This is a genomic window from Pseudorhodoplanes sp., assembly GCF_059499825.1.
In genome coordinates, this window is the sequence record NZ_JCABZI010000001.1 from 112,594 (window position 1) to 336,516 (window position 223,923).

The 223,923-nt window shown below is 63.9% G+C and carries 226 protein-coding genes and 4 tRNA genes (2 of these 230 cut by a window edge); 120 read left to right on the forward strand and 110 right to left on the reverse strand.

Annotation, left to right across the window (positions count from 1 at the left end; all coding sequences use genetic code 11):
- Window positions 1–70: the 5' portion of a hypothetical protein gene (locus AC5I5I_RS00555; protein WP_495969189.1), read on the reverse strand. 71 nt of this gene lie to the left of the window's left edge; 70 of the gene's 141 nt are visible here — the first part of the coding sequence; its start codon is at window positions 68–70; its stop codon lies beyond the left edge, outside the window.
- Window positions 71–275: 205 nt separating this feature from the next.
- Here AC5I5I_RS00555 and AC5I5I_RS00560 point away from each other — a divergent pair, with 205 nt between their 5' ends.
- Window positions 276–1,874 carry a sulfatase family protein gene (locus AC5I5I_RS00560; RefSeq protein WP_495969190.1) on the forward strand — a complete coding sequence of 533 codons (1,599 nt, stop codon included), beginning with the start codon at window positions 276–278 and terminating at the stop codon, window positions 1,872–1,874.
- A gap of 178 nt (window positions 1,875–2,052) precedes the next feature.
- Here the strand turns inward: AC5I5I_RS00560 and AC5I5I_RS00565 are convergent, their stop codons facing one another.
- The 4 genes from AC5I5I_RS00565 to AC5I5I_RS00580 all read right to left on the reverse strand — a co-directional run bounded on the left by AC5I5I_RS00565 (window position 2,053) and on the right by AC5I5I_RS00580 (window position 5,400).
- Window positions 2,053–3,033, reverse strand: coding sequence for a Bug family tripartite tricarboxylate transporter substrate binding protein (locus AC5I5I_RS00565; protein ID WP_495969191.1), 981 nt, complete (start codon window positions 3,031–3,033; stop codon window positions 2,053–2,055).
- A 141-nt stretch (window positions 3,034–3,174) separates the two neighbouring features.
- Complete coding sequence (locus AC5I5I_RS00570) at window positions 3,175–3,630, reverse strand: DUF2948 family protein (RefSeq protein ID WP_495969192.1); 456 nt, start codon at window positions 3,628–3,630, stop codon at window positions 3,175–3,177.
- A gap of 119 nt (window positions 3,631–3,749) precedes the next feature.
- A complete protein-coding gene (gene murA, locus AC5I5I_RS00575; RefSeq protein WP_495969193.1) occupies window positions 3,750–5,042 on the reverse strand; it encodes a UDP-N-acetylglucosamine 1-carboxyvinyltransferase in 1,293 nt (430 codons plus the stop codon).
- Between the two features lie 79 nt (window positions 5,043–5,121).
- Entirely contained in the window at window positions 5,122–5,400 is a 279-nt protein-coding gene (locus AC5I5I_RS00580) for a hypothetical protein (protein WP_495969194.1), read from the reverse strand.
- Here AC5I5I_RS00580 and AC5I5I_RS00585 point away from each other — a divergent pair.
- The 4 genes from AC5I5I_RS00585 (at window position 5,399) to AC5I5I_RS00600 (ending at window position 7,769) form a co-directional block, all read left to right on the forward strand.
- Window positions 5,399–5,599, forward strand: coding sequence for a hypothetical protein (locus tag AC5I5I_RS00585; RefSeq protein ID WP_495969195.1), 201 nt, complete (start codon window positions 5,399–5,401; stop codon window positions 5,597–5,599). The two genes, AC5I5I_RS00580 and AC5I5I_RS00585, sit on opposite strands and share 2 nt — an antisense overlap.
- Before the next feature lie 146 nt (window positions 5,600–5,745).
- A complete protein-coding gene (locus AC5I5I_RS00590; protein ID WP_495969196.1) occupies window positions 5,746–5,973 on the forward strand; it encodes a hypothetical protein in 228 nt (75 codons plus the stop codon).
- Window positions 5,974–6,138: 165 nt separating this feature from the next.
- Window positions 6,139–6,213, forward strand: a tRNA-Thr gene (locus AC5I5I_RS00595).
- A 119-nt stretch (window positions 6,214–6,332) separates the two neighbouring features.
- Window positions 6,333–7,769 (forward strand): methyl-accepting chemotaxis protein, encoded by a 1,437-nt coding sequence (locus AC5I5I_RS00600; RefSeq protein WP_495969197.1) that lies wholly within the window; start codon window positions 6,333–6,335, stop codon window positions 7,767–7,769.
- A gap of 86 nt (window positions 7,770–7,855) precedes the next feature.
- Here the strand turns inward: AC5I5I_RS00600 and AC5I5I_RS00605 are convergent, their stop codons facing one another.
- Window positions 7,856–8,251 (reverse strand): DUF6481 family protein, encoded by a 396-nt coding sequence (locus tag AC5I5I_RS00605; RefSeq protein WP_287383332.1) that lies wholly within the window; start codon window positions 8,249–8,251, stop codon window positions 7,856–7,858.
- Between the two features lie 154 nt (window positions 8,252–8,405).
- Here AC5I5I_RS00605 and AC5I5I_RS00610 point away from each other — a divergent pair, with 154 nt between their 5' ends.
- On the forward strand, window positions 8,406–9,095 hold the full coding sequence (locus tag AC5I5I_RS00610; RefSeq protein ID WP_495969198.1) for an isochorismatase family protein: 690 nt from the start codon (window positions 8,406–8,408) through the stop codon (window positions 9,093–9,095).
- On the forward strand, window positions 9,092–9,688 hold the full coding sequence (locus tag AC5I5I_RS00615) for a DedA family protein (protein WP_495969199.1): 597 nt from the start codon (window positions 9,092–9,094) through the stop codon (window positions 9,686–9,688). Before AC5I5I_RS00610 ends, AC5I5I_RS00615 begins: the two co-directional genes overlap by 4 nt.
- 63 nt (window positions 9,689–9,751) lie before the next feature.
- Here AC5I5I_RS00615 and AC5I5I_RS00620 read toward each other — a convergent pair whose 3' ends face one another.
- Window positions 9,752–9,991, reverse strand: coding sequence for a hypothetical protein (locus AC5I5I_RS00620; RefSeq protein WP_495969200.1), 240 nt, complete (start codon window positions 9,989–9,991; stop codon window positions 9,752–9,754).
- A gap of 123 nt (window positions 9,992–10,114) precedes the next feature.
- On the opposite strand from AC5I5I_RS00620, the gene hemA reads away from it, so the two are divergent.
- Window positions 10,115–11,341 carry a 5-aminolevulinate synthase gene (hemA, locus tag AC5I5I_RS00625; protein WP_495969201.1) on the forward strand — a complete coding sequence of 409 codons (1,227 nt, stop codon included), beginning with the start codon at window positions 10,115–10,117 and terminating at the stop codon, window positions 11,339–11,341.
- Between the two features lie 19 nt (window positions 11,342–11,360).
- On the opposite strand, the gene AC5I5I_RS00630 is transcribed toward hemA, so the two are convergent.
- Entirely contained in the window at window positions 11,361–12,455 is a 1,095-nt protein-coding gene (locus AC5I5I_RS00630) for an AbrB family transcriptional regulator (protein WP_495969202.1), read from the reverse strand.
- A 181-nt stretch (window positions 12,456–12,636) separates the two neighbouring features.
- Here AC5I5I_RS00630 and AC5I5I_RS00635 point away from each other — a divergent pair, with 181 nt between their 5' ends.
- The 3 genes from AC5I5I_RS00635 to AC5I5I_RS00645 are packed head-to-tail and all read left to right on the forward strand — an operon-like array spanning window position 12,637 to window position 15,373.
- Window positions 12,637–14,007, forward strand: a complete 1,371-nt coding sequence (locus AC5I5I_RS00635) for a glutamate--cysteine ligase (protein ID WP_495969204.1) — start codon at window positions 12,637–12,639, stop codon at window positions 14,005–14,007.
- Window positions 14,007–14,477, forward strand: a complete 471-nt coding sequence (gene ybaK, locus AC5I5I_RS00640) for a Cys-tRNA(Pro) deacylase (protein WP_495969205.1) — start codon at window positions 14,007–14,009, stop codon at window positions 14,475–14,477. The genes AC5I5I_RS00635 and ybaK overlap by 1 nt, the downstream gene beginning before the upstream one ends.
- Complete coding sequence (locus tag AC5I5I_RS00645) at window positions 14,471–15,373, forward strand: DMT family transporter (protein ID WP_495969206.1); 903 nt, start codon at window positions 14,471–14,473, stop codon at window positions 15,371–15,373. Before ybaK ends, AC5I5I_RS00645 begins: the two co-directional genes overlap by 7 nt.
- 8 nt (window positions 15,374–15,381) lie before the next feature.
- Here AC5I5I_RS00645 and AC5I5I_RS00650 read toward each other — a convergent pair whose 3' ends face one another.
- Complete coding sequence (locus AC5I5I_RS00650) at window positions 15,382–16,263, reverse strand: LysR substrate-binding domain-containing protein (RefSeq protein WP_495969207.1); 882 nt, start codon at window positions 16,261–16,263, stop codon at window positions 15,382–15,384.
- Window positions 16,264–16,464: 201 nt separating this feature from the next.
- Here AC5I5I_RS00650 and AC5I5I_RS00655 point away from each other — a divergent pair, with 201 nt between their 5' ends.
- Window positions 16,465–16,839 (forward strand): DUF1127 domain-containing protein, encoded by a 375-nt coding sequence (locus tag AC5I5I_RS00655; RefSeq protein WP_495969208.1) that lies wholly within the window; start codon window positions 16,465–16,467, stop codon window positions 16,837–16,839.
- Here the strand turns inward: AC5I5I_RS00655 and AC5I5I_RS00660 are convergent.
- Window positions 16,830–18,155 (reverse strand): glycosyltransferase family 39 protein, encoded by a 1,326-nt coding sequence (locus tag AC5I5I_RS00660; RefSeq protein WP_495969209.1) that lies wholly within the window; start codon window positions 18,153–18,155, stop codon window positions 16,830–16,832. The two genes, AC5I5I_RS00655 and AC5I5I_RS00660, sit on opposite strands and share 10 nt — an antisense overlap.
- Before the next feature lie 166 nt (window positions 18,156–18,321).
- Here AC5I5I_RS00660 and AC5I5I_RS00665 point away from each other — a divergent pair, with 166 nt between their 5' ends.
- From AC5I5I_RS00665 to AC5I5I_RS00675, 3 genes are read left to right on the forward strand one after another with little or no spacing between them, the layout of a single operon-like run.
- Window positions 18,322–18,864 (forward strand): PAN domain-containing protein, encoded by a 543-nt coding sequence (locus AC5I5I_RS00665; protein ID WP_495969210.1) that lies wholly within the window; start codon window positions 18,322–18,324, stop codon window positions 18,862–18,864.
- Between the two features lie 36 nt (window positions 18,865–18,900).
- Window positions 18,901–19,248: a DUF6152 family protein gene (locus AC5I5I_RS00670; RefSeq protein WP_495969211.1), complete on the forward strand. Its 348-nt coding sequence runs from the start codon at window positions 18,901–18,903 to the stop codon at window positions 19,246–19,248.
- Entirely contained in the window at window positions 19,248–19,739 is a 492-nt protein-coding gene (locus tag AC5I5I_RS00675) for a DUF6644 family protein (protein WP_495969212.1), read from the forward strand. Before AC5I5I_RS00670 ends, AC5I5I_RS00675 begins: the two co-directional genes overlap by 1 nt.
- Here AC5I5I_RS00675 and tldD read toward each other — a convergent pair whose 3' ends face one another.
- Window positions 19,740–21,167, reverse strand: a complete 1,428-nt coding sequence (tldD, locus tag AC5I5I_RS00680; protein WP_495969213.1) for a metalloprotease TldD — start codon at window positions 21,165–21,167, stop codon at window positions 19,740–19,742. It abuts the gene before it with no gap.
- Between the two features lie 121 nt (window positions 21,168–21,288).
- Window positions 21,289–21,969 (reverse strand): hypothetical protein, encoded by a 681-nt coding sequence (locus tag AC5I5I_RS00685; protein ID WP_495969214.1) that lies wholly within the window; start codon window positions 21,967–21,969, stop codon window positions 21,289–21,291.
- A gap of 122 nt (window positions 21,970–22,091) precedes the next feature.
- On the opposite strand from AC5I5I_RS00685, the gene AC5I5I_RS00690 reads away from it, so the two are divergent.
- A complete protein-coding gene (locus AC5I5I_RS00690) occupies window positions 22,092–22,700 on the forward strand; it encodes a TlpA disulfide reductase family protein (protein ID WP_495969216.1) in 609 nt (202 codons plus the stop codon).
- 13 nt (window positions 22,701–22,713) lie between these two features.
- On the opposite strand, the gene AC5I5I_RS00695 is transcribed toward AC5I5I_RS00690, so the two are convergent.
- Window positions 22,714–23,271 carry an invasion associated locus B family protein gene (locus AC5I5I_RS00695; protein ID WP_495969217.1) on the reverse strand — a complete coding sequence of 186 codons (558 nt, stop codon included), beginning with the start codon at window positions 23,269–23,271 and terminating at the stop codon, window positions 22,714–22,716.
- Window positions 23,272–23,676: 405 nt separating this feature from the next.
- Here AC5I5I_RS00695 and coxB point away from each other — a divergent pair, with 405 nt between their 5' ends.
- The 12 genes from coxB to AC5I5I_RS00755 all read left to right on the forward strand — a co-directional run bounded on the left by coxB (window position 23,677) and on the right by AC5I5I_RS00755 (window position 34,559).
- The gene (gene coxB / locus AC5I5I_RS00700) at window positions 23,677–24,459 is read left to right on the forward strand and encodes a cytochrome c oxidase subunit II (protein WP_495969809.1); all 783 of its coding nucleotides are present in this window, start codon (window positions 23,677–23,679) and stop codon (window positions 24,457–24,459) included.
- Window positions 24,460–24,545: 86 nt separating this feature from the next.
- Entirely contained in the window at window positions 24,546–26,168 is a 1,623-nt protein-coding gene (gene ctaD / locus AC5I5I_RS00705) for a cytochrome c oxidase subunit I (RefSeq protein ID WP_495969218.1), read from the forward strand.
- Between the two features lie 40 nt (window positions 26,169–26,208).
- Entirely contained in the window at window positions 26,209–27,174 is a 966-nt protein-coding gene (locus AC5I5I_RS00710) for a heme o synthase (RefSeq protein WP_495969811.1), read from the forward strand.
- On the forward strand, window positions 27,168–27,344 hold the full coding sequence (locus AC5I5I_RS00715) for a cytochrome c oxidase system small membrane protein (RefSeq protein WP_495969220.1): 177 nt from the start codon (window positions 27,168–27,170) through the stop codon (window positions 27,342–27,344). Before AC5I5I_RS00710 ends, AC5I5I_RS00715 begins: the two co-directional genes overlap by 7 nt.
- A gap of 1 nt (window position 27,345) precedes the next feature.
- Window positions 27,346–27,942 carry a cytochrome c oxidase assembly protein gene (locus AC5I5I_RS00720; protein ID WP_495969221.1) on the forward strand — a complete coding sequence of 199 codons (597 nt, stop codon included), beginning with the start codon at window positions 27,346–27,348 and terminating at the stop codon, window positions 27,940–27,942.
- Between the two features lie 101 nt (window positions 27,943–28,043).
- Window positions 28,044–28,895 carry a cytochrome c oxidase subunit 3 gene (locus AC5I5I_RS00725; RefSeq protein ID WP_495969222.1) on the forward strand — a complete coding sequence of 284 codons (852 nt, stop codon included), beginning with the start codon at window positions 28,044–28,046 and terminating at the stop codon, window positions 28,893–28,895.
- Between the two features lie 172 nt (window positions 28,896–29,067).
- Complete coding sequence (locus AC5I5I_RS00730) at window positions 29,068–29,457, forward strand: DUF983 domain-containing protein (protein WP_495969223.1); 390 nt, start codon at window positions 29,068–29,070, stop codon at window positions 29,455–29,457.
- Complete coding sequence (locus AC5I5I_RS00735; RefSeq protein ID WP_495969224.1) at window positions 29,454–30,194, forward strand: SURF1 family protein; 741 nt, start codon at window positions 29,454–29,456, stop codon at window positions 30,192–30,194. Before AC5I5I_RS00730 ends, AC5I5I_RS00735 begins: the two co-directional genes overlap by 4 nt.
- Window positions 30,195–30,379: 185 nt before the next feature.
- On the forward strand, window positions 30,380–31,795 hold the full coding sequence (gene thrC, locus AC5I5I_RS00740) for a threonine synthase (protein WP_495969226.1): 1,416 nt from the start codon (window positions 30,380–30,382) through the stop codon (window positions 31,793–31,795).
- Window positions 31,792–33,063 carry a M16 family metallopeptidase gene (locus AC5I5I_RS00745; protein ID WP_495969227.1) on the forward strand — a complete coding sequence of 424 codons (1,272 nt, stop codon included), beginning with the start codon at window positions 31,792–31,794 and terminating at the stop codon, window positions 33,061–33,063. Before thrC ends, AC5I5I_RS00745 begins: the two co-directional genes overlap by 4 nt.
- A 122-nt stretch (window positions 33,064–33,185) precedes the next feature.
- A complete protein-coding gene (locus AC5I5I_RS00750) occupies window positions 33,186–33,764 on the forward strand; it encodes a GNAT family N-acetyltransferase (protein ID WP_495969228.1) in 579 nt (192 codons plus the stop codon).
- A gap of 168 nt (window positions 33,765–33,932) precedes the next feature.
- A complete protein-coding gene (locus AC5I5I_RS00755; RefSeq protein WP_495969229.1) occupies window positions 33,933–34,559 on the forward strand; it encodes a hypothetical protein in 627 nt (208 codons plus the stop codon).
- A gap of 79 nt (window positions 34,560–34,638) precedes the next feature.
- Here AC5I5I_RS00755 and AC5I5I_RS00760 read toward each other — a convergent pair whose 3' ends face one another.
- The 6 genes from AC5I5I_RS00760 to AC5I5I_RS00785 form a co-directional block, all read right to left on the reverse strand.
- Complete coding sequence (locus tag AC5I5I_RS00760; protein WP_495969230.1) at window positions 34,639–35,295, reverse strand: HAD family hydrolase; 657 nt, start codon at window positions 35,293–35,295, stop codon at window positions 34,639–34,641.
- Between the two features lie 202 nt (window positions 35,296–35,497).
- A complete protein-coding gene (locus AC5I5I_RS00765; protein WP_495969231.1) occupies window positions 35,498–35,983 on the reverse strand; it encodes a F0F1 ATP synthase subunit B family protein in 486 nt (161 codons plus the stop codon).
- A gap of 15 nt (window positions 35,984–35,998) precedes the next feature.
- A complete protein-coding gene (locus AC5I5I_RS00770; RefSeq protein ID WP_495969232.1) occupies window positions 35,999–36,532 on the reverse strand; it encodes a F0F1 ATP synthase subunit B in 534 nt (177 codons plus the stop codon).
- Window positions 36,533–36,581: 49 nt separating this feature from the next.
- Window positions 36,582–36,809 carry a F0F1 ATP synthase subunit C gene (locus AC5I5I_RS00775; RefSeq protein WP_086087024.1) on the reverse strand — a complete coding sequence of 76 codons (228 nt, stop codon included), beginning with the start codon at window positions 36,807–36,809 and terminating at the stop codon, window positions 36,582–36,584.
- Between the two features lie 57 nt (window positions 36,810–36,866).
- Window positions 36,867–37,616 (reverse strand): F0F1 ATP synthase subunit A, encoded by a 750-nt coding sequence (locus AC5I5I_RS00780; protein WP_495969233.1) that lies wholly within the window; start codon window positions 37,614–37,616, stop codon window positions 36,867–36,869.
- A gap of 38 nt (window positions 37,617–37,654) precedes the next feature.
- On the reverse strand, window positions 37,655–38,035 hold the full coding sequence (locus AC5I5I_RS00785) for an AtpZ/AtpI family protein (protein WP_495969234.1): 381 nt from the start codon (window positions 38,033–38,035) through the stop codon (window positions 37,655–37,657).
- 242 nt (window positions 38,036–38,277) lie between these two features.
- On the opposite strand from AC5I5I_RS00785, the gene AC5I5I_RS00790 reads away from it, so the two are divergent.
- The 3 genes from AC5I5I_RS00790 to AC5I5I_RS00800 all read left to right on the forward strand — a co-directional run bounded on the left by AC5I5I_RS00790 (window position 38,278) and on the right by AC5I5I_RS00800 (window position 40,027).
- Complete coding sequence (locus AC5I5I_RS00790) at window positions 38,278–38,739, forward strand: hypothetical protein (protein WP_495969235.1); 462 nt, start codon at window positions 38,278–38,280, stop codon at window positions 38,737–38,739.
- Window positions 38,740–38,784: 45 nt separating this feature from the next.
- Complete coding sequence (locus AC5I5I_RS00795) at window positions 38,785–39,243, forward strand: secondary thiamine-phosphate synthase enzyme YjbQ (protein ID WP_495969236.1); 459 nt, start codon at window positions 38,785–38,787, stop codon at window positions 39,241–39,243.
- 109 nt (window positions 39,244–39,352) lie between these two features.
- Window positions 39,353–40,027: a response regulator gene (locus AC5I5I_RS00800; protein WP_495969237.1), complete on the forward strand. Its 675-nt coding sequence runs from the start codon at window positions 39,353–39,355 to the stop codon at window positions 40,025–40,027.
- Between the two features lie 3 nt (window positions 40,028–40,030).
- On the opposite strand, the gene AC5I5I_RS00805 is transcribed toward AC5I5I_RS00800, so the two are convergent.
- Entirely contained in the window at window positions 40,031–40,678 is a 648-nt protein-coding gene (locus tag AC5I5I_RS00805) for a TetR/AcrR family transcriptional regulator (protein ID WP_495969238.1), read from the reverse strand.
- A 172-nt stretch (window positions 40,679–40,850) separates the two neighbouring features.
- Between AC5I5I_RS00805 and AC5I5I_RS00810 the strand changes: the two genes are divergently transcribed.
- Complete coding sequence (locus tag AC5I5I_RS00810; protein ID WP_495969239.1) at window positions 40,851–42,041, forward strand: acyl-CoA dehydrogenase family protein; 1,191 nt, start codon at window positions 40,851–40,853, stop codon at window positions 42,039–42,041.
- 8 nt (window positions 42,042–42,049) lie between these two features.
- Here AC5I5I_RS00810 and AC5I5I_RS00815 read toward each other — a convergent pair whose 3' ends face one another.
- Window positions 42,050–45,550: a hybrid sensor histidine kinase/response regulator gene (locus AC5I5I_RS00815; RefSeq protein ID WP_495969813.1), complete on the reverse strand. Its 3,501-nt coding sequence runs from the start codon at window positions 45,548–45,550 to the stop codon at window positions 42,050–42,052.
- Between the two features lie 162 nt (window positions 45,551–45,712).
- Here AC5I5I_RS00815 and mscL point away from each other — a divergent pair, with 162 nt between their 5' ends.
- From mscL to AC5I5I_RS00830, 3 genes are all read left to right on the forward strand, one after another.
- The gene (gene mscL / locus AC5I5I_RS00820; protein WP_495969815.1) at window positions 45,713–46,126 is read left to right on the forward strand and encodes a large conductance mechanosensitive channel protein MscL; all 414 of its coding nucleotides are present in this window, start codon (window positions 45,713–45,715) and stop codon (window positions 46,124–46,126) included.
- A 143-nt stretch (window positions 46,127–46,269) separates the two neighbouring features.
- Complete coding sequence (locus AC5I5I_RS00825) at window positions 46,270–47,274, forward strand: outer membrane protein (RefSeq protein WP_495969240.1); 1,005 nt, start codon at window positions 46,270–46,272, stop codon at window positions 47,272–47,274.
- Between the two features lie 32 nt (window positions 47,275–47,306).
- The gene (locus AC5I5I_RS00830; protein ID WP_495969241.1) at window positions 47,307–48,500 is read left to right on the forward strand and encodes a pyridoxal phosphate-dependent aminotransferase; all 1,194 of its coding nucleotides are present in this window, start codon (window positions 47,307–47,309) and stop codon (window positions 48,498–48,500) included.
- Between the two features lie 43 nt (window positions 48,501–48,543).
- Here the strand turns inward: AC5I5I_RS00830 and AC5I5I_RS00835 are convergent, their stop codons facing one another.
- Entirely contained in the window at window positions 48,544–50,754 is a 2,211-nt protein-coding gene (locus AC5I5I_RS00835; protein WP_495969242.1) for a 3-hydroxyacyl-CoA dehydrogenase NAD-binding domain-containing protein, read from the reverse strand.
- Between the two features lie 94 nt (window positions 50,755–50,848).
- Here AC5I5I_RS00835 and AC5I5I_RS00840 point away from each other — a divergent pair, with 94 nt between their 5' ends.
- Window positions 50,849–51,631: an EAL domain-containing protein gene (locus tag AC5I5I_RS00840; protein ID WP_495758400.1), complete on the forward strand. Its 783-nt coding sequence runs from the start codon at window positions 50,849–50,851 to the stop codon at window positions 51,629–51,631.
- 69 nt (window positions 51,632–51,700) lie between these two features.
- Here the strand turns inward: AC5I5I_RS00840 and AC5I5I_RS00845 are convergent, their stop codons facing one another.
- The 3 genes from AC5I5I_RS00845 to AC5I5I_RS00855 form a co-directional block, all read right to left on the reverse strand.
- The gene (locus AC5I5I_RS00845; protein WP_495758399.1) at window positions 51,701–52,162 is read right to left on the reverse strand and encodes a cupin domain-containing protein; all 462 of its coding nucleotides are present in this window, start codon (window positions 52,160–52,162) and stop codon (window positions 51,701–51,703) included.
- A gap of 10 nt (window positions 52,163–52,172) precedes the next feature.
- Entirely contained in the window at window positions 52,173–53,381 is a 1,209-nt protein-coding gene (locus tag AC5I5I_RS00850) for an acetyl-CoA C-acetyltransferase (protein WP_495969243.1), read from the reverse strand.
- A 146-nt stretch (window positions 53,382–53,527) separates the two neighbouring features.
- The gene (locus tag AC5I5I_RS00855) at window positions 53,528–54,685 is read right to left on the reverse strand and encodes an acyl-CoA dehydrogenase family protein (protein WP_495969244.1); all 1,158 of its coding nucleotides are present in this window, start codon (window positions 54,683–54,685) and stop codon (window positions 53,528–53,530) included.
- Between the two features lie 128 nt (window positions 54,686–54,813).
- Between AC5I5I_RS00855 and AC5I5I_RS00860 the strand changes: the two genes are divergently transcribed.
- Window positions 54,814–56,613 carry an ABC-F family ATP-binding cassette domain-containing protein gene (locus AC5I5I_RS00860; RefSeq protein WP_495969245.1) on the forward strand — a complete coding sequence of 600 codons (1,800 nt, stop codon included), beginning with the start codon at window positions 54,814–54,816 and terminating at the stop codon, window positions 56,611–56,613.
- 10 nt (window positions 56,614–56,623) lie between these two features.
- On the opposite strand, the gene AC5I5I_RS00865 is transcribed toward AC5I5I_RS00860, so the two are convergent.
- Window positions 56,624–57,073 (reverse strand): YqaA family protein, encoded by a 450-nt coding sequence (locus tag AC5I5I_RS00865; RefSeq protein WP_495969246.1) that lies wholly within the window; start codon window positions 57,071–57,073, stop codon window positions 56,624–56,626.
- A complete protein-coding gene (locus AC5I5I_RS00870) occupies window positions 57,070–58,314 on the reverse strand; it encodes a BaiN/RdsA family NAD(P)/FAD-dependent oxidoreductase (protein ID WP_495969817.1) in 1,245 nt (414 codons plus the stop codon). Before AC5I5I_RS00870 ends, AC5I5I_RS00865 begins: the two co-directional genes overlap by 4 nt.
- Window positions 58,315–58,530: 216 nt before the next feature.
- Here AC5I5I_RS00870 and AC5I5I_RS00875 point away from each other — a divergent pair, with 216 nt between their 5' ends.
- Window positions 58,531–60,369 carry a caspase family protein gene (locus AC5I5I_RS00875; RefSeq protein WP_495969247.1) on the forward strand — a complete coding sequence of 613 codons (1,839 nt, stop codon included), beginning with the start codon at window positions 58,531–58,533 and terminating at the stop codon, window positions 60,367–60,369.
- A 64-nt stretch (window positions 60,370–60,433) separates the two neighbouring features.
- Here the strand turns inward: AC5I5I_RS00875 and AC5I5I_RS00880 are convergent, their stop codons facing one another.
- Complete coding sequence (locus AC5I5I_RS00880; protein ID WP_495969248.1) at window positions 60,434–61,858, reverse strand: APC family permease; 1,425 nt, start codon at window positions 61,856–61,858, stop codon at window positions 60,434–60,436.
- A 123-nt stretch (window positions 61,859–61,981) separates the two neighbouring features.
- On the opposite strand from AC5I5I_RS00880, the gene AC5I5I_RS00885 reads away from it, so the two are divergent.
- Window positions 61,982–62,680 (forward strand): TetR/AcrR family transcriptional regulator, encoded by a 699-nt coding sequence (locus tag AC5I5I_RS00885; protein WP_495969249.1) that lies wholly within the window; start codon window positions 61,982–61,984, stop codon window positions 62,678–62,680.
- Between the two features lie 118 nt (window positions 62,681–62,798).
- On the opposite strand, the gene AC5I5I_RS00890 is transcribed toward AC5I5I_RS00885, so the two are convergent.
- Window positions 62,799–63,974 (reverse strand): ABC transporter substrate-binding protein, encoded by a 1,176-nt coding sequence (locus tag AC5I5I_RS00890; RefSeq protein ID WP_495969250.1) that lies wholly within the window; start codon window positions 63,972–63,974, stop codon window positions 62,799–62,801.
- A gap of 171 nt (window positions 63,975–64,145) precedes the next feature.
- Here AC5I5I_RS00890 and AC5I5I_RS00895 point away from each other — a divergent pair, with 171 nt between their 5' ends.
- Together AC5I5I_RS00895 and AC5I5I_RS00900 are read left to right on the forward strand one after the other, a co-directional pair.
- Complete coding sequence (locus AC5I5I_RS00895) at window positions 64,146–65,276, forward strand: cobalamin-independent methionine synthase II family protein (RefSeq protein WP_495969251.1); 1,131 nt, start codon at window positions 64,146–64,148, stop codon at window positions 65,274–65,276.
- Window positions 65,277–65,397: 121 nt separating this feature from the next.
- Window positions 65,398–65,907, forward strand: coding sequence for a DUF1993 domain-containing protein (locus AC5I5I_RS00900; RefSeq protein WP_495969252.1), 510 nt, complete (start codon window positions 65,398–65,400; stop codon window positions 65,905–65,907).
- Between the two features lie 61 nt (window positions 65,908–65,968).
- On the opposite strand, the gene AC5I5I_RS00905 is transcribed toward AC5I5I_RS00900, so the two are convergent.
- From AC5I5I_RS00905 to AC5I5I_RS00915, 3 genes are all read right to left on the reverse strand, one after another.
- Entirely contained in the window at window positions 65,969–66,172 is a 204-nt protein-coding gene (locus AC5I5I_RS00905) for a YgaP family membrane protein (protein ID WP_495969253.1), read from the reverse strand.
- An 87-nt stretch (window positions 66,173–66,259) separates the two neighbouring features.
- The gene (locus tag AC5I5I_RS00910) at window positions 66,260–66,631 is read right to left on the reverse strand and encodes a hypothetical protein (RefSeq protein ID WP_495969254.1); all 372 of its coding nucleotides are present in this window, start codon (window positions 66,629–66,631) and stop codon (window positions 66,260–66,262) included.
- 187 nt (window positions 66,632–66,818) lie between these two features.
- Entirely contained in the window at window positions 66,819–67,676 is an 858-nt protein-coding gene (locus tag AC5I5I_RS00915; protein ID WP_495969255.1) for an amino acid ABC transporter substrate-binding protein, read from the reverse strand.
- A 146-nt stretch (window positions 67,677–67,822) separates the two neighbouring features.
- On the opposite strand from AC5I5I_RS00915, the gene AC5I5I_RS00920 reads away from it, so the two are divergent.
- The 4 genes from AC5I5I_RS00920 to AC5I5I_RS00935 all read left to right on the forward strand — a co-directional run bounded on the left by AC5I5I_RS00920 (window position 67,823) and on the right by AC5I5I_RS00935 (window position 71,461).
- The gene (locus AC5I5I_RS00920; RefSeq protein ID WP_495969256.1) at window positions 67,823–68,650 is read left to right on the forward strand and encodes a DUF1236 domain-containing protein; all 828 of its coding nucleotides are present in this window, start codon (window positions 67,823–67,825) and stop codon (window positions 68,648–68,650) included.
- A 455-nt stretch (window positions 68,651–69,105) separates the two neighbouring features.
- Window positions 69,106–69,732 carry a DUF1236 domain-containing protein gene (locus AC5I5I_RS00925; RefSeq protein WP_495969257.1) on the forward strand — a complete coding sequence of 209 codons (627 nt, stop codon included), beginning with the start codon at window positions 69,106–69,108 and terminating at the stop codon, window positions 69,730–69,732.
- 227 nt (window positions 69,733–69,959) lie between these two features.
- The gene (locus AC5I5I_RS00930; RefSeq protein ID WP_495758511.1) at window positions 69,960–70,832 is read left to right on the forward strand and encodes a hypothetical protein; all 873 of its coding nucleotides are present in this window, start codon (window positions 69,960–69,962) and stop codon (window positions 70,830–70,832) included.
- Between the two features lie 134 nt (window positions 70,833–70,966).
- A complete protein-coding gene (locus AC5I5I_RS00935; RefSeq protein ID WP_495758510.1) occupies window positions 70,967–71,461 on the forward strand; it encodes a hypothetical protein in 495 nt (164 codons plus the stop codon).
- A 30-nt stretch (window positions 71,462–71,491) separates the two neighbouring features.
- On the opposite strand, the gene AC5I5I_RS00940 is transcribed toward AC5I5I_RS00935, so the two are convergent.
- On the reverse strand, window positions 71,492–71,710 hold the full coding sequence (locus AC5I5I_RS00940; RefSeq protein WP_495969258.1) for an alkylphosphonate utilization protein: 219 nt from the start codon (window positions 71,708–71,710) through the stop codon (window positions 71,492–71,494).
- 281 nt (window positions 71,711–71,991) lie between these two features.
- On the opposite strand from AC5I5I_RS00940, the gene AC5I5I_RS00945 reads away from it, so the two are divergent.
- Entirely contained in the window at window positions 71,992–72,825 is an 834-nt protein-coding gene (locus tag AC5I5I_RS00945) for a hypothetical protein (protein WP_495969259.1), read from the forward strand.
- Between the two features lie 72 nt (window positions 72,826–72,897).
- Here AC5I5I_RS00945 and AC5I5I_RS00950 read toward each other — a convergent pair whose 3' ends face one another.
- The 4 genes from AC5I5I_RS00950 to AC5I5I_RS00965 form a co-directional block, all read right to left on the reverse strand.
- Entirely contained in the window at window positions 72,898–73,251 is a 354-nt protein-coding gene (locus AC5I5I_RS00950) for a DUF1236 domain-containing protein (protein WP_495969260.1), read from the reverse strand.
- A gap of 156 nt (window positions 73,252–73,407) precedes the next feature.
- Entirely contained in the window at window positions 73,408–73,734 is a 327-nt protein-coding gene (locus AC5I5I_RS00955) for a hypothetical protein (protein ID WP_495969261.1), read from the reverse strand.
- Between the two features lie 189 nt (window positions 73,735–73,923).
- Window positions 73,924–74,217, reverse strand: a complete 294-nt coding sequence (locus AC5I5I_RS00960) for a hypothetical protein (RefSeq protein ID WP_495969262.1) — start codon at window positions 74,215–74,217, stop codon at window positions 73,924–73,926.
- Between the two features lie 218 nt (window positions 74,218–74,435).
- Window positions 74,436–76,247, reverse strand: a complete 1,812-nt coding sequence (locus tag AC5I5I_RS00965; RefSeq protein ID WP_495969263.1) for an acyl-CoA dehydrogenase C-terminal domain-containing protein — start codon at window positions 76,245–76,247, stop codon at window positions 74,436–74,438.
- 244 nt (window positions 76,248–76,491) lie between these two features.
- On the opposite strand from AC5I5I_RS00965, the gene AC5I5I_RS00970 reads away from it, so the two are divergent.
- The 3 genes from AC5I5I_RS00970 (at window position 76,492) to AC5I5I_RS00980 (ending at window position 81,341) form a co-directional block, all read left to right on the forward strand.
- Complete coding sequence (locus AC5I5I_RS00970) at window positions 76,492–79,485, forward strand: tetratricopeptide repeat protein (protein ID WP_495969264.1); 2,994 nt, start codon at window positions 76,492–76,494, stop codon at window positions 79,483–79,485.
- 165 nt (window positions 79,486–79,650) lie between these two features.
- Window positions 79,651–80,577 carry a sulfite exporter TauE/SafE family protein gene (locus tag AC5I5I_RS00975; protein ID WP_495969265.1) on the forward strand — a complete coding sequence of 309 codons (927 nt, stop codon included), beginning with the start codon at window positions 79,651–79,653 and terminating at the stop codon, window positions 80,575–80,577.
- On the forward strand, window positions 80,577–81,341 hold the full coding sequence (locus AC5I5I_RS00980; protein ID WP_495764895.1) for a TIGR02186 family protein: 765 nt from the start codon (window positions 80,577–80,579) through the stop codon (window positions 81,339–81,341). Before AC5I5I_RS00975 ends, AC5I5I_RS00980 begins: the two co-directional genes overlap by 1 nt.
- Here AC5I5I_RS00980 and pdeM read toward each other — a convergent pair whose 3' ends face one another.
- The 3 genes from pdeM to AC5I5I_RS00995 are packed head-to-tail and all read right to left on the reverse strand — an operon-like array spanning window position 81,342 to window position 85,610.
- A complete protein-coding gene (gene pdeM, locus AC5I5I_RS00985) occupies window positions 81,342–82,052 on the reverse strand; it encodes a ligase-associated DNA damage response endonuclease PdeM (RefSeq protein WP_495969266.1) in 711 nt (236 codons plus the stop codon).
- On the reverse strand, window positions 82,030–84,636 hold the full coding sequence (locus tag AC5I5I_RS00990) for a ligase-associated DNA damage response DEXH box helicase (RefSeq protein WP_495969267.1): 2,607 nt from the start codon (window positions 84,634–84,636) through the stop codon (window positions 82,030–82,032). Before AC5I5I_RS00990 ends, pdeM begins: the two co-directional genes overlap by 23 nt.
- 8 nt (window positions 84,637–84,644) lie before the next feature.
- Window positions 84,645–85,610, reverse strand: a complete 966-nt coding sequence (locus AC5I5I_RS00995) for a class I SAM-dependent DNA methyltransferase (protein WP_495969268.1) — start codon at window positions 85,608–85,610, stop codon at window positions 84,645–84,647.
- A gap of 38 nt (window positions 85,611–85,648) precedes the next feature.
- Between AC5I5I_RS00995 and AC5I5I_RS01000 the strand changes: the two genes are divergently transcribed.
- Genes AC5I5I_RS01000 through AC5I5I_RS01010 form a run of 3 tightly spaced genes read left to right on the forward strand, consistent with a single transcriptional unit; the run spans window position 85,649 to window position 88,759 of the window.
- Window positions 85,649–86,695 carry a ligase-associated DNA damage response exonuclease gene (locus tag AC5I5I_RS01000; protein ID WP_495969269.1) on the forward strand — a complete coding sequence of 349 codons (1,047 nt, stop codon included), beginning with the start codon at window positions 85,649–85,651 and terminating at the stop codon, window positions 86,693–86,695.
- Complete coding sequence (locus AC5I5I_RS01005; protein ID WP_495969270.1) at window positions 86,692–88,374, forward strand: cisplatin damage response ATP-dependent DNA ligase; 1,683 nt, start codon at window positions 86,692–86,694, stop codon at window positions 88,372–88,374. Before AC5I5I_RS01000 ends, AC5I5I_RS01005 begins: the two co-directional genes overlap by 4 nt.
- A gap of 58 nt (window positions 88,375–88,432) precedes the next feature.
- Complete coding sequence (locus tag AC5I5I_RS01010; protein ID WP_495969271.1) at window positions 88,433–88,759, forward strand: DUF6460 domain-containing protein; 327 nt, start codon at window positions 88,433–88,435, stop codon at window positions 88,757–88,759.
- Between the two features lie 117 nt (window positions 88,760–88,876).
- Here the strand turns inward: AC5I5I_RS01010 and AC5I5I_RS01015 are convergent, their stop codons facing one another.
- A complete protein-coding gene (locus AC5I5I_RS01015) occupies window positions 88,877–89,962 on the reverse strand; it encodes a quinone-dependent dihydroorotate dehydrogenase (RefSeq protein WP_495969272.1) in 1,086 nt (361 codons plus the stop codon).
- Between the two features lie 166 nt (window positions 89,963–90,128).
- On the opposite strand from AC5I5I_RS01015, the gene AC5I5I_RS01020 reads away from it, so the two are divergent.
- Complete coding sequence (locus AC5I5I_RS01020; protein WP_495969273.1) at window positions 90,129–90,758, forward strand: S24 family peptidase; 630 nt, start codon at window positions 90,129–90,131, stop codon at window positions 90,756–90,758.
- A gap of 153 nt (window positions 90,759–90,911) precedes the next feature.
- On the opposite strand, the gene AC5I5I_RS01025 is transcribed toward AC5I5I_RS01020, so the two are convergent.
- Both AC5I5I_RS01025 and AC5I5I_RS01030 read right to left on the reverse strand, forming a co-directional pair.
- Entirely contained in the window at window positions 90,912–92,549 is a 1,638-nt protein-coding gene (locus AC5I5I_RS01025) for a lysine--tRNA ligase (RefSeq protein ID WP_495969274.1), read from the reverse strand.
- 18 nt (window positions 92,550–92,567) lie between these two features.
- Window positions 92,568–93,503, reverse strand: coding sequence for a transporter substrate-binding domain-containing protein (locus AC5I5I_RS01030; protein WP_495969275.1), 936 nt, complete (start codon window positions 93,501–93,503; stop codon window positions 92,568–92,570).
- A 92-nt stretch (window positions 93,504–93,595) separates the two neighbouring features.
- Here AC5I5I_RS01030 and AC5I5I_RS01035 point away from each other — a divergent pair, with 92 nt between their 5' ends.
- Window positions 93,596–95,551, forward strand: coding sequence for a glycosyltransferase family 2 protein (locus tag AC5I5I_RS01035; protein WP_495969276.1), 1,956 nt, complete (start codon window positions 93,596–93,598; stop codon window positions 95,549–95,551).
- 16 nt (window positions 95,552–95,567) lie between these two features.
- Here the strand turns inward: AC5I5I_RS01035 and AC5I5I_RS01040 are convergent, their stop codons facing one another.
- The 8 genes from AC5I5I_RS01040 to AC5I5I_RS01075 all read right to left on the reverse strand — a co-directional run bounded on the left by AC5I5I_RS01040 (window position 95,568) and on the right by AC5I5I_RS01075 (window position 102,503).
- Window positions 95,568–96,260: a fumarylacetoacetate hydrolase family protein gene (locus AC5I5I_RS01040; RefSeq protein ID WP_495969277.1), complete on the reverse strand. Its 693-nt coding sequence runs from the start codon at window positions 96,258–96,260 to the stop codon at window positions 95,568–95,570.
- On the reverse strand, window positions 96,257–96,916 hold the full coding sequence (locus AC5I5I_RS01045; protein WP_495969278.1) for a cysteine hydrolase family protein: 660 nt from the start codon (window positions 96,914–96,916) through the stop codon (window positions 96,257–96,259). The genes AC5I5I_RS01040 and AC5I5I_RS01045 overlap by 4 nt, the downstream gene beginning before the upstream one ends.
- Before the next feature lie 9 nt (window positions 96,917–96,925).
- The gene (locus AC5I5I_RS01050; protein WP_495969279.1) at window positions 96,926–98,149 is read right to left on the reverse strand and encodes an alpha/beta hydrolase family protein; all 1,224 of its coding nucleotides are present in this window, start codon (window positions 98,147–98,149) and stop codon (window positions 96,926–96,928) included.
- Between the two features lie 25 nt (window positions 98,150–98,174).
- Entirely contained in the window at window positions 98,175–99,047 is an 873-nt protein-coding gene (locus AC5I5I_RS01055; protein ID WP_495969280.1) for an ABC transporter permease, read from the reverse strand.
- Window positions 99,019–99,813, reverse strand: coding sequence for an ABC transporter ATP-binding protein (locus AC5I5I_RS01060; protein WP_495969281.1), 795 nt, complete (start codon window positions 99,811–99,813; stop codon window positions 99,019–99,021). Before AC5I5I_RS01060 ends, AC5I5I_RS01055 begins: the two co-directional genes overlap by 29 nt.
- 84 nt (window positions 99,814–99,897) lie before the next feature.
- Window positions 99,898–100,866 carry an acetamidase/formamidase family protein gene (locus AC5I5I_RS01065; RefSeq protein ID WP_495969282.1) on the reverse strand — a complete coding sequence of 323 codons (969 nt, stop codon included), beginning with the start codon at window positions 100,864–100,866 and terminating at the stop codon, window positions 99,898–99,900.
- A gap of 13 nt (window positions 100,867–100,879) precedes the next feature.
- The gene (locus tag AC5I5I_RS01070) at window positions 100,880–101,782 is read right to left on the reverse strand and encodes a polysaccharide deacetylase family protein (protein WP_495969283.1); all 903 of its coding nucleotides are present in this window, start codon (window positions 101,780–101,782) and stop codon (window positions 100,880–100,882) included.
- A gap of 76 nt (window positions 101,783–101,858) precedes the next feature.
- Window positions 101,859–102,503 (reverse strand): cupin domain-containing protein, encoded by a 645-nt coding sequence (locus AC5I5I_RS01075; RefSeq protein ID WP_495969819.1) that lies wholly within the window; start codon window positions 102,501–102,503, stop codon window positions 101,859–101,861.
- Between the two features lie 210 nt (window positions 102,504–102,713).
- Here AC5I5I_RS01075 and AC5I5I_RS01080 point away from each other — a divergent pair, with 210 nt between their 5' ends.
- On the forward strand, window positions 102,714–103,745 hold the full coding sequence (locus AC5I5I_RS01080) for an ABC transporter substrate-binding protein (protein ID WP_495969284.1): 1,032 nt from the start codon (window positions 102,714–102,716) through the stop codon (window positions 103,743–103,745).
- Window positions 103,746–103,861: 116 nt separating this feature from the next.
- The gene (locus AC5I5I_RS01085) at window positions 103,862–104,785 is read left to right on the forward strand and encodes an alpha/beta hydrolase (RefSeq protein WP_495969285.1); all 924 of its coding nucleotides are present in this window, start codon (window positions 103,862–103,864) and stop codon (window positions 104,783–104,785) included.
- Between the two features lie 48 nt (window positions 104,786–104,833).
- On the opposite strand, the gene AC5I5I_RS01090 is transcribed toward AC5I5I_RS01085, so the two are convergent.
- From AC5I5I_RS01090 to AC5I5I_RS01130, 9 genes are all read right to left on the reverse strand, one after another.
- Window positions 104,834–105,949 (reverse strand): alpha/beta fold hydrolase, encoded by a 1,116-nt coding sequence (locus AC5I5I_RS01090; RefSeq protein WP_495969286.1) that lies wholly within the window; start codon window positions 105,947–105,949, stop codon window positions 104,834–104,836.
- Window positions 105,950–106,354: 405 nt separating this feature from the next.
- Window positions 106,355–107,134, reverse strand: a complete 780-nt coding sequence (locus AC5I5I_RS01095; protein WP_495969287.1) for an alpha/beta fold hydrolase — start codon at window positions 107,132–107,134, stop codon at window positions 106,355–106,357.
- A gap of 81 nt (window positions 107,135–107,215) precedes the next feature.
- Window positions 107,216–108,226 carry a helix-turn-helix domain-containing protein gene (locus tag AC5I5I_RS01100; protein WP_495969288.1) on the reverse strand — a complete coding sequence of 337 codons (1,011 nt, stop codon included), beginning with the start codon at window positions 108,224–108,226 and terminating at the stop codon, window positions 107,216–107,218.
- 222 nt (window positions 108,227–108,448) lie between these two features.
- Window positions 108,449–108,823, reverse strand: coding sequence for a response regulator transcription factor (locus AC5I5I_RS01105; RefSeq protein WP_495969289.1), 375 nt, complete (start codon window positions 108,821–108,823; stop codon window positions 108,449–108,451).
- 129 nt (window positions 108,824–108,952) lie between these two features.
- Window positions 108,953–109,603, reverse strand: a complete 651-nt coding sequence (locus AC5I5I_RS01110) for a response regulator transcription factor (protein ID WP_495969290.1) — start codon at window positions 109,601–109,603, stop codon at window positions 108,953–108,955.
- Between the two features lie 213 nt (window positions 109,604–109,816).
- The gene (locus AC5I5I_RS01115) at window positions 109,817–111,100 is read right to left on the reverse strand and encodes a sensor histidine kinase (RefSeq protein WP_495969291.1); all 1,284 of its coding nucleotides are present in this window, start codon (window positions 111,098–111,100) and stop codon (window positions 109,817–109,819) included.
- A gap of 342 nt (window positions 111,101–111,442) precedes the next feature.
- Window positions 111,443–111,519 (reverse strand) — tRNA-Arg (locus AC5I5I_RS01120).
- 14 nt (window positions 111,520–111,533) lie between these two features.
- A tRNA-Arg gene (locus AC5I5I_RS01125) sits at window positions 111,534–111,610 on the reverse strand.
- 169 nt (window positions 111,611–111,779) lie between these two features.
- Entirely contained in the window at window positions 111,780–113,240 is a 1,461-nt protein-coding gene (locus AC5I5I_RS01130) for a sensor histidine kinase (RefSeq protein ID WP_495969292.1), read from the reverse strand.
- Between the two features lie 441 nt (window positions 113,241–113,681).
- Here AC5I5I_RS01130 and rpmH point away from each other — a divergent pair, with 441 nt between their 5' ends.
- From rpmH to AC5I5I_RS01170, 8 genes are all read left to right on the forward strand, one after another.
- A complete protein-coding gene (gene rpmH, locus AC5I5I_RS01135) occupies window positions 113,682–113,816 on the forward strand; it encodes a 50S ribosomal protein L34 (RefSeq protein ID WP_428523773.1) in 135 nt (44 codons plus the stop codon).
- A 27-nt stretch (window positions 113,817–113,843) separates the two neighbouring features.
- Entirely contained in the window at window positions 113,844–114,197 is a 354-nt protein-coding gene (rnpA, locus tag AC5I5I_RS01140; RefSeq protein ID WP_495969293.1) for a ribonuclease P protein component, read from the forward strand.
- A 28-nt stretch (window positions 114,198–114,225) separates the two neighbouring features.
- Window positions 114,226–116,094 carry a membrane protein insertase YidC gene (gene yidC, locus AC5I5I_RS01145; protein WP_495969821.1) on the forward strand — a complete coding sequence of 623 codons (1,869 nt, stop codon included), beginning with the start codon at window positions 114,226–114,228 and terminating at the stop codon, window positions 116,092–116,094.
- A gap of 152 nt (window positions 116,095–116,246) precedes the next feature.
- On the forward strand, window positions 116,247–116,888 hold the full coding sequence (gene yihA / locus AC5I5I_RS01150; protein WP_495969294.1) for a ribosome biogenesis GTP-binding protein YihA/YsxC: 642 nt from the start codon (window positions 116,247–116,249) through the stop codon (window positions 116,886–116,888).
- A gap of 9 nt (window positions 116,889–116,897) precedes the next feature.
- Window positions 116,898–117,257: a DUF423 domain-containing protein gene (locus AC5I5I_RS01155; protein ID WP_495969295.1), complete on the forward strand. Its 360-nt coding sequence runs from the start codon at window positions 116,898–116,900 to the stop codon at window positions 117,255–117,257.
- Window positions 117,258–117,335: 78 nt separating this feature from the next.
- Window positions 117,336–118,211 carry an acetylglutamate kinase gene (gene argB / locus AC5I5I_RS01160; RefSeq protein ID WP_495969296.1) on the forward strand — a complete coding sequence of 292 codons (876 nt, stop codon included), beginning with the start codon at window positions 117,336–117,338 and terminating at the stop codon, window positions 118,209–118,211.
- 96 nt (window positions 118,212–118,307) lie between these two features.
- Complete coding sequence (locus AC5I5I_RS01165) at window positions 118,308–118,682, forward strand: DUF7662 domain-containing protein (protein WP_495969297.1); 375 nt, start codon at window positions 118,308–118,310, stop codon at window positions 118,680–118,682.
- 1 nt (window position 118,683) lies between these two features.
- Complete coding sequence (locus tag AC5I5I_RS01170) at window positions 118,684–119,097, forward strand: type II toxin-antitoxin system VapC family toxin (RefSeq protein WP_495969298.1); 414 nt, start codon at window positions 118,684–118,686, stop codon at window positions 119,095–119,097.
- Window positions 119,098–119,221: 124 nt separating this feature from the next.
- Here AC5I5I_RS01170 and AC5I5I_RS01175 read toward each other — a convergent pair whose 3' ends face one another.
- The 3 genes from AC5I5I_RS01175 to metX form a co-directional block, all read right to left on the reverse strand.
- A complete protein-coding gene (locus AC5I5I_RS01175) occupies window positions 119,222–120,010 on the reverse strand; it encodes a TIGR02594 family protein (RefSeq protein ID WP_495969299.1) in 789 nt (262 codons plus the stop codon).
- A gap of 246 nt (window positions 120,011–120,256) precedes the next feature.
- Entirely contained in the window at window positions 120,257–120,919 is a 663-nt protein-coding gene (gene metW / locus AC5I5I_RS01180; protein WP_495969823.1) for a methionine biosynthesis protein MetW, read from the reverse strand.
- A gap of 112 nt (window positions 120,920–121,031) precedes the next feature.
- A complete protein-coding gene (gene metX, locus AC5I5I_RS01185) occupies window positions 121,032–122,225 on the reverse strand; it encodes a homoserine O-acetyltransferase MetX (RefSeq protein WP_495969300.1) in 1,194 nt (397 codons plus the stop codon).
- Between the two features lie 172 nt (window positions 122,226–122,397).
- Here metX and AC5I5I_RS01190 point away from each other — a divergent pair, with 172 nt between their 5' ends.
- The 3 genes from AC5I5I_RS01190 to AC5I5I_RS01200 all read left to right on the forward strand — a co-directional run bounded on the left by AC5I5I_RS01190 (window position 122,398) and on the right by AC5I5I_RS01200 (window position 125,589).
- Window positions 122,398–123,264 carry a chorismate mutase gene (locus AC5I5I_RS01190; RefSeq protein ID WP_495969301.1) on the forward strand — a complete coding sequence of 289 codons (867 nt, stop codon included), beginning with the start codon at window positions 122,398–122,400 and terminating at the stop codon, window positions 123,262–123,264.
- Between the two features lie 35 nt (window positions 123,265–123,299).
- Window positions 123,300–124,400 carry a histidinol-phosphate transaminase gene (hisC, locus tag AC5I5I_RS01195; RefSeq protein ID WP_495969302.1) on the forward strand — a complete coding sequence of 367 codons (1,101 nt, stop codon included), beginning with the start codon at window positions 123,300–123,302 and terminating at the stop codon, window positions 124,398–124,400.
- Between the two features lie 193 nt (window positions 124,401–124,593).
- Window positions 124,594–125,589, forward strand: a complete 996-nt coding sequence (locus AC5I5I_RS01200) for a prephenate/arogenate dehydrogenase family protein (RefSeq protein ID WP_495969825.1) — start codon at window positions 124,594–124,596, stop codon at window positions 125,587–125,589.
- A 103-nt stretch (window positions 125,590–125,692) separates the two neighbouring features.
- Here AC5I5I_RS01200 and AC5I5I_RS01205 read toward each other — a convergent pair whose 3' ends face one another.
- Window positions 125,693–126,799, reverse strand: coding sequence for a DUF2125 domain-containing protein (locus AC5I5I_RS01205; protein WP_495969303.1), 1,107 nt, complete (start codon window positions 126,797–126,799; stop codon window positions 125,693–125,695).
- A 95-nt stretch (window positions 126,800–126,894) separates the two neighbouring features.
- Here AC5I5I_RS01205 and AC5I5I_RS01210 point away from each other — a divergent pair, with 95 nt between their 5' ends.
- Window positions 126,895–127,476 (forward strand): gamma-glutamylcyclotransferase, encoded by a 582-nt coding sequence (locus AC5I5I_RS01210; RefSeq protein WP_495969304.1) that lies wholly within the window; start codon window positions 126,895–126,897, stop codon window positions 127,474–127,476.
- Window positions 127,477–127,514: 38 nt separating this feature from the next.
- Here the strand turns inward: AC5I5I_RS01210 and AC5I5I_RS01215 are convergent, their stop codons facing one another.
- The 4 genes from AC5I5I_RS01215 to ftsE form a co-directional block, all read right to left on the reverse strand.
- On the reverse strand, window positions 127,515–128,270 hold the full coding sequence (locus AC5I5I_RS01215) for a lysophospholipid acyltransferase family protein (RefSeq protein ID WP_495969305.1): 756 nt from the start codon (window positions 128,268–128,270) through the stop codon (window positions 127,515–127,517).
- A gap of 18 nt (window positions 128,271–128,288) precedes the next feature.
- Window positions 128,289–128,882: a YdcF family protein gene (locus AC5I5I_RS01220; protein WP_495969827.1), complete on the reverse strand. Its 594-nt coding sequence runs from the start codon at window positions 128,880–128,882 to the stop codon at window positions 128,289–128,291.
- A 110-nt stretch (window positions 128,883–128,992) separates the two neighbouring features.
- Entirely contained in the window at window positions 128,993–129,955 is a 963-nt protein-coding gene (locus AC5I5I_RS01225) for a cell division protein FtsX (protein WP_495969306.1), read from the reverse strand.
- A 6-nt stretch (window positions 129,956–129,961) separates the two neighbouring features.
- The gene (gene ftsE / locus AC5I5I_RS01230) at window positions 129,962–130,621 is read right to left on the reverse strand and encodes a cell division ATP-binding protein FtsE (RefSeq protein WP_495969307.1); all 660 of its coding nucleotides are present in this window, start codon (window positions 130,619–130,621) and stop codon (window positions 129,962–129,964) included.
- A gap of 181 nt (window positions 130,622–130,802) precedes the next feature.
- On the opposite strand from ftsE, the gene AC5I5I_RS01235 reads away from it, so the two are divergent.
- Both AC5I5I_RS01235 and AC5I5I_RS01240 read left to right on the forward strand, forming a co-directional pair.
- Window positions 130,803–131,669, forward strand: coding sequence for an MJ0042-type zinc finger domain-containing protein (locus AC5I5I_RS01235; RefSeq protein ID WP_495969308.1), 867 nt, complete (start codon window positions 130,803–130,805; stop codon window positions 131,667–131,669).
- A 6-nt stretch (window positions 131,670–131,675) separates the two neighbouring features.
- Window positions 131,676–132,053, forward strand: a complete 378-nt coding sequence (locus tag AC5I5I_RS01240; protein ID WP_495969309.1) for a response regulator — start codon at window positions 131,676–131,678, stop codon at window positions 132,051–132,053.
- Window positions 132,054–132,083: 30 nt separating this feature from the next.
- Here the strand turns inward: AC5I5I_RS01240 and AC5I5I_RS01245 are convergent, their stop codons facing one another.
- The 4 genes from AC5I5I_RS01245 to argH all read right to left on the reverse strand — a co-directional run bounded on the left by AC5I5I_RS01245 (window position 132,084) and on the right by argH (window position 137,821).
- A complete protein-coding gene (locus tag AC5I5I_RS01245) occupies window positions 132,084–134,666 on the reverse strand; it encodes a TIGR02302 family protein (RefSeq protein ID WP_495969310.1) in 2,583 nt (860 codons plus the stop codon).
- A 130-nt stretch (window positions 134,667–134,796) separates the two neighbouring features.
- Window positions 134,797–136,059 carry a diaminopimelate decarboxylase gene (gene lysA, locus AC5I5I_RS01250; RefSeq protein ID WP_495969311.1) on the reverse strand — a complete coding sequence of 421 codons (1,263 nt, stop codon included), beginning with the start codon at window positions 136,057–136,059 and terminating at the stop codon, window positions 134,797–134,799.
- 7 nt (window positions 136,060–136,066) lie between these two features.
- Window positions 136,067–136,309: an LPS translocon maturation chaperone LptM gene (gene lptM, locus AC5I5I_RS01255; RefSeq protein ID WP_495969312.1), complete on the reverse strand. Its 243-nt coding sequence runs from the start codon at window positions 136,307–136,309 to the stop codon at window positions 136,067–136,069.
- A gap of 120 nt (window positions 136,310–136,429) precedes the next feature.
- Window positions 136,430–137,821: an argininosuccinate lyase gene (gene argH / locus AC5I5I_RS01260; protein ID WP_495969313.1), complete on the reverse strand. Its 1,392-nt coding sequence runs from the start codon at window positions 137,819–137,821 to the stop codon at window positions 136,430–136,432.
- 27 nt (window positions 137,822–137,848) lie between these two features.
- On the opposite strand from argH, the gene tlpA reads away from it, so the two are divergent.
- Window positions 137,849–138,514 carry a thiol:disulfide interchange protein TlpA gene (gene tlpA, locus AC5I5I_RS01265; protein WP_495969314.1) on the forward strand — a complete coding sequence of 222 codons (666 nt, stop codon included), beginning with the start codon at window positions 137,849–137,851 and terminating at the stop codon, window positions 138,512–138,514.
- Here the strand turns inward: tlpA and AC5I5I_RS01270 are convergent.
- Both AC5I5I_RS01270 and AC5I5I_RS01275 read right to left on the reverse strand, forming a co-directional pair.
- Window positions 138,506–138,700, reverse strand: a complete 195-nt coding sequence (locus AC5I5I_RS01270) for a putative motility protein (protein ID WP_495969315.1) — start codon at window positions 138,698–138,700, stop codon at window positions 138,506–138,508. The two genes, tlpA and AC5I5I_RS01270, sit on opposite strands and share 9 nt — an antisense overlap.
- Before the next feature lie 7 nt (window positions 138,701–138,707).
- The gene (locus tag AC5I5I_RS01275) at window positions 138,708–139,130 is read right to left on the reverse strand and encodes a hypothetical protein (RefSeq protein ID WP_495969316.1); all 423 of its coding nucleotides are present in this window, start codon (window positions 139,128–139,130) and stop codon (window positions 138,708–138,710) included.
- A gap of 151 nt (window positions 139,131–139,281) precedes the next feature.
- Here AC5I5I_RS01275 and AC5I5I_RS01280 point away from each other — a divergent pair, with 151 nt between their 5' ends.
- The 13 genes from AC5I5I_RS01280 to AC5I5I_RS01340 all read left to right on the forward strand — a co-directional run bounded on the left by AC5I5I_RS01280 (window position 139,282) and on the right by AC5I5I_RS01340 (window position 146,368).
- Window positions 139,282–139,725, forward strand: a complete 444-nt coding sequence (locus tag AC5I5I_RS01280) for an ArsR/SmtB family transcription factor (RefSeq protein ID WP_495969317.1) — start codon at window positions 139,282–139,284, stop codon at window positions 139,723–139,725.
- Window positions 139,722–140,060: an SRPBCC family protein gene (locus AC5I5I_RS01285; protein ID WP_495969318.1), complete on the forward strand. Its 339-nt coding sequence runs from the start codon at window positions 139,722–139,724 to the stop codon at window positions 140,058–140,060. The genes AC5I5I_RS01280 and AC5I5I_RS01285 overlap by 4 nt, the downstream gene beginning before the upstream one ends.
- Window positions 140,061–140,094: 34 nt before the next feature.
- On the forward strand, window positions 140,095–140,724 hold the full coding sequence (locus tag AC5I5I_RS01290; RefSeq protein WP_495969319.1) for a glutathione S-transferase family protein: 630 nt from the start codon (window positions 140,095–140,097) through the stop codon (window positions 140,722–140,724).
- Between the two features lie 23 nt (window positions 140,725–140,747).
- A complete protein-coding gene (locus AC5I5I_RS01295) occupies window positions 140,748–141,392 on the forward strand; it encodes a glutathione S-transferase family protein (RefSeq protein WP_495969829.1) in 645 nt (214 codons plus the stop codon).
- A 34-nt stretch (window positions 141,393–141,426) separates the two neighbouring features.
- Window positions 141,427–141,813 carry a VOC family protein gene (locus tag AC5I5I_RS01300; RefSeq protein ID WP_495969320.1) on the forward strand — a complete coding sequence of 129 codons (387 nt, stop codon included), beginning with the start codon at window positions 141,427–141,429 and terminating at the stop codon, window positions 141,811–141,813.
- 7 nt (window positions 141,814–141,820) lie between these two features.
- Window positions 141,821–142,615, forward strand: a complete 795-nt coding sequence (locus AC5I5I_RS01305; protein ID WP_495969321.1) for a DUF899 domain-containing protein — start codon at window positions 141,821–141,823, stop codon at window positions 142,613–142,615.
- A 57-nt stretch (window positions 142,616–142,672) separates the two neighbouring features.
- Window positions 142,673–143,035: a DUF1428 domain-containing protein gene (locus AC5I5I_RS01310; protein ID WP_495969322.1), complete on the forward strand. Its 363-nt coding sequence runs from the start codon at window positions 142,673–142,675 to the stop codon at window positions 143,033–143,035.
- 108 nt (window positions 143,036–143,143) lie between these two features.
- On the forward strand, window positions 143,144–143,551 hold the full coding sequence (locus AC5I5I_RS01315) for a VOC family protein (RefSeq protein WP_495969323.1): 408 nt from the start codon (window positions 143,144–143,146) through the stop codon (window positions 143,549–143,551).
- 51 nt (window positions 143,552–143,602) lie between these two features.
- Window positions 143,603–144,115 carry an SRPBCC family protein gene (locus tag AC5I5I_RS01320; RefSeq protein ID WP_495969324.1) on the forward strand — a complete coding sequence of 171 codons (513 nt, stop codon included), beginning with the start codon at window positions 143,603–143,605 and terminating at the stop codon, window positions 144,113–144,115.
- A gap of 12 nt (window positions 144,116–144,127) precedes the next feature.
- The gene (locus AC5I5I_RS01325; RefSeq protein ID WP_495969325.1) at window positions 144,128–144,664 is read left to right on the forward strand and encodes an SRPBCC family protein; all 537 of its coding nucleotides are present in this window, start codon (window positions 144,128–144,130) and stop codon (window positions 144,662–144,664) included.
- Window positions 144,665–144,697: 33 nt separating this feature from the next.
- Entirely contained in the window at window positions 144,698–145,225 is a 528-nt protein-coding gene (locus tag AC5I5I_RS01330) for a DUF1579 domain-containing protein (RefSeq protein ID WP_495969326.1), read from the forward strand.
- 22 nt (window positions 145,226–145,247) lie between these two features.
- On the forward strand, window positions 145,248–145,709 hold the full coding sequence (locus AC5I5I_RS01335; RefSeq protein ID WP_495969327.1) for a hypothetical protein: 462 nt from the start codon (window positions 145,248–145,250) through the stop codon (window positions 145,707–145,709).
- On the forward strand, window positions 145,706–146,368 hold the full coding sequence (locus tag AC5I5I_RS01340) for a glutathione S-transferase family protein (protein WP_495969328.1): 663 nt from the start codon (window positions 145,706–145,708) through the stop codon (window positions 146,366–146,368). The genes AC5I5I_RS01335 and AC5I5I_RS01340 overlap by 4 nt, the downstream gene beginning before the upstream one ends.
- Window positions 146,369–146,380: 12 nt before the next feature.
- Here the strand turns inward: AC5I5I_RS01340 and AC5I5I_RS01345 are convergent, their stop codons facing one another.
- From AC5I5I_RS01345 to AC5I5I_RS01380, 8 genes are all read right to left on the reverse strand, one after another.
- Complete coding sequence (locus tag AC5I5I_RS01345) at window positions 146,381–147,829, reverse strand: GNAT family N-acetyltransferase (protein WP_495969329.1); 1,449 nt, start codon at window positions 147,827–147,829, stop codon at window positions 146,381–146,383.
- A gap of 199 nt (window positions 147,830–148,028) precedes the next feature.
- Window positions 148,029–148,907 (reverse strand): 3-hydroxybutyryl-CoA dehydrogenase, encoded by an 879-nt coding sequence (locus AC5I5I_RS01350; protein WP_495969330.1) that lies wholly within the window; start codon window positions 148,905–148,907, stop codon window positions 148,029–148,031.
- A gap of 38 nt (window positions 148,908–148,945) precedes the next feature.
- Complete coding sequence (locus tag AC5I5I_RS01355) at window positions 148,946–149,890, reverse strand: electron transfer flavoprotein subunit alpha/FixB family protein (RefSeq protein WP_495969331.1); 945 nt, start codon at window positions 149,888–149,890, stop codon at window positions 148,946–148,948.
- A complete protein-coding gene (locus AC5I5I_RS01360; protein ID WP_495969332.1) occupies window positions 149,887–150,639 on the reverse strand; it encodes an electron transfer flavoprotein subunit beta/FixA family protein in 753 nt (250 codons plus the stop codon). The genes AC5I5I_RS01355 and AC5I5I_RS01360 overlap by 4 nt, the downstream gene beginning before the upstream one ends.
- 157 nt (window positions 150,640–150,796) lie before the next feature.
- On the reverse strand, window positions 150,797–151,381 hold the full coding sequence (locus tag AC5I5I_RS01365) for a cob(I)yrinic acid a,c-diamide adenosyltransferase (RefSeq protein ID WP_495969333.1): 585 nt from the start codon (window positions 151,379–151,381) through the stop codon (window positions 150,797–150,799).
- 4 nt (window positions 151,382–151,385) lie between these two features.
- Window positions 151,386–151,577 (reverse strand): twin transmembrane helix small protein, encoded by a 192-nt coding sequence (locus tag AC5I5I_RS01370; protein ID WP_495969334.1) that lies wholly within the window; start codon window positions 151,575–151,577, stop codon window positions 151,386–151,388.
- 61 nt (window positions 151,578–151,638) lie between these two features.
- Entirely contained in the window at window positions 151,639–152,091 is a 453-nt protein-coding gene (locus tag AC5I5I_RS01375; protein WP_495969335.1) for a baeRF12 domain-containing protein, read from the reverse strand.
- Window positions 152,092–152,237: 146 nt separating this feature from the next.
- Entirely contained in the window at window positions 152,238–153,875 is a 1,638-nt protein-coding gene (locus AC5I5I_RS01380) for an acyl-CoA dehydrogenase family protein (RefSeq protein WP_495969336.1), read from the reverse strand.
- Window positions 153,876–154,062: 187 nt separating this feature from the next.
- On the opposite strand from AC5I5I_RS01380, the gene AC5I5I_RS01385 reads away from it, so the two are divergent.
- Window positions 154,063–156,102 carry a methyl-accepting chemotaxis protein gene (locus tag AC5I5I_RS01385; protein WP_495969337.1) on the forward strand — a complete coding sequence of 680 codons (2,040 nt, stop codon included), beginning with the start codon at window positions 154,063–154,065 and terminating at the stop codon, window positions 156,100–156,102.
- A gap of 88 nt (window positions 156,103–156,190) precedes the next feature.
- Window positions 156,191–157,045, forward strand: a complete 855-nt coding sequence (locus tag AC5I5I_RS01390) for a YihY/virulence factor BrkB family protein (protein WP_495969338.1) — start codon at window positions 156,191–156,193, stop codon at window positions 157,043–157,045.
- A gap of 67 nt (window positions 157,046–157,112) precedes the next feature.
- Here AC5I5I_RS01390 and ccrA read toward each other — a convergent pair whose 3' ends face one another.
- Window positions 157,113–158,381 carry a crotonyl-CoA carboxylase/reductase gene (ccrA, locus tag AC5I5I_RS01395; protein ID WP_495969339.1) on the reverse strand — a complete coding sequence of 423 codons (1,269 nt, stop codon included), beginning with the start codon at window positions 158,379–158,381 and terminating at the stop codon, window positions 157,113–157,115.
- A gap of 221 nt (window positions 158,382–158,602) precedes the next feature.
- On the opposite strand from ccrA, the gene AC5I5I_RS01400 reads away from it, so the two are divergent.
- From AC5I5I_RS01400 to AC5I5I_RS01425, 6 genes are all read left to right on the forward strand, one after another.
- Window positions 158,603–159,451, forward strand: coding sequence for a hypothetical protein (locus AC5I5I_RS01400; RefSeq protein WP_495969340.1), 849 nt, complete (start codon window positions 158,603–158,605; stop codon window positions 159,449–159,451).
- A gap of 23 nt (window positions 159,452–159,474) precedes the next feature.
- Complete coding sequence (locus tag AC5I5I_RS01405) at window positions 159,475–159,735, forward strand: acyl carrier protein (protein ID WP_495969341.1); 261 nt, start codon at window positions 159,475–159,477, stop codon at window positions 159,733–159,735.
- Window positions 159,735–161,264, forward strand: coding sequence for an AMP-binding protein (locus AC5I5I_RS01410; RefSeq protein ID WP_495969831.1), 1,530 nt, complete (start codon window positions 159,735–159,737; stop codon window positions 161,262–161,264). The genes AC5I5I_RS01405 and AC5I5I_RS01410 overlap by 1 nt, the downstream gene beginning before the upstream one ends.
- Window positions 161,251–162,540, forward strand: a complete 1,290-nt coding sequence (locus tag AC5I5I_RS01415; protein WP_495969342.1) for a type III PLP-dependent enzyme — start codon at window positions 161,251–161,253, stop codon at window positions 162,538–162,540. Before AC5I5I_RS01410 ends, AC5I5I_RS01415 begins: the two co-directional genes overlap by 14 nt.
- A gap of 266 nt (window positions 162,541–162,806) precedes the next feature.
- Complete coding sequence (locus tag AC5I5I_RS01420) at window positions 162,807–163,058, forward strand: GlsB/YeaQ/YmgE family stress response membrane protein (RefSeq protein WP_495969343.1); 252 nt, start codon at window positions 162,807–162,809, stop codon at window positions 163,056–163,058.
- A gap of 23 nt (window positions 163,059–163,081) precedes the next feature.
- Complete coding sequence (locus AC5I5I_RS01425) at window positions 163,082–165,082, forward strand: methylmalonyl-CoA mutase family protein (protein WP_495969344.1); 2,001 nt, start codon at window positions 163,082–163,084, stop codon at window positions 165,080–165,082.
- A gap of 18 nt (window positions 165,083–165,100) precedes the next feature.
- Here AC5I5I_RS01425 and AC5I5I_RS01430 read toward each other — a convergent pair whose 3' ends face one another.
- Together AC5I5I_RS01430 and gluQRS are read right to left on the reverse strand one after the other, a co-directional pair.
- Window positions 165,101–166,252 carry an ATP-binding protein gene (locus AC5I5I_RS01430; RefSeq protein ID WP_495758596.1) on the reverse strand — a complete coding sequence of 384 codons (1,152 nt, stop codon included), beginning with the start codon at window positions 166,250–166,252 and terminating at the stop codon, window positions 165,101–165,103.
- A gap of 116 nt (window positions 166,253–166,368) precedes the next feature.
- Window positions 166,369–167,241, reverse strand: coding sequence for a tRNA glutamyl-Q(34) synthetase GluQRS (gene gluQRS / locus AC5I5I_RS01435; RefSeq protein ID WP_495969345.1), 873 nt, complete (start codon window positions 167,239–167,241; stop codon window positions 166,369–166,371).
- 172 nt (window positions 167,242–167,413) lie between these two features.
- Here gluQRS and AC5I5I_RS01440 point away from each other — a divergent pair, with 172 nt between their 5' ends.
- The 3 genes from AC5I5I_RS01440 (at window position 167,414) to AC5I5I_RS01450 (ending at window position 169,516) form a co-directional block, all read left to right on the forward strand.
- The gene (locus AC5I5I_RS01440; RefSeq protein ID WP_495758518.1) at window positions 167,414–168,196 is read left to right on the forward strand and encodes a DNA-3-methyladenine glycosylase family protein; all 783 of its coding nucleotides are present in this window, start codon (window positions 167,414–167,416) and stop codon (window positions 168,194–168,196) included.
- Window positions 168,138–168,818, forward strand: a complete 681-nt coding sequence (locus AC5I5I_RS01445) for an alpha/beta hydrolase (RefSeq protein ID WP_495758519.1) — start codon at window positions 168,138–168,140, stop codon at window positions 168,816–168,818. The genes AC5I5I_RS01440 and AC5I5I_RS01445 overlap by 59 nt, the downstream gene beginning before the upstream one ends.
- 140 nt (window positions 168,819–168,958) lie before the next feature.
- On the forward strand, window positions 168,959–169,516 hold the full coding sequence (locus tag AC5I5I_RS01450; RefSeq protein WP_495969346.1) for an HNH endonuclease: 558 nt from the start codon (window positions 168,959–168,961) through the stop codon (window positions 169,514–169,516).
- A 59-nt stretch (window positions 169,517–169,575) separates the two neighbouring features.
- Here the strand turns inward: AC5I5I_RS01450 and AC5I5I_RS01455 are convergent, their stop codons facing one another.
- Window positions 169,576–170,136, reverse strand: a complete 561-nt coding sequence (locus AC5I5I_RS01455) for a disulfide bond formation protein B (RefSeq protein WP_495969347.1) — start codon at window positions 170,134–170,136, stop codon at window positions 169,576–169,578.
- Window positions 170,137–170,359: 223 nt separating this feature from the next.
- Between AC5I5I_RS01455 and AC5I5I_RS01460 the strand changes: the two genes are divergently transcribed.
- Window positions 170,360–170,446, forward strand: a tRNA-Leu gene (locus AC5I5I_RS01460).
- 79 nt (window positions 170,447–170,525) lie between these two features.
- Here AC5I5I_RS01460 and AC5I5I_RS01465 read toward each other — a convergent pair.
- Complete coding sequence (locus AC5I5I_RS01465; RefSeq protein WP_495969348.1) at window positions 170,526–171,590, reverse strand: TIGR03032 family protein; 1,065 nt, start codon at window positions 171,588–171,590, stop codon at window positions 170,526–170,528.
- On the opposite strand from AC5I5I_RS01465, the gene AC5I5I_RS01470 reads away from it, so the two are divergent.
- From AC5I5I_RS01470 to AC5I5I_RS01485, 4 genes are all read left to right on the forward strand, one after another.
- Window positions 171,571–171,864: a hypothetical protein gene (locus AC5I5I_RS01470; RefSeq protein WP_495969349.1), complete on the forward strand. Its 294-nt coding sequence runs from the start codon at window positions 171,571–171,573 to the stop codon at window positions 171,862–171,864. The two genes, AC5I5I_RS01465 and AC5I5I_RS01470, sit on opposite strands and share 20 nt — an antisense overlap.
- 78 nt (window positions 171,865–171,942) lie before the next feature.
- Window positions 171,943–173,130 carry an FG-GAP-like repeat-containing protein gene (locus AC5I5I_RS01475; protein WP_495969350.1) on the forward strand — a complete coding sequence of 396 codons (1,188 nt, stop codon included), beginning with the start codon at window positions 171,943–171,945 and terminating at the stop codon, window positions 173,128–173,130.
- Window positions 173,012–174,724, forward strand: a complete 1,713-nt coding sequence (locus tag AC5I5I_RS01480; protein WP_495969833.1) for an FG-GAP repeat domain-containing protein — start codon at window positions 173,012–173,014, stop codon at window positions 174,722–174,724. The genes AC5I5I_RS01475 and AC5I5I_RS01480 overlap by 119 nt, the downstream gene beginning before the upstream one ends.
- Entirely contained in the window at window positions 174,664–176,718 is a 2,055-nt protein-coding gene (locus AC5I5I_RS01485) for an FG-GAP-like repeat-containing protein (protein WP_495969351.1), read from the forward strand. Before AC5I5I_RS01480 ends, AC5I5I_RS01485 begins: the two co-directional genes overlap by 61 nt.
- A 22-nt stretch (window positions 176,719–176,740) precedes the next feature.
- Here AC5I5I_RS01485 and AC5I5I_RS01490 read toward each other — a convergent pair whose 3' ends face one another.
- Window positions 176,741–177,400 carry a class I SAM-dependent methyltransferase gene (locus AC5I5I_RS01490; protein ID WP_495765302.1) on the reverse strand — a complete coding sequence of 220 codons (660 nt, stop codon included), beginning with the start codon at window positions 177,398–177,400 and terminating at the stop codon, window positions 176,741–176,743.
- Between the two features lie 195 nt (window positions 177,401–177,595).
- Here AC5I5I_RS01490 and AC5I5I_RS01495 point away from each other — a divergent pair, with 195 nt between their 5' ends.
- Both AC5I5I_RS01495 and AC5I5I_RS01500 read left to right on the forward strand, forming a co-directional pair.
- The gene (locus AC5I5I_RS01495) at window positions 177,596–178,069 is read left to right on the forward strand and encodes a nuclear transport factor 2 family protein (protein ID WP_495765301.1); all 474 of its coding nucleotides are present in this window, start codon (window positions 177,596–177,598) and stop codon (window positions 178,067–178,069) included.
- Window positions 178,070–178,189: 120 nt separating this feature from the next.
- On the forward strand, window positions 178,190–178,579 hold the full coding sequence (locus tag AC5I5I_RS01500; RefSeq protein WP_495765300.1) for a hypothetical protein: 390 nt from the start codon (window positions 178,190–178,192) through the stop codon (window positions 178,577–178,579).
- Window positions 178,580–178,608: 29 nt separating this feature from the next.
- Here the strand turns inward: AC5I5I_RS01500 and AC5I5I_RS01505 are convergent, their stop codons facing one another.
- The 3 genes from AC5I5I_RS01505 to AC5I5I_RS01515 all read right to left on the reverse strand — a co-directional run bounded on the left by AC5I5I_RS01505 (window position 178,609) and on the right by AC5I5I_RS01515 (window position 183,348).
- Window positions 178,609–180,174 carry an adenylate/guanylate cyclase domain-containing protein gene (locus AC5I5I_RS01505; protein ID WP_495969352.1) on the reverse strand — a complete coding sequence of 522 codons (1,566 nt, stop codon included), beginning with the start codon at window positions 180,172–180,174 and terminating at the stop codon, window positions 178,609–178,611.
- The gene (locus AC5I5I_RS01510; protein ID WP_495969353.1) at window positions 180,171–180,536 is read right to left on the reverse strand and encodes a response regulator; all 366 of its coding nucleotides are present in this window, start codon (window positions 180,534–180,536) and stop codon (window positions 180,171–180,173) included. Before AC5I5I_RS01510 ends, AC5I5I_RS01505 begins: the two co-directional genes overlap by 4 nt.
- Before the next feature lie 82 nt (window positions 180,537–180,618).
- Entirely contained in the window at window positions 180,619–183,348 is a 2,730-nt protein-coding gene (locus tag AC5I5I_RS01515) for a response regulator (RefSeq protein WP_495969354.1), read from the reverse strand.
- Window positions 183,349–183,459: 111 nt separating this feature from the next.
- Between AC5I5I_RS01515 and AC5I5I_RS01520 the strand changes: the two genes are divergently transcribed.
- The gene (locus tag AC5I5I_RS01520) at window positions 183,460–183,666 is read left to right on the forward strand and encodes a DUF6494 family protein (protein ID WP_495969355.1); all 207 of its coding nucleotides are present in this window, start codon (window positions 183,460–183,462) and stop codon (window positions 183,664–183,666) included.
- Between the two features lie 80 nt (window positions 183,667–183,746).
- Window positions 183,747–184,037 carry a hypothetical protein gene (locus AC5I5I_RS01525; RefSeq protein WP_495969356.1) on the forward strand — a complete coding sequence of 97 codons (291 nt, stop codon included), beginning with the start codon at window positions 183,747–183,749 and terminating at the stop codon, window positions 184,035–184,037.
- A 14-nt stretch (window positions 184,038–184,051) separates the two neighbouring features.
- On the opposite strand, the gene AC5I5I_RS01530 is transcribed toward AC5I5I_RS01525, so the two are convergent.
- From AC5I5I_RS01530 to AC5I5I_RS01550, 5 genes are all read right to left on the reverse strand, one after another.
- Window positions 184,052–185,416, reverse strand: a complete 1,365-nt coding sequence (locus AC5I5I_RS01530) for an NAD(P)H-dependent oxidoreductase (protein WP_495969357.1) — start codon at window positions 185,414–185,416, stop codon at window positions 184,052–184,054.
- Window positions 185,417–185,538: 122 nt separating this feature from the next.
- Window positions 185,539–186,231 (reverse strand): hypothetical protein, encoded by a 693-nt coding sequence (locus AC5I5I_RS01535; protein WP_495969358.1) that lies wholly within the window; start codon window positions 186,229–186,231, stop codon window positions 185,539–185,541.
- 160 nt (window positions 186,232–186,391) lie between these two features.
- Entirely contained in the window at window positions 186,392–186,973 is a 582-nt protein-coding gene (locus AC5I5I_RS01540) for a YqaA family protein (RefSeq protein ID WP_495969359.1), read from the reverse strand.
- A 102-nt stretch (window positions 186,974–187,075) separates the two neighbouring features.
- Window positions 187,076–187,498, reverse strand: a complete 423-nt coding sequence (gene hisE / locus AC5I5I_RS01545) for a phosphoribosyl-ATP diphosphatase (protein ID WP_495969360.1) — start codon at window positions 187,496–187,498, stop codon at window positions 187,076–187,078.
- Between the two features lie 245 nt (window positions 187,499–187,743).
- A complete protein-coding gene (locus AC5I5I_RS01550) occupies window positions 187,744–187,932 on the reverse strand; it encodes a hypothetical protein (protein ID WP_495969361.1) in 189 nt (62 codons plus the stop codon).
- A gap of 248 nt (window positions 187,933–188,180) precedes the next feature.
- Between AC5I5I_RS01550 and AC5I5I_RS01555 the strand changes: the two genes are divergently transcribed.
- Both AC5I5I_RS01555 and AC5I5I_RS01560 read left to right on the forward strand, forming a co-directional pair.
- Entirely contained in the window at window positions 188,181–188,345 is a 165-nt protein-coding gene (locus AC5I5I_RS01555; protein ID WP_495969362.1) for a hypothetical protein, read from the forward strand.
- 57 nt (window positions 188,346–188,402) lie between these two features.
- Window positions 188,403–188,594 carry a hypothetical protein gene (locus tag AC5I5I_RS01560; RefSeq protein WP_495969363.1) on the forward strand — a complete coding sequence of 64 codons (192 nt, stop codon included), beginning with the start codon at window positions 188,403–188,405 and terminating at the stop codon, window positions 188,592–188,594.
- A 32-nt stretch (window positions 188,595–188,626) separates the two neighbouring features.
- On the opposite strand, the gene putA is transcribed toward AC5I5I_RS01560, so the two are convergent.
- Complete coding sequence (gene putA, locus AC5I5I_RS01565) at window positions 188,627–191,734, reverse strand: bifunctional proline dehydrogenase/L-glutamate gamma-semialdehyde dehydrogenase PutA (RefSeq protein WP_495969364.1); 3,108 nt, start codon at window positions 191,732–191,734, stop codon at window positions 188,627–188,629.
- A 291-nt stretch (window positions 191,735–192,025) separates the two neighbouring features.
- On the opposite strand from putA, the gene AC5I5I_RS01570 reads away from it, so the two are divergent.
- Genes AC5I5I_RS01570 through AC5I5I_RS01580 form a run of 3 tightly spaced genes read left to right on the forward strand, consistent with a single transcriptional unit; the run spans window position 192,026 to window position 194,636 of the window.
- The gene (locus tag AC5I5I_RS01570; protein WP_495969365.1) at window positions 192,026–193,018 is read left to right on the forward strand and encodes an ABC transporter substrate-binding protein; all 993 of its coding nucleotides are present in this window, start codon (window positions 192,026–192,028) and stop codon (window positions 193,016–193,018) included.
- 47 nt (window positions 193,019–193,065) lie between these two features.
- The gene (locus tag AC5I5I_RS01575) at window positions 193,066–193,866 is read left to right on the forward strand and encodes an ABC transporter ATP-binding protein (RefSeq protein ID WP_495969366.1); all 801 of its coding nucleotides are present in this window, start codon (window positions 193,066–193,068) and stop codon (window positions 193,864–193,866) included.
- Window positions 193,863–194,636 (forward strand): ABC transporter permease, encoded by a 774-nt coding sequence (locus AC5I5I_RS01580; RefSeq protein ID WP_495969367.1) that lies wholly within the window; start codon window positions 193,863–193,865, stop codon window positions 194,634–194,636. Before AC5I5I_RS01575 ends, AC5I5I_RS01580 begins: the two co-directional genes overlap by 4 nt.
- A gap of 43 nt (window positions 194,637–194,679) precedes the next feature.
- Here AC5I5I_RS01580 and AC5I5I_RS01585 read toward each other — a convergent pair whose 3' ends face one another.
- A complete protein-coding gene (locus AC5I5I_RS01585; RefSeq protein WP_495969368.1) occupies window positions 194,680–195,597 on the reverse strand; it encodes a LysR family transcriptional regulator in 918 nt (305 codons plus the stop codon).
- Window positions 195,598–195,820: 223 nt separating this feature from the next.
- Between AC5I5I_RS01585 and AC5I5I_RS01590 the strand changes: the two genes are divergently transcribed.
- Window positions 195,821–197,608, forward strand: a complete 1,788-nt coding sequence (locus AC5I5I_RS01590; protein WP_495969369.1) for a glucan ABC transporter ATP-binding protein/ permease — start codon at window positions 195,821–195,823, stop codon at window positions 197,606–197,608.
- Window positions 197,609–197,653: 45 nt separating this feature from the next.
- Here the strand turns inward: AC5I5I_RS01590 and AC5I5I_RS01595 are convergent, their stop codons facing one another.
- Window positions 197,654–198,820: an acetyl-CoA acetyltransferase gene (locus tag AC5I5I_RS01595; protein WP_495969370.1), complete on the reverse strand. Its 1,167-nt coding sequence runs from the start codon at window positions 198,818–198,820 to the stop codon at window positions 197,654–197,656.
- A gap of 190 nt (window positions 198,821–199,010) precedes the next feature.
- Here AC5I5I_RS01595 and AC5I5I_RS01600 point away from each other — a divergent pair, with 190 nt between their 5' ends.
- The 5 genes from AC5I5I_RS01600 (at window position 199,011) to AC5I5I_RS01620 (ending at window position 205,748) form a co-directional block, all read left to right on the forward strand.
- A complete protein-coding gene (locus tag AC5I5I_RS01600) occupies window positions 199,011–200,489 on the forward strand; it encodes a D-alanyl-D-alanine carboxypeptidase family protein (RefSeq protein ID WP_495969371.1) in 1,479 nt (492 codons plus the stop codon).
- On the forward strand, window positions 200,486–201,625 hold the full coding sequence (locus AC5I5I_RS01605; RefSeq protein WP_495969372.1) for a CobW family GTP-binding protein: 1,140 nt from the start codon (window positions 200,486–200,488) through the stop codon (window positions 201,623–201,625). Before AC5I5I_RS01600 ends, AC5I5I_RS01605 begins: the two co-directional genes overlap by 4 nt.
- Window positions 201,626–201,728: 103 nt before the next feature.
- The gene (locus AC5I5I_RS01610) at window positions 201,729–203,519 is read left to right on the forward strand and encodes a long-chain-acyl-CoA synthetase (RefSeq protein ID WP_495969373.1); all 1,791 of its coding nucleotides are present in this window, start codon (window positions 201,729–201,731) and stop codon (window positions 203,517–203,519) included.
- A gap of 181 nt (window positions 203,520–203,700) precedes the next feature.
- The gene (locus tag AC5I5I_RS01615; RefSeq protein WP_495969374.1) at window positions 203,701–204,249 is read left to right on the forward strand and encodes a DUF924 family protein; all 549 of its coding nucleotides are present in this window, start codon (window positions 203,701–203,703) and stop codon (window positions 204,247–204,249) included.
- A 131-nt stretch (window positions 204,250–204,380) separates the two neighbouring features.
- The gene (locus AC5I5I_RS01620; protein WP_495969375.1) at window positions 204,381–205,748 is read left to right on the forward strand and encodes a peptide MFS transporter; all 1,368 of its coding nucleotides are present in this window, start codon (window positions 204,381–204,383) and stop codon (window positions 205,746–205,748) included.
- 30 nt (window positions 205,749–205,778) lie between these two features.
- Here the strand turns inward: AC5I5I_RS01620 and AC5I5I_RS01625 are convergent, their stop codons facing one another.
- Window positions 205,779–206,390, reverse strand: coding sequence for a MarR family winged helix-turn-helix transcriptional regulator (locus tag AC5I5I_RS01625; RefSeq protein WP_495969376.1), 612 nt, complete (start codon window positions 206,388–206,390; stop codon window positions 205,779–205,781).
- Between the two features lie 564 nt (window positions 206,391–206,954).
- On the opposite strand from AC5I5I_RS01625, the gene AC5I5I_RS01630 reads away from it, so the two are divergent.
- Complete coding sequence (locus tag AC5I5I_RS01630; protein ID WP_495969377.1) at window positions 206,955–207,998, forward strand: Bug family tripartite tricarboxylate transporter substrate binding protein; 1,044 nt, start codon at window positions 206,955–206,957, stop codon at window positions 207,996–207,998.
- A 41-nt stretch (window positions 207,999–208,039) separates the two neighbouring features.
- On the opposite strand, the gene AC5I5I_RS01635 is transcribed toward AC5I5I_RS01630, so the two are convergent.
- The 3 genes from AC5I5I_RS01635 to AC5I5I_RS01645 all read right to left on the reverse strand — a co-directional run bounded on the left by AC5I5I_RS01635 (window position 208,040) and on the right by AC5I5I_RS01645 (window position 210,734).
- On the reverse strand, window positions 208,040–208,783 hold the full coding sequence (locus AC5I5I_RS01635; RefSeq protein ID WP_495969378.1) for a GntR family transcriptional regulator: 744 nt from the start codon (window positions 208,781–208,783) through the stop codon (window positions 208,040–208,042).
- A gap of 4 nt (window positions 208,784–208,787) precedes the next feature.
- A complete protein-coding gene (locus tag AC5I5I_RS01640; protein ID WP_495969379.1) occupies window positions 208,788–210,152 on the reverse strand; it encodes an aromatic ring-hydroxylating oxygenase subunit alpha in 1,365 nt (454 codons plus the stop codon).
- Window positions 210,153–210,233: 81 nt separating this feature from the next.
- Window positions 210,234–210,734, reverse strand: a complete 501-nt coding sequence (locus tag AC5I5I_RS01645) for an aromatic-ring-hydroxylating dioxygenase subunit beta (RefSeq protein ID WP_495969380.1) — start codon at window positions 210,732–210,734, stop codon at window positions 210,234–210,236.
- Window positions 210,735–210,947: 213 nt separating this feature from the next.
- Between AC5I5I_RS01645 and AC5I5I_RS01650 the strand changes: the two genes are divergently transcribed.
- From AC5I5I_RS01650 to AC5I5I_RS01660, 3 genes are all read left to right on the forward strand, one after another.
- Window positions 210,948–211,709, forward strand: a complete 762-nt coding sequence (locus tag AC5I5I_RS01650; protein WP_495871524.1) for a thermonuclease family protein — start codon at window positions 210,948–210,950, stop codon at window positions 211,707–211,709.
- 68 nt (window positions 211,710–211,777) lie between these two features.
- Window positions 211,778–213,250 carry a M48 family metalloprotease gene (locus AC5I5I_RS01655; protein ID WP_495871526.1) on the forward strand — a complete coding sequence of 491 codons (1,473 nt, stop codon included), beginning with the start codon at window positions 211,778–211,780 and terminating at the stop codon, window positions 213,248–213,250.
- 222 nt (window positions 213,251–213,472) lie between these two features.
- Window positions 213,473–213,856, forward strand: coding sequence for a hypothetical protein (locus AC5I5I_RS01660; RefSeq protein ID WP_495969381.1), 384 nt, complete (start codon window positions 213,473–213,475; stop codon window positions 213,854–213,856).
- Between the two features lie 322 nt (window positions 213,857–214,178).
- Here the strand turns inward: AC5I5I_RS01660 and AC5I5I_RS01665 are convergent, their stop codons facing one another.
- The 5 genes from AC5I5I_RS01665 to AC5I5I_RS01685 form a co-directional block, all read right to left on the reverse strand.
- Window positions 214,179–214,781 carry a CarD family transcriptional regulator gene (locus tag AC5I5I_RS01665; RefSeq protein WP_495969382.1) on the reverse strand — a complete coding sequence of 201 codons (603 nt, stop codon included), beginning with the start codon at window positions 214,779–214,781 and terminating at the stop codon, window positions 214,179–214,181.
- Between the two features lie 483 nt (window positions 214,782–215,264).
- A complete protein-coding gene (gene fdxA, locus AC5I5I_RS01670; protein ID WP_495969383.1) occupies window positions 215,265–215,600 on the reverse strand; it encodes a ferredoxin FdxA in 336 nt (111 codons plus the stop codon).
- A 94-nt stretch (window positions 215,601–215,694) separates the two neighbouring features.
- Window positions 215,695–216,057 carry an RNA-binding S4 domain-containing protein gene (locus tag AC5I5I_RS01675; protein WP_495969384.1) on the reverse strand — a complete coding sequence of 121 codons (363 nt, stop codon included), beginning with the start codon at window positions 216,055–216,057 and terminating at the stop codon, window positions 215,695–215,697.
- A gap of 15 nt (window positions 216,058–216,072) precedes the next feature.
- The gene (locus AC5I5I_RS01680; RefSeq protein WP_495969385.1) at window positions 216,073–219,405 is read right to left on the reverse strand and encodes a helicase-related protein; all 3,333 of its coding nucleotides are present in this window, start codon (window positions 219,403–219,405) and stop codon (window positions 216,073–216,075) included.
- Between the two features lie 422 nt (window positions 219,406–219,827).
- Entirely contained in the window at window positions 219,828–220,667 is an 840-nt protein-coding gene (locus AC5I5I_RS01685) for a DUF3108 domain-containing protein (protein WP_495969386.1), read from the reverse strand.
- Window positions 220,668–220,923: 256 nt separating this feature from the next.
- On the opposite strand from AC5I5I_RS01685, the gene rpmB reads away from it, so the two are divergent.
- Window positions 220,924–221,214, forward strand: a complete 291-nt coding sequence (gene rpmB / locus AC5I5I_RS01690) for a 50S ribosomal protein L28 (RefSeq protein ID WP_495969387.1) — start codon at window positions 220,924–220,926, stop codon at window positions 221,212–221,214.
- Window positions 221,215–221,358: 144 nt separating this feature from the next.
- Here the strand turns inward: rpmB and AC5I5I_RS01695 are convergent, their stop codons facing one another.
- Together AC5I5I_RS01695 and cobT are read right to left on the reverse strand one after the other, a co-directional pair.
- On the reverse strand, window positions 221,359–222,384 hold the full coding sequence (locus tag AC5I5I_RS01695) for an esterase-like activity of phytase family protein (protein WP_495765007.1): 1,026 nt from the start codon (window positions 222,382–222,384) through the stop codon (window positions 221,359–221,361).
- Window positions 222,384–223,923, reverse strand: the 3' portion of a protein-coding gene (gene cobT, locus AC5I5I_RS01700; protein ID WP_495969835.1) for a cobaltochelatase subunit CobT. 365 nt of this gene lie beyond the right edge of the window; the window shows 1,540 of its 1,905 coding nt (coding positions 366–1,905); its start codon lies off the right edge, out of view — the gene reads right to left on this strand; the stop codon is at window positions 222,384–222,386. Before cobT ends, AC5I5I_RS01695 begins: the two co-directional genes overlap by 1 nt.

Below are 223,923 nucleotides of genomic sequence, written 5' to 3' on the forward strand. Positions count from 1 at the left end.
GACGATAGCGGTTCTGGGGGCTCATACGCTTCAGCAGCGCTTGCAGCAAGGCGGTGAGTTTGTAGACCATTCTGTTCTTCGTATCGTTGGCGCGGGCCGGCCCCCCGCATGCTTTACGGCCGGTTCACGCAATTGGACGCTGCGACAAAGGATAGCGTTCAATTGCAAACGTCTCGTTAAACACTTTCGGAGTGACGGCATGATGGCGCGATTCGTGCGGGACGCCCTGCGCTCGCCTCTTTTCCTTCCCGATCCTGCCCTTTAGGTTGAGACGCATGTCAGAATCCCGTACGCCGAACTTCATTCTCTTCATCACCGATCAGCATCGCGCCGATTATCTCGGCTGTTACGGGCATCCGATCCTGCGTACGCCGCACATCGATTCGATTGCGGCACGCGGGACACAGTTCCGGAAATTCTACGTGGCGAGTCCGGTCTGCATGCCGAACCGGGCCTCGCTGATGACCGGCCGGATGCCGGCGGTTCATGGGGTGCGATCGAACGGCATTCCGCTGTCGCAGGACTCCGTGACCTTCGTCGACCTCTTGCGCGATGCCGGCTACGACACCGCGCTGATCGGCAAGAGCCATCTGCAGAACTTCACCAAGACGCCGGCGCTGTCCTATCCGGCTGCGCCGCGCGAGGGCTATCGCCAGCCCTCCCCCGGCTTGCGGCAAGCGATGCGCATCGACCTGACCGGCGAGAGCTATCGTCAGGAACTGCCGGCCTATTGGGCCGAGCCCGGCGCGCATATCGCGACCCCGTTCTACGGCTATGGTCATGTCGAGGTCGTCACCGGCCATGGCGATAACGTTGACGGCGACTACCGCGCCTGGCTGCGCGACAAGGATCCGGCGGCGCTCAACCTGCTCGGACCGGAGAACAGCGCGCCGCATGATTACATCGTGCCGCAGGCCTATCGCACGCGCATTCCGGAAGAGCTTTATTCGACCAGCTATCTGGCCGAACGCGCGGAGGCGTTCCTGAACGCGCGCAATGCCAATGCCGATCCGTTCTTTCTCACGGTGTCGTTCCCGGATCCGCACCATCCGTTCAATCCGCCCGGCAAGTACTGGGACATGTACAAGCCGGAGCAATTCCCGGTGCCCGAATCCTTCAAGCGCAATGACTGGACGCCTCCCCCGCATGTGCAGCAGGCGATCGAGGAGCGGGCCAGCGGCAAGGCGCAGCTTCACGGCATGCGCAGCATCGCCACCACCGCGCGCGAGGCGCAGGAGGCGCAGGCGCTGACCTGCGGGATGATCGCCTGTATCGATGATGGCATCGGCCGCGTGCTGCGCGCGCTCGATGCGTCCGGCCAGCGCGACAACACGGTGCTGATCTTCACCACCGATCACGGCGACCATCTCGGCGACCATCGGCTGCTGCTGAAAGGCTGCGAGCAATATCAGAGCATCCTGCACGTGCCGTTCATCTGGTCCGACCCGCAGGCGCCGGCTGCCGCTGCGACCGATGCCATCGGTTCGACCATCGACATTCCGGCGACCATTCTCGATCGCGCGCGGATCCAGCCTTATGTCGGCATGCAGGGCAAGAGCCTGCTGCCGTCCATGGGTGCGGATGGCAAGGCCGTGCGCGACTGCGCCTTCGTGCAATACGAACACCAGATGGCCGACAAGGACGTCGACCACATGCCGCGCTGGCACACCATCGTCGATCAGCGCTATCGCATGACGGTGATGTCGGATTCAGGCCTGGGCGAATTGTACGATCTCGAAACCGATCCCGGCGAGTTCGACAATCTGTGGGGCGATCCTGCGCATGCGGGCATTCAGGCACGGCTCATGGAACGGCTGGTCCAGCTCGAAATCGAGCATACCGACACGGTGCCGCACCCGATCGGCCGGGCGTAGACGGTCCCGCGTACGGGACGCAGCGCATCACGAAGTTGTGCGCTGCAGAGCCGGGACCCAGAATGAAGTGGGCCCGGCGATGGGTCCCGGGTCTGCAGTGCACCGCATATCGCGTTGAAGACGCGCGTAACCGCGCTTATGCCGCTGCGCCGCGCCCGGGACACGAGACTGGGACCGCTCAATTCGCCTGGAAGCCGGTCTCGTCGACGATCTTCCGCCAGCGTTCGATCTGGGTCTTGATGTCGGCGGTGAGCTTGTCGGGCCCGGTGATGCCGGTGGCTTCCATGCCCTGGTTCTCGAACTTGCTCTGCACCTCGGGATCGCTGTGCGCCTTCTCGGCCGCGGCGATATAGGCCTTCACGATCGGCTCCGGCGTGCCCTTCTTGGTCAGCAGGCCGAACCACACCATCGCGGTGAAATCGTCATAGCCGAGTTCGGCGAAGGTCGGGACGTCCGGCAGGAAGCGCGTACGCTTGGCACTGGTGACGGCGATCGGGACAAGCTTGCCGGCCTTGATATGCGGCATGGCGTTGCCGAGCTGCATGAAGCCCATCAGCGAATGGCCTGCGATCATGTCCTGCGTCTGCGGTCCCGATCCCTTGTAGACGATATGTGCGAGATCGAGCCCGAAGCGCTTGTTCAACTGATGTCCGAGAAAAGCCGACGGCGTGCCCGGACTGAACGAGGCATAGCCGAGCTTGCCGGGATTGGCCTTCACCCAGGCAATCATCTCGTTGAGATTTTTCGCCGGCACGCTCGGATGCACCGCGAGCACCAGTGGCGCCTCGACGCCCTTCACGATCGGAATGAAATCGTCGATGCTCCAGCGCAGATTTTTATACGCGCTCGGATTGATCTCGGTCATCGCTTGCGTGCCGACCCACAGCCACGTGCCGTCTGCCGGCTGGTCGACCACATATTGCGCGGCGATGGTGCCGTTCGCGCCCGGCTTGTTCTCGACGATGACGGTGCGGCTCAGCGTCTTGCCCATATGCTCGCCGACGATGCGGGCATAGGGATCGAGAATGCCGCCCGCGACCGAGCCGACCATGATCTTGACAACGGGGGGCGGTTCCTGCGCCGGGGCCTGCCCCGGCATGGCAATGACGGCGATCGCGGCCGCGGCAACAGCGCAGCCAAGGTGGCGCATGGTCAACATCGAAACGTCCTCCCGGAGCCTGACGGCTTCTCGTTGATGCGCGTCGCCGCGCAGCGTCAGTGTGCGGGAGAGTGTCCGAAAGACAGCACCGAAAGGCAAGCGGACGGTCAGTCCCCCGCACGCACGATCAAGCGCAGTGGATCAAGCCCGTGCGACTTCGCCGTCGATGGTCTTGTGATCGGGACAGGCCGCAGCCTCCCAGATCGGGCCAAGATCGACCACCTCAGCTTCGAGACATTCGACCTCGAGGCGCAACGCGCCACCGCCGGAGAATGACAGCGTGATCACGCCGCCGGGCGAGTCGCTTTCGCTAAACTCGACGGCCAGGAGATTGAGCACCTGCTCCTTGGCGGAACAGTCGAGGCTCTTGCACTTGCATGAGGAGACGCGGTCGAACCGCAATGCGGCACGTCGGCGCCGCCAGGATGGAGGCTCGCCAACCGCGGCCTCCCAGTCGAACCGATTCAGTGCGATCACGACCCGATTTTCATTCGGGCGCCAGATCACCTCGCCGACCTTTACGATGGCATCCTGCAGATGCGCGGATACGATTTCGAGATCCTCGCGGTCAAGCGCGATGAGCTTCAACATGTCCATGACGCGGCCTTTTGGGTCGGTCTTACAAATTTCAAAATTCGCCCTGACCGCTAGTTAGGCAAACGGTCATGATGTCGCAAGGGGTCGGCAGGCACTAAAAAACGGCCGGTGCGACAGGGTTAAGCGCTGATCCGCTCCACCTCCGCACCGCACGCGCCGAGCTTTTCCTCGAGACGCTCGAAACCGCGATCGAGGTGATAGACGCGGTTGACGATCGTCTCGCCTTCGGCCGCCAGCGCCGCGATGACCAGCGACACCGAGGCACGCAGGTCGGTCGCCATCACCGGCGCCCCGTGCAGGCGATCCACGCCTTCGATCGTCGCCTCCTGGCCATCCAGCGAGATGCGCGCGCCGAGCCGCGCCAGTTCCTGCACGTGCATGAACCGGTTCTCGAAAATGGTTTCGGTGATGCGCGAGGTGCCTTTGGCCTTGGTCATCAGCGCCATCAGTTGCGCCTGCATGTCGGTCGGGAAACCGGGGAACGGCTCGGTCGTGACCTCGACCGGGGCGAGACCCGAGCCGTTGCGGGCAATGCGGATGCCTTCATTGGTGCAGGCAACAGTCGCGCCGACCTGCTGCAGCACATCGAGCGAGGATTGCAGCAATTCCGGCCGCGCGCCCTGCAGCAGCACGTCGCCGCCGGTCATCGCCACGGCCATCGCATAGGTGCCGGTCTCGATGCGGTCGGGCACGACGCTGTGCCGGGCTGGCCCGAGCCGCGCCACGCCCTCGATTTCGATCCGCGACGTGCCGGCGCCGGAAATTTTCGCCCCCATCTTGATCAGGCAATCGGCGACGTCCTTGACCTCCGGCTCCTGCGCCGCATTCTCGATCACGGTCGTGCCGTTGGCGAGCGACGCCGCCATGACGGCGACATGGGTGCCGCCGACGGTCACTTTCGGAAACACGATCTCGCCGCCGCGCAAGCCGCCGGTCGGCGCGCGCGCAACCGCATATCCGGCCTCGGTCTCGACGGTGGCACCGAGTTGCTCGAGCGCCATCAGCAGCAGATCGACCGGACGCGTACCGATCGCGCAGCCGCCGGGCAGCGAGACCCGGGCCTCGCCCATGCGCGCCAGCAGCGGCGCGATCACCCAGAAGCTCGCCCGCATCTTGGAAACCAGATCGTAGGGCGCCGTGGTGTCGACGATATTGGCGGCGGAAATCTTCACCGTCTGGCCGGCATTGTCGCCGTCACCGGCGCGCTTGCCGGACAGCATCACGTCGACGCCGTGATTGTTGAGGATGCGCTGCAACTGCACCACGTCCGCGAGATGCGGCACGTTCTCCAGGATCAGCATGTCCTCGGTCAGCAGGCTCGCGATCATCAGCGGCAGAGCTGCGTTCTTGGCTCCGGAAATCGGGATGGTGCCGTAGAGCGGCTTTCCGCCGGCGATGCGAATGCGATCCATCGAACCCCCATAGATCGAACGTGAATTTCAAACCTTAGCGCAATCGATGCCCCGGATGGGGCGGAATATCGCTTCGGGCTCAGCCCTCGTGCCCGGAAACCCCAGCGGCCGGATCACCGGCCTCCTCCCGCGAATCCGACCCTGCCGCACGTTCCCGTGCCTGCGCTTTGCGGCGCCTCAAATTATCGCGCAGGGCCTTGGCGAGGCGCTCCTCGCGCGGGCTTTTTTGCGCCGCCCCGGTGTTCTCGTCCATGAGGCCGAGAAAGCCGAAATCCGGACCGGACGCAAGAGCGTGGCCGCGCAAGGACGCGGCCGCCCGAGCCGGCCTGTTCAAAGGGTCAAGGAAGGAGAGATCCATGTTTCAAATGCTGCGCATTGCCGTCGCCGGGCTGCTCGCCGCCACGGTGGTGACCGGCGCGCTGGCCCAGACCAGAGGAACCGCGAAGAAGCGGCCCCAGGCCGCGCCTGCCACGTCCGCGCCCGCAAATCCCTACGGCCTGTCAAATTGCGCCCAGCGCCCGTTCGCCCGGGATTGCGACCGGCGCGGCACCTGGTAGGAGCCCGGACGCCAGCCGGTTTCCGGTCCGGCATGGCGCGCATGCGTCCGGCGACGGCAAAACCTCCACAAAGACCGCAACCTGCAAAAGGCAGCCCGCTCAGGGCATCCCTACATGTCGCGCGAACGCCGCACTGGAGAAGAGATATGCGCAGCATTTCAAGTCTGGCCGTCGCCGCCCTTCTGGTTGTCGCGACGGCAACCGCAGCGTCCGCGCAGGCCAAGAGCCGCAGCGGCGCCGCCAACGCACCGCGGGCTCAGAACGCCCCCAACCTGACGTCGGACCCCTATGGCGAGAGGCCCCGCAGCCCGGGCGCGACGCCGTGCAGCGAGCGGCCCTTCGCCATCGGATGCGACAAGCGCGGCTTCTGGTGACCGCCGGACGAGCGAACGGCCTCAGGCGGCGGAAAATCGCGCCGTGATGCTTGCCGCGCCACCCGTCGGCGGGTATGAACGCCGCCGCAGCCGGCCGCATGTGCATCAAGCCGCGGCCGGTTGCGACGATTGGTGAAGTCCCGGATCGCCGGGGCCTGTCAGCACGCTGCCGTAGCTCAGTGGTAGAGCACTCCCTTGGTAAGGGAGAGGTCGACAGTTCAATCCTGTCCGGCAGCACCAGCGCCCCTCATTGCTGCCGCCCAAATCGCAGGCAGCCCTGTCCCGCATCGCGGGCCGCTTAACCCTGCCTTAACCCTATTCACCCAATCTGCGGTATCTCCGCACGGCAGGGGCAACCGATGAGTGAGGCCGCTTTGCGCCGGGTCGAACCGGCCGACGACCGTCCACGGAATGCATTGGCCGACATCGGCGACCGCAGCGGACATCTCGGGGTCGAGATTGCCGATATGGCCGGCCTTGTCGGCGACCTCACCGCGCTCGGCGAACTGCAGACCCGGCAGGCACGCGCGGCGGTCGCCGCGGCGCGCGAAATGAATGCCACCAATGCCGATCTCGCCGCAGCGATGGAGAGCGCGCGCCAATCCGCCGATACGACGCGCACCACACTCGGCGAAAGCGCCGGCAATGTCTCTGTCACCATCGCCGGCACCATCGAGAAAATCGAGATCCTCGGCTCCGGCGCGATCGCGCTGAAGGAATCGATCCAGTCGGTTTCCGCCACCATCAAGGGCGTGGAGCAGGCCAGCGCCGCCATCCAGTCGATCGCGCAGGAAACGCAATTGCTGGCGCTCAATGCCAGCGTCGAAGCCGCGCGCGCCGGCGATGCCGGCCGTGGCTTTGCCATCATCGCCGCCACCGTGAAGCGGCTTGCCGACCAGATCAGGCCACTGTCGATCGACAATCAGCGCAACCTGAAGGAACTGATGCAGACGCTCGCCACCGTCCTCGGTGAAGCCGACGCCAATGCAACGACGGCGCAGGCGGCGATCGCGGAATCCAGGAAGGCGCGCGAAACCGGCGCCGTGCTGCGGACGCTGGTCGAGACCACCAACCGGCTGGCCGAGGACATCGACGCGATGGCGCGTTCGGTCGACAAGAACAGCGCCTGCTACGCCTCGTTGCGCAACGAAATGAAGGGGCTGGTCACCGCGGTCAAGGACGGCGACGCAAAGCTGTCGCAGGCGAAAGCACGGGTCGAATCGATCCTCGGCATCAGCGAAGACTTCATACTGTTCATCGCCGAAAGCGGAATCGAAACGCCGGATACGCCGATCATCGAATTGTGCCGCGCCACCGCGCAGCGCATCGGCCGGATGTTCGAACAGGCCGTGACCCGCAACGAGATCGGCATGGCCGATCTGTTCGACGAGACTTACCGCCCGGTCGCGGGCAGCAATCCGCCGCAGCACATGACCCGCTTCGTGGCGCTGACCGACCGGTTGCTGCCGGAGGTGCAGGAGCCGATCCTGACATTCGATCCGCGCATCGCCTTCTGCGCGGCGCTGGACCGCAACGGCTATCTGCCGACCCACAACCTGATCTATTCAAAGCCCCAGGGCGACGATCCGGTCTGGAATTCGGCCAATTGCCGCAACCGTCGCATCTTCAACGACCGCACCGGCCTTTCCGCCGGCCGCAGCACGCGCTCATTCCTGCTGCAGACCTACCGGCGCGACATGGGCGGCGGCAATTTCGTGCTGATGAAAGACGTATCCGCCCCGATTTCCGTCAGGGGACGGCACTGGGGCGGCTTCCGGATCGGATTCCGGGTGTAGCGCCCGAAGCCGGACTGGACGTCCGCGGCGATCCTGCGCGCAAAGCACATGTGGCGTGGCGCTGCGCAAGCAGCGCCGGGAGCGCCTCAGAGCCCGCGCTTCTTCTTCTTTTTCGAAGCGGCCTTGCGTGCGGCGTAACGCGCGTCGCGCGCAGCCTTCTGCTCGGCGAGCAGCGCGATCATGATATCGGCCTCTTCCTTGGCCTTGCGGGCGGCCTCTTCCTCGGCGAGGCGCTTTGCTTCGGCTTCGGCGGCTGCGCGGAGGGCGGCCTCTTCAGCCCGCCTGGCCTCTTCGATCTTGCGGGCCTCCTCGCGCTCCGCCTGGCGGATTTTGCGCGCCTCCTCGATCGCGGCGCGCTCTACGCGGCGTTGCTCGAGAACCGGGTCTTCCGCCTTTGCGAGGAATTTCTCCAACATCGCCTTCCGTGCTTCGGAGGCATTTTTTTGACGGTCCTTGAGGTCCGTGTCCTTAAAGCTAGCCATTCCAACTCCAGTTCGATCCAGCGCCGGCATATATGCTATTCGGGGCCCCTGCTTCAACCTCGGACTGGTTAAAAACCGCCGAAAACAACACCTTCTTCAACTATCAGACTGCTTTCGCCCGATGACGAAGGCGTGACCGAACGAGAACAAGTGCATGCATCCGGTGTCCGTCCGCCCTGAAATCATTGCCCGCGTGCTGGCCCGCCGCGGCCGCGCCGACTGGTTCGACCGCCTCGATCCGGCACGCACGGCGCTGCTTGTCATCGACATGCAGACCGCTTTTTGCGAACCCGGAGCGCCGGCAGAAGTGCCGCTTTCGCGCGCGATCGTGCCTGCGATCAATGCCCTGACCGGTGAATTGCGCAAACGCCGCTGCCCGGTGATCTGGGTCGTGCATGCGAATACAAGCCGCGGCGGCAACAGCGACTGGAGCCTGTTTTTCAACCATGTGGTCGGCGAAGCGGTGCGCGATCGCACCATGGCGGCACTCGCGCCCGGTCAGCAGACGATCTGGGAGGAACTCGAGGTGTCGCCCGAAGACCACACCGTGATCAAAAACCGCTACAGCGCCCTGATCGCAGGATCGTCGCAGCTCGAAAGGTTGCTGCGCAGCCTCGGCATCGACACCGTTCTGATCGCAGGCACCAAGACCAATGTCTGCTGCGAGTCGACAGCCCGCGACGCTATGATGCTCGACTTCAAGACCGTGTTGCTGTCCGATTGCTGCGCGGCCCTGTCCGACGACGAGCATCGCGCGGCACTGGAAAACATCTTCCAGCAATTCGGCGATGTGCTCACCGCGAACGAGGCCCTGCGCAAGCTTGCCACCACCGGGAACACATGACCGATCTCTCCCAGCTTATCGACGTCGTCCGCCAGCACGGCGAGGTCGCCTATGCCTTCATCTTCGCCTATGCGGCATCGCATGCGATGCTCATGGCGCTGTTTGCGGGCTATGCGGCCCAGCTTGGCGTGCTCGATCTCAAGCTGACGATCATCCATTGCTTCGCCGGCAGCTTCGTCGGTGACGTGGTCCGCTTCTGGCTCGCCCGCCGCTACGGCGACAGCATCCTGGCGCGCTGGCCGCGCGTGTCGGCGCATGCCGTCACGGTGAAACGGCTGGTCGACCGGCATGCGCTCTGGCTGCCGCTGATCCATCGGTTCCCCTATGGCATTCGCGGCCTGGGCGCATTCGCATACGGCCTTTCGAAAATGTCGTGGGGATTGTTCCTGGTGCTGAACCTGATTGGCTCGGCGATCTGGGCGGTGTCGATGGTGCTGGCCGGATATGCCTTCGGCACGGTATCCGACAAGGTGCTGGGTGACGCGGTGTCGGGGCTCAGCGTCGCGTCGCTGATCGTTTTCCTCGCGATTTCCTGGATGCTCAGCCGGAAGCTCGAACAGGCGATCGAGGCCGACGCGAAGCGCAATCCGTGAAGGCTCCGCCGTAACGCAAAGACCGCCCCGAACGGGGCGGTCGATCGCAAACCGTGTTCCGGATCAGCTCAGGCCGCCAAACAGCCAGATCACCAGAATGATCGGCAGCGGGATGCCGATCAGCCACAAAAGAAGTCCACGTCCCACGTCCAGCCTCCACGCTTCGTTTGATTTGTCGCGTTGTGAACGCCCTGCCCCGCGGCTGGTTCCGGGGGCCAACTCAGGATCGCTGGGACAGGCGGAAAGCTGCCATCCGCGCCGGAAAACGCGGCAATCTTGATCGATATCAAGGCTGATCTGCATGGAAATGAGGTCACCATGCCTCGACAAACAAGGTCGAACGCTTCTAAAACTATTTTCGTGTGAACTGGCATCGAGGCCCGCGCGACGAACTCTGGATAGTCCCCGGCAGGATTCTCTAAAGTCATGAATTATCAGACCTTTTTCGATACCGCCCTGAAGCGCCTGCATGACGAAAGGCGCTATCGGGTGTTCGCCGATCTGGAACGGATCGCAGGGCGGTTCCCGGAAACCATCTGGCATTCGCCCGAAGGCCCCCGCGAAATCGTTGTCTGGTGTTCCAACGACTATCTCGGCATGGGCCAGCATCCGAAGGTCATCGGCGCCATGGTCGAGACCGCGACCCGCATGGGCGCCGGCGCCGGCGGCACCCGCAACATCTCTGGCACCAATCACCCGCTGGTCGAGCTTGAGGCCGAACTCGCCGACCTGCATGGCAAGGAAGCCGCGCTGATCTTCACCTCGGGCTATGTGTCGAACCAGACTGGCATCGCCACGCTCGCCAGGCTGATCCCGAATGTCCTGATCCTGTCGGATTCTTACAACCACAACTCGATGATCGAGGGCATCCGTCACTCCGGCTGCGAGAAGAAGATCTTCCGCCACAACGATCTCGCGCATCTCGAACAACTGCTGATCGAAGCCGGGCCCGACCGGCCGAAGCTGATCCTGTTCGAAAGCATCTATTCGATGGATGCCGACATCGCGCCGATCAGTGCCATCTGCGATCTCGCCGAGAAATACGGCGCCATGACCTATATCGACGAGGTTCATGCGGTCGGCATGTATGGCACCCGCGGCGCCGGCGTCTGCGAACGCGACGGCGTGATGCATCGTCTTGACGTGATCGAGGGCACGCTGGGCAAGGCGTTCGGCTGCTTCGGCGGCTATATCGCCGCGAGCCACGCGGTCTGCGACGCGGTGCGGTCCTACGCGCCGGGCTTCATTTTCACCACCGCGCTGCCGCCGGCGGTCTGCGCCGCTGCGGCCGCCTCGATCCGGCATCTGAAGCAGTCGCAGTGGGAGCGGGATCGCCACCAGGACCGGGTGGCGCGGGTGAAGGCCGTACTCACCGCGTCCGGCCTGCCGGTGATGCCGAGCGACACGCATATCGTGCCGATCGCGGTTGGCGATCCGGAAAAGTGCAAGGCCGCGAGCGACATGCTGCTCGCCGATCACGGCATCTACATCCAGCCGATCAATTACCCGACCGTGCCGATGGGCACCGAGCGCCTGCGCGTGACGCCCTCGCCCTACCACGACGACAAGATGATCGACGCGCTGGCGGCGGCGCTGGTCGATGTCTGGGAACGGCTCGGCATGAAGCTCAACCGCGCGCTCGCGGCCGAATAGACCGCCGTTAAAAGCCTGCTCAATCCTCCTGCACCGGCCGCTTGTCCGGCGGTTTCGACGGCGGAGGCGGAGGCGTCTGTCCGTAGATTTTCACGAATAGCGGCAGCGCCGCCGAAATCAGCATGAACCGCGCGACGTGATGGGCTCCGACGAAGATCGGGTCGAGATGCAGCGCGAGCGCGAGAATCATCATCGCGTCCAGCGCGCCCGGTGCGTATGAGACCACAACGTCCGAGAGGTTCAGGTTCACGATAAAGGCCGCGGCCGCGGCAAACATCGCCACGATCGCCACCGCGACGGTGAATGAGCCGAGCGCCGCGGCGACATGCTTCCACAGCATGCGCAGATCGGTATTGGCGAAGCGCGAGCCGGTGAGCGCGCCCAGCGCCACCATCACCGCGCTCACGATCCACCATGGCATCGACGCATGGATCAGCCCCGAGCCATGCAGGATCGCCGAGGCGAGCATGGCCCCGAAGATCAGTCCCCCCGGAAAGCGCACGAAATGCGCGACGACCGCCGCCGCAGTCGAAATGCCGACCAGAAGTGCGATCTCCAGGATCGAATCCGTGACCGCGAAGCTGCGCGCGGCGTCAGGCGCCGGAATCAACCCGAACAGCGCCAGCACCACCGGCAGCAAGGCGGTCAGGATCACCACCCGGATGGTTTGGACAATGGCGATCCCGGCCAGATCGGATTGGTACTGCGTGGCGTAGGCCATCACCTGGGACAGCGCCCCAGGCGCCGATCCGAACAGGCCGGACAGCATGGTCCAGCCATGCACCTTTTTCAGATAGGCGGCGCTGCCGAACATCGCGCAGATCATGCCGACGCACAGCAGCACGACACTGAGCGGCCAGGTGGCAACGCCCTTCAGCGTCTCCGGCGTCACCGCGCCGCCGAGCGAAATCCCGATCAGCACGAACACCACCCGCGCCAGCGGCGCCGGCATCGTCATCGGCCGCCCGGCCAGGGCGGCGATCGCGACCGCGATCATCGCGCCGGACAGCCATCCGGCGGGGATACCGGCGAGGGTCAGGAGGCCGCCACCGATGGTCCCGATCAGCAGGGTTTCGCCGAGTTTCAGCAGGGTCTGACGGGAGGGAAGCGGCATGGACCCGTTATGTCGATTCCGCTGCACCTATCAAGCCGCGGCCCGCAACCCATATATGCCCGCAGCGCGCGGCCCATATCTGCGCGCAGCGCGTGGCAAGACCCGCTTTTTGCCGGCCGCGGACAGATTGCCCTTTCCTCGGACCCGCGTGTATGGTCGCGGCCCTTTCGCCGGATTCTCTATGGCCCGTGACCAGATCGACATGACGCCGGTCGAGCGCCGCGACGAACTCGTCGCGTGGCTCGAATCGGGCTGCAAGCCAAAAGCCGAATGGCGGATTGGCACCGAGCACGAAAAATTCCCGTTCACGGTCCACGGTCATGAGCCGGTGCCCTATGACGGCGATCGCGGCATCCGCGCGCTGCTCGAAGGCATGCAGCTGCTCCTCGGCTGGGAGCCGATCATGGAGCGCGAGAACATCATCGGGCTCTATGACGTCACCGGCGGCGGTGCGATTTCGCTCGAGCCCGGCGGCCAGTTCGAATTGTCCGGTGCGCCGCTGGAAACCGTGCACCAGACCTGCACCGAACTGATGGCGCATCTCGCGCAGGTGCGGGAAGTCGCCCGGCCGCTCGGGATCGGCTTTCTCGGCCTCGGGATGAACCCGAAATGGACGCGGAGCGAGATCCCGGTGATGCCGAAGGGCCGCTACCGGATCATGACGCAATACATGCCGAAGGTCGGCAATCTCGGCCTCGACATGATGTACCGGACCTGCACGGTGCAGACCAATCTCGACTTTTCGTCGGAAGCCGACATGGTCAAGAAGCTGCGGGTGTCGCTGGCGCTGCAGCCGGTCGCGACCGCCCTGTTCGCGAACTCGCCCTTCACCGAGGGCAAGGCGAACGGCTTCCTCTCCTTCCGCTCCGAAGTCTGGCGCGACACCGATCCCGACCGCTCCGGCATGCTGCCCTGGGCGTTCGAGGACGGCATGGGTTTCGAGCGCTGGGTCGATTACGCGCTCGACGTGCCGATGTATTTCGTCAAGCGCGGCGACGAGTATATCGACGTGTCCGGCCTGTCGTTCCGCGACCTGTTCGCCGGCAAGCTGAAGCAATTGCCGGGCGAGCGCGCCACCATTTCGGACTGGGCGAACCACATCTCCACGATCTTCCCCGAGGTGCGCCTGAAGCGTTATCTCGAAATGCGCGGCGCCGATGGCGGTCCATGGCGGCGGCTGCCGGCGCTCGCCGCTTTCTGGGCCGGGATTCTGTACGACGATGCGTCGCTCGATGCGGCGTGGGATCTCGTCAAGGGCTGGAACGCGGACGAACGGCAGAAGCTGCGCGACGATGTGCCGGTGCAGGGCTTCGCCGCCACCATCCGCAATCGCAACATGCTCTCGCTTGCGGACGAGACGCTGAAGCTCACGCGCGCGGGGCTCGCCCGCCGGCGCCGTCTCAATCCCGGCGGCGAGGACGAGACGAAATATCTCGTCCCGCTGGAAGATCTCGTCGCGCGCGGCGAGACGCCGGCGGAAGAATTGCTCGCCAAGTATCACGGGCCGTGGGGAGGCTCGGTCGAACCGGTATTCGACGAGTATGCCTATTGATGGCCAAGGCCACGCCTGCCACCACCGCGCTCGAGAAAGCCGGGATCGCCTTCACGCTGCACGAATACGATTACGATCCGAATGCCGCGCGCATCGGCCTGCAGGCGGCTGAAGCGCTCGGCATCGCACCGGAGCGCCTCCTCAAGACACTGATGGCGAAAGCCGGTTCTGCGATCCTGTGCGTGCTTGCGCCCTCCGACCGGGAGGTCAGCCTGAAGCGGCTCGCGGCGGCGGCCGGCGCGAAGGAGGCCGCCATGCTTCCCCCGGCGGAAGCCGAACGCATCACCGGCTATCATGTCGGCGGAATCTCGCCGCTCGGCCAGAAGAAGCGCGCCGCGGCCTACATCGAGCGCGCGGCGCTTTCGCATCCGACGATCCTCGTCAATGGCGGACGCCGCGGGCTGCAGATCGAAATTGCGCCGGCCGATCTCGTGCGTGCGATCGACGCGAAAGCGGCCGACTTGTGCTGACCCGCGTCAGGCTGACTCCATTCGACTTCGTCCTCTATGCAACGGTCGTTCTGACCTGGGGACTGGCCTGGATCGTGATTCATTTCCAGGTCGGCGTGGTCGCGCCCGAAGTGTCGGTCTTCTGGCGCTTCCTTTTCGCCGGCATCATCATGCTGCTGATTGCTGCGATCCGCGGCGACCGGCTGAGTTATAGCTTGCACAGTCACGTGCTGTTCGCGTTGCTCGGCCTCTTGATGTTCTCGCTGAATTTTCTGCTGTTCTATCATGCAGCCGCGACTCTGCCGTCCGGATTGCTGTCGATCGTGTTCTCGCTGGCATCCTTCATCAATGTCTGGCTCGGCGCCTTGTTCTTGAAGACACCGGTCGACCGGCGGGTGGTTGGCGGCGGCCTGCTCGGCACGGCCGGGATGGCTGCGCTGTTTTATCCGCAATTTGGCGGAAACGCCGTCCCCCAAGGTGCGCTGATCGCGCTGGGCCTCAGTCTCGCCGGCACGTTGGCTTTCTGCTTCGCCAACATCGTCTCCGCGCGCATCTCGGCTCGCAAATACCCGGTCTTCGCGTCGACCGGCTACGGCATGCTGTATGGCAGCATCGGACTTGCAATCTACGCGCTCGCTCGCGGCCATACCTTCACCGTGGAATGGACGCCGATCTATCTCGGCGGCCTGGTGTACCTCGCGCTGATTTCGTCGGTCATCGCCTTCGCCTGCTATCTCACGCTGCTCGGGCGCATCGGCGCCGATCGCGCGGCTTATGTCACGGTGCTCGGACCGGTGGTGGCGCTTGTGGTCTCGACATTTGTCGAGAATTTCCAGTGGAGCCTCGTTGCCGCGCTCGGACTTGTCGCCGTGCTGATCGGCAATGTGCTGGTGCTGCGTCCGGCGCGGAAGGCGTAGTCCCGCGCCTATTCCGCCGCCTGCGCGTTCTCCGACAGGTTATCCAGCGACGAGATGATGTGTTCGGCCAGCGCATCGGCCAATGCCGAGCTTTCGTGCGGGTTGCGAACCAGCCCGATGCGGCAATAGGGCAAGTCCGGAAAGCCGTCGGCCGGCGTCAGCACCCGCATGCCGGGCCGCAGGGTCGATTCCGGCACTACCGAGACTGCGAGCCCCGACAGCACGGCCGCGACATAGGCGCCGGCATTGGAGCTTGTGTAGATCACGCGGTGCGGCCGTCCGAGCCCTTCAAGACGCTCCAGCGCAATCCGGCGCCAGGCGCAGCTCTGTTTGCCCAGCGCCAGCGGCAGCGGATTTTCGGTATGGGTGGCGTGACGCACGGACGTGACCCAGAGCAGCCGCTCCTGACGGAACGGCTCGGCGCTGCGCTGGGTCTCCGTCGTCGTGATGATGGCAAGGTCGAGGTCGTTGGCATCGATCCGCCGCAGCAGATCGACCGATGGCTCGCATAGCACTGTCAGTTCGACGCCGGGATAGGAGCGTGAAAACCGCGCCATGATCTCCGGCAGATAACGGTCGGCATAATCGTCAGGGACGCCGAGCCGCACGCGGCCGGACAATTCGGGACCGGAAAACGCCGCGAGCGCATCGAGATTCAGCTTCACGATCTTGCGGGCGTAATCGAGCAGACGCTCGCCATCGTCGGTCAGCTTCGAGGCGCGGCCGTCGCGTGCGAAGATCGGCTTGTTGAGGCGCTCCTCCAGCCGCTTCATCTGCATCGAGACGGCGGACTGGGTCTTGTGCACGACATCCGCCGCCTTGGTGAAGCTGCCGGTCTCGGCGATGGCGATGAAGGTGCGGAGCTGGTCGATATCGATCAGTGCGGTCATCGGTGAAATCCTCCGGGACGGCCACCCGCCACGGCCGGCCTTACATCATCAATCGTGATGTTTCAGATTATAAACATTCGTTTCACTTATCAATGGGCGGGTGCCATATCCGAAGCCGTTCAACGCTTCCGTGCCGGAAATCGGGTCGCGCAGTGAGGTCTGCGGCGAGAGGATTTCGGCACGGCGCGACAGGAGGTTCCGATGTCCGCGATATCCAGTTCCGAGCCGATCCAGACCCGCCGCCGCGAGCCGGCCATGGTCCGCGTCGCCTTCGCCATCGCCTTGAACGGCATGCGGAAACTGGCCCGCCTGCTGAAGCACCGCCGCGACGCGCGGATGCTCGCCGGGATGGACGACCGGATGCTAGGCGATATCGGTCTGTCCCGGAGCGATCTGCGGGATGCCTATGCCCAGCCGCTGTGGCGCGATCCGACCGATGTGCTGGCCGGCCGTGCCCGCGACAAGCGCCTCAATCGCCGCGGTCGCGTCGATGTCCTACCAGTCGAGGCGCCATCGATTGCGCCCGGCGAACCGGTCGGGACGGCGGCCAAACCGTCGCCCTGGCCCTATCTCTGAACGTCTTTGGCCGGCCCTGCCCAGCCGGCCGAGGATCCGCAAAGGCGAGCCCCGCCGACCAACTGGTTGTAGTACATGTATTCATAAGGATGCAGCCGAACCAGCACGCTGGCGTTCCATAGCAGAGAGAGCGTGAGCGCAGCAGCGGCGCCGGCAGCAACCCAGCGGCGCGGCGAAAGCGCAGTCAGCACCGAGTCGAAGCCGATCCCGGCCAGCACCGCGAGCGGCGGCACCACAAACAGGAAGTGCCGCATGCCGGTAAAGGCCGGTCCTTCGGCGAGCGCTTCACACAGCACCGGAAAGGTTGCGACGAAGGCGATGAAGGCAATCTCGACCGGCCGTCTCGCCAGCCGCGAGATGCCATCCCGCGCCAGCGCCCAGATCGATAGCGCGAGCGCGAATAGCGCTCCCGCATAGATCACCAGCGGCACCTTGATCAGCAGATAGAACGGGACGTACCACCACGGCACCTCGGCCATGCGGTAGATCTCGCCGGCGACCACGGTGCGGATCTCGTAATGAAAATGCGCGAAGGAGAAGATCGCGCGCAACGGATTGAGCGGCGAAAGCCAGGCCCAGGGCCAGGCCGCGATCATGATCAGGTATCCGATCGCTACCGCCGGCGCGAACCGCAGGGCCGACCGGACGACGAATGCGGCCGCTTCGCGGAAGCGAAGCGGACGCGGCACCGACATCAGCACCAGCACGCCCGCATAGCCGATCAGCAGCAGGCCCATCGCCCGCAATCCGGTTGCGGCGCCGAGCATCAGGCCGAATCCGATCACATCGATCCAGCGCGGCGCCGGGAGGTCGCGGCCCGCACGCAGCAGAAAGAACACCGCCCAGATCACGGCGGCGGCGAACGGAACGTCCTTGGTGTGATTGAACATGCCGCCGAAATACGGCCCGCACACCGCGATCGCGCAGAGTGCGATCAGTCCGGCGCGCGCGCGCCCCACCAGACGGGCCGTTGCCCAGACGCCCGCCATTCCCGCGACGCCGATCATCGCGGACAGCAAATGGCGGATCAGGAACGGATCGAACGGCAGCAATCTGGCAAGGCCGACCGCGACGATGTCGAACAGACCGCCATACAGATACAGATTCTTGTAGTTGAACAACGCGGTGTCGCGGAAACCGCTCTCATAATAGTTGATGATCAGTTCGCCGTAGCGATGCTGGACTTCCTCGTCATTCGATATGCCGTAGTCGCGGAACAGCAGAACGGCGAGGACGGCCAGCGCGATCAAAATCGCGAGCGACACGCGGTCGGTCGCGCGAAACCGGCTCCCGGCATCGACAACGGCAGAGTCCATGGCGGGAACTTTGCTCAAAGCGGCCAATTTGTCATGCTGCTTCGCACAAGCTCGTTAATCACGCCGGCGCATTCACGACTTCGCGGGCGCAGCATTCGGTCCTCGCAACCCGGGCAGCGGCATCCTAGACTGCGGACGAATGGCTCCCTGGATTTCGGGCAGAGGAATGAACCGGCGCCTCCTGACGGTCGCGATCTGCATGGTCGCGCTGATGGCAGGGGCGATGGCCGCTCGCGCCCAGGTTGGCTTCGACCGGCCGGGCGGCGACTATAACAGCGCACCAGTGCGCAACGGGGATCCGGCCGTCTGCGCTGCGCGCTGCGACCGCGACAACCGGTGCCGGGCCTGGAGCTTCTCCTTTCCGGGGACCGCATCGCGCGACGCCATGTGCTGGTTGAAGAGCACGGTCACTCCGCTCAAGGACGACAAGTGCTGCGTGTCCGGCATCCGCGGCGCCGCGCTGCTGGAGCCGAAGGCTGGTCCGGTCGAGTTTTCCACCGATCGCGCCGGCGGCGACTTCCGGTCGTTCGATATCGCGGCGCACCCTTCGGGGGCGTCCTGCGCGACAGCGTGTCAGGCCGACCGCCGATGCCGCGCCTTCACCTATGTCCGCCCCGGCTATGGCAACGCGTCGGCCCGCTGTTATCTCAAGGACCGCATCACCAAGCCGCGCCGCAAACCCTGCTGCATTTCGGGCGTTGTGCGTTAAGTCACCACGAACAAGCAGACCTGATGAGGTGAGGACATGAAAGCCTATTTTCTCGCCGCTGTTGCTGCCGCCGTCCCGTGCGGAAGTGCCGCCGCGCATCACGGATGGGGCAGCTATGAGGCGGCCAAGCCGATCACGGTGCAGGGCACGATCGTGACGTCGACATACGAGAACCCGCACGCCACCATCACGGTGAAGGCTGCCGACAAGGTGTGGACCGTGACCCTCGCCCCCACCTTCCGCATGATCAATCGCGGCGCCAGCAAGGACATGGTCGCGGTCGGAAAGACCGTCTCGGCCTATGGCTACGCGTCCACGGTCGAGAAAGATGAAATGCGCGCCGAGCGCATCACGGTGGACGGCAAGACCGTCGAGATGCGCTGATGACCGATGCCGCGCCGGCGATTTTCGTCGCCATCGAGGGTTCGGCCTTTGCCGCCGCCGTGCGGCAATCGCCCTATCTCTACATGGTCGCGAATGTCGCGCACATCCTGTCGCTGATGGTGTTCTTCGGCGCGGTCGCGGTGATGGACCTGCGGCTGGCCGGATTTTTCCAGGCCACCTGGCCGGGCAGCATGCTGCGGCGCGCACGGCTGGTGGCGATCCTGGGCTTTCTCGGGCTTGTCGCGTCCGGCTCGCTGCTGTTCGTGGCGGAAGCGAGCCACGTCGTTATGAACGCGATGTTCCAGATCAAGCTGGCGCTAATCGCGCTCGGCCTCATCAACATCGTCTGGTTCGAATATTTTATTGCCGACCGGGTGCGCGACCTGCAGCCGCATACGCCGCTGCCGGGCACCGCGCGCTTCGTCGGCGTGACGTCGCTCGCAATCTGGTTTGCGGTCGCGGCCTGCGGACGGCTGATCGCGTATTTCTGATCAGCCCGTGCCGCCGATGGTGATCCGGTCCATGCGCAGCGTCGGCTGACCGACGCCGACCGGAACGCCCTGGCCGTTCTTGCCGCAGGTGCCGATGCCGTGGTCGAGCGCCAGATCGTTGCCGATCATCGAGATGCGATGCAGGTCGGTCGGGCCGTTGCCGATCATCATCGCGCCCTTCACCGGCGCGCCAATCTTGCCGTTCTCGATCTTGTAGGCCTCGGTGCACTGGAACACGTATTTGCCCGAGGTGATGTCGACCTGGCCGCCGCCGAAATTCACCGCATAGAGGCCGTTCTTGACCGAGGCGATGATCTCGCCGGGCTCACGATCGCCGGCCAGCATGTAGGTGTTGGTCATGCGCGGCATCGGCACATGCGCATAGGATTCGCGCCGGCCATTGCCGGTCGGAGCCATCTTCATCAGCCGCGCATTCTGCCGGTCCTGCATGTAGCCGACGAGAATGCCGTCCTCGATCAGCACGGTCTTGTTGGTCGGTGTGCCCTCGTCGTCGATCGACAGCGAGCCGCGCCGCGACTGGATGGTGCCGTCGTCCAGCACCGTCACACCCTTGGCCGCAACCTGCTGACCCATCAGGCCGGCAAAGGCCGACGTGCCCTTGCGGTTGAAGTCGCCTTCGAGGCCGTGCCCGACGGCTTCATGCAGCATCACGCCCGGCCAGCCGGCCGCCAGCACCACGTCCATTTCGCCGGCCGGAGCCGGCACCGATTCCAGATTGACCAGCGCCTGCCGCACCGCCTCGTCGACCGCGCCGCGCCAGGCCGCCGTCTCGATGAAGCGCGCATAGCCCTCGCGGCCGCCGTAACCGTGGCCGCCGGTTTCCTGCCGGTCGCCCTCGCCCGCGACGATCGACACATTGACCCGGACCATCGGGCGAGTGTCGCGATAGACCTCGCCATCGGCGCGCAGGATCTCGACCACCTGCCAGGACGCGCCGAGGCTGGCCGAGACCTGCCGCACTCGCGGATCTTTCGCGCGGGCATAGGCGTCGATCTCCTGCAGGAGCTTCACCTTGGCCTCGAAGCCGGGCGCGTCGAGCGGGTTGTCGTCGCTGTAGAGCCGGACATTGGTGCGACCGGGCGCTTCAGAATATTGACCCGTATAGCCGCCCTTCACCGCCCGCACCGCATCGGCGGCGCGCTGGATCGCGCCTTCGGACAGGTCGGAGGCATGGGCATAGCCGACGGCCTCGTCCTTCACGGCGCGCAGGCCGAAGCCCTGCGCGGTGTCGTAGGTCGCCTGTTTCAGTCGCCCGTTGTCGAAGCCGAGCGCCTCGGACTGGCGGTATTCCAGGAATAATTCGCCGTCGTCGGCGCCGTCCAGGCCGGTCGAGACAATGGAGCGGACGCGCGCCCGGTCGAGCCCGGCGCGGTCGATGAGGGAGGAGGTTTGGGTTTTGTCGGTCATGATTCAGAACATAGTGCCGAAACACCGCAGCTGGTAGCCTGGATGAAGCGCAGCGCAATCCGGGTCTCTGCCAACGCAAAAGCGGCCCCGGATTTCGCTTCGCTCCATCCGGGCTACGGCTTTACCGTTCCCGCTCCCGCATCCGCGCATGCTCCTGCCAGCGCCGCGAACGGCGGCTGCCGCGCGGCGGCAGATCCTGTTCGTGCGGCCGGGCGCGGTTGGCCAGATAATCCTCGACCGCTTCGCGCGGCGCGCGGGAGAGGTCCACGCCGCCCATGGTGAGCTCCATGATCGGGCGCAGCGGCCCCTCCGGCGGCATCTCGTGCGGCCGCCGCTTCGGCCGGCGTCTGGGCTGGGCGGCGAGCCGGGCCATGTTGAGAAGCTCCAGCGCCTCGCCGAGCTTGACCGGATCGACGGGCTCGCTGCCCGCGCTGTCTTCCAGTTCGCGGAGATGGCGCTCGGCCAGCGCCTGGAGGCGCGCGCCCAGCATGCGGCGCTTGAGCTTCAAGGTGGCGCGCGGGGCCGGAATGGTGTCGCAGGCGCGCGGCGCAAAGGGCGGCCGCTTCCAGCCGCCGTCGCGCTTCCAGTTGGAAATGCTGCCGGTGCTGACGCCGGTGCGGGCCGCGATCTGGCGGTAATTCATCGTGGTCTGCTCGATCAGCCGGCGCACCGCTGCCACTGCGGCGTCGGTGTGCGGCTGTCGCGGCCCGTACCGCCCGACGATGGCGGGCGGGTCGTCACGGTTGGGCCGCGCGCTGAGCCGCAGGACCGGAGAGGGAGGGTGAAAGGGGTAAAGGCGCATGAAAGGAATATAAACCTAAATGCGCTGGATTACAAGGGGCTGCAGGGGATCGCTTCAGGCTGCGCAGCACTTCGCAAGTCACGCCTTCCCGCTGCCACGGTCCGATTCTCATAACAGACCCCATGCTCGACGAATCGCGTTCGCCCCCTCCCCGCCTGTCGCGCCGCGGTCTGCTGCGCCGGATTACCGCTGCGACAGCTTTGGCAACTGTGCCGCCTGCAGCCTTCGCCTCGAGCGGTCCGCCGCCGCTGGAGCGCTACCGGATCGTGCGCCCAGCCCGCGATGTCGGCGATTTTCCGATGACGGGCCTCGATGGCGCGGCCAGCCGCTTCTCCCGCTTTCGCGGCAAGATCGTGCTGATGAACTTCTGGGCCACCTGGTGCCCGGCCTGCCGCGAGGAATTGCCGGCGCTCGACCGCCTGCAGCAGGCGATGGGCCGCGAGGGGTTGCAGGTGGTCGCGGTGTCGGTCGATCGCGGCGACCGCCGCAGCGTCGAGCGCTACGTGCGCGACCGCCGCATCCGGCATCTGCCGGTCTTCGTCGATCCCGATGCGCGCATTGCCCATTCCGAGGGGAGCGCCGACCGGCGCGCACCGTTTGCGCTGTACGGAATGCCGATCACCTACGTGATCGGCCGGGCGGGCAGCATCCAGGGCTACGTGCTGGGCGAAGCCGACTGGTCGTCGGAAGCGGCCAAAAATCTTCTGACCTATTACCTGCAGAACGCGTAGCCTGACACGATGGCTAGGGCAGCTTGTCGAAGCCCTCGCCGAAGCCCTTCAGCGCCATCGGGAAGCCGATCCCCTCTTCCGGGGTCTGGAAGATGATGAAGGTTGCGGTCTTGCCCGTGCGCAACTGATTGGTCAGGTTATCGTCCATCACCACTTCGGCCACGCAGCCATTGGGCAGGCAGCGGACGAAACCGGCGCGGCCGATATCGGTCTCGTCGACCTTGAGACCGAGACCGGACGGCAGCAGCACGCCAAGCGGCGCGATCACCCGCATGAGCCGGCTCTTGTTGTCAGCCGTCTTCAACACGATGACCGTCAAGCCGATATTGGCGCGGTCCTCGGCGGTGACGCTCTGGATCAGCGCACATTGCTCCGCCTGCGCGCCGGGAGGGGTGTCGCAGCGAATCTGCCAGTCGGCATGCACCGACTTCACCGCACCCTGCGCGCCGGCATAGCCGGTCTGCGAAACCAGGAGGGCGAGGGCTACGTACAATTGGACGAGTCCGGCAGGTCGTGAAATCAGCATGTCACCGTCCGGGCTGATGAAGGCCTCGTTTGCTGGCGCCGCCATTCGGCGAATCGCCGTCTGCGGCAGCTCGTGGAGGGTGGCACCACGCGCGCCGGGCGCTGTCAAGCACCGACAGGAGGGATGAAAAGACGCTAATTTCGGGCCGAAATAGGACAATCTCCGGCCGCTTGCGGCATAGTCAGAATGTCTCATTAGTTCAATGTGGACGCGCATTGCGAGGCGGGCGGAATTATGGTTTGAGAAGCCGGGATTTTCCCTGAAATCCTGGCGCGCATCGCCGCTTCCGCAGGCCCGTTGGCCCCTGGCGATTCGCGCGCCATCGGGCTGCCGGCCGTCGGCAGACGCAAAATCGGCGGACAGGATTTGTCGAAGGAGCGAAGTCGGGTGCAGAAATTCTTCATCGCAGCAGCAGCAGCAATCGCAGCAGCGCTGGTTCCGGCAGCGGCCATGGCCGGTCTCGGGCAGCCCTCACCATGGCAGCTCGGCTTCCAGCAATCCGCCACACCGATCATGGAGCAGATCACCTGGTTTCATGACTTTCTTCTGGTGATCATCACCCTGATCACGGTCTTCGTGCTGGCCTTGCTGCTGATCGTCATCTTCAAATTCAACGCGCGCGCCAACCCGGTCCCCTCCAAGACCACGCACAACGCCCTGATCGAGGTGGTCTGGACCGTGGTCCCGGTGATCATCCTGGTGGCGATCGCCATTCCGTCCTTCCGGCTGCTGTTCGCCCAGCTCACCATTCCGCCGGCCGAAGTCACCATCAAGGCCACCGGGAAGCAGTGGTTCTGGACCTACGACTATCCGGACAACGGCTTTTCCTTCGATTCGCTGATGGTTCAGGAGAAGGATCTGAAGCCCGGCCAGCCGCGCCTGCTGGCGGTCGACAACGAGGTCGTGGTTCCGGTCAACAAGGTGATCCGGGTCCAGGTGATCGGCGCCGACGTGATCCACGCCTTCGCGGTGCCGTCCTTCGGCATCAAGATTGACGCCGTTCCCGGCCGCCTGAACGAGACCTGGTTCCGGGCCACCCGCGAGGGCGTCTATTACGGCCAATGCTCCGAATTGTGCGGCAAGGATCACGCCTACATGCCGATCACGGTCCGGGTCGTGAACGACACCGACTACGCCGCATGGCTCGACAAGGCGAAGAAGCAGTTCGCGTACCGGACATCGCCGGAAGACGGCGTCGCCGTCGCCGCGAAGGACGCACCGAGCGCACAATAAGCGCGGTTGCTCGCACATATATATCAGAACATGAATGTGTGTGTTAGCCTGAACCGCCTGACGAAAAACGACTGAAGGGTAAGACCATGGCAGCAACGCCGCACACCGACGCCCATAGCGATCACCATGCGCATGACGCGCATGACCATCCGACCGGATGGCGGCGCTACGTCTATTCGACCAACCACAAGGACATCGGCACGATGTATCTGTGGTTCGCGATCTTTGCGGGCGTGGTCGGCGGCATCCTGTCGATCGCGATGCGGCTGGAACTGCAAAATCCCGGCATGCAAATATTCGCTGACGCGCATATGTTCAATGTCTTCACGACCGCGCACGGCCTGATCATGATCTTCTTCATGGTGATGCCGGCGATGATCGGCGGTTTCGGCAACTGGATCGTACCGTTGATGATCGGGGCGCCGGACATGGCGTTCCCGCGCATGAACAACATCTCGTTCTGGCTGCTGCCGGCCTCATTCGCGCTGCTGATCATCTCGCTGTTTGTCGAAGGCGAACCGGGCGCTGCCGGCGTCGGCGGCGGCTGGACCCTGTACGCGCCGCTGTCGACCAGCGGCCATCCCGGACCTGCAGTGGACTTCGCCATCCTGTCGCTGCATCTCGCGGGCGCCTCGTCGATCCTCGGCGCCATCAACTTCATCACCACGATCCTGAACATGCGCGCGCCGGGCATGACCCTGCACAAGATGCCGCTGTTCGTGTGGTCGATCCTGGTGACCGTGTTCCTGTTGCTGCTGGCGCTGCCTGTGCTCGCAGGCGCGATCACCATGCTGCTGACCGACCGCAATTTCGGCACCACCTTCTTCTCGCCTGACGGCGGCGGCGATCCGATCCTGTATCAGCATCTGTTCTGGTTCTTCGGACATCCGGAAGTCTACATCCTCATTCTTCCGGGCTTCGGCATTGCCAGCCAGATCATCGCCACCTTCGCGCGCAAGCCCGTGTTCGGCTATCTCGGCATGGCCTATGCGATGGTCGCGATCGGCGGCATCGGCTTCATCGTGTGGGCGCACCACATGTATACGGTCGGCATGAACACCGCGACGCAGGCCTATTTCGTCGCGGCAACCATGGTCATCGCGGTGCCCACCGGCGTGAAGATCTTCTCCTGGATCGCCACCATGTGGGGCGGGTCGATCGAATTCCGCACCCCGATGCTGTGGGCCGTCGGAATGATATTCCTGTTTACGCTCGGCGGCGTCACCGGCGTCGTGCTCGCGAATGCCGGCGTCGACCGCTCCATGCACGACACCTATTACGTGGTGGCGCACTTCCACTACGTGCTGTCGATGGGCGCGGTGTTCACGATCTTTGCCGGCTGGTACTACTGGTTCCCGAAATTCTTCGGCTACATGTACAGCGAAACCATCGGCAAGCTGCATTTCTGGGTGACCTTCATCGGCGTCAACATCCTGTTCTTCCCGCAGCACTTCCTCGGTCTCGCCGGCATGCCGCGCCGCATCGCCGATTATCCGGACGCCTATGCTGGCTGGAACTATGTGTCGTCGATCGGCTCCTACATCTCGGCGCTCGGCCTGCTGATTTTCTTCTACGGTCTGGTCACCGCGTTCATGCGCAAGGAGAAGGCGGCAGACAATCCGTGGGGTCCCGGTGCCACCACGCTGGAATGGACGCTGTCGTCGCCGCCGCCGTTCCATCAGTTCGAAGTCCTGCCGAAGATCAAGTGATCTTCGGCAGCTCCTGACCGAGTAAACGCTGACAATGTCGATGAAAGCCGATACCGCGCCCCTGCCCTCGCCGCTTCCTGCGGCAGAGGCGGGTGCGCATCCCGGACCGAGCCTGGCGACGCCGCGCGACTATTTCGAGCTTCTGAAGCCGCGCGTCATGTCCCTGGTCGTGTTCACGGCGCTCGTCGGCATGGTGGCCGCGCCCGGCCATATGAATCCGGTGATGGGCTTCACCGCGCTGCTGTTCATTGCCATCGGCGCGGGCGCCTCCGGCGCGCTCAACATGTGGTACGAGTCCGATCTCGACGCCAAGATGTCGCGAACCTCGAAGCGTCCGATCCCGCAGGGCATTATCCAGCGCGGCGAGGTGCTCGGCTTTGCGATGTTCCTCGCCGTCTTTTCCGTGCTGGCGATGGGATTGCTGATCAATATCCTGTCGGCCGCGCTGCTCGCTTTCACCATCGTCTTCTATGCCGCGATCTACTCGATGTGGCTGAAGCCTTCGACCCCGCAGAACATCGTGATCGGAGGCGCCGCCGGCGCCTTTCCGCCGGTGATCGGCTGGGCCGCGGCGACCGGCAGTATCGCGCTCGAACCGGTCGTGATGTTCCTCATCATCTTTGTCTGGACGCCGCCGCATTTCTGGGCCCTGGCGCTGCTGCGCGCCGACGAATATGCGCGTGCCGGCGTTCCCATGCTCCCGGTGGTCGCCGGCGACGCCGAGACCCGCCGCCAGATCGTTCTTTATTCCTGGCTGCTGGCCCCGGTCGGTGTCCTGCCATGGTTGCTCGGCTATTCAGGATTGCTCTATGGCGCAGTCGCGCTGGTAGGCGGCGCTCTGTTCGTCGCCGCAGCCGTGCGTCTGCGTAACGCCGCCGCAGGCGAAGCCACCGAACAGGCCGCGAAGGCCCTTTTCGGCTACTCGATCCTGTATCTCGTTCTGCTGTTTGCCGTGCTGCTTGTCGAGAAGAGCGCTGGCTGGTCGTTCGGGCAACTCGTATGGTGAGCGCCGTGACCGATCAGAACGACCAGGACGGCATCGTCCTTACGCCGGAGCAGAAGCGGGCTCGCCGCCAGCGTTCGGTCGCGCTCGCGGTGCTGCTTGGTGTCCTTGTTGTCCTCTTCTATGTCGTGACGCTGACCAAGGGTCCCGGCATCCTGAACAGGCCGTTGTGACATGAACGCGCAGCCCCGCAGCCGTACGCCAGTTCGCGACGTCGTCGTTGCAGGAGCGTGCGGCGCGTTTGTTGCCTTGATGGTCGGCGCGGCCTATGCCGCGGTTCCGCTCTATGACTGGTTCTGCCGCGTGACCGGCTTCAACGGCACCACCCAGGTCGCGACCGGTGCGCCGGGACAGATGTTGGATCGCACGGTGACGGTGCGCTTCGATGCCAATATCGCTCCCGGCCTGCCGTGGAAATTCACCCCAGAGCGCAATGAAATCCAGGCGCGGCTCGGCGAAGTCGTAACCGTCGATTACACCGTCACCAATATGGTGGCGCGCGAGACCCACGGGGTCGCGGGCTACAACGTGACGCCGCTGAGTTGGGGCGCGTATTTCCACAAGATCAATTGCTTCTGCTTCACCGAGCAGACGATGAAGCCGGGCGAGACCCGTGACATGACGGTCGTGTTCTATGTCGACCCGGCGCTTGCGACTGACCCGGACGCGCAGGGCAACCTGAGCATGACACTGTCGTACACGTTTTACCCGCAGCGCACGCCGCAGCGGCCGGTTGCACAATCCGGCGCGGCGCCCGCGGGGCGCATCTAGAAGCTGATTTCCGATAGCGGGACACCGCCTCGGAAATCACGCTCAACGTTAAACGCTCGGCGCCCATCGCGCCGAAAAGGACTGAGACGGAGACTGAAGAGATGGCTGGGGGTCATACCAAGCATCACGATTATCATCTCGTGAATCCGAGCCCGTGGCCGGTGATCGGCTCGATCTCCGCGTTCGTCATGGCGGTCGGCGCGATTTTCTGGATGCACAAGACGTTCGCGCTGGCGCCGCTGGTGTTCGCAGCCGGCCTGCTCGGCGTGCTCTACACCATGATCGGGTGGTGGCGCGACGTCATCAATGAAGCCGAGCACGGCGATCACACCCGCGTGGTTCAGCTTCACCACCGCTACGGCATGATCCTGTTCATCGCCTCCGAGGTGATGTTCTTCGTCGCCTGGTTCTGGGCTTATTTCAACGTCGCGCTGTTTCCGGGCGACGTACAGCAATTTCTTCGCGCCGAATCGATCGGTGGGGTGTGGCCGCCGAAAAATATCGAGACCTTCGATCCCTGGCATTTGCCTCTGCTCAACACACTGATCCTGCTCACCTCCGGCACCACGGTGACCTGGGCGCACCACGCACTGCTGGAAGGCGACCGGGAAGGCGTCAAGAAGGGACTCTGGCTGACGGTCATCCTGGGCGCCCTGTTCACCTGCGTACAGGCCTACGAATATGGCCACGCCGCCTTCTCCTTCTCGGGCAACATCTACGGCGCCACCTTCTACATGGCGACCGGCTTCCACGGCTTCCATGTGCTGATCGGCACGATCTTCCTGATCGTGTGCCTGGCACGCGTCTATGCCGGGCAGTTCACGCCCAAGCAGCATCTCGGCTTCGAATTCGCCGCCTGGTACTGGCATTTCGTCGACGTGGTGTGGATTTTCCTGTTCGCCTGCATCTATGTCTGGGGCGCGGGCCATCACTTCGCGGGAGTAGCCCCTTAAGCGGGGGCACCCGGAAAAGGCGGCTTCGGCCGCCTTTTTCTTTGCCTCGGCCATGGTCGGGCTTGTCCCTGCCATCCGCGTCTTACATTAGGGCATGAGACCAGACGTGGATCCCGGCAGGCTCACTGCCGGGCTAACCGGCAGCCTTTCCCGTGCCGGGACAGGAACAGCAATGACCGAACCCTCTGTCGTTACCGTTGCCCTCAGCTGCCGCTGTCCACGATGCGGCAAGGGCAAGCTGTTTCAGGGCTTCCTGGCGCTGCGCCCGCGCTGCGACTCCTGCGGCCTCGATTACGGCACCTTCGATTCCGGTGACGGTCCGGCGGTCTTCATCATTCTGGCGGCAGGCTTCGTCGTCGTTTTTGCTGCTCTCGCGGTTGAAGTCCTCTACCAGCCGCCATTCTGGCTGCACGCTGCTTTGTGGCTGCCGCTCATTCTCGCCACCACGCTGCTGCCTCTGCGCCCAATCAAGGCGCTGATGATCGCGCTTCAATATCGCCACAAGGCCGCCGAAGGCCGGCTGGAAATGCGAGAGCCCGGGGCTCGCGGACCAAAGCCGTGACCGCCGCGCTGCGTCCCTACTGGCAACGATTGATCGTTCCGGGCATCTTCACAGCGATCAGCCTTGCCATACTGATCTCGCTCGGGATGTGGCAGCTTCAGCGCAAGGCGTGGAAGGAAGGCCTGATCGCGACGCTCGACGCGCAGTTGGCGGCCGCGCCCGCCCCGCTGGCGCCGGCGTCGCAATGGGCCGGGATGACGCGGGACAATTCGGAATTTCGCCGGGTGACCCTGCGCGCGGACTTCTCCGCCGGTGCGAAGCCTGTCTATCTCTATACCGGCGCATCCGCCCTGCGCGCCGACGTGAAGCAGCCGGGATATTTCGTTTTCGTGCCCGCGAAGCTGCCGGATGGCGGAACGGTGGTCGTCAATCGCGGCTATGTACCGGTCGACCGCAAGACCGAGCCGGAAGCCGGTGCGATCGAGATCACCGGCTACGTCCGCTGGCCGGAAACACCAGGCTTGTTTGTGGCTGAGCATGACGCTGCCGGTGACATCTGGTTCGTTCGCGATCCGGCGGCGATGGCGAAGCTTCGGGGCTGGGGCGCAGTTGCGCCGTTTTACATCGATCAGGAAGCACCAGTTCCGCCGGGCGGTTACCCGAAGCCCGGACCGCTGACCGTCAGACTGAAGAACGACCACCTCGGCTATGCCATCACCTGGTTCGGTCTCGCCGCGTCACTTGTTGCGGTCTTGCTCGGCTGGGCAATCCGAGAACGGTATAATAAGGCCGCATGAATTATCGGATATCGGTATTATAAAACCGTAATTGACGGCCAGCCTTCCTTGTAGAAGCGCCGCCGAAGCACTAGTCTAATGGCCGGCCCGGCGTTTCCAGAGTTCTGGAAATCTCCAGCAAATCAATATCTTAAGTACCGATCGCCTGTGGATAAGACCGCGCGCGGCGGGCTCGAGGACCGGCATTGCAATACGTTTCGACACGCGGCGAAGCCCCGGTGCTTGGCTTCATCGATGTGACGCTCGCGGGCCTTGCCCGCGACGGCGGGCTCTATGTGCCGCAATCCTGGCCGACGCTTTCGGACGACACAATCGCCGGCTTCGCCGGCAAGCCCTATGCCGAGGTTGCGGTCGAGGTGATCCGGCCGTTCGTCGGCGATCAGATCACGTCCCATCAGCTCTCGCGCATCGCCCGCGAGGCCTATGGCACCTTCCGGCACCCGGCCGTGGCGCCGCTGTCGCAGATCGATGCCAATACCTTCCTGCTCGAGCTGTTTCACGGGCCGACCCTCGCCTTCAAGGATCTGGCGATGCAGTTCCTGGCGCGGCTGATGGATCACGCGCTGGAACAGCGCGGCGAACGCGTCACCATCGCCGTTGCCACCTCCGGCGATACCGGCGGCGCCGCGGTCGAGGCGTTTCGCGGCCGCAACCGCATCGACCTTGTGGTGCTGTTTCCGGAAGGCCGCGTCTCCGACGTGCAGCGCCGGATGATGACGACCGCCGACGACGCCAATATCCACGCGGTCTCGGTCCAGGGCAATTTCGACGATTGTCAGGCCCTGGTGAAGGGCATGTTCAATCACCACGCCTTCGCCGATCGGGTGCGGCTGGCCGGCGTCAACTCGATCAACTGGGCGCGGATTGTGGCGCAGGCGGTGTATTATTTCACCGCCGCGGCCGCGCTCGGCGCCCCGCGTCGCAAGGTCGCCTTCACCGTGCCGACCGGCAATTTCGGCGATATTTTCGCAGGCCACGTCGCCCGCAGCATGGGCCTGCCGATCGACAGGCTGGTGATCGCGACCAACGTCAACGACATCCTGGTGCGTACCCTGACAACCGGCGCCTACGAGCCGCGCGGGGTGGTCGCGACCTCGTCGCCCTCGATGGACATTCAGGTCTCCTCCAATTTCGAGCGGCTGCTATTCGAAGCTTACCGGCGCGACGGCGCGGCGATCCGCGCGCTGATGAACAGCTTCGCGCAGTCGAAGCGCTTCGAGATCGCGGACGGACCTCTGGCCGGTATCCGTGCAGGCTTCGCCGCCGGGCGCGCCGATGAGGAAGAGGTCGCCGCCACCATGCGCTCGGCCTTGCGGGAGACCGGCCATTTCGTCGATCCGCACACCGCCGTCGGCATCGCAGTCGCCGAGAAAGAGCCGCACGATCCGGCATTGCCGATGGTGGTGCTGTCCACGGCGCATGCGGCAAAATTCCCGGATGCGGTCGAGGCCGCCTGCGGCGCGCGTCCGCCCTTGCCGGAGTGGCTGTCCGGCCTGAACGAGCGGCGTGAGCACATGACGGTGCTGCCGAACGACCAGAAAGAAATCGAAACGTTTGTTCTTGCGGCCTCACGGGCCGCGCGTGAAGGAGCTGCCGCATGAGCGTCGAAGTCACCCGTTTGCCATCCGGACTGACCGTCGTGACGGATGCGATGCCGCATCTCGAAACCGCTTCGCTCGGCGTGTGGGTCGGCGCCGGCAGCCGTGACGAACTGGGCGACGAGCACGGCATCTCGCATCTGCTCGAGCATATGGCCTTCAAGGGCACCAAGCTGCGCACCGCGCGCCAGATCGCCGAGCAGATCGAAGCCGTCGGCGGCGATCTCAACGCTGCAACCTCGATCGAAACCACGACCTATTATGCCCGCGTGCTGAAGGCCGACGTGCCGCTCGCGCTCGACGTGCTGTCCGACATCCTGTCGAGCCCGGCCTTCGATCCGGAGGAATTATCGCGCGAGCAGAATGTCATCATTCAGGAAATCGGCGCGGCAGAGGATACTCCGGACGATATCGTGTTCGACCATCTGCAGCGCTGCGCGTTTCCGGATCAGGCGATCGGACGCCCTATTCTCGGCACCCGCGAGAGCGTCCGCTCCATCAACGCCAACCGGCTGCGCCATTACCTCGCACGCAATTACAGCGGACCCGACATGGTCGTCGCCGCCTCCGGCTCGGTCGATCACGGCATGATCGTTGACGAGGCGCAGCGGCTGTTCGGCGGCTTCGGCGGCGCGGACCGCCACACCCGAGAACCCGCGCGCTTTGTCGGGGGCACCTATATCGAACGCCAGGATCTCGAACAGGCCCATCTCGCGCTGGCGATGGAAGGATTGCCGCAGCGTCATCCGCAATTGTTCGCGCTGCAGGTGTTCGCCAACATCCTGGGCGGCGGCATGTCATCGCGGCTGTTCCAGGAGGTACGGGAAATCCGCGGCCTTTGCTATTCGATTTCCAGCTTCCACATGGCCTATTCCGACACCGGTTTCTTCGGAATCTATGCCGGCACCGACGACAATGATGCGCCGGAACTGGTGCAGGTGGTGATCGATCAGCTCGAACGCGCCGTGACCTCGATCACCGAGGAAGAACTTCATCGCGCCAAGGCCCAGATGAAGGCGAGCCTGTTGATGGCGCTGGAAAGTTCGGGCGCCCGGGCCGAGCAGATTGCGCGCCAGATGATGGTCTATGGCCGCCCGTTGCCGTTGCCCGAAATCGTTGCCAAAATCGAGGCGGTGACGGTCGAGAGCACGCAGGCCGCCGGACTTGCGCTCCTCGCTCGCAGCCGGCTCGCCATTGCCGGACTCGGGCCGGGCCGCGGCGTTGAGCGTGCCGCGGAGATCGTGGAGAATTTCGCCCGCGCTGCGGCGTAGTGCGGGGTTGGAGGACACAGACCGTTTCGCCGTTCATCCCGGGGACAGCGGCAATCCAGCATAATCATTCCCGGGACCCGGCCTCCGCGGGGACGAGCGGTGCGAGAGGCGCCGCGGAAACCATGGCCTTCTTCCGATCCATTCAGCTGAGCGAAACCCATCCGATCGTACAGGGCGACGGGGTTTATCTGCGCGCACCGCAGATGGCCGATTTCAATGCCTGGGCATCGCTTCGGGAGAGAAGCCGCGACTTCCTGGTCCCGTGGGAGCCGACGTGGCCGGATGACGATCTCACCCGATCCTCTTTCCGGCGCAGGCTGCGGCGCTACGCCGAAGACACGCGCTGCGATCAGGCCTATGCGTTTCTGCTCTTCCGCAGGGACGACAACGCGCTGCTTGGCGGCATCACGCTGACCAATGTCAGGCGGGGCGTGGCCCAGTCCGGCAGCATGGGCTACTGGGTCGGTGCTCCCTTCGCGGCTCAGGGCTACATGCGGCGCGGCGTTTCCGCCCTGGTTCCGTTTGCCTTCGACGTACTTCGCCTGCACCGGGTCGAAGCCGCCTGCATTCCGACCAACCAGCCCTCGATCCGGCTGCTGGAGGGCTCCGGTTTCACGCGCGAAGGCTATGCCCGCGAGTATCTCTGCATCAACGGATTGTGGCAGGACCACCTGCTCTATGCGCGGCTGCGCAGCGATTAACCAACGCGGCCGATGGCGGCCGGATCATGCCTTGGGCTGGCCATCGTTCCCGGGCTATAACGTCCCGGGGATTTTGGGTTCCGTCCGCCTGCGGACAGGCCAGAACAGCCGGGCTACAGATTTATGCGTCGGGGACCAGGCAGCAACGACCGCCAGATTATCAGCCTCGTGTCACTTGCCACGTTGACGCTGGCGCTCGCCGCTTGCTCGTCATCGGGCGGCGGCGACGGGACGTCCTTTGGGGAGCGCTTCAGCCAAGCCCTGACGAGCGGCACCCCTACCGCACCTGCTCCCGCCGCGACCACGGGAGCCACCACCAATCTCGATACTTGCCCGAACGTGGATATCCGTCGGGGCGCCGGCACCATCGCGATCAACACGAATTCGCGCGATCCATCGGCGATGCAGCTGCGCTATCAGATCTCGGTCGGACAGACGGCGCGCGAATGCGCCAATGTAGCCGGCAACCTCCAGATCAAGGTCGGTATGCAGGGGCGGGTCGTGCTCGGTCCCGCGGGGACGCCGGGGGCGATCGAGGTCCCCATCCGCTACGCGCTGGTGGAAGAGGGTCCACAGGCAAAGACCGTGTATTCCAAGCTCTACCGCGTGCCGGTGAGCGTCGGCGAAGGCCAGAACAGCGTGGCCTTCACCCATATCGAGGAAGCGATGTCGGTGCCGATGCCGTCACCGGCTGTCTTCGACCGCTATGTCATCTATGTCGGCTTCGATCCGCTCGGCTCAGCGCAGGAGCGGCAACCCGCGAAGAAGAAACGACCGGCGAAGACGGGCTCCTAGTGGAGCGGGTCCGCCGAAAAAGCGACGCGGACGTTAGAAGCGGGACACCAGACCTCTGCCCGCGAAAGCGACGACAGCATCAAAACCCACGCAACTGAGTGACGGTTGCCTTGAGCGCGCGCATATCGGCAATCACCGCTTTTGCGCCGGCCTGCTCGAGCTTGCCCGGCAGATCCTCGCCGACATGGCTTCCGCCGACGAAACCGATCGCCGTCATTCCGGCGGCGACAGCCGCGCTCACACCGGCCGGAGAATCCTCCACCACGATGCAGTCCTTCGGCTGAATGCCCATCTGGCTCGCCACATGCAAAAACAAATCCGGCGCTGGCTTGCCGTTGGCAACATCGTTGGCCGAAAACAGATTTCCGCCGAAAAACCGCGTCAGCTCGGTCGCATCGAGGCTGATCTTTACCCGGTCGAGGCCGGAAGAGGACGCGACGCATTTCGGACCGCGCAACCAGCTCAACGCATGGGCGACATGCGGGATCGTGCGGACCTCCTGGCTCAGCCGGACCAGCGTCGCGGCCGAAAGGACAGATGCGAATTTGGGCGGCAGCTGCACCCCGGCCGCCTTCTCAACTTCGACAATCATGTCCGCCGGGCGCCGTCCGGTGAAATATCGCGCCACCATCTCCTGCGTCATATTGATCCCGGCGCGCTGAAACGCCTCCGCCGCGACAGTGGTCGCGATCGCCTCGGAATCCACCAGGACACCATTGCAGTCGAAGATGATCATGAAAGGATGACCAGCGGAGACAGGGATATTACTCCCTTCGGAGCGAATCGGGCACCCAGATTACGGAAGCATTGCAAGGCTCGGGCCCACCTGCCCATCGCCGAACACATTGTTGCGCACAGGAATCGCGTTATTCCCACGCGCCCATGGCTATTCTGAGACTCGTGTTTCCGGAACGTTGAACAGGCGACCGAAGCGGCCGTCAATTCAGCTTCTTTTTGACGTCGTCGATGCCGCGCGCGACCAATTGATCGGCCAGTGCCCCTTTGGCAGCCAGCGTCATCACCTTTTCAGCGGCGGTGGCCGCCACATCGGCGGCGATGCTGCGCACATCGGCCAGTGCCTGAGACTCGGCCTGGGCGATCTTGGATTCCGCCATCTTGGTGCGGCGCGCGACGAATTCCTCGAGCTTGGCGTGCGCCTCGGCGGCGAGCCGCTCGGCATCGGCCTTGGCCCCCTCGATGATCGCAGCCGCCTCTTGCTCGGCATTGGCGGTCTTCCGCTTGTACTCGGCAAGCAGCGCCGCAGCCTCCTGCTTCAGGCGGGAGGCATCTTCGAGTTCTGCCTTGATGCGCGCTGCGCGCCCATCCAGAGTCGACAGGATCGTCTTGTGGGCGCCGGCATAGACGACGACCAGGCCAAACATCACGAAAGCCGCGGCGACCCAAAACTCCGCTGTCATCAGCATCGGCGTGCTCTCTTCCTAGCGCTTCAGCGTTTGATCGACCGCATCGGACACCGACTTGCTGTCCGGTTTGCTGCCGAGCAAGCGCTCGACGATCGCGCCCGCGGCGTCGGTAGCGATCGCACGAACATTGCCCATCGCCGCCGTTTTGGTCTGGGCGATGGTCGCCTCGGCCGATTGCAGCCGGGCATTCAGATCGGCCTCGACCGTTTTGCGGCGCTGATCGGCTTCGGCCATCAGCTTGTCGCGGGTCTGACCGGCCAATGACTGCGCATTGGCGCGGGCATCGGCCAGCGTCTTTTCATAGCCCGAGATCGCCGCGTCGGTCTCGTCCTTGAGCTTCTGCGCGGCAGCCAGATCGCCAGCGATCCGGTCGGCCCGCGCAGCCACGATCTCGCCGACGCGCGGCAGCGCGACACGCGACATCAGCACATAGAGAAGCACAAAGGCGATCGCGAACCAGAGCAACTGGGACGCGAATGTCTCCGAATTGAACGGCGGAAACGGAGGTTTCGCGCCGCCCGGAGCCTGTGTGGTCGCTAGCGTGATCATCTGATTATCCGGACGGCCCGCGCCATGGCGCGGGCCTGCTTAAGCCATATCAGACTGCGAACAGCAGCAGCAGCGCGATCAGCAGCGAGAAGATGCCGAGCGCTTCGGTCACGGCGAAGCCGAAAATCAGGTTGCCGAACTGGCCCTGAGCGGCCGACGGATTGCGCAGCGCCGAACCCAGAAAGTTCGCGAAGATGTTGCCGACGCCGACGCCGGCGAGGCCCATGCCCAGACAGGCAATGCCGGCGCCAATATATTTCGCTGCAACGGGATCCATGAACTTTCTCCTTTGGATGGATGACTGTTTTTCGGGATGGGTGATTGGCTGGCAGGCCTAGTGGCCCGGATGAATGGCGTCGTTGATATAGATGCAGGTCAGGATGGTGAAGACGTAGGCCTGCAGGAACGCGACCAGGAATTCGAGTGCGGTGAGCGCGACCGTCATGCCGAGCGGCAGAACCGCGCCAAGCCAGCCGAGAATGCCGAGACCGGCCAGCATCGGGACGAAGCTGGCAAAGACCTTCAGCGTGATGTGGCCGGCGAACACGTTCGCGAACAGACGCACCGAGTGTGACAGCGGCCGCGACAGGAACGAGATCACCTCGATCAGGACGATCAGCGGCATGATGTAGATCGGGATGCCGCTTGGCACGAATAGCTTCAGGAATTTCGCGCCGTTCTTGTAGAAGCCATAGACCAGCACCGTCAGGAACACGATCATCGCCAGCGCCACCGTGACGATGATGTGGCTGGTGACCGTGAAGGTGCCGGGAATCATGCCGAGCATGTTCGCGAACAGGATGAAGGTGAAGAGCGTGAAGACCAGCGGGAAGAACTTCATGCCCTCCTTGCCGGCCGAACTTCGCAACATGTCCGCGACGAATTCATAGGTCAGTTCGGCGACCGACTGCATCCGTCCCGGAACCACGGCGCGGCTGGCGGTCGCGCCGATCATCAGCGCGGAAACGCCGGCGACCGCAAGCAGCATGAACAGCGCGGAATTGGTGAAAGCGATTTCCTGCCCGCCGATCTGACCAAGGGTGGCGAACTTCTTGATTTCAAACTGTGAGATCGGGTCGGCCATGGCATCCAGTCATCAGTTCAAGCGAAACCGGTCAGGCTTCACGGTTTGTCGGCATTGCCACCGGGGAGCTTGCTCGGAGCAACCACCCCGGCTGCGCGCATCACATTGAGCACGCCCGCCACGAAGCCGAGCAGCAGAAACACGATCAGTCCTAGGGGCGAAAGCCCGGTCAGCCAATCGAATCCCCAGCCGATAATCGCTCCCACGATTACACCCGCGACCAATTCCGTGGAGAGGCGAAACCCCTTCGCCATCGCCTGCGGATCGGACACGTATTTTCCGGAGTCGTTTTCGGCCGGCTTCGGTTGCCCGGCTTTGCCGAGCTTCGCGCCAAGTCCTTCAAGCCTCGCGGAGAGAGCGGATTCTTCGGAGTTTCGGTCCGCCGATCCCTTGTCCTTGTCGCGCGCGCCGCCAGCCATGCTTTCGACACTCGCGTCGGGAAGACAATCGAACGCCCTGATACCCTCAAAATCGCGCGGACCATACTGAGACGACCCTGTCGAGTCAAGAAACGCTGTGCACTGCGCAATGGATCAAAATCCAAGCGATTCCATTGGCTTATATGGCTGACGGAATGGCCCCTGCGGGCTTCTGCCCGCGACTTTCGACGGAGCCATCCGCGATGCTAGAACAAAACGATCCGCGACCGGAGAATCCTGCCATGTTCCGCCTCCTTGCCGTGCCGTTGGCGCTCCTCCTGTCCAGCCTGCCGTTGACCGCATCGGCGCAGACTGGCGCGCCCGACACCGAGAATGGCCGCTATTCCTTCAGCCGCGTGGATGACGGGCATCTGCGGCTCGACCAGCGCACCGGCCAGGTTTCGATCTGCACCCGCCGGGATATCGGCTGGTCCTGTCACCCGGTCCCGGACGAGCGGGCGGCGCTGGAGGAGGAGATTGCGCGTCTGCAGCGCGACAATGCGACGCTGAAGAAGGAAATGCTGGCACGGGGCATCACGCCACCCGGTGGCTCGACGGCGCCGGCACCCTCCCCGACCGATAAGCCGGCCCTGAAGCTGCCAAGCGATGCGGAGCTCGACCGCGCCATGGCCGCGATGGAACGGATCTGGAAGCGGCTGGTCGATATGGTCCAGCGCTGGCAGCGCGAGATGACCCCGATTTGAGGGGCCGCTGCCGGACGATTTTGCCGTCAAAACGGGACCGAGCGCGTGGGCCTGTCCGCCATCACAACCGTCACCCCTGACGTCATTGCCACCGCCGAACTCAGCGTCGGCACCCCGGGCGAAGGCTTTCTCGATATCACAGCCGATATTCGGCACTTCATCGCCAAAGCCCGCGCGCGAGACGGCACGGCGATGCTGTTCCTGCGCCACACCTCGGCCTCTCTGACGATCCAGGAAAATGCCGACCCGGACGTGCTGCGCGATCTGGTGTCGGCCCTGCGCCATCTGGCGCCGCGCGATTTCGGCTGGATTCACGACAGCGAGGGCCCCGATGACATGCCGGCTCATGTCCGCACCATGCTGACCGGCGTTTCGCTGCAGATTCCGGTGCTCGGCGGAGAGCTGCAGCTTGGAACCTGGCAGGGCGTCTATCTGGTGGAGCACCGTGCGAGACCTCATCGCCGGCAGATCGTGCTGCAGTTTGCCGGCAGCCGCGTTGACTAATCCCAAGGCAAATCTCTCGACTCCGGCGAAAATGTTGTAAACTCGTCACATGCCGCGCCGTGGGGTGCGGTAGAGCGCGGCCTTTGGGCGCGAGAGGATAGACTCGAGAGTGACCGACACCACGCTCTACCGGCTGGTCATTGCCGATGACCATCCGCTGTTCCGCGGGGCCTTGCGCGAGGCCGTGAGCGGCATGTTTGCGCGTGTCGAATTCTCCGAAGCCGGATCCTTCGACGAGGTGTCGAAGCTTCTGGATGCCGGCGCCGATGTCGACCTGATCCTGCTCGATCTGTCGATGCCGGGCGTGCGCGGATTTTCCGGGCTGATGTATCTGCGCGCGCAATATCCCGGCGTTCCGGTCGTGGTCGTCTCCGGTAATGACGACCCTGCGGTGATTCGACGCTGCATGGATTTCGGCGCGTCCGGCTTCATTCCGAAAACCCTCGACACCGACGGCATGCGCGCTGCGATCTCGACAGTGCTCAAGGGCGGGATATGGACCCCGCCGGATGTCGATCTCGAGGCTGGCAACGACGCCGAAACCGCGGCCTTGCTGTCACGGCTGGCGACGCTGACGCCGCAACAGGTTCGCGTGCTGATGATGCTGTCGGAGGGCCTGCTCAACAAGCAGATCGCCTACGAGCTATCGGTCTCGGAGGCGACCGTGAAGGCGCATGTCTCCGCGATCCTGCAGAAGCTTGGGGTCGAAAGCCGGACCCAGGCCGTGATCGCCGCCTCCCGCATCGAGCTTGGCCAATGGCCGCCGGCGCTGGTGGAGCAATAAACCTTATTCCCGCGGCAAGTCCGGGCAGGGCCGGCGGGCGATTTCCCAGGCTTCGGCTCGCGACACGCCAACCATTCCAAGCAGGTTGACCACCGCCTCGTCGATCTTTCCGGCGGCGAGTTTCCCGTCGCAGACCGCGAGACTGACTCCCACGATCGCATGGGTCGCCTGACGCCACGCCATTTCCGGATCTTCAACCTGATAACGCCCTGCCGCTACCGCGTTGCGGAGATCGCGGATCGCATACGGGCCCATCACGCGATACATCGCGTCGGCGATCACTTCGGAACGGCGGAGCAGCCAGCTCCAGCGACGGTCGGTTGTCGCGGCCTTCATGACGTTGCGGATACCGAAGGCATAGACCTGTCCGGGATCGTCGAAGGTGTCGGTGACGGCTTCGATGCGTCGGGCGAGACGATCCATCACCTCCTCCATGACCCGCATGGCCAGGTCATCCTTGGAGGCGAAGTAATTATAGACGGTCCCGGCGCCGACATCGGCCAGATCCGCGATCTCCGACATGGTGGCGGCGTCGATGCCCTTCTCCGCCATCACCGAATGCGCGGCCTCGACCAACGCCTGCAGGTTGCGACGCTTGCGACGCGCATTTCGCGTTTCCGATTCCTGAGCCTGCGCCATGGTGCGGTTCATCTGTGAGCGCTGTTCATATCAGAGCCGGCGTGAAGCGTCGCCACGGCGCTGGCAGAAATATGATTGACATTCATTTATGGCTATAGTTCATTTTTGTGGATGCCCCGGTCAACAGGGGCACCGAGGAACGCACCAACGACCGCAAGACGGTCGAGCCATGAAGGAGGGCGCCGTGGCGCAACACTTTCCCAGACAGCCGGAAGCCAAGCGCGCGATGCTGCTCGATGCCGTGGCGGACATCGGTCCGATCCTCAGCGCGTCGGGCGCACGCAGCGAAGAACAGAACTCGCTTGCACCGGAAGCGGTGTCCGCGTTGCGCGACGCCGGAATGTTCAAACTCAAGCTCGCATCCGACATGGGCGGCGCAGAAGCCGATCCGCTGACGGAAATGCTGGTGCTGGAAGAACTCGCCTATCACGACCTGACAAGCGGCTGGTGCACCATGGTCGGCGCGACTGCGATTGCGTCACTCGGAACGTTCCTGCCGCAATCGGGCCTCGACAAGGTTTTCAAGAACGGCGACGTGCCGACCGCGTCGATCTCGTTCTTTCCTGCAGGCCAGGCCACCCGCAAGGATAGCGGCGGTTATCGCGTCAGCGGACGCTGGCGCTTCAACAGCGGCATCCGTCATGCCGAATGGGTGCTGGGCGGCACGGTGGTGACGAACAGCGACAACGGCAATGGCGGACCCATCGTCATGTTTTCCGCCTTTCCGGCGGCCGACGTGACGCTCCACGACAATTGGGGCGGGGTGACCGGATTGCGCGGCACCGGCTCGGTCGATTTTTCCGTGCAGGATTATGATCTCCCGGAGGATCAGACCTTCGTGTGGGACCTGATGCATCCGCAGCCGCTGCGCGGCGGACCGTCCTATCGCTTGCCACCCTTCAGCTACGTCGCCAAGGAGCACGGCAGCGTGGCGCTGGGCGGCGCGCGGCGTGCGCTCGATGAACTGGTGAAGATCGCCACCACGACACGGGGGACATTCCGGTCGTCCAAACTCGACGAACGGCAAATCGTGCATCGCTTCATAGGCGAAGCCGATCTCAAATTAAGGGCCGCACGGGCGCTTATGCACGAGCGATACGATCAGCTGTGGCGGAAGGTGAATGCCGGAGGCGAGCCCGACGGTCCTGACATCGCCGACGTACGGGCAATCTGCGTTTACGCCACCGACGTCGCAATCGAGGTTGCGACCATGGCCTATCACTTCGCGGGCAATACCGGTCTGCATCATCCGCATGTGATCGGACGGCTGCTGCGCGACATCAACACCGCCGGCATCCATCAGGTGATGAGCGATACTGCGTATGAAAATCACGGCAAGTATCGGCTTGGCCTGCCGGCCGATCCGCTGGCCTGAGGGTCAGCCTACTCCGCAGCGGTCGCGTGCTGGATCCGCCATTGCGCGAGCAGCGCGCGCAATGCCGCCGGTTTCACCGGCTTGTTGACGATCGGCACATCGCGTGCCCTCGCCTCGTCGCGCACCGGCGGCGTGCGGTCGGCGGTAATCAGGATCGCCGGCAAGTCCGCGCCGAAGCGCTTGCGGATTTCGACGATCGCGTCGATCCCGTTGCCGTTATCGAGGTGGTAGTCGACCAGGAGACCGCTCAGGATCGGCTTTACCGACTCGATGGCCGCGATCGCGGACGGCAAATCCGATGCCTTCAGCACCTGACAACCCCATCCGCCCAGCAGCGCTTCCATGCCGTCGAGGATCTGCGGATCGTTGTCGATGCATAAAACCGCCATGCCCGCCAGTTGTGCGGGATCGGCCCGCACCGGGCTGCGACGCGGGCTGCCCGCGCTGACCGCTGCGGCCACCGGGACCTCCACCGAAAACACCGAGCCGCGATCGGGCTCCGATTTCACACGCACCGGGTGCTCCAACACGCGGCTGATGCGCTCCACGATCGAGAGCCCAAGCCCGAGCCCGCGCGCAACCTTCGCGCCCTCCTGCAGGCGATGGAATTCACGAAAGATCGCACGCATCTGCGACGCGGGAATCCCGAGGCCGGAATCGTGCACTTCAACCCGCAACGCCCCGTTCTGCCTCCGGCATCCGACCAGGACGCGGCCCCTGGGCGTGTATTTGATCGCATTCGAGATCAGGTTCTGCAGCAGCCGGCGCAACAGGCGGCGATCGGAGCGTACCGTCGCGCCGGCGAGCACGAAGGTGAGGTCGAGGCCGCGCTCGCGCGCCATCGGTGCGAATTCGACTTCGAGCTGACGCATCACCTCGTCGATCCGGAACGAGCTGTGTTCCGGCTTCATCGCGCCGGTGTCGAGCCGCGAGATATCCAGCAAGGCGCCGAAGATTTCCTCCACCGCGTCGAGCGACGCATCGATATTGCCGACCAGCTTGCCGTCTTCGCCAAGACCTTGCCCTTGGCCCTGCCGCTCCACCAGCGACGTGACATAGAGCCTCGCCGCATTGAGCGGCTGCAGGATGTCGTGGCTTGCGGCGGCGAGGAAGCGCGTCTTCGAGATATTCGCCTCTTCGGCATCGGCCTTGGCGCGCACCAGTTCCGCGTTCAGCCGCGTCAACTCGGTGGTGCGCTCGCGCACCCGCTGCTCAAGGGCCTCGGCCGCCTCGACGCTTGGCGTCACATCGGTGAAAGTCGTGACGATGCCGCCGCCCGGCATCTGGTTGGCGCGCACCTCGAGCACCAGCCCGCGCGCGGCGAAGCGCTCGATAAACGGCTCCGATCCCGCCGCATAGCGCTGCATCCGCTCGGCGACCTGCGCCTCGATGTCGCCGGTCCCGAACACGCCACGCTCGGCATGCAATCGCAGGATCTCGTCCAGCCGCGTGCCGATCCCGATCATGTCGCGCGGCAGATCGAGGATTTCGCCGAAGGTCCGGTTCCAGCAGATGAGTTGCAGGTCGTTGTCGAACACGGCGATGCCTTCGCTGACGTGCTCGAGCGCGGTCTGCAGGATTTCCCGGTTATAGTGGATCGCGGCATTGGCATCGTCGAGCAGCTTCAACGCAGCGCGTGTCGACACCGTGCGCTTGCGCAGCAGCAGCGACAACACCAGCCGCGACGACGCCGCGCCGATCGCAGATGAAAGCAGATGCTCGGCATGCTGCAACAGCTGGAAATCGGCCGAACTTCCGGGCGACAGATCGATGCGCTTGGCGGCGGCAAAACTCTCGAAAGACGAGCGGGTGCGCTCCTGGCCGATATAGCGGGCCACCGCGGTGGTGAGTTCGTCCACCGTAACGGCCGAGCGCCACAGCCGGAAGCTCGGCGCGGGCGCCGCATCCGGCACGAACAGATCGGCCTGCACGCGCTCGATCGCCTCAGGTGCACGGCTGAGTGAAAAACCGATATAGGCAATGATGTTGAGCGCCAGGCTCCAGAACACGCCATGCGCCAGTTGCGGCAGATCGAGTCCGAAAAGGGCGGTCGGCCGCAGGAACCAGATGCCGAACGGCCCATCGGCGAGAACCGAGGCACTGACCAGCCCGCTACCTGCGGCGCTCGGCAACAGCAAGGTGTAAATCCACGCGAGGATACCGACCGTAAGGCCGGCAATCGCACCGCGCGCTGTCCCTTGCCGCCAGAACAGGCCGCCGAAGAAAGCCGGCGCAAGCTGCGCCACGGCGGCGAAAGACAGAAGCCCGATCGCCGCGAGCTGGGCGTCACCGACGGCGCGATAATAAAGATAGGCGAGCACCAGGATCAGGAAGATCGCAATCCTGCGGATCCGCAGCAGCAATTCGCCGACATCGCCACGACCAGTGATGAGTTGCGAGCGCCTCTTCAGGAAGAAGGGCACCACCAGATCGTTCGACACCATGATCGCGAGTGCGACCGATTCCACGATCACCATCGCGGTCGCCGCCGACAGGCCACCGATGAAAGCCGCAATTGTGAAGAACGACGCATTGGCGGAGAGCGGCAGCGCCAGCACGAACATGTCGCTGTCGACCTGGCCCGGCTGGAAGGTGAGCAGGCCGGCGAGTGCAATCGGCACCACGAACAGATTGATCAGCACGAGATAGAGCGGGAACAGCCAGCGCGCGCGCTTGATCTCGGCTTCCGAATGGTTCTCCACCACCGTCACATGGAATTGCCGCGGCAGCAGGATGATCGCCACCGTCGACAGCAGCGTCATCGCGATCACGGTCGAGAAACTCGGCGCCGTGGTCAGCACCGCGGCGGTGTCGGGCCGCGCCAGCGCGCGCGAGAACAGATCGCCCGGGCCGTCGAACATCCAGTAGGTGACGAACAACCCGACCCCGAGAAATGCCGCGAGCTTGACGATGGATTCGGTCGCGATCGCCAGCATCAGGCCGTCCTGATGTTCGGTCGCATCGATATGCCGGGTGCCGAACAGGATCGCGAAAGCTGCCATCGCCAGCGCCACCAGAAGCGCGGTGTCGCCGAGCGCGCTCGGCGTGAAGCCCGGCGCCACATGTACGAACACGGTCCCGAACATCGCTGACACGGCTTTCAGCTGCAGCGCGATATACGGGATCGTTCCGACGATCGCGATCAGCGCCACAAGCGCCGCCACTGATTGACGCTTGCCGTAGCGCGCGGCGATGAAGTCGGCGATCGACGTGATGTTCTGGCTCTTGGCGAGCCGCACGATCCGCAGCACGAGCGGCGTGCACAATCCGATCATCAGGATCGGACCGACATAGATGGTCAGGAAGTCGAAGCCCGATTTCGAGGCGAGCCCGACCGACCCGAAGAAGGTCCATGAGGTGCAATAGATCGCCAGACAGAGCGGATAGATCAGAAGTCGCGAGCGGTCCCCGCGCGCGAGCGTCCGCAACCGGTCGCCATAGCTCGCAACAACGAACAGGAGGCCGATATAGGCGAGCGCAATCGCGATAACGACCCAGCCTTGCAGCATCATGGTCTTCGCCCGTTTTCGGGCCGCTCCAGCATCTCCGGCCGACAAAACATCACAATTTCCGGTTCATGGCTACCGCCGGCCCGCCCTCCCCGCTTTGCCTGGCCCCGCGCGAGGCCCTATCGTTAACGGGTCGATGGAGAGGAGCCACGCATGAAGAAAATGCTGACCGAGTTTCGCGAGTTCGCCGTCAAGGGAAATGTGGTCGATCTCGCGATCGGCGTGATCATCGGCGCGGCATTCGGCCGGATCGTCGAGTCGCTGGTCGGGGACATGATCATGCCCATTTTCGGCGCCCTCGGCGGACTCGATTTTTCGAACTATTTTCTCGCGCTGTCGAAGGACGTGACAGCCACCAATCTGGCCGACGCCAAAAAGCAGGGCGCGGTGATTGCCTGGGGACATTTCCTCACCGTCGCAATCAATTTCGCGATCGTCGCGGGGGCGCTTTTCCTGGTGGTGAAAGGGATCAACATTCTGCGTCGCCAGCAAGCCGCGGCACCGGAGAAGGTCGAACCGCCAAAGCAGGAGAAGCTGTTGGAAGAAATCCGCGACCTGTTGGCCAAAAAAACCTGACTCAAGCAAAGTTCCGCTGACGGGCGAGTTGATACCCGCGCGCAACACCCGTGGACAGCGGTGCCGGCACAACCCTCAACGGCGGATTTACGCTGTTTCCGAGCGGTAAAATTCTCTAGCCTCCCTCGGGAACTTCTGGGGGAATGGCTATGGTCCGTATTGTATTTGCGGCCGCACTTCTTGCGGCATCGATGATGTCCCTCACGCCGTCGGCGCATGCAACGCTCTCGCTCGACGATGTCTTGGCACGGCTCGATACGCTGGAAAAAGAGAATGCCACCCTGCGCAAGCGGGTGCAGAAGCTCGAGGCCACCGGACGCGAGCGGCCGGTTGTCGCCTCACTCCCGGCATCTGCGCCCCGTGCAGCGTCGGCCGCGCCCCGCGTCGCGTCCCCCGCGGGCGCAACACTTTCGCCGGCGGCCAGTCAGGCCTATGCCTCAGCCCCGGTCTTCGAGCAGCCGCGCAGTTGGACCGGGTTTTATCTCGGTGCCTCGGGCGGCATGCGACGCGAGGACCACACCTGGACGACAAACTCCTTCGGGGGCATCTTCTCGGCCATCCCGAACAGTCAGGACTTCAACGATACCACGGCGAGGTTCGGTGGATTTGTCGGATACAATTTCCAGATCGGTCCCAAACTCGTGGCAGGCATCGAAGGTGACTTCGCCTGGGGCAAGACATCGACCGGAACCAGCCATGGGATCCCCGGCACGGGTGGCTTGCCGATCCCGATCATGTTGAATGACACGAGTTCCTTCGAGACCAATTGGGATGCAAGCCTCCGCGCGCGCATCGGAGCGCTCATCACCCCGGATACGCTCGTGTATCTCACCGGCGGCGCGGCCTGGCAGCGGGTCAAGGCGCAAGCGACCTGCGACGCGAGCTTCTCGCCCGTGTGCTTCACCAAGAGCCTTGCCGAGACAACGAGCGATACCCTGACCGGCTGGACATTTGGCGGCGGCATCGAATCCGTGCTGGCGGGCGCATGGACTGGCCGCATCGAATACCGCTACGCGCAATACGGAGATTTCAATCACCTATTCATGCCGCAGCCCGGCTGCCTTTGCGACGGCAATCTCGACACCAGCATCAGCCTCGCGACCCATACTTTCATCGCGGGTCTGGCCTATAAGTTCGGGGGATATTGACGCGGGAGGCGGAAAGGCGTCACCACGATGCGGTGACAACTGCGCCCGACCATTCCGCCGACCCGGCCGCCCTGATCGCAGCCTTGCGCGCCCCCGCGCGCGAGGCGCCGGTCAGCGGTATCGTCGAGATCATGAAATACGGCCGGGCGCGCGGCGGCGTCATGGGCCTGTGGGCTGGCGAAGGCGATACGCCCACGCCGGCCTTCATTGTCGAGGCGGCGAACCGCGCGCTGGCCGCCGGCGAGACCTTCTATACATGGCAGCGCGGCCTCCCCGATCTGCGCGAGGCGCTGGCGCGCTACCACACGCGGCTTTATGGCCGCACGTTCTCGGCCGAGGAATTCTTCATCACCGGCTCCGGCATGCAGGCGATCCAGATCACGCTGGCCATGACCGCGACCGCCGGCAGCGAAGTCATCATCCCGACGCCGGCCTGGCCGAACGCAGCCGGCGCCACCGGTCTTGTCGGCGCGCATCCCGTCGAACTGCCGATGACGTTCGGCAATGCCGGCTGGACTCTGGATATGGAGCGGATGTCAGCCGCAGTCACCGACCGCACGCGCGTGATCGTGATGGTCACGCCATCCAATCCGACCGGCTGGACCGCATCACATGACGATCTGCGCGCCGTGCTCGCGCTGGCACGGCAGCGCGGCCTCTGGATCGTCGCCGACGAAACCTATGCGCGCTTCTGGTACGGCGAGGGCAATCGCGCGCCGTCCTTTCTCGACATCATGGCGCCGGACGATCGCATCCTGTTCGTCAACACGTTTTCGAAGAACTGGTGCATGACCGGCTGGCGGATGGGCTGGATCATGGCGCATCCGTCGCTCGGCCAGGTGGTCGAGAACATGATCCAGTATTCGACCTCGGGCGTCGCTCAATTCATGCAGCGCGCCGGCGTGGTGGCACTGGACCGCGGCGAGGAATTCGTCGCGCAACAGGTCGCACGCGCCCGTGCCAGCCGCGACATTGCCTGCGACATTCTGGGCAAGACCGGCCGCTGCCGGTTCACGCCGCCGCAAGGCGCATTTTATCTGTTCTTCGCGGTGGATGGCGAGCCCGACAGCGAAAAGCTGGCGCGCCGGCTAGTCGACGAAGCGCAGGTCGGCTTGGCACCCGGCACGGCCTTCGGCGATGGCGGCAAACATTTCCTGCGGCTTTGCTTTGCGCGCGAGCCGAAGCAAATCCGGGACGCGTGCGAGCGGATCGCGCGGGTGTTGTGACGCTGCCCTCCCCCTCCCCACAATGGGGAGGGAAATAAGAGACCTAAGCCGCCGCCTTCTCGGCGCCGCTTGCAAACCGTCCGTAAAACGTCTCGCCCTTCGCCGCGAGATCGCGCAGCAGCGCGTTCGGTGCAAAGCGCGCACCGCACTTCTTCTCCAGCGCCTCACATAATGAAACGAAGTTTTTCATGCCCATGAAATCGATATAGGAGAGCGTGCCACCGGTGAACGGCGCAAAGCCGAATCCGAGGATGGAGCCGACATCCGCTTCGCGCACGTCGGTCAGCACACCCTCCTCGAAGCAGCGCGCCGTTTCCAGCGCCTGGATGACCAGCATCCTCTGCTTCAGCTCCTCGACATCGATGGTGTCGGGATCGAGCGTGGTCTGCTGCAAATCGGCAAGGCCAGGCCACAATGTCTTCTGGCCCTTCTCGGGATAATCGTAGAAGCCCTTGCCGTTCTTGCGGCCGAGGCGGCCGTGCTTTTCGACCATCGCTTGCAGCAAGGCCTTCTGGCGCGGATCGATAGCATCGCTGCCGAGATCGATTTCGGTCGCCTTCAGGATCTTCCACGCCAGATCGACCGCGACTTCATCGTTCAATGACAAAGGCCCGACCGGCATGCCGGCGATGCGCCCGAGATTCTCGATCATCGCGGCCGGGACGCCTTCCATCAGCATCAGATGGCCTTCGCGGATATAGGTGCCGACCACCCGCGAGGTGTAGAAGCCGCGCGAATCGTTGACCACGATCGGCGTCTTCCTGATCGCGCGCACGAAATCCAGCGCCATTGCCAGCGCCTCGTCGCCGGTCTGCTTGCCCATGATGATCTCGACCAGCATCATGCGCTCCACCGGCGAGAAGAAATGAATGCCGATGAATTTCGTGGGATCCTTCGCGCTTTCCGCCAACGAGGAAATCGGCAACGTCGAGGTGTTGGAGCCGAACACCACGTCCGGCACGATGGCCTGCGCTTTCGCAATCGCCTCGGTCTTCACCTTGCGATCCTCGAACACCGCCTCTATCACCAGGTCACAGCCCTTCAGCATGGCGTAATCGGGTGTCGCGGTGATCCGCTCCAGCAGGGCATCGCGTGCGGCGGCATTGCCGCGCCCGCGGTTGATCTGCTCGGTCATCAGCTTGTGCGACAGCGCCTTGCCCTTGTCGGCGGATTCCTGGTCGCGGTCGATCAGCACCACCTCGAGCCCCGCCTGCGCGCTGACATACGCGATGCCGGCGCCCATGAAGCCCGCACCGATGATGCCGACCTTCTTCAGCTTCGTCGCCGGAACATTGGCCGGACGCCGCGCGCCCTTGTTCAACTCGCCCATCGACACGAACAACGTGCGGATCATCGCTGCGGCTTCCTTCGAGCGCAGGATATGCGCGAAGTAGCGCGACTCGACGGTCAGCGCCTGATCGAACGGCAATTGCAGGCCGTCGAACACCACCTGCATGATCGCGCGCGCCGCCGGATAATTATCGTAGGTCTGTTTGCGATAGAGCGCGCTGGCTGGAGAGAACACCATCATTCCGGCCTTCGACCACACCAGACCGCCGGGATTTTTGAAGCCCTTCACGTCCCAGGGTGCGACCGGCTTGCCGCCAGCCTTGATCCAGTCCTTGGCGGCGGTCATCAGATCGGCCGCAGGCACCACATTGTCGATCAGCTTCATGCCCTTGGCACGCGCGACCTTGAGTTGCTCGCCCTTGGCCAAAAATTGTAGCGCATCGGCCGGCAGCATCATGCGCGAGATACGGGTGGTGCCGCCCGCACCGGGAAACAGGCCGATCTTGATTTCAGGCAAGCCAACGCGAGCCTTGTCGTTGTCGGCCGCCACGCGATGGTGACAGGCGAGGCACAATTCGAGCCCGCCGCCCAGGGCCGTGCCGTTGATCGCTGCGACCCACGGCTTGCCGCAGGTCTCGATCCGCCGGTAGAGCTGCGACAATTTGCGGCTTTGTTCGAACAGCATCCTCGCCGCCGCTTCCTCGCCCTGCGACCTGACCATCTGTTCGAACGTCGCCGACATGGTCTTCAGCAGCGCCAGATCGGCGCCGGCGCAGAAGGTGTCCTTGCCCGAGGTGATGACGACACCCTTAACCGTGTCGTCGGCGGTCGTTTTTTCCACGATGGCGGACAGTTCCTCGATCACCGCCATGTCGATGACATTCATCGCGCGGCCGGGCGCATCCCACATGACAGTCGCGATGCCATCGGCGTCGGTATCGAGTTTGAAAGTTCCATCACTCATGGCCGGGTTCCATCTTGTTCCGGTGCAGTGGATTAACAGGTTCGCAATCGGCTCCGCATAGCGTCGATGCGAAGTCGAAATCTCCAGGTGATTCATGAAGCATCGTCAGACCTGCAGCGGATGCCGCGACGATCTGCCGCTCGGGTTTTCGTTCGAGATGGCATTTCAGCCGATCGTCGATGTCGCATCCCAACGGATCTGGGGTCACGAAGCGCTCGTGCGCGGGCTGAACGGAGAGTCCGCGGCCAGCGTGCTTGCCAACGTCACCGAGGAGACCCGCTACCGCTTCGACCAGGCCTGCCGCGTCAAGGCGATCGAGGCGGCGGGCCGCCTGTTCGATGACGAGGAGCTGCGTCTGTCGATCAATTTCATGCCCAACGCCGTATACGAGCCGGCCGCCTGCATCCGCACCTCGCTCGAGGCCGCGCGCCGCGTCGGCTTTCCGACCGAGCGCATCATGTTCGAATTCACCGAGGACGAGCGCGTGCACGATGCCGGACATATCGAGCGCATCATCGCCGAATACCGGCGGCTTGGCTTCATCACCGCACTTGACGATTTCGGTGCGGGTTATGCCGGCCTCAAGCTTCTCGCCGAATATCAGCCGAACCTGATCAAGATCGACATGGCGCTGCTGCGCGGCGTCGATGACAGCCCGGCGAAACAGGCCATCGTCGCGGGAATAGCCGGCATCGCGCGCGCCCTCGACATCACGGTGATCGCCGAAGGCGTGGAGACCGAACAAGAGCTCGCCGTCCTGCGGGCCACAGGCATCCGTTTGTTTCAGGGCTACCTGTTCGCGCGTCCCTCGTTTCAGGCGCTGTCTCCCGTTCCGATGCTCACAACCGCCAACACACGCGTTGCCGGCGTCGCCTGACCGCGGCTGCGGTCCCACTCGCTTTCACCCGATCGCCTCAACCTGCACCGCCTGCAAGCAGACGGACGCTCACCCGATCGCATCGCCATTCTTGCGCATGAAGCGCACCCCGCTCTCGCTCTTCTCGCCCATCATGTCGACATCGGAGTAATGAAACGTATCGGTCGGCGCGCGGGTGCCGATTTCGAGATAGACCACATCGCCTTTCGACTTGTTGACGAGGCAATGACCGTTCGGCACGCCGGCCTTGAAGCCCGCGCAATCGCCCGCCCGCAGGATGGTTTCCTCACCGTCCTCGCACAAAGTCGCCTCGCCTTCGACGATATAGACGAACTCGTCCTCGGTCTCGTGCCAGTGCCGGAGCGCCGACGCCGCGCCGGGCTTGAGCCTTGTCAGGTTCACGCCGAATTGGGTGAGGCCAGCTTCATTGCCGAGTACGGTCTTGATCCGGCCTTCCGTAAAGCCAGCGTATTCCGCAGGATAAATCGTGGTGGCCCGCACCGCGCATTTCGACAGATCGATCTTCGGCATTGGCGCCGCCTCACACGCGCTCGATGATGGTCGCGGTGCCCATGCCGGCGCCGATGCAGAGCGTGATCAGCGCCGTGGACTTGCCGCGCCGCTCCAGTTCGTCGAGCACCGTTCCGAGGATCATCGCGCCGGTCGCGCCGAGCGGATGCCCCATCGCAATGGCGCCGCCATTCACGTTGATCTTGTCATGCGGAATGTCGAGCGCCTGCATGTAGCGCAGCACCACCGAGGCGAAGGCTTCGTTCAACTCCCACAGATCGATATCGGCGGTCGACATGCCGGCCTTCTTCAAGACTTTCTGTGTCACCGGAATCGGGCCGGTCAGCATGATGCCGGGCTCGGAACCGATATTGGCGAAGGCCTTGATGCGCGCCCGCGGTTTCAGCCCCGCCGCCTTGCCGGCCTCCTTGTTGCCGATCAGCACCGCCGCGGCGCCGTCGACAATGCCGGACGAATTGCCGGCATGGTGCACGTGGTTGACCTCTTCGACTTCGGGATAGCGTTGCGTCGCCACCGCATCGAAGCCGCCGAGCTGGCCGATTTCGACGAAGGCCGGCTTAAGGGAGGCCAGCGACTGCATGGTCGTGCCCGGCCGCATATGCTCGTCGCGATCGAGAAGCGTGATCCCGTTGACGTCCTTGATCGGTAGGATCGAGTTTTTGAACCGACCGTCGGCCCAGGCTTCCGCCGCGCGCTTCTGGCTCTCCACTGCGTAGGCATCGACGTCGTCGCGCGAGAAGCCATACTTCGTCGCGATCAGATCGGCGGAAATCCCCTGCGGCATGAAATAGGTCGGGATCGCCGCCATCGGGTCCATGAACCAGGCGCCGCCGGACGCGCCGATGCCGACCCGGCTCATCGATTCGACGCCGCCGCCGATCGTCATATTGTGCTGGCCGCTCATCACTTCGGCGGCAGCGAAATTCACCGCGTCCAGCCCCGATGCGCAGAACCGGTTGATCTGGATGCCGGGCACCTTGTCGCCGTAACCCGCCAGCAGCGCCGAGATGCGCGCGACGTCGCCTCCGGCTTCCCCGATCGGATCGACGCAGCCCATCACCACATCGTCGACCAGTTCCGGATCGAGATTGTTGCGCTCGCGCATGCCTTTGAGCACCTGCGAGGCGAGGTTGACCGTCTGCACCTCATGCAGCGAGCCGTCGACCTTGCCGCGTCCGCGCGGCGAGCGCAGGTGATCGTAGATAAAGGCGTCGGTCATTCTGTCTCTCTCCGTTTCTTCCCTCTCCCCGCTTGCGGGGAGAGGGTGCGAGCCGGGTGAGGGGGGTCCATTGCAAGAAACCCCTCACCCGGATCGCTTCGCGATCCGACCTCTCCCCGCTGAAGCGGGGAGAGGTAAGGCCGCGGCTACAAACTCCTCGCAATCAGCAGTTTCATGATCTCATTGGTGCCGGCATAGATGCGGAGCACCCGCGCGTCCCGGTACATCCGCGAGATCGGATATTCGTCCATATAGCCATAGCCGCCGAACAATTGCAGGCAGCGATCAATCACTTTTGCCTGCACATCCGTCGACCAGTATTTGATCATCGACGCGGTGACGGTGTCGAGTTCGCCCTTGATGTGGCGCTCGATGCAATGGTCGAGGAACACCCTGGCCGCGGTCGCCTCGGTCTTGCATTCAGCAAGTGTGAACTGCGTATTCTGAAAACTGATGATTGGCTTGCCGAAGGCCTGCCGGTCCTTGACGTAATCGATGGTCAGCCGCAGCGCCCGTTCCATCATCGACACCGCGTGGATACCGACGATCAGCCGCTCCTGCGGCAATTGCTGCATGAGTTGCACGAAGCCCTGCCCGTCTTGGGCACCTAGCAGACTCTCGGCCGGCAGCTTTACGTCCTCGAAGAAAAGTTCCGAGGTGTCGGATGAATCGAGGCCGAGCTTCTTGAGCTTGCGTCCGCGGCGAAAGCCCGGCGCATCCGCGGTCTCGACCATCATCAGCGAGACGCCCTTGGCGCCCGCCGACGGATCGGTCTTCGCCACCACCAGGATAATATCGGCATGCTGGCCATTGGTGATGAAGATCTTCGAGCCGTTCAGCACATAGCCGTTGCCGGACTTTTTCGCGGTGGTCCGCACGCCCTGCAGGTCGGACCCAGTGCCGGGCTCGGTCATGGCGATGGCGCCGACCAGCTCGCCGGTCGCCATCTTCGGCAGCCAGCGCTGCTTCTGCTCCTCGGTGCCGTAATGCAGGATGTAGGGCGCGACGATGCCGGAATGCAGCGGCGCCCCGAAGGAGTCGAACCCGCACAGCGCGATCTCGCGATTGATCACCGCCTCATGCGCGAAGGTCCCGCCCGCCCCTCCATAGGCCTCCGGCATCGCCGCACAGAGCAATCCGGCCTCGCCGGTCGCGTTCCAGACCTCGCGGTCGTAGATCCCGGCGTCATTCCAGCGCTCGATATTGGGGGCATATTCGGCCGCCATGAAACGGCGGGCCTGCTCCTCCAGCAGCACAAGATCTTCCGTCATCCATGACGGCCGCGGCAGGTTCAGGACGTCCATCTGGCGATTCTCTCCCGAATATCAGCTTATTCCGGGCAGGTGACGGGCGCGAGGGCGCGTCCGGTGTTTTTCGATGGTGCAAGGCAACAGGCGCGCTATACACCCACCCCTCACAACGCAAAGAACCCATGGCCCCCCTGATCCAGCTGCGCGAAATCGCGCTCACCTTCGGCGGCACGCCGCTCCTGACCTCGGCCGACCTGTCGGTCTCGGAGGGCGAGCGGGTCTGCGTGGTCGGCCGCAACGGGTCCGGCAAGTCGACGCTGCTCAAGATCGCCGCCGGCATGGTCGAGCCGGATCGCGGCAGCGTGTTCGTGCAGCCCGGCGCCACCATCCGCTATCTGCCGCAGGAACCGGATTTCTCCGGCCATGCCACCACCCTGTCTTATGTCGAAGCCGGCCTCGCCCCCGGTGACGACCCGTACCAGGCCCGCTACCTGATCGAACAGCTGGGCCTGACCGGCAATGAAGACCCGGCACACCTCTCCGGCGGCGAGGCGCGCCGTGCGGCCCTGGCCCGCGTGCTGGCGCCCAATCCAGACATTCTTCTGCTCGACGAGCCGACCAACCATCTCGACCTCGTCACCATCGAATGGCTGGAAAGCGAACTGAAAAGCCGCCGCTGTGCGCTGGTCCTGATCAGCCATGACCGGCGCTTTCTGGAGACTTTGTCACGCGTCACGGTGTGGCTCGACCGCGGCCAGACCCGAAGGCTGGAAATCGGGTTCAAGGACTTCGAGACCCGCCGCGACGAAATCCTGGCGGAGGAAGAGCGCGAGCAGCACAAGCTCGACCGCAAGATCGTCGCCGAGGAGCATTGGGTGCGTTACGGCGTCACCGCGCGGCGCAAGCGCAACATGCGCCGCATGGGCGAGTTGCAGGCGCTGCGGCAGCAGCGCAACGATTATCGCGGCTCCGTCGGCAAGGCCAATATCAGTGTCGCCGAAGCCGACAAGTCCGGTGCCTTGGTGATCGAGGCGAAGAATATTTCGAAGTCCTATGACGGCCGTCCGATCGTCACGGACTTTTCCACCCGCATCAATCGCGCCGACCGGATCGGCATTGTCGGACCGAATGGCAGCGGCAAGACCACGCTGCTCTCGCTGCTCACCGGCACGCTGCAACCCGACGAGGGCACGGTACGCCTGGGCGCCAATATCGAGATGGCCGCGCTCGAACAGGATCGCGACAGCCTCGATCCGAACTGGACCCTGGCCGAAGCCCTCACCGGCGGACGCGGCGACACCGTCACCGTCGGCGGACAGACCAAGCATGTTGTCGGCTACATGAAGGACTTCCTGTTTTCGCCCGAACAGATCCGCACGCCCTTGCGCGCATTGTCCGGCGGCGAACGCGGGCGGCTGATGCTGGCGCGCGCCCTGGCCAAGCCGTCGAACTTTCTGGTGCTCGACGAACCGACCAACGATCTCGATCTGGAAACGCTCGACGTGCTGGAGGAAACGCTGGCCGACTACACCGGCACCGTGATCCTGATCAGCCATGACCGCGATTTTCTCGACCGCGTCGTCAGTGGGGTGATCGTCCCGGAAGGCGACGGCGTCTGGAACGAATATGCCGGCGGCTATTCCGACATGCTGATCCAGCGCGGCGCCGACATCGCATCGACCAAGCCGGTGCGCGCGGCCACGGCGCGGGAGGTCAAGGCCGCAGCCGCATCGGCCGCAAAGAAAAAGAAGCTGTCCTTCAACGAGAAATTCGCGCTCGACAATCTGCCGAAGCAGATCGCCAAGCTGGAAGAGGAGATCCGCGCGCAACAGAAAAAGCTGGACGATCCCGGCCTCTACACGCGCGACCGCAAGGCGTTCGACGCCGCCAGCGCAGCCATCGCCAAGGCGCAGGCCGAACTGGCCGCGGCGGAAGAGAAATGGTTGGAGCTCGAAATGCTGCGCGAGCAGATCGAGGGATGATTTTGCGGCGTCACATTACCGCGTGTGCCACGCCCATCGCACCGAGCGCCAGCAACACGTAGCGCGCGGTTTTTGCGATCGCGACCAGAATGACAAACGACCAGAACGGCTCGCGCATCAGGCCCGCCGCGATGGTGAGCGGATCGCCGATCACCGGCGCCCAGCTTAACAGCAGCGACCAGCGGCCGTAGCGGTGATACCAGCCCTGCGCCTTGTCGAGCGCTTGCGGCGATAGCGGAAACCATTTGCGGTCGCGGAAATGCTCGGCGAAACGGCCGAGCAGCCAGTTCACGCAGGAGCCAAGAATATTGCCGGCACTGGCCACCGCGACCAGCAGCACCGGCGAGAACTTCCCGGTCATCAGCAGGCCGACCAGCGCCACTTCGGAATGAGCGGGCAGGATCGTGGCCGCGACGAATGCCACCGCGAACAATCCGGCATAAGCCGCGAGATCGGTCATCCCCGCTTCGCCACCTTCGACGATGTCAAATAACGCAGCGCACCCTCGCCAGCTGCAACGCCGGTGGCGAAACACGCTTGCAGCAGATAGCCGCCCGTCGGCGCCTCCCAGTCCAGCATCTCACCCGCGATGAACATTCCGGGCTTTCGCCTGAGCATGAAATTGTCATCGATCGCATCAAACGGCACGCCGCCTGCCGTCGAGATCGCGCGCGCGATCGGCGCAACGCCGGTCAACGCCACCGGCACCGCTTTCAAAAACGCCGCCATCGCTTCCGGTGCCATCGCGCCGAGCTTGCCGCTGGTCACCTCCTGCGCCAGCGCAATCGCGGCAGGCGATAAAGATAGCGCCTTGCGCAGCACATTCGACAGCGATTGCTTGCCACGCGGCGCGCTCAGCCTGCGCGCCACCGTCTCAATATCCATCTCGGGCAGAAGATCGACGATCAGTTCAGCAATGCCGGATACATCGATCGCCTCCCGCAACAGCGGCGACAGCGCATAGATCGCGCCGCCCTCCAAACCATCGCGGGTGACCACGGCTTCGCCGCGCACCCGCTGCCCGCCGAACGACAGCGCCACGGGCTTCAGCGGCCGGCCTTCGACGTGCCCGCGCATGTGCTCTGACCACTTGACGCGAAATCCGCAGTTCGATGGCCGCAGCGGCGCAACCGCGATGCCTTCGCGCGCCAGAATCTCGGACCACCCGCCATCCGACCCGAGCCGCGGCCAGCTCGCGCCGCCGAGCGCGAGCACCGTCACATCCGCGGTGGCGCGAACAATGCCGTCCGGCGTGTCGAACATCAGCGCCCCATCGTCGGCCCATCCGGTCCAGCAATGCCGCAGCGCGACCCTAACGCCCATCGACTCCAGCCGCCGCAGCCAGGCCCGCAGCAGCGGCGAGGCCTTCATCGCCTGTGGAAAGACGCGGCCGCTGGTCCCGATAAAGGTCGGCTGACCGAGGTCCGCGCTCCAGGCGCGCAGGCGTTCCGGCGGGAAGGCGTCGATTGCGTGCCGCAGATGCGGTTCAGCCGCGCCGTATCGGGACGCGAACCGGGTCAGATCTTCCGAATGCGTCAGGTTCAGTCCGCCGCGGCCGGCCATCAGAAACTTGCGCCCGAGCGAAGGCATCCGTTCATAAATCGTAACCGCAATATTTGCGCGGGCCAGCGTCTCGGCCGCGATCAGCCCGGCCGGTCCGCCGCCCACGATCGCGGCGGTGCCTTTATGCGCATCAGTCATCACCTTCATGTGACAGATGCGGCCCGTGCGAGGCAAGCCGTCGCGCGCTCATCTCAAATCGGGCAGAATGCAGGAGCATTGCCGAAGGGCTTTGAGACGCGCACGCGTTGCCTGAAAGACGTGAACCTTTGAACGGTTTGGCTCGACCAAACGACAGGCCCGCGAGACCGGTCGCCCGAGCCGCTTCCGTGGCGCGGAGCGCAGGGAGGTTAGGAAATGCTGAGACACCTGTCATTGGCCTGCGCAACTTTGGCCGCGCTCACCTGTAGCGCCGTCTCCGCATCCGCGCAGGAGCGGTTCGCGCTGGTGATCGGCAATTCCAATTACAAGAGCGTGACCGCGCTTCCCAATCCCGCGCGCGATGCCGAAGCCGTCGGCGCGCTTTTGAAGGATGCCGGCTTCAAAGTCACCTCGGCGCTCGATCTCGACAAATCGAGCATGAGCAAGGTGATCCGCTTCTTCACCACCAGCATCGCGGAGAAGCCTGAAAACACCGTGGCGCTGATCTATTTCGCCGGCCACGGCGTGCAGGTGGATGGCGAGAATTTTCTGGTCCCGATCGATGCCACGATCGCGCGCGAAGCCGACGTGCCGCTCGAGGCGATGCGGATGGGCGACCTGATGTCGATGCTGGAAACCGTACGCGCGAAGACCCGCATCGTGATCCTCGACGCGTGCCGTGACAATCCGTTCGAGGATATCGCCAAAATCGCCCCGCGCGGCCTTGCCATGGTGAATGCTCCGGCGGGCACCCTGCTCGCCTATTCCACCTCGCCCGGGCGCACTGCCGAGGACGGTTCGGCGGGCAACTCACCGTTCGCGCAGGCCTTGCTCAAATCGGCACGTCAGCCCGGCCTCCCGATCGAGACCGCGCTGAAGAATGTGCGGCTGGCGGTTCACGGCGCGACCGGCGGGAGGCAGACGCCATGGGAAGTGTCGGCGCTGACCGAGCCGTTCGCGTTCTTCCCCGGCAGCGCGCCGCTTCAGCCCGACACCGGCGCGGAGAAAACGGCCGACCAATGGCGAAAGGACCTTCAGTCGCGGTCCGCGCGCGATGCGTTCGCGATCACCATTAGAGAAGACAATATCATCGTCTACGAGCAGTTCATTGCCCTTTATGGCAACGACCCGCTCGCCATCAATCTGCGCTCGATTCTCGATCGTCGGCTGATGATGCTGGCGTGGCAGGAAGCGGTGGCGCTCAATAGCGAGGCCGCCTTTGCCGCCTTCCTTGCGCGCTATCCGAACTCCGATCTGAGCGCGACCGCGCGCAAGTTGCAGCAGCGCGCGCAGAACCGGTTGGCATCGGCATCGGTGCTCAGTGGCGCACGCGACGCAAACCTGATCCGTGCCGTCAGCACACCGGGCGGTACGTGTCCGTGCTCGCAGCCCGGTGCGCCGAGTCAACCCGGCACTCCCGGCGCGCCGCCTCCGGGCACGCGCGCTTCGGTCCCGCTTGCGCCGATTGCGCCCGGCGGACCCGTCACCGGGCCGGGCGGACCGGTCTTCGTGCCGGACGGTCCGGTCTATGTTCCGACGGGCCCGATCATCGTCCCTGTTATTCCACCACGCATCAAGGACCCCATTCGGATTCGCGATCCGCGGAACCCTGACCGCTATCCCGATCCGGACCGGCGCGGCACCGACAAGGACGATCACAGGAAACCCGACAAGACCAAGTCCGGAGATCGCGACACCCAAAAGTCCGGCAACAGGGGCAACGCCGGAGAGGAGGGCCGCGGCAACCGTGACGGGCGCGGCAACCGCGAGGGCCGGGGAAACCGCGAAGGCCGCGGCAATCGCGACTCATCGCGCTCCATCGATCAGGGACGCGGCCGCAACGCGGGCCGCAACAACGATCGACCGCAGCTTGAACGTCGCGGCGGTGGCGGCGGCAATTTCGGGCGCGGCCAGAGACAGCAATCGGCCCCGCGATTTGCCGCGCCGCGAAACGCGGGCCCCCGCTTCCAGCCACAGCAGCGTGGTGGCGGTCCGAGGTTTGGCGGTGGCGGGCGCGGCGGCGGCAGTGGCGGCCGCGGCTTCCAGATTCGCTGAGCGAGCCGCAGCGCCGGCAGCGCGGCCGACGGTGACGTTCGCGGCGCGCTTGCCGGCCGGTCGGTCAGTTCTTCGGACCGAAGCCGCCGATGTCCTCCATTTCGGGCTCGGCCGGCTTCACGCCGGTCGCGCGATTGACCAGGACCGTCACCACCCAGAGCACCACGCCGATCGCGAGCAGAACGCCCGCGATCCGGTATTGCTGCGGATCGCGGCCGGTCCACGGACCGACCAGGAATGCGCAGGTGATCGCGCCCAGCACCGGGACGATGGTCGGCGTGCGGAAATGCGCGTGGCCCACCTTGTCCTTCCGCAGCACCAGCACCGCGACATTCACCACCGTGAACACGCCGAGCAGCAGCAATGCAGTGGTGCCGCCAAGCGCCGGGATTTCGCCGACGAAGGTGATCAGCATGAAAGCCAGCAGCGTGGTGAACGCGATCGCGACATAGGGCGTAAGCCGGGTCCGATGCACCCTGCCGAGCGCAGCCGGCAGGACGTGCTCGCGGCTCATGCCGTAGACCAACCGGCTCGCCATCAACATGTTGATCAGCGCGGAATTGGCGACCGCGAACATGGTGATGAAGCCGAAAATCCAGACCGGGAAATTCGGCGCCCCCGCCTGCACGACTTTCAGCAGCGGGGTCTCGCCCTGCCCAAGGTCTTCAGGCGACACCAGCGTGATCGCCGAGATCGACACCAGCACATACACCGTGCCGGTGATGAACAGCCCCGCCAGCAGGATTTTCGGAAAGATGCGGGTCGGGTCTTGGGTTTCTTCCGCCATGTTGACGGAATCCTCGAACCCGACCATCGCGAAGAAAGCCAGCGTGGTCGCCGCGATCACCGGCCAGATGAAACTGGTATCCGGGCTGGTCTTGAATTCGAACGCGCGCGAGACGTCGCCCTGGCCGAGCCCGATTGCCCACAAGCCGATGACGATGATGATGAGCAGTCCCGTGAGCTCGACGCAGGTCAGGACCACATTGGCCTTCACGCTCTCGCCGACGCCGCGGAAATTGACGATCGCGACCAACGCCATGAAGGCAAGGCCAAGCAGCGTGATGCCGACGCCGCCCGCGAGATCGAGATTGAACGAATGTGCGAAATTGGCGGCGAAGGCGCGCGATGCGGTCGAGGCCGAGGTGATGCCCGAGCACATCACCGCGAAGGCGACGATGAACGTGAAAAAGTGAATGCCGAAAGCGCGGTGGGTGTAAAGCGCGGCGCCGGCGGCGCGCGGATATTTGGTGACGAGTTCGAGATAGGAGAACGCCGTCATCAGCGCCACCACGAAGGCGACGACGAACGGCAGCCAGACCATGCCGCCGACCTGTTTCGCCACCTGTCCGGTGAGCGCGTAGATGCCGGTGCCGAGAATGTCGCCGACGATGAACAGCAGCAATAGCCACGGGCCCATGACCCGCTTCAGTTCGGGCTGCTGTTCGCCCGCCGGTACCGCCGCCCCGCCTTCGGCAATCGCAGTCATGGTTCGCCCTTTCCTCGCCGCCGTACCGGCCGTGGCAAGACTACGCACAGGCCCGTGTTCCCGCAAAGACAGGCTTGCGCTATCCAGAGATTCGAAAGGCCTTTGGCCCGCACTGGATCGGACATGGCGAAAACAACACGCAAGCCGAAAACGGCCAGGCCGCGGCGCAGCGGGCCGGTGGCGAAGCCGCGGCGGAGCCATAGCGAGCGACGGCAGGACGCGCAGGACAAGCTGATGCGCGCGGCGATCGCGCTCCTGGTCGAGCGCGGCTATGCCGGCTTCTCGACCATCGCCGTTGCCGCCCGCGCCGGGGTCTCGCGGGGCGCGCGGGAGAATTACTACAAGACCAAATACGACCTGCTCGAAGCGGCGTGGCAGGCTGCCTTGACCCGCGCCGAAACCGACGCGCAGTTGCTCGCCGACAAGATCCTCGTCTCGTCGGATCCGGTTGAGGATTTCCTGTCGAGTTCCGCGTCGTTCTTCCTCGGCGACGATTATCTCGCGATGCTGGAACTCGCCATGGCGGCCCGCACCGACGCCAGGATCGAGCGCATCTTTCACGCGCTGTTCCGCGACAATCGCAGGCGTCACGACCGGGTCTGGATCGACGCGTTCGTGCGAGCGGGCTACGCGAAGTCCGATGTCACGCGTTTCATCACGGTCGCGAACTGCATGTTCCGCGGCGCCGCGCTGATGGCCGCGTTCGGCTTGCCGAAGAAGGCATACCGCAGTGTGGTCGGAGAATTGCGCGGGATAGCAGGGGTGTATCTGGGCGTGCAGCGAAAGAAAGTATCAATGTCCCGGGCGCAGCGCGGCGTGTAACGCTGCGCTGCAGAGCCGGGACCCACGTTCCTTATTCGATGGGCCCCGGATCAGCCGTGGGCACCGGATCAGCGGTGCATCATTTCATGCTGCACCGCGTCCGGGGCACGATATCGAACTACTTCATCCGCGCCAGCACCGGATCCTTCACGTCCTTCACCGTGTCGATGATGACATTCAGCGGCTGGCCGTCGACCTTCTCGACCCGGCGGATGTAGATGTCCTGCACCACGTCGCGGGTCTGCGGGTCGATCGCGATCGGCCCGCGCGGACTTTCCCACTTCATCCCCTTCGCCGCATTGATCAGCGCTTCCCCGTCGGTCTTTCCGCCGGTCTTCTTCAGCGCCTCGTAGATGAGATGCATGCCGTCATAGCCGCCGGCCGCCATGAAGTCCGGCGTCCGTCCGTAGGCGGCCACGTAATCCTTCACGAAGGACTCATTGCTGCCGGTCTTGTGCTCGGGTGCATAATTCCACGCGGAAATGATGCCGAGCGACGCATCGCCCATGCTCTTCAACGCGGTCTCGGCGGTGACTTCGCCGGTGCCGAGCACCTTGATCTTGCTGGCATCGAGCCCGCGTTCGGCCAGCGCCTTGGCGAATGCGGCCGGCTGCGCACCCGCCGGCACGAACAGGAAGATCGCTTCGGGGTTCAGATCCTTGGCGCGCTGCACGAAGGCGGAGAAATCCGGATTGGCGACCGGGAAACGAACCGAGCCGAGGATTTCGCCGCCGGCCTCCTTGAAGGCACGCTGGAAGCCGCCTTCGGCGTCGTGGCCCGGACCGAAATCCGACACCATGGTGTAGACCTTTTTCACGCCGTTCTTCGCGGCCCATGCGCCGAGCGTTTCGGCGGCCTGCGGCAGCGTGATCGAGGTGCGCGCCATGTAGGGCGACTTGGTGGTGATGATCGAAGTGCCGGCATTCATCACCACCATGAATTTCTTCGCCGAAGCCGAGACGTCGGCCGCGGCCAGCGCATTCGGTGTCAGCACGAAGCCCGCGAGAATGTCGACGCCGTCGCGAACCACCATTTCCTGCGCCAGGCGCTTCGCCACATCGGGCGCAACGCCGCCGGTATCCTTGCGGATGAATTCGACCTTCTTGCCGGCCACGATGTCGCCGTGCCGTTTCACGAACAGCTTGATGCCGTTGTCCATCTGCGCGGCGGTATCGGCGAACTGTCCAGAATAGGGCATGATCAGGCCGATCTTGATGGTGTCCTGCGCCTGCGCGGCGCCGGCGGTGATTGCAGCGGCAACTGCTAACCCAAGCACGCTTGTCAGTTTTCGCATGTCTGTCCTCCCTCGACGCGATCCGTTCCGGTCGCGGTTTGCCTTTTGTTGACGTTTCTGGTTGACAGCTAAAAACAGGCTGGTCAGCTTGGATATTGCTCCGGCCGCAACCGCAAATCAACAGCGGCGTTGTGGCCAAAGGCCCAATGTCGCTCAGGTCCGGAAACGCCCATGCAACGCTCGGTTACGAAAATCCTCACCACACATGTCGGCAGCCTGCCCGGCCGCGGTGAATCCGGACACGACATGCCCGACGTCGCTGCCATCCGCGAGATTATTGCGGCGCAACACGATGCCGGGCTCGATATCGTCAACGAGGGCGAATTCACCAAAGGCGGCGACTGGCTGAGCTTCATCGATGGCCGGCTTGGCGGCTTTACCGCAGCGGAGGCGACCGGCGCGCCGCTGCTGTTTCAGGGCAAGGACCGCGAGACCTTCGCCGATTTCTACAAATACGCCGCCGAGCGCGGCACGCTGTTCTACGTCACCAAGGACAAGCCCGCGGTGAAACGCATCTATTGGGAATGCACCGGGCCGATCAGCTATACCGGCCATGACGCGATGCAGCGCGAGATCGAGTTGTTCAAGGCCGCCTTGCCGGCGGACCATGCGGCGGACACGTTCCTCACCACCACGGCGCCCGCAAGTCTCGAGCCCTATCACACCAACAAGTATTACAAGACCACCGAAGACTTCCTGTTCGCCTTCGCCGATGCGATGCGCGTCGAATACGAGATGATCGCCGATGCCGGCTTCCTGGTGCAGGTCGACGATGCCTGGCTCGCGGCGCTGTGGGAGCGCATCGGCATCGGCATGGGCCTTGAGGCCTTCCGCAAATATTGCATGCTGCGGGTGGAAGCGCTCAACCATGCGCTGCGCAACATCCCCGAAGACCGCATCCGCTATCACCTGTGCTGGGGCAGCTGGCACGGCCCGCATGCCTTTGACATCCCGCTGCGCGACATCGTCGACATCCTGCTGCGGGTAAAGGCTCAGGGATATCTGATCGAGGGCGCCAACGCGCGCCACGAGCACGAGTACCATGTGTGGGAAGACGTGAAGCTGCCGGATGGCAAGATCCTGATCCCCGGCGTGGTCGCGCATGCGACCGATACCATCGAGCATCCCGAACTGGTCAGCGAGCGTATCCAGCGTTACGCGAAACTGGTCGGCAAGGAGAATGTGATCGCGGGGACCGATTGCGGCTTCGGCGAGCGCACCCATCCGCAGATCGCATGGGCGAAATTGCGCGCGCTGTCGCAAGGCGCGGCGCTGGCGACCAAGGCGCTGAAATTTGCGTAGCCCGGGGGAGCGCAGCGATACCCGGGGCATGGTCGCGCATGTCGCTTCGCTCATGCGGGCTACTCGCGGCGTCGCCTCACCCACCCTACATAGCTGCGACCTTCAACCGCGGAACACACCGATGTCGATTTCGATGTATCAGGCCTCCGTCCCCGTCTTCCTGCACGGGCTCGGCACCCTCACCCACATTCTGCGGAAGGGCGAAGCGCATGCCGCCGAGACCGGCGCCGACCCCGCATCCTATATTGACGCCCGGCTTGCTCCGGACATGCTGACACTCGCCGGCCAGATCCAGCGCGCCAGCGACACCTCGAAGTTCGCACTCGAACGAATCAGCGGCATTGGGTCGCCGAAACTGGAGGACAACGAGAAAACCTTCGCCGAGCTTCTGGCGCGGGTCGAGCGCACCGCGGATTACATCGGCGCGATCCCGGAGGCGCAGATTGACGGTACCGAAACCAACCGCATCGAACTGAAGCTGCGCGATTTCAATCCGGTCTTCACCGGCGCGTCATATCTGCTCAGCTTTGCGGTGCCAAACTTCTATTTCCACGTCACGACGGCTTACGACATCCTGCGCCACAAGGGCGTGCCGCTGGCGAAGCTCGATTATCTGCGGCTGAAAGGCTAGCCATGTCGCATGAGGCCGGCACGCGACGCGTGCCGGCCGTCATGTCAGCTTGCGCGCAGGATCAACTCCGCTTGCAGGTCGACAGGCCGACGATGGAATAGGCCGGACAATTGCCGATCAGGGCGGTCACGATCGGGATCACTCCGACCCAACCGACCCAGTTCCATCCCACATTCGGAAACCCGATCGGAATCGCAAAGCAGATCAGCGCGATGCCGACGATCAGCCGAAGCCCTCGATCGAGCCCACCCATATTCACGGTCATCCGACACCCCTCATCACATGCAAATCACAGCATATGATGAGGCATCGCGGTGTCGGCCGGATTGAGCTGCATCAACCGAAGCAGCAATTACCAGCGATAGCCGTAACGCGCCGGGCGGTAATAGCCATAGCCATAGCGCGGAGCGTAGTACGGCGCGTAGGCGCGTTGCGCGTAATAGCCGTAATTGCCGTAATAGCGGGGGGCCGGCACGTAGTATTGCGGGTAGCCGTAGTAATAGGCCGGCTGATAGCCGCCATAATACACCGGCTGGTAGGGTCCATAGCCGCTGTAATAAGCCGGAGCGGCAGTCGAGATCGCCGCGCCCGCGACAACGCCGGCGGCGACGCCCGCGCCGATCCAGCAGCCGCTGCCACAGCCAGCATCGGCACGCGTCGGGGCGGCGATGGTCGCGGCCGCGATCGAGCCGGCGGCGACGAAGGTCAACAGAATCTTGCGCATGAAACTCTCCTCAACGCGCGGTGACGGCCCGTCCGAAGACAGGCTCCCGCACGTAGCGGTAACATGCGCGGAGTCGACGAGTTCTGAACGCCGCTCGCACTTTCATGAATGAGGGTGAATAAACTCCCAGCACGCGCGCAACAAATCGCCGCCGCCGTCGCGGCGGCGATCCGTACGTGCCGTGCGATTAGCGCGCGAGGGCGCCGAGCGAGAAGGCGCTGAGCAGCACCGGACCGGGCTTCAGCTTTACCTGGTCGAACCACCGGCTGAAGACGGTGAAGATCAGGCCCGACCCATACACCTCGGCCAGCGCCGAATTCACCGCCAGCCGGAGCGCCCAGTCGCCGCGCGGCAGCGCGATGCCATAAGGCTCGAACGACAGATCGTCCGGCAGCATTGTCAGCGCCTTGGCATCCTGGAAGCGCGCGCCGACCAGCAGCAGCTTGTCGCTGGCATAGCCATCGACTTCGCCCTTTTCGAGCGCGGCGATGCCGGCGTCGCGATCCTTCACCGGAACCAGCGTCACCTTCAGCTTGCCCTGCTTGACCAGTTCGGCGAGAGCGGCCTCGTTGGTGGTGCCGGCGGCGACCGCGATCTTCTGTCCGTTCAGGTCGCCGGCTTTGGTAACGCCGGTAGCGGTGCGCATCACGATGCCGGTACTCTCGACAAAGGTGACCGACGAGAAGTCGACCTGCTTCATGCGCGACAGGGTCATGGTCGAGGAGCCGCATTCCATGTCGGCCTTGCCCTGCGCCACCATGTCGAAGCGGTTCTGCGTCGTCACCTCAACCCATTCGACCTTGAGCGGCGTGTTCAGGGACTTGCCGATCCATTCCGCTGCCAGCCGGCACAGGTCGATGGTGTAACCCGCCGGCTCCTTGGCCTGCTGGTTGAAGAACGAGAAAGGCGTTGCCGCGGCTCGGTAACCGATCTTGATGGTCTTGGAATCCGCGATCCGCTTCAGGCGGCTGTCGGCGGGTGTCTGCCCAGCCGCAATCGAGGCGGTAAGGATCAGGGCAACAGAGGCAATCGCGGCACGCAGCATCAGAATACTCCCCCCGGGACGTGTTGAGCCCGCAGGTTACCGGGTCGCGATGGAACCGGCAAATCGGGCCTTAACCAACGCCGGAACGATCCCTCGCTGCGCTGCGTTCACGGGCAGACACTGCACCCTATGGACGCGAGGACCTTATGAAGCGCACCCTCATTTCCGCCGCTGTCGCCTCGGCCGCGATGCTCACCGCTGCGCAGGCACAGACCATCGGCACCGCCACCACCGACCTCAATCTCCGCTCCGGCCCCGATCCACAATTCCCCGTGATCGGAATGATCCGGGAGAACCAGCGCGCGAGCGTGCTCGGCTGTATCGAAGGCAGCCGCTGGTGCCAGGTCGATGTGCGCGGACGGACCGGCTGGGCCTATTCGCAATATCTGACGATGTCCGGCGATATCGCCGCCGTTCTTCCGGCTCCCGTGCTGGAGGTGGATGTGGCCACCCGACCGGTCGCCGCACCGCCGCCGGTCGTCGCCTATCGCGCCCCGGCACCGGTCGCGCAATACCCGGCGCCGGTTTATCAGGCGCCCGGACCGGTCGTGGCCTATGGCGCACCGCCGGTTGTGACGTATCAATCGCCCGCGCCCGTCTATCAGGCGCCAGCAACTGTCTATCGAGCGCCGGGGCCCGTGGTGAGCTATCGCGCGCCTGCGACCAGTGTGGTGGAAACGACCGGCGTCGCCCCGCGCGAAATCTCCGGGGCGTTCATCGCGCCGCGTGAGACGATCTACGCGTCGACCACACCGCCGCCCGCTTATATGCCGCCGTCATCGGTGCGCAGTTATCTGACGGCCAATCCAATCGACCCAGTCTATCTCGCGGGCAACCTCGAGATCGACGCCGGACTGCCCGATGACATCGACCTGTGGCCGGTGCCGAACTCGCGCTATCGCTACACTTATGTGAACGACTATCCGGTGCTGGTCGACCCCGCGACCCGGCGCATCGTGTATGTGTCGCGCTAAAGCGTGACGCCAGGCAATCGGTCGGGGCGGGTGACCTGCCCACCTCGACCGTTGCCCCCCTAATGCGGACGGCTTCTCGCCTCGAAATTCAGTGTGAGCGCGCGGTCGGCCGCGAGCACGTTAAACGACGATTGCTCGCTATAGGCCGTTCCGCAGTCGACACATTCGAACGACCTGCGGCCTGGGCGGGCGCTGGCGTTCGCGGGTACAACAGTCATCGGTCTGGCGCAACCGGGACAGGCGGGATGCTTGATCTGCGACATCTGTTTTTAATACCCGGATTCTGGACCTAACATATTGACGGAAATCAAACCGATCACGCTCCAAATATTTAACCGACGGTGCGCGAAAATTTGCGACAATTTTTATCACGTATTTGCGTGAGAAATTACACCCGCTAGCCCTTTATGCTCGCAGAAATTCCATTCGGAATTTTTCGCTCAAGAGGGGCTGTCATGAAACGCATCCTGTTATCCACGGCCATTGTCACACTGGCGCTGGCCGGCGCCGCGCAAGCACAAACCGTTGGCACTGCCACCACCGCGCTCAACATCCGTTCCGGCCCGGGGCCGGAGCAGCCGGTCATCGGCTTCATGAAGGCACGCCAGAAGGCGCAGATTCTGGGTTGCGTCGAAGGCAGCCTGTGGTGCCAGGTCCAGTTCAGGGGCCGTCAGGGCTGGGCCTATTCGCAATATATGTCACTTGCCGCCGGTAGCGGGCCCATCGTCATCCGCGAGCCCGTCGTGGTCACCTATGGCTACGCTCCGACCTATCGGCCGGATGTACCCTTGGCGCCGATCGCCGAAGCAATCACCAGCGGCGCCCGCGCCGTCGCTGCTGCGACCGAGCCTGTGGTCTACGCGTCGACCTACGCGCCGCCGCCGCCTGCCGTCAGCAACTATGTCGCCAACAACGCGGTCAACTCTTTCGCTTATGAGGGCAACGTCATCGTCGGCGCCAGCCTGCCACAGACCGTCGTGCTGACCAACGTGCCGGATTATCGCTATCAATATGTCTATGTGAACAACACGCCGGTGCTGGTCGATCCGGCGACACGGCGCATCGTCTACGTATTCCGCTGATAAAGACTTGTCGGCTAGAGGCTACACAGACCATCCGGCGGATCGACGTCCCGCCGCAGCGAATGGACCCGGAGGCGCCAGCCCCGGGTCCATTCCCGTTTCGAGTCCGGTCGTCAGCGCGCCTTAATACGTCCCCGCTCGATGCTGCATCGGCGTTTTGACAGCGAGCGCGCTTCTGTTTCAGTCTGTGTCGCCCCGCAGGCAAACAGACGGACACGCCCACTCAGATGAATGCACCATCGCAGACGGACGCGCGCACCAACGGACTGATGATGCTGATCGAGTTCGAATCGATCGACGGCATTCGTCAGTGGGAAGCGCAGCTCGACCGCCGCGGACTGACCGCGCTGGTCCAAGCACAGCATAACGTGATTGCCGCGCATCCGCAGGATTTCGTGCGGCTGGCGATGAAGGGCTATCCGATCGCCGGGCTCTATGCCGAACAGCCGTTCTGGGACATGCCCTATGACGAGCAGCTCGCGCGCATGCGCGAGGTGAAGGCCGCGATCGAACAGACGCTCGTGGTCAAGACCATGCGCGTGTTCGGCAGCAAGTATTTCGCCTATGACGAGAGCACACTGAAGGCCGCGGACGCACTCGGTGTCGACTATGTTCTGGCGCGCGGCACCGCGGGCGAGCGCGCGATCGTCTACGCGCCGCGCGAATACAAGGCCAGGATCATCTCGGTGTCGAACGTGCCGTTCGGCGACATGGGGACGGGGTCGCTGTGCGATTACAGCCTGTGGGCGCGCGGCTCGACCGATGCGGATTTCTTCGACCTGGTGCAGAATGTGATCGAGCGGCGGCCCTCCGACATGATTTTGGTGTCGCACGCCTATCTCGGCGGCACCAGAGCCGGATGGTGGCGCGGCTACGAGGCCGCGCTCGACAGCGACGATGTGCAATGGCGAAAATTCGACGACTGGATCGGCGCGCTGGAGCTGATCGACCTGCCCTATGCCAGCATTCCGGTGAACCGCGAGGTCAAATACCAGGCGCCGAAACCGGCGATGCCGCTCCACCGGATGGAGCCTGTACCGGGCCTGAGCGCGACCGGACACGCGCCCGGATCCGCGCAGGATGGATTGCTGTGTCAGTAGAGGCCGCGGCGCGCGTCCATTTGCAGGACGCGCCTTAACAAAGGATTCATCGGTTCTTGGCGAGCCATTAAACTCTTCTGAGTAACGTGCACGCGGATTGCGGATTGATCCGCCAGTTGTGACAGGCGTGCGACATGGTTCAATGGACTGACAAGCCGGCGCGCGAGCCGAAACCGCAAGTCGTGCCGGAAGAGCCGAAGGCCGAAGAGCGCAGGCCTGAAACGGTGGCGCGCCCCATGGTTCGCAAGGCGCGCAGGAGCCGGATGGCCGGCACGCTCCAAGTGGTGACGATCTGCGGCGTGTTCGGCCTGATCGTCACAGCCGTTTTGATGTTCAAGGACATGAAGGCGCCGTCGGCCACGGCCTCGCCCACCACAGCGTCGGCCAGCCCAGCCTCTCCCGGCACGGCGTCTGCGGCCACGCAGGAGCGCGATCCCGCCACCGGCCGTATCGTGGTCATGGACCGCGACCAATGCCGCGAACTCGGCTTCGATAACCAGAGCGGCAAGATGGTCCACAAGGGCGCGGTGAACTGTCACGACGCCGCGCATGGCAGCACGACCGGCCAGTCGCTGTACCGGCATCCGACCAACCGGCTGGACCATATCCGGCGCTCGTTCGCGCAGTGACGGCGGCCTGAGCGCCGCCGGGCGCGCCCGTCAGGCCTTTTTCAGGAATTCCGTCTTCAGGACGAGACCCTTCACCTGCTTGGTGTTGCATTCGATCTCGCCGGCATCGCCGGTGAGCCGGATGTTCTTGACCAGCGTGCCGCGCTTCAGCGTCTCCGACGTGCCCTTCACCTTCAGGTCCTTGATCAGCGTCACCGAGTCGCCGTCGTTCAGGATGGTGCCGTTGCTGTCACGGGTGGTTTCGGTCATGGGCCATCGATCTCGCAGGTTGCATTCGCGATCGCGAATCGCGCGACCGTACAACACCGCGGACGGAACCGCACCGGCGTCACGCAGACGGCCCAATCGCTTCTGATCCCGACATCCGCTGCCGGAAAATTCGGCAACCGATGCAACCTTGCTGAGGTGTCAGAGTTTCATGACGCAATCGCGGAGAAAACCAGCATGCATTCGATCATCTACATCGTCGGCCTGATCGTCGTGGTCATGGCCATCCTCAGCTTCTTCGGCCTTCGATAAGGACACGATCCATGACTGACACCACCACCGTGGTCGCGATGCCGGGCGACCGCTCCACAAATTTTGACTGGGGCGCAATCACCGGCGGCGCTTTGATCGCCACCGCTTTGTCCTTTGTGCTTTTTGCCTTCGGGTCGGCGGCGGGCGTCGCCTCCGTCTCTCCCTATAGCTGGAATAATCCGTCGGGCATGACGCTGACCATCGTCGGCGCGGCCTATGTCTCGGTGGTGATGATCGGGTCGTTCCTGGTCGGCGGATACTTTGCCGGCCGCTATCGGCGTCCCACCGGCACGTCGGCCTCGATCGAGGAGCGTCAGTCGCGCGATGGCGCGCACGGCCTGTTGATGTGGGCGCTGGCGCTGCTGATCGGCGTTGCCGTCGCCTATTGGTCGACGACGGCCGTGGTCTCCGGCGTCGCCACCACGGCCGGCACCGCCGTGGCCGGCGCCGCGCGCAGCGATGCGGTGTCGACGGCGATCGACCGGATGATGCGTGCCGGTCCCGCCGATCCCGCCGCCGCCCCTACAGCCGCGGCACCGCGCGATTCCCGCGCCGAGATCGCCCGCGTCATCACCACCAATGCGCTGACCCGCGGCGAGATCAGCAACGAGGATCGCGATTACGTCGCGCGCCTGGTCGCGGCCGAAACGCGGCTCACGCCGGAAGAAGCGCGCAAGCGCGTCGACACCACCATCGAGCAGGCCAAGCAGGCGGCCAATACCGCGCGCAAGGCCGCGGCCGGCATCGCCTTCCTGATCGGCGCGCTGTCGATGTTTGCGGCCGGCGCCGCCTACTGGGCGGCAATGGCCGGCGGCCGCGAGCGCGACACGAACGTGTGGCGATAGCGGCGCCATTGCCTGAGCGTTACGAGCCCGGCCACGTTAATCGTGGCCGGGCTTTTTCGTACGGGGACGCATTCAATCGAACACATAAACAACCCGGCGGGTCGACGGCTCGACGAAATAGACCGTCTCGCCCGAATGAAAGTAGCGGTACCGCGTAGCCGAAGGACCCCATCCTTCCGGTACCGGATAAGTCTCCACGTCGTCGGGCAGCATCACGCCCACGGCAATGCCCTTGCGGGCCGCGATGGGTCGCTGACGCTTGATCCAGTCACTCACGGCATCGCGCTCTTCCGGCGTGAAGGTGACGGCGGCCTTCGCCTGGCCTGCGTCGACCCGCGCAGGCTGCGCGCCCGCGACTGACGCCCCCGCCATGGGCGCCGCAACGATGGCCAGTGCCGCGACAGCAGCAAGCAGCGTCGGTTTCATCAAAGTGTCTCCGCTCCGGGCAAAAGCCTTGTTGGCTCAGTAAACGCGACAAATCGCGAGACACGCGGAAGTAAAGGCGGCCTGCGGGTCACGCTTGCAGGACCCGCCGGACTTGAGGCCCAACGGATCCATTCGAAGCGATCAGGCAACGATGCCTCAGAACACGCCGATACCGAACGGGCCGACGCCGATCCCGATGGCCGGGCCGCCATAGGCGCCGTAATAGGGCTGCGCATAGCCCCTGTTGTAACCATAGCCTCGATTGTAGCCGTAGGCGCGCGGCGCATAGTAACGCTGCGACACGCGGGCACGGCGATTGGTATTGTAGCATCGTCCGTTCCGGTCGCAGGCAACGCGGGCCTGGTGCACGAGGCTTTCGCCGGCTGCAGGCAATCCGCTGTTGAACGGCATGGCTGACGCAGCGCCCATCGATAGTCCGCCGATGGCCGCGGCTGCAAATGTACTCAAGAAGAGGTTTTTCATCTTCGCAATCTCCAGGGTGAGGCCGGGAGAGCTGCTACAAATTGTTTTGTCGTTCAAATGTGCAGAGGCCGGTGTCTAAGGCAACGCGGCACGAGTTCATTAGGTTCCACCGGCAGCCGCTGTAATGGCCGACACGCGCAGAGCTCTTTCCGCCCTCCCTCTGATCACGCGAAGCGTGCGCCATCCGGGCTACGCTTGCTGCGTATATTTCAATCGTAGTTTCTGCCGGTCGGCTTCGGATTCGACCCACTCTTCGATGTAGCCACATTGGGCGCACACGAACCGCGTCACATTGACGGACGAAAAGATCGTTCGTCCGGCGGGGATATTGTTGCCGGAGCCGAATGCGCCCGTCTGTCCAGCCACTCTCAGGATATCGGAGGAGGCGCACTTTGCGCACGCGCCGCTGTTTTTCATAGCTTTGTCCTGACTGACGCTCGATAACAAGAGCGCAACACCCGATGGATCGAGCGGATCAGACAAGCGCAATCCGTCGACCAAGTCCAATCTGCGGGTTACGGCTTTGGCCAGGGCGCTTTCGTTTTCGCAGCCGCGTAGCCCGCATTAGCGCAGCAACATGCGGGAAGGCCCCGGATAAACAATGGGGCGGCCGCTCGCTCGAAGCGATGGAGTTACTAAAGGAAAAGTATCCAGCTCACGCGATCGAGTTCAAAGCGGTCTCCGCGGGAGAGTAGGTTAGACTAAAACCCCTCTGCCCCCATCTCCATCACACTGCCCGCCCCCGCCTCGATCCGCTTCAGTTGCGCCGCGGTTTCCGGCAGCATCTTCTCGCCGAAAAAGCGCGCGACGATCAGCTTGTTCTTCAGCGCCTGCGCATCGAGTGAACCGCCACCGCTCGCATCGCGCGCCGCGAGCTTTTCATTCACCGCCAGCACGATCCGCCCCCACATCAGGCCGAGCGCGACCAGTCCGAACATGTGCATGAAGTCGGACGCGCCGGCGCCGGCATTGTCCGGCGCCTTCAGCGCGTTGTTCATGAACCACATCGTCGCCGCCTGCAGATGCCCGAGCGACACGTCGAGCGGCTCGATGATCGGCTTCATCGCCTCGTCCGCGCGGTGCGCATTGATGAAGCCCTGCACCTCGGCGAAGAACGCCATCACCGCGCGACCGCCGTCCTTCGCCAGCTTGCGGCCGACCAGATCGAGCGCCTGGATGCCGTTGGCGCCCTCGTAGATCATCGGGATGCGCGCATCGCGCACGAATTGCTCCATGCCCCATTCGGAAATGTAGCCGTGCCCGCCATACATCTGCTGCGCGTTCACGGCATTGGCGAACCCTAAGTCGGTCAGCACGCCCTTCACCACCGGGGTCAAGAGGCCCATCATGTCGTCGGCGTGCTGGCGCTCTTTTGCATCCTGCGAGCGATGCGCGAGGTCTCCGTATAAAGCCGTCTGGATCACCAGCGCACGCGCTGCTTCGTTGAAGGCGCGGATGGACAATAGCGTGCGCCGCACATCCGGATGCACGATGATCGGATCGGCCGGCTTGTCGGGGAATTTCGGCCCCGTCAGCGAACGGCCCTGCAGGCGCTCCTTCGCGTAGATCACCGCGTTCTGATACGCAACCTCCGACATCGCGAGACCCTGCACGCCGACGCCGAGCCGCGCTTCGTTCATCATCACGAACATCGCGGCAAGCCCGCGATTCTCCTGTCCGATCAGATAGCCGGTGGCATTGTCGTAATTCATCACGCAGGTGGCGTTGCCGTGAATGCCCATCTTATGCTCGATCGAGCCGCAGGCGACGCCATTGCGCGCGCCGAGCGTGCCGTCGTCGTTGACCATCACCTTGGGCACGATGAACAGCGAGATGCCCTTGGTGCCTTCCGGCGCGCCTTCGATGCGCGCCAGCACCAGATGGATGATGTTTTCGGTGAGGTCCTGCTCGCCGCCCGAGATGAAGATTTTGGTGCCCGAGATCTTGTAAGAGCCCTCCGGCTGCTTGACCGCCTTGGTACGCAGCAAGCCTAGATCCGTGCCGCATTGCGGTTCGGTGAGGTTCATGGTGCCGGCCCAGACACCCTCGATCATCTTCGGCAGGAATTTTCGTTTCAGTTCGTCATTGCCATGGGTGAGGATCGCCGCGACCGCGCCCTGCACCAGGCCGGAATACATCGAGAAGGCGAGATTGGCCGAGGCCAGGAACTCGTTGATGATCACGGTCAGCGTGCCGGGCAGTCCCTGCCCGCCATACTCGGCCGGGCACGACAGCCCGACCCAGCCGCCGGCCACGAGTTGGCCATACGCCTCCTTGAATCCCGTCGGCGTGGTGACGCGTCCATCCTCGTGGCGCGTACATCCCTCGATATCGCCTGTTCGATTGAGAGGAGTGAGCACCTCGGAGCAGAGCTTCCCTGCTTCTACGAGCATTGCTTCGACCACGTCGGGCGTCGCATCGCCAAATCCCGCCACATTGTTGTGGCGCTCGATGTGGAACACATCGTTCAGCAGGAACATCACATCGTCCGTGGGCGCGTTGTAGACCGGCATCGCTCGTCCCCAATGTCCGTGCCCCCGAATCGCAGGGCAGCTTTCGGTTTGCGTACGCTATTTGGTTTCGCGGCCGCGTGCGACGGGCAGCATTTTTGTTAAGAGATTCCTGCGGTTAACCGCTTATTTACCGTGACAATGAAAAGTCGGCTCCGGGGGACGGGCCGCTGTTCGTGAGACCCCAATTCTACGGAATGGCGGCCGCTGAAGGCGCGAAAGCCGGTCAGGCGATGCGGGTCATGCAATGAACGAGCGCGTGCGAACGACGGAGAACGGTGCTCGGCCGGATGAGCCTGCGGCTGCGCCGAATCCGAATTATTTCCCGCCCGCGAGCTATGGCGCCGCCGCGCAATATGTTCCGCCGCCGCCTTATCAGCCACAGACCTATCCGGGACCGGGCTATCCGCCACAGGCCTATGCCCCGCAGGGATACCCGCAAGGCTACCCCCCGCAGGCTTACGCCCCGCAGGTTTATGCACCCCCGGCTTATCCGCAGGGCTATCCGCCGCAAGGGCATTATCCGGCTGCGCCGGCCCTGGCGCCCTATCATCAGGCCCCGCCGTCCTATCCGGCTGCGCCCGCCTACGGTCCGGCACCCTATGCCGCGCCGGAGCCGCAGCAGCGCGACCAGGTCTCCCATCCGGCCGCTCAAGTGCCTGCAAACGTTGACGATGCGGTCGCCCAGATCGCCGCCCGCATGCGTGCGCTCGACATCGACCCGGCCGCGACACGGCAGCATGTGGCGCCGCCGCTCGCGCCGGCCTATCCGGATCAGCCTGCTTATGCCGAGCCCCTGCGTCATGCGCCGGGCCCGGACCTGTCGGGGCTTGAATCGCAAATCCGCAATCTGACCGCGCAGATCGAGACCCTGCGGCAGCCGGTGCCGGACTTTTCCGGCGCGTTGCGTGAGCTTCGCGCCGACCTGTCGGAGATTTCCAGTCGCCTGCTCGAGGCGATGCCGCGCCGCGCCATCGAGGCGCTGGAAGCGGAAGTGCGGCGGCTTGCCGAGCGCATCGATGTCAGCCGGGCGGCCGGCGTCGATCCGGACGCCATAGCCGGGATGGAACGCTCTCTGGCAGATGTGCGCGAGGCGATCCGCAGTCTCAAGCCGGCCGAAAGCCTGGCAGGCTTCGAACAGGCGATCCGTACCTTGTCGGAGCGGCTCGACCAGTCGGCGGGCGCCTATCAGGATCCGGCCTCGCTGCAGCAGCTCGAAAGCTCGATCGTGGCGTTGCGCGGGATCGTCGCGAATGTGGCGTCGAACGACACGCTGGCCGGATTGTCGGAAGAAATCCGCGGGCTGTCGGCGCAGGTCGAACGGGTGGCGGCATCGTCGCGCGGCTTCGACTCCGACATGCTGCAGACGCTCGAACAGCGCATCGCGGCGCTGCCGGTTCTGGGCGCGATCGAGCGCGGTTTCGCCGATTTGAAGGCGCGATTTGACCAGATTCCGGTCACAGCCCAGCAGCCGGTCATCGACCCCACCCCCGCCGTCGACCATCTGAAGCGGGATCTGGTCCGTACGCAGGATTCGCTCGAGGCCGTGCATTCGACGCTGGGCCACCTGGTCGACCGGCTTGCTACGATCGAGAGCGGCATTCGCGAGGCGCGCTTCGCAGCGGAAGAACCGGCACCGATGCCGATGCCCGCAACGCCGACACAGACGGCCGAACGCCGGATGCCGAGGGCCGAGTTCCCGCAAATGCCGGCTGACATGCCCCGCATGTCGGCGCCCGTCGCCGAGCCGCGTCCCGAACCGCGTTCCATGCCGAAACCCGCCGGCGATCTCCGGCCGTCCGCAGCCGACGCACCCAAAACCAGCACCTCACCCGCACCGACGCCACAGGCCGCGCAACCGAAACCCGCGCCGTCTTCAGTGCGCGAACGCCACGCCATCGATCCGAGCCTGCCGCCGGACTTCCCGCTCGAGCCCGGTTCGGGCACCCCGCGCGCACGTCCGCCGGCGACGGCGGCGGAACGGATCGCAGCCTCGGAGGCGGCGCTCGGTGCTGCCAAGCCGGGTGGAGCAAACCACCCCGGACAGACCAATTTCATCGCTGCAGCCCGCCGGGCCGCGCAGGCCGCGGCAACCGCGGCACCCGAGATCTCCGCCGAACGACCGGCAGAAGCGTCCGAGGATTCAGGCAAATCGATCAGCCGGAAAGTCCGCGCGCTATTCGTCGGCGCCAGCGCGCTCGTTCTGATTGCCGCATCCGCACGCGTCGCCATCGACCTGTTCGATATCGGCAACCCGTCGGTGAGCGAGGTCAGCGCCCCCGCAAACTTCGACGCTGCCGACGCCCCGGAACCGCAACAGCCCCGTCCGGTCGTCAGTGCGCCTGTCATGACGCCATCCAAGCCGGACCTCTTCGCTGCGCCTCCTTCAGGCGTCATCGAGCGTCCCAGGGCTGAGGTGCAACGTCCTGCCCCACCACCGGCCGCCGCCGATTCAACCGGCTCGATCGCACCAGCCGGCGCGCTCACCAATCCCCTCGTCCAACCGGCACCGGCCATGGCGCGCGGCCCCATCCCGCCGCTTCCAGACAAGCTGCCCGCTGCATTGCGCAACGCCGCAATCAAGGGGCAGCCGGCGGCGGAATTCGAGATCGGCATTCGCCTGATCGAAGGCCGCGGCATCGCGCAGAATACCGAGGCCGGATTGCGGTGGCTGGAACGCGCCGCCGAAACCGGACTCGCTCCCGCACATTTCCGCATCGCCGGCCTTTACGAAAAAGGGATTGGCGTGAAGAAAAACCTGACCATCGCACGACGCCACTACATCGCTGCCGCCGAGAAGGGCAACGCCAAGGCGATGCACAACATGGCTGTGCTTTACGCCGAGGGCATCGACGGCAAGCCGGATTACAAGACCGCCGCCGAATGGTTCCGCCGCGCGGCCGATTACGGCGTCGCCGACAGCCAGTACAATCTCGCGATCCTTCATGCTCGCGGGATCGGCGTCGAACAGAACATCCTCGAATCCTACAAGTGGCTCGCGCTGGCCGCACTCCAGGGCGACAATGATGCGGCAAAGAAACGCGACGAGATCGGCTCGAAGCTAGACGCCGCTTCGCTGGCCGCCGCCCGCAATGCGGTTCAGTCCTTCACTGCGCAGCCGCAGCCCGAAGACGCGGTAACGGTCGCAGCACCTCCCGGCGGCTGGGATCGTCCCGCCGCCGACTCGGCGCCCGGCCGCAAGCCGCGGGCCGGCAGTGTCGCGAAGGTCACGGCATCCTGACGATCGGTAAAATCCGCGAATTTCACTCATAAAGCAGTCGACTCATCCGCACAGTCATGTACGGAAGGGACAAACGCGGCGTCATTCGGCGGCCGCGCGCCGGATTATTTGCCGCATCATTCACGCGGGGGCGCCTGACCCCGCCAAGGACGGCTGCCGCGACCGGTGCAAATCTATCTCCCCATTGCCGACCTTCCGGTCAACATGTTCCTTCTGCTGGGCATGGGGCTGGCGGTCGGCTTCATTTCGGGGATGTTCGGGATCGGCGGCGGATTTCTGATGACGCCGCTCCTGATCTTCATCGGCATCAATCCGGCCGTCTCGGTGGCCACCGTCGCGAGCCACATCGCCGCATCTTCCACCTCAAGCGCCCTCAGCTATTGGCGGCGAAACGCCATCGACATGCCGCTGGCGATGATGTTGCTCGCGGGCGGCATCGTCGGGACCGCGGGCGGCGTCTGGATTTTCACCGTCCTGCGATCCGCCGATCTGCTCGATCTGGTGATCGCGCTGTCCTACGTGGTGTTGCTGGTTGCTGTCGGCGGCATGATGGTGAACGAGGCCATTCGCGCCATCATGCGGTCTTACCAGGGCTATCCGGTGGTCCTGCGCCGTCCTGGCAGCCACACCTGGCTGCATGGATTGCCGTTCAAAGTCCGGTTCAAGCGCTCGAAAATCTATGTGTCCGCGATCCCCGTCCTCGGGATCGGCTTCATCATCGGATTCATTGGCGCCCTGATGGGCATCGGCGGCGGCTTTCTGCTGGTGCCGATGCTGATCTATTTCCTGCGCGTGCCGACCGCGACTGTGATCGGTACGTCCACGGTGCTGACATTGATCACCATGGCATCGGCGACGGTGATGCACGCCGCGACCAACCAGTTGGTCGATGCATTGCTCGCCCTTATTCTGATGGTCGGCGGCGTGGTCGGCGCCCAGTTCGGCGCCCGTGCCGGGCAGCGGATGCGGGCGGAACGGCTGCGGCTCCTGCTTGGCTTGCTGGTGCTCGGCGTCGGCGTCCGCTTCGCGCTCAACCTGGTGATCGAACCGTCCGAACTGTTCTCCATCCGCTTCACGGGGGACGGCGGATGATCAAACGCATCGCCATTTCCTGTGCCCTGCTGCTGCTTGCGGCCATCCCCGCTTCCGCGGAACGGCTGATCACGTCGCTGTCCAGCCACCAGGTATTGGTGACGTCCAGCTTCACGGGTACCGAACTGGTCCTGTTCGGCTCGATCGAGCGCGATGCCAAAACGGTGTCGCGCAAGGGCGAGTACGATATCGTCGTCACCGTCACCGGCCCGCGCGAGACCCTGGTGGTACGCCGCAAGGACCTGGTCGTCGGCATCTGGACCAATACGGAATCGCGCAGCTTCCTGAACACGCCGACCTATCTCGCGGTGCTGAGCGACCGCCCGGTGAACGAAATTGCATCGGCCGAATTGCTGCGCCGGCAGGAAATCGGCATGTCGCTGGTGCCCCGCGCGGCGCTGACATCCGCGATCCAGTCCGGCGAACACGACGTCTTCCGCGAAGCGCTGATCCGCCTGCGCAAGCAGCGCAACCTCTATATCGAGGATCCGACGGGCGTGACGTTCCTGACTCCCAATCTGTTCCGTGCCACCATCAGGCTTCCCGCCGAATCCCCGGTCGGTTCCTATGATGTCGATGTGAGACTGTTCGCAGACGGCACCGAGCTCGCACGCGCCAACTCCGCGCTGGAAGTCGTAAAGGTCGGGGTCGAGCAATTCATCGTCAATGCCGCCGCCAATCACGGCATACTCTATGGTCTGTTCACGACCCTGATGGCGCTTGCGACCGGCTGGTTTGCGGCGCTGATTTTCAGGAAAGACTGATCAGCCCGGCAGGCAGCGCGACGCATCGACCGCGTAAAGCCGGGTGGCGCCCAGCATGTGGGCGCGGAACGACAGTGCACCGAACACGGTCATGAAGGCCGGTGCGCGGATGTTGAGGCCGCCGGTAAACGCGCCGAAGGCCGGCATCACCATGCGCTCGGCGTCGATCGCAAAACACTTGCGGCTGACCGAGCGGCCGCGCGCGCTGATCCGCGCCATCGGATGCAGATGCCCTGCGATCTCGCCCGCCTGACCGAGCGGCTCATGGCGGAAAACCACAGATCCGATCGCCAATTCAGGCGTGAACACGCCGCCGATCCCGATTGCCGGATCCGGATCGTGATTGCCCGCCACCCAGATCCAGTCGCGGCCCTGCTGAAGCGCCCCGATCGCGTCACGGTCCGCATCACCAAGCCGCCGCGGCCCGTCGCCATCATGGAAACTGTCGCCCAGCGCGAGCACGGTGCGCGGCCGGTAACGCATGATCGCTTCGCACAGCCGCGCGAGCGTCGCTGCGGTATCGAATGGCGGCAGCAGGGCGCCATAGCGCGCGAAGCTCGACGCCTTCTCGAAATGCAGGTCGGACACCGCGAGCAGCCGTTCCGCCGGCCACCACAGAATGCCCGCGGGATCGACCACAAGCCTGCTGCCGGCCAGTTCCACCTCGTCTGTCTGATAATCCGGCCAGCTAATTGCCGCTGTTGCGACCACCCGAAGCCCCTGTCATTGCCTCTTGTACCAATTCGTCCGCGGTTTCCGCCAGAAGCGCATCCGCAGCTTCGCCGTACACCGTCTCGCGGCCGATTTCGAGCATCACCGGAACCGCGAGCGGCGATACGTGCTCCAGCGGCTTATGGACGATTCGCCCCCTGATCCGGGAGAGCATTTCGCCGAGCCGCTTGATATCGAGCAGACCTGTTGCCGCATCGGCACGGGCCGCCTTCAGGAGCAGGTGATCGGGCTGGTGCTTGCGCAAAACGTCATAAATCAGGTCGGTCGAGATCGTGACCTGCCTGCGCGTTTTCTCCCGGTCGGTCGAGCGGCGCTGGATCAGGCCGGCGATCACCGCATTGGTCCGGAACGTCCGTTTCATCATCATGGATTCGGCGAGCCAGGCTTCCAGGTCGTCGCCGAGCATGTCCTCGTCGAACAGGTCCGCAAGCGAAAGTTCCCCGCGGCGAACCTTCAGCCCGATATCTGCCAGTCCCCACACCGCCAGCGCATATTCGTTGGCAACGAAGCCCAGCGGACGCATCCGGGCGCGCTCGAGCCTTCGTGTCAGCAGCATGCCGAGGGTCTGATGCGCCAGCCGGCCCTCGAACGGATAGCAGACAAGGTATTGCTTGTCGGCGCGCGGGAATGTCTCGACCAGCAATTCATGCGGGCCGGGCAGAACCGAGCGCCGCTGCTGGATCTCGAGCCATTCGCGCACCGGCGCCGGCAGCGCCGTCCACTCCGAAGGTGTCGCGAGAATGTTGCGCACCCGTGACGCCAGATAGGTCGAGAGCGGGAACTTGCCGCCTTCATAGGACGGCACTTTCGGGTCGTCATCGGTCGCGCGCGAGACATAAAGCTCGTCCTCGACCATCCCCTCGTAGCGCAGCACTTCGCCCGCGAACACGAAGGTATCACCCTGCGCCAACGTTTCCGCGAAGTATTCCTCGACCTGACCGAGTATGCGACCACCGCGCCCGATCGGCCCGGTGCGTCCGCTTGCGCCGCCACGTGAGCGCACCAGCCTCACTTTCAGCATCACCGCCTCGACGATGGTGCCGACATTCATCCGATAGGCCTGCGCGAAACGCGGATGCGTCACGCGCCAGCGGCCGGACTTGTCCTGCTTGATCTTGGCGAAGCGCTCATAGGCTTTCAGCGCATAGCCACCGGTCGCGACGAAATCGATGGTGGCATCGAAATCGGCGCGGGTCAGGTCGCGATATGGTGCGGCGGACGTCACCTCATCATACAGGACGTCGGCATCGAACGGCTCACCGCAGGCGGTGCCGAGCACATGTTGTGCGAGCACATCGAGCGCGCCGGTGCGGAGCGGTGGCGTATCCTGCGCATTGTCGCCGACCGCTTCGATCGCGGCGCGGCATTCCAGCACCTCGAAGCGATTGGCCGGCACGAGTATGCCGCGCGAAGGCTCGTCCAGCCTGTGGTTTGCGCGGCCGATCCGCTGCAGCAGGCGCGACGAGCCTTTCGGCGCGCCGACATTGATAACGAGATCGATGTCGCCCCAGTCGATGCCGAGATCGAGCGAGGAGGTACACACCACCGCGCGCAGCTTCGCGGCGGCCATGGCGTCTTCGACCTTGCGCCGCTGCGCCACATCGAGGGAGCCGTGATGCAACGCGATCGCGAGTCCGTCGTCGTTGATCCGCCACAGTTCCTGAAAGATCAGTTCGGCCTGGCTACGGGTATTGACGAAGACCAGCGTGGTCTTGTGCTTCCTGATCAGATCGTAGATCTGCGGAAAGGCGTGACGCGCGGAATGTCCGGCCCAGGGAATGTAAGAGTCCGGATCGCGCGCATCCGGCTCCATCATGGTGACATGCGGCTCGGCGCCGGCTTTCGCGATCACCAGATCGGCGAGATGTTCGCCGGCGCGCGGCTGCGGCACCAGATAGCGGCGCAGGTCGTCGGGTTCGGCGACGGTTGCCGACAAACCGATGGTATGCAAACCGGGCGCGAGCCGGAACAGCCGCGCGAGCGCAAGCGACAGGAGGTCGCCGCGCTTGGAGGTAACCAGCGCGTGCAGTTCGTCGAGGATCACGCGCTTCAGCGTGCCGAACAGATACGGCGCATCGGCGGAGGCGAGAAGAAGCGCAAGCTGCTCCGGCGTGGTCAGCAGGATATCGGGCGGATCGCGGCGCTGGCGCGTGCGCTTGGATACCGGCGTATCGCCGGTCCGCGTCTCGATCCGGATCGGCAGCTTCATCTCGGCGACAGGGGTCTCGAGATTCCGCGCGATGTCGACCGCGAGTGCTTTCAGCGGCGAGATGTAGAGTGTGTGGAGGCCCCCGGCGCGCCGGATGCCGCGGCCCGTGGAGACGAGCTTGGCCTGCGCCGCCGCCCCGCGCAGTTCCTCACTCAACTCCACCAGCGTCGGCAGAAAGCCCGCGAGCGTCTTGCCGCCTCCGGTCGGCGCAATGAGGAGCACCGATTTGTCCTCGCGCGCCCGGTTCAGCAATTCGAGCTGATGCGCACGCGGCGCCCAGCCGCGCGCGGCGAACCAGCGCGCGAACGTGTCCGGCAGACTGTCAGGTGGAGCGATCGGATCGAGGAGGGTCACGCCCCACTCTACCTTACGGACAATGGCGAAGCCGGGGCGCGCTCCGCGATCACCAGCAATCCCGGCACCGGCACATCGGCCTCCATGCGGGTCGAGACCGGCGCGAGCTCGTGGATGGTCAGCCCGGCCGCTTCCAGCGCGGATCGCACATGCGCCTCGCCATGGGCGTAGCGCAGCTTCGGACCGAGGATCACACCGCCCTCGTCATGGGTCTCGACCGTGAAGGCGAACAGCCCTTCCGCTGCCAACACGTCGTGAACGAGCGAGGCGATCAGCGTCAGGTCGGCACAATAGACAAACACATCCGCCGCCACGACCAGGTTGAAGCGGGCATCGGCACGGATGTGGCGGTCGAGGCTTTCGGTCAGGTCGCCGGTGTCGAGCTTGTCATAGAGTTTCTTGCGCCGCGCCTGCGCGATCATGCCGGGCGACAGGTCGACGCCCTCGATCCAGTCGCAGACCGGCCGGAACACGGCGCCTGACAGTCCGGTGCCGCAGCCGAGGTCGAGCATGGCGGCGAAATGGATTGGCCGTTTTTTTGAGCGGCACGCCTCCGCTACGGTCTCCGCCAGCAGGTCCGGCGCGGTATAGGCCAGCGCTTTAAGCGCATCGTCGAACTTCACCGCGTATTGGTCGAACACCGAGCGCACGTAATCCGCCGACATCGCATGCCCGCCGATATTGAGCAGCCGCAGCCGCAGGCCAGCCCCGTGCCGGTCGGACGTGTCGGCGGCCAGCGCCTGCTCGAAGGCGGCCACCGCCCCTGCCCGGTCGCCTGCGATCTCGCGCAGATGCCCGAGATCGAACCAGGCCGCGGCGAAGCCGGGCGTCCGCTCGACCGTCTGCTCCAGCAGGTCGAGCGCGGCGGCATGATCGCCCCGCTCCCGGAACTCGCGCGCCATGCCGTAGCGCCGGTCGGCGATCAGGTCGCCCGACGACTGAAACAGGGATTGGCCTTGCTGCGTTGAAGACATCCGCTCGCGATTTTCCGTCCAGAGCCTATGTAGGCACGATGCGTCCCGAAGACCTGCTTTTGCCGACGCCGGCCGGCGTCTGCTGCAAGACCGGCGGCTTTTACATCGACCCGACCCGTCCGGTCGACAGGGCGCTGATCACCCATGGCCATTCCGACCATGCCCGGGCCGGGCACGGCGCCGTGCTGGCGACCCAGGAAACCCTCGACATCATGCGGCTGCGCTACGGCGAGACTTTCGCCGGCTCCACGCAGGCGATCCGCTACGGCGAGACCGTGACCCTGAACGGCGTCAGCGCAACCTTTCATCCGGCCGGCCATGTGCTGGGCTCAGCGCAGATCGCGGTCGAACGGAACGGCTGCCGGATCGTGGCGTCGGGCGACTACAAGGACGTGCCCGACCCGACCTGCACGCCGTTCGAACTCGTGCAGGGCGATGTGTTCATCACCGAGGCGACGTTCGGGCTGCCGGTGTTCCGCCATCCCGATCCCGACGCCGAGATTGCCAAGCTCCTGCACTCGGTGACGCTGTTCCCCGAGCGTGCGCATCTGGTGGGGGCCTATTCGCTGGGCAAGGCGCAGCGCGTCATCGCACTCATCCGCAAGGCTGGCTATCGCAAGCCGATCTATCTGCACGGCGCGATGGAGACGCTGTCGCGCTATTACCTCGCCAAGGGCATCGATCTCGGCGAGTTGCGTCCCGTCCGCGATGTGAAGAAGCAGGATCTCGGCGGCACCATCACGCTCTGCCCACCATCAGCGCTGAAGGAGGTATGGTCGCGCCGCTTCCCCGATCCGGTCACGGCCTACGCATCGGGCTGGATGCGGGTGCGGGCTCGCGCCCGGCAAAGCCTCGTGCAATTGCCGCTGGTGATATCCGATCACGCCGACTGGGACGGCCTGCGCGACACCATCGCCGCAACGGGCGCCGGCGAGATCTGGGTGACGCACGGACAGGAAGACGCGCTGGTCCACTGGTGCGGCCTGCAGGGGCTGAAGGCGCGCCCGCTCGACATCGTCGGCTATGGCGACGAGGACGAGACGGACGGCACGTCCGGCGAAGGCGAAGCGGGCCAACCCGCATGAACCGCTTCGCCGAATTGCTCGACCGCCTCGCCTACGAACCCGGCCGCAACAACAAGCTGCGGCTGATGACGGATTATTTCCGCAGCACTCCGGACCCGGAGCGCGGTTATGCGCTTGCCGCACTGACCGGCAGTCTCACTTTTCAATACGCCAAGCCCGGCATGATCCGCGGCCTGATCACGGAACGCGCCGATCCGTTGCTGTTTGCGCTGTCGCGCGACTTCGTTGGAGATACCTCGGAGACCATCGCGCTGATGTGGCCGGTGCCCGACGCGCGGCCGAACTTCATTCCGTCGATCAGCGACGTCGTCACGAGCCTCAACACACTGGGCAAGGCACAATTGCCGGCGCAGATCGCGCGCTGGCTCGACGCGCTGGACGAGACCGGCCGCTGGGCGCTGCTCAAGCTGGTGATGGGCGCGCTGCGCGTGGGTGTTTCGGCACGGCTGGCAAAGACCGCGGCCGCCGCACTCGGCGACAAGGACGTCACCGAGATCGAACTGATGTGGTCGGGTCTCGAGGCCCCCTACGAAAACCTGTTCGCCTGGCTGGAAGGCCGTGGCGAGAAGCCGGAGACCAGCGATCCCGCGCCGTTCCGGCCCGCGATGCTGGCGCAGGCGATCGAGGACACCGATTTCGCGAAGCTCGATCCCGCCGACTTCATGGCCGAATGGAAATGGGACGGCATCCGCGTGCAGGCGTCGGCGGGCGTGAACGAACGCGGCGACCGGATCGTGCGGATGTATTCGCGAACCAGCGAAGACATCTCGAAAAGCTTTCCCGATCTTCTGGAGTCGCTCAATTTCAACGGCTCGCTCGACGGCGAATTGCTGATCCTGCGCGATCGGCGGGTGCAGAGCTTCAACGTGCTGCAGCAGCGGCTGAACCGGAAAGCCGTGACACCGAAACTCACCACCGAATATCCTGCGCATTTGCGCGCCTACGATCTGCTGGTCGATGGCGACGAAGACTTGCGCGAGCTTCCGTTTGAAGAAAGACGGAAGCGCCTGCAGGCCTTCATCGGTCGTCACGCCCATCCGCGCCTCGATCTGTCGCCGCTCGTGCCGTTCGCGACCTGGGACGACCTCGCCGCAGCACGCGCCGATCCAGCTTCGGCCGGCGCCGGCGACGATGCCAATGCGGTCGAGGGCATCATGATCAAGCGGCGCGACGCTCCTTATGTCCCCGGCCGGCCGAAAGGCCTGTGGTGGAAATGGAAGCGCGACCCATTCACGGTCGACGCCGTGCTGATGTATGCGCAGCGGGGCAGCGGCAAGCGCTCGTCCTATTATTCCGATTACACCTTCGGCGTCTGGACGCTGGTCGACGGCGTCGACACGCTGGTGCCGGTCGGCAAGGCCTATTTCGGCTTCACCGACGAAGAGCTGATCAAGATCGACCGTTACGTCCGCAACAACACGTTCGAGCGGTTCGGGCCGGTGCGATCGGTCAAATATGGCCCCGACGAAGGGCTGGTGCTGGAGGTCGCCTTCGAGGGCCTGCAGCGCTCCACCCGTCACAAGTCCGGGCTCGCCATGCGCTTTCCCCGCATCGCCAGGCTGCGCTGGGACAAACCACCGCGAGAGGCTGACCGGCTGGAAACACTGGAGAAAATGGCCGAGTCCCTGGAGCAATCGCGCAGTGCCATGCCGGACCGCTTGCAAGGCGCCGCGCGTTGATTACATGATCTCATTGTCTGGCCCTGCTCCGGAATGGAGCGGTCCAACGGAGGGGTTCATGTCCACCAACGATCCGCGCGCCTCGATCGAGTCGTCACGGCCTGCGCCAGCGCAGAACGATTCCCTCACGCGCTTCCTTGGCGGCTCGCCGCTCGCGGTCGCAGGCCGGCTGATCCTGCTGTCGGTTCTGGTCGGCTTCGTGATGGTGACGTTCGGCCTCGATCCCTACAACATCATTCGCAGCATCCAGCGCCTGTTCGAGACCATCTGGAATCTCGGCTTCGATGCGGTCGAATGGCTGTGGCGCTACTTCCTGCTGGGCGCGGTGATCGTGATCCCGATCTGGCTGATCATGCGCTTCATCAATGCGCCGAAGGGCCGCTAACGCGCCTCAGCTTAGCTCCGTTCGTCCCCGCGAAAGCGGGGACCCAGAGTTGCTCGTTCGGGAGTCTCGCTTCCGGGCGAAGGAACGGTGTTTGTTGCAACCGTCGCCGTAAGCCCCTCACACCGGCCAGGGCCGCGCGGTGATATCCGCCGCATCGACGCCGACGAGCTCCGCCAACGGCCCCTTCTGCGCCTCCGCCAGCAGCGCGCGCTTGATCTCGTAGACCAGCGCCATCCCGTGAAACACCAACCCGCTGTAAAGCTGCACCAGCGACGCGCCGGCGCGCAGCTTCAAGATTGCAGCGGCGCCTGAATCGATCCCGCCGACACCGATGATCGGCATCGCGCCTTCCAGCCGAACATAGGTCTCCGCCAGCATCCGGGTCGACAGTGAAAACAGCGGCTTGCCGGACAAGCCGCCCTGCTCGATCGCCTTGTCACGCTCGCGCAGACTGGGCGGACGAGTCACAGTGGTATTTCCGACCACCATGCCGTCGACCCTGCGGTTGCGGGCAATCCCGACGATGTCGTCGAGATCGGCGAGCGTCAGGTCCGGTGCGATCTTGAGCAGAAGCGGGGTCGGGCCGGCGCGGGCCTGCACCCGGTCGCGCGCTTCGATCACACGCGCCAGCAGATCGTCCAGGCTTTTCGCCTCCTGCAGATTGCGCAGCCCGGGCGTATTCGGTGAGGACACGTTGATGGTGATGTAGGACACCACCGGTGCGAATCCCTCGACCAGCCGGACATAATCCTCGGTCCGGTCCTGGCTGTCTTTGTTGGCGCCGATATTGATGCCGACAATGCCACCCTGATTTGCGCGCGCGGCGAGACGACTGAGCACGATCGGTGCGCCATCGGAGTTCAATCCAAGCCGGTTGATCACCGCCCCGTCGGCATCGAGCCGGAACAGCCGCGGTCGCGGATTGCCGGGCTGCGGGCGCGGCGTTACGCCGCCCACTTCGACGAAGCCGAAGCCGAGCCGCAAGAGCGCGTCGGGCACCTCACCGTCCTTGTCGAATCCGGCCGCGAGGCCGACCGGATTTGGGAAATTCAGCCCGAAGGCGCGGACCTGCAGCCGCGAATCGTCGGGCCGCGCGGCCGGTAACGGCGCCCATTGCAGGGTCCGCAGGGCGATCCGGTGAGCTTCCTCGGGATCGAAACGATGAAGAAAAGGGCGCGCAAGGCGCTCCAGCAGGGCGATCACGCCGCGAGAACTCCAATTTTCCGGGCCGAACCTAGTGCGCGGCCGCGCGTCGCACAAGAAACCTGACAGGAGGGGCTGGACAGCGCCACCAAACGGGACTAATTCCTACCCCAAGGTAGGACAGAAGTCACACCTTTCGACCTGATCGCAGTGCATGGGGTTCGCCATGCTGACGCATGCCCAGATCTGGACTGCCATCGACCGGCTCGCGGCGCGCGCCGGGCTTTCCGCGTCCGGCCTCGCCAAGAAGGCCGGGCTCGACCCCACCACCTTCAACAAGTCGAAGCGGATCACGCCGGACGGCCGGGCGCGCTGGCCCTCTACCGAATCGGTCGCCAAGTCGCTGGCCGCGACCGGCACAAGCGTCGAAACCTTCATCGCGCTGATCTCCGAGACCGCGCGCCCAATCACCCAGGCCGTGCCGCTGATCGGCTTCGCCGAAGCCGGCTCGCGCGGCTATTTCGACGATGGCGGTTTTCCGGTCGGCAAGGGCTGGGACGAGATCGCTTTCCCCTCGGTCAACGACGAGCACGCCTACGCGCTTGAGATTTCCGGCAATTCGATGGAGCCAGCGTTCCGCAAAGGCGACGTGATCGTGGTGTCGCCCGCCGCTCCCACGCGGCGCGGCGACCGGGTTGTGGTCAAGACCAAGGATGGCGAGGTCATGGTCAAGCAACTCGCCCGCAAGACCGCGAAGACCATCGAGCTGCATTCGCTCAATCCCGAGCACCCCGCCCGCACGCTTGCGATGTCGGACGTGCTGTGGGTCGCCCGCATCATGTGGGCGAGCCAGTAGTAGATTAAAGCTCCGCAATATCTGATCCGTCACCCTGAGGTGGCCGGCAAAGCCGGCCCTCGAAGGGCGACGGCCAAGGCGGTGGCCGTGCATCCTTCGGGGCTCGCTATCGCTCGCACCTCAGGATGACGGGGCTGAATTTGTGACTCCGAACTAGGCGCTGCGCGCCAGCGCGCCGTCGATCATGTCGACGGTGTTCTTCAGCCCATACGCGGCGACGAACGAGCCAAAGCGCGGGCCCTTCTCCTGGCCAAGCAGCACCTGATAGAGCATGTTGAACCACTCGAGCGAGACACCCGGCTTGCCATCCTTGGCTTTCTTCTTCTCGTCGAGAAACGGCTCGCGGCGCCCGATCTCGTAGACCACGTCCTGGATTTTCTCCGCCGTCGAATCCGCCGGCATGTTGGAGAGCGCATCGCGCAGATCGAACAGTGCCGTGCGTTCCTGCTCCGCAGGATCGCGGAACTTTTTCGTCGGCAGCACGAAGTCGCGATAATAGTTGATTGCGTAGCCGACCATCGCGTCGAGCTTCGGATGCGTCGCCGGCGTCACGCCCGGACGGTAGCGACCGATGAAGCCCCACAACGTTTCGGGATTTTCCGCATTCGATGAGGAGACGAGCGTCAGCAGCAGCTGAAAATTGATCGGCATGTCGGGCTGCGGCGGATTGCCGGCATGGATATGCCAGACCGGATTGCCGAGCCGCTGCTTGCCGTCCTGCCGCTGGTAGCCGTCGAGAAACTGAAAATACTCGTCGACATTGCGCGGGATCACGTCGAAATACAGCCGCTTCGCCGCCTTCGGTTCGCGATACATGAACAATGACAGCGATTCCGGCGAGGCGTAACGCAGCCACTCGTCGATGGTGAGGCCATTGCCCTTGGACTTCGAAATCTTCTGCCCCTTCTCGTCGAGGAACAGTTCGTAATTGAAGCCCTCCGGCGGCGTTCCGCCGATCGCGCGATTGATCTCGCCCGACAATTTCACCGAATCGATCAGGTCCTTGCCGGCCATCTCGTAATCGACCCCAAGCGCATACCAGCGCATCGCCCAGTCCGGCTTCCATTGCAGCTTGCAGCGGCCGCCGGTGACCGGCGTGGTGATGCTCTCTTTGGTGTCGGGGTCTTCGTAGGTGATGGTGCCGGCCGCGGCATCATGCGCGGTGACCGGCACCTGCAGCACGATGCCGGTGCGCTCGGAAATCGGCAGGAAAGGCGAATAGGTCTGCGCACGCTCCTCACGCAGCGACGGCAGCATCACCGCCATCACCTTGTCGAAATGCGACAGCACCTGCAGCAGCGCCTTGTCGAAGCGGCCGGAGGTGTAGCACTCGGTCGCCGACAGAAATTCGTAGTCGAAGCCGAAGTGGTCCAGGAATTTCTGTAGCCGCGCGTTGTTATGCGCGCCGAAACTCGGATGGGTGCCGAACGGATCGCGCACCTTGGTCAGCGGCTTGCCGAGATCCTGCGCCAGCATCTCGCCGTTCGGCACATTGTCCGGCACCTTGCGCAGGCCGTCCATGTCGTCGGAAAACGCCAGCAGCCGGGTCTTGATCTTGTCGTCAGTGAGAACGCGGAAGGCGTGACGCACCATGGTGGTGCGCGCCACTTCGCCGAAGGTGCCGATATGCGGCAGCCCGGACGGGCCGTAACCGGTCGAGAAGATGACCTCGTCCTTCGGCTTCTTCTTCAGTCGCGCCACGATTTTGCGCGCCTCCTCGAACGGCCAGGCGCCCGATTGCTCGGCCAGCTCGCGCAAACCATTGATGCTTTCAGCTTCAGTCACAGACATATCGTTTCCAGTTGTCGATCAAAACGGGCTGACCGGGAAATAGCGCAGCCACAGATCGGTAAAGCGGCCTCGTTCCCAGAGCCGGAACAGCGCATAATTCAGGGCCAGCCGCACGGTATCGTTGCCTTTCTTGACGGCGATGCCGACCCCTTCGCCGAAATACTGGCTCTCGAAGAACGGGCCGCCGGCGAACGCGCAGCACCCGCCGGAATCGGTACCATTGATCCAGAACGACAGTGCGATGCCGTCGCCGAAGACGTAGTCGACTTCACCGCGCCGCAGCGCATCTCGGGTCGCATCCGCGGTGAGATAAGCGACCGGCTGCGCCTCGGTGAACAGCGTCTTGAGATAGGCCTCATGCGCCGAGCCGCCGACCACTCCGATCTTCTTGCCTTCGAGTTGCTCGGGTTTCAGCACCGGCGTTGCCGCGGCCTTCAGCGCCGCAAACCGCGCCGGCACCCGATAATAGGGATCGGTGAAATCCATCGCCTTGCGGGTTTCACGATTCACCGCGATCGAAGCGATCACGGCCTCTCCACGATTTTCATTCAGCGCCGGCACCAGCGTATCGAAGCGGCGCATCTGGATCGTGCAGGTGACTTTCAGTTCCTCGCAGATCAGCCGTGCCAGATCGACATTGAAGCCGATCGGATGGCCGTCCTTGTCGGCATAATTGAACGGCGGATAGTCGGTCTCGGTCATGAAGCGGATCTGCGACAGGCGCGAGAGATCCGGCCGCTCCGGACGACGCTTGGGATCCCAAAATCCCGGATAGGGTGATGGGGCCGGGGCGATCTCCCGCAGCGGCGGCAGATGGGGCTGCGCCTGGACTGAACCGACCATCATCGCCGGGGCCGCCAGGAGCACCACTAGTGCAATGATCGCCGAACTGGCAGCCGGCCGACGGCACACTTTTTGATGGAAACCCGTTGAGGAGATAGGCAATACTCTCATCCGTTGTCTGAAACGATATTTCGCGTGTCTATAGCAGGGCGGGGATCGCTTTGCAGTCGGCAGCGTAGCATTTGTGCGGTCGTGGAGCGGGCATGCAGAGGTCCGTGTTCCATGCCGAGCCCAGCGGCCGGCATGCGCGCGATTTGTCTTACGGCCCGCGGCCGGGTTCAAGGCCGGATTCAGACCACGCACGAATTCGTGCCCGGCTCGCGAACTGCCCCGAAATCGACTGCATTCGCCACCTCCTGCCGCCGGCCCTGCTGGCGGCAGCCGAACTGCGTGCGGCGGAGACGCGAACCGGTGCCGACCGCGTGCTGGTGACGCAAGGCGCCTTGAGGGACCAGGATTATGTGCGCGCGCTGGCGCGCCACTGTGGCGTTGCGGTCGAAACGCTTCAAGGGGTGCCGCGGTCCGCCTGCCCGGTCGACGACGCCGACCTCATCTCGGGGCTTGCGAGCGGTATCCTTCCCGTACGCTTGGACAACGAACTGATCTGGGTCGTCGCGCCGTGGCATCTGTCGGCGCGCTTTCTGATCGGGACATTGCAGCGCCATCCGGAGATGCGCTCGCGGCTCCGTGTCGCAACGATGGAGGATCTGCGAAACTTCGTTCACCGCGAAGTCGAGATCGCGATCGCTTGCCTGGCCGCATTCGACCTGCGCGCGCGGCAACCGCGCCTGTCGGCAGCAGCCATGCGCAGCCGCACGCCATTGACGTGGTTCGCCGCGGGATTGGCCGGCATCGCAGGCCTGGTCGCCGTCCAGTCCGAGCTCATGATCGCCGTCAATATCGTATTCGCACTGATCTTCCTCGGCTGGAGCGGCCTGCGGGTTTTCGCCATGATGCTCTCGTCCACGCCGCCTGATCCGCCGCGACTCCGCATCGACGATGACGTGCCACTCTACTCGATCATCGTAGCGATCTACCGGGAAGCGCGATCGGTGCGGGGGCTGATTTCCGCGCTGTCGAGCCTCGATTATCCGAAAGAGCGGCTCGATATCAAACTCGTGGTAGAGTGCGACGATATGGAAACGCGGCTTGCGCTCGATCTGATGGATCTTGCTGCACCGTTCGAGATTGTGATTGCTCCCTCCGCCGGTCCGCGCACAAAGCCGAAAGCATTGAATGCCGCATTGCCGTTCGTGCGCGGCCGCTATGTCGCGGTGTTCGATGCCGAAGACCGACCGGAACCGCAACAGCTCCGTATTGCGCTTGCGGCCTTCGAGGCAGGCGATCCAAAGCTTGCGTGCGTGCAGGCGCGCCTGACCATCGACAACACCGCCGACAACTGGCTCACCCGATTGTTCACCACGGAATATGCCGCGCTGTTCGATGTATTCCTGCCGGGGCTTGCGGCATGGCGACTGCCGCTGCCGCTGGGCGGCACGTCCAATCATTTCCGCACCACCATATTACGCGCGCTCGGCGGCTGGGATCCATACAACGTGACGGAGGATGCGGATCTCGGGATCCGCCTTGCGCGCGCGGGCTATCACACGGCGCTTGCGCAATCATCGACCTATGAGGAAGCGCCCGCCAGACTTGCACCATGGATCAAACAGCGCACGCGCTGGTTCAAGGGCTATTTGCAGACCTGGGCCGTGCATATGCGCAGCCCCTTGAGACTTTGGCGCGAGCTTGGCACCGGCGGATTTCTGGTGTTCCAGCTGGTGATCGGCGGCGCAGTGCTGGCTGCGCTCGTGCATGGCGTCTTTGCGGGTGTTCTGGGCTGGCAGATCGCAACCGGACTGCTGTTGTCAGGGAAGACCGGCATCTTCGAGCAGACCATTGCCGGCCTTTACGTTGCGACACTGGCAACGGGCTATTGCCTGTCGGGATTGCTCGGCTTCATCGGCCTGTCGCGGCGGCGGCTGTTGCGTTCTGCCGGCTATCTGGTGCTGCTCCCGTTCTACTGGCTGCTGCTCTCGGCCGCGGCCTGGCGAGCGGTGTTCCAGATCATCAGGTCGCCCTACCACTGGGAGAAAACCGAGCACGGATTGGCGCGCACCTCACGGCAGCCCATGGGGAGCGAAGTACCGATCGTTTGAGGCCAGGTTGAGTTGGCTAGGCAGGTTCGCCGATAGCGATCGTCAGCGGGGTCAGCCCCTGGATATCGAGCCGGATGGTGTCGCCGGGCACAACCGCCCCGACCCCAGCCGGGGTTCCAGTGAAAATCAGGTCGCCCGGCTCGAGCGTTACCTGTCTCGACAATTGAGCGATAATCTCGGGCGGACTCCAGATCATCTGCGAGAGATCGCCGCGCTGGCGCTCCGTCCCGTTGACCGACAGCACCAGCGGCCCCGACAACCGGTGCCCCTCAGACGACGGCGTGATCATGCCGCAGGGCGCGGAGTCATCGAAGCTCTTGCCGACTTCCCATGGCAGCCGGTTGTCGCGCGCGTCGAACTGGCGGTCTCTGCGCGTCATATCGAGACCGCAGGCATATCCGAAAACATGATCGAGAGCACGGTCGACCGAAATTGCCCGGCCGGACTTTCCGATGGCAACCACCAATTCGCCCTCGAACTGGTAATCGGATGTCAGCGGCGGATAAGCGACCGTCGCGCCGGTCGGAACGATGGCATCGCGTGGCTTCTGGAAGAAGAAAGGCGGATCGCGCTCGTCTGCCTCTTTCATTTCGCGAATATGGTCCAGGTAGTTGCGACCGACGCAATAGATGCGGCGGACAGGGAAGAGGCCGCCGTCAGTCACTGACACGACTGTCTCCGGCATTGCGGGCAGAACATGTCCGGTCATGCTGCCGGCTCCGTCACTTTGGTCGACGTTACAGCGCCGAGGCTGGCGAGCGCCTCGCTGGCGGTCATGACCTGACCAAACGCGCGGCCGATCACCGCAAGCGCCGCCTCGTGCAGCGCGCCGCCGTCCATCGTATCGACGCAGTCCGACACCACAACGACCGCGAAATCGCGGCAGCAGGCCGCGATGGCCGTCGCGATGACGCAGGAATTGGTGTTCACGCCTACGACCAGCACGGTGTTGACGCGGTGCGCACGCAGCGTGAGTTCAAGGTCGGTGGCCGTGAAACAGTCGTAGCGCTTCTTCGCATCGACGACGAAGTCGCTCGGGTCGAGCAGCGACGGCATGACCTCACAGCCCGGCATGCCCTTGATGTTATGGCGAAGAACGTTTCCGCGGGGATTATTGGGATCTTCGCCACGGTGCTTCCATGCCGGATTCAGCCGGATCTCGTCGGAATCGCGATAGGTCGCGACGCAGTGGAAGATCGGAATGCCGGCCGCGCGTGCCTGCCGGAAAAAGCGCTCGTTTGCCGCAACCACCCTGGCGGCGGCTTCGGGCTCGAGCGGCATGGTCGCAACCGCCGGATCGAGGTGACCGCGATGCAGATCGATCGCCACGATGCCGGGTATTGCGACGTCAACGCCCTGAATCACAGCGCCCTCCTAGATCAGCGGATTGGCCGACGTCTTCAGCAACTTGCGCTGATCGATCCCGAACCGGTCGGCCAGCCAGTCTGCCAGCAGTTCCTGGCCAATGGTCGGATTATCATGCTGGCAATGTTCCGCGCCGGTCTCGTCGGTCTCCACGATCCGCAGCGTGACGTCGATCCCGTGCGACTTCGCATAATCGTAGGTCTGGCGCGCCGCCGACACGGTGAGCACATCATGACCGCCATGCAGGATCAGGTACGGACACTGCATGTTTTCCAGATGGCCCTCCAGGGTGAACGGCTTCATGATCTCATGCGCCTCTCGCATCGACGAGGCTCCAAGCACCCATTTGATATGCATGGCGAGGCCGAAATCATCGCCCTTGTTGCCCCACATGTCCGGTACCGACCAGATCGCGCCATGGGAGATGGCTGCCGCCAGACGGTGCTCGTAGCAGCCGGCGCGCGCGGCGTAATAGCCGCCCAGACTGGAGCCGCAGACCGCGATACGGTCGGGGTCGACATCCGCGCGCTGGACCAGCCAGTCGATGCATTTGCCGATCGGGAATTCGGAATCCGGCCGGCTGTGAATACCATGCCGGCGCAGCGTACCGCCCTGACCGGGACCGTCGATCATCAGAACCGAAATGCCGCGCTGCAGGCAGCCATGTGCCTGCATGAACCACATCTCGTCCTTGATGGAGTCCAGACCGCCCATGCAGATCAGCACCGGCAGCCGCTCGCCAGGAAAAGGCGCGCGCACGAAATAGCCGCAGATCGGCTTGCCCGGCTCGTAGGGGATATCGACCGCCTCCCCCGGCGGATTCAGATATCCGATGAACTTCTTCGAGCAGGCTTCCATCTTCTCGAAGGTCGGCAGCCGGCGTGGATCCTTCGGTTCGAGATGAAACTCGGCCTGCCGGTAATAATCGGCCGCTCGCAGGAAGCAGTTCATCGCCGTACGGATGTGGCCTTCACGCTCCTCGGCGAGGCCGCGATCCCAGTTGCGATCCGCAATCCGCATCCACTCCGCGTGCCAGCTCTCCAGATCGCCGGGGATCATACGCGATCCCGCCATCAGAACTTCACTGACCGAGCCGCCGCCTTCCTGGGTCTCACCAAGGCCGCGGCGGAATTGATAGGACAGCCAGGGATGCTCCGGCCAGTGATGCCAGCCAAACGGCTCGTAATGCGCCGAACGATCTGCCGTTATCTGTTCGATGGTATCGTCAGCCACAATCCAGCTCCCTGCCCAATCCAGATCAAGATCCGAAGGCCACGCCGTCGGCCCCGCGCGTGGCCCAGCCCGTGGTGCGCTGTTCAATCGCCACGCAGACGATGTACATGGCGACACCCATCAGACCGGTGACGATGAGGCAGGCGAAGGCGAGCGGCACCTCGAAACGAGACGAGGCGACCAGCATCAGATAGCCGATGCCAGCATTCGCCGCGATGCTCTCGGCCACGATCGAGCCGACGAAGGCGACGGTCATGGCGATCTTCAGCGAGGCGAAGAAATACGGCATCGCGCGCGGCAGACCGACCTTCATGATGACCTGCCGCTTGCTCGCGCCAAGCGCGCGCAGCACATCACGCAGTTCCGGCTCGACGGTCGCTATTCCAGTCGCGACATTGACGAGGATCGGAAAGAAGGCGAGGAGGAAAGCGGTGATGACAGCCGGGATCGTTCCGATGCCGAACCAGATCACCAGCACCGGCACCACCGCCACCTTCGGCACCGAGTTGAATGCGATCAGCGCCGGATAAAAACCGTCATAGGCGACCTGCGACGAACCCAGCGCGACGCCTCCGATCACACCGATGACAATCGCCAACGCGAAACCGATGAGGGTCGTCATCAGCGTTTGCCACGCATTGATGGCAATCGGCTCCCGCCACTGCCACATCGATTTGAAGATGGCGGACGGCGCGGGAAGAACGAACTCCTGGATGGCGAAAAGCCGAACCACGATTTCCCAGATCACGAACATCGCAATGATCACGAACCAGGGCAGCGCGCGGCGAACCGCCTTATGCTCGAAGAAGGTCTTCCGCCGCGTCACCGGCGGCAGATCGTAGGTTTCCGCAACGCTCATCTCGTCGTCCTCAGGCCGCTGCTTGGGCGCGTGCTGCACTGATATGCTCCCGCAGTTCGTGTACCAGCGCGACCGATTCCGGTTCGTAGGTGCTGTCGAGCCGCCGCGGTCGCGGCGTTGGTATCTTGCGATCGAGAATGATGCGCCCCGGCCGTGCGCTCATGACAAGCACGCGATCGGCGAGAAAGACCGCCTCCCGCAAATCGTGCGTCACCAGGATGACGGTCGGGCGGCGCGCGAGCCAAAGGTCCTGCAGCGCAAGCCAAAGCTCTTCGCGCGTGAACATATCCAGCGCACCGAACGGCTCATCGAGCATCAGCAGCGACGGCTCGTGGATCAGCGCGCGGCAGAGCTGCGCACGCTGCTGCATGCCGCCGGAGAGCTGCCACGGATATTTGTCCTCGCAGCCCTTGAGCCCCACCAGGGCAATCAGTTCACGCGCCTTCGCCTCGTAGGCCTCCCAATCGGAGCGCAAGCGGCTCGCATGCGGCTCGACGATCTCGAGCGGCAGCATGACGTTCCGGAGTGTGGTACGCCATGGCAGCAGCGAGGCGTTCTGAAATGCCATGCCGACGAAGCTGAGCGGCGCCGTCACCGGCTTGCCGTCCACCGTCACATGCCCGGCGGTGGCCGGCCACAATCCGGTGACCACCTTCATCAAGGTCGACTTGCCGCAGCCCGATGGCCCGACCACGGCGATGAACTCGCCATTCGCGACGCCGAAGCTCGTCCGGTAGAGCGCGAGCGCGCTTTCGTCCTCGTTGTATTTCAACGAGACCTGTTGCAACTGCACGAAGTCCGGCATGGCGTACTCCACCTATCGGCCGACAAAAGACGGACAATTCAACTTATCCGTCGCGCATTCCATGCAAGTCCCGTACCCAGCCGGCTAACGCTGCAAGATGCTCTTCGGAAGCATCGCGTGCACACCCTTGACGTTGTTCACCGTCTGCGTGACGTGCAGATCAGCTGCGAAGCTGCACATCGCATAGGCTTCGTCCTTATGGATGCCGGTCATCTCGACGATCCAGGAAATCATTTCCTTGAGCGCCTGGCGTGCGGCGTCGTCGAGATCGGTGTCGAGACCGAAAGCGATGTAATGCGTCTGCGTTTCGGCGCGCGGCATCGTCCATTTGAGATCCTTGCGGAGGACGAACTCGAAGGTTCCGGCTAGCGCGGTCTCGATCGCGGTTCCGTCGACTTCGCCATCGCCCTGCGCGGCATGACCGTCGCCGGTCGAAAACAATGCGCCATCGTTCCAGACCGGAAGATAGATCGTGCTGCCCGCCGTCAATTCCTTGCAATCGAGATTGCCGCCGAATTCGCGCGGCTCCTTGCTGTTCTGGCGACCGAAGCTCGCGGCGGGCGCGACCGCAAGCTGGCCGAAGAACGGCGCCAGCGGAATCTTGAAGCCCGATGGCATCAGCGCCACGTTGTTCTTCAGGTCGAGCCGCACATGAGTGAGACGCATGTACGGAAAGTCCTCCGGAATCGTGCCCATGTAACCGCGGAACAGATTCCAGCCCCAGTTCTGGCGGATCTCGATCTCGTGGATCCGAACTTCGAGCACGTCACCGGGCTTGGCGTCACGCACATAGATCGGGCCGGTAAAGATGTGATTGCCCGAGCCTTTCTTGACCTTCTTGTGAATCTCCACGATGTCCGGAAGGATATCGAAGCCGTCCTCAACAGGCGGCATCCACTCGGGATTGCAGGTCGCGCACTCGATGCGCACCCGCTCGCCCGAATTGATCGTGAGCACCGGTTCGATACTGGCGTCGAGATAGCCCCAGTGAACGGTCTCGGGTGTCGCCTTGAGAAGGGTTGTCGGAGCCGCTGTCTTCGCGCTGATATTCATCACAAACTCCCGTTCAGCTGCCGGGGATGATTCCGGGCTTCATGTCGAAGCAATATTTCGCGATGTCCCCGGCGCGCGTGAACCACACCTGATCCGCATTCTTGTGTTCGACGCAATGCTTGATGGCCTGCCGCAAAGGCCGCAGCCGGAATGGCTGACCGACCAGGAAGCCGTGCAGTGACAGGGAAAACACCAGCGGCTGCTTCTCGGACGCTTCGAGCAGTTCTTCGAACTGATCGACGATCATGTCCGCGAATTCGCGCCCGGAATGATCGCGCAGCCCCAGCGTGCCGGCGTCGTTCAATTCCATGGGATAGGGAACGGACAGAAGCGGGCCGCTCCGCGTCTTCATCCAGATCGGCTGGTCGTCCACCGGCCAATCGAGCAGATAGGTGAAGCCAGCCTCTTTCAGCAGGTCCGGCGTGACCCCGCTCTCCGCGGCACCAGCACCCATCCAGCCGGTCGGACGAACGCCGACATGCTTTTCGATCACCTCGACGCACTCCTGGATCACGCGCCGCTCGTCGTCTTCCCACATGCCGCGCAGAAGCTCGGCATTCGTGCGCCCGTGGCCGAGAACATCATCGCCGCGCTCTTTGATCTTGGCGACGATCTGCGGATATTCGTAGCAGACGGTCGAGTTCAGCAGGATCGACGCCGGCAGCTTGAGCTCGTCGAGCATCTCGAACAGGCGCCAGTTGCCGATGCGATTGCCGTAGTCGCGCCATGCCCAGTTGCGGGAGGTCTGCGGGCCGCCGCGGCTGTGCGGGTCCATGCCGAGCCCCGCGCCGAACGCGAAATGCTCGATATTGAGCGCGATGTAGAACGCGAGCCGCTTTTGCCCGGGCCAGCTATACGTCTTCCGCTCGCCGATCGGCGAATAGTCGTAACGCTTGTGGGCCGGCAACCTCAGCATTGATCTTCTCCCGCAATCTAAAGGCGATGGCGGGCGATCCTATGCGTACTCAAGTCACTTGATCAACAAGAAAGTGCTAGAATGCCGGCGGCGTGTTGACGAAAAGGATGCGTGCTTCAGTCGCACCCGGATTGCGGTAACCGTGACCGATTTCGGAACGGAAGCAAAACGTGTCGCCGGCAGACAGACTATAGACCTTGTCACCGACGAACAGCTCGATATCGCCGGCGATCAGATAACCGACCTCCTCCCCCGCATGCGAAATCATGCCGAAGCTGCCGCCACCCGGCGCAACGACATGGATATTGCTCTGAAGCAGATGCCCGCGCGTGTACGGAATCACGCGCTCCATGCGAATGCCGTTTCCGCGCCTGAGAAAATCATCGGTCTCGACAAAAACGCGCTGCCCGGCTCGCGTCACCACAGGATCGTCTTCTTCGGGCGGCGCAAACAGGTCGCCGAGCCCGATTTTCAGCACCGCACATAGCTTTCCGAGCACCTGCAACGACGGCTCGAGCTTGTTGTTCTCGATCTTGGACACAAGACTTTCCGAACAACCGGCCTGGTCGGCAACATCCTTGAGGCGCGCGCCCGTCATCAACCGTGCGTGGCGCAATCGCGTTCCGATCTCGTATCGCGCGAGATCCAGAACATTCGCTTTCTGCGAAGCGGGCGTATCGCTTGTAAGCTTCGGCTCTGCACCCGTCTTGCGCGCGCGAATTGACGCAGTCTTGGGCGCTACCGATCGGGCAGATTTCGATTTTGGTTTTGTTGTCATTGCGCTTTTTTGCCTGGTTAATCTTTGTCGGCGCGCCAGCATACGCCGACCGGAGAGGTCGCTCAATTGACTTTCCCAACACGAAAGTTACTGTTCCTCAGCTGAAGTGAGCCTGGGACTTCGCAAATGTCACCCTCTCAGCAGGAGTTCTCCATGTTAGTGCTTCGCAAATTGCGTCGGATGGTCGGGATTGCCGTTGTCGCTGCCGCCGTAAGCGTCGGCAGCCAGCCGGCGCTGGCCCAGCAAAAAGACGTGCGGATGATGCTCGATTGGGTCATCCAGGCCACTCATGCGCCGTTTTTCGTCGCCCAGCAGAAGGGATACTTCAAGGATAATGGTCTAAACGTTGCCATCGATCCTGGCAAAGGCGCGGGCAACGTCGCGGTCAGCGTCGCCAGCAATGTCTACAATTTCGGCTGGGTCGACCTGCCGACGATGATCAAGTTCAACGCGCAGAACCCCACCTCGCCGCTGGTCGCAGTCTATATCAGCTTCGACGACACCCCGCTGGCGGTGATCACGCTCAAATCGAAGAACTACCGCAAGCCCGCCGATCTTGATGGCGCCAAGATCGCCGGCGGCCCGGGAACCGCGGTGTACGACACCATCTCGATCCTGCTGAAAGCCGCCAACGCCGAAAACGTGAAGATCAACTGGCTGCCGGTCCAGCCTCAGTTGTTCGGCCCGATGGTCGCGCGCGGCGAAGCCGAAGGCACCGCGGGCTTCACCAACTCCAACATTCCCGCCCTGCTCGAGGTTGGGATCAAAATGGAGGACATCTATCCGATCCGTTACGCGGATTTCGGTGCCGACATGTACGGGCTCGCTCTGGTCACGACCAAGAAATATGCGGAGGAGAATCCCGAGGTCGTCCGCGCGATGGTCAAGGCCCTGAACAAGGGTACGATCGACACCATCAAGGATCCGGAGGCCGCCCTGAAGATCATGAAGGCGCGCGACCCGCTGATGAAAGAGAATATCGAAAAGGTTCGGCTTGAGATCGCGCTCGGGCTGACCAACACGAAATGGGTGCAGGACAACGGTCTCAGCGTCGTGCAGCCGGCGCGCATGAAGAAGACGATCGATGCCGTGGTCGGCGCCTTCAATCTGCCGAATGCGCCGGCGGCCGAAGAGATCTATACCGAGAAATTCCTGCCGCCGCTTCAGGAGCGCAAGGTTCAATAGGCCGACAGCCAACCGGATTGACGAGAGAGAACGGGTCGATCGCCGCTGCGCGATCGGCCCGTTACGCAATTTGAGGGCGGCCTCGGTTCGCCAGACGACCGTGTACGGAGAGAAGAATGACGCGAGACTACGCCGCCGGGAAGATCGCCGGGCACGAACATTGGGCCAAGAAGGGCGACGTCAATCTTTTCCTCTGGGAAAAGCAGGCGGTGCCGGGAACGACAAAGCGGGGAACAATCCTGTTCGTGCATGGATCGTCGATGCCGTCGCAGCCGGTCTTCGACCTGCATGTCGCCGGCGTTCCGAATTCCTCCGCCATGGAGTATCTCGCGGAGCGCGGCTTCGATACCTGGTGCATGGACATGGAAGGCTACGGCCGCTCTGACAAGAATCGCGGCATCGACGCCACCATCGCCGACGGCGTCGAAGACCTGGCCGCCGGAACAGCCTATATCGAACAGCATCGGAACTCCGGCCCGCTGATGGTCTACGGCATTTCGTCCGGCGCCTTGCGCGCGGCGGCCTTCGCGCAGCTTTACCCCCAGCGCGTGCGGAGACTGGCGCTCGATGCGTTCGTATGGACCGGCGAAGGCAGCCCGACGCTCGAACAGCGCCGCAAGAAGCTGCCGGACTATCTCAAGACCAAGCGCCGGCCGCTGAGCCGCGAATTCATACGGTCGATCTTCGAACGGGATCACCCGGGCACTGCGGACGATCGCGTTGTCGAAGCGCACACGCAGTACATCCTCGAACTCGACGACTCGATCCCGAACGGAACGTACATCGACATGTGCAACAATCTGCCGCTGGTCGATCCGACCAGGATCACCTGCCCGACAATTATCATGCGAGGCGAGCATGACGGCATCGCGGCGCTGTCGGACCTTTTGAAGTTTTTCGAGCTTCTGCCGAACCCGGACAAGCAGTTTGCGATCATGCCGGGCATTGCGCATGCCTCGCTGCAGCAGAAAAACTACATGATCGTGCTTCACCTGATCCACAGCTTCTTCACGCAGCCGGAACCGGTTCACAAGACTTAACGCATCCGACGGACATTAGGCCGACTGGACCCCCTCCCGGGCGAGCGATCAACCGGCTTGCTCGGGCGTAGCGGCTCCACGAGCCTTCACGGCTTTCTCGTGGTCCGACGGCGCGGGCTCATAATTCTTATCGGGGCGCAGATCGCGGGAGAGCCAGCGTGCGATCCGCGGCCAGGCAGAGGCCATCGTGTCGGCGCTCATGAACAATCCGAGATGCCCGCAGGGTGCGGTATCTTTCTCGATGCAGCTTTCCGGCGTCGCCGTCAGGCCGGCCGCGGCGAAAAGTTGCCCGGGCGCGACCACCTCGTCATCCTGTGCGCACAACAAGTACATCGGCTTTCGTAAGGCGCGGATATCGGCCGCGCGGCCGAGCGCCATGAAACATCCGTCCGCGATCTGGTTTTCCCTGAACACGCGCTCGACGACCTGCATGTAGTAGGTCCCGGGCAAGTCGAGAGTCCATTGATACCACTCGGCAAAACGCCGTTCCAGCGTGTCGAAGTGAGGATCGTCCCGGGAAATCTGCAGGACGTGATGCACATTGGTTGCGTCGGACGACGATCCCCACAAACTCAATGCATGTCGTCCGAGCACGCGGCCATCGCCGAGACGGACCAGGTTCTCGAAAGCGTCAAGAGGAAACTCGTCGACCGCCCTGCTCAATCGCGATTGCGCAGCGCGCACATCCACCGGAGCGCCAACAAGAACAAGCCGGCGCACCTTCTCGGGAAATCTCGCGGCATAGACCAGAGCCATCCATCCGCCCTGGCACAAGCCGATCAGGTCGACGGGCGGTCCAAGCTCGTCGACAGCAACATTGAGATCGGCGAGATAGGTATCGATCGAAAAGTGGCGCATCTCGGCAGTCGCCGACCGCCAATCGGTGACCGCAAGGCGCGTGACCCCTGCCTTCTGCAACGCCTCGACGATGCTATGTCCGGGCGCGAAATCCACGATCGTCGCGCCGTGCAGCGCATACGGCGCGCATATCAGCGTCGGCTGACCTATCTCGCCGGTGGAAACATCGCGCAGCCGCAGCGTCGGCAATTCGAGCACGACCGCATTCGGCGTCGTCCAGAGCGGCTCGACCGCCGGCGCCTCATTGCGTGCGCCATCGAATAGTCCGGCATACCAGTTCAGGAGCGATGAAGCGGATTGGTTCATGGCTCCGGCAAACCGAAGCGGCCAGACAAAAGGCAGCGCGGCGAGCGGCACCTCCCGCTCCAAGTCGTGGCGCTGCGGTTGCGTGGGCGTTGAGGCACGCTTATCCGCTGCAGGGGATTGTCCGGAATGCTCGGTCATCGCTTCAATCGCGCATCTCTGCCGGTTCCGTCAGATCGATCATCCTATCGCAAAAAACGCTCCGCGGCAGGCACATAGCGATCCACGAGCGACTCCCCAAACCCGGACCAGTCGGGTTGTTCCGTGCGGTCGATCTCACTGCATCCCCGTGCCAGCTACGATTCTGAAAACAACGCGTTACAACGCAGAAAAGCCGGGCGGTAACGCCCGGCTTCGTCTTGGCACACCTGGAAGGAAGCCGTGGTCACCGATACTACGCCACCTCAATCAGCCAGCATGACCCGCAGCCTCGAGGATGAGGCGGGTTATCTCGTCGGGATGAGAGATCAGCGAGAGGTGGCTCGACTTCAATTCGATGGTCTTGGCACCCATGCGCTTGGCCATGAACCGCTCAAGATCCGGATTGATCGTGCGATCTTCCGTCGAGACGGCATACCAGCTCGGCTTCGAACGCCAGGCGGCCTGCGTGGTCTTGCCGTCGAGGAGAGCTTTACGGAACGGCTCTTGAACCGCATAGAGCACCCTGGCCTTCGCTTCGGGCAGGTCGCCTGCAAAATCCCGAAGGAAAGCTGTTTCGCTGAGGCGTCCCTCGTCGCCATCGAAAATGATACCTGCGGAGGCCGGCGGCGTCGGATAGGTCTTGGCCAAGGCGGTGTAGTCCTCGCCTGCATCAGGCGCACGAGCCGCGACGTAAACGAGCGCGGAGACGTTGGGATGCGCACCTGCCTCCGTGACGATCATCCCGGCAAAGGAATGACCCACCAGGTCCGTCGGACCATCCTGACGGGCCAGCACGCGCTGAGCCGACGCGACGGCATCAGTCAGGGTCGTCAAGGGGTTTTGAACAGCGGTGGCGTTGAGCCCGGCGGCCTGCAATCTTGCGATCACCTCAGACCAGCATGACCCGTCCGGGAAAAGCCCATGCACAAGGACCACGTTGCGCGCCTTCACGGCTGCGGAAGTCGCGGTCATGCCACGGGTGGAGATGAGGGAAGCAGCGGCGCCGGCGACGAGCGCGGCAGAGAACGTACGTCTGTTCATCATCATGGTTTCGTTTCCTTCATGATCGATTGGCTTTGTCACGGATCTCTTCTTCGCCAGGCAACCGAATGCCGGACACGGCCAGGTTCAGGCGAGGCTTCTGCGATAGGCCGTGGGCGTCGTACCGGTTGTTTTTCGAAAGGTTGCGGTGAAGGAACTGGTCTCGCTGAAGCCCAGGGACAGACCGATCTGGGTCACCGATTGCGTCGCTTCCGCGAGCAGCGCCTTTGCGCGCTCGATCCGGCGGCCGGTATGATAGCGATGCGGTGGTAGCCCGAACGATTCCTTGAACGCGCGGCAGAAATAGTAAGGGCTCAGCCGCGCGAGCTCAGCGAGCTTGGCCAAAGGGATCGATTCGTCGAGATGGTCTTCGATGTACGACGCGACTGCACGTTGCTGCCAACCAGCAAGACCGCCGCGCGCCTGCGTTTTCTTGTTGCTGGTGCGGTCGAGATTAATAAGCTCCTGTACGAGTACCGAGCCCAAAGCCTCCAGATATTGCACATCATGCTCCAGACCGGATTCGATTGCCGAAGCCAGCTTGAACGCTGTATCGCGCAGAGCGGCATTTTCGAACAACAGCTTCGGCGAAATCGACGTCACGCCCGTCCCATCAGGACGAGTCGGCACGATTTCAGGATCGATGTAGAAATAGATTAGTCGCGGCAGAACTCTCGGATCGTGCCATTCGCGATACTCGTGACCAGCAGGCACAAAGGTGAGCTTGTGCCGCAGATCGCGGAGCGTCGAACGTAGCAGACCATCGACCACGCTCTCGCCGTCGCTGCGCGCGCCCTGTTCATAAATCACCAGGAGGTGAGACTGTGCGCGAAACCTGACTTCGACCTTTTCCCGCCGGGTGACCTGGACGATCTCCGCTCGCATACCCGTCCACGCGGCGGCGCGGCGTTTGGCGATTTCCGCGGGCGCGATCTGAACGCTCGCCCCCGGACGAACCGGCTCAGGGTTGCGCAGAGCCGGAATGTTCTGGTGCGCGCATCCAATCGGCTTTTTTTCCATGCCAATCGTCGTCGCATACATGTTTGCGAAGCTGGCATGGTGACTCGTGCTCTTTGCGGCAGTGGATGTTGTCAACATTGGCCTTCACCTTTCACGTTCGAAGCGGTTGTCCCGGCGGGGGTCTCGACTTCGATCATTAGGTTAGGCAGCCAATTGGCTTTGCGATGCTTTACGAAGGTTGGCGCAAGCCCATGTCTTGGTGGGATGCCCTCATACTGAGGTATGATGCCCACAATCGCTCATGCGAGCAGGCACAGCTCCGTTGGAGCAGGCAACGCAGCACCGGCGACGCGATGGCGATCAATTGTGGTCCGGGTACCTACCGCCCTGCATCGCGCGCTCCAGGCACGCGATCAGTTCGTGGCTGGCAAATGGCTTGCTGAGGAACCCGACCGCTCCGGCTTTCAGCGCGCGGTCTTGAGTCGCCTGATCGTGAAAGGCGGTGATGAAGATAAAGGGCACGAGCCGCCCTTCGGACGCGAGCCTGCGCTGCAGCTCCATGCCGCTGAGGCCAGGCATATTCACGTCGCTGATCACACAAGACCATTCGGACCCCGAACACGCCTGCAGAAACTCCTCGGCGGACGCGAACGCCTGGGCCTCAAAGCCCAGCGCCCGTACCAGGTGCCGGGTCGCGACACGTACGGCTTCATCATCGTCAACAATAGCAATCATATGAGCCTTCGAGGCCGCGCCGAATCTTCATGCGGTCGGGGTTGCGCGACCCACATCACATCTCAGTGGAAATAGGCTTCGCCGGACCAGAACGGAATCATACCTACCGGTTAGATTGCCGAACGTTCTCTACGAATTCTCGCGGACGCCCAGCGTCTCGGCCATCCGCACGAGGTCGGCCAAAGACCTCGCCCCCATCTTGCGCATGGCCTGGCCGCGGTGGATCTTGACGGTGATTTCGGACACGCCGAGTTTTCCGGCCACCTGCTTGTTCATCAGACCGGCCGTGACGTGAGCCATCACTTCGCGTTCCCGCGGCGTGAGTGTCTCGAACCGCTGCTTGACGTCAGAGGCAGCAGTCTCGTTCTCGCGCCGCATCCGATCGCGCTCGAGCGCAGCCGTCACCGCGTCCAGCATGTCCTGGTCGCGGAAGGGCTTGCTCAGAAAATCGACCGCACCGGCCTTCATCGCCCTCACCGTCATCGGAATATCGCCGTGCCCGGTGATGAAGATGACCGGAATATGGATGTTCGCTTTTGCCAGTTCGCCCTGGAAGTCGAGACCGCTGAGACCGGGGAGGCGGACATCCAGCACGAGGCAGCACGCTGCGTCGGGCCGTTCGGCGCGCCACAGGTCGGCCGCCGTCGCAAATGTCAGCACTTGCAGCCCGACCGAGCGAAAAAGGCCGGAAAGGGCCTCGCGCATCATGTCATCGTCGTCGACAACAAGCACCGTCGGCTGATTCTTGGATCCGGCTTTCTGGGGCATGCGATCGGCCATGGCTTGACGTCAAATCCGGCTGCGGCCTTCAGGCGCGTTGGCCACATCCCCAACCGAACCGCGATATCTCATCGGCATGGCTCACCCAAAATCGAACGTTCCGAACGCCTCATCATGCGGCAAATACGTGCTCAATCCAACAATCGTGTCCGCATCCCTGCTCCGCCGCAGCAACAAGCGGGCCGGCCGCAGGCTTGACCGTGGCGCCGGTCATCATGTGGGCGCAGCGGCTTCAGCCGCCGGCAGCGTAAACCGGAAGGTCGTCCCCGGACCGGCGTTGCGCGACACCCAGATCCGGCCGCCATGCGATTCGATGATAGAGCGGCTGATCGACAATCCCATGCCCATGCCGTCGGCCCGCTTGGTGAAGAATGCCTGGAAAAGCCTCGGCTCGTCTTCCTGCGCCACGCCTATGCCGTTGTCCTCGACACTGACCATAACGCCCTCATCGTGACGCATCGACGTGACCGTTAATTCCCGAGGCCGGTCATCAATACCGGAAAGAGCCTGAACTCCATTCATCAGCAAATTCATAATGACCTGCTGTAACTGGACACGATCGCCGACCGTCATGAGCGGTGACTTCGCATCGACCTGCAACGACACGCGATGGGCCAACATTTCACGCTGCAACAAGGCAGCGACCTCGGCGACCACGTCTCCGATATCGAGCGGGGATCGCTCGGAGGTTTCGCGGCGGGACAGGTTGCGCAACCGCGCGATCACTTCGCTCGCGCGACGCGCGGCCTGAATCATGCGCGTGACGCCGTCCCGTGTTTCTTTCAGATCCGGCGGATCGCGGTCCATCCATCGCAGACACACCTCGCCATTGGTCACAATCGCCGCCAGCGGCTGATTCACCTCGTGCGCGATTGAGGCAACCAGCTCCCCGAGCGTGGTGACCCGGGAAACATGCGCAAGCTGCACCTGAGCCTGACGCAGGTTTTCCTGAGCGCTGTTGCGCTCTGTTACGTCGGTATTGGTCTCAAGCACGGACGCCGGCTGGCCGCGGTCATCACATTGCAGGGCCCAGCGGCTCGCGACAACCACCTGCCTGTCATCCCGCGCGGTGTGAACGATGTCGCCCTCCCACCGGCCGCTCTCGAGCAACTCTGCTTCGATGGCCGTGCGCGGTCCGGGAAAGACCGTCTGCAGCAAATCATGCGACGATCGGCCGAGCGCCTCGTCTTTTCGCCAGCCATAGAGCTGTTCGGCGCCCCGGTTCCAGTATGCGATCTTTCCGTCCATGTTCCGCACCATGACGGCATCATGGGTGAGATCGAGAAGCTCTGCCTGTTCGCGCAGCCGCATTGTTGTCGCCTGGTTAGACAGGGCGAGAATGGTTGTGATGACGATGGCCGAGAGGCTGACAAGGCAACGCAGGAAAGCCGCATCCGCGTTGAACCCGTGCGAGACCACGAAGGCGGCGACGGTGAGCACCATGCAGACGCCTGACACCAGCAATAGACCACGGCGCTCGAACAGGTTGGCCGCCATCAATACCACGACGACGTAAAGTACGGCGATCGCGATATCGAGCGGTGTGAAGGTATCGACGACAAAGATCAGAGCGCGAACAACACCGTAGCGACTGAAAGCCAGCGCGATCTCACAAGCCGTACGGAGGCCGGATCATTCATTGACGTGCTTTCCCTTGAAGGACCGGCGATTGTTGCGTCCCAAGACTGCCACCGTGGCCACGTGCAGCCGCATTCGCTTCAACTGCCGGAAGATCAATCTCATCCAGGTTTTCAATCACAGGTCTTCGCTGGCCAGAACGTCGAAATCAAACAGGTCGGCGACGAGCTTGGAACCGCACCTTCATGGACCATGCTTGAATGGCGCGCCGGAAGGGATTCGAACCCCTGACCCCCAGATTCGAAGTCTGGTGCTCTATCCAGCTGAGCTACCGGCGCCGTGATGCAGGTGATGGCGCGCCCGAAAGGATTCGAACCTCTGACCCCCAGATTCGTAGTCTGGTGCTCTATCCAGCTGAGCTACGGGCGCATTGTCACGAGAGAGACGGCCTGAGGGTCAATCCGGAACCGCCCCGGATATCGATCCGGAATTGAAGGCTGATCTCGGAAACGGCCACCCAGGACGCAAGGCCGACGCAACGGCGGATAGCTATCGCTCCCCTTCCCCGATGGCAAGGCTTTTTGCCCGGAATCCGGCCTCAGGCGCTCACCCTCTCCTCACGCCAGGAATCGAGATCGACAGCCTGATCGGGGATCGTCAGGTGGAAGGTGGCGCCGATCGTGCCCTCGACGAGGCGGATTTCGCCGCCATGCGCGCGGACCAGTTCTGCGGCGATCGCAAGGCCAAGCCCGGTTCCGCCCGGCCGGGCCGATCCGGAAAAGGCCTGGAACAGATGCTCGCGGGCGCGCGGCGGGAAGCCGGGGCCCGTGTCGGACACCTCGATCACCACAACGCCGCCTTCGCGCCGGCCGGTGACACGGATCTGATCGCGCAGCGGGTTGTTGGGCGCGCGCGCCTCCAGCGCCTGCATGGCGTTGCGGGTGAGGTTGAGCAGCACCCGGAACATGTGATCGTGGTCCGCGTCCATCTCGAGCCCGCGCTCGATCGAGACGATCCAGCCGACATCGCTTGCCGGATTGAGGCCGAGGGTCTCGTGGACCTCGTCGACCAGCGCCTCCACCGAAATCATTCGGCGATCCGGCGGCGCTTCCTGCGCGCGGCCATAGGATAGTGTCGACTGACAGAACTCGATCGCGCGCTCAAGCGTGCGCAAGAGCTTGGGAGCGAAGCGTTGCACCCGCGGATCGCGCACGCTCGACAATTGATCTGAAACGAGCTGCGCCGAAGCCAGCATATTGCGCAGGTCATGGTTGATCTTCGACACGGCCAGCCCGAGCGCGGCAAGCCGCGCCCGCTGGTGCAACATCGAGGTCAGATTGCTCTGCATCGACGCGAGTTCGCGCTCGGTAACGCCGATCTCATCGTTGCGTTTGGACACCCTGATCGTGCGCGAGGGATTTTCCGGGTCGGCCCGGAACGCCATGATATTGCGGGTGATGCGCCGCATCGGCCGCACGAACATGAAATGCAGAGCAAGGTAGACGAGCGCCAGCGTGGAGGCCGAAATAATCAGCGACGCCACCACGACATTGCGCGAAAAGCGCAGCATCGCCTGCTGCAGCGGCTCGTTCCGGATCAGGATTTCGAGGAATTCGCCGTCGCGTGGCGCCGTCCCGATCACCCGCAGGATCGAGTCCTTCGGATCGAACAGTCCGTGATAGGCGCCCCGGACGGCATCGAACCAGCTCACGTCACGCAGATCGAAATTGCGGTGCATCTCCGCCGGCATCTCGGTGACCGCCAGCAGACGCCTGGTCTGGCCGGTCTTCATGACGACCGCCTGGGCCCCGATGCTGGCGAGGATGTCGCGGGCCAGGTCGTCGGGGACCATGCCGCTCGGCGCGGCATAAAGAACGAGCGCGGCAGTCCGCGCGGCGGCGAGCCGGTCGTTGAGCCAGTTCAGCCGAAAGGTGGAGACGGACGGGACATAGATCAGCACCTGCACGATCATGACGAACAGAATCGTGAGAATGAGGAGCTTCCCGGATAGCCCGAAGCGCGGCGCGCGGACCGGGCCTTGATCGTCCAGATCGGTCATCAATGCTGCCTGTACGGGCTCGGCTGAATCGGGCGAGCCTCCGTATTAGGCCCATGATGCGGCAGTAGCATGAACTCGTCAAACCGGGCGCAAAAATGGCCGCCTGAACCGTCCGGATTGGTTAAGAGCGCCGCAGGGGGACTTTGGCGGAACCCGCGGACAGGCGAAAGTTCCCCGCCGTTCCAGCCGATGGCCAATCCCCGATCCTTTTAGGGATCGAGCGGCCCTCACCGGGCCCCCGATCCGGAGACCGGAGGTCGCCAGACGGTCCAGCTGTCGCATTGACGACAGGCCGCCCGGTCCCGTATAAGCGCCCGGAAATCCGGCATCGGCGGACTTTTGCGGCGAGACTTAATCGCGGCGCGAGTGTTGCAGCCTTTGTGCCGGTGCGCACCAACCGAAGCATCCGGCATTGCGCCGCGACCAGCGGAGACTTTCCCCGTGAAACGGACCTATCAACCGAGCAAGCTCGTGCGCAAGCGCCGGCACGGCTTCCGCGCCAGAATGGCCACCACGGGTGGCCGTAAGGTCGTGGCAGCGCGGCGTGCGCGCGGCCGCAAGCGCCTCAGCGCCTGATCCGGGGCGGCCCTGAAGGCCGGCCCTATGGAGCGCCTGAAACAGCGAGCGGATTTCGTGGCCGCAACCGGCGGGGTCAAAGTGCCGTCCGCCGGTTTTGTGCTGCAAGCACGCGACCGAAGCGACAAGGGCCCGGTACGGGTCGGTTTCACGGTGTCCCGCAAGGTCGGCAATGCCCCAGAGCGGAACCGTGTCCGCCGCCGGCTCCGCGAACTGGTCCGGCTGAATTCGGCGGATGCGTTGCAGGCCGGACATGATTATGTGCTTGTCGGGCGTCGGGCGGCGTTGTCGGCCGACTTTTCCGACCTGATCGCCGATTACGGCCGCGCCATCGCGCGCATCCACACGACGCGGCGCAAGCCGAAATCGGATGCAGGTTAACCCGAGACCCGTGAGCTAAGAACACATGATCAGCGACCAGAAGAACATGTTTCTTGCGATCGGGCTTTCGCTGCTCGTGATCCTTGGCTGGCAGTATTTCATCGGCGGCCCGCAGTTGGAGAGACAGCGCGAAGAGGCGAAGCTGCGTCAGCAGCAGCAACAGCAACAACAGGCCCAGCAGACGGCACCGGGTACGATCCCGCAGCCAGGCGCCACACCTGAGCCCGGCGCGACCCAGCAGCCGGGCGCCGCTGCGCCGGCCGTTCCCGGCCAGCCGACCATTCCGGGACAGATCTATACCCGCGAGGCCGTACTCGCCGCCTCGCCGCGGGTGAAGATCGAGACCCCGACCATCCAGGGCTCGGTGTCGCTGCGCGGCGGCCGCATCGACGACGTGTCGCTCATCAAGTATCGCGAGACCGTCGATCCGAAATCGCCAGCGATCGTGCTGCTCGCGCCGTCCGGCAGCCCGCATCCGTTCTACGCACAATTCGGCTGGACCAACGCCGCCGGCAGCAAGGTCAAGGTCCCCGACGACACCACGATCTGGACTCAAGCCGGCTCGGGCGCTCTCGGTGTCGGCAAGCCGATCACACTGACCTGGGACAACGGCGAAGGCCTCGAATTCCGTCGCACGATCGGCGTCGACGAGAACTACCTCTTCACCATCGAGGACAATGTCATCAATCGCGGCAGCGAGCCGCTCACGCTCTATCCCTATGCGCTGATCTCGCGCCACGGCAAGCCGGAGATCCTCGGCTATTACATCCTGCATGAAGGCCTGATCGGCGTCATGGGCGACAAGGGCCTGCAGGAATTCTCGTACAGCAATATCGAGAAAGAAAAGCAGGTCGCATTCGGCATCACCAATGGCTGGCTCGGCATCACCGACAAATATTGGGCGGCGACACTGCTGCCAGAGACCAATGCCAAGCTGCAGGCGACCTTCTCGGCGCGCGACCACAACAATCGCAAGGTCTACCAGACCGATTACCTGCTCGATCCCGTCACCGTCGCGGCCGGCGGCACCGGCAGCGCCAAGGCGCGACTGTTCGCCGGCGCCAAGGAAGTGTCGCTGATCGACGGCTACGACACCACGCTCAAGCTCAACCGGTTCGAACTGCTGATCGACTGGGGCTGGTTCTATTTCATCACCAAGCCGCTGTTCTGGGCGCTGGATTATTTCTTCCGGCTGTTCGGCAATTTCGGCCTCGCGATCCTGGCCGTCACCGTCATCATCAAGATCGTGTTCTTCCCGCTGGCCAACAAGTCTTACGCCTCGATGGCGAAGATGAAGACGGTGCAGCCGCAGATGATGGAGCTGCGCGAGCGCTACAAGGACGACAAGGTCAAGCAGCAGCAGGCCTTGATGGAATTGTACAAGCAGGAAAAGATCAACCCGCTGGCGGGCTGTCTGCCGATCCTGGTGCAGATCCCGGTCTTCTTCGCGCTGTACAAGGTTCTGTTCATCACCATCGAAATGCGGCACGCGCCGTTCTTCGGATGGATCAAGGATCTGGCCGCGCCGGATCCGACCACGATCTTCAATCTGTTCGGGCTCATCCCCTGGAATCCGGCCAACGTGCCGGTGATCGGCGTCTATCTCATGATCGGAATCTGGCCGATCATCATGGGCATCACGATGTTCTTCCAGATGAAGCTGAACCCGTCGCCGCCGGATCCGACGCAGAAGATGATCTTCGACTGGATGCCGCTGCTGTTCACCATCATGCTGGCGAGCTTCCCGGCCGGTCTCGTGATCTACTGGGCCTGGAACAACACGCTGTCGGTGCTGCAGCAGTCCTACATCATGAAAAAGCACGGTGCGAAGATCGAGCTGTGGGACAATCTGTCGGAAATGTTCGGCAAGAAGAAACCGCAGACGCCGAAGGCGTGACGCATCTCAATTGTCACTGCCCGGCTTGACCGGGCGACGAGAATGGCCGGGCTTCGTCCCGGCCATTCTTGTCTCGGGCAGGACGCTCGGACCGAACCGCGTCACCTCGCTCAAGCTTGACTGCAAGCCCGGCACCGACCAAGGGAGGGCCTATGACCACCTATACCCACAGCGAGATCGAGGCCGGACGCAAGCTGTTCGCGGGCGACTGGCAATTCATCTGGGCCGGGGCTTCGGTCGAGACGCTGCCGCCGATGAAGGGGCTGGAGATCGCCTTTGCCGGCCGCTCCAATGCGGGCAAATCCTCGCTGATCAATGCGGTGACCGGACGTAAGGCGCTCGCGCGTACCTCGCATACGCCCGGCCGCACCCAGGAGATCATCTTCTTTCAGGGACCGGACAATCTGCGGCTCGCCGACATGCCGGGCTACGGCTACGCCGAGGCGCCGAAGGCCAAGGTCCGGGCCTGGACCGACCTGATCCATGCCTATCTGCAGGGCCGCGCCAACCTGGCCCGGGTCTATGTGCTGATCGACAGCCGCCACGGCATCAAGGAAGCCGACAAGCCGGCCCTCGACCTGTTGCGCAGCGCCGCGGTGTCGCACCAGATCGTGCTGACCAAATGCGACCAGCTCTCCGCGGCCGACCTCGCGGCGCGCATCGCCGACGTGTCGGCACGGATCGTGAAAAGCGCGGCGGCGTTTCCCGACGTGATCGCAACCTCGTCGCGCGAGGGCACCGGCATTCCGGAACTGCGAGCGGCGATCGCGCGCCTGGTCGCCGAACGCAAATAGGAGAGACACATGCTGCAGGTCCTGACTGGCATCACCGCGCTGTTCGGCTGCGCCGGGATTATTTTCGCGGCCGCCGGCGCCCATGCGAAGCCGGGAACGGGGCTCGACAGCGCCGGCCACATGCTGCTGTTTCACGCGGCCGCGGTGATCGCGGCCTGTGCCGGGATCGCGTCCGGACTTGTCAGCCGGCCGCTCGGGATCGCGGCCGCAATCGTTCTGCTGGCCGGGGTGGCGCTGTTTTCCGGCGATCTCGCGCTGCGCGCCTATGCCGGCCACCGGCTTTTTCCGATGGCGGCGCCGGCGGGCGGCATCGTCATGATCGGCGGCTGGGCCTTGCTGGCGGTGTCGGCCTTCCTCGCGATGCGTTAGGCCTTCCGCAATCAAGGGCGGCCCGCTAAAACCGCCGCGAAATCTCCTGCCGGTTTTCCACGCCAAGGACTCCCCGTAATGACGGTTTCCCCCTTTGACCAGGCCCGTATTCTGTCCGAGGCGCTGCCGCATATGCAGCGCTACGACGAGGAGATCGTCGTGATCAAGTACGGCGGCCACGCCATGGGCGAGGAGGAAGCTGCGCGCGCCTTTGCCCGCGATATCGTGCTGCTGGAGCAGACCGCGATCAACCCGGTGGTGGTGCATGGCGGCGGCCCGCAGATCGCGGCGATGCTGAACCGGCTCGGCATCAAATCGCAATTCTCGGGCGGACTGCGCGTCACCGATGCGGCGACCGTCGAGATCGTCGAGATGGTGCTGGCCGGCTCGATCAACAAGCAGATCGTCAGCCACATCAATCAGGCCGGCGGCAAGGCCGTGGGGTTGTGCGGCAAGGACGGCAACATGGTAGTCGCGCGCAAGGCCGGCAGCCCGAGCGGCGCGTCCGTGGCGGATGTGGTCGATCTCGGATTCGTCGGCGAGCCGGAAAAGATCGACACCTCGGTGCTCGACCAGATCATCGGCCGCGAACTCATTCCGGTGCTGGCGCCGATCGCGTCCGGCCCGAACGGCGAAACCTACAACGTCAATGCCGACACTTTCGCGGGCTATATCGCCGGCGCGCTGAAGGCCAAGCGCCTGCTGCTGCTGACCGACGTGCCGGGCGTGCTCGACAAGAACAAGAAGCTGATCCCTGACATGTCGATGAACGACGTGCGCAAGCTGATCGCCGACGGCACCATCTCCGGCGGCATGATCCCCAAGGTCGAGACCTGCATCACCGCACTTGAGCAGGGCGTCGAGGGCGTGGTGATCCTCGACGGCAAGGAAAAGCATGCCGTGCTGCTGGAATTGTTCACCGACCACGGCGCCGGCACGCTGATCCATCGGTAGGCGGGTTTACCGACACATCGCGCAGCTGCCGAGCCTTGACAACACGCGCCACAACAGTAAATATTACTACATATTTACTGTATATATGAGGCGGCGATGTCGAAATACGACCCGTTGGGGGAGTTTCTCCGCGCCCAATCAGCCAGCGAAGTGCGGCTCAGCTTCGCCGATGTCGAGCGCATTACGCGAACCAAACTGCCGTCCTCGGCGCGGTATCGCGCCTGGTGGAGCAATAACCCGACCAACAGCGTGATGACCAAGGTCTGGCTCGACGCGGGATTTGAGACCGAGCAGGTCGACATGGCCGAACGCAAGCTGGTGTTCAAACGCGTTCGGAAAAGCGAACCATCGCCCTCGACAACCAGCGCACCGGGCCGCCACCCGCTCTTCGGACTTTCAAAGGGCCTCCTTCGCATCAATCCCGGCACCGACGTGACAAAACCAGCCGACCCTCACTGGGGCGACAGGTAACGTGCGCCCGCTGCTGCTCGACACTTGCGCGCTGATCTTCATCGCCGAAGATCATAACATCAGGCGCGAGGCCACGGATTTGATGAACGGCGCTCATGCGGCAGGCGTCCCTACATATATCTCGCCTATCAGCGCATGGGAGATCGGGTTGCTGGCCTCCCGAAACCGAATCCAACTTCTGACCTCGCCGCAGCGATGGTTCTCGCGGATGCTTGAAGCGCCGTTGGTACGCCTCGCCGACATGCGACCTGACCTCTTAGTCGAATCGTCATTCCTGCCGGGCGAACCACCGCGTGATCCCGCTGACCGGATCATCGCGGCCACGGCGCGAGACCTTGCTTGTACCCTCCTCACGCGAGACCGTGCTCTCGTTGCTTACGGCAAGCAAGGGCACGTTCACGTCGTCGAATGCTGATGGGCCAAACTCACCCCCAACCTGACAAACGCCACGGCCGCCCATGGGCGGCCGTGGTCCCTTCCCCCTCGTGCTGCGCTACGCATTACAAAAGCGCTCACGACGGAGTGATTTCAGCGGGCGATCAAGGCATCACATAGGCGTAAATGCGGCCGCGGGGATAAGCCGCTTCGCCCACCCGGCGGTTATGATTGCCGGAAATGATGATGGGATTGCCGGACTTGTCGATCCCGGAGACGATTCCGACGTGCCCGCCACCGCGGCCTCGTGACATCACGGCAATCGCGCCGACCTGCGGGCCGGAGACCCGGCGGCCATAATTGGCAAACGAGCGCGCCATGTTCGATCCGGTGCCGCGCCGGCCGGACCTCTCCAGCACCATATTCATGAAGCGGGCGCACCAGGCCGCGCTCATGCCGGTCGGGTTGGTGCCGAGATAGCTGCGTGCCTTGGCCACCAGCCCGGACGAGCCCATGCCCATAGCCATGCCTGATCCCATGCCCGAAGCCATACCCGCCGTTGGCTGAACTGCGGCATAGGAGCGCCGCGCCGCCCGCGTGACGCGCGGTGAATGCGCACGCGTCGCTCTGGTCGCGGCTGCGCCCGCGTTGCGCCACTGCCGCGTATTCCTTGCGGAGCGCTTTGCCGGCGCTGCCGCGCTTCCATACGCGAGATGCGCATATTGGTTGCCCGAGCCGTGGATACCGCCCGAAACAGGGGCCGTGGCGGTCACGTGATGGCGGACGGTTTTCTGCTTGTAGCGCCGCGCTTCGGCTGTCGTCTGGGAGAGGACGATCGCGGTTGCGATCATGGCGGCGAGTGCGAAGGCCCTGGAGAAGCGTCGTGTCGGCTTTGTTGTGGTCGTGGTGCGTGTGGTCGTTGTCGGTTCGATTGTCGTCAGCTTGAACGTCATCAATGGATCAATCCCGTTTTCTTCTTGTCCCGTTGCAGGTCACCGCACGCGCGCTCGGCGTACGGCGGTCACGAAAACGCCGCCGTGACGGACACGGCGGCGAGGCCTGCGCAATGACGGGAGAAGCGGGCCGGAATGGGACCAGAATCCGGCGGAGTATTCACATCAGCTTTCGAACTGAAACATTGATGCAAACCGGAACGAAATATGGCGCGCGGCGTGCGACAAAGGTCGCAGGCAGAGTGCCTAACGCTTGCGGCTCAGCAGGAACACGGCCTGTTCGCCGAACAAATTCCAGAACCACCACGGCGCATTCAGGCGAAGCTTGCCGCCCCACGCATTCAGCGCGACCGCAGCCTCCATTTTTATGTCGATCTCGTTACAGAGATCGCGAAAATCGCGGATCGTGCAAAAGTGAATGTTCTGGGTGTCGTACCAGGTGTCCGGCAGATTCTTGGTGCGCGGCATGCGGCCGAGGAATAGAAGCTTCAGCCGCATTTTCCAGTGACCGAAATTCGGAAACGATACGATCGCGCGCTCGCCGATACGCAGCATGTGTTCCAGCACCACGCGCGGCCGCCAGGTCGCCTGCAGGGTCTGCGACAGGATGACGTAATCGAACGCATCGTTCGGGTAATCGGCGAGGTCGGTATCGGCATCGCCCTGGATCACAGCGAGCCCCTTGGCGACGCACAGATTGACGCCCTCGCGCGAGATCTCGATGCCGCGTCCGTCGACATTCTTGGTCTCGGTCAGAATCTTGAGCAGTTCGCCGTCGCCGCAGCCGACATCGAGCACCTTGGCGCCGGGCTCGACCATCTGCGATACCACCAGCAGATCGACGCGAGCGCCGGTGGCGGTGCGGGCGGCATGCGGGATCGCCAGTTCGCGTTGCGGGCGGGTATGCATGTTCATAGCTCTATACTCGGCATGACGTAGTCCGAAAACCGCTGCACACTTTTCGGCGTCATGCCCATACCCGGCATGACGTGATCCGAAAACCGCTGCACACTTTTCGGCGTCATGCCACCACGAGCCCCCGCGCCCGCGCAGCGCCGTCGAGGAAGCCGCGAATGATTGCGAACAATTCCGGCTCCTCGAGCAGGAAGGCGTCGTGGCCCTTGTCGGTGACGATCTCGGCGAACGAGACACGCGCTCCTGCGGCATTCAGCGCATGCACGATGGCACGCGATTCCGAGGTCGGGAACAGCCAGTCGCTGGTGAAGCTGACGACGCAGAAGCGCGTCGGCGAATTCTTGAACGCATTCGCCAGCACGCCGTCATGCTCCGCGGCGATATCGAAATAGTCCATCGCGCGGGTGAGATAGAGATAGGAATTCGCATCGAAACGCTCGACGAAGGACGAGCCCTGATGCCGCAGATAGCTCTCGACCTCGAAATCGGCGTCGAACGAGAACGTGGGGTTGGTGCGATCCTGGAATCGGCGCCCGAACTTCCGGTGCAGGGCAGCGTCGGACATATAGGTGATATGCGCACCCATGCGTGCGACCGCTAAACCGCGATGCGGATTGGTGCCCTCGACGGTGTAGCGGCCATGCCGCCATTCCGGGTCGGCCATCACCGCCTGCCGGCCGACCTCGTGGAAGGCGATATTCTGCGCCGAATGCCGGGTGGCGCAGGCGATGGGGAGCACGCTGAACACGCGGTGCGGAAAGCTTTCCGCCCATTGCAGCACCTGCATCCCACCCATCGATCCGCCGGCCACGGCAAACAGCGTATCGATGCCGAGATGGTCGATCAGCATCGCCTGGGCGCGGACCATGTCGCGGATGGTGATGACCGGAAATTCGAGGCCGTAGGGCTGGCCGGTCTTCGGATCGATCGAGGACGGGCCCGACGAGCCCATGCAGCCGCCGACCACATTGGAGCAGATGACGAAATAGCGCTCGGTATCGATCGGCTTGCCCGGGCCGACCATGGTCTCCCACCAGCCGTTCTTGCCGGTGACCGGATGCACACTGGCGGCATGCTGGTCGCCGGTCAGCGCATGGCAGATCAGGATGGCGTTGCTGCGCTGCGCATTGAGCTGGCCGTACGTCTTGTAGGCGATCTGGAACGGCGACAGCGCAATGCCGGAATCGAGCTTCAGCGGACGGTCCGCACCGAAGCGGACCACAAGCGATTCCCGCGGGCTTTCCGCCTCTTGTGCGCGAGAGCGCACGCCTTTCGTGGATTTGAGATCGGCCTCGGCCATTACGCTTTAACCCGACACTCTCCGCCCGGCTCTCGCCTGACGCGGCGGACCCGGCTGTCCCGGCCTGGGAGCCGGTCGTTCTAGGTAGGCCTCACCGCCATTAAGTCAATGTTTTCTTTGATTTCGGGGGCCTGCCCACCTAATCATGAGCCCCAGCGTTAATGAGAAAACCATGTCCGATCAGGCCCAACAATCAGCCCCCTCGCTCGCCGCCCTGCGCGCCGAAATCGACCGGATCGACGAGGCCATGCATGCCCTCCTGATCGAGCGCAGCGAGATCATCGAGAACCTGATCAAGGTGAAGGGCACGCAGGAATCCGGCTCGGCCTTCCGCCCGGCGCGCGAAGTCTCGATGATGCGCAAACTGGTCGAGCGCCATCGCGGCATTCTGCCGCTCGATACCGTCGAGAGCATCTGGCGGGTCATCATCGCGACCTTCACCCATGTCCAGGCGCCCTATTCCGTCCATGCCGACCTTACGGTCGGAGAAGCCGCGATGCGGGATTCCGCGCGCTTTCATTTCGGCTTCACGGTGCCGTTCCTGCCGCATATGGGCGCCGGCCCCGCCATCGCCGCGGTCGCCGCCTCGAAGGGCGATCTCGCTTTGGTGCCGGCGGTCTCGGTCGCCGGCGCCGGCGCCTGGTGGCAATCGCTGGAAGCCGAGAAGGCGCCAAAGATCATCGCCCGCCTGCCTTTCGTGGAGCGTCCGGATCATCCGGCCTCGCTGCCGGTCTTTGCGGTGGCGCATCCGGCGGCCGATGCGGTGATGGCCGAAGTCGAGGTCCATAGCGTCCGGGTCTCGGGCTGGGGCGCTGCCGCGGCCCGCACCCTCGCCCCGCTGGCCGAGGTGATTGCGGAGCCGGACGGCGCCTTCGACGGCGCGGCGCTGCTGATCTCGGTCCCCAAGGGGCAGACCCTCGCCGCCATCACCGACGCGCTGGTGAAGGCTGGGGCTTCGGTCCGCTCCACGGCCCTCGTCGGCAGCCACGCGACCCGCTATACGCTTGCGGAAGCGCGGCCGGTGGCCGCCTCGCGATAGTCGTCCGCTTATTCTCCTGTTGAGGTGTTTCCGAAATGACTGCAGCAACGCGTCCGCAGCCGCGCCCCGGCGTTCTCGACATCGCCGCCTATGTGCCCGGCAAATCCTCGGCACCGGGCGTCGACAAGATCCACAAGCTGTCGTCGAACGAGAGCCCGCTCGGCGCCAGCCCGAAGGCGATCGAGGCGTACAAGTCCGTTGCCAACGAACTGCAGGATTACCCCGACGGCGCCGCGACCGCCTTGCGCGAAGCCATCGGCAGGGCGCTCGGGCTAGACCCGAACCGCATCATTTGCGGCGCCGGCTCCGACGACCTGATCAACCTCCTGGCGCGCGGCTACCTCGCCGACGGCGACGAGGCGATCCACACCACCCACGGCTTCCTGATGTATCCGATTGCAACGCTCGGCGCCGGTGCCAAGCCGGTGATCGCCGCGGAGAAGAACTTCACCGCGGATGTGGATTCAATCCTGAAGGCGGTGACGCCGAAGACCAAGCTGGTCTTCCTCGCCAATCCGAACAATCCGACCGGCACCTACCTCCCGTTCGACGAGGTCAAGCGCCTGCACGCCGGATTGCCGCCGCATGTGATGCTGGTGCTCGATGCGGCCTATTGCGAATACGTCAAGCGCAACGATTACGAGGCCGGCATCGAACTGGTCGCGACATCGGAAAATGTCGTGATGCTGCGCACGTTCTCGAAGATCCATGGGCTCGCCGCGCTGCGGCTCGGCTGGATCTACGGTCCCGCGCATATCATCGATGCGCTGAACCGCATCCGCGGGCCGTTCAATGTCAATGCGCCCGCGATCGCCGCCGGCATCGCCTCGATCAACGACACCGCGCATCTCGACAAGGCGCGCGCGCATAACGAAAAATGGCTGCCCTGGCTCACCACCGAGCTGGAGAAGCTCGGCATCAAGGTGACACCGAGCGTCGGCAATTTCATCCTGCTGCATTTCCCGGAAACGCCGGGCAAGACCGCAGCCGAGGCCGATGCCCTCCTGACCTCGCGCGGCGTGGTCATGCGCGCGGTGCGGGCCTACAAACTGCCGAATTGCCTGCGCATGACCGTCGGCAGCGAGGAAGCCAACCGGCTGACGGTGAAGACGCTGGCCGAGTTCATGGGCAAGTGATGGTAGCGTTTGCGCTGCGCTCTCCTCCTTTTCCCTCCCGCCGCGAAGCGGTGGGGAGGGTCGGTTCGCGTCGCGTCAGCGAGGCGAACCGGGGTGGGGGGCATGCGTCGCATAGCGCACTGGGTTCCGACCTCACGACTGCTCCCCCCACCCCCGACCCCTCCCCGCCGCTTCGCGGGGGGAGGGGAGCAGACTGCGCTCGCGTCGCGCAATGATGACGAACACACCCACCATCTCCCGCCTCGCCGTGATCGGCGCCGGACTGATCGGCGGATCGGTGGCGCGCGCCGCCAAGGCCACGGGCGCGGCGAAGACCGTTGTGGTGACGGACGCCTCTCCAGAGGCGCGAAAGCGCGTGCGCGAGATCGGCGCAAGCTTTGCCGATGACGTCGCCGAGACCAGCGCCGCCGCGGTGAAGGATGCGGACCTTGTCGTGATCGCGGTTCCGGTCGGCGCTTGTGGCGATGTCGCGAAAGAGATCGCGGCCAGCCTCAAGCCCGGTGCGATCCTATCCGATGTCGGTTCGGTGAAAGCCTCGGTCGCGCGCGAAATGGCGCCGTTCGTACCGGAGGGCGTGCATTTCATTCCCGCGCATCCGGTCGCCGGCACCGAGAATTCAGGCCCGGATGCGGGCTTCGCCGAGTTATTCGTCAATCGCTGGTGCATTCTCACGCCGGTCGAAGGTACCGACGCGACCGCGACCGAAACGCTGCAGGCCTTCTGGGAAAAGATCGGCGCCAATGTCGCGGTGATGACGCCGGAGCATCACGATCTGGTTCTCGCGATCACCAGCCATCTCCCGCATCTGATCGCGTACACCATCGTCGGCACCGCGAACGAACTGGGCGATGTCACCGAATCCGAGGTCCTGAAATTCTCCGCCGGCGGCTTCCGCGATTTCACCCGCATCGCGGCCTCGGACCCGACGATGTGGCGAGACGTGTTCCTGCACAACAAGGATGCGGTGCTGGAAATGCTCGGCACCTTCAACGAGGATCTGTCGAAGCTGACCCGCGCGATCCGGCGCGGCGACGGCGAGGCGCTGTTCGAACACTTCACCCGCACGCGCGCGATCCGGCGCGGCATCGTCACCATCGGGCAAGATTCCGCGGCGCCGGACTTTGGCCGCCCGCATGGGCCGCTGCCGATCGCTCCGATCGTGCGGCCCTACGCCTCGGACGACGATTGATTGAACCTCCGCCGTTCGTTCCCGCGAAAGCGGGGACCCAGGGTCAAAGACTGGATTCCCGCTTGCGCGGGAATGAACGGAGTATGTGGCTAAGGTCGGATATTCAAAACAGCGGCGGCGTCTGCCCAAGCTTCACCGGACCGAGCGTCGCAACGCCATCCTTGAACTTGAGCGGCACCTTGGTTGCGCGTTTGCCCTCAAGCTCGACCTGCTCGCCCAGGAGCGACACCGCGCCGGCAATCGCGCCGGGCGCCATCTGATCGAGCAGGTTCAGCGCCGCGCCGAGCCGCTGGCTCCGGCTGCTGCGCTGCTGCGCCAGCATGTCTCGCCCGAGTGCGGGCAAAAGCTTCTCGATCCCGCTTGCGGTGACCATCAGTTCGCCGTCGAGATAACCTTGGCGGGTCAGCTTCAGATTGCCGGTTGCAACCGCGAGCATGTCACCCTGCTGAAATCGCGCGTTGCGCACCTCGATCCGGCCGTTGGAGAGCTGAATTTCCTTGAAGCGTTCGGCCCAGGATTTGGGCTGGAAATTGCGCAGGCCGATCAGCCGCGTGTCGCCGTCGAAATCGAATGGCTGTACGAGCGCCGGATGCCACGACGTGGCGCTTGCGGCCCTGAGCATGGCAGCCACATCGATCACCGGATCGTCCCGCACCGTACCGGACGCGAGCCGGCCGTGAAGCTGGCCCTTCTCGGCCGTGAACACCCGCTCCGGCTTGCCGGCACTGTTTTGATCGAGCGAGAACTTCTCGGTAGAGAACGACACCCGCTGCGGATTGCGTGGCGTGCCGCGCAGGCTGATCTGGCCGAGCGACCAGTTCGCGGTCATGCTCGGCGGCTGGCCGGCCTCGGCAACAATCAGCGGTCCCTCGACCTCCGCGATCACCAGCGTCGGCTGGTAGACCTGTACAGCCGCGTGAATATGCGTGGCGGTCAGCTTCAGCGGTGGCCGGGTTTTCTCCAGGTTGGCGCTCGCCAGATTGCAATGGAACTCGATCCGGAACGGAAAGCCGCCGAGCGCCTCCGAGCCACAGGCGTAGACCCGCCCACCGCGTGCTTCGCGCTCGATCCAGCCGGCGATGGTCTCGCGCGCCCGGTCGGCGGCGTAAAACCAGAATGCGCTCCAGCCGGCGGCGATGATCACCAGCACCAGTGCTGGAATGAGCCAGCCGATCGAGCGGCGGCGCCGTGGCGTCGGGTCATAGTCCATGGGCGACATCCATTTTGCCCCTTATAAGCCGCCAAAGGTTCGCCGAATACGGCGTTTCGATGTTGACCGCAGCGTGGTAGTCCCGATCTCGTCCAATGAAGCTCGCAATCGACCAGATTCCCGACGATTTATGGGTTTTCGGCTACGGCTCGCTGCTGTGGCGGCCGGGCTTTTCGTTTGTCGAGAAGGTCCCGGCCCGGGTCACCGGTCTGCACCGCTCGCTCTGCGTCTATTCCTTCGTCCATCGCGGCACCCCGGAGCGGCCGGGATTGGTGCTGGGGCTGGACCGCGGCGGCGCCTGCCGGGGCCTCGCCTTTCGGGTCGCCGCCGCCGACCGCGCCGCGACCATCGCCTATCTGCGCGAGCGCGAACAGATCACCGCGGTCTATCTCGAGGTGCTGCGCAACGTGACGCTGCTCGGCAAGCCGGAACGGAGGATCGAGGCGCTGACCTACATTGTCGATCGCGGCCATCCTCAATATGCTGGCAAGCTGTCGCTCGACCAGCGCCTGCATCTGATCCGGCAGGGGCACGGACGCTCGGGCCCCAATCCGGATTACGTGCTGGCGACGGTGGCTGAACTTGAGCGGCTCGGCTGCCGCGATGCGGAACTGCATGCACTGGCGGAGCGGCTGAAGGGCGCGGGGCACGAGTCTCCCCTTCCCCCGCTGACATAACGCAAGTCCGTAGGGCAATGCGCTGCGCTTGTTGCGCCTTACGTTTCGCGCCCCGGGCGAAGTGATGGTTCAGCCGACGAGCGCGTCCCCATCGCCACCAGTTCTGCGGTCTTGGTTTCGATCGCGTCCTGCAGGCGGTCGTAGAACGTCTGGCGGTCGAGTCCCGGCGGGATCGCCGGCAGGAACTCCACACGCACCACGCCGGGATAGCGGCGGAACGACCGCCGCGGCCAGAACAGTCCCGAATTGAGCGCGACCGGTACGCAGGGCACGCCAAGCTCCGTATAGAGGAAGGCGACGCCGAATTTGTATTTCGGCTCGGCACCCGGTGCGCGCCGCGTGCCTTCCGGGAAGATGATGATCTCGCGGCCTCTCGCCGTTTCGCGTTTGGCGCGCTCGGTCATCGCCGCCAGCGCCTGCGAGCGCCGGCCGCGATCCACCGGGATCATTTCCGCCTTCGCCGCGCACCAGCCGAAGAACGGAATCCAGAGCAGTTCGCGCTTAAGGATATAGGCGGGATCGTCGAGCACGGTGATCAGCGCGAAGGTCTCCCACATCGACTGGTGCTTGGACGCGATCAGCGCGGCGCCCGTCGGGATATTTTCAAGGCCACGGAATTCGCAGCCGATGTTGCAGATGACCTTCAAGAGCCAGAGATTCACGCGGCTCCAGCTCTTCACCATCGCCCATAGCGCGCCGCGCGGCATCGCGAGCGTCGGCATCGCCGCGATCAGGTAAACGAACAGCACCAGATAGAAAATGACATTGAAAATGACGGAGCGGATGACGATCACGGGTTCAGTCCGAATTGATCACGCGAAAAACCGGTCGATCGCAGGAACCTGGATACGCACCAGCGCAGCGACGTATTTCAGATATTCGGTGAACAAAAGCCGCAAGGTCGGGCCATGTGTCCAGCCGGCTTTCAGCTGCTCGCTGATCACGGGAAACTCGATCAGCACGGTGTCGGGAAGCTGATGCGACAATTCCGCCATCGCGCGCGGCATGTGATAGCTTGAGGTCACTACGATCAGCGACTTGAACCCGCGATCCATCGCCCAGCGGCGGGTCTCGGTGGCGTTGGTGATGGTGTTGACGGCGGTGCGGTCGAGATCGACGCAGCAGGCGATGATCTTCTCGTGCTCCGGTCGCAGCCGCGCGATCTCCCGTTCGCTGGTCATCGGGTTGACCCCGGAAATCAGCAGCCGCTGGCCGCGGTTGCTCGCCAGCAGATCGATCGCATCCTCGATCCGCGACGCGCCGCCGGTCAGGACCACGATCCCGTCGGCCTTTTCGGTGAATGCCGGTTCGGTGGCAGGCAGTCGCGCCACGAACCAGACAAAGCCGGCGAAGAAAACCGCAGCGCACAGCAGACCAAGCCCGATCATCCAGCCGACAAGCCGCATCAAAGGGGCAGAACGTAGCCCCTTCGGCGCACGCAGGGGTCGATGTGATTCGGCGGACGGCATCGCTCAACCCTTACCAGACTAACGACAAATTGGCCTACCGGAGCCGGTCAGATCGAGGCAATGGTCTGGTTCACGGTCCGCCGCGACGCTTCGGAGGCGACCGCGGCAATCACCACGATCTGCACGAAAATGACCAGATAACCGGAGAAACCGAGCGTCATCGAGCCGAACAGCGCGGCGAATTGCTCAGGCCCGGCATTGCCGCGAATGATCGCCTCCACCGGCACGATCAGGGCGAATAGCAGGATTGCGGCAAGGCCGCCGATGACGCCGCCCTTCAGCCCAAGCCAGAGAAAATGCCGCTGAAACTGGCCGGCAATGTAGCGGTCCTGCGCGCCGACAAAGTGAAGCACTTCGATCACCGGACGATTGGCGGCCATTGCCCCGCGGGTCGCGAAGTTGACGCACAGGATCGTCACCGCGATCACAAGCCCCAGCACGATAATACCGCCCACCACCACGACATCCGCGACCGCGCGCATCCGTCCGATCCAGCCGCGATGATCGTCAACCGTTGCGGTCGGCACCTTGCTGACCAGCGCATTGCGAAGAGCCGCCACATCGACATTCGCGCCGGAGGCGAGCTTCACCACAATCACACGGGGAACCGGCAGTTCGTCGAGCTTGAGCCCACTGCCGAACCAAGGCTCCAGCAACTTCGCGGATTCCTCGCCCGAATAGGGGCGGACATCGGACACACCGGCAAATCCGCGCGCGAGATCGGATGCCTGCTTGACCGCCGCGTCCAGATCGCCGCCGCCTGGCCTGATCTGGATCGTCACCTCGCGCAGCACTTCCGCCTGCCAGTCGGCGGCATTCATGCGCACCAGCATCACCGCTCCGGTCGTCAGCGATGCGAGAAATGTCATGATCGCGACCACCGCGACGAGTGCGCGCCCTCCGATCGACTGAGGCGGCACGATCGGCGATTCCATCTTCGGCAGTGGCGCAACGGACGCGCGCTGCGCGTCCCTCGCCCCCGTCTGTGCTGTCCTCAATGCGCGCGCCATGCGACCTCAATCGTACAGGTGCAGGCGGCCGCCATGAAGCACAAGGCGGCGCGCGTCAAACTGATCCATTAACGCGATGTCGTGGGTCGCGATCACGATCGACGTGCCGGATTTGTTCAATTCCTGGAACAGATGCAGCAACCGCTTGCCGAGCCCCGGATCGACGTTGCCGGTCGGCTCGTCCGCGAGCAGGAGATGCGGCCGCGCCACCACTGCGCGGGCAATCGCGGCGCGCTGCTTCTCGCCGCCCGACAGGACCGGCGGCAACGCCCACATACGTTCGCCCAGCCCGACCCATTGCAGCAGCTCGATCACCTCGAAGCGATAGGTGCTCTCCTCACGGCCCATGATGCGGAACGGCAGCGCCACATTCTCGTAGGTGGTCATATGGTCGAGCAGCCGGAAATCCTGGAACACGATGCCGATGCGCCGGCGCAAGCTCGCAAGATTGTCGTTGTCGAGTGTGGAGGTATCGCGGCCGAACAGCGTGATCAGGCCGCGGGTCGGCTTCAGCGACAGGAACAGAAGTTTCAGCAGCGAGGTCTTGCCCGCTCCCGAGGGGCCGGTCAGGAACTGGAACGAATTCGGCTCGATCCGGAAGGTCAGGTCACGCAGGATCTCCTGGCCCATCCCGTATCGCAAACCGACATTCTCGAATCGGACCACGCGGCCTCCAGTTTATGCCCGCCAATGCCACGAACATTCAGGTCTTTCCGGGGCGCGCGTCCCGCCGGTCGAGCGGGTGCCGGACCCGCCAATATGGGAAGCACAGCCCGGTATGGTTTCCAATCCGTTAACGAACGGCTGCTAGCGTCGCGGCCGAAAAACTGACCGGCGCGAATCAGCGATGCTCATTGTCTGCCCCAATTGCGCAACCTCCTATCAGGTGAGCCCCGAAAGCATCGGGGAAACCGGTCGCTCGGTTCGCTGCAAGACCTGCCATAATGTCTGGTATGAGCAGCCGCGCCAGTTCGCTGCAGAAGCGGCGTATGCGACGGCGGACGAGGCGCTCGACCCCACCCTGATACGGCCGCCTCTGGACGATGTGGTGCATGTCGGGCTGGCGGGGGCCAGCGGCGGCGGAACCGGCCTGACGGATACAGATCTTCCCCAGGGCGCGGCGACCGCGGCTGACACTTACGACGCCCCTTCGATCGTACCGCCCGACGATCCCGCCTACGATCGTCCACGCATCGGAGCGCCGACCAATGTCGAACGGACCGCGGCTGCGCGCGCAGGCCAACGGCGAGCGCGCCGACGGCTCGTGCTATCGCGACACGCCTTGCCGGCCGCGATCTGCGCGATGGTCCTGGTACTGGCGTGCCTGATTGCGACGCGTCAGCAGGTGGTCCGCTTGCTGCCACAGACCGCCGCGCTTTATGCGGCCATCGGACTGCCGGTCAATCTGCGCGGACTCGCCTTCGAAAACATCAAGACCCTGCGCGATGTGCAGGATGGCATTCCGATGCTGGTGGTCGAGGGTGAAATCGTCGGCACCACCGCACGTCACACCGAAGTCCCGCGGCTGCGCTTTGCGGTGGTCGACAGCAGCGGCAAGGAAATCTATGCTTGGACCGCGAGGCCGTCCCGCACCTTGCTGCCGCCCGGCGAAACCTTGCCGTTCCGGACGCGGCTTGCTTCACCGCCCGCCGAGGCGAATGGCATATCGGTCCGTTTCTTCAACCGGCACGATGCACAAGCCGGGTTCATGTGAGGGGTCATGGCGCGAATACTGCTTGCGGAAGACGAGGATTCACTGCGCGAACTGGTCGCGCGGGCTCTGAAACAAGACGGGCATGAAGTGGTTGCCAATAGCGACGGCGCGGCTGCGCTCGACGCGCTGCTGCGCGACGAGGGCGCATTCGACCTTCTGCTGACCGATATCAAGATGCCGATGATGGACGGGATTGCGCTCGCCCTTGCCGCAAGCCGCGACTATCCGGCGCTGCCGATCCTGCTGATGACCGGCTATGCCGATCAGCGCGAGCGCGCCTCCGGCCTGGAACTTTTGATCCGCGACGTGATTCCGAAGCCATTCACGCTGGCAACGATCTGCGGCGCCGTTCGCGACGCGTTGTCGGTACCGCAGATGCATTGAGCTCCATCCGGGCAAACCGCTCGCGGCGGCTCAGAAATCCTTCAAGAGCCGCTCAAGATAATCGAGTTCGAGCTGCGGCCGCGCCGGATCGGAAAAACGTCGACGCAATTCGTCCAGAATGCGGCGCGCGCGCTGCACGTCGATCTCACCCGGAACCTTGACCGTGGAATCGTCGCTGTAATCGCGACCCTGGCGCAGCGGCCGGCCCAGCGGATCGGTCTCCTGCTGTGCACGCGAGGGTCCGTTGCGGCCGGGCTGCCCCGGCCCCTGGCCCATTCCGGGCTGCTGCTGCATGGCCTGCGCCATGCCCTGAGCGCCGCGACGAAGCGCTTCAAGTGCGCGGCCCTGTGAACCGACGGCACCGTCGGCATTGCCGTCGCCGAGCTGGCCTTCGGCCTCGCCCATGGCTTCGCCGGCCTTGCCGAGCTGATCCATGCCGTTCTGGCCATCCTCGCCCTGCTGACCCATGCCGCGCTGCTTGAGTTGCTCCAGCAGCTTCTGCAATTGATCGCGCAGCGCCTGCTGATTCTGCCGCAATTCGCCGGTGTCGGGCTTTTGCTCGCCCTGCTGGCCTCGCTGGCCCTGTTGCCCGCGCTGACGCTCGCGCCGCTGATCCTGGCCCTGACGGAAAGTCCGATCGCGCAATTGCTGCTGCTCGCGGATCATGTTGCCGAGCTCGTCGAGCGCCGACATCATGTCGTCCGAATCCTGATCGCCCTGCTGACCGGGGCGGGCCATCTGCAGGTTTTCCAGCATCTGCTGCAATTCCTGCAACAGCCGCTGAGCTGCATCCTTGGCTCCGGAGCGGGCAAGCTGCTCCATCCGGTCGATCATGTTCTTGAGATCCTGCGAGCGCAGGTTGCGCGCATTCGGATCCATCTGACGAGCGGTCTGCGGATTCTTGCGCATCTCCTCGGCCAGAGCCTGCAGGAACTTGTCGAGTGCGGCGCGCAGATCGTCGGTGAGCTTCTTGATTTCCTCTTCGGTGGCGCCGCGTTCGAGCGCCTCGCGCAGCGCCTCCTGCGCCGCGCGCAAGGCGGCTTCGACGTCGGAGAGATTACCGTCCTCGATCTTCGTCGCCATGTCCCACAGGCGCGCGACCACGTCACGCAACGAGTCGTCGGACTTGGCGCGGTTCAATTGCCAGTAGATCGAGCGAAGCCCGAGATAGACCGACGCCTCGATCTGGAAGACCTCAGGCGCCATCGCCAGCGCATCGAGCGCTGTCAGCACCCTCGGCTTGGTCTCTGCATCGAGCGCAAGCACGCGCCGCTGCTCGATCAGCGCACGTGCCATCGGCTTTGTGAACAGCCGCTCCGGCAGGCGCATGTCGAAGGGCTCGGACACTCCCTCATTGCCGCCATCGTCGAGTGCGCGCAGCGTCAGCGCGATCTCGGCGCCGGCCCAGGGATGGCTCGACAAATCGCGCAAGGTCTGTCCGACACCGTTGCGTGTGCGCGCCTGCGGCAGGGTCAGCGGCATGTCCGGCGCGTCGAATAACGGACGCGGCGTCTTGAAGCCGCCGCCCTTCATGCCAAACTCGTCAAGCTGCGGCTTCAGGGTGAACAGGGCGCGCGCTTCCGAGACGCCGTAATCGTCCTCAAGCTTGTAATTCAGCATCAGCGAGCCGCGCGCCTGCGGCTCCGGATCCTTGGTCAATGCAATCGACGGCGCACGATCGGGAACGGCGTCGAAGCTCCAAGTGACCGGATCGCCGATGCCGCGCAACGTGACCTCGCCCTTTTCGGCAATCACGTAGCGGCGCTCCTCGGTGCCCGCGGCAGCGGGCTGCGCCGCAGCGTCGGTCTTGTCGTCGATCTTGATGCCGCCACGCAACGCGACATCGAGCCCGGTGGCGCCGCTGGCCCGTATCACCAGAATCGAGTTTGCAGGCACGATCACGGGTGCGGAGGCCCGCTGCACTTCGCCTGACCGTAATCCCGGCAGAATCACCGGCGGACGCTGGGTGTAAGTCGGCGGCGCAACCCAGGCATCGACGCGATAATTCGCTGGCGTCACCGCGCCATGCCAGTTGAAGGCGGCGGCCACGCGCCGGTCCCGGTCGCCGCCGGCTGCAAAAAAGGTCGCGACCGCGAGCACCAGCACCAATGCCCGGATGGCCACCGGATCCCGCGCGGGCAGTCGTGGCATCGGCCAGCCGGCGCGCAGCTTGCGTGCGGCGGCCAGTGCGCGTTCGACATGCACCCGCCACAACGCCTGAGTCATGGCATCGCCCGCATGGGCCGAAAGCCGGTCGGTCAGGGTGATCGCCGGACGATGCGGCAATCCGCTTTCGCGATCCAGCCGTCGCAGCGCCTCGTTGGCGCTCGGCATCCGGACCAGCGCGAAAGGGGACAAGGCGGCCAGTGCCAGCAAGCCGAAAATGACGACGCCAGCGGCTCGCGCCAACGGTGGCAGCCACAGCCACAGCCCAAGCCATGAGAGCGCAAGGAACAGCCCGCAGACCGTCAGGAAAGCGGCAAGAGGAGGCCAGGACCGCTCCCACAGGATCGACCAGCGGGCTTTGGCGATTCCCCTGGCGAGTAACCGGTCGACCTCGCGCTGCGGGGAAACCGTCGTATTTTCAGAGCCCTGCGTCAGGTTGTCGGTCAAAGGCCTGATCCCTTGGGAAGCTGCGATCTACAAAGCTTAACACGCCCCGTCAGCCCACATAGTCACGAAACCTGGAAGTGCGAAGCAAGGAGCAGGCCATGTCGCATGGCTCAGGCATCCGGTTCCGGCGTCACAGCCAGGGCGGCATGCGATCGAGCGCGATCAATGCGTCGGCTTCGAGGCGGGGCCGTACCAGCGACCATGCGTCGCCATTGACGAGCACTTCGGGGATCAGCGCCCGGGTGTTGTAGGTCCCAGCCTGCACCGCGCCATAGGCCCCCGCGGTCATCACCGCCAGCAAGTCCCCGGCCTTGGGTTCCGGCAGGTCGCGGTTGATCGCAAGGTAATCGCCGGTTTCGCAGACTGGCCCGACCACGTCGGCGCGGATCCAGCTATCGCCTGCAATCGGCCGCACCGGGATGATGTCGTGATGGGCCTCATACAGCGTCGGCCGGATCAGATCGTTCATCGCAGCGTCGACGATGACGAAGGTTTTGGCCTCGCCGTGCTTCACGTAGATCACGCGCGTAACCAGAATGCCGGCATTGCCGACGATCAGCCGGCCGGGCTCGAAGATGAGCTTGCAGCCAAGTCCGCGTGTGGCCTCTTTCACCACTTTCGCATAGGCGGCCGGATCGGGCGGGATGTCGTCGCCTTCGCGATACGGAATGCCGAGACCGCCGCCGAGATCGACGTGGGAAATGGTATGGCCGTCGGCGCGCAATTCCTGCACGAAATCCGACAGCAGCGCGAACGCATCCGCGAACGGCGACAACTCGGTGATCTGGCTGCCGATATGCATGTCAACGCCGGCGACATGGATGCCGGGAAGCGAGGCGGCATGCCGGTACACCTCGCGCGCCCGGCTGATCGGAATACCGAATTTGTTCTCGGATTTGCCGGTCGCGATCTTCGCATGCGTTTTTGCGTCGACGTCCGGATTGACGCGGATCGAGATGTCGACGCGGCGCCCCTTTCCGGAGGCGACCTGTGACAACAGATCAAGTTCCGGCTCGGATTCGACATTCACGCACAGGATGCCGGTCTCGACCGCAGCGGCCAGTTCGGCAGCCGTCTTGCCGATGCCGGAAAACATGATCTTCTCCGGCGGAATGCCGGCAGCCAACGCGCGCTTCAGCTCGCCGGCCGACACCACGTCGGCACCGGCGCCGAGCCGCGCCAGCGTCGCAATCACGCCCTGGTTGGAATTGGCCTTGACCGCGTAGCAGACCAGCGACGGCACGTCGGCGAATGCATCCGCAAAGACGCGGTAATGCCGCTCCAGGGTTGCGGTGGAATAGCAGTAGAACGGCGTGCCGACTGCGTCCGCGAGGGCGGTGATATCTACCGCCTCGGCGTGAAGACCACCGTTGCGATAGGCAAAATGGTGCATGGCCTGATTAGTTCAGCAGGACGTCGAGCGGAATGCTGCGGTCCGGGCCGCGGATGATCGGCAAGCCGCGTGCGGACCCTCGCTTGATCACCTCTCCGCCCTCCTCGGTCTCCTCGTCAAGCGAGCCGGTCGGATTGGCCGCGAGGCCGCCAGGCGGTGCATCCAGCGGACCTTTTCGGCCGCAGGCGGAGAGTCCCAGCGCCGCAGCCAGCAAGGCCACGACCGCGAGGCGGTAAAATAAGGTAGACAAGCCACGGATCACTTAGGGAACCCCCCGAACGGCGCGGACCATATCAGACCCGCCGAACATGGCGAAATCCCTGATCGCACGGCATTCCCAACGAAATTCTTTCGCTGCGGCCGAAATACCTCAGTTGCCGCCCTTGCCTAGCCGTTTCAGCCAGCGTCTGGCCTGCAGGCGCACATTCTTCGGCGCGGTGCCGCCATAGCTGGTCCGGCTCTGCACCGAGCGGTCGACGGAGAGCACCTTGAACACGTCGTCGGTGATCCCCGGCTCGACCTTCTGCATCTCGGCCAGCGGTACGCGGTGCAGGGGCAGTCCGGCCTTCGCCGCCTCTGCGACGATGCTGCCGGTGATGTGATGTGCCTGCCGGAAGGGGATATTGAGGCTGCGCACCAGCCAGTCCGCGAGATCAGTCGCGGTGGCATAGCCCTCACCAGCCGCCTTCTTCATGCGGCCCACATCCGGCTCGATGTCGCGCACCATGCCGGTCATGGCGACGATGCAAAGCGACAACGCGCCAAGCGCGTCCATCGCGCCTTCCTTGTCTTCCTGCATGTCCTTCTGATAGGCGAGCGGCAGCCCCTTCATCACCACGACAATGGCCTGAAAGGCCGCTGCGATGCGTGCGGCCTTGGCGCGCACCAGTTCGGCTGCGTCGGGGTTGCGCTTCTGCGGCATGATCGATGAGCCGGTGGTGAATTTGTCCGACAGCCGCATCAGCCCGGTGAGCGGCGACGTCCAGATCACAATCTCTTCCGCGATGCGCGACAAATGCACTGCCGCGATCGTCGCCGCTGCAAGCGTTTCCATCACGAAGTCGCGGTCCGACACCGCATCGAGCGAATTCGCAGTCGGGCGGTCGAAGCCCAAAGCCTTGGCGGTCATCTCGCGGTCGAGCGGAAACGAGGTTCCCGCCAGCGCCGCCGAGCCGAGTGGGCATTCGTTCAAACGCTTGCGCGCATCGGCGAAGCGGCCGCGATCCCGCTCCGCCATTTCGACAAAGGCGAGCAGATGATGGCCGAAGGTCACCGGCTGGGCGGTCTGTAGATGCGTCAGCCCGGGCATGACGGTGTCGGCATGTTCGAGCGCCTTTTCCGCGAGCGCGGTTTGGTAATCGATAAGTGCCGCATCGAGCTGATCGATGGTGTCCCGCATCCAGAGCCGGAAATCGGTAGCAACCTGATCGTTACGCGATCGCGCAGTATGCAGGCGTCCGGCCGCCGGCCCGATCAGGTCGGCCAGACGCGATTCCACGTTCATGTGGACGTCTTCGAGCGCACGCTGGAAGTTGAACCGGCCCTGCTCGATTTCTGACAAAATCGTGTCCAGCCCTGCGGCTATCTGGCTTGCGTCGTCCCTCGCAATGATGCCCTGCTCGGCCAACATTGCCGCATGGGCCTTGCTCGCGGCGATGTCCTGGCGATACAGGTGCCGGTCGACGTCGATCGAGGCATTGATCGCCTCCATGATCGCATCGGGGCTCGACGAGAAGCGCCCGCCCCACATCTTGTTGCTCATGACCGTGACCTGAGAGTGTTCTGATCCATGCCGTCCGATACCCGATCCTTCGCCAAAAAGCGTCTGCTGGTCATGCTTCTGGGCGGGCTCGCGGGCGTCGGCGTGGCGCTGGTGGGGATATACGGGATGGGAGCGCTGGTGCGCAAATCGGCGATTCCGGAGGTTTGCCGGCCGGCGGCGCAGCTGGCGCAGAAACTCCAGCCGCTTGCGCGCGGCGAGGTCGCAGCCCTTGCCCCCGCCAAGAGTCCGATCCCGCTCACGGGGCTCTCTTTCCGCGACAGCGACGGCAAGGATCGGACACTGGCCGACTGGAAGAACAGGACCGTGCTCCTGAACCTGTGGGCCACCTGGTGCGCGCCGTGCAAAAAGGAAATGCCGGCCCTCGACGAATTGCAGCAGAAACTCGGCGGCCCGGATTTCGAGGTCGTGGCGGTCAATATCGACACCCGCAACCCCGAAAAAGCCAAGACCTGGCTGACCGAAACCGGGATCGCCTCGCTCGGCTATTACGCCGACAACAGCGCCAAGATCTTTCAGGAGCTGAAGGAGAAGGGGCGCGCCTTCGGCATGCCGACCACGATCCTCGTCGACCGCAATGGCTGCGAAGTCGCAACCCTCGCCGGCCCTGCGGAATGGGCGAGCGGCGACGCGATCGCGTTCATCCGGACCGCGCTGGGCAAGGCGTCAGACTGATATATCGAGATTGCCGCCGATGCCGGCCGCGACCAGGGACTTCATGTTGTCCTGAGCGGATTCGAGGAGCTGCGCGACGGCGGCCTGCGCATCGGCATCCATCTTCATCATCTTCGCCGCAGCCGCCATCTGCAGCTTCGCCGTAGAGGCGCCTGCGAAAGCTGCTGCCAAAGCTCCGACATCCATAGCCGTCTCACACCGTTACATTGACTTTGATGCCGGTCTTCAGATCGATGACCGTGCCGTCGCTGTGCGTGATCGTATTGGCGGACAGATTGATCTGAGCGCCGCCACTCACCGTCACTGAGTCGTTGTAGCTGAACGCCGATTGTTTCGGCGCCTCGACACGGTTCGCCTCCGCAGCGGCCGCAGCGGCAGCCTTTTCCTGCTTGGCCCTGGCCTCCGCCTGAATACGGGCCAGAGCCTTGTTGGCGGCGGTCTCGCCGATATTGTAGCCGACATCGGTCCATGCGGTCTGCAGCGATGCGACCACATTCTGCATATTGGTTTCGTATTTCTCCTGGAAGGCTTTGCGCTTCTCCCGCCACGCGGTCATGCTTTGGTACGCAGACGGGGTCCGCACCCAATTCATTTTTTTCACGCCATAGCCGGCCATGCTGCGCTCCGCCGCCGATCCTGCAGGAGTGGCGTTACGAATGGCCTAACGCACTCTTAACACCGCATTTACCGCGAACGCCCCGGCCAGCCGGACAACATCCCAATCTTTTCTCCTTGACGCGCCGACTGCCGCCCCTATACTTAACCATATGGTTTACTATCAACATGACGGACTGGACACCACGTTCGCGGCTTTGTCCGACCCTACGCGCCGCGCGATCCTGGCGCGGCTCTCCGAGCAGGACGGCATGTCCGTCAGCGAGATTGCGAAGCCCTTCCCGGTCTCGCTGCCGGCGATCATGAAGCATCTCGACGTGCTCTCCGACGCCAAGCTGATCCGGCGCTCCAAGACGGGGCGCGTCGTTACCTGCGAATTGACGGCCGCTCCCATGGAGGACGCCATGCTGTGGCTGAACCGGTACGCCCAATTCTGGTCGAAGCAGCTCGATCGCCTTGCCGCTTTTGTGGAGGAAGACTCATGTCCGTCGCCCACGCCGACGCCGTTGCCAAGCCAAGCCTCACCCTCAAACGTCGTCTCAATGCGCCGGCGGAAAAAGTCTACGCCGCGTGGACGGACCCGCGGAAAATCGTGAAATGGTTCGGCCCTGATGCCGGGCCTGTAACCAAAGCCGAGATCGATCTGCGCGTCGGCGGCGGCTTCACCATCGCCTTCAGTACCGAGGATGGCGAGCACCATCAGGTCGGCGGCGTCTATCGTGAAGTCGTGCCGAACGAGCGGCTGGTCTTCACCTGGGCCTGGCACACGATGAAGGAGCGTGAGTCGCTCGTTACCGTCACCATCAAGCGCGACGGCGACGGTTCGATCCTGACGCTGCTGCACGAGAAATTCTTCGACGAAGCCGCCCGCGACGGTCACCAGCGCGGCTGGTCCGGCTCGCTCGACAAGCTCGAAAAGCTGTTCGTCTGACAGACCTTTTCGCCTGACAACAGGAGACGCAATCATGAAGCTCTATTATTTCGAGACCATCAACGGACAGAAAGTCTGCGCCGTCGCAAAGTACCTCGATGCGCCGGTCGAATACGTCCGTGTCGACCTTGCTAAAGGCGAGCATAAGTCTCCCGCCTATCTCGCCATCAATCCAAACGGCAAGATCCCTGCGCTCATGGACGGCGACACCGCATTGTGGGAATCCAACGCCATCATGTGCCATCTCGCACACAAGGCGAAATCCGATCTCTGGCCGACCGACCCGGTCAAGCAGATCGAAGTCCTCAAATGGCTGTCATGGAACTCGGAGCATTTCACCCGCCACGCCGGCACGCTGTATTTCAATCACGTGATCAAGCCGAAATTCGGCATCGGCGCTCCGGACGAGAAGGCCGTCGAGGAAGCAATCGGTTTTGCCAAGCAATTCATTGCCGTTCTCGACCGTGAGCTTGAAGGCCGGACCTTTCTGCTGGGCGATCATCTGACGGTGGCTGACTTTGCGGTTTCGGTCACCCTGCCCCAGGCCGAGACGATCAAACTTCCGCTTCAAGGCTTCAAGAACATCGCGCGCTGGAAAGAACAGCTCGAAGATATTCCGGCTTGGCGTGAGCCCTTCCCCTCGACCCAGGCACGCGCGGCCTGACCGCCTCTGAACGAGTGCGCAACATGATCACGATTTCTGCCTTCAGATGGGTTCCGGATTTTGCGCAGGGCCAGGTGCGTGATCTGCGCGTGCGCTGGGCGCTGGAGGAGGCCGGGCTTCCATACAGAACGCGGCTGCTCGATCAAGACGATAAGGACAAACCGGATTATCGGGCGCTGCAGCCCTTCGGTCAGGTTCCAATTCTCGAGGAGGACGGGTTCACACTCTTCGAGTCCGGTGCAATCGTGCTCAATATCGGAGAGCGGTCCGAAGCACTCTTGCCAAGGGAATCGATGGCCCGCGCGCGAGCGACGCAGTGGCTGATCGCCGCTCTCAATTCCATTGAGCCGTTCCTGGTCAACGTTGCCCTGATCGATCTGTTCTACGCGGATCAGGAATGGGCCAAGCTGCGCCGGCCGGGTGCCGTCGAATTCGCACAGCGGCGGCTCGCAGCACTTTCCAAGTCGCTCGGGACGAAATCCTATCTCGATGGCGAGCGTTTCACCGCGGGCGATCTGATGATGACGACGGTGTTGAGAATTCTCGATCACACGGAGATCGTCACAAGCGACAATCGCCTCGCTGCCTACCTGGAGCGCTGCACGGAAAGGCCCGCCTTCAAGCGCGCGCTGAATGCCCAGATCGCCGATTTCAAAATGGCGGCGTGAACGGGCGCAGCGACACAGAACACTGGAGTGAAGCATGTCCGCACACGGCACCTTCCACTGGAACGAATTGCTGACGCGCGACGTCACGCGCGCAAAACAATTCTATTCCGAAACCATCGGCTGGACCTTCGAGGGCATGCCGATGGCGCATGAAGACGGCCGTACCTATTGGTGCGCATTCATGGGTGGCGAGCCGGTCGCCGGATTGTTCGAGCTTGCCTCACCCAAATTCGACGGCGTGCCCGAAGGCTGGATGTCCTATCTCGCGGTCGACAATGTCGATGCACGGGTCGAGCAGGCTGTGAAGGCGGGCGCGCAGCTGATGCGGCCGATTTTCGACGTGCCTGACGTCGGCCGCATCGCCATCCTGCGCGAGCCGGGCGGCGCAGGCATTGGCTGGATGACGCCGGCCACGATGTGAGGAGGCCATGATGTCGCAATCGAATATGTCCGATCACCGGGTCGTTTCGCGCGAAGACTGGCTGCAGGAGCGCAAGACGTTGCTCGTGGAAGAAAAGCAGATGACGCGGCTGCGCGATGAACTGAGCGCGAAGCGGCGTGCACTACCGTGGGTCAGGATCGAGAAGGACTATGTCTTCGACACGCCGGTTGGCCGCAAGTCGCTGTCGGATCTGTTCGACGGCCGCAGCCAGCTCATCGTCAAGCATTTCATGCTGCCCCCCGGCCAGAAGAACCCCTGCGTCGGCTGCTCGTTCGAGGTCGATCACATCGACGGCGTGCTGATGCATATCGAGCATCATGACGTGAGCTATGTTGCGATTGCGCGCACGCCGCTGCCCGAGATCGAGGCCGTGAAGCGACGGATGAACTGGCGCTTCCGCTGGGTCTCGTCCTTCGGCTCGGACTTCAACTACGATTTCGGTGTCTCGTTCACGCCGGACCAGGTCGACAACGGCACGGTCCTCTACAATTACCACGAGATCGCCGTGCCGCTTGAGGATCTGTCGGGTCTCAGCGTGTTCTACAAGGACGAGAGCGGCGCAATCTTCCACACCTACTCGGCCTTCGGGCGCGGGGCCGAGGAAGTGCTTGGCGCCTACATGTATCTCGATCTGACGCCGAAGGGGCGGAACGAAAACGGGCCGAACTTCGACCTCACCGACTGGGTGCGCCATCACGACCGCTACGGTGCGCCCGGACGTGTGAATGCCGTCGGGCGTTGGGAGCCCGCCGTGGTCGCTGGCTGCTGCCATTCCAACTGAGCGCGAGAACGGCTGAACGAAAGCAGCCGGACCACAGATTTTTTCCAGGAGAGTGAGATGCCTTACGTCGACGGATTCATCATCCCGGTGCCGAAGAAGAAGCTGAAGGATTATGAGCGCATCGCCACGCTCGCCGGCAAGGTGTGGAAGGAACACGGCGCGATCAACTATCACGAATGCGTCGCCGACGACGTCAAGCCAGGCAAGTGGACCTCGTTCCCGCAGGCTGTGAAGCTGAAGAAGGGCGAGGTCGTGGTGTTCTCCTGGATCACCTACAAGTCGCGCAAGCAACGCGACTCCATCATGAAGAAGGTGATGAAGGACAAGCGCCTCGCCGAGATGATGAGCGACCCGAAGAAGATGCCGTTCGACACCAAGCGCATGATCTGGGGCGGCTTCAAGAGTTTCGTCGACCTCTAGACCGCTGGCGATCCGCCAGCAACCCGCAACTGTCGTTCAAAACACGCGCATCCTTCGCCGAACGGCGCGCGATCGCCCGGTCATGCGCACCACTCAAGGAGCACCCCGATGCCTACGCCCTATCTGATGTTCAATGGACGATGCAAAGAAGCCCTGACCTTCTACGCGAAAGCGCTCGACGCGAAAATCGACATGCTGATGCGCTTCAAAGACAACCCGGAGACGCCACCGCCCGGCTGCACCCCGGCGGACCCCAACAAGATCATGCACGCGAGCTTTAGCGTGAATGGCTCGCCCGCGATGGCCTCCGATGGAATGGACGCGACGGCGCCGAAATTCGAAGGCTTTACCTTGTCCGTGACGGCAAGAGACGAGCCGGAAGCAGCACGCTTCTTCGCTGCGCTTGCGGAGGGAGGGACGGTCCGGATGCCGCTCACGAAAACCTTCTTCGCGAGAACATTCGGAATGCTCGTCGACCGCTTCGGCGTGAGCTGGATGATTATCGTCCCGGCATAACGCCGCATGTCCGGTCCAAGCCATGAGACTGCCCGCGAAAGTACCGCTTACATGACCGCGACCATGCTCGAACAGGACTTCGTCGTCACCCGCATCGTGAAGGCGCCGCGCGCACGGGTGTGGAAGGCTTACAGCGAGGCCGATCAGATCGCCAAATGGTGGGGACCGAAGGACGCGGCGATCCGCGTGCTGACGTTCGATTTCCGACCCGGCGGCATGTTCCACTATGCGATGGAATTCGAGCCTGGCCAGCCGGTCTACGGACGGTTCATTTATGGGCTGATCCGCGCGCCGGAGCAACTGGAATACGTCAACGGATTCTCCGACGAAAATGGCAGCCTTAGGCGCGCGCCCTTTCCGCGGCTTGAAAGCCGGTTCCCGCTCGAATTCCACAATGTGGTGACCTTTGCGGAGGAAGATGGCGCAACGATCGTGACCGCCCGATCGACGCCGATCAATGCCACGCCGGCCGAGGTTAGTACGTTTGTCGGCATGTTCGATTCGATACACGTCAGCTTCGCCGGCATCTTCGACAAGCTCGATGCCCATCTCGCGAACCAGTAGCGGAACACTGAAATGCTGAAGATCCTGCTCATCATCATCGTCGTACTCGCCGTCGGCGTCGTCGGCGTCGTGGGCTATGCCGTGGCGACCCAGCCCGACACCTTCCGGGTCCAGCGCACCGAGACCATCGCCGCACCACCGGAGAAGCTTGTCGGCATTCTCTCCGATCTGCGGCGCGGCGCGGAATGGTCGCCTTATGAGAAGAAAGATCTCGCCATGAAAAAGACCTTTAGCGGTCCGGCGAGCGGCCCCGGTTCGAAACTCGAATGGGACGGCAACAGCGACGTCGGCGCCGGTTCGCTCACCGTAACGGAGGTGACGCCCGCGAACATCAAGCTCAATCTTGAAATGATCCGCCCGATGAACGCCAACAACATCGTCGAATATACTTTTGCCCCGAAAGGTAACGCCACCAGCATGACCTGGGCGATGCACGGCCCAATGCCGCTGATATCCAAGGTCATGTGCGTATTTGTGGACCTCGACAAGATGCTCGGGGCCGACATGGAACGCGGCCTGAAAGACCTCAAGGCGCTCGCCGAGCGATGAACCGTTTCGCAGCAGAGAGAAGGAGGAAAGCCGATGTCCGTTGCCGAGAATACCGATACCAACCAGGACAACTGCCCGATGATGGCGGAGCCGACCAAGGAACATCGCTGGCTGCTGCGGATGGTGGGCGAGTGGAGCTTCGAGGGCGAGTGCATAATGAGCCCCGACCAGCCGCCGATGAAGTCGACCGGCAATTGCATCACCCGATCGCTTGGCGACCTGTGGACCATCTATGAAGGCTGGGGCGAAATGCCCGGCGGCGGCGACATGCGCAGCATCATCACGCTCGGTTTCGATGCTGCGAAGGGTAAGTTTGTCGGCACCTTCACTGCTTCGATGATGACGCATCTCTGGCTGTACGAAGGCTCGCTCGACGCAGCCGGCAAGGTACTCACGCTCGATGCCGAAGGCCCGAGCATGACGGGCGACGGCGGCATGGCGAAGTACCAGGATATCGTCACGGTCGAGAACGACGACCACTGGATCCTGTCGTCGCAGATGCTTGGCCCGGACGGCCGGTGGCACAAATTCATGACCGCGCATTACCGGCGCAAGAAATAGCGCGCGATCGCGGATCCCGACAATGACAGACCGCGCCATTCAAGGATCGCCGCCGGCACGCCGCCTGCTGCGCAGCACCGGGGCAATTGCTGCCGGCTTTCTATCTGTCGCGGTCCTGTCGCTCGCGACAGATCAGGTTCTTCACATGCTGGATGTCTATCCACCATGGGGCGAGCCGATGCGCGACACAGACGACAACCTGCTCGCGTTGTTCTATCGCAGCGTCTACGCGGTCATCGGCGGCTATGTCACGGCGAGGCTCGCGCCCGCCTCGCCGATGCGCCACGTTCTGATCCTCGGATGCATTGGCACCCTTCTCAGCGCCATCGGCGCTTCCGCCGCGATCGGCATGGATCTGGGCCCAGCCTGGTACCCGATCGCGCTGGTCGTATCCGCGCTGCCGCTCACCTTGGTCGGAGGACGCCTTGGTCAGACGCCTCGGACCACACCGCAAGAACACAACATCGAAAGGCAAACGGGATGACAGGCCTCACGCTCTATTACCACCCGCTATCGTCATTCTGCATGAAAGTTCTGATCGCGCTGTATGAGAACGATACGCCTTTCACGCCGCACATGGTCGATCTGATGGACGAGACCCAGCATGCAGAATTCCTGAAAATATGGCCGGTCGGGAAGTTTCCGGTGCTACGCGACGAGGCGCGCAACCGCATCATCCCGGAGACCAGCGTCATCATCGCGCATCTCGACCGGCATTTCCGCGGCGCCGTGCAGCTGATCCCGGACGATGCCGATGTTGCTTTCGAGATGCACGTGAAGGATCGCGTGTTCGACAATTACGTGAACCTGAACGTGCAGCGGGTCGTCTTTGGCCGCCTGCGACCGGAAGGCCATCGCGATCCCTATGGCGTCGAGCAGGCAAGCACGCACCTGCGCGCGACGCTCGACATGATCGAACGTGACATCGCTGGCAGGACCTGGGCCATGGGCGACACGTTTACGATGGCCGATTGCGCTGCAGCTCCGGCGCTGTTCTACGCCGACAAGATCATTCCGCTAAAGCCTGGTCACCCTGGAATCGCCGGCTATCTCGACCGGCTGAAGCGGCGCCCCTCGTTTTCGCTCGTGCTGGACGAGGCGAAACCCTACCTGCACATGTTCCCGCAGAACGAGGCGGCGTAGCGGGCGTCTGCCCTACGCCTTCGCCGTTTCGCTTCGATCGCGATCGATGAAGGCCACCATGTCCTTGGCCTGGTCGGTGAATAGCTGAAGCTTGCCGGTGTCGAGCGGCTCGGTGAGCAGCTGAAGCAGGAAAAGGTCCGCGCCATCCGCGAAGGCGGGGCCCACGCCGCAAAAGAAGAAGCCGAGGCCGCGGGCCGCATCCGTCAGGTGCCCGAGCCCCGGATCGGCGATCGGAGCGGACAGCTGCACCGAGTGCGCGCCCAGCGCCCGCACGTCACGCAGCGCCTGCTCGAGTTCGATGGCGCAACTCGGACCGATCCGCTCGAACCGGATCATGCCATAGCCGCGATCGTTGACCTTGATGGCGGTGCGCGAGTCCGGGGCAGCCGCGCCCGATGCGTCTGCCACCGTCACCGTCACGTTGAGGCTTTTGTAGATCTTGAGAAGCATCTCGCGGTAGGGCGCAGGCGCCTGGATCGCGCGCGCGGCCGGCGGCTGCACGAACCGGAACGTGCGCAGATAGCTCTGGCGCTGTCCGGCGGTCGGACACGCGATATCCTTGGGCCGGAAGCTTTCCGGATTGGCCCCGAGCAGCACCGCACAGATCGGCATTCCCGCACGCTCGTCATTGCGCTGGGAAAAGGTATGGATGGTGAGCGGCTCCGCATAAATGCCGAGCAGGCCGCGTTTGGGCGCTTCGTCGGAGAGACGCTCGGTCATGCGCTCCAGAAGGTGATGGCCCCGGTATTCCGGCAGCACCACCGCCTCGCCACGTTCGGCGACCAGCGCGCCGGATTCGCGTTCCAGCGCGAGATGGCCGATCACGTCGCCGTCACTGCCCCGCGCGACAACCGGGATCAACTCGCCGCTCTCGACTCTCGACCAGTATCGATGGGGCGAGAACACGTCGGAGTGGACATAGTGATGGCCGTAGACCGCTAGGAAGCAGCGGGCGATCGCCGCCGTATCGGTCTGCTCCGGCAAGTCGATGCGAAACTCGCCCGAGGCAGGCGTTGTCGAGGCCGGTGACTCCACAACCGGCTCGGCTGCAGGCGCCGGTGCCGAGGCCAGCGCCTCGGCGAACCCGCCCAGGCTGCGATGCAGGCTGATCTCCCAGCCGTCGATCCCGGCTTCGCGACACGAGATACCGGCATCGGGCTGCAAGCGGCCGCCCAGCGCCGCCACCACCTTCGCAAATCGCGAGTGGCCGGAGAGTGTAATGCTCGCCTTGATCTCGCGCCGGGCGACCGACAGCGCGATACGGACCCGGTCCTGGCCCGACGCGTCGGCCGACACCGTCAGCCAGACTTCCGCACAATCATCGGCGATCAGGCTCGCGCAGGATACCGGCACACCTTCGGCGAGCGCGGCCTCGCGCACGAAGGCGCGGACCAGGTCGCGGCGCCCGGCGTCGAGCATGAGATGCAATTCGCTATGCCGCGGGCGTGTTGGCGATGTCATCGTCTGGTCGATCCTCGATCGGCGATCGCTTCGAGAATGCCAGAAATTCCTAAATTAAGATTCCAACGAGATGACGCCCCGCACCGCAGGCCGCGCCCTGCGCCAAGCGACGGGATTAACCTGCAGGTCTCACGCACCGCTCGCGGCACAAAGGCCGGCGGTGCGACTTCGCAGATTTCGCAGAGGAGCTTTGGGTCTGCTACCGCGTCGGTACCGGCTTTTCGCCGCGATAGTCGTAGAAGCCGCGCTTCGTCTTGCGGCCGAGCCAGCCGGCCTCGACATACTTCACCAGCAGCGGACAGGGGCGATATTTCGAATCCGCCAGCCCCTCATGCAGCACCTGCATCACCGAGAGGCAGGTATCGAGGCCGATGAAGTCGGCCAGCTCCAGCGGGCCCATCGGATGATGCGCACCAAGCTTCATCGCGGTGTCGATCGCGTCCACGGTGCCGACGCCCTCGTACAGCGTATAGATCGCCTCGTTGATCATCGGCAGCAGGATGCGGTTGACGATGAAGGCGGGGAAATCCTCCGCCACCGCGATGGTCTTGTGCAGGGTGCTAACGAACTGCTTGGACGTCTCGAAGGTGGGATCGCCGGTGGCGATGCCGCGGATGATCTCCACGAGCTCCATCAGCGGAACCGGATTCATGAAATGGATGCCGATGAACTTCTCCGGCCGGTCGGTCGCGGATGCGAGCCGCGTGATCGACAGCGACGATGTGTTGGTCGCAAGAATGGCCTCGGGCTTCAGCGACGGACACAGCTGATTGTAGATCTTCTTTTTGACCTCTTCCTGCTCGGTGGCCGACTCGATCACCAGATCGGACTCGGAGAAGTCTTCCATCGAAGGCGCGGCCACGATCTTCGCGATCGCAGCCTGACGCTGTTCCTCGGTGATGATCTTCTTCGACACCTGGCGCGCCATGTTGCCGTTGATGGTGGCGAGCGCCTGCTTGATGCGGTCGGCGGATACGTCGTGCAGCTTCACGTCATAACCGGCGAGCGAGCAGACATGGGCGATCCCCGAGCCCATCTGGCCTGCCCCGATCACGCCGACCTTTTTGATATGCGCCATTTTGTCCTTCACTCCTCCCCGGCAGGGGAGCTTGATTTTCAGCGCTTGAGCTTGCCGAGTTCGGCGTCCAGCTCCGGCAGCGCCTGATACAGATCGGCGACGAGGCCGTAATCCGCGACCTGGAAGATCGGCGCTTCCTCGTCCTTGTTGATAGCAACGATCACCTTGGAATCCTTCATCCCGGCGAGATGCTGGATCGCGCCCGAAATGCCGACCGCGATGTAGAGTTCCGGCGCCACCACCTTGCCGGTCTGCCCGACCTGCCAGTCGTTCGGGGCATAACCCGCGTCCACCGCGGCGCGCGACGCGCCCATGGCAGCGCCCAGCTTGTCGGCCACCGGCTCGATATACTTGGTAAAGTTCTCGCGATTCTGCATCGCCCTGCCGCCCGAGATGATGATCTTGGCGGAGGTGAGTTCCGGCCGGTCGGATTTCGACAATTCCTCGCCGGCGAAGGCCGACACGCCGGGATCGGCAACGGCCGCCACGGTTTCAACCGGAGCCGAACCGCCCTCGCCCGTCGCCTGGAAGGTCGAGGTGCGGACGGTGATCACTTTCTTCGGGTCGGTCGACTTCACCGTCTGCAGCGCATTGCCGGCATAGATCGGCCGCACGAAGGTGTCCGGAGCTTCGACCTTGATGATGTCGGAGACCTGCATCACGTCGAGCAGCGCCGCGACCCGCGGCATGAAGTTTTTGCCGTTGGTGGTCGCGGGCGCGACGATCGCGTCGTAATCCTTAGCCAGCGAGACGACGAGCGCTGCGACCGGCTCCGCGAGCTGATGTTGATAGGCATCGCCGTCCGCCAGCAGCACTTTTTTCGCACCGTCGAGCTTCGCCGCCGCGTCCGCTACGGCTTGCGCGCCCTTGCCGGCGACGAGGACATGCACATCGCCGCCGAGCGCCCTGGCGGCGGTCATCGCCTTGGCGGTCGCGTCCTTGAGATGAGCGTTGTCGTGCTCGGCGATCAGAAGGGTGGTCATTGCAATACGCCCGCCTCGTTCTTCAGCTTCTCGACAAGTTCGGCAACGGAGCCGACCTTCGCACCGGCCTTGCGGCCGCCCGGCTCCACTGTCTTCAGCACTTCCAGCCGCGGTTTCACGTCGACGCCGTAATCGGCCGGGGCCTTCTCGTCGATCGGCTTCTTCTTTGCTTTCATGATATTGGGAAGGCTCGCATAGCGCGGCTCATTCAGGCGCAGGTCGGTCGTCACGATCGCCGGGCCCTTCAGCTTCACGGTCTGCAGTCCGCCATCGACCTCGCGCGTCACCGACACGTCGCCACCATCGATCACGATCTTTGAGGCGAAAGTGCCCTGTGGCCAGCCCAGCAAGGCGGCAAGCATCTGGCCGGTCTGGTTTGAATCGTCGTCAATCGCCTGCTTGCCCATGATTACGAGGCCGGGTTGCTCCGCCTCGACGATGGCCTTCAGGATTTTGGCGATGGCAAGCGGCTCCGGCATCGCGTCGACCTTGACCAGGATGCCGCGGTCGGCGCCCATGGCAAGCGCGGTGCGGATGGTCTCGGACGCCTGCGCCGGGCCGATCGAGACGGCGACGATTTCGGTCGCCTTGCCGGCCTCCTTCAGACGGATCGCCTCTTCCACCGCGATCTCGTCGAACGGGTTCATCGACATTTTGACGTTGGCGAGTTCGACCCCGGAGCCGTCCGCCTTCACCCGCACTTTGACGTTGTAGTCGATAACCCGTTTGACGGGCACGAGAATTTTCATGATCGAAGCCTTCGCAGATGCGAGATCAGGCGGCTACCTAAGAGTGGGAGGGCGTGGGTGTCAACGGCGTGTATGGCAGACGAACCGTGTGCCCTCTGCACAGCGTTAGTGAGGTTTTGGGGGCCCGGCAAGGGTCGGCGCGTCTCCGGACGCTCCGTCAGCGGTTCTGCCCGGGCTGCCAGAGCACGTCCTTTTCGCCCCGGTCATTGGCATGGCGGCCCGCCACGAACAGAAAGTCCGACAGCCGGTTCACATACTGGATCGCCTCCGGCGTGACGTCTTCGCCCGGCTGATCGCGCAGCGCGACCATCAGCCGCTCGGCGCGCCGGCACATCGTGCGGGCCAGATGCAGGTAGGCCGCGGCCGGCGTCCCGCCCGGCAGGATGAACGAGCGCAGCGGCGGCAAGGTCTCGTTGAGCGCGTCGATCTGCTCCTCGATCCAGCGCACCTGCTTTTCGGTGACGTTAAGCTTCAGGCCGCCGGGTCCCTTGCCCTTGCTGCCGTCGAGAATGCAGAGGTCGGCTTCGACGTCGAAGATATCGTTCTGGATATGCCTCAGCATTCCATCGAGTTGGGCGTCGTCTTTGGTGTGGAGCCGCACGATCCCGATCGCGGCATTGGCTTCGTCGAGCGTGCCATAGGCATCGACCCGCAGATCGTATTTCTTGCGCCGCTCGCCGGAGCCGAGGGAGGTGGTGCCGTCGTCACCGGTGCGCGTGTAGATACGGTTGAGGATCACCATGCGGTCAGCGTCCCATCATCCAAATCGCCAGCATGATGATGACAAGCGCGATCGCCTGCAACAGCACGCGCAGCCGCATCAGCTTCTGTGACAGGTGCGGCGACCCGCCACGTAGCATGTTCACAAGGCCGAAGACGAGAACGATGGCAACCGCACCGATGGCGAACGGAATGAGAGTATAGAACGGATTTGACATTACGGCTTTCTATCACCGGACTGGCAGCGCGACTACCGGTCCGGCAGGCACTCGCCCGCTGTCAGGCCGCGAGATGCTTTTCGATCTCGTAGACCGGCATCTTCACATAATCCTTCTGGACTTCCTCGCGAACCGCCTGTTTCAGCGCATGCGTGTAATGCTGGCGAAGCACCCCGATCGCACGTGGCGGCGCCACGATGATGATCGACTTCATCTGGCCGGACTGCGCGGCAGCATCGAGCTTGATCATGATCGAGCGCAGGAATTCCTCTTCCTGCTGGGTATGAAAATCCGTCTGCTGCACGGAGGACCGGCCAGGCCCCACCGACGAATGTGAGCGGCCCGGCTTGTCGGTGCCCAGTTCACTGGTCGGCGGCACCTCCTGTTCCATCACCTCGCGGGTCTGCAAATTCGGAAACTTCGAATCCCCCGCATTTTGCAGAAACAGCGCCTTGGCGCCGTCACAGACAATAACCCACTCATCCTGCTCGATCTTGATCGATTTCGAAGACATCAAATGCTCTCCTTGCGGGCTGTCAGGGCACCTTATCGCAAATAAGCCCGCCTTGCGGCAGGTCAACGCCTCGGAGCGATTTCGGTTGCCGCGCAGTCGAAGCACGAACGGCGAACGGCCATGTCACGGAGCCGATGCAAATGGTCTCAGTTGCTGCCGTCAAGCAAGCGCTTGGCGATCACCTGCGCCTGGATCTCGGCCGCGCCCTCGAAAATATTGAGAATGCGCGCATCGCACAGGATGCGAGAGGCTGGAAACTCGAGCGCGAAGCCGTTGCCTCCATGGATCTGCACCGCATTGTCGGCGGCGGCCCAGGCGACGCGGGCGGCCAGGAGCTTCGCCATGCCGGCTTCGAGGTCGCAACGCCGCCCTGAATCCTTCTGCCGCGCGGCGTAATAGGTAAGCTGGCGCGCGATCAGGATTTCCACCGCCATCATCGCAAGCTTGTCGGCGACGCGGGGAAATTCGACGATCGGACGGGCGAATTGCGACCGCTGCTGCGCGTAGGCAAGACCCTGATCCATCGCCGCCTGCGCCACGCCGATCGCGCGCGCCGCGGTCTGGATGCGAGCGGCCTCGAAGGTCTGCATCAATTGCTTGAAACCAGCCCCCTCGATGCCGCCGAGCAGGTTGTCGGTGCTGACCTCGAAGCCGTCGAAGGCGATTTCGTACTCCTTCATACCGCGATAGCCCAGCACCTCGATCTCGGTGCCGGACATGCCAGGCGCAGGAAACGGATTCTTGTCATCGCCGCGCGGCTTTTCCGCAAGCAGCATCGACAGGCCGCGATACCCGCTCTGATTTGGATCGGTGCGGACTAGGAGCGTCATCAGGTCGGCGCGCACCGGATGGGTGATCCAGGTCTTGTTGCCGTAGATCTTGTAGACATTACCGTCGCGCACGGCACGGGTCTTGAGTGAGGCGAGATCCGATCCGGTATTCGGCTCGGTGAAAACGGCAGTCGGCAGGATTTCGCCCGAGCCGATCAGCGGCAGCCACTTGCGCTTCTGCTCCTCGGTGCCACTGCCGAGAATGAGTTCGGCTGCGATTTCCGATCGGGTGCCAAGCGAGCCCACGCCGATATAGCCGCGCGACAATTCCTCCGACACCACGCACATGGATTCCTTGCCGAGCCCCATGCCGCCATACTCGTCGGGCAAGGTCAGCCCGAACACGCCGAGTTCCGACATCTGGTCGATCACATCGAGCGGAATATACTGGTTCTTTAGATGCCAGGCCTGGGCATACGGCACCACCTCGCTCGCCGAGAATTTCCTCATCTCTTCACGGATCGCTTCCAGCGTCTCGTCGAGACCGGCATTGCCGTAGGTCGGCTCGGTGTGATGATTGATGATCTCGGCGAGGCGTGCGCGTCGTGCGGACGTGTTGCCGGTGTCGATCAGATGATCGACCGCGGGCTTCATGCGCGACGCCACATCCGCACGCGGCAGGCCGAGATCGGACAGCCGCACCGTCTCGCCCTGGCTCATCGGAATGCCGCCGAGGATCTGCGCCAGATACTCACCGAAGCCGATACGGACCTGCAGGTCCTCGATCTCGCCGTATTTGCCTTCCGCCTGCATCCGCTCGGCATAGGCTACGAGTTGGCGCAGCGCTTCGACATAGGTCGCGAGCCATGCAAGTCCGTGGGTCGCACGCTGCTCGCGGTCGAAGACGCGGTTCATGGTGTCGCCGCCTTCGGTCGCGACGCGCTTCCGCACCGCAATCTGCGCGTCCTGAAACAGCGCTTCCGCAAACGCCACAGCCTCGCGGGCAAGGGGCATGAAAGCATCCGAGACGTCGGACCGTTGCGCTGCGGCTGGCATGGTAAAGCCCCGTTAACAGATGGATCACGGCAACAGACTAATGGTGCAGCGCACAAAAGCAACTGCGAGCTGCGGGGCCGGTATTCCTCCGATAATTAACCATTTCCGGCTTTAATGCTGCTGCCAAATCGCAGGCGAAGCCATCATGCAAGCCGCTCCCCTCCCCAGCGCTGGTCAACCTGTCCGCCGTGTCGGCTGGAGCCCTTCACGGCTGATACGCGCGCTGTCGGTCCGCTCGCGCATTCTTCTGATCGCCCTGATTCCAGTCCTGGGGCTCGCTGCCACCGGCGCCGCTTTCATGGCCGGCGAACGCGAGGTTGCCGACGCCTTCGAGCGCTACCGGCGCGCGGACGCGACCGCCGCTGCCAGCCACAGGCTGAAGGAGGCTATCAGCCAGATGCGGATTGCCGCCCGGGATTTTGCCGCCGACCCCAGCGACGACACGATCAAGGATTTCGAAACCGCAAGTTTGCAGGCGCGCAACAACCTGGCTTTCATCGAAAGATCGCTCGATCAGACGGAGCGCATGCGGATCGCATGGATCCCGAATCGCCTGAAGGACATCGACGGCCGGTTCGCCGAGGTCATACGCGATCAGCGCAAACTCGGATTTTCGGAGAAAGACGGCTTGCGCCGTCAGTTGCACGATACGGGTGTTGCGGTCGAGCGCGTCATCAACCAGGGCATTGCATGGCTGGGCGAAAACGAAGCAAGAAAGCTCCTGGTGTCGCTCCTGATGATGCGGCGCTACGAAGCCGAGCAGCGCCTCAAATCGACCAGCACATCCTACACCTTGTTCTTCGCGGAATACGACAACTTCGCCAACACGATCAAAAGCGTTGCCGCAACGCCCGAGCACCGCGCTGAATTGGAAAGCCGCGTCAAGGCTCTCGCAGATACCTTCGCGGCCTGGTCCGCAACCGCCGACAGGTTGCGTCCCAATCTCAAGATCATCGATCTCGAGACGCAGCAACTCGCACCCGCCGCCGATGCCATCATTCAAACCGCGAGCGTGGGCGCGACCCGTTCAGCAGCGCAACTCTCCGAGGCGCAGAGCCGCACCTGGTCGATCATCCTGTCATTCGGCATCGTCTCGGCGAGTCTCGGTTTGGCGCTGAGTCTGCTGATTGGCTGGAGCATCACCCGGCCCTTACAGAGCCTGGCCGACGCCATGGCGCAATTGGCCAAAGGTGACACCGCGGCGGTGATCCCCGGTACGCGCGCCCGGGACGAGATCGGGGACATGGCGCGGACAGTGATCGTGTTCCGGGACACCATGCTGGAGCGCGAACGTCTCGCCGAATCGCAAAGCGAAACCGCGAAGGCGCGCGAGATGCGCAATTACACCATTGCGGCCACCATCGCGCGTTTCGAGAAGTCGGTGGACGATATGCTCGGCCGGGTCCGCGGAGCGGCGCAGCGTCTCGAAACCGCATCCAGCCGGCTCAATGCATCTGCCGACGACATGTCGGCCGAAGCGCGGACGGCGGAAAGCCGCGTGCTGGCCGCGTCCGGCAATGTCACCGCCGCGGCGGGGTCGGTCGAGGAACTGGCGGCCTCGATCGGGGAAATTGCCGGCCAGGCACATCAGTCGACGCAGGTCGCCGGACGGGCCGTCTCTGAGGCACGCCGGACCAGCGCAACCATGGCGGAACTCGCCAATGCCGCAACGCGGATCGGCGAAGTCGTCAACCTGATTTCGTCGATCGCCGGGCAGACCAATCTGCTGGCGCTGAATGCCACCATCGAAGCCGCTCGCGCGGGCGAGGCCGGCCGCGGCTTTGCGGTGGTGGCCTCGGAAGTCAAATCTCTGGCCGGCCAGACCGCGCGGGCAACCGAAGATATCGCCGGGCAGGTCGGCGCCATCCAGTCGGCCGCTGCGGATGCCACGGATGCGATCACCCAGGTCAACCGTATCATCGAGGATATGTCGTCGCTTGCCGCCAATGTGGCGCTTACCGTCGAACAGCAGAGCACCGCGGTGACGATTATCGCGGAAGGCGTCAGCAATGCCTCCGGCGCGGCTCGCAATGGCGCCGAAGCCATGAGCCGCGTTTCGACGGCGACGGTGGACGCGCGAGCGACGGCGGCGGATGTAAGGGCGCTTGCCGATGCCCTTGCGGTCGAGGCGGAGGGGCTCGATTCCCGGATCCGCCAGTTCCTGATCGAGGTACAGGCGGCCTGATCTCACGCTTAGGCGAGCGCCTCACGCGGCCCTTGAGCCGGCCGCGCGCTTTGCCTATGTCGCTTGAGCAAATGCACCGGGGCGCCCTTTGAAATTGCTCAAACGAACATATCGCGTCGTCATGGACGCCTTCTGGCAGTTCAATGCCGACGATGGCTGGGCCATCGCGAGCCATATCGCGCTGTCGACCCTGATGGCGATGTTCCCGTTTTTCCTGGTGCTGACCGCGCTCGCGGGCGTGTTCGGGTCGCAATATCTCGCCGACGAAGCCGCGAACCTCGTCCTCGAGGCATGGCCGGAAGAGGTGGCCGGTCCGATCTCACGTGAAATTCACAACGTGCTGGTTGGCGCCCATGGACAGGTGCTGACCGTGGGCGTGGTGCTCGCGGTCTATTTCGCGTCGAGCGGAATCGAAAGCCTGCGCATCGGCCTCAACCGCGCCTACACCGCGGTGGAGACCCGCTCGATCTGGCTGCTGCGGCTGGAATCGATCGGCTACGTCATCCTCGGCGCGCTCGGCCTGCTCGCCTTGTCATTCCTGGTTCTGCTTGCGCCATTGATCTGGACCACACTGATCCGGCGCTTCCCGGCGCTTCAGCCCTTCGGCGAAGTGATCACGCTGGTGCGGCTCTTAACCGCGAGCGTGCTCCTGATCGTGCCGTTGTTCGTCGTTCACAAATGGCTGCCGGCCGGCAAGCGCAGCCTGATGGAAATCCTGCCGGGCATCCTGGTCACCCTGGCGCTATGGCTGATCACCGGCATCGCGTTCGGCCGCTATCTCGCCGACTTCGCCTTCACCTATTCGGTCTATTATGCCGGCCTTGCCTCACCGATGATCGCGCTGGTCTTTCTCTACTGGACAGCGTCGATCTTCCTCTATGGCGGCAACCTGAACGCCATGATTTCGAGGGCGCGCGCAGATCAGGAGCCGGCGCCCGTCTAACACCCGGCCGCCGGTGGCGGTGAACACACCGGGCCGCGCAGGCACTCCGAGAATAGAGGCGCCGAGGCTACCCGCCCGCCGCCTCGATCGTATCCTCAAGATTGCGCAACCCCGTGCGCGGCGCCGACACCAGCACCGCCATGTTGCCCGGCTTATGCTGGTTCTTCCACATCAGCTGATGCGCGGCCGGGATCTTGTCCCACGGAAACACTTCGCCCATGCAGGGATCGATGCGGCGGTCGATCACGAACTGGTTCGCCGAACTCGCCTGTTTCAGATGGGCGAAGTGCGACCCCTGGATTCGCTTCTGCCGCATCCAGACATAGCGCGCGTCGAACGTGATGTTAAAGCCGGACGTGCCGGCGCAGAACACGACCATGCCGCCGCGCTTGACCACAAGGCATGACACCGGGAACGTCGCTTCGCCCGGATGCTCGAACACGATATCGACATCGCGTTTTCCGGTGATGTCCCAGATCGCCTTGCCGAACTTGCGCGCCTCTTTCACCCAGTCATTGTATTCCGGCGTATTCACCGTCGGCATCTGACCCCAGCAATTGAAATCCTTGCGGTTGATCACGCCCTTGGCGCCGAGACCTAGAACATAGTCGCGCTTGGTTTCGTCCGAGATCACGCCGATCGCGTTGGCGCCCGAGGCCGCGCAAAGCTGCACGCCGAACACGCCAAGACCGCCCGACGCCCCCCACACCAGAACATTGTCGCCCGGCTTCAGCGTATGCGGCGAATGTCCGAACAGCATGCGATAGGCGGTTGCGAGCGTCAGCGTGTAGCAGGCAGCCTCTTCCCAAGTCAGATGCGCGGGCTTCGGCATGAGCTGTCGCGACTGCACCCGACAGAATTGCGCGAACGAACCGTCGGGCGTCTCGTAACCCCAGATGCGCTGCGAGGTCGAGAACATCGGATCGCCGCCGTTGCACTCTTCGTCGTCGCCGTCATCCTGATTGCAGTGGACGATGACCTCGTCGCCGACCTTCCAGCGCTTGACCTTGGGGCCGACCGCCCAGATAACGCCGGAGGCGTCCGAGCCCGCGATGTGATACGGGTGCTTGTGCACATTGAACGGCGAGATCGGCTGACCAAGGCCGGCCCAGATGCCGTTGTAATTCACGCCCGCAGCCATCACCAAAACAAGCACATCGTTCTCGCCGATCGGCCAGGTTGGTAGCTGCTCGATCTGCATCGACTCTTCGGGCGGACCGTGCCGTTCCTGCCGGATCGCCCAGGCATTCATCTTTTCGGGGACGTGTCCCAGCGGCGGGATCTCGCCGACGGCATAGATATCCTTAACCATTTGCAGCTTCGGCGCAGCGGTCATGGCGGTTCGGGCTCCGGCTCGTACGAGCATGAATTGTGACCCAGACCATATTGCGCCGCAACAGAGTTCACGCCACCCAAAAGTTGCAGTGGGAACTTTGCAGGGTGGCGGGGGGAGTTTACCGTGTTGCGGCAGACTGTCGCGCAAGGCGCGCATTTTAGGCCTTTTCTCAGGCTTTCCGGTCGAAATGGGCCTTTCGATCGACGTTCCAGGCGAACTGCATGCTGCGCCCGATCAGCTTCGAGGCCTTGGATACGACCCTGCCGATTTTGTCGCGCGGGTTTCCCGGCATGCGTCCAGGGGACTGGACCTCGGCAATCGCAAGATTGCGTGCCTTCGGCGCATCCGACATGCAGACAGGCGCGGGCTATCTGCTGGAGCACGACGGCAAGGATGTCGGCGTTATTCTCACGATCCCCAGTACACGCAGCGACGACTCTGGCGAGCCGCGCCGCGTCGTCAATCTGTCGAGCTGGTACATCGACCCGGACCACCGCTGGCGCGCGCCGCGGATGTTGCAAACCGTCACGGCGTGCAACGCAACCCTGTTCACCGATCTGACCGCGACACCGTCGGTGCGCAACATGATCGGCCGCCTTGGATTCCGCGGCTGGACCGAGGGCACGCTGGTTTTCGCGCTGCCGTGGCACGCGATGAAAGCCGCCGGATCGTCTCACGTGGTGCCGTTGCGTGACCTGCCACCCGATGCGTTCGCCGGACCGACCCGCCGGATGCTCGACCGGCACGCGGCGCTGGACTGTATCAGCGGCGGATTGTGGGACGGCGCGGCGCTGCACCCGCTGATCTTTTCGCGCAAGATCTATCGCGGCATTCGCGCCGCAAGGCTGGTCTTCGCCGACAGCCGCGCCGCAATGTTCGCGCATTTGCCGGCGATCGCGCGCTTCCTCCTGCGTGAGAGGATCCTGCTGCTCGCGGTCAATGCCGACCAAAGCGAACGCGTCCCCGGCAGCCTGTTCACGCGGCGAACCTCGCCGGCCTTTTACAAGGGGCCGGCCGCGCCAGCACCGTGCGATCTCGCATTCTCCGAATTCGTCTTCCTTCAGATCTGACCGCGACCATGGCAGGAGCAAACATGTTGGCACCCGAAAAGATCGACATCCGAGCCACCGTCGCCGATTTTCTGCGCGAACGATTTCCGGCGCTGGCCGGCAAACCCCTCGACGATGCGACGCCGCTGCTGACCGGCGGCGCCATCGACTCGCTCGGCATTCTCGATCTCGCCGCGTTCCTCGGAGAACGGCTGGGCGTCGAGATCGGGGACGAGGACTTCGAGCCCGCCAACTTCGAGACATTCGGCAGTCTGGTCGCGTTCGTGGAGCGACGGAGATCGTGATCCGCGCGCCACTTCTCGTCCACGATCTGCTCGGAGAAGCGGGAGACGAGGACCGCGTCGCGCTCGTCCACGACTCGCGCCGTCTCGCTTATTCCGACTTGCGCGCGCTCGTTCGCTTGCAGGCGGCTGCGCTTCATGCAGCCGGATTGCAGCGTGGCGACCGGGTCGCGATCCTGCTTCCGAAATCGATCGAGGAATGCGCCGCGATCTTTGCGGTGAGCTGCGCCGGAGGCGTCTGCGTCCCAGTCAATCCGTTGCTGCGGCCGGCCCAGGTGCGCCATATTCTGGAGGATTGCGGCGCCGCGATCCTTCTCACCGATTCAGCGCTCCACGAGACCCACGCGGCGGCGCTTGCGGACCTCGACGGGCTGACGGTCATCGATGCCGGCGCGTTGCCGGCCGCGTCCGAACGCGATCTGCCTTCATCGGGAGCCATCGGCGAGGACCTTGCCGCCATCCTCTACACCTCCGGCTCGACCGGTCGTCCCAAGGGGGTAATGCTCAGCCACCGCAACCTGATCGCGGGTACGCGCATCGTGCGTAGCTATCTCGGGATCAACTCCGACGATCGCATTCTGTCGATCCTGCCGCTGAGCTTCGATTACGGGCTGAACCAGTTGCTGACCGCTGTGGAACAGCGCGCCACGCTCGTTCTGCTGACCTTCCGCTTCGGCGACGAGATCGTACGCACGATCCGCGATCATGGATGCACCGGGTTGGCCGGCGTGCCGACCGTCTGGTCGATCCTGACACGCGCGGCGCCGCTCCTGCCGAAAACGCCACTGCCATCGCTTCGCTACATCACCAATTCCGGCGGCGCCGTGCCGTCAGCGACCACCGCGCGCCTGCGCGAGTTGCTGCCCGACACCAGCATCTACCTGATGTACGGCCTCACGGAAGCCTTCCGCTCGACCTATCTGCCGCCTGATCAGGTGGACCAGCGGCCGACGTCGATCGGCAAGGCCATTCCCGAATGCGAGGTGTTCGTGGTCACGCCTGATGGTCGCCGCGCCTATCCGGGCGAGCCCGGCATCCTGGTGCATCGCGGACCGACGGTGTCGCTCGGCTACTGGAAGCGCCCCGAAGATACCGCGCGGGTGCTGCGCCCGAACCCACTGATCGAGCCCGGCTGTGGCGCCGACATCGTCTGCTATTCCGGCGATCTGGTGACGCAGGACGAGGATGGCTTTTTCTATTTCGTCGGCCGTGACGACGCGATGATCAAGTCGTCGGGCTATCGCATCAGTCCCAGCGAAGTGGAGGAGGTGCTGATGGCCACCGGCGGATTCCGCCAGATTGCCGTCATCGGCCTGCCCGACCCGGTGATTGGTCAGCGCGTACATGCGGTCGCGGTCGCGCGCGAACAACCGATCGATGTGCGAAGCGCGCTGACGGCTGCCGCTGAGAAGCTTGCCGCCTTCATGCTGCCGCGTGACATCGAACTGGTGAGCGAATTGCCCGTCACGCCGAACGGCAAGGTCGATTATAAGGCGCTGGTGGCGAAGCGGGCCGATCATGCCGGTCATTGACGCCTCCGCCAGCCGCTCGCTCGCGCTGACCTTGGTCGCGGAGCATTACGCTGCCCGCGGCAGAGACCTGCTGATTGGGGGCTTCACGATCCAAGCCCTGGCCGAACGCTTCGGTACGCCGCTCTACATCTACGACGCGGAGGCGATGCGCCGTTCGTTCATGGCGCTGAAGATCGCGCTGAGCGGCTTTGCCAGCATCGTCTATTCCATCAAGGCGAATCCGAACCCCGCCATCGCGGGCATCTTCGTCGAACTCGGTGCCGGAATCGAGATCGCATCGGCCGGGGAATACGAGCGCGCGCGGCAGGCCGGCGTTGCCCCTCAAGCCATCCTGTTTGCCGGGCCGGGCAAGCGCGACGACGAACTCAGCCACGTCGTGCAAAACGGCATCGGCGAAATTCATCTGGAAAGTCTCGAGGAGATGATGCGCCTCGATGCAATCGCGGCCCGCGCAGGCGCGCGTGTCGCAGTCTCCCTTCGCATCAATCCGGTTTCCGCTGCGCAGGGCGGCGCGATGCGGATGGGTGGCAAACCGTCTCCCTTCGGGTTTGACGAAGAGCAGAGCGACGAGGTGCTGCGGGCGCTGGCGTCGGCCGTCCATCTCGACCTGTGCGGGGTGCACCTGTTCGCCGGCACCCAAATTCTCGACGCCAATACCCTGCTCGCGCAATGGCGGCATGGGATCGACGTTGCCGCGCGGATCGCCCGCGCGGCGCAACGCCCGCTGCGCAGTATCGATCTCGGCGGCGGCCTCGGCATTCCGTATTACGCCGGCGACGTAACCCTCGATCTCGCGTCCATCCGGAACGGGACCGGCGCGCTTGCCGCGCAGAAGATGGCCGAGCCGCTTTTGCGTGATGCCGGTGTCATCGTTGAGCCCGGCCGCTACCTGGCCGGACCCGGCGGGCTCTATGTCGCCCGCGTGATTGCCAGCAAGATCTCGCGTGGCACCCGCTTCATCGTAACCGATGGCGGCATGCACCATCACCTCGCCGCATCCGGCAATCTCGGCCAGGTGGTGAAGCGGGATTATCCCGTGATCGCACCTGCGCGCATGGATGCGACTTCGTTCGAGCGCGTCGTCGTCGCCGGGCCACTCTGCACGCCGCTCGACACGCTGGCGCGCGCGGTTGACCTCCCCGCGCTCGAAGCCGGCGATCTCGTCGCGGTGATGCAATCCGGCGCTTATGGATTGTCGGCCAGCCCCGTTGGCTTCCTCAGTCACAAGGCTCCGGCTGAGGTGCTTGTGGATAACGGAACCGCCACTGCAATCTAGACCGGCACGTTCCGGGGGCGTCGTGAAGGCCTGCCAACCACGCAATCCCTTCGCCTTGCTGGCAAAACAACCGTTGCGGATCGCACGCAACCGGATATGCTGCGCTGCAATAATATGCTGCAGGTTGGCTGGACGTGCGCTGGATTGCACCCGGTCTTTCGCTGACTTCCGGTTCCGGCCGCAGTAGAATGCTCTCGCTGCAATGCAACAAAGCCGCGGGGGCGGGGCTTAGGCAGCGGGTCCCCGCGCATGTCGGGGAGACAGAAATGGGTATCGAGAGCCTTATCGTCTGGTTGATCGTCGGCGGTGTCGCGGGCTGGCTCGCCGGCCTGATTGTGAAGGGTTACGGCTTCGGCCTGATCGGCAACATCGTGGTCGGCATCGTCGGCGCCTTCATCGCCGGCTGGCTGTTCCCCCGGCTCGGAATCTCGATCGGTGGCGGCATTATCTCGGCGATCATTTACGCGATGATCGGTGCGGTGATCCTGCTCGTGATCATCGGCTTCTTCAAGCGCTAGGGCCAACGCTGCGCGGAGACTGAATGAGCGATAGCGCGAACGATAAGTCGAAGAAGGACAGACCCTGGATTTTCCGGACCTATGCCGGGCATTCGACCGCTGAAAAGTCGAATGCCCTCTACCGGCAGAATCTCTCGAAGGGCCAGACCGGACTGTCCATCGCCTTCGATCTCCCGACCCAGACCGGCTACGATTCCGACCACGTGCTCGCCGCAGGTGAGGTCGGCAAGGTCGGCGTACCGGTTTCCCATCTCGGCGACATGCGGGCGCTGCTCAACGGCATTCCGCTCGCCGAGATGAATACGTCGATGACGATCAACGCGCCGGCGGCCTGGCTGTTGTCGCTGTATGTCGCCGTTGCGGACGAGACCGGCGCGCCGCGCACGAAACTCACCGGCACGACCCAGAACGACATCATCAAGGAATATCTGTCGCGCGGCACCTATGTGTTTCCGCCCGGCCCGTCCATGCGTCTGATCAAGGACACGATCCTGTTCACGACGAAGGAAATGCCGAAATGGAATCCCATGAATGTGTGCTCGTACCACCTGCAGGAAGCAGGCGCGACACCCGTTCAGGAACTCGCTTACGCACTCGCCACGGCGATCTCGGTTCTCGACATGGTGAAGGCCTCGGGCGAAGTGCCGGACGGCCAGATGGGCGAGGTCGTCGGCCGCATCTCGTTCTTCGTCAATGCCGGCATGCGCTTCATCACCGAAATCTGCAAGATGCGCGCCTTCGTCGACATGTGGGACGAGATCACCGCGCAGCGTTATGGGGTCGCCGATCCGAAGCAGCGACTGTTCCGCTATGGCGTACAGGTCAATTCGCTCGGCCTGACCGAGCCGCAGCCGGAAAACAACGTCTACCGCATCTTTCTGGAAATGCTCGCGGTGACGCTGTCGAAAAAGGCCCGTGCCCGCGCCGTGCAACTGCCGGCCTGGAACGAAGCGCTCGGCCTGCCGCGTCCGTTCGATCAGCAATGGTCGCTGCGTGCGCAGCAGATCCTCGCCTATGAATCGGACCTGCTGGAATACGGCGACATCTTCGACGGCTCGACCGAGATTCAGAACAAGGTCGATGCGCTGATCCGCGCGGCCAAGGAAGAGCTGGCCACCATCGACCGGCTGGGCGGCGCCGTTGCCGCGGTCGAGATGGGCTACATGAAGCAGCAGCTGGTCGAGAGCAACACCCGGCGGCTGGAGGCAATCGAAAGCGGTGACAATGTCGTCGTCGGCGTCAACAAGTTCACCGAGAGCGAACCCTCGCCGCTGACCGGCGGCATCGACGCGATCATGACGGTATCGCACGAGGTGGAAGCGGAGCAGATTGCGCGGCTGAATGCCTGGCGATCTTCTCGCGACGCGAAGGCCGTCGATGCTGCGCTCGGCGAACTGCGCCGCGCCGCCAAGGAAGGCATCAACGTGATGCCGGCCTCGATCGACTGCGCCAAGGCAGGCGTCACCACCGGCGAATGGGGCGCGGTGTTCCGCGAGGTGTTCGGCGAATATCGTGCGCCGACCGGTGTGCCGAAGGCCGCGCGCCAGGTGGGCGGCGAATTGCTCGAACCGGTCCGCGCCGAAGTCGAGCGGGTCTCGCACAAGCTTGGCCATCGCATGAAATTCCTGGTCGGCAAGCCCGGCCTCGACGGCCATTCCAACGGCGCCGAGCAGATTGCGGTGCGGGCGCGCGACGTCGGCATGGACGTGATCTATGCCGGCATCCGCTTCACGCCGGCTGAACTCGTGAAGACCGCGAAGGATGAAGGCGTCGACGTGATCGGACTGTCGATCCTCTCGGGGAGCCACGTGCCGCTGGTGCGCGACGTGGTCGAGCGGATGCGCGCCGAGGGGATGGACGACGTGCCGGTGGTGGTCGGCGGCATCGTGCCGCCGGAGGATGAGGCGACGCTCAAAAACGCCGGCGTCGCCGCCGTCTACACGCCGAAGGATTTCCAAATCAACCAGATCATGTCCGACGTGGTGCGGATCGTGGAACAGAAGAATTCGAAAGCCACCGTTTGACGTGTAACTTGTGTCGCCTCACACGGCCGTTTCTTGCTGCCGGGCGACGGCACGTGCCAAGGCTTCCGCCAGAGCCGCCGGACGCACCGGTTTGGTCAGATAATCCGTCATCCCGGCTGCACGCGCCTTCAGGATATCGTCCTCCGAAGATCGTCCCGAAACGCCGATGATCGGGATGCGGCCGGCTTCGCCCGGCAAGGCGCGGATCCGGCGCGTCGCCTCCAGTCCGTCGATATCCGGCAGCGTGACATCCATAAGCACCAGATCGTAGCCGCCGCCTGCCACTGCCGTGATGGCCGCCGCGCCGGTCCCCGCGAAATCCATGCGATGGCCGAACTCGGTCAGCACTGCGTTCAACACCACCCGACCGAACGGATTGTCCTCGGCGCAGAGAATGCGCAGCGAACCTGCAGGCACACCGTTCGCATCGCCGTCGCCATCCGCCGCGCGGGCACGGCCCGATACCGGCTCCACCGCCACCGTCAGCGTGAAGGTCGAGCCCTCGTCCTTCTTGCTGGCAACGCCGAGATCGCCGCCCATCGCCCTGGCCAGCCGCTTCACCAGCACGAGGCCGAGCCCGGTGCCGCCATAGCGCATCGACACTGCGCGGCTGGCCTGGGCGAAGGGACGAAACAGCTTTGTGATCTCCGCTTTGGTCAGGCCGATACCGCTATCGCTCACCGAGAAGCTGAGCCGCACGCGGCCACGCGGTGCGGGCTCCGCTTTCGCCCCAAATCTCACGCCGCCGCGCGCCGTGAATTTCACCGCATTGTCGATGAGATTTTCGAGTGCGGCCCGGATCCGCACCGGATCGCCAATCGCCTGCGCGGGGAGACTGCCCGCAATGTCCATCTCGGCGGCCAAGCCGCTCCGCGCGGCGCGGGCTGACAGCGAAGCCGCAATCGCTTCGGCAAGCTCCACCGGCGAGAACACATCCTTGCGCAAGGCAAGACCGCCGCGGTCGGCCTTCACGGCGTCGAGCACCAGCGACGTTTGCTGAGCCAGATGATCGGCGGCGCTGCGGATTGCCCGTGCCCAGCCGCGTTCGCGCTCGGGCAGATCGCAGGCGATGAGCAAATCCGAGAGCGCGAGGATGCCGGTCAGCGGCGTACGGATATCATGCGCGAGCGAGGCCAGCGCGGCTTCCAATGCCTGGCGATGTGCGGGCACGACAGCTTTGGGCTTGCGCGCGGTTTTGCGCGCCCGCTTCACGGCCTTCCGTTTTGGTGTGCCCCGCCCCATGATTCGATTTTGCCAGCATGACACGGCCCCACAGGGGCGGCCATTCACGGTTCCGGCAGGCTGATCATCCGCCGGATGTCGGCGGGGGTTACACCGCCCGCCCGCAGGGAGCGGAGTGCGGTCGCCTGCGTCGACTTCGACAGCTTGCGGCCGGATGAATCGACGATCAGGCGGTGATGCCGATAGGCCGGAGCCGGCAGCCCCAGCAGCGCCTGCAACAGCCGGTGGACGCTGGTCGACCAGAACAGATCCTGTCCGCGAACCACACGCGTCACGCCCTGGAGTGCATCGTCGACCACGACCGACAGGTGATAGCTCGTCGGCATCTCCTTGCGGGCGAGGATGACGTCGCCCCAGGCGTCCGGCCGCGCCGCGATCTCACCGGTCTCTCCGGCCGGGGCGCGCCCGGCTTCGCTCCAGCTCAATGCACCTGCGCGCGCGACGGCTTTCGCCATATCGAGTCGTAGCGCATAAGGTTCGCCGGCAACCATCCGTGACGTGCGCTCAGCATCGCTCATGCTGTTGCGGCTGCCGGGATAAAGCGGCGCACCGTCCGGATCGCGCGGCCAGTTCGCGCCACGCTCGGTGACGAGGGCCGCAATGTCGCCGCGGCTTTCGAAACTCGCATAGACGAGGTCCTGCGCCTGCAGCGTTTCGAGCGCTTGCCGGTAAGCATCGAAATGTTCCGATTGCCGCCGCACCGGCTGTTCCCATGCCACCCCGAGCCAGGCGAGATCGTCATAAATAGCGCTTTCGTATTCCGGCCTGCAGCGGGTGCGGTCGATATCCTCTATCCGCAACAGCAGGCGGCCTCCGCTTTCGGCAGCGAGATCGGCGTTCATCAGCGCCGACAACGCATGGCCAAGATGCAGAAAGCCGTTCGGTGACGGCGCAAAACGGAAAACGGGTGGCGTCATGTCTGGCCGCTGGCTCTGACACCCTCTCCCCGTGAGGGAGAGGGTTCCGAGCGAAAGCGAGGAACCGGGTGAGGGGTTTCTTGCACAAACAATATTGGAAAGTTACCCCTCACCCGGTTCGCATCTTCGATGCTCGCCACCCTCTCCCTCAAAGGGGAGAGGGTGATGGAGAATGCCGCACGCGACGATGACCCAGTTCCTCCACACCCAATCCGATCTCGCTCTGGCGCTCGCACAGCTTGTGCGGGCCGATCCGCGCCTTGTGCCCGTTCTGGAGAAAGCCGGCGAACCTGCACTTCGTCGCGGCGAGCCCGGATTTCCCGGCATCGCCCGGATCATCTGCGGCCAGCAATTATCGACCGCCAGCGCCGGCGCGATCTGGGGCCGGCTGCAGGCGGCCTTCGATCCCTTCCATCACGATTCGCTCCGCCGCGCGCGCGCCAACCGGCTGGGCCGGCTCGGACTGTCTGCAGCCAAGATCAAATCCATCAAGGCGATCGCGAATGCGCTCGCCAAAGGCGAACTCGATCTCGACCATATCGGACAAAGCGACGCTGACACCGCCCATGCCGCGCTGATCGAGATGCACGGCATCGGCCCCTGGACCGCCGACATCTATCTGCTGTTCTGCCTCGGCCATGCCGATGCGTGGCCGGCCGGCGATCTCGCCTTGCAGGAATCAGCGCGTATCGCGCTCGGTTTGGAGGCCCGGCCCAGCGCCAAGGAACTGACGGCGATCGCTGACGCATGGCGGCCCTGGCGCGGCGTGGCGGCGCATCTGCTCTGGGGCTATTATCATGTGGTCAAGCGGCGCGAGGGCGTTGCGGTCGACACAAAACCGAAGCCATCGGGCAAGAAACCGGCGGCAGCCAAAGCCACAAGGAAAGCGAAGCAGAATGGCCGAACCCAACGTCCCGGTGCTGTCGGGACCAAGCCTCGAACCAAAAAGCGGTAAGGCCAAACGGCTTGTCGTGTTTCTTCACGGCTATGGCGCCGACGGCAACGACCTGATCGATATCGGCCGCGCCTGGCAGCCGATCCTGCCGGACACCGCCTTCGTGTCGCCGCACGCGCCTGAGCCCTGCGGCCAGGCACCGGTCGGACGGCAATGGTTCGGCCTGACCTTTCGCGATCCGGACGAGCGCTGGGTGGGAGTGAATCAGGCGGCGCCGGCCCTGCAGGCCTATCTCGATGCAGAATTGCAGCGGCGGCAATTGCCGCCCTCGGCGCTGGCTCTGGTCGGCTTCAGCCAAGGGACCATGATGTCGCTGCATGCCGGACTGCGCCGGCCGGTCGCGCCGGCGGCCATCGTCGGCTATTCCGGGATGTTCATCATGCCGGGTGACGGTCCGCCCGAAACCGTCGAGGGCGAGATTGCCGCACGCCCGCCGATCCTCCTGATCCACGGCGACCAGGACGAATTGATCCCGGTCCAGGCGCTATTCCACGCCTCGTCGTCACTATCCGCGCTGGATGTGCCGGTGGAATGGCACATTTCGAAGGGCATCGGCCACGGAATCGACCAGGAGGGGCTGCGCCATGGCGGCGAGTTCCTGGCGCGCCGATTCGGGCTGTGACGGGCCTTTCTTCCCCGCCGCCGCCCGGCGCCGGGGAGGAAACAGCGCAGCCGCGGTAAGCCTTAGTCGCACCTTCACATTCCCGTCACGCTCCCCTATACATTAGGGGCTATCCCGGTGCTTGAAAGGAGCGCCATCGCTTGAACGTGCACGTCTCGCCCGCGGGATTTCCGGCACTGGTTCTGAACGCCGATTTCCGGCCGCTGAGTTATTACCCGCTGTCGCTGTGGTCCTGGCAGGACGCGATCAAGGCGGTGTTTCTCGAACGCGTGAACATCGTTGCGAATTACGACCGCGCGGTGCGCTCGCCAAGTTTCGAGATGAAAATTCCGAGCGTCGTCTCGCTCAAGACGTTCGTCAAACCCTCAACGCATCCGGCCTTCACACGCTTCAACGTGTTCCTGCGCGACAGATTCGCCTGCCAGTATTGCGGCGCCGCCGACGACCTGACATTCGATCATCTGATCCCGCGCTCGCGCGGTGGTCTCACCACCTGGGACAACGTGGTGGCCGCCTGCTCGCCCTGCAATCTGCGCAAGGGCAGCAAGACCATGGCGGAAGCGAGCATGCATCCGGCGCAATTGCCGTTCCAGCCGACGGTGCAGCATCTGCATCGCAACGGACGGCTGTTTCCGCCGAACTACCTGCACGAAAGCTGGATGGATTATCTCTACTGGGACACCGAACTGGAGCCGTGACGCGCTTGTTCAACTGCGTCCGTTTTCTTGTTCGGGTCTAAGACGCGTCTAGCCGACACTCAGCTCAGCTTCTCTTTCGGCGGCAGCGTCAGCCACACGCGCCACGCGCCCCAGCCTGCAATCAGCGCCAGCACCAGCGAGATGATCGCGTTGTAGCCCGCGAGCGAAATGCCGAGGAAGCTCCACGGAATTTCGTCGCAGCGCACCACCCTGATGCTTTTCAGCTTGTCGAGCAGACCGCCCGCGGTGCCGAGATCGGTCAGCCCCCCACCGGAGCAATCGCGCGGGCCTTCCCAGAATTTCCACTCCACACCGGCGTGATAGGCGCCGAGACCGGCGTTCCACAGCATGCCGAGCGCGATCACCGCCAGCGCCGCGAACAGCACCTTGCGGGACGCGCCGACAGACGATCCGAGCAGCACCATCAGCGCCAGCGGAATTGAGAAATAATAAGCGTAGCGCTGTTCGAGGCAGAGCGGACAGGGCGGCAGTTCCATAACAATCTGGAAGAACCAGGCGCCCAGAATGGTCGCCAGCCCCAGGATCGCTACCGCGCCCGCGGCGAGCTGCACCGGCTCGTTGCGCTTCATGTGGTCGAAGGTGGCGGCAAGGTCGTTCATGGCATGGCCCGGTAGCGCTTCGATCGGACCCGCATTCACGGGAAAGCAGGCGGTCCGTCAAGACACAGGGCCGCGAGCGAGGCGCACCGGCCCCAACGCTGCGCCGGGCCGGCGGAAAGTCCGGATTGCAAATCCGCTTGATCGCCCGGGTCGATCCCCTTATGTCTGCCGTCGGGCGAGTTTACGCTTGCCCCGCGCCCGAAAAGCGTCTTGTCGCGGCGTTGCCCCTGTGGCGGAACTGGTAGACGCGCCTGACTCAAAATCAGGTGGCCGTAAGGTCGTGCTGGTTCGATTCCGGCCAGGGGCACCACTCAACGCGAAGCAAGCTTGGATATTCATCTCCATCGCGGCACTGACGGCTGCCGACCAAGCGCGCTCGCCGAACGGGGTCATGCGCCCGTCTGCTCCACGCTGATCTCGCGCTGGATGTCGTCGGCCTTGAAGCCGATCGCTTCCGCCGCGCGCACGCCAGGCAGCACCGCGACGTCGTAGAGTTCTTCGATCGTGTGTTCGAAGCGCAGCCATTCGACGATATGTCCGGTATCGATGTCGACCACGAGCAGGCCGCAGCGGGCCTCGGCGTCTTTCGCGCGCAGCCGTTCGTCGAGCGCCAGTCCATCGAAGGTCTTGTTGCGCCGCGGCTTAGACAAGCCGATCACGGCGTGACGGCCGACAAAGGCGAGGCCGCGCGCATAGCCCGGACAGAATGCAACCGCCGTGAAAGCGCCGGTCGCCGGATCGATGATGCCGAATTCCCCGGTCCCGGAATTGTGCAACCACAGTCTGCCGTCATAGAGCCGCGGCGAGTGCGGCATCGACAGGCCACTCGCCACGATTTCGTTCGATGCGACATCGATCACCACACCGCCATCCTGCCGCCGTTCGCGCCAGCCGTCCGCGACATCGGAACGGCTCACCGCGGTGACAAAGGCGGGCCGCGTCCCGTCCATCGCAAGGCCGTTGAGATGGCAGCGATCCTCCGGAGCGAGCGCGCTCAGGAATTTCGGGTGCCACAACGGACGGAAGCTCGCGGTCTGGCTTATGGTGGCGAGGCAGCCGTAAAGTGTGTTGACGAAAATCGGCCGCCGTACGCCCTCGACAGCGCCGAGCGCGATGTCATGGATGTCGGTGCGGCCGGTGATGCGGCCCTCGCGCGGCACGAATTTGCGGTCAGCACCGGCTGGCGTCGTCTCGCCTGCGCGCAGCACATTCTCGAACCGCCAAAGCGTGTAGAGCCCGCTGGTCCACAGCGTCTGTCCGTCGGTCCACAACCCCTGGCATTGCTCGATGATGCGTTCATGCGCCCGCACGCTGCCGTCCGGCTTTCGACCTATGAAAAACAGCCGCCCGGCCTGATAGGTGGTCAGCGCAAGGCTCACATCGGCCGCCTCCAGCCACGCTGCGAAGCGCGGCGATAGCATCAGCGGGTTGGCGTTGCGGGGGATCTCGGTCACGGCGCTTTCCTGCCAGGTTCAGACGGCAGCTCTATCAGCAAAGCCCTACGCCTTGGCTAAGCTGGCGGAATATCCGCTCCGGTTGCGCAACGAAATCCGGCTGCGCGGTAACCATCGGACAGATTGTCACGCGTTTGTGGGTCCTGCCGGGTTGACCGCAGCATGGAACATCGCGCAATTTGCAGTTAAGAAACGTTTAATTCTTGCGGCCAGTCGCTTCCTGTCCGGCGGCAAGCGCAACCAGCCGCTGCGGGGAGCGGTCTTTTCCCTCTGATGCATGTCGCAGTTGCGTCGCCGGTTCGGCGCGCAGGTGTTGCGGTTGCGTGGTGATGTAGAGAGTGAGGAATGCCGCATGACTGCGCCGAAATTAACCGGCCTGACCTCGCCGGCCACGTTTCTGGAAAACACGATCAACGCGGCACCGCAACTGCTTGCCGCCAGCATCATCTTCACCGACCCCGACAACAACTTCGACGGTGGCACGCTGACCGTTGCCGGGCTGTTGGCGGAGGACAGCATCGCGATCCGCAATCAGGGCGCGGGCGCGGGGCAGATCGGCGTCTCCGGCAGCAATGTCAGCTTCGGCGGCACGGTGATCGGCACGTTTGCCGGCGGCAATGGCGCGACGCTGACCGTCACCTTCAACGCTTCGGCCACGGCGGCGGCGATCGACGCGCTGATCCAGAATCTCACCTATGCCAATGCGTCCGATACCCCGACCGCGAGCCGCACGCTCACCGTCACGGTCACCGATGCGGCGGCCGAAGCCACCACGCGCGCAAGCTTCGCCGCGGCGATCGGCACCGCCAATCCGTTCAACGGTGTCACTGTGGGTCGCGTCTCGGCACCGACGTTGGCGGACCTCGACGGCGACGGCGATCTCGACGCCGTGGTGGGCGAGTATGACGGGACGCTGAATTACTTCCTCAACACCGGCAGCGCCACCGCGCCCACCTTCGCGCAGCAGACCGGCGCCGCAAATCCGTTCCCCTTCATCGACGTGGGCAAATGGTTCACCCCCACGCTGGCCGACCTCGATGGTGACGGCGATCTCGATGCCGTGGTCGGGAAATTCGACGGAAATCTGATTTATTTCAAGAACACCGGCAACGCCACCGCGCCCGCCTTCACGCAGCAGACAGGCGCCGAAAATCCGTTCCACTTCATCGACGTGGGCTATCGTGCCAAGCCCACGCTCGCCGACATCGACGGCGACGGCGATTTCGACGCCTTGGTGGGGATGTACTACGGCCCCTATTTTGGGGACGACAATCTGGCCTATTTTCTGAACACCGGCAGCGCCACCGCGCCCGCCTTCGCATATCAGCCCGGCGCCGCCAGTCCGTTCGACGGCATCGTTGGGGGTCCGACTCAGCCCCACGCTGGCCGACCTCGACGGCGACGGCGATCTCGACGCCGTGGTGGGGTTAAACTACGGAACTCTGGCCTATCTCCTCAACACCGGCAGCGCCACCGCGCCTGCCTTCGCTTATCAGCCTGGTGCCGCAAATCCGTTCAACGGCATCGATGTGGGATTTGACTCTGTACCCACGCTGGCCGACCTCGACGGCGACGGTGATCTCGACGCCGTGGTGGGGGAAAACTTCGGCGGCAGTCTGATCACCTTCCTCAACACGCCGGCGGCGGGCATTCCGATCGTGGTCAATGTCACGGCGCAGAACGATGCGCCGGTCCTCACCGACGTGACCTCGTCGGTCACGTTCCTGGAAAACACCGTCAACGCTGCGCCGCAGCTGCTAGACACCAGCGTCACCTTCACCGACCCGGACAGCAACTTCGACGGCGGCACGCTGACCGTCACCGGGCTGCTGACGGAGGATAGCGTCTCGATCCGCAACCAGGGCAATGGCGCGGGCGAGATCGGGCGATCCGGCAGCGATGTCAGCTTCGGCGGCACGCTCATCGGCACGCTCGCTGGTGGCAATGGCGCGACGCTCACCATCACCTTCAACGCTTCGGCCACGGCGGCGGCGATCGACGCGCTCATCGAGAACCTCACCTACGCCAATTCATCCGACGCGCCGGCCGCGAGCCGCACGCTGACCGTCACGGTCACCGATGCGGCGGGCGCTGCGATCACGCGGGCGAATTTCGCGCAAGCCACCGGCGCCGCCAATCCGTTCAACGGTGTCTATGGTGGCTACTCCAAGCCCTCACTGGGCGACCTGGACGGTGACGGCGATCTCGACGCCATTGTCGGGCAAGCTGACGGTACGCTGCATTTTTTTCTCAACACCGGCAGCGCCAGCGCGCCCGCCTTTACGCGGCAGACCGGCGCCGCCAATCCGTTCAACTTGATGGATGTAGGGTACAATGCAGCACCGGCGCTGGCCGATCTCGACGGCGACGGCGATCTCGATGTTGTGGTGGGAGCTTTTTTTGGAGATCTGAATTATCTCCTCAACACCGGCAGCGCGACCGCGCCCGCTTTTACGCGTCAGGTCGACGCCGCCAATCCGTTCAACTTCATCCTTCCGGGCTCTTATTCCACCCCCGCCCTGGCCGACCTCGACGGCGACGGCGATCTCGACGCCGTGGTGGGCGAGTATGACGGTACGCTGAATTATTTCCTCAACACCGGCACCGCCAACGCGCCCGCCTTTACGCAACAGACCGGCGCTGCCAATCCGTTCGACGGAATCGATGTGGGAGAGTTATCGACACCCACGCTGGCCGACCTCGACGGCGACGGCGATATCGATGCCGTGGTGGGGGAGTGGTATGGAACGCTGCGCTTTTTCCTCAACACTGGCAGCGGCTCGGCGCCGGTGTTCGTTGAGCAGACCGGTGCCGCCAATCCGTTCGATGGCATCGACGTGGGAAACTCCGCCCTTCCAAGCTGGTCCGCTCCAACATTGGCCGACCTCGACGGCGACGGCGATATCGATGCCGTGGTGGGGGAGACCGACGGCACCCTGGGCACCTTCCTCAACACGCCGTCCGCGGGCATTCAGATCGCGGTCAATATCACGGCGCAGAACGATGCGCCGATGCTCACGAATGTGCCTCGCCGGTCACGTTCCTGGAAAACACCGTCAACGCCGGGCCGCAATTGCTCGATGCGGATGTCACCTTCACCGACGGCGACAACAACTTCGACGGCGGCACGCTGACCGTTGCCGGGCTGTTGGCGGAGGATAGCATCGCGATCCGCAATCAGGGCAATGGCGCGGGCGAGATCGGCGTCTCCGGCAGCGATGTCAGCTTCGGCGGCACGGTGATCGGTACCTTTGCCGGCGGCAATGCCGGTACGACACTTGCCGTCACCTTCAATGCGTCCGCCACGGCGGCGGCGATCGACGCGCTGATCCAGAACCTCACCTACGCCAATTCATCCGACACCCCGACCGCCAGCCGCACGCTGACCGTCACGGTCACCGATGCAGCGGGCGCTTCGACCCGTGACCTGTCGCAGCCGAGCTTTGCGCAAGCCACCGGCACCGCCAATCCGTTCGACGGCATCGATGTGGGATCCGCCTCAGCCCCCACGCTGGCCGACCTCGATGGCGACGGTGATCTCGACGCCGTGGTGGGCGAATTCGACGGCACTCTGAAATACTTCCTCAACACGGGCAGCGCCACCGCGCCCGCCTTCACGGAGCAGACCGGCACCGCCAATCCATTCAACGGCGTCGATGTGGGCTTTTTTTCCGCGTCCACGCTGGCCGACCTCGACGGCGACGGCGATCTCGACGCCGTAGTGGGGGAAGGTGGGGGTACGCTGAAATACTTCCTCAACACGGGCAGCACCGCGGTGCCGGTGTTCGTTGAACAGACCGGCGCAGCCAATCCGTTCGACGGAATCGCTGTGGGAGGGTCATCGACACCCGCGCTGGCCGACCTCGACGGCGACGGCGATCTCGATGCCGTGGTGGGGCAAAATCTTGGCGGTACGCTGAATTATCTTCTCAACACCGGCAGTTCCACGGCGCCGGTGTTCGTTGAGCAGACCGGCGCCGCCAATCCGTTTAATGGTACCCTTCAGCGAAGCAACGCGGCCCCGGCGCTGGTCGACCTGGACGGTGACGGCGACCTCGACGCCGTGGTCGGGGATAGGGATGGAAGGCTGTCGACTTTCCTCAACACCGGCAGTTCCACGGCGCCGACGTTCGTTGAGCAGACCAGCGCCACCAATCCTTTCAACGGCATCGTTTCGGCCATCCCCTACTCCGCACCGACGCTGGCCGACCTCGATGGCGACGGCGATATCGATGCCGTGGTGGGGGATACTTCCGGAGGGCTACGCACCTTCCTAAACACGCCGGCGGCAGGCATTCCGATCACGGTCAATGTCACCGAGCAGAACGACATTGGCGTCACCATCGTTGGGTCAAGAAAAGCCGACCTGGTCGATGCGACCAACACCGTTGCCGGACAGCCGCTGCCGACTAACAACGACGACACCATTTTCGGCAACAGGGGCAATGACGATCTGTCCGGCCTGCTCGGCGACGACACCATCGACGGCGGCAGGGGCAACGACATCCTGCGCGGCGGCGGAGGCAACGACATCCTGCAGGTCAAAAGGGAAGAGGGAGCCGGCGACATTTTCGAGGGCGGCCTGGGTTCAGATACCCTGCAATTCATCGGTGGCGGCAACGTCAAGCTCGCCGGCTTCAATGCCAGCGCATCCTCGATCGAGATTCTTCAGGGCAACGGCAAGGGGCTGAAAGGCACGTCGGCCGCGGATACTTTCGATTTCAGCGGGCTGACGTCGATGTCAGCTGTCGCCTTTGTCGACGGCAATAGCGGAGACGACACGCTGATCGGCTCGGTCTTTGCCGACGATCTGCGGGGAGGAGGAGGCGCCGACCGTCTCGACGGCGGCGATGGCGCCGATCTGTTGAAGGGCGGCAACGGCGCGGATACGTTCGTATTCGCCGACGGCTATGGCGCGGACACCGTGCTCGACTATCAGGCGGGCAAGGACGTCATCGACCTGACCGGGGTCGCGGGCGTCAACGCCTTCGGTGATCTCTTCCTGACCCAGATCGACAAGAAGTCCGTGCTGATCGACTTCGATGGCGTTCTCGGCGGCGACACCCTGACAGTGCAAAAGACCACGATTGCGCAACTGACCGCAAATCAGGCGGATTTCCTGTTCTAGCGAAACGCGTCCGAAACGCGCTTCAATCCGCCAGGGTGAACACCAGGAAATTCTGCCGCGGCAGGAAATCGAACGAGGCTGCCGGCTTGTAGCCCGCCGCTTTCATCTCGTCGGTAATCGTCTCAGCTGAAATCCGCATGTGCTTCGGCGCGCCGGCCGGCGCGTCCGGCCGGAAATCGACGATCGCCACCCGGCCGCCCGGTTTCAGCGACGCGCGCAACCGCCTGAAGTAATCGGAGCGCTTGTCGATGTGATGATAGACATTGAGCATGAACGCCACATCGACCGGCTCGGGCAGGTTCGGCGTGTTTTCGCCTCCAACGACGGCGCGCAAGTTGCCGATCCCCGCCGCCTTGGCGCGCTCTGACATATGCCTGACCATGTTCGGTTCGATATCGACGGCGAATACGTTGCCGTCCTTGAGGGCGCGCGCGAACCGCACCGCCATGTATCCCGTTCCAGCGCCGATATCGGCGACACTGTCGGTCGGACGCAGCGCCAGCGATGCGACGATACGGTCGGGCATCTGCCATTTGTCGCGCTCGGGATCGTCGAACGAGGCCGACCATTTCTTAGGGTCGTCGAAGCGCGGATGATGTCCGTGATGCTTGTGCATGTCCTGCGCGGCGAGCGGCGAAGCCGCGAACAGGCAGATCACTCCGCAAAAAAAGAGTCCTCGCATCCCGCCCATCCGGCTCGTCTCCACGCTGCAGCTCATTTTGGCTCGCGTATCACAAAGCCGGCCGCCTTGTCCCGGCCGGAGTGGGCCGCGTGTGGGCCGTCTTCGTCATGTTCCCGTGATTGACGCACCAACGGCGTGCCAATAGCCTCCCGGGATTCATACAAGCCCGCGGCAAGCGGGCTACGGGAGGATAGCATGTTACAATCGGCCCTCGCATTTCTGATGTTCGTCGCGTTTGCATGGACCGCACCCGCGCAGGCGCAAATGACCGATGCGCAGAAGATGGAGCGCAACAAGAAGAACGTGGTCGAATTCTACAACGCCGTTCTGAACGAGAAGGACTTCGACAAGGCTGCGACCTATGTCGGCGCCACTTATATCCAGCACAATCCGGTCGGCGCCGACGGGCTGGAGGGCATCAAGGGCTTCATCAACTTCCTGAAGGGCAAGTTTCCGAACAACAAGAGCGAGATCAAGCGGGTCTTCGCCGACGGCAACTACGTGATCGTGCATGTGCATGCGGTGCGAAATCCCGGCACCGACGAGCGCGGCTTTGCGATCTTCGACCTGTTCCGGCTCGACGATAACGGCAAGGTGGTGGAGCATTGGGACGCCGTGCAGGCGATCCCCGATCCGGAAAAGGCGCTGAACAAGAACGGGATGTTCTGAGACTTCGCTGCCGCGAATTGACGGTTCATACACTCTCGACGAGAATCCTGCTGGACAGGCGCGACCGATTTCATTCGACTGCGCCTGTCCGTTTCCGATTCGAATCGCGGGGTCGTCATCATGAAGCGCATTGTCGTCGCTGCCGCCTTGTGCCTGTTGGCCACGCCCGTCCTGGCTCAGCAGGATCTGTCGCTGGTCGGCACCTGGACCGGGCAACGAGAGCGGATGGCCAAGGACGACGGCTATCGCGATGGCCTCGCCACCCTCGTCATCACCGAGCAGAAGGGCCGGGCCTTCAAAGGCTATCTCAGCCGCTCCAACAAGGACGGCGACGTCAAGGAAGAGCTGTGGGGTGCTTTCACCCCGAACGGTCATCTGATGGTTGGCTCGGATGAGGAAGGCTTTTACTGGTTCACGCTGGTGAACGTCGACACGCTCGATTATTGCTATTCGGAAGCCGGCAAGTCGGCGCGCACCACCTGTGCGCGGGTGATGCGGCAGAAGAAATAGCAAGGCGGCGCCGCCATTGACGGTACGCGCTACGCCTCCAGCCAGAACGTCTCCATCAGGCCCGCGCCCTTTACCTCGATGGCGCCGCGCGGAACGAAACTGAACTGGCCGGACAACCGGTCCGCCACCGTTTTCGAGACATGCACGCGGTCCGCCGCCCCATGCGATTCCATGCGGCTTGCGATGTTCACCGTGGTGCCCCAGATGTCGTAGGCGAATTTTCGCTCGCCGATCACGCCCGCGATCGCTGGCCCGGTATGGACACCGATGCGCAGCTGGATTGGCGCATCGATTTCGCTGCGGATCTCGGCGAACATCTCGAGCATCTTCAGCGACAGTCGCGCGGCGACCTCGGCATGATCCTCGCGCGGCTCCGGAATGCCGACCGCGACCATGTAGCCGTCGCCGATGGTCTTGATCTTTTCCGCGCCATACTGGTCGACCAGCCGGTCGAAGGCGGAGAAGATGCGGTTCAGCACCCCGACCACGTCCGATGGCGAGAGATTGCCGGAGAACGGCGTGAAGTTGACGATGTCGGCAAAGATGATGGTGGCTTCCGGAATGTGGTCGGCCACCATGGCGGCGCCATCATTGATCCGCTCGACCACGGCGCGCGGCAGGATCGACAGCAGCAGGCTTTCGTTGCGCTCCTTGGCGATCTGGATTTCGCGCATCATCGCCCGCTCGCGGTCGCGCAGCAGCTTGTTCTCCAGCGAGGCGCGGATGCGGGCGCGCAGGATGGCCGGCGCGAACGGCTTCGGCAGATAATCGACCGCGCCGGCCTCGATGCAGCGCACGATCGAATCGATCTCGTCCAGCGCCGAAATCATGATCACCGGGATTTCCGCCGTCCGCGGATCGTGTTTCAGCTTGCTCAGGACTTCGTAGCCGCTCATTTCCGGCATCATCACATCGAGCAGGATCAGGTCGAAGGCACGCTCGGCCGTGAGCGCCAGCGCCTCGCGGCCCGATCCTATCGTTTCCACCGCATGGCCGTCGCGGGTCAACTGCCGCGCGAGCAGATCGCGATTGGAGGCGTTGTCGTCCACCACCAGGATCTGGCCTGCGATCGTCTGCTGAGCCGCCGCCGGCTCGGCGACGCGCAAGGCGTCGACCACGCGCGAGGCGTCGGCGAAGGACGGCTGCTCTCCGTCGAGTGAATCGCCCGAGAAAGCGACCAGCGCGTCGATGCGTTCCAGGATGCCATCCGCCGCGGTGAGCAGCTTCTCGAGATCGGGCAACAGCGACTCGTGACCTGAGTCGCGCGCATCCTCCACGATCATCTCGCCATAGCCCTTCACGGCATTGATCGGCGTGCGCAGATCGTGCCGCAACTTGGTGCGATAGGAGTCGATGTCGTCGACCTCGCCGGTCTGCTGCAACACCTCGTCGAGCAGCGCCTGCAGGCTTAGGCCCGCACTCCTGATGCGGTCGAGGTCGGTCGAATAGTCCGCGAGCCCGGCGCGCTCGGCGTCCTCGATCACGATGTCGGCGAAGCCCACGATCGCGGCCGCCGGCGCCACGAATTCCTGACGCAGATGCGCGCGCAGCGCGTTGTGCAGGCGAGCGCTCTCGCTATCGGCCCGGTCGATCATTTGGGCAGGAGCGCGTTGATCTTCCCGAGCAGCCGCGGCAATTCGATCGGCTTGGTGTCGAAATCGTCGCAGCCGGCCTGCAGCGCCTGCTCGCGGTCGGATTCCATTGCGTGCGCGGTCAGCGCGATGACCGGAATAGCCTTGGTCGAGTCGTCGGCCTTGATCGTGCGGGTCGCGGTCCAGCCATCCATGACCGGCAGGCTCATGTCCATGAGGATGAGATCCGGCCGCTCGCTCTTTGCCATGTCGACGCCTTCCTGCCCGTTCACGGCCATCACGACCTCGAAATTGTTGCGAAGCAGCCGCCGCGACAGCATGTCCCGGTTCATTTCATTGTCTTCGACGAGAAGGATTTTCGGCATTGCAGGGTTCACTTTGCGAAAGTCAGGGTGATCAAGCGTCCTCGTCCCTGAACGGGACAGGACCGGGTCGAAACGGGGTGTCTCACTCGGCGGCCTCCCTCGGCCGCTGCGCAATCGCAGCGAGGGCCGAGCCGAGCGAGGAGAGCGGCTGCGCGCCCTTGGTCAGCACCAGCAGGGTGCGTTCGTTGACCACGCGTCGTTCGTCTTCGGTCAGATCCTTTGCGGTCAGCACCACGATCGGCACCTGCGCCAGTTCTGGCACATCCTTGACCCGCTCGAGGAACATGAACCCGTCCATCACCGGCATCATCAGATCGAGCAAGACCAGTGCGGGGGCCGGGTTTTGCTTCAGCCAGTCGAGCGCGGCCTGCCCGTTTTCGGCCTCGACCGTCTTCAGACCGGCCTTCTCCACGGTCGCGCGCACCACCGCCCGCACATCTTCGGAATCGTCGACCACCAGAACGACAGCCTCGCGCGTCGTTGCCGCAAAACGGCGCAGCAATTCGATCAGGCGATTGCGGTCAACCGGCTTCGTCATGTATTCCGACGCGCCCAGCGAATAGCCCATCGTGCGCTCGTCGACGATGGTCAGCATGATCACCGGGATCGCCGCCAGCGCCGGGTCGGATTTCAGCTTGCCGAGCACGCTCCAGCCATCGAGCTTCGGCATCATCACATCGAGGGTGATCACGTCCGGCTTTTCGCTGCGCGCCAATTCCAGCGCCTGGGCGCCGTCATAGGCATGGAGCAGGCGATAGCCTTCCTTGGCGATGGTCGCGCGCAGCACGTCGTGCACCGTCGGATCGTCGTCGACGACCAGCACGGTTCTGCCGGATAAGTCACCGTCCGCCGCGACGGCGCCGAGAGCGGGGCGCGGCATCGCCACGTCCTTTCCGCCGTCGGGCAAGGTGATGACGAAGGTCGAGCCCTCGCCCGGCGCGCTCGTCACTGTGATGTCGCCGCCCAGCATGGTGCAAAAATGCTTGGAGATGGTGAGGCCTAATCCGGTCCCGCCGTAATTGCGTGTGGTCGAGGCATCGGCCTGGGTGAAGGCCTGGAACAGCCGGGCAAGCTGCTCCTCATTCATGCCGATCCCGGAATCGGAGACCGCGAAGGTGAATGTCGCCGGCCGGTGATCGGATTCTGTCTTGGCGATCGTGAGCTTGATCAGTCCGTCCTTCGTGAATTTCGCGGCGTTGCTGAGCAGGTTGAGCAGGCTCTGCTTCAGCTTGATCAGGTCAACCCGCATGACCCCGATATCGGCGGGGACCTCGACCTCGAGCCGGTTGCCGTTCTTGTCCATCAGCGGCGTCACCAGCATGCGGACCTCGGCGACCAGCCGGTTGAGGTCCACATCCTCGAGATGCAGATCCATGCGGCCGGCTTCGATCTTCGACAGATCGAGGATGTCGTTGATCAGCCCGAGCAGATGCTTGCCGGCGGTTTCGATCTTGACCAGATCGCCTTCGCTCGCCGTGTCGCCGCGGTCCTGCGCGTCTTCGCGCAGGATTTCGCTGTAGCCGATGATGGCGTTGAGCGGCGTGCGCAGTTCATGGCTCATATTGGCCAGGAAGGCGGACTTGGTCCGCGACGCGGCTTCGGCCTGATGGCGCGCCGCTTCCGCCTCTTCCCGGGCATTGCGGATCTCGCGGGCATTGTCACGAAACACGACCAGCGCCCGGCGCATATCGCCGAGTTCGTCAACACCTGCCGGGGGCAAGGGCGCGTCGAGGCGTCCGCTCGCCACGGCGAGCATGGCCGTGGTGACCTTCTGCAGGCGTGCGACCACCGAACGCTGCACGAAAAACCAGGCGACAAACACCGCAACGATGAGGCTGAGCAGCGAAATGCCGATCAGCCAGAAGCGGGTATTCTCCAGCGCGCTGTTGGTGGCGGCCGTAGTTTCGGCAGCAACCGCCTCGACACCGTCGACCAGCGCGGAGATCTGGACCTGCATCTCCGCGGCTGCTTTCTCGAGCCCAAGCTGCAGGACCTCGGCCGCGGCGCGCTCGTCGAGATCGGATGTCCGCAGCGCAAAGATGCCGCCGGCGCCGGACCCCAGTGACAGCACGGAACGCGCCACCTTGTTGATGGCTTCGGCTTCGGCGCGATCGAACGAGGTATCGGCCATCATGAATGCGAGGCCGCCTTCGAACCGCTCCCTGATCTCGTCGAATTGCTTCTGGCCCGTCGCCACCGCGTTTGCATCGCTCGCGGTCGCCGCGCGATACAGCACGCCAACGGAACGGTATGTGTCGCCGCGCAGCCCGTTGATCACCATCTGCAGCTGATCCGGCTGCCGCGGCAGCAGCAACAGCCGCTCCGCCAGTTCGGTGCTGTCGCGGGTGAGGCGGGCAATGGCGTTGTCCAGCGCGGACGCCACCGAAATCCGTTCGCGCACGTTGCGCTCGAGCTGGCCGATCTGGCCGTCGAGCTGCGCGATCAGCGGCTGCAATTTCTCGATCACGGCCGCGTCGTTGGTCGCATCGCGCAATCGCGACAAGGCCGACCAGAGCTGCCCCACCCGCTCCGTCGCGTCGTTCATGCGCGAGAAGCGCTGCGCTTCGGATGTCGCCCCCGCAAGCCGCGCACCGTCGGCTGCGATGGCTCGCGCATTGCTTTCCACCGCAAGGGCGAACTTGACCTCCGGGAGGCTTTCCTCCGTCAGCCGCCCCATCGCCGTTTCGATCCGGCCGAATTGCAGGACCGCGACAAGGGCCGCAATCGCCGTCAGGGCCGCAATCACGATGAAGGCAGCGAGCAGCTTCGCGGCGATGCTCCGCCGCCACGGCCGCCCTGTGCCGACCATCATTGGTTCGTCCACAATCGCCATCCTCAGCCGCCTCTATCCCGCCGCGGTGCAAGCTCATAGCGGATTGCTCACCGCAAGTCTAAGCTACCCGTTAAACTGGAGGTCGCCGACATGAACGAAGATGCCCTTAACAACTCGATTCGGAAATTCCTCAAGGAAGTCGGAGTCACGTCGCAGCGCGAAATCGAAAAGGCCGTGCGGGAGGCCGTGGCCAGCGGCAAGATCAAGGGCAATACCCCGCTGCCGGCGCGCGTGGTGCTGACCATCACGCCGCTCGGCCTGACCCACGAGGTCGATGGAGCGATCAGGATCGACTAGCCGGGAATCCGGTTCCCCCGGAACGGATTGTCGCGTCCCGGCATTGTCGGGCGACAAAACGTGAAACGGAGAATCCCTGGATGCGACTCCTCCTGGCCACCATCGGCACCACCCTCGCCATCGCCGCGGCAACCTTCGCCGCCCCGCCGGCCCAAGCGCGCTTCGACAAGACGATCGTCGCGCCCGACCACGTCGAGGATGTCGCCTGCCGCGTGGTGCGAACCAGGGTGGTGCGGCCAGGTGGCCGGGTCATCTATCGCACTCGACGCGTGTGCGGCCCTGCGGTCGGTCCGCGTTGCCGGGTGGTGCAGCAGCGCACCGTGCGTCCGAACGGCACCGTAGTGGTGCGCACGGTTCGGCGCTGCGGCTAGGCCAAGACGCTGCGTTAAGACGCTTCGGCCGCCGCATTGCGGCGGCCGAACGCCGCTTCCATCTCGCGGCGCACGCGGACGGTAAGGTCCGTCGAGTCATAATCCACGTCGCTCCAGCGCAACACGGCGCCTTCCGCGATGTTGCTCCTCAGCCGAACCTGATGCGCCAGCCCGAGCGGCAAACAGCCGGCATCGAGCGACGCCTGGGCCGGCATCTGTTTGCCCCAGACGCAGAAGCCGCCCTCCCCGTCCAGCATCTCGCCGGCCTTGAGGTCGCGCTTGGCGGTCGCGACAACATCCGAGACAAAATCCACCGGCGCACCGGTCGGCTCGCCTCGCAGCGCCACAGACGCAATTGAGATGCCCAGTTCGAGACCGATCATGTGGGTTGGCCGATACAGCGCCGCGTAACGCCCGCTCGTGTCCGGCATCAGGTGATATTCGCGGAAGCATTGCCGCGCATAGGCACTCTCGCCCTCGAACACCACGAAGGTACCCATCGCCAGATGATGCGGCACGTCGCGCTCTTCGCGATCGACTGAGGAGACAACTTCGGTGACGCCCGCCATCTCCAGCGCGCCACCTTCGGACTTCGGCTTGCAGATATCGGCGAGTTCGAAGCGATTGGCTGGCGGGAAGCCAAGACCGTTTGTCTGAGGCTTGAGGCCGGTGGCGTTGCACACCGCCGTCATCTCGATGCCGGACTTGGTGCCGTCGATAAAGGAATTGAACATTTTCGGATTGATCGAGGCGCGGTCGTCGATCTTCAGATACTTGTCGAGAATTTCCCACACGCTGTCCGGATTGGAGCGATGATAGGTCGGGTGATAGCGCGTGCCCTTGCCGGCGGCGATCACCTTGAAGCCGCAGGCCCTGGCCCAATCGACCTGCTCGCAGATCAGCGCCGGCTGGTCGCCCCATGCGAGGCTGTAGACCACGCCGGCTGAGCGCGCCTTGCGCGCCAGCAGCGGACCCGCCAGTGCGTCGGCTTCGACATTGACCATCACGATATGCTTGCCGTGCGCGATGGCAGCGAGCGCAAAGCGGATGCCGGTCTTCGGATCGCCGGTGGCCTCGACGATCACATCGACATCGGGACAGGCGATCAGCGCGTCCGCGTCGTCGGTGACGGAGGTCGTGCGGGACTTCAGCGCGTCGCCGAGCGAGGCCGCCGCATATTGCGCAGCGTCCCAGCCCGCCGACGCAAGCTGGCTCTTCGCGCGCGAGACGTCGAGGTCGGCCAACCCGACCAGATGCATGCCGGGCGTGCGGCGCACCTGGGTCAGAAACATGGTGCCGAACTTGCCGGCGCCGATCAGACCGATGCGGATCGGTCGTCCGGCGGCTTCGCGCTCAGTGAGTTTGGCGAACAGATTCACGGATGGTCCTCCCGGCTGCGATCAGGCGCGCGTGCCGCTACGCACGGCGTCGCTTCATCACTGACTGCGGACCCATCCTTTTCGCCCGATGGGCTGTCGGGTCAAGCCCGGCGGCGGCGGCGTTACTGGCACGCCGCCTTGATCACCACCGTTTCGGTGCGGCACTGGCTTTCGTCGCGCTGCAACAGCGCGCGCGCCGAGCATTTTTGGGTCGTGGTGATGTCGGCACTCTTGCCGATCGCGAAGCCCTTGCCCTTGCAGATCACTTCGGCAGCGGCCTGACAATCGGGTGAGCCGTTGGCCGCAGTTTCGCAGACCTGTCGACCCTCGATAAGCCGGGTATTGGCGAGATTCTTGAACGCATCGGCGGCCTCTTTCTGGGCCGCCGCAGCTTCTTTCGCGGCCTTTCCGCTCCGTTCGCTGAGTTCGCGCCACTTGGCGTTGTTCTCGTCGACGCTTTGCTTCAGCTTGGCGTTGGTCTCGTCGGTGCTGGCCTTCAGCTTCGCATTGTTTTCCTCGACGCTGGCCCGCCACTTGGCATTGGCCTCGTCGACCTTGGCCTTGAAGTCCCGTGACCAGCGGTTGAACGCGTCGAAGAAACCCTCGGGTTTACGGGGCGCTTCCTGAGCCTGCGGAGGTGTCGGCGGGGTTTCCGCCGCCCTTGGAGCCGCGGCCTCGGGAGCGGTCGGCGGAACTTGCGCGATGCCGGGATGTGCCCAAAGCCACGCGACGGCGCAGGTTGCCAGCGCCGCGCCGACGGCGAGCGGACGTAAGGTTGAAGTTACTGGTACCAATTGGGCCATCGCGCGATCCAAGCTTTCCCCAAATCTCGGATGCCTGTGTGTCGAAGCGATAACACACCGCCTCGGCGTCGCCGACAGCGCTCTTGTAATGCCTGAATGGCGAAAATGAGGTAGCCGCCGGAAAGTCCCGAAAAAACAGGCCTTCCAGAACGCTGTCGTCGGAGATGACACCTTAGAAATAATACATGGCGAAGGCGAGCCCGGCCACGCCCAGCACCGCCGCTATCGCCGTCAGAAGCTCGAGCCGCTGCTCAATCATGGTGCGGGCGCGGTCGCCATAGCGATGCAGCAGGAACGCCACCAGATAAAACCTGGCGCCGCGCGCAATGACCGAAAAGACGATGAACAGCAGCAGGTTATAGCCGGCGAAACCGGATGTGATGGTGATCAGCTTGTAGGGGATCGGGGTGAAGCCGGCCAGCAGGATGATCCATGCGCCCCACTTCGAATACTGGCTGATGAAGACCTCAACCTTGTCGGTCAGGCCATAGGCCGAAATCACCCATTGCCCAACCGAGTCGAACAGCAGCGCGCCGATCGCATAACCGAGCAGGGCGCCTGCGACCGAAGTCCAGGTACACAGGAACGCGTAGGAATAGGCCCTGTCCGGACGCGCCAGCGACATCGGGATCAGCATGGCGTCCGGCGGGATCGGAAAGAATGAGCTCTCGATGAAAGAGACCATCCCCAGGATCCACTTCGCGGCCGGGCGATAGGAGGCCGCGACGCACCAATCATACAACCGGCGAAGCATGCTGACCCTGTCGGTAGACCCGCCGCTGACGTCGGAAGACTTCGGCCGTCATCGATGCGCAGCTCTGGCAGGCCGGAATTGCGCGCGGCAGGAGGGGCCGGATCAATAGCCGGAACGGCGCCGCTTGGGAATGCGGCGGGCTTCCAGCGCCACCACTTTTCGGCGTACAGCCGCGGTTGCGGTCACGGCAACCGGCTCCAACGCCGACGCCGACGTTTTCGGCGGCTTTTCGGCAATCCCGAGCAGCCGCTCGCGGCGGTCCATTTCGGCCCAGACGTCCTGCGGGCGGATGCCGGCATCGGCCCATAGCACCACCAGATGATACAGCAGATCGGCACTCTCGCGGATGGCGGCCTCGCGGTTGCCGCGCATCACATCGACCACGACCTCGACCGCCTCCTCTGCCATCTTCTTGGCGATCTTGGCGCGGCCCGAGCGCATCAGCCGCGCGGTGCGCGACGTCTGCGGATCGCCCTTCTGCAGGGCAACCACGGATTTGTGCAGCCGCTCGAGCGAATCAGTCATGGGACGACAATACCGTCAAACCTTTCAGACATCGTTAACGATTTATGACTGCTTTAGAAATCGGGTCGATGACAAAAAAAAGCCCGGCAGGGCGTCCTGCCGGGCTGTGCAGTCGAAATGTCCGGCTTTGTCCCGCCGGTTTACCAGTCGCGCTGCGGCCGGACGCGCAGGCCGTGCGTCGCAGCGGTGTCTCGTGTGATGCGGCGATGATCTGCGCCGGATGCGTCAGCCTGCTGCCTTCGCCGTCAGGCGCTGATTGCCGCTCGCGCAATTGCCTTCGCGCAATCATCCATGTGACGCGTCGGGCCAACATTTGGCATCGCAATCGCGGCGACGGGAGAGCGCCGCGGATTATGTTTTCGTAATGCCGATGTCATGATGCGGTAATGATCGGCGCTTGCGGCGCCACCGATCCGAGCCGCAAAATCGGCCATGGGCGGCAAATCACGTTTTGCATATTGTTTTTGGCTTCGGTCCCGAATTGTCTCGAAACGAGGCTCACGAGCGTCTATATAAGGTTTATCACCGCGCTCGATCTTGCCTGTGGCATGTCCGGTGACTGAGAGTAGCGCGCGCTCCCGCCATCGACGGAATTGGCTCAGCGATCGACTCTGGTTCGATCGCGTGGCCGATTGACAGGAGCGCCGCCTGCCCGGCGCGAAGACAGCGGATATACGACATCATGATCAAACAGGACACGGCCAGCTTCGACTGGCATGTGGTGGTTGGCGACAGGGAAATGAGCGGCACGGCCCGCACGGCTGCGGAGCGTGACTCCAGACAAACCGGCGCGAGGGATCTGATGGTCCGCGATCCGCAAGCGGGGACCGCAAAATCCGGCGCCTGATCAGGTTTTGAAAGTTATGCCCCGCTTCGGCGGGGCTTTTCATTTGTGGAGATGACAATGCAAGGTCTCACGCTCGTCCTGACTTACGTCGTTCTTCTTATTGCCGGTTTGGCTGTCGCCATCGGGATCGGGCTCGCAACCGACCGGATCAATGCGCCGATCAGCCTGCTCGTCTTCTTTGGCAGCGCCGCCTGCGCCATTGCCCTGACATGGCCGCTTGCTGTCAGGCTCACCAAGCCGGCGGTCTAGCCGCAACGTCGCTTGTTCAGCGCGGGAGTTCTTTACTCCTCCGTCGCCAGCAGGCTCGCATTGCCACCCGACGCCGCGGTGTTGATCGCGATCACCTGCTCGGTCGCGAACCGCCGCAGGTAATTCGGCCCGCCCGCCTTCGGTCCGGTGCCGGACAGCCGCGTGCCGCCGAACGGCTGGGTGCCGACCACCGCGCCGACCATGTTGCGATTCACACAGACGTTGCCGTTGGCGAGACGGTTCGCGATCTCGCTGACCCGCGCGTCGATGCGCGAATGAATGCCGAGCGTCAGCCCGGTGCCATTGCTTTCGATCTCGTCGAGCAGCCTGTGCAACTCATGCGCGCGGAAGCGCACGACATGCAGGATCGGGCCGAACACCTCCTCCTGCAGGTCGGAAGCGCGCTGGAGTTCGATGATCGCCGGCGGCACGAACAGCCCGCGCGCGGGCAGCGCATGATCTTTGTCCCAGCGATAGCGGATGTGCTTCTCGTGCTTCGCGATCCATCCATCCAGCCGCTCCTTCGACTCGGCATCGATCACGGGGCCGACATGGGTCGCAGGATGGGAGGGATCGCCGAGCGTCAGCGTCGCCGCAGCCCCCGCCACCATGTCGAAGATATGATCCGCGACATGCTCCTGCACGCAGAGCAGCCGCAACGCCGAGCACCGCTGTCCGGCCGAACGGAAGACAGAGCCGACCACATCGTCCGTGACCTGTTCCGGCAATGCCGTCGCATCGACGATCATCGCATTGATGCCGCCGGTCTCGGCAATGAAGGGAACGATCGGCCCGTCCTTTGCAGCCAGCGCACGGTTGATGATGCGCCCCACTTCCGTCGATCCGGTAAAGGCGACGCCCGCGACGCGCGGGTCTCCCGTGAGCGCCGCGCCAACCTTGCCGTCGCCCAGCACCAGATGCAGCGCCGCATTGGGCACGCCGGCGTCATGCAGGAGTCGCACCGCGTGATAGGCAACGAGCGGCGTCTGCTCCGCGGGCTTCGCCACCACACTGTTGCCCGCAGCAAGCGCCGCGGTCACCTGGCCTAAAAAGATCGCCAGCGGGAAATTCCATGGCGCGATGCAGACGAACACGCCGCGGCCGCGATAGCGCAATTCGTTGGTCTCGCCGGTTGGTCCCGGCATCATCTGCGGAATGAGCGTCCTGCGCGCCTGCGCGGCGTAATAGCGGCAATAATCGATCGCCTCGCGCCATTCGGCGACGCAATCGTCGAGCGTCTTGCCGCCTTCCCTCTGCAGCAGCGCGATGAAGTCACCGCGGCGCTGTTCGAGCAGGTCGGCGGCGTGATCGAGGATGCGTGCGCGGTCTTCGACCGGTGTCGCGGACCAATGCGTAAAGCCCTTCTGCGCCGCGGCCATCGCATCCTGCGCAACCGCCGCATCGGCCTCGGCCACTTCGCCGATGGACTCGCCGGTTGCCGGGGAGAGCACCGGACGTTTGCTGCCGGCGCGCTCCTTGCCACCGACAATCGATTTCGCCGCACGGACAGGCTTCGCGTTCGCGATCTCATCCAGCAAATCGCGCAAGGCAGCGCTGTCGCCGAATTCCACGCCCGGCGAGTTTTTGCGCTCCGGCATGTAGAGATCGCGCGGCAGCGGAATCTTCGGATGCCGTGCATGCGCGACCGAGGCGATCCATTGCCGCGGCCGCATCAGGATGGTTTCGATCGGGACATTCGGATCGGCAGACACCGACACGAACGAGGTATTCGCGCCGTTCTCCAGCAGCCGCCGCACCAGATAGGCGAGCAGATCGCGATGCCCGCCGACCGGCGCATAGACCCGGCATTCCACCTCCGGATAATCGGCCCGCAGCGCGTCGTAGAGTTCGAGGCCCATACCGTGGAGGCGCTGGAATTCGTAATCCGCAACGCCGCCGGCCTGTTCGATCACGCTCGCGACAGTGAGCGCGTTATGGGTGGCGAATTGCGGATAGAGCCGTGGCCGCGCCTGTAGCAGCAGCGAGACGCAATCCATGTAGCAGAGGTCGGTCATCGCCTTGCGGGTGAACACCGGGTAGTCGGCGAGCCCGCGCTCCTGCGCGCGCTTGACCTCGGTGTCCCAATAGGCGCCCTTGACCAGGCGCACCATCAGCCGGCGCGACAACGCCTCCGCTGCATCGTTGAGCCAGCCGATCACAGCGGGGGCACGCTTCTGATAGGCTTGCACAGCGAGGCCGAAGCCGTCCCAGCCCGAAAGCGAAGGATCGCGTAGCACGTCGCCGATCACGTCGAGCGACAATTCCAGACGATCCGCCTCTTCTGCATCGACCGTGAACGGCAGATCGTAATGCTTCGCCTTGCGCGCCAGCTCCAGCAGCCGCGGCCCCAGTTCGCGGATGACGCGATCCTCCGACACCGCCTCGTAGCGCGGATGCAGCGCCGACAGCTTCACCGAAATGCCGGGCCGCTCATGCAGGTCGGTCGCGCTGGAGGATTTGCCGATCGCCTCGATCGCATGGGCATAGGAGTGGAAATAGCGCTCGGCATCCTTCGCGGTGCGCGCGCCCTCGCCCAGCATGTCGAAGGAATAGCGGCTTTCCGGGTCGGAGGCGGCGCGCCCGAGCGCCTCCTCGATCGTCTGGCCGTGCACGAAATGCGAGCCCAGGAGCCGCATCGCCTGCCGGGTCGCAAGCCGCAGTGCCGGCAGGCCGAGGCGGCGGGTGAGGCTGTCGATGATGTTTTCGGGCGTCTGGCCCGGCGTGATCAGCCGGGCCGAAATGCCCAGCGTCCAGGCCGAGGCCGCCACCAGCAGCGTTTCGCCCTTCTGGTCGGGATGCGACCAGTCGCGGCCAGAGAGCTTGTCCTCGATCAGCCGGTCGGTGGTCTCGGCATCCGGCACCCGCAGCAGTGCCTCGGCCAGCACCATCAGCGCGAGGCCTTCCTGGGTCGACAATGAATAGGCGTGCAGGAAGTCCTCGATCCCGCCGAGGCCGCCGGCATGCGAACGGATCGCCGCGATCAGGCGGGCCGCCAGCGCGTCGACGCGCCGCTCCGCCTCCGCCGCCGGCTGCTGCGCGAGGAAGCGGCGGGCGAATTCCTCGTCCGGCGGGGAATAGGGTGCGCGGAAGGGGGACAGGCCAGCCACCGCGTGTGTCCCGTTATCGTCCAGGCCCGCCATCGTTTCGATCCTCCGCACGCCTTTCATGTAGGAGATTTAACCCGCCACACAGCATCGGCATTTGCAGCCTGCCTGCCAATTCGGCACGATATGCGACAACCCTGTGCAGGGAGAGTGTGCCGCACCGTCCTACCTTGCTCTTTCCGGCGGCATATTCTTTGCTGTGAAGAGGGCTTAGGGCGTGCCCCCAGAGGTGAGATACCGCCTGCCAGGCCAACGGCCCGGCAGGCCGAAGTCGGGAAAGGAAACGAAAAAATGAGTAAGGTTGAGTCGAGGATCCGGCGATGCGGCATGGCCGCCGCGGTCGCCACGTTGCTGGCCTGCGGTTCGGCGTCCGCCCAAACGCCGGTGAAATTCACGCTGGACTGGAAATTCGAGGGCCCGGCCGCGCCGTTCCTGGTCGCCGCCGACAAGGGCTATTACAAGGCCGAAGGCCTGGACGTGACCATCGACACCGCGGGCGGCTCGCTCGAGCCGCTGAACCGCATTGCCTCCGGCACCTATGACATCGGCTTCGGCGACATCAATTCGCTGATCAAGTTCCGCGACGCCAATCCGAACGTGCCGATCAAGGCCATCTTCATGGTCTACAACAAGCCGCCGTTCGCCATCGTCGGCCGCAAGAGCCGCGGTGTGACGAACCCGAAGGATCTCGAAGGCAAGAAGCTCGGCGCACCGGCGCCGGACGGTGCCTATGCGCAGTGGAAGATCTTCACGCAAGCCAACGACATCGATCCGAAAAAGGTGACGATCGAGAATGTCGGCTTCCCGGTGCGCGAGCCGATGCTGGCGGCCGGACAGGTGGACGCCATCACCGGCTTCTCGTTCTCGTCCTACATCAACCTGAAGGACCGCGGCGTTCCGGCCGACGACATTTCCGTCATCCTGATGGCCGACCATGGCGTCAATCTCTACGGCAACGCGATCATCGTGAACCCGAAGTTTGCCGCCGAGAAGCCGGAAGTCGTCAAGAAATTCCTGAATGCCTTCCTGAAAGGCCTGAAGGACACCGTGAAGTCGCCGGACACGGCGGTCGAATCCGTGGTCAAGCGCAATGACGTGGCCAAGAAGCCGGTCGAGCTCGAGCGCCTGCAGATGGCGTTGCGGGACAATATCGTCACGCCGGAAGTGAAGGCGAACGGTTTCGGCGGCGTCGACATGGGCCGTCTCGACAAGTCGATCGACCAGATTGCCATCACCTACGACTTCAAGAATGCGAAGCCGAAGGGCGATGCGATCTTCGATCCGTCATTCCTGCCGCCGGCTGCCGACCGCAAGCTGTAAACCGGGTCTGCCGGTTCATTGAAGACGGCTTGGGGGAGCCAACGGGAATGACGGAGCCAGGCTTCGTATCGCTGACCGGCGTCAGTCACCGCTATGGCGGGATGAATGCCGGCCCGGATGGCGTCCTCGCCGTCGAGGACCTCACCATCAACATCAACCGCGGCGAATTCGCCGCGGTTGTCGGCCCCTCCGGCTGCGGCAAGTCCACATTGATGAAGCTTGCGACCGGGCTGCAATTCCCGTTCGCGGGTCATGTGCATGTCGCGGGCGAAGAGGTGACAAAGCCGGTCAAGATTGCCGGCATGGCGTTCCAGGCGCCAACGCTGCTGCCCTGGCGCACCACGCTCGACAACCTGCTGCTGCCGCTCGAGATCGTGCGGCCGCACCGCAGCGAAATCCGCCGCAACAAGGCGCAATATGTCGAGCGCGCCGAGAAGCTTCTGGAATCGGTCGGCCTTGGCGGCTTCGGCAGCAAGTTTCCCTGGCAATTGTCCGGCGGCATGCAGCAGCGCACCTCGCTGTGCCGCGCGCTGATTCACGAGCCGCAACTGCTGATGCTGGACGAGCCGTTCGGCGCGCTGGATGCCTTCACCCGAGAGGAATTGTGGTGCGTGATCCGCGACCTGCAGGCGGCGCGCAAGATCACCGTGGTGCTGGTCACCCATGACCTGCGCGAGGCCGTTTTCCTCGCCGACCGCATCTTCGTTATGTCGCAGCGCCCCGGCCGCATCGTGGTCGAGCGCAAGGTCGAGTTTCCGCGTCCGCGCGATCTGGACATCACCTATACCAAGGAATTCGCCGACATCGTGCACGACCTGCGCGGTTACATCCATCAGGCCCGCCAATGAACGGTTCCAAAGCCTTTATCCGGATGGCGCCTTGGGCGTTCACCATCGGGCTGTTCGTGTTCTGGGAAATCATCTGCCGCGCCTTTCAGATCCCGGAATTTTTCCTGCCGCCGCCGACTGCGGTGTTCAAGGCGACGGTCGATTACTGGCCGGCGATCCTGCGCAATTCCTGGATCACGCTGGAAGCCACGATGGTCGGCTTTCTGATGGCGGTCGGATTCGGTTTGGCGCTTGGCCTCGTGATCGGCTGGTCGCGGACCATCTATGCCGGCATCTACCCGCTGATGATCGGCTTCAACGCCATCCCGAAAGTCGCGGTGGTGCCGATCCTGGTGCTGTGGTTCGGCATCGGCTTCATCCCGGCGGTGCTGACCGCGTTCCTGATCTCATTCTTCCCGATCGTGGTCAATGTCGCGACCGGGCTTGCCACCATCGAGCCCGAACTCGAGGACGTGCTGAAGGCGCTCGGCGCCTCCAAGCTCGACATCATGCGCAAAGTCGGAATCCCTCGCTCGCTGCCTTACTTTTTCGGTTCGCTGAAGGTCGCGATCACGCTCGCCTTCGTCGGCACCGTGGTGTCGGAAAGCGTCGCGTCGAACAACGGCATCGGCAATCTGATGCTGCAGGCGCAGGCGCAGTTTAACGTGCCGCTGATCTTCGCCGGGCTCCTGGCACTCGCGGTGCTCGGCATCGTCATGTACTGGGTGATGGCGGTGCTGGAACAGCGCATGACCGGCTGGGCGCAGCGCTCGGGCTTTGCGCAGAACTGATGGGTCCCGGTTACGGTCGCTCGGTTCCGGGCAAGCGAAAGTCTTAGGCCTGGACTTCGGCGGCGGTGCGCACCGGATCGGCCGCCTTCGTGTCCCGGGAGGCCGGACGCGGCGCGATGACCTCGTAAATCGAGTCCGCGAGTTTTTCGAGCAGCTCCCGGTCCGCACTTTCGCTCAGATAGATGCCGCAACTGAGCTGCGCGATCGGCGGCAGCGGCGCGTCCTCCCATATGGCAATCCCCGGAACATCCGCGCGGCGGGCTGAGACTGCCGCCACCCCCAGGCCACACCGGACCGCCTCAACGATGCTCGCCTTGCTCTGCCCGATGAACACCACCTCGAAGCTGCGCTGCGCTCGGCTTAGCGCTGCGACCGCGGCCCGGTGCAGTGCCCAGCCTTCGCCGAGCGTCACCAGCGGAACCGGCGCGTCTGGGTCGAGCGTTAAGGACGGACTGCGCACCCAGACCATGTCCTCGCGCCATTGATGACGGGCATCGAGTTCGACACCGGTCTCGGACAGGCCGATCAACAGGCTGAGATCGCCCTGACGCAGATCGCGCGACATCGCATCGAACAGATCGGTTCGCAGCGACAGCCGAATGTCCGGAAAATGCGTGTTTATTTCCCTCAGCAGCTGCGGCAATACCGGGGTCAGGAAGTCTCCCGGAATGCCGATGCGCAAGGTGCGGGATCCGAGGCGCGGCGCCGACAGGTCGATGATCTGGTCGTTGATGCTGAGCATCCGTCGCGCGTAATTCACGACGAGATCGCCCGAATGGGTGAGGCTCACGCCGGGCGCGCTTTTGTCGAGAAGCTCGCAATCGAGAAGTGTTTGCAACCGCTTGATTTGCGCGCTCACCGCCGGTTGCGTCACACCGAGTGAATTGGCCGCCCTCGTAAACGAGCGAAGGTCGACGACCGCAACCAGCGTTCGCAGCAGTTCAGTCGGTATGTTGATCATCGCCAAGTCTTTTGAATTTTATTGTCAGAACCCGTACGCAAGTTATCTTGCCGCGTCGCCGCCGCCGGTCATACTGATACGAGCTGTAGTTTATTACGTTTCAAATCTGGCCCCGCAATGGTGATGAAGCGCGAAGACCCCGGCAGCGGTATCAAGGTATGCATAACTCACTCACCTTGCCGTTATCGGCGCGGTCGTTGACCACGATGCGGGACGGCCGGCGATGAACCTCGTTCGGCTCTACACGCGCGTCCTCGGTCTGCTCGGCCCAGAGGCCAGGCTCGGCTGGCTACTGGCATTCGCCAATCTGGCACTGTCCGCCGCCATGTTCGCCGAGCCGGTCCTGTTCGGCCGGATCATCGATACACTGGCAGGCTCGCAGAAGGCCGGCGCCGAACCGCTGACATTCAACGCGCTCCTGCCGCTGCTCGGGGCCTGGGCCGGCTTCGGTCTTTTCACCATCGTCTGCGGCGTGTTCATCGCGCTGCATGCCGACCGGCTCTCGCACCGGCGCCGGCAGGCCGTGCTGTCGGATTATTTCGAGCACGTCCTGCAACTGCCGCTTGCATATCACGGCGGCTCGCATTCCGGCCGGCTGATGAAGGTGATGCTGACCGGCACCGATTCGCTCTGGGGCCTCTGGCTGTCCTTCTTCCGCGAGAACCTTGCCGCCCTCGTCTCGCTTATCATCCTGCTGCCGCTGTCGTTGTACCTGAACTGGCAGCTTGCCTCACTCCTGATCGTGCTGTGCACGATCTTCGCCGCATTGACGACCTTCGTCCTGCGCAAGACCGGCGAATTGCAGGCCTCGGTCGAGAGATATTATTCCGACCTCGCCGAACGCGCGTCCGATGCGCTCGGCAACGTCGCGCTGGTGCAAAGCTTCGCGCGGATCGAAGCGGAGGTGATGGGGCTGAAGATGGTGGTCGAGCGGCTGCTCGGCGCACAGATGCCGGTGCTGTCGTGGTGGGCGATCATGACGGTGCTGACGCGCGCCTCCACCACGATCACCCTGCTGGCGATCTTCATCGTCGGCACCTGGCTGTTCTTCAAGGGTCTCACCACCATCGGCGAGATCGTCATGTTCATGAGCTTCGCCACCATGCTGGTCGCGCGGCTCGAACAGGTCGCCGGCTTCATCAACAGCGTGTTCATGGTGGCGCCGCGGCTGCAGGAATTCTTCGACGTGCTCGATACCGTGGCGGAGGTGCGCGACGCGCCGCAGGCGATCGATCCCGGCCGCCTGACCGGCCGGGTCGAATTCGACAATGTGTCCTTTTCCTATGACGGCAAGCGCGCCGCCATCGCCGATCTCTCCTTCACCGCCCAGCCCGGCGAAGTGATCGCCCTCGTTGGTCCGACCGGCGCCGGCAAGACCAGTGCGCTCGCGCTGCTGCATCGCGTGTTCGATCCGCAATCCGGTCGCATCACCATCGACGACATCGACCTGCGCGAGATGAAGCTCGCGGCTCTGCGTCGCAATATCGGCGTGGTGTTCCAGGAGGTGCTGCTGTTCAACCGCTCGATCCGCGAGAACCTCACCACCGGCAAGCCGGACGCCACCGACGACGAGATGATGGAAGCCCTGCGGCGCGCGCAGGCTTACGACTTCGTCGCTCGCAATCCGGACGGACTGAATGCGGTGGTCGGCGAGCGCGGCCGCTTCCTGTCGGGCGGCGAGCGCCAGCGGCTGTCGATCGCGCGCGCGCTCCTGAAGAACCCCCCGATCCTGATCCTGGACGAGGCGACCTCGGCACTCGACGCGTCGACCGAAACCAAGGTGCAGGCTGCGCTCGACGAGGTGATGAAAGACCGCACCACTTTCGTGATCGCACACCGGCTGGCGACCATCCGCAACGCCACCCGCATTCTGGTGTTCCGGGATGGCCGCGTGATCGAGAGCGGCAGCTTCGACGAACTGGTGGCGCGCGGCGGCGCCTTCGCAGAGCTGGCGCGTTCGCAGTTTCTGGTGGCGGAGAAGAAGCCGGAAGCGGAAGACGCGGCGGAGTAGGTCTTCCCTCTCCCCGCTTGAGCGCAGAGAGGGAAAAGACCCGGCTTACCGGATCCGCTCCAGGATGCTGACGTAATTCGCCACCGCCGCGCCGCCCATGTTGAAGATGCCGCCGATCCGTGCGTCCTTCACCTGGATATCGCCGGCCGTGCCGAGTAGCTGCATCGCGGTCAGCGCGTGCATCGACACGCCGGTGGCGCCGATCGGGTGGCCTTTGGCCTTCAGCCCACCCGATGGATTCACCGGCAGTCTGCCGTCCCTCTGGGTCATGCCCTCGGCAATCGCACGCGCGCCCTGCCCTTCCGGCACCAGCCCCATCGCCTCGTATTCGATCAGCTCGGCGATGGTGAAGCAGTCATGCGTCTCCACGAAGGACAGATCGGTGAGCGCGATTCCGGCCTGCGCCAGCGCCTGTTTCCAGGCCAGCGAACAGCCCTCGAATTTGAGGATGTCGCGCTTCGCCATCGGCAGGAAATCCTGCACGTGCTGCGCGGCCCGGAACGCGACCGCCTTGTCGAGCCGCAAGGCGGTCTCGACATCGGCCAGCACGATCGCGGCGGCGCCATCCGACACCAGCGAGCAATCGGTACGCTTGAGCGGCCCGGCCACGAACGGGTTCCTGTCGCTCTCCTTGCGGCAGAACTCGAAGCCGAGATCCTTGCGCAATTGCGCATAGGGGTTGCCGACGCCGTTCTTGTGGTTCTTGGCCGCGATCATCGCCAGCGCGTCGGACTGGTCGCCGTATTTCTGGAAATACAGCCCGGCGATCTTGCCGAAGATGCCGGCGAAGCCGCCCTCGATATCGGCCTCGTCGCGGACATAGGAGGCCTTGAGTAGGTTCCTGCCGATCTCGGGACCGGGCGTGGTCGTCATCTGCTCGACACCGACGACCAGCACGATCCGGGCGGACCGCGCAGCGATGCTCTTCAGCCCCTGATGAACCGCGGCCGAACCGGTGGCGCACGCATTCTCCACCCGCGTCGCGCGCTTGAAACGCAGGTCCGGCGAGGCCTGCAGCACCAGCGAGGCGGTGAAGTCCTGCGCCGAAAAACCCGCATTGAAATGGCCGAGCACGATCTCGTCGACGTCCCGCGGCTCGACGCCGGCATCGGCCATCGCATCGGTCGCGACCCGCACGATCAGGCTTTCGACGGTCTCGGCATCGAGCTTGCCGAACCGGCTGTGGGCAAAACCGACGATACAGGCGGTCATGGAATATCCTCCCGGTGCTGGTCGAACTTTGGTCGCTTTCTTGGTGGATGTGCAAGCGGACGGTAGAAAAAAACCGGCGCCCCTCCGGCCCTTCTGCTTTGCGTTCCGGAGCGCGTTCGGCGTAAGTTGCCGGCAAATCACATCCAGGTTCGTTCCGATGGGCCGAAACCAGAAACCCGGACCGTAGCTCGTGACTTTTGGACATTCGGCCTTCTTCCGTTCGGTTCCATTCGCCCTCGGCCTCGCTGCTGCCCTTGTCGGGCTATCGCCCGATCGCGCGTCCGCCCAGGCCATGCTGCTGATCGAGGCCGATAGCGGCCGCGTCCTGCATTCGGAGAATGCGACCCAGCCCTGGTATCCGGCCTCGGTCACCAAGGTGATGACCGCCTATGCGACGCTGAAGGCGGTCAAGGCCGGGCGGCTGTCGCTCGACACGCTGCTGACCGTATCGCCAAATGCGGCGGCGCAGGCGCCGACCAAGATGGGCTTCAAGGTCGGCTCCAAGATCACCGTCGACAACGCGCTGAAGACCATCATGGTCAAGTCGGCAAACGACATGTCGGTGGTGCTGGCCGAAGGCGTGTCCGGCTCGATCGCGGCTTTCGCCGAGGAAATGAACCAGCACGCCGCACGCCTCGGCATGACCCAGACCACCTACGTCAATCCGAACGGACTCCCCGCCGACGAACAGGTCACCTCGGCGCGAGACCAGGCGATCCTCGCGCGCGCGGTCTATAACGAGTTGCCGGAATACGACCGTTACTGGAACATCTCGGCGATCAAGTTCGGCAAGCGCATCATGCGCAACTACAACACGCTGCTCGGCCGCTATCCCGGAACCGACGGACTGAAGACCGGCTTCATCTGCGCATCCGGGTTCAATGTGGTGGTCACCGCCAAGCGCAACGGACGGCGCCTGATCGCGGTGATGCTGGGCGCGCCCTCCGGCGGCGTGCGCGCCGTCAAGGTCGCGCAGATGCTGGAGCGCGGATTTTCGACCGGCGGCTTTTCCTGGCTGACGCCGTCGATGGGGACCGTTGACAGCTTGCAGCCGGTCAACGCCGCGCCGCCGAACCTGCGCGAGGAAGTCTGCGGCAAGAAGCGCAAGCGTCCGGCCCGCGAGTCCGAAGACCTCGAGGACGAGGCGGAAGCCGCGCTGCCGCCCGGTATCGACCCGAATTCTCCGCAAGCGGTGATGCTGTCCAGCCTGCGCACCGCCAACACAAAACCCTCGGCGCTGCTGGGCGACTACACTCCGACATCGCCCACCATCGAGGTGTTTCTCGGCGCGTCCAAGGGTTCGGTCCCGGATGAGGAGCCGCGCACGGCTGGCCGCAAGTCCAAGAAGAAGAACAACGTCGCGGCTACGCCGGCGCCCGCAGCCGCTCCGGCGCCCGCTGCCGCTGCCGCGGTGGCGCAGCCCGCTCCGGCAATTCGCGGCACCCAGCCCACCGCTCCGGCGCAGGGCGTCGCGGCAAAGCCTGCCGCTCCGGCGCAAGGCGTTGCGGCGAAGCCTGGGCAAAAGCCATCACCTTCGGCGGCGCAGGCCTTCCCGACCCCGATCGGACAGAAGCCGCCGGCCAAGAAGAGCACGAAGAAGCCCGATCCTACGGCTGAGGCGACCGCAAAGCCGGCGGCGCAGAAGCGTACGCAACCCGTCGCCCGGTGACCGCGCCCGACCAAGCCCGCCGTCCGCCGCCGCCGATCCCGCTGACGCTCCTCACAGGCTTTCTCGGCGCCGGCAAGACGACGCTGCTGAACACCCTGCTGCGCGATCCGGATTTGCGCGACACCGCCGTCCTGATCAATGAATTCGGCGAGATCGCGCTCGACCATCTGCTGGTCGAAAAGATCGACGGCGACATGATGGTGCTGTCGAGCGGCTGCCTGTGCTGCAACCTGCGTGGCGACCTCATCACCGCGCTCGAAAAGCTGCTGCGCAATCTCGATAATGGCCGCGCCTCCTTCAAACGCGTGATCGTCGAGACCACCGGCCTCGCCGATCCGGCGCCGCTCTTGCAGACCCTGATGCAGCATCCTTATCTCGTCATGCGCTTCCGGCTCGACGGCGTGGTGACGCTGGTCGATGCGGTGAACGGGTCCGACACGCTCGACAATCATCCCGAGGCGGTGAAACAGGCCGCGGTCGCCGATCGCATCGTGCTGACCAAGACCGATCTGCTGCAGAGCGAGGACGGCGCTGCCAAGCGCGACGCCCTGATCGCGCGGCTGCGCAAGCTCAATCCGGCTGCGCCGATCCTCGATGCAGCGGCCGGAGACGCGAGCGTATCGGCCCTGACCGGCTGCGGACTCTACGATCCGGATCGCAAGATTCCGGATGTGTCGCGGTGGCTGGCCGACGAGGCAATTGCTGCCGCGCACAGCCACGGTCATCACCATCATCATCATGACGTCAACCGCCACGACGAACGGGTGCAAGCGTTCACGCTCGCGACCGACCGCGCCATCCCTGCCGCGATGCTCGATCTGTTCCTGGAACTGCTGCGCTCCACGCATGGGCCGAACCTTCTGCGCATGAAGGCGATCGTGAATATCGAGGAGACGCCGGACCGGCCGATGGTGCTGCATGGCGTGCAGCACGTGCTGCATCCCGCAACGCAACTCGATGCCTGGCCGGACGCCGATCATCGCACCCGCATGGTGTTCATCGTCCGCGACATCGAACCGCGCGTCATTCAGGAATTGTTCGACGCCTTCCTGGGCTACACCGCCGCGCCTGACCGGCCGGATGCGCAGGCACTCACCGACAATCCGCTGGTGCCTTTCGGCGGACTCGACCGCTGAGGTCCGCGTTCCGGCCCACGGCCGGCATCCGCAATCGTTAACCACCTCTTGAAACCGGCTGGCGACTCTTCGATGGTAGCCTCATCGCCCGTTGGAGCCGGGAATGGGGTTCTTCAGCCAACTCAAGGGCGATCTGGTGTTTCTGCGGGGCGTATTGCGCGCGCTTCGCATGACAACGCGTATTGCGAAAAATCCAGCCCGCATTTTCCCGAACGTCATCGAGGAACTGGCCGCGCGGCATGGCGACGCACCCGCGCTGCTGTCGCCACGCGAGACCTTCAGCTACCGCCAATTGTTCGACCGTTCGAACCGCTATTCGCGCTGGGCGCTGGGCGAGACCATCGCCAAGGGCGACACCATTTGCCTGCTGATGCCGAACCGGCCGGAATTCATGGCGGTCTGGCTCGGCATCACCCGCATCGGCGGCGTCACCGCCCTGGTCAATACCAACCTGATCGGCGCGTCGCTGGCGCATTGCATCGACATCGTATCGCCGAGGCATGTGATCGTCGCAGCCGAATTCATGGCGCAGTTCGACGCCATCCGGCCGCTGCTGAAATCCGCCCCGAAAGTCTGGGTGCATGGTGCCGACGGCGAACACCGCATCGACACCGTGGCCGACAGCCTGTCCGGCGCGACGCTCGCCGCATCGGAGCGGCGCGCGCTCACCATCGAGGACCCGGCGCTCTACATCTACACCTCCGGCACCACCGGCCTGCCCAAGGCCGCCAACATCAACCATTACCGCGTGATGCTCGCCTGTTTCGGCTTCGCCGGCATGATGGGGACGAAAAAGTCAGACCGCAATTATGTGTGCCTGCCGATGTACCATACCGCCGGCGGTCTCTGCGCCACCGGCTCGCTTTTGGTGAATGGCGGCTCGGTCTATATCCGCGAACGCTTCTCGGTGCGGGAATTCTGGGACGACATCGTCAACAACGATTGCACGATGATGCAATATATCGGCGAACTGTGCCGCTATCTGGTCAACGCGCCGCCCAATCCGAACGAGACCAGACACAAGCTGCGGCTCGCCTGCGGCAACGGCCTGCGCCCCGACATCTGGGATGAGTTCAAGACCCGCTTCCGGATTCCGCTGATCCTGGAATTCTACGCGGCGACCGAAGGCAACGTGCTGATGTTCAATCTCGAGGGCAAGACCGGCGCGGTCGGCCGTCTGCCCTGGTTTCTCGAACACCGCTTTCCCACCGCGCTGGTCAAGTTCGACGTCGAGGCTGAGCAGCCGGAGCGCAACGCCGAAGGTTTCTGTATTCCGTGCGGCCCCAACGAGATCGGCGAGGCGATCGGCAAGATCGTCAACGATGCCAACAAGCCGGGCAACCGCTTCGAAGGCTACGCGCGGCGCGAGGACACCGAAAAGAAGATCCTGCGGCATGTCTTCTCGCCGAACGACATCTGGTTCCGCACTGGCGACCTGATGCGCAAGGACGAGAACGGCTACTTTTATTTCGTCGACCGCATCGGCGATACCTTCCGCTGGAAGGGCGAGAATGTTTCGACGCTCGAAGTCGCCGAAGCGATCAACAAGTTCCCCGGCATCCAGGATACCAACGTCTATGGCGTCGCCGTGCCCGGCCATGAAGGCCGTGCCGGCATGGCCGCGATCGTATGCCAGGATTGCGATCTGCCCGCGCTCTATCTGCATCTGCAGGACTCGCTGCCGGAATACGCGCGGCCGGTTTTCGTACGCGTCCGCCGGGATCTCGATATGACAGCGACCTTCAAGCAGAAGAAGGTCGATCTGGTGAAGCAGGGCTTCGATCCCGACGCGATCGCCGACCCGATCTATTTCAACGATCCGTCACGGCGCGCCTTCATCCCGCTGGACCGCGCGGTCTACACGAGCATCCGGGCCGGCCAGACGCGGGTGTGAGTTGGGTGCAGCCTCCTTCTTAACCTCCCCCTGAAAGGGGAAGGTCGACTGCCGAAGTGCAACGAAGGCGGTCGGGTGGGGGTCAGTTGCGTCCGCAAAATTCGTATGGTCCTTAGACCCCCTCCCCGATCCTCCCCCTTTCAGGGGGAGGGAGACCAATATGGCAGGGCCGATGCAATCAATGACCACCATCAAAACCGCCGAAGACGTCCTCGGCTTCTGGAAACAGGCCGGCCCGGACAAATGGTACAAGAAGGATGACGCCTTCGACCAGGCGATCCGCGACAATTTCCTCTTCACCCATGAAGCCGCCGCCGCGGGCAGCCTGAGGTCATGGGAAAGCGAGCCCGACAGCGCACTTGCGCTCGTCATCGTGCTCGATCAATTTCCGCGCAACATGTTCCGCGACAGCCCGCGCGCCTGGGCGACCGATCCGCTCGCACGCGATGTCGCCGATTCCGCGATCGACAAAGGCCTCGATCAGGCCATCGATAAGGACTTGCGCGTTTTCTTCTATCTTCCGTTCATGCATTCAGAGGATCTGGAGGATCAGCTCCGTTGCGTCGAACTCTGCCGCGCGCTCGGCAACGAGGACAACCACGAATACGCCGAGATCCATGCCGACGTAATCCGCCGCTTCGGCCGCTTCCCGCATCGCAATGACGTGCTCGGTCGCGAGACCACGCCGGAGGAAAAAGCGTTTCTCGAGAGTGGCGGCTTCGCGGGCTAGGTATTTGTTACCCGTCGAAGTGGGCATCCTTCTGGTTTAAATAAAGCGACTGGCATCCCCTGGTGCGTCATCCCCTTGGCGCAACGGCAAACTTGCGACACAGTCGCGTGCCGGTTGCGTTGAGACAAGCGATGATCATCAGGACTGCGGCGGCGCCGACAGCCAACCTGTTCGGGCACCCGAAGGGCCTGACATTCCTGTTCGCGACCGAGATGTGGGAGCGCTTTTCCTATTACGGAATGCGCACGCTCCTCGTCCTCTACATGGTCAAGCACCTGCTGCAACCGGGCCAGGCGGAAGGCGTGATCGGATACGGCGCGATCAAGGGCGCGCTGGAATTCATGTTCGGGCCGCTCGGCGTACAGCCGCTGTCGTCGCATATCTACGGCCTCTACACCGCCTTCGTGTATCTCACGCCGGTGATCGGCGGGCTGATCGCCGATCGCTGGCTCGGCCAGCGCCGCACCGTGATCGGCGGCGCCGTGCTGATGGCGATCGGCCATTTTATGATGGCATTCGAATCGCTGTTCCTGCTGGCGCTGTTCGTGCTCATTCTCGGCAACGGCGCATTCAAGCCGAACATCTCGACCCAGGTTGGTGGCCTTTACGCACCGGGCGATCCGCGTCGCGACCGCGCCTTCTCGATCTTCTATGTCGGGATCAATATCGGCGCGTTCTTCTCGCCTTTGGTCTGCGGCACTCTCGGCGAAGCCTATGGCTGGCATTACGGTTTCGCGGCCGCCGGCATCGGCATGCTGATCGGGACGCTGATCTATGTCGCGGGCTGGCACGCGCTGCCGCCGGACGAGCGGACGCTGCGCGCGGATGCGCCGCGCATCCCACTCGACCGCGATGAGTGGCGGCGCATTCTGGCGCTCGCGCTGCTGTTCCTGCCGGTCTCCCTTTTCTGGGCGACCTATGAGCAGCAGGGCAATACCATCGCGCTGTGGGCCGACGCGCAGACCGACCGCAACGTGAACCTGTGGGTCTGGCAGGGGCAGATCCCGGTGACCTGGTTTCAGGCCTTCAACCCGTTCATGATCTTTGCCTTCACCCCGTTCGTCATCGCGCTATGGGCATGGCAGCCGCGGCGCGGCAACGAGCCGTCGACCGTCGTGAAAATGGCTTTGGGCTGCTTTGGCGTGGCGCTCGCCAATCTCGTGCTCATGCTCGCGGCGTGGCAGGCCGGCATCGGCCAGGCGAGCTGGCTGTGGCTTGCGCTCTATTTCGCCATCGTCACCATCGGCGAGCTTTATCTCTCGCCGACCGGCCTGTCGCTCGTCACCAAGGTTGCGCCGGCGCGCGTTGTATCGATGGTGATGGGGATGTGGCTCGCCACCAGCTTCGCCGGCAATTTCATCGGCGGTTGGCTCGGCAGTTTCTGGAGCGCGATGGACAAGGACTCGTTCTTCCTGATGATCGCCGCCGTCGCCGCATCGGCGGGCGCCGCAATCCTCGCGTTCAATCGTCCGCTGCGGCCGATTCTGAAGACACAATGATCCAAGGCCGCAGAAGACGGAACGTCCGGTCTATTTCGCGCCGACCAGCTTGCCGCCGACCGCGCGTCCCGCCTGCTTAGCTGGCCGCCTTGCGTCGGCTTTGATCCGGCGCAACGCCTTGCCGGGAAGCGGGCGGCGCTCGTACCATCCTTCGCGCCGGCCAAATCCGAGGCTGGTATGCTGTTCGAGCTTGTCAAGCAACGAGACCAGCGTCTTACGCTCGTCCGCAGTCAATCCGCCGAGGAACTCGGTCTCCATGGCGCCAACGACCAAATCAATCTTGTCGTGAATTCGTTTGCCCTTTGCCGAGAGCGTCAGCACCACCTTGCGGCGATCGGCTTCGTCGCTCTTGCGAATGACATAGCTGCGATCCACCAGCGTATCGACGGCGCGGGTGACCTTGTCGGGATCGAGGCTGGTGCGGACGCCAAGCTCGGTCGCCGACAACGGACCGGAAAATGCGATCACCCGAACGATTTTCCAGTGGCTGACCGAGAGGCCGAGCTTTCTTGAATGCATCGCAGCGAACGCCTGATCGAACCGCTTGGCAATGAGAAAGAAACGATGCATCACGCGCTCTTCGAGCGGGACGTGCCGGACCTTGCCGGTCCCGCCTTTGGCTTTGCGCACTGCCTTTGCCACCCGAACGTCCCCCGCATGTTATGAATTGTCGTTGCGCAATGTCGTCGTCGCGCTCCGCGTCTTTTATCAACGCACGAAAGCCGCGGCGCATTGATTGTCACCCATAACATTTGCGAATTGCAACAAACGAAACCGCATGCCTGCGCATCGTTGCGCGCGCCGGCGCGATATACTGTATTCGCTTGAAGCGTAAAGGAATGGACGGCGGTGGCTCGCGTCGCGGCGACACAGTTGTCACATCATCGCGGAGATCGTGCGGCCAATTTTGGTACGCATCACGGGAAGCGAATTCGCAAGCGAACACAGTTGCGGATCCCACCTTACTGAGCGGATGCTCACTTTTTGGAACAGGGAGGGGTATAGAATGGGGCAGGGATCGGGGCGAAGTCCCGCAGGGACAACGCGTCCCCGGATCGCTGCAGGAATGCACAGTCGATTGCCTCCGCAGCCTCACGCCTGCGACAAAAAGTCGCTAGATTAGGCCCGTCGCCGCGATCGGGAGGCCCGGCCGAGAGAGCATGATCCGCCTCGGCAGCAAACTGTCATGGCCGCCCAGAACTTGGCATGCTGCGTGCAGAAATGGTCGCGAGCCATCGAAAAGGAGAGGATATGCTGCATCACGGTTTTGAGTTGCGTCGCGTCCGCCGTCTGTTGCAGCTGTTGCCGGCGCTGATCCTCGCGGTCGCAGCGGGTCCGCACGCTACCGCTCAGGAGGCTTATCCCTCACGACCCATCAAGATCGTGCAGCCGACAGCGGCGGGCGGACCAAGCGATGTCCTGGTGCGCCTGATTGGAGAAGCGTTGCAGGAACGCCTCGGACAACCGGTCGTGGTCGAAAATCGGCCCGGCGCCGGCGGCGTGATCGGCGCCGATGCGGCGCTGAAGGCGCCGGCCGACGGCTACACCATTCTCTCGGTGGGCAATTTCCATTTCACCACCGCAGCACTGCGCGAGAAGATGCCGTACGACGCGGTGAAGGACTTCGCAGGCATCAGCCTGATTTCGAAGGCGCCAATCGTGATGGTCGCCAACAAGGATTTCCCGGCCGACTCGCTTGCCGAGGTCATCGCGCTCACCAAGAAGTCGCCGGACGGACTGACCTACACCTCGCCGAATTTCGGCGGCGTGCCGTTCCTGGCCGGTCAGCTGCTGATGAAGGAAACCGGCATCAAGTTGCAGCACGTGACCTATAGCGGCAGCCCCGCGGCACAGCTCGATGTCATCGCTGGCCGCGTGCCGCTGATGGTCGACATGTGGTCGTCGGCCAAGCAGCATGTCGAGACCGGGGCCTTGAAGCTGATCGCCGTCGTTACCAAGGATCCGCTGACGGATTCACCGAAGACGCCCCTGATGGGTGCGACCTTTCCGGTATTCGACTTCACCATCAACAATGCGCTGATCGTCAAGGCCGGAACGCCCCAGCCGATCATCGACAAGCTCAACAAGGAAATCGCGGAGATCGTCAACCGTCCGGAGATTCAGGCGCGCATGCGTGCCTTCGGCCTGACCCCGGTCACATCGACGCCGGCGGAATATGACGAGCTTGCCGCCCGGGAGCTCGCCAAGTGGCGCGACCTCGCCGCCGCCAACAAGCTGAGCATCAAGTAAGGCTCATCCGACATCGTCACAACGCGACGGGCAGCGCGGAGCTAGCCAGCCGTCGCGCCTTCCCGCAGACCGCGGGCCAGCCGTCCGGTCAACGTGACGTGCTCGTTCAGCAGCCGGATCGCCTTGCGCGCATCGCGCGCCAGCACCGCCTTGGTCAGTTCGTTATGTTCACCCGCCACATCGCGCGATCCGACCAGGTCGGATCGCAGCGCCAGATTCTGATGCCGCTGCGTCCAGTCGAACAGCTTTTCCGATAATTCGAGCAGCCAGCGCGATCCGCAGGGCGCCAGGATCGACATGTGAAACTCGCGATGCCGGGCGAGATAGTCGTCGTTGGCACCGCCGTCCGAGGTGAAGGGCGGCGTCTTCGACAGATGATAATGGGCAAGCACCACGCGCTCCTCCCAGGCGGCATCGCCATTGGCGAGCGCCGCGGGAAGCATGATCTCGTTCAGCGCGCAGCGCGTGAACAGGATTTCCTCGATATCGGCCGCATTGAGATCGGCGACGGCGAAGCCGCGCTGATCCTTCTGTTCGACGAGCCCTTCCGCCGAGAGACGGTTCAACGCCTCGCGCAGAGGGCTCGCCCCGGCCTGATAGCGCGCGCGCAGCGCATCGATGCGCAGCCAGTCCCGCGGCGGTAGCACGCCGCGGATAATGTCGTCCTTCAAGGCGCGATAGAGCAGCGTGGCGCGCGTCGCGTGGCCGATCGCAGCGCCCTTGTCGTCGGCTGGCGCTCCCTTCGACCGGGCTTTGACGGCACCGATTTTCTTGGGCTTTGCCATCGGGTCAGGCCGACAGATATTCCTGCCACTTGGTCCAGAACACGCGCATGCGGCCCTCGTCGCCGTGCTTGACGAAGCTCATCGGATCCTTCGGCGCCAAGCCGGCCGAGATGTCGTTCCAGCCGCCGTAATCCTCGGCGCCCTTGTAGCCGCGCTGCGCCGCCTCGATTGCCTCGACATCGTCCGGCGTGCCGAAGCCGGCCGGCCCGAGAAAGTCCATGTAGCTGTAGAGGCGCAGCTTGCGGATCTCGGTCGATTCTTCCTTCGGCGCCAGCGTCCAGCTCTGCACCAGCATTTCCGCCGGCGTCTTCGAGAAATAGGTCCGGATCATGATGCCGTGATTGTCGACGATCGCGAGGTTCGGAAAGATCAGGATGTGATGGTCGAAGGTCGCCATCTTGTGCGCGCGCTCCGCGCCCACCCGCTTCACCGCCTTCTCGTAGATCGCTTCCAGCTCCGGCTTGAATTTCGGATCCCAGGTCGGGTGCCATTGCGCGAACGGCCGGCCATGGGTCGAGGGATAGTCATAGGCCATGTGGCCGTTTCCGAGATCGAACTGGAACTTGGTCTTGGTATTCATCAGCGCCTTGTAGCGCCCGCTCATCATCGTCTCGGCGCTGGCCTTCAGTTCGAACTCGTCGACCGACACGCCCTGCGATCTGGCGCGCTCCTTGCCGACCTTGGTGGCATCGCCGGCATAATCGAAATAGGTCTGATGCACGCTGTGGACATGGAACGGGTCCATGCCGTTCTCGTGCCAGAGCTTCCAGTTGGCATCGACCTGGAAATTCTGTCCGCCGGGCACGATCTCCATCGTCAGTTCGGACTGATCGACGATGTTATCGATATATTCCTTGGCGCCGGCCAGATAATCCGACAGCGACATCGCGTTGGCGTCGAGGCAGATGAACCAGAAGCCGCGATATTGCTCGAGCCGCGGCACGTGCACGAGGCCGCGGCTCTCGTTCTTGTAGCCTTCCGGATAGGCGCCTTCCTGCGGGATGCCGCGCAGCGATCCGTCGGTGTTGAACACCCAGCCATGATAGAAGCACTGGAAGATCGTGGCCTTGCCGGACCGCTCGCGGCAGACGCGACCGCCGCGATGCGTGCAGAGATTGTAGAACACCCCGACCTTGCCCGTGGCGTCGCGGTTGAAGATGAAATCGCGACCGGCGACCATCCGCGTGATGAAGGAGCCGGGCTCGGGCAATTCGGTGTCGTGACCGCAATAGAGCCAGCAGCGTTCGAAGATCTTCTCGTGCTCCAGGTCCAGGATGGCCTGGTCGGTGAACACGCGCCGCGACACGTGGAAGGTGCCTTCCGCGGGATTGTGCCGGACTTCGAGTGGCGTTCCGATATGCTGGTCCATGGGACGGCCCTCCGATGGGCTGAGGCTGACGCGAGACGGTGCGGGACGAGATTGCGTTGGGATGCAATCAGAGAATGCGATCTAGAGAATAATGGTCAGCCGGCCCTGTGGCACCAGCTGATCGACGCCGAGATCGCAGCGCTTGTAGCGGATCAGGACATCCTCACCCTGTTTCACCAGGTGGTAGCGCATGCGGCCGAGGAAGATGTCGGTGATGCCGTCGCGGTAGCGCGAGACGTGAAAGACGCCATGCACATGGGTGCCCTCGGCATCCTGCGCGGCGATGCGCAGGTTCGAATACATGTGCACCGTGGTCGAGTGCGGATATTCGGAATGCGCGGTCTTTTTCTTAAGGCGCACGACGCGGCTTTCCATGCGGAAGCGGTCGTCGTTGATCAGGAACAGGCTGGTGTCGGGCGAGCAATCCATCGGCATGCCGGGTGACGGCACCAGATAGGTCATGTCCTCGGTATAAAGCTTCAGCCAGTCGTCCAGCCGCCAGTCGTCCAGCAGATCGCCTTCGAGATAAATCAGCCGCTCCGCTTCCGCGATGGTGATGTCGGCAGGCCGCGGTGCAAGCATGAAGGGCTCCGGTGGTTGACGTTGAATAATTATCGATAAAAATTGTCTCGTCAACAAATCATCGATTATTTTCGCTTCGCACTGCGCGCGCGCCGCCGGCAGGAGCAGGCGGTGATACTTATTTCCGCCTTAGGACCTGCGGCAATTTCACGGTCGCGCCGCAATCTCGCCTTTTCATAAAGGCCGATGATGGGGGAGCGTATCCGGACACTGTTGGAAAGTGCCGCAGCATCACTGCTGGCGACGGCGCTGCTGTCCCCCGCCCATGCCTGTGGCAAGGAGCCGCTGCCGGAGGGCCGCGTCGCGGCGATCGAGGATCCCCGGACGCTGCGCCTCGCCGATGGCCGCCTGATCCGTTTGGCCGGCGTGGAATGGGGCGTGCCCGACGCGGCCGCCCGGGAGGCTTTGGCCGGTCTCGTTCTCGGCCGCCCGGTCAACCTGAAGACCGCGCCCGCGAAAACCGCCGGAACCACCGACCGTTACGGCCGGATTCATGCTTTCCCAGTCGTAAACGGCTCGGAAACTCCGATCCAGTATGCCTTGCTGGATCGGGGTCTGGCGGTCACCGGAACCCGCATCGGCGATCCGACCTGCGCCAAGGCCCTGCTCGTCCGGGAACACGCCGCGCGCACGGCAAGGCTTGGCATCTGGGGCTCCGGGGATTATCGATTGCATCAGGCGGACGACCCGGCGGCGATCCTGCAGGACCTTGGCCGCTTTGCGATTGTGGAAGGCCGCGTGCTGTCGGTGCGCGAGAGCGGCAACACGGTCTACGTGAATTTCGGGCGGCGCTGGTCCGACGATTTCACTGTCACGATCGCGAAGCGGGCGGAGCCTGGCTTTGTATCCGACGGTCTTTCGCCGCGTTCGCTGGCGGGACGCGTGGTGCGGGTGCGGGGTGTGATCGAGGAGCGGGGCGGCCCCTGGATCGAGGCCATCGCGGCGGATCAATTCGACTGGGACGGGCGGCCATGATGAGTGGGTTCATGCGCCGTCGCATGATGGGGATGAGGCGTTTGCCGGATGCGGGGCCCAAAGGGCCGATGTGGCCGATGGTGGGGCAAAAGCGGCCGATGGAGCTGAGGCGGGCCGGGGCGCTGGCGCTGGCGCTGCTGCTCGGCGCCTGTTCGGGCACGTCCTACCAGGCCGCGCGGCATATCACCTTGCCTGAGCCGCCGAAGGCCGAGCGCGCCGAGCCGCTGACCGCGGCACAGCGCGAGCACCGCCGTATCCTCGCAGTCTATGGCGGCGCCTATTCCAATCCGAAACTGGAAGAGCAGCTCAACGCCACGGTGGAAAAGCTGGTCGCCGCCTCCGAGCGTCCGGACCTGCATTACAAGGTCACGATCCTGAACTCGCCCGCGGTCAATGCCTTCGCGCTGCCGACCGGCCAGCTCTATGTCACCCGCGGGTTGCTGGCGCTGGCCAACGACACCTCGGAAGTCGCCTCGGTGCTGTCGCATGAGATGGCGCATGTGATCGCCCGCCACGCCGCCATTCGCGAGGACCAGATCCGTCAGGCCACTCTGGTCAACCGGGTTGCGAGCGACGTTCTCGGCGATCCGCAATCGAGCGCGCTGGCGCTCGCCAAATCGAAGATCGCGCTCGCCACCTTCTCGCGCGGCCAGGAATTCGAGGCCGACGGCATCGGCGTCGGGATTTCCTCGCGCGCCGGCTTCGACCCGTTCGGCGCCACCCGCTTCCTCACCGCGATGGGGCGCAATGCCGAATTGCGCGCGAGCGCGAAAGCCGATCCGCGCACCCAGGAATTCATCTCCTCGCATCCCGCCACGCCCGAACGCGTCGCCAACGCCACCCTCAACGCGCATCAATATACGCAGGGCAATTCCAGCCGCCGCGAGCGCGCGGAATATCTGCGCCAGCTCGACGGACTGATCTATGGCGAGGACCCGAGCGAAGGCTTCGTGCGCGGCCGGCGATTCCTGCATCCGAAGCTCGGCTTCACCTTCACCGCACCGGAAGGCTTCGTGCTCGAGAACACGCCGCAGGCGGTGTTCGGCGTCAAGGATGGCGGCGAACTGGCGCTGCGTCTCGATGTGGTGCGCATTCCCTCCGACCAGAAGCTGACCGATTATCTGAAAGCGGGCTGGATCGAGAATATCGACGAGGCGTCGGTCGAGGAGGTCACTATCAACGGCCTGCCCGCCGCCACCACCATCGCCAAGGGCGACGCATGGGGCTTCCGGCTCTATGCGATCCGCTTCGGCAGCGAGGTCTATCGCTTCATCTTCGCGGCGAAGAACAAGTCGCCCGAACTCGACCGGCAATTCCGCGAAAGCGTCGCGAGCTTCCGGCGCATGAGCAATGCCGAGGCGCGCTCCGCGCGGCCGCTGCGCGTCAAGGTCGTGACCGTGCGGAGCAACGACACGATCGAGCGGCTCGCCGCGCGCATGGCGGTGTCCGACAAGCCGGTGGAGCGCTTCCGCGTGCTGAACGGCATGGACCCGACCGACAAGCTCACGCCCGGCGATCTGGTGAAGCTGATCGTGGAGTAGACGGCTATTGCGCTCATTGATCGCACAACAGGCGTGGCACGCCCACCCGCGTCGTTTGGCAGCGGGCGGCAGATAAGCCTCGACTTCGCGCCATCGAGGGCGCACGCTGACCACAATCGAAGCGCTATCGCAAAGCGTCGATCACCACACATTTCGATGACCGGACCCCATCCTGGGTATCCGTCAGTCGTCCCGGGCCCGTCCCGGACGGAAGGAAAAACTGTGTCCAGAATCCCGGCCTTTCTGCAGGGCGAGTCGATGACCCGCCTGATCCAGGGCGCCTGCATCGGCGCCGTCGCCACCATGGTCGTCGGCTTCTATTGGGGCGGCTGGTCGCTGAACAGCACCGCGCAGAAGATGGCGCAGGAAAAGTCGAATGCCGCCGTGGTGGCGGTGCTGGCTCCGGTCTGCGCCGAAAAATTCCGGGCGCTACCGGATTACGATGCCAAGCAGGTCTCGTTGACCAAGGCCGATTCCTGGAAACGCCGCGATGAATTTCCAAAGGAGCTGGTGACGCTGCCGGGCGAGTCCTATCCAAGCTCGGCGCTCGTGGATGCCTGCTACACGCTGCTGCAGAAGCCGGCCACCTCGGCGGCGGTTAAGTAGGACGTCTGCGGCTGCCGACGGACGCGACGCAAAGCGCGCCCGCCCTCTTCAAGCGAGCGCTGCTTCACTCCCCTCCCGCGCTTGCGTCAATGCCGCGATCGGGATGCACCGGCCTTTCGGGCGCCCGGACGGCTGGAGCGACCCGCTCCTGCCGCTTCGGCCGGCGTCGCGGCGGCGGCCGACCAGGCCGGCAGAACAACACAGACCAACGAAAACGCCCGGCCAGAAGGCCGGGCGCGCATTCGCAGAACAGATGATCGGCTATCGCCCACCACAGGTGGGCCGCCGATCGATGGGCGACAGAGCCGCCCGGACGAATGGCTTACGCCGCCTCGTCCTCGACCTTGTCGGTGTCCTCGTCGGCCTCGTCCTCGGCCGCCGCACCCTCGGCCGGCTTCGGTCCGCGGCGCGGGCCCTTGGCCAGCGCGCCCTCGATTTCCTTCACGGCCTCGGTCTCGGTGATGTGCTGCACCGCCGAAATCTCGCGCGACAGCCGGTCGAGCGCGGCCTCGTAGAGCTGGCGCTCAGAATAGGACTGCTCGGGCTGCTGCTCGGAGCGGTACAGGTCGCGCACCACCTCGGCGATGGCGACGATGTCGCCGGAATTGATCTTGGCCTCGTATTCCTGGGCGCGGCGCGACCACATGGTGCGCTTGACGCGGGCGCGGCCCTTCAGGGTCTCCAGCGCGCGCTTGACCATCGCCGGCTCGGACAATTTGCGCATGCCGACCGACGCGATTTTCGCGGTGGGAACCCGCAGCGTCATCTTGTCCTTGACGAAATTGATCACGAAGAGCTCGAGCTTGGCGCCGGCAACCTCCTGCTCCTCGATCGCCAGGATCTGGCCCACGCCATGGGCCGGATAGACGATGAATTCGGTGGTCTTGAAGCCTTGACGCTGCGTCGTCTTCTTATTGACAGTCATTCCAGAGGGTGCTCCTTCGCCAGCCGGATTGGGTCGGCTGGGCGCTGCTTTGGCCACGGGAGCTCCACGGCCGGCAAGCCGGGAGCCTTGCGAGTTCCGCCTCGTCGGGGCGGAAGGCGTCTGGGCCCGGCGGGCAGTGCCGCTGGGCGCTTTCTTCGACTTCGACGGCTTCGGAGCCGCCGACTTCTGAGATTTCAGCTTTTGGGACGACGATTTCGAACGCGATTTATCGGGCACGGTACGCGCGTGGGGTTTCCACGCCCTCTCTGGAGCGGCTCCTCTGGAACGGACCCGAAAAAATAAGCTCCCCCGGACGTGAATGGTAAAAGGGGGAGCTTCGTTCCGGTTAAGGCGTTCCAATTCCGTGACTATAGCACATTTTCCGCAAAAATCAATGTGTTAAGCCCCCGCAACGGACCGTGCGCAGCGCTCCGGGGGTGAAAAATTCGGACAAGAGGTTAAGAAGCGGCGGTGCCGACCGGCTTAATTTCCGGTTCCCGGTTCGGGCGAAAAATACTGTTCCTTGCCCTCGACGCCTTCCCAGTCCTTGTGATCGGCCGGCGGCTCTTTCTTGGCCGTGATGTTGGGCCACTTGCTGGCGTATTCAGCATTGATCTGCAGCCACTTCTCCAGCCCCGGCTCGGTGTCGGGCTTGATCGCCTCGACCGGGCATTCCGGCTCGCAGACCCCGCAATCGATGCACTCGTCCGGGTGGATGACGAGCATGTTTTCACCCTCGTAGAAGCAGTCCACGGGACAGACTTCCACGCAGTCCATGAACTTGCAGCGGATGCAGTTGTCGTTGACGATATAGGTCATTCAGTACCGACCGGATTCTAGAACGCTGAAAATGTGCGTAGCGTAAGGGTTACGGGCGCGCAAGGGACCGCGCAAGGGATCGCATCGTGATCCGTCAGCCGCTATCGGGCCGCTTCAGCCGCAGAAGCTCGCGGCGCTCGTGTTTGGATGGCCGCCCACCATGTTCCGGTTGAGCATCCGTCTTCATCACAGCCGGTACGGCCGGCGACATATCCTCAAACAAAGGGGCTGCGTCAGCCGCAGAGCCGCGGCGTTCGGCAAAGCCTGCGACGCGCAAGATACGGATACGGTCGAATGCGATGGTGATGACGTCGCCGATGCGGACAACGCGGCTCGCGGCGTCGACCCGCGCGCCGTTGAGCCGGACCAGACCATTGTCAGCGAGGCCCGCGGCCGCGGTGCGGGTGCGCACCACCCGCGCGTGCCACAGCCATTTGTCGATCCGCTGCCGATCCAATCCGTCCGCGCGCGACTAGCGGCGCTCCTTTGAATCCGCCTCGAGCTGCGCCTTCAGGGCGGCCAGTTTCGCGAACGGAGAATTCGGGTCGGGCTCGCGCTCGCGCCGGTCCGGACGCGGCCGCGCATCCTGCGGACGCGGCCGATTGTCCGGCTTGCCATGCCGGGCTGCGTCCTGGCCGCCTTCGGGGCGGCGCGGGCGGCCGCCACGATCCTTGCGCGGCGGACGGGGCCCGTGCTGGCGCTGGTCTTGACGCTGGTCCTGGCGTCGCTCCTGACGGTGCTCCTGCGGCGCAGCACCGGTCTGGGAGGCAGCCTGGTCACCTGCCGGCGCCGCTTCAGGCGATGCCGCTTGCTGGCCCTCCGGAGGCCGGTGACCACCATGCCGCTCGCGGCGATGATGGTTGCGTTGCGGACGCTTCTCGCGGCTTTCGAAACGACCCGGTCGCCACACTTCAATCAGTTCGGGCTCGGCCGGTGCAGTCTGGCTGTCGGCGCCGGCGGCATCGGACGCCGCCTCACCACTTCCGGTCTCTGCCGCCGCGCCGACGACCTGTTCATCGTCGGAAGATGGCTGCCCTTCGTCCGACGCTTCATCGCCAGAAGACACGCAGTCCGGCGCGTTTGCCGGTGCCGCGTCTGCCGATGCATCTGCGATGGTCTGCGAATCTTCTGCCGGCGGGGATTCCGCAACCGTGTCCGGGCTGTCCGGCTCAGGCTCGGCTACGCGATCGGCGGCCGCGTCAGCCGGAGCAAGCGGCGTATTGTCGTTTGCGATTTGAACGGCGGGGTTCTCGGTGCTGTCAGCGGCATCCGCTTCGGCCGGTTGCGGCGCGCTTTCCGCGGCAACCACCTCAGGCTGGGAAACCGGCTCCGGCGGCTTCGGCCGGCGCTCCATGCGGTAACCGAGCGAGCGCAGGATCGAGGCGAAATCCTCTCCGGACGAACCGACCAGCGACGTCATGCCGACGGTCACGGTGAAGCCGGTGCCATCCAGCGCGCCCTGCGGTTTGATGCCCGGCGAATTGTTGCGCCAGGCCAGCGCGGGCCGGATCAGATCGGCAAGACGCTCGAGGATATCGACGCGCACGGCGCGCTCGCCCGCGACCCGGTAACCGGCGACCCGGTACAGATTCTTCGGAACATCCTTGTTGGCCGGAATCGAGGTGCGCCCACTCGATGCCAGTTGCTGAACCTCGTCGAGACCGCGCATGTCGCCGGAATCGTTCTTGATCGCGTAGAGCAGGGTCGCCAACCCGCGCGGAGCGGGCTTCAGGAGCGGCGGCACGTAGAGGTGATAGGCACCGAAGCGCAGTCCGTATTTCCTCAGGGCCGCACGGGAGTTCTGATCCAGACCCTTCACATCGTCAGCAACCTTCTGGCGCTCCAGCACGCCGAGGTCCTCGATCAGCCGATAGGCCACACCGCGCGCGATGCCGGTGACGTCCTCGGCCGCGGCAAGCGCCGACAGCGGACCGAGCAGCTTTTCGATATGCGCCTTGATCCACAGATCGAGCCTCGCCTGCACCTGCTCGCGCGCGGCGCCGGTCAGTTGCTCGTCAGCGAGGATACGGACGCGTGGCCGCAACACCTCTTCGCCAGCCACCAGCTTGCCGACCGTGTCACCCGTCCAGCGGATCGTGCCGTCCGAGGTCAGAACGAATTGCTCGTCCGGCGCCTGAGCCAGCTTTGCCGCCCGTGCGTCGATCTCGCCGGCGAGTGCCTTCTGTGCGGCGGCGTGCAAGGCCTTCGCTTCGGATCCGCCTGCGGACGGGTCCGCAGCAAAACGAAAGCCCTCAAGCCGTCCGAGCAGATGGCCTTCGACGGTGACTTCGCCGGTCTTTGAAATTTCACTTTCCAATGTGGTGTTCTCGCGCAGTCGCCGCATCAACACGCTGGTACGGCGATCGACAAAGCGGGCGGTAAGGCGCTGGTGAAGCGCATCCGACAACTTGTCCTCGACCGCGCGCGTGACGCCCTGCCAGTGTTCTGGATCGGCAAGCCAATCTTGCCTGTTGGCAACGAATGTCCAGGTTCGAACATGCGCGATCCGGTTGGAGAGAGAGTCGATGTCGCCTTCGGGGTGGTCTGCCTGCGCGACCTGGCGGGCAAACCAGTCATCCGGGATTTTACCCTCCCTCATCAGAAATCCATAGAGGGTGGTGACAAGTTCGGCGTGGTTTGCCGGAGCGATCTTCCGGTAGTCCGGAACCTGGCAGGCTTCCCACAAACGCTCGACTGCGTCCCGCGTCTTGGTCAGGGCCCGGATTTCTGCATCACGCGCTGCATGTTCCAGCACCAGAACATCCTCGGCGAGCGGCGCGCGGGTGAGGCCCTGTTCGGCAGGAATCTCGGAAAGTGAAGCTTGCAGGGCGCCGATCGAAGAAAAATCGAGATCGGAGTTGCGCCATTGCAAGAGCTTCAGAGGCTCGAACGAGTGACTTTCCAGCCGCTGGACCAATTCGTCGTCAAACGGAGCGCAACGGCCGGTGGTGCCGAAAGTACCATCGCGCGTGGCGCGGCCGGCGCGGCCGGCGATCTGCGCGAGTTCAGCCGGCGCAAGGTTGCGGAACTGATAGCCGTCGAACTTCCGGTCGGAGGCGAAGGCGACGTGATCCACGTCGAGATTAAGCCCCATACCGATTGCGTCGGTGGCGATGAGGTAATCGACATCACCCGACTGATAGAGCGCAACCTGTGCATTTCGGGTCCGTGGGGACAAGGCTCCCAGAACCACCGCTGCGCCGCCTCGCTGACGCCGCACCAGTTCGGCGATCGCATAAACCTCGTCGGCCGAGAACGCGACGATCGCCGATCGGCTCGGCAGCCGTGTCATCTTGCGGTCGCCGGCAAATGTCAGTTGCGACAGGCGCGGCCGAGACACGATATTGGCGCCGGGAAGCAGCCGCTCGATCATCGGCCGGATCGTGGCGGCCCCGAGAATCAGTGTTTCCTCGCGCCCGCGCCGGTTCAGGATGCGATCGGTGAAGACATGCCCGCGTTCGAAATCCGCCGCGAGCTGGATTTCGTCAATCGCCACGAAAGCCGGATCGAGATCGCGCGGCATCGCCTCGACGGTCGAAACCCAGAAGCGCGGATTGGCGGGCTTGATCTTCTCCTCGCCGGTAATCAGCGCAACCGAATCCGCGCCGACACGGTCTGCAACCTTGTTGTAGACCTCGCGCGCAAGCAGGCGAAGCGGCAGCCCGATCAGGCCGGACGAATGCGCGAGCATCCGCTCGATGGCCAGATGGGTCTTGCCGGTATTGGTCGGGCCGAGCACGGCGGTGACACCGGCGCCGCGCATGCGAGCGTCGCTTCGAACGCCAGGCGAAAATGAAATGGGCATCAAGTTTCCGACAACCGAGGTCTCACGAGGGCGGCGGGCCGGGCCAACGAGGCGCGAGACCGGTGCTTCAGTCAGCAAACGCGCCAGCTTGTCACCCGGACTGTCTCACAACGCAACACTGTCCGTGATTTTTGGCGCCGCCGGTTAAAGTATGGAACGAGTCTGGAACGAAACACGGCCGAATCGCTGACTCAGGCGTGTTCCCATCCGTTCACCGCGAGATGTAGAGCTATTCCTAGAGAACCCCCTATATCGGGTAAAAATCGATGAAATCAGAGCCGACCGATGCGTCCAGCGGCTAACGTCGGCGAGTCCAGAGCCAAGCCAAAGAGTCAACCGGGCCTCAGCGGGAATGTGGAGAACAGCGGGGATATTGCAAGCGACGCAATTGGTCCGATGCGATCTAACGGGCCCAAAAGCACCTAATCGGTTTTCGCGCTGGCCCGGCTCGGCAGCGGCGACACCGCGAGTTGCGTCGCCTGCAGGATCCCTTGCCCAAGCGGCGTCGGGATCACCACCCTGTATGGGACCAGCACCCGCGTGCCGGCGATCGGCACCAGCCAGGTTTCCATATCGCGCTGGTCGATCAGATATTTGACCGCGCTGCGGTTCGGGACATACCCCGCCAGTGGCGCGAAATAGATCGCGCAAACCAGGGCCGGTCCCGAATACCCGTTGGTTTCAACCTGCTCGATCCGCTTGTAGGCCAGCGTGAGATCGTAGCGCATGCGGCCGTCGAAGATCGGGGCGTGCTGCTTGCAGACCTCCGGCGCCATCAGGTCGCCCTTCCCCTGCACCCGCAGTAGCGAACCGGTCATCGGGTCGAGCACATTGCGGCGATGCGCCTCAGTCACGCGAATACGGTCGGGGTGTTCGACCATGGGCGGCTCGATGGTGAGGTCCTTGACCGCCCCATCGGCAATCTTCATCCGCAGGTCTTCGAATTTCTTTCCCCATTTGATCGAGAGGGCGTAGTTCGCCGGCGCGAGCTGCCCGTTCTTGATGGCTCCGCGGGACGCCGTCGTGCCACGCCCGGAGCTGAAAAAGCTCGCCAGCCCGGCGGTCGAACCTTTCGCTTCGGCGGAAAAGCGGTCTTCCCGGACGTCGACCAGCCAGGACCCCTCGCCCAGCTTGATCCCGGCCAGCGAGGCCGTGTAGCGCGCATCGAGGCGCGCCTGGGCGTGGACATCCGGAGCCGAGGCAAGGCCGAGGAACAGCGCGCCCAATGCCGCGCAGATACCGGTCTTTGACAGAAACTGCACCTGGTCCTCGCGGAGCCCGGTCGGGCTCTTCGGTTGGAACTCTGGCCATCCGATCGTGCCGCCACGATCAACGCCTATAAACCTAAGCGATTCGGCACCATTATGCCGTTTCTGTGGTCTTGCCGGGTCGGCAGCCGCCTGACACGAGCCTTGACCTCCCTGCCTGGCGTCTTTATAGGACCGCGTCTTAACGCGAAAACGCAATCACGGCCTGCGCCCCGCGCGGCGCCCCTGGTCATATTCGGGATTTTCAATCATGTCGCGCAAGTGCGACCTCACCGGCAAGGCGTTCCAGACCGGTCACAAGGTGAGCCACTCGAACCGCAAGACCAAGCGGCGGTTCTTGCCGAACCTTGTCAACGTCACGTTGGCTTCGGAAACGCTTGAGCAGTCGATCCGGCTGCGCGTTTCCGCCAATGCGCTCCGCACGGTCGATCATCGTGGCGGTCTCGACGGCTTCCTGGCCAAGGCCAAGGATGTCGAGCTGTCGCCCAAGGCGCTCGACTTCAAGCGCCAGCTCGAAAAGAAGCTCGCTGACGCGAGCTGATTTTCGCCTCCCGTCTGGTTTGGTGATCGTGGCCGGGCTCGTCCCGGCCATTGACGTTTTAGTTTCCGCACAAGGCGTCGAGGCTGGTGCCGTTCGGGGCGGATGCCGCCATGACGATAGAGAGCCTGCGGCTCAGCCGTCGCTTCACCGATCGAGCAGCGTGAATTGCAGCAAGATCGTCCGCTGGATGATCGAGAAATTGTCGTCCGACACCAGCGTCAGCACCGTCTCGCCGCTCGCGGAGCGATGCACGCTGAGGCCTTCCATATTGTCGATCTGAAAACCCATGTCGGACGAAATCAGAACCGTCCCTTCCAGCACGGCGCCCGGTACGACCTCGGACAAGGCAACGCGACGCAACCGCATCGCCACGCCGCGCCGCCACGAAAAATGCCGTTCGAGGATCAAGAGATCGGAATTCGGCGCCAGCGCACAATCGACGACGTCGAAGTCATCGCTCGGCTTCACCGAGAAAAGACCTGGCTTAGGTCCGCCGATCAGAAAGGCCCGGATGTTCTTGGCCGCATCCAGACCGCGCTCCGAAATGGCGATCAGCGCGCCCGCGATCGGCGTTCCCTTCGGCGCGACCACAAGACACTCGACGCCCTTGTTGCTTGGAAGCTTCGCGAATTCGGACGGCACCGGCACGAGTGTCGCCCGCGCCATCAAGCCGCGCTTGCCGTAGTCGAACTTCAGAATGCGGTGCACGCGCTCGATCGACACATAGACAAAACCGCCGTCCTCGGTGAGCGCCTCGGTGTCGTACCAGCCCCGCGCGGTGATCGGCCGGCCATCGGCGTAGAGCATCGGCGCAATTTCGGCACCGGCAATCCCGACCGGCGCATCGCCGCGATAGACAATGCGCCCACGGATCCAGTCGGCCTTGTCGGTCACGGCGAGAAAGTTGCCGTTGTCGGACACCCGAATGCCCGAGAGCCCGCCGAACTGCTTATGCGACGACGACAACTCCAGCCCGCCGCGAAAGATCAGGTTTCCGAATTGACGGCGTTGCGGCTCGCGCGGGTCGAACGCCTCGATCGGCTTGGCCTGGATCTCGAACTTGGTGGGCGGCGTTGCAGGCGGAGACGGCAAACGCTGCGCCGAGGCCGACCATCCGCATAGCAGAAGGCTCGCTGCGATCAGCGCACCGCAAACCCGGCTGCGATCCATCACGAATGCAGCCGCCGCGGAACGCGCCGAACGGCAGCCGCTACTGCACTGGCATCATCGTCGAACAATTCGGCAAGCTTCTCGGTCATCGCGCCGCCAAGCTCCTCCGCATCGACGATGGTCACCGCGCGGCGATAATAACGCGTCACGTCATGACCGATCCCGATCGCGATCAGCTCGACCGGCGAGCGGGTCTCGATTTCCTCGATCACCCAGCGCAGGTGCCGCTCGAGGTAGTTGCCCGCATTCACCGACAGCGTTGAATCGTCGACCGGTGCACCGTCCGAGATCATCATCAGGATCCGGCGCTGTTCGGGACGCGCCATCAGCCGTTGATAGGCCCAGTTCAGCGCTTCGCCGTCGATATTCTCCTTCAGCAGCCCCTCGCGCATCATCAAGCCGAGATTCTTGCGCGCGCGTCGCCACGGTGCGTCGGCCGCCTTGTAGATGATGTGGCGCAGATCGTTGAGCCGGCCGGGATTGGCCGGCTTGCCGGCCGCAAGCCACGCTTCGCGCGACTGCCCGCCCTTCCAGGCGCGCGTGGTGAATCCCAGGATCTCGACCTTGACCCCGCAGCGCTCCAATGTGCGCGCGAGAATATCGGCGCAGGTGGCGGCGACCGTGATCGGCCGTCCGCGCATCGAGCCGGAATTGTCGAGCAGCAGCGTGACCACCGTGTCGCGGAAATTGGTGTCCTTCTCGCGCTTGAACGACAGCGGATGCATCGGATCGACGATGATGCGCGACAGCCGCGCCGGATCGAGCATGCCCTCTTCGAGGTCGAACTCCCAGGCGCGGTTCTGTTGCGCCATCAGGCGGCGTTGCAGGCGGTTGGCGAGGCGCGCGACCACGCCTTGCAGATGCGACAATTGCTTGTCGAGATAGCTGCGCAAGCGGTCCAGTTCGTCCGGCTCGCACAGATCCTCGGCCTCGATCTCTTCGTCGAATTTCGAAACGAAAGCGCCGTATTCCGGCCCGCGATGCTCGTTGTGGCCGCCGCGCGGACGCCACGGCTCCGACGGGGTTTCGGAATCGCCCATGTCGGCGTCGTCGGACATGTCCGAACTCGGCGCGTCGGTGGCCTCGGCGGCGGCCTCCTGGGCATCTTCGGCGGACGCTTCGGCCTGTTCGACCGACATGCGCTGCATGTCTTCGGAGTCCGACGCCTCGCCCTCCTCGCCGTCCTCGTTCTGGCTGCGGTCGTCCTCGCTCTGCTCGGTGTCGTCGTCTTCCTCGGAATCTCGGTTGCGATCCTCACCCATGTCGAGCGAGTCCAGCAGATCGTGGATCGCGTCGCCGAAGCGCGCCTGATCCTCGATCAGATATTCCAGACGGTCGAGCCCGCGCCCGGCCTTGTTCTCGATGATCGGACGCCACAAATCGACAAGCTTCTTCGCCGCCGCCGGCGGCGCCTGGCCGGTCAGGCGCTCGCGCACCATCATCGCGACCGCTTCCTCGATCGGCGCATCGGCGCGGTCGGTGATCTCGTCGAACTTGCCGCGATGAAACTTGTCATCGAGCATCGCCGTGAGATTTTTT

Coding starts and splice junctions, on each gene's coding strand:
- AC5I5I_RS00560 (WP_495969190.1), top strand. CDS start 276: ATGTCAGAATCCCGTACGCCGAACTTCATTCTCTTCATCACCGATCAG.
- AC5I5I_RS00565 (WP_495969191.1), bottom strand. CDS start 3,033: ATGTTGACCATGCGCCACCTTGGCTGCGCTGTTGCCGCGGCCGCGATC.
- AC5I5I_RS00570 (WP_495969192.1), bottom strand. CDS start 3,630: ATGGACATGTTGAAGCTCATCGCGCTTGACCGCGAGGATCTCGAAATC.
- murA (WP_495969193.1), bottom strand. CDS start 5,042: ATGGATCGCATTCGCATCGCCGGCGGAAAGCCGCTCTACGGCACCATC.
- AC5I5I_RS00585 (WP_495969195.1), top strand. CDS start 5,399: ATGTTTCAAATGCTGCGCATTGCCGTCGCCGGGCTGCTCGCCGCCACG.
- AC5I5I_RS00580 (WP_495969194.1), bottom strand. CDS start 5,400: ATGGATCTCTCCTTCCTTGACCCTTTGAACAGGCCGGCTCGGGCGGCC.
- AC5I5I_RS00590 (WP_495969196.1), top strand. CDS start 5,746: ATGCGCAGCATTTCAAGTCTGGCCGTCGCCGCCCTTCTGGTTGTCGCG.
- AC5I5I_RS00600 (WP_495969197.1), top strand. CDS start 6,333: ATGAGTGAGGCCGCTTTGCGCCGGGTCGAACCGGCCGACGACCGTCCA.
- AC5I5I_RS00605 (WP_287383332.1), bottom strand. CDS start 8,251: ATGGCTAGCTTTAAGGACACGGACCTCAAGGACCGTCAAAAAAATGCC.
- AC5I5I_RS00610 (WP_495969198.1), top strand. CDS start 8,406: ATGCATCCGGTGTCCGTCCGCCCTGAAATCATTGCCCGCGTGCTGGCC.
- AC5I5I_RS00615 (WP_495969199.1), top strand. CDS start 9,092: ATGACCGATCTCTCCCAGCTTATCGACGTCGTCCGCCAGCACGGCGAG.
- AC5I5I_RS00620 (WP_495969200.1), bottom strand. CDS start 9,991: ATGCAGATCAGCCTTGATATCGATCAAGATTGCCGCGTTTTCCGGCGC.
- hemA (WP_495969201.1), top strand. CDS start 10,115: ATGAATTATCAGACCTTTTTCGATACCGCCCTGAAGCGCCTGCATGAC.
- AC5I5I_RS00630 (WP_495969202.1), bottom strand. CDS start 12,455: ATGCCGCTTCCCTCCCGTCAGACCCTGCTGAAACTCGGCGAAACCCTG.
- AC5I5I_RS00635 (WP_495969204.1), top strand. CDS start 12,637: ATGGCCCGTGACCAGATCGACATGACGCCGGTCGAGCGCCGCGACGAA.
- ybaK (WP_495969205.1), top strand. CDS start 14,007: ATGGCCAAGGCCACGCCTGCCACCACCGCGCTCGAGAAAGCCGGGATC.
- AC5I5I_RS00650 (WP_495969207.1), bottom strand. CDS start 16,263: ATGACCGCACTGATCGATATCGACCAGCTCCGCACCTTCATCGCCATC.
- AC5I5I_RS00655 (WP_495969208.1), top strand. CDS start 16,465: ATGTCCGCGATATCCAGTTCCGAGCCGATCCAGACCCGCCGCCGCGAG.
- AC5I5I_RS00660 (WP_495969209.1), bottom strand. CDS start 18,155: ATGGACTCTGCCGTTGTCGATGCCGGGAGCCGGTTTCGCGCGACCGAC.
- AC5I5I_RS00665 (WP_495969210.1), top strand. CDS start 18,322: ATGAACCGGCGCCTCCTGACGGTCGCGATCTGCATGGTCGCGCTGATG.
- AC5I5I_RS00670 (WP_495969211.1), top strand. CDS start 18,901: ATGAAAGCCTATTTTCTCGCCGCTGTTGCTGCCGCCGTCCCGTGCGGA.
- AC5I5I_RS00675 (WP_495969212.1), top strand. CDS start 19,248: ATGACCGATGCCGCGCCGGCGATTTTCGTCGCCATCGAGGGTTCGGCC.
- tldD (WP_495969213.1), bottom strand. CDS start 21,167: ATGACCGACAAAACCCAAACCTCCTCCCTCATCGACCGCGCCGGGCTC.
- AC5I5I_RS00685 (WP_495969214.1), bottom strand. CDS start 21,969: ATGCGCCTTTACCCCTTTCACCCTCCCTCTCCGGTCCTGCGGCTCAGC.
- AC5I5I_RS00690 (WP_495969216.1), top strand. CDS start 22,092: ATGCTCGACGAATCGCGTTCGCCCCCTCCCCGCCTGTCGCGCCGCGGT.
- AC5I5I_RS00695 (WP_495969217.1), bottom strand. CDS start 23,271: ATGGCGGCGCCAGCAAACGAGGCCTTCATCAGCCCGGACGGTGACATG.
- coxB (WP_495969809.1), top strand. CDS start 23,677: ATGGCCGGTCTCGGGCAGCCCTCACCATGGCAGCTCGGCTTCCAGCAA.
- ctaD (WP_495969218.1), top strand. CDS start 24,546: ATGGCAGCAACGCCGCACACCGACGCCCATAGCGATCACCATGCGCAT.
- AC5I5I_RS00710 (WP_495969811.1), top strand. CDS start 26,209: ATGAAAGCCGATACCGCGCCCCTGCCCTCGCCGCTTCCTGCGGCAGAG.
- AC5I5I_RS00715 (WP_495969220.1), top strand. CDS start 27,168: ATGGTGAGCGCCGTGACCGATCAGAACGACCAGGACGGCATCGTCCTT.
- AC5I5I_RS00720 (WP_495969221.1), top strand. CDS start 27,346: ATGAACGCGCAGCCCCGCAGCCGTACGCCAGTTCGCGACGTCGTCGTT.
- AC5I5I_RS00725 (WP_495969222.1), top strand. CDS start 28,044: ATGGCTGGGGGTCATACCAAGCATCACGATTATCATCTCGTGAATCCG.
- AC5I5I_RS00730 (WP_495969223.1), top strand. CDS start 29,068: ATGACCGAACCCTCTGTCGTTACCGTTGCCCTCAGCTGCCGCTGTCCA.
- AC5I5I_RS00745 (WP_495969227.1), top strand. CDS start 31,792: ATGAGCGTCGAAGTCACCCGTTTGCCATCCGGACTGACCGTCGTGACG.
- AC5I5I_RS00750 (WP_495969228.1), top strand. CDS start 33,186: ATGGCCTTCTTCCGATCCATTCAGCTGAGCGAAACCCATCCGATCGTA.
- AC5I5I_RS00760 (WP_495969230.1), bottom strand. CDS start 35,295: ATGATCATCTTCGACTGCAATGGTGTCCTGGTGGATTCCGAGGCGATC.
- AC5I5I_RS00765 (WP_495969231.1), bottom strand. CDS start 35,983: ATGCTGATGACAGCGGAGTTTTGGGTCGCCGCGGCTTTCGTGATGTTT.
- AC5I5I_RS00770 (WP_495969232.1), bottom strand. CDS start 36,532: ATGATCACGCTAGCGACCACACAGGCTCCGGGCGGCGCGAAACCTCCG.
- AC5I5I_RS00775 (WP_086087024.1), bottom strand. CDS start 36,809: ATGGATCCCGTTGCAGCGAAATATATTGGCGCCGGCATTGCCTGTCTG.
- AC5I5I_RS00780 (WP_495969233.1), bottom strand. CDS start 37,616: ATGGCCGACCCGATCTCACAGTTTGAAATCAAGAAGTTCGCCACCCTT.
- AC5I5I_RS00785 (WP_495969234.1), bottom strand. CDS start 38,035: ATGGCTGGCGGCGCGCGCGACAAGGACAAGGGATCGGCGGACCGAAAC.
- AC5I5I_RS00790 (WP_495969235.1), top strand. CDS start 38,278: ATGTTCCGCCTCCTTGCCGTGCCGTTGGCGCTCCTCCTGTCCAGCCTG.
- AC5I5I_RS00805 (WP_495969238.1), bottom strand. CDS start 40,678: ATGAACCGCACCATGGCGCAGGCTCAGGAATCGGAAACGCGAAATGCG.
- AC5I5I_RS00815 (WP_495969813.1), bottom strand. CDS start 45,550: ATGCTGCAAGGCTGGGTCGTTATCGCGATTGCGCTCGCCTATATCGGC.
- mscL (WP_495969815.1), top strand. CDS start 45,713: ATGCTGACCGAGTTTCGCGAGTTCGCCGTCAAGGGAAATGTGGTCGAT.
- AC5I5I_RS00825 (WP_495969240.1), top strand. CDS start 46,270: ATGGCTATGGTCCGTATTGTATTTGCGGCCGCACTTCTTGCGGCATCG.
- AC5I5I_RS00835 (WP_495969242.1), bottom strand. CDS start 50,754: ATGAGTGATGGAACTTTCAAACTCGATACCGACGCCGATGGCATCGCG.
- AC5I5I_RS00840 (WP_495758400.1), top strand. CDS start 50,849: ATGAAGCATCGTCAGACCTGCAGCGGATGCCGCGACGATCTGCCGCTC.
- AC5I5I_RS00845 (WP_495758399.1), bottom strand. CDS start 52,162: ATGCCGAAGATCGATCTGTCGAAATGCGCGGTGCGGGCCACCACGATT.
- AC5I5I_RS00850 (WP_495969243.1), bottom strand. CDS start 53,381: ATGACCGACGCCTTTATCTACGATCACCTGCGCTCGCCGCGCGGACGC.
- AC5I5I_RS00855 (WP_495969244.1), bottom strand. CDS start 54,685: ATGGACGTCCTGAACCTGCCGCGGCCGTCATGGATGACGGAAGATCTT.
- AC5I5I_RS00860 (WP_495969245.1), top strand. CDS start 54,814: ATGGCCCCCCTGATCCAGCTGCGCGAAATCGCGCTCACCTTCGGCGGC.
- AC5I5I_RS00865 (WP_495969246.1), bottom strand. CDS start 57,073: ATGACCGATCTCGCGGCTTATGCCGGATTGTTCGCGGTGGCATTCGTC.
- AC5I5I_RS00870 (WP_495969817.1), bottom strand. CDS start 58,314: ATGACTGATGCGCATAAAGGCACCGCCGCGATCGTGGGCGGCGGACCG.
- AC5I5I_RS00875 (WP_495969247.1), top strand. CDS start 58,531: ATGCTGAGACACCTGTCATTGGCCTGCGCAACTTTGGCCGCGCTCACC.
- AC5I5I_RS00880 (WP_495969248.1), bottom strand. CDS start 61,858: ATGACTGCGATTGCCGAAGGCGGGGCGGCGGTACCGGCGGGCGAACAG.
- AC5I5I_RS00885 (WP_495969249.1), top strand. CDS start 61,982: ATGGCGAAAACAACACGCAAGCCGAAAACGGCCAGGCCGCGGCGCAGC.
- AC5I5I_RS00890 (WP_495969250.1), bottom strand. CDS start 63,974: ATGCGAAAACTGACAAGCGTGCTTGGGTTAGCAGTTGCCGCTGCAATC.
- AC5I5I_RS00895 (WP_495969251.1), top strand. CDS start 64,146: ATGCAACGCTCGGTTACGAAAATCCTCACCACACATGTCGGCAGCCTG.
- AC5I5I_RS00900 (WP_495969252.1), top strand. CDS start 65,398: ATGTCGATTTCGATGTATCAGGCCTCCGTCCCCGTCTTCCTGCACGGG.
- AC5I5I_RS00905 (WP_495969253.1), bottom strand. CDS start 66,172: ATGACCGTGAATATGGGTGGGCTCGATCGAGGGCTTCGGCTGATCGTC.
- AC5I5I_RS00910 (WP_495969254.1), bottom strand. CDS start 66,631: ATGCGCAAGATTCTGTTGACCTTCGTCGCCGCCGGCTCGATCGCGGCC.
- AC5I5I_RS00915 (WP_495969255.1), bottom strand. CDS start 67,676: ATGCTGCGTGCCGCGATTGCCTCTGTTGCCCTGATCCTTACCGCCTCG.
- AC5I5I_RS00920 (WP_495969256.1), top strand. CDS start 67,823: ATGAAGCGCACCCTCATTTCCGCCGCTGTCGCCTCGGCCGCGATGCTC.
- AC5I5I_RS00925 (WP_495969257.1), top strand. CDS start 69,106: ATGAAACGCATCCTGTTATCCACGGCCATTGTCACACTGGCGCTGGCC.
- AC5I5I_RS00930 (WP_495758511.1), top strand. CDS start 69,960: ATGAATGCACCATCGCAGACGGACGCGCGCACCAACGGACTGATGATG.
- AC5I5I_RS00935 (WP_495758510.1), top strand. CDS start 70,967: ATGGTTCAATGGACTGACAAGCCGGCGCGCGAGCCGAAACCGCAAGTC.
- AC5I5I_RS00940 (WP_495969258.1), bottom strand. CDS start 71,710: ATGACCGAAACCACCCGTGACAGCAACGGCACCATCCTGAACGACGGC.
- AC5I5I_RS00945 (WP_495969259.1), top strand. CDS start 71,992: ATGACTGACACCACCACCGTGGTCGCGATGCCGGGCGACCGCTCCACA.
- AC5I5I_RS00950 (WP_495969260.1), bottom strand. CDS start 73,251: ATGAAACCGACGCTGCTTGCTGCTGTCGCGGCACTGGCCATCGTTGCG.
- AC5I5I_RS00955 (WP_495969261.1), bottom strand. CDS start 73,734: ATGAAAAACCTCTTCTTGAGTACATTTGCAGCCGCGGCCATCGGCGGA.
- AC5I5I_RS00965 (WP_495969263.1), bottom strand. CDS start 76,247: ATGCCGGTCTACAACGCGCCCACGGACGATGTGATGTTCCTGCTGAAC.
- AC5I5I_RS00970 (WP_495969264.1), top strand. CDS start 76,492: ATGAACGAGCGCGTGCGAACGACGGAGAACGGTGCTCGGCCGGATGAG.
- AC5I5I_RS00995 (WP_495969268.1), bottom strand. CDS start 85,610: ATGTCTTCAACGCAGCAAGGCCAATCCCTGTTTCAGTCGTCGGGCGAC.
- AC5I5I_RS01000 (WP_495969269.1), top strand. CDS start 85,649: ATGCGTCCCGAAGACCTGCTTTTGCCGACGCCGGCCGGCGTCTGCTGC.
- AC5I5I_RS01005 (WP_495969270.1), top strand. CDS start 86,692: ATGAACCGCTTCGCCGAATTGCTCGACCGCCTCGCCTACGAACCCGGC.
- AC5I5I_RS01010 (WP_495969271.1), top strand. CDS start 88,433: ATGTCCACCAACGATCCGCGCGCCTCGATCGAGTCGTCACGGCCTGCG.
- AC5I5I_RS01020 (WP_495969273.1), top strand. CDS start 90,129: ATGCTGACGCATGCCCAGATCTGGACTGCCATCGACCGGCTCGCGGCG.
- AC5I5I_RS01025 (WP_495969274.1), bottom strand. CDS start 92,549: ATGTCTGTGACTGAAGCTGAAAGCATCAATGGTTTGCGCGAGCTGGCC.
- AC5I5I_RS01030 (WP_495969275.1), bottom strand. CDS start 93,503: ATGAGAGTATTGCCTATCTCCTCAACGGGTTTCCATCAAAAAGTGTGC.
- AC5I5I_RS01035 (WP_495969276.1), top strand. CDS start 93,596: ATGCAGAGGTCCGTGTTCCATGCCGAGCCCAGCGGCCGGCATGCGCGC.
- AC5I5I_RS01040 (WP_495969277.1), bottom strand. CDS start 96,260: ATGACCGGACATGTTCTGCCCGCAATGCCGGAGACAGTCGTGTCAGTG.
- AC5I5I_RS01060 (WP_495969281.1), bottom strand. CDS start 99,813: ATGCCGGACTTCGTGCAGTTGCAACAGGTCTCGTTGAAATACAACGAG.
- AC5I5I_RS01065 (WP_495969282.1), bottom strand. CDS start 100,866: ATGAATATCAGCGCGAAGACAGCGGCTCCGACAACCCTTCTCAAGGCG.
- AC5I5I_RS01070 (WP_495969283.1), bottom strand. CDS start 101,782: ATGCTGAGGTTGCCGGCCCACAAGCGTTACGACTATTCGCCGATCGGC.
- AC5I5I_RS01080 (WP_495969284.1), top strand. CDS start 102,714: ATGTTAGTGCTTCGCAAATTGCGTCGGATGGTCGGGATTGCCGTTGTC.
- AC5I5I_RS01085 (WP_495969285.1), top strand. CDS start 103,862: ATGACGCGAGACTACGCCGCCGGGAAGATCGCCGGGCACGAACATTGG.
- AC5I5I_RS01090 (WP_495969286.1), bottom strand. CDS start 105,949: ATGAACCAATCCGCTTCATCGCTCCTGAACTGGTATGCCGGACTATTC.
- AC5I5I_RS01095 (WP_495969287.1), bottom strand. CDS start 107,134: ATGATGATGAACAGACGTACGTTCTCTGCCGCGCTCGTCGCCGGCGCC.
- AC5I5I_RS01100 (WP_495969288.1), bottom strand. CDS start 108,226: ATGTTGACAACATCCACTGCCGCAAAGAGCACGAGTCACCATGCCAGC.
- AC5I5I_RS01105 (WP_495969289.1), bottom strand. CDS start 108,823: ATGATTGCTATTGTTGACGATGATGAAGCCGTACGTGTCGCGACCCGG.
- AC5I5I_RS01110 (WP_495969290.1), bottom strand. CDS start 109,603: ATGGCCGATCGCATGCCCCAGAAAGCCGGATCCAAGAATCAGCCGACG.
- AC5I5I_RS01115 (WP_495969291.1), bottom strand. CDS start 111,100: ATGGCGGCCAACCTGTTCGAGCGCCGTGGTCTATTGCTGGTGTCAGGC.
- AC5I5I_RS01130 (WP_495969292.1), bottom strand. CDS start 113,240: ATGACCGATCTGGACGATCAAGGCCCGGTCCGCGCGCCGCGCTTCGGG.
- rnpA (WP_495969293.1), top strand. CDS start 113,844: ATGGAGCGCCTGAAACAGCGAGCGGATTTCGTGGCCGCAACCGGCGGG.
- yihA (WP_495969294.1), top strand. CDS start 116,247: ATGACCACCTATACCCACAGCGAGATCGAGGCCGGACGCAAGCTGTTC.
- AC5I5I_RS01155 (WP_495969295.1), top strand. CDS start 116,898: ATGCTGCAGGTCCTGACTGGCATCACCGCGCTGTTCGGCTGCGCCGGG.
- argB (WP_495969296.1), top strand. CDS start 117,336: ATGACGGTTTCCCCCTTTGACCAGGCCCGTATTCTGTCCGAGGCGCTG.
- AC5I5I_RS01165 (WP_495969297.1), top strand. CDS start 118,308: ATGTCGAAATACGACCCGTTGGGGGAGTTTCTCCGCGCCCAATCAGCC.
- AC5I5I_RS01175 (WP_495969299.1), bottom strand. CDS start 120,010: ATGACGTTCAAGCTGACGACAATCGAACCGACAACGACCACACGCACC.
- metW (WP_495969823.1), bottom strand. CDS start 120,919: ATGCATACCCGCCCGCAACGCGAACTGGCGATCCCGCATGCCGCCCGC.
- metX (WP_495969300.1), bottom strand. CDS start 122,225: ATGGCCGAGGCCGATCTCAAATCCACGAAAGGCGTGCGCTCTCGCGCA.
- AC5I5I_RS01190 (WP_495969301.1), top strand. CDS start 122,398: ATGTCCGATCAGGCCCAACAATCAGCCCCCTCGCTCGCCGCCCTGCGC.
- hisC (WP_495969302.1), top strand. CDS start 123,300: ATGACTGCAGCAACGCGTCCGCAGCCGCGCCCCGGCGTTCTCGACATC.
- AC5I5I_RS01205 (WP_495969303.1), bottom strand. CDS start 126,799: ATGGACTATGACCCGACGCCACGGCGCCGCCGCTCGATCGGCTGGCTC.
- AC5I5I_RS01210 (WP_495969304.1), top strand. CDS start 126,895: ATGAAGCTCGCAATCGACCAGATTCCCGACGATTTATGGGTTTTCGGC.
- AC5I5I_RS01220 (WP_495969827.1), bottom strand. CDS start 128,882: ATGCGGCTTGTCGGCTGGATGATCGGGCTTGGTCTGCTGTGCGCTGCG.
- AC5I5I_RS01225 (WP_495969306.1), bottom strand. CDS start 129,955: ATGGCGCGCGCATTGAGGACAGCACAGACGGGGGCGAGGGACGCGCAG.
- AC5I5I_RS01235 (WP_495969308.1), top strand. CDS start 130,803: ATGCTCATTGTCTGCCCCAATTGCGCAACCTCCTATCAGGTGAGCCCC.
- AC5I5I_RS01240 (WP_495969309.1), top strand. CDS start 131,676: ATGGCGCGAATACTGCTTGCGGAAGACGAGGATTCACTGCGCGAACTG.
- lysA (WP_495969311.1), bottom strand. CDS start 136,059: ATGCACCATTTTGCCTATCGCAACGGTGGTCTTCACGCCGAGGCGGTA.
- argH (WP_495969313.1), bottom strand. CDS start 137,821: ATGAGCAACAAGATGTGGGGCGGGCGCTTCTCGTCGAGCCCCGATGCG.
- tlpA (WP_495969314.1), top strand. CDS start 137,849: ATGCCGTCCGATACCCGATCCTTCGCCAAAAAGCGTCTGCTGGTCATG.
- AC5I5I_RS01270 (WP_495969315.1), bottom strand. CDS start 138,700: ATGGATGTCGGAGCTTTGGCAGCAGCTTTCGCAGGCGCCTCTACGGCG.
- AC5I5I_RS01275 (WP_495969316.1), bottom strand. CDS start 139,130: ATGGCCGGCTATGGCGTGAAAAAAATGAATTGGGTGCGGACCCCGTCT.
- AC5I5I_RS01280 (WP_495969317.1), top strand. CDS start 139,282: ATGGTTTACTATCAACATGACGGACTGGACACCACGTTCGCGGCTTTG.
- AC5I5I_RS01290 (WP_495969319.1), top strand. CDS start 140,095: ATGAAGCTCTATTATTTCGAGACCATCAACGGACAGAAAGTCTGCGCC.
- AC5I5I_RS01295 (WP_495969829.1), top strand. CDS start 140,748: ATGATCACGATTTCTGCCTTCAGATGGGTTCCGGATTTTGCGCAGGGC.
- AC5I5I_RS01300 (WP_495969320.1), top strand. CDS start 141,427: ATGTCCGCACACGGCACCTTCCACTGGAACGAATTGCTGACGCGCGAC.
- AC5I5I_RS01305 (WP_495969321.1), top strand. CDS start 141,821: ATGATGTCGCAATCGAATATGTCCGATCACCGGGTCGTTTCGCGCGAA.
- AC5I5I_RS01310 (WP_495969322.1), top strand. CDS start 142,673: ATGCCTTACGTCGACGGATTCATCATCCCGGTGCCGAAGAAGAAGCTG.
- AC5I5I_RS01315 (WP_495969323.1), top strand. CDS start 143,144: ATGCCTACGCCCTATCTGATGTTCAATGGACGATGCAAAGAAGCCCTG.
- AC5I5I_RS01320 (WP_495969324.1), top strand. CDS start 143,603: ATGACCGCGACCATGCTCGAACAGGACTTCGTCGTCACCCGCATCGTG.
- AC5I5I_RS01325 (WP_495969325.1), top strand. CDS start 144,128: ATGCTGAAGATCCTGCTCATCATCATCGTCGTACTCGCCGTCGGCGTC.
- AC5I5I_RS01330 (WP_495969326.1), top strand. CDS start 144,698: ATGTCCGTTGCCGAGAATACCGATACCAACCAGGACAACTGCCCGATG.
- AC5I5I_RS01335 (WP_495969327.1), top strand. CDS start 145,248: ATGACAGACCGCGCCATTCAAGGATCGCCGCCGGCACGCCGCCTGCTG.
- AC5I5I_RS01340 (WP_495969328.1), top strand. CDS start 145,706: ATGACAGGCCTCACGCTCTATTACCACCCGCTATCGTCATTCTGCATG.
- AC5I5I_RS01345 (WP_495969329.1), bottom strand. CDS start 147,829: ATGACATCGCCAACACGCCCGCGGCATAGCGAATTGCATCTCATGCTC.
- AC5I5I_RS01350 (WP_495969330.1), bottom strand. CDS start 148,907: ATGGCGCATATCAAAAAGGTCGGCGTGATCGGGGCAGGCCAGATGGGC.
- AC5I5I_RS01355 (WP_495969331.1), bottom strand. CDS start 149,890: ATGACCACCCTTCTGATCGCCGAGCACGACAACGCTCATCTCAAGGAC.
- AC5I5I_RS01360 (WP_495969332.1), bottom strand. CDS start 150,639: ATGAAAATTCTCGTGCCCGTCAAACGGGTTATCGACTACAACGTCAAA.
- AC5I5I_RS01365 (WP_495969333.1), bottom strand. CDS start 151,381: ATGGTGATCCTCAACCGTATCTACACGCGCACCGGTGACGACGGCACC.
- AC5I5I_RS01370 (WP_495969334.1), bottom strand. CDS start 151,577: ATGTCAAATCCGTTCTATACTCTCATTCCGTTCGCCATCGGTGCGGTT.
- AC5I5I_RS01375 (WP_495969335.1), bottom strand. CDS start 152,091: ATGTCTTCGAAATCGATCAAGATCGAGCAGGATGAGTGGGTTATTGTC.
- AC5I5I_RS01380 (WP_495969336.1), bottom strand. CDS start 153,875: ATGCCCCTTGCCCGCGAGGCTGTGGCGTTTGCGGAAGCGCTGTTTCAG.
- AC5I5I_RS01385 (WP_495969337.1), top strand. CDS start 154,063: ATGCAAGCCGCTCCCCTCCCCAGCGCTGGTCAACCTGTCCGCCGTGTC.
- ccrA (WP_495969339.1), bottom strand. CDS start 158,381: ATGACCGCTGCGCCGAAGCTGCAAATGGTTAAGGATATCTATGCCGTC.
- AC5I5I_RS01400 (WP_495969340.1), top strand. CDS start 158,603: ATGCTGCGCCCGATCAGCTTCGAGGCCTTGGATACGACCCTGCCGATT.
- AC5I5I_RS01405 (WP_495969341.1), top strand. CDS start 159,475: ATGTTGGCACCCGAAAAGATCGACATCCGAGCCACCGTCGCCGATTTT.
- AC5I5I_RS01415 (WP_495969342.1), top strand. CDS start 161,251: ATGCCGGTCATTGACGCCTCCGCCAGCCGCTCGCTCGCGCTGACCTTG.
- AC5I5I_RS01420 (WP_495969343.1), top strand. CDS start 162,807: ATGGGTATCGAGAGCCTTATCGTCTGGTTGATCGTCGGCGGTGTCGCG.
- AC5I5I_RS01425 (WP_495969344.1), top strand. CDS start 163,082: ATGAGCGATAGCGCGAACGATAAGTCGAAGAAGGACAGACCCTGGATT.
- gluQRS (WP_495969345.1), bottom strand. CDS start 167,241: ATGACGCCACCCGTTTTCCGTTTTGCGCCGTCACCGAACGGCTTTCTG.
- AC5I5I_RS01440 (WP_495758518.1), top strand. CDS start 167,414: ATGCCGCACGCGACGATGACCCAGTTCCTCCACACCCAATCCGATCTC.
- AC5I5I_RS01445 (WP_495758519.1), top strand. CDS start 168,138: ATGGCCGAACCCAACGTCCCGGTGCTGTCGGGACCAAGCCTCGAACCA.
- AC5I5I_RS01455 (WP_495969347.1), bottom strand. CDS start 170,136: ATGAACGACCTTGCCGCCACCTTCGACCACATGAAGCGCAACGAGCCG.
- AC5I5I_RS01475 (WP_495969350.1), top strand. CDS start 171,943: ATGACTGCGCCGAAATTAACCGGCCTGACCTCGCCGGCCACGTTTCTG.
- AC5I5I_RS01490 (WP_495765302.1), bottom strand. CDS start 177,400: ATGCGAGGACTCTTTTTTTGCGGAGTGATCTGCCTGTTCGCGGCTTCG.
- AC5I5I_RS01495 (WP_495765301.1), top strand. CDS start 177,596: ATGTTACAATCGGCCCTCGCATTTCTGATGTTCGTCGCGTTTGCATGG.
- AC5I5I_RS01500 (WP_495765300.1), top strand. CDS start 178,190: ATGAAGCGCATTGTCGTCGCTGCCGCCTTGTGCCTGTTGGCCACGCCC.
- AC5I5I_RS01505 (WP_495969352.1), bottom strand. CDS start 180,174: ATGATCGACCGGGCCGATAGCGAGAGCGCTCGCCTGCACAACGCGCTG.
- AC5I5I_RS01510 (WP_495969353.1), bottom strand. CDS start 180,536: ATGCCGAAAATCCTTCTCGTCGAAGACAATGAAATGAACCGGGACATG.
- AC5I5I_RS01515 (WP_495969354.1), bottom strand. CDS start 183,348: ATGATGGTCGGCACAGGGCGGCCGTGGCGGCGGAGCATCGCCGCGAAG.
- AC5I5I_RS01520 (WP_495969355.1), top strand. CDS start 183,460: ATGAACGAAGATGCCCTTAACAACTCGATTCGGAAATTCCTCAAGGAA.
- AC5I5I_RS01525 (WP_495969356.1), top strand. CDS start 183,747: ATGCGACTCCTCCTGGCCACCATCGGCACCACCCTCGCCATCGCCGCG.
- AC5I5I_RS01540 (WP_495969359.1), bottom strand. CDS start 186,973: ATGCTTCGCCGGTTGTATGATTGGTGCGTCGCGGCCTCCTATCGCCCG.
- hisE (WP_495969360.1), bottom strand. CDS start 187,498: ATGACTGATTCGCTCGAGCGGCTGCACAAATCCGTGGTTGCCCTGCAG.
- AC5I5I_RS01550 (WP_495969361.1), bottom strand. CDS start 187,932: ATGGCCGATTTTGCGGCTCGGATCGGTGGCGCCGCAAGCGCCGATCAT.
- AC5I5I_RS01555 (WP_495969362.1), top strand. CDS start 188,181: ATGATCAAACAGGACACGGCCAGCTTCGACTGGCATGTGGTGGTTGGC.
- AC5I5I_RS01560 (WP_495969363.1), top strand. CDS start 188,403: ATGCAAGGTCTCACGCTCGTCCTGACTTACGTCGTTCTTCTTATTGCC.
- putA (WP_495969364.1), bottom strand. CDS start 191,734: ATGGCGGGCCTGGACGATAACGGGACACACGCGGTGGCTGGCCTGTCC.
- AC5I5I_RS01570 (WP_495969365.1), top strand. CDS start 192,026: ATGGCCGCCGCGGTCGCCACGTTGCTGGCCTGCGGTTCGGCGTCCGCC.
- AC5I5I_RS01575 (WP_495969366.1), top strand. CDS start 193,066: ATGACGGAGCCAGGCTTCGTATCGCTGACCGGCGTCAGTCACCGCTAT.
- AC5I5I_RS01580 (WP_495969367.1), top strand. CDS start 193,863: ATGAACGGTTCCAAAGCCTTTATCCGGATGGCGCCTTGGGCGTTCACC.
- AC5I5I_RS01585 (WP_495969368.1), bottom strand. CDS start 195,597: ATGATCAACATACCGACTGAACTGCTGCGAACGCTGGTTGCGGTCGTC.
- AC5I5I_RS01590 (WP_495969369.1), top strand. CDS start 195,821: ATGAACCTCGTTCGGCTCTACACGCGCGTCCTCGGTCTGCTCGGCCCA.
- AC5I5I_RS01595 (WP_495969370.1), bottom strand. CDS start 198,820: ATGACCGCCTGTATCGTCGGTTTTGCCCACAGCCGGTTCGGCAAGCTC.
- AC5I5I_RS01610 (WP_495969373.1), top strand. CDS start 201,729: ATGGGGTTCTTCAGCCAACTCAAGGGCGATCTGGTGTTTCTGCGGGGC.
- AC5I5I_RS01615 (WP_495969374.1), top strand. CDS start 203,701: ATGACCACCATCAAAACCGCCGAAGACGTCCTCGGCTTCTGGAAACAG.
- AC5I5I_RS01620 (WP_495969375.1), top strand. CDS start 204,381: ATGATCATCAGGACTGCGGCGGCGCCGACAGCCAACCTGTTCGGGCAC.
- AC5I5I_RS01630 (WP_495969377.1), top strand. CDS start 206,955: ATGCTGCGTGCAGAAATGGTCGCGAGCCATCGAAAAGGAGAGGATATG.
- AC5I5I_RS01635 (WP_495969378.1), bottom strand. CDS start 208,783: ATGGCAAAGCCCAAGAAAATCGGTGCCGTCAAAGCCCGGTCGAAGGGA.
- AC5I5I_RS01640 (WP_495969379.1), bottom strand. CDS start 210,152: ATGGACCAGCATATCGGAACGCCACTCGAAGTCCGGCACAATCCCGCG.
- AC5I5I_RS01645 (WP_495969380.1), bottom strand. CDS start 210,734: ATGCTTGCACCGCGGCCTGCCGACATCACCATCGCGGAAGCGGAGCGG.
- AC5I5I_RS01655 (WP_495871526.1), top strand. CDS start 211,778: ATGTGGCCGATGGTGGGGCAAAAGCGGCCGATGGAGCTGAGGCGGGCC.
- AC5I5I_RS01665 (WP_495969382.1), bottom strand. CDS start 214,781: ATGACTGTCAATAAGAAGACGACGCAGCGTCAAGGCTTCAAGACCACC.
- fdxA (WP_495969383.1), bottom strand. CDS start 215,600: ATGACCTATATCGTCAACGACAACTGCATCCGCTGCAAGTTCATGGAC.
- AC5I5I_RS01680 (WP_495969385.1), bottom strand. CDS start 219,405: ATGCCCATTTCATTTTCGCCTGGCGTTCGAAGCGACGCTCGCATGCGC.
- rpmB (WP_495969387.1), top strand. CDS start 220,924: ATGTCGCGCAAGTGCGACCTCACCGGCAAGGCGTTCCAGACCGGTCAC.
- AC5I5I_RS01695 (WP_495765007.1), bottom strand. CDS start 222,384: ATGGATCGCAGCCGGGTTTGCGGTGCGCTGATCGCAGCGAGCCTTCTG.